210 protein-coding genes and 6 pseudogenes are annotated in these 230,009 nt (G+C 60.4%); 101 read left to right on the top strand and 115 right to left on the bottom strand.

The window, feature by feature from the left end:
* Positions 1-28: 28 nt before the first annotated feature.
* The 6 genes from WDN02_RS01080 (at position 29) to WDN02_RS01055 (ending at position 4,014) form a co-directional block, all read left to right on the top strand.
* Positions 29-604 carry a 5-formyltetrahydrofolate cyclo-ligase gene (locus WDN02_RS01080; protein ID WP_337291745.1) on the top strand — a complete coding sequence of 192 codons (576 nt, stop codon included), beginning with the start codon at positions 29-31 and terminating at the stop codon, positions 602-604.
* A 21-nt stretch (positions 605-625) separates the two neighbouring features.
* Positions 626-997: a DMT family protein gene (locus tag WDN02_RS01075; RefSeq protein ID WP_337291744.1), complete on the top strand. Its 372-nt coding sequence runs from the start codon at positions 626-628 to the stop codon at positions 995-997.
* Between the two features lie 28 nt (positions 998-1,025).
* Positions 1,026-1,850: a TIGR00282 family metallophosphoesterase gene (locus WDN02_RS01070; protein WP_337291743.1), complete on the top strand. Its 825-nt coding sequence runs from the start codon at positions 1,026-1,028 to the stop codon at positions 1,848-1,850.
* Complete coding sequence (locus WDN02_RS01065) at positions 1,847-2,554, top strand: phosphatase PAP2 family protein (protein WP_337291742.1); 708 nt, start codon at positions 1,847-1,849, stop codon at positions 2,552-2,554. The genes WDN02_RS01070 and WDN02_RS01065 overlap by 4 nt, the downstream gene beginning before the upstream one ends.
* Positions 2,551-3,168 carry a cation transporter gene (locus WDN02_RS01060; RefSeq protein ID WP_337291741.1) on the top strand — a complete coding sequence of 206 codons (618 nt, stop codon included), beginning with the start codon at positions 2,551-2,553 and terminating at the stop codon, positions 3,166-3,168. The genes WDN02_RS01065 and WDN02_RS01060 overlap by 4 nt, the downstream gene beginning before the upstream one ends.
* A gap of 99 nt (positions 3,169-3,267) precedes the next feature.
* A complete protein-coding gene (locus WDN02_RS01055) occupies positions 3,268-4,014 on the top strand; it encodes a YebC/PmpR family DNA-binding transcriptional regulator (protein ID WP_337291740.1) in 747 nt (248 codons plus the stop codon).
* Here WDN02_RS01055 and WDN02_RS01050 read toward each other — a convergent pair.
* Together WDN02_RS01050 and WDN02_RS01045 are read right to left on the bottom strand one after the other, a co-directional pair.
* A complete protein-coding gene (locus tag WDN02_RS01050; protein WP_337291739.1) occupies positions 4,004-5,641 on the bottom strand; it encodes an ATP-binding protein in 1,638 nt (545 codons plus the stop codon). The genes WDN02_RS01055 and WDN02_RS01050 overlap by 11 nt on opposite strands.
* Positions 5,642-5,747: 106 nt before the next feature.
* Positions 5,748-6,164, bottom strand: coding sequence for a calcium-binding protein (locus WDN02_RS01045; protein ID WP_337291738.1), 417 nt, complete (start codon positions 6,162-6,164; stop codon positions 5,748-5,750).
* A 471-nt stretch (positions 6,165-6,635) separates the two neighbouring features.
* Between WDN02_RS01045 and WDN02_RS01040 the strand changes: the two genes are divergently transcribed.
* The gene (locus tag WDN02_RS01040; RefSeq protein WP_337291737.1) at positions 6,636-7,901 is read left to right on the top strand and encodes a hypothetical protein; all 1,266 of its coding nucleotides are present in this window, start codon (positions 6,636-6,638) and stop codon (positions 7,899-7,901) included.
* Positions 7,902-7,908: 7 nt separating this feature from the next.
* Here the strand turns inward: WDN02_RS01040 and WDN02_RS01035 are convergent, their stop codons facing one another.
* The gene (locus WDN02_RS01035) at positions 7,909-8,292 is read right to left on the bottom strand and encodes a DUF779 domain-containing protein (RefSeq protein WP_337291736.1); all 384 of its coding nucleotides are present in this window, start codon (positions 8,290-8,292) and stop codon (positions 7,909-7,911) included.
* Between the two features lie 91 nt (positions 8,293-8,383).
* Positions 8,384-9,904, bottom strand: coding sequence for an aldehyde dehydrogenase (adh, locus tag WDN02_RS01030; RefSeq protein WP_337291735.1), 1,521 nt, complete (start codon positions 9,902-9,904; stop codon positions 8,384-8,386).
* A gap of 316 nt (positions 9,905-10,220) precedes the next feature.
* Between adh and WDN02_RS01025 the strand changes: the two genes are divergently transcribed.
* Together WDN02_RS01025 and bfr are read left to right on the top strand one after the other, a co-directional pair.
* On the top strand, positions 10,221-10,514 hold the full coding sequence (locus tag WDN02_RS01025; RefSeq protein ID WP_337291734.1) for a (2Fe-2S)-binding protein: 294 nt from the start codon (positions 10,221-10,223) through the stop codon (positions 10,512-10,514).
* Between the two features lie 150 nt (positions 10,515-10,664).
* Positions 10,665-11,147 (top strand): bacterioferritin, encoded by a 483-nt coding sequence (bfr, locus tag WDN02_RS01020; RefSeq protein ID WP_337291733.1) that lies wholly within the window; start codon positions 10,665-10,667, stop codon positions 11,145-11,147.
* 9 nt (positions 11,148-11,156) lie between these two features.
* On the opposite strand, the gene WDN02_RS01015 is transcribed toward bfr, so the two are convergent.
* Complete coding sequence (locus tag WDN02_RS01015) at positions 11,157-13,811, bottom strand: MMPL family transporter (protein WP_337291732.1); 2,655 nt, start codon at positions 13,809-13,811, stop codon at positions 11,157-11,159.
* Between the two features lie 239 nt (positions 13,812-14,050).
* Here WDN02_RS01015 and ispH point away from each other — a divergent pair, with 239 nt between their 5' ends.
* Positions 14,051-14,983, top strand: coding sequence for a 4-hydroxy-3-methylbut-2-enyl diphosphate reductase (ispH, locus tag WDN02_RS01010; RefSeq protein WP_337291731.1), 933 nt, complete (start codon positions 14,051-14,053; stop codon positions 14,981-14,983).
* A 34-nt stretch (positions 14,984-15,017) separates the two neighbouring features.
* Positions 15,018-16,169: an adenosyl-hopene transferase HpnH gene (gene hpnH / locus WDN02_RS01005; RefSeq protein ID WP_337291730.1), complete on the top strand. Its 1,152-nt coding sequence runs from the start codon at positions 15,018-15,020 to the stop codon at positions 16,167-16,169.
* On the opposite strand, the gene WDN02_RS01000 is transcribed toward hpnH, so the two are convergent.
* The 6 genes from WDN02_RS01000 to hpnA form a co-directional block, all read right to left on the bottom strand.
* Positions 16,056-16,778: a phosphorylase gene (locus WDN02_RS01000; RefSeq protein ID WP_337291729.1), complete on the bottom strand. Its 723-nt coding sequence runs from the start codon at positions 16,776-16,778 to the stop codon at positions 16,056-16,058. The two genes, hpnH and WDN02_RS01000, sit on opposite strands and share 114 nt — an antisense overlap.
* Before the next feature lie 213 nt (positions 16,779-16,991).
* The gene (locus tag WDN02_RS00995) at positions 16,992-17,213 is read right to left on the bottom strand and encodes a hypothetical protein (RefSeq protein ID WP_337291728.1); all 222 of its coding nucleotides are present in this window, start codon (positions 17,211-17,213) and stop codon (positions 16,992-16,994) included.
* Between the two features lie 111 nt (positions 17,214-17,324).
* Positions 17,325-18,572, bottom strand: a complete 1,248-nt coding sequence (gene hpnE, locus WDN02_RS00990) for a hydroxysqualene dehydroxylase HpnE (RefSeq protein WP_337294833.1) — start codon at positions 18,570-18,572, stop codon at positions 17,325-17,327.
* Positions 18,569-19,411: a presqualene diphosphate synthase HpnD gene (gene hpnD, locus WDN02_RS00985; protein ID WP_337291727.1), complete on the bottom strand. Its 843-nt coding sequence runs from the start codon at positions 19,409-19,411 to the stop codon at positions 18,569-18,571. The genes hpnE and hpnD overlap by 4 nt, the downstream gene beginning before the upstream one ends.
* Positions 19,408-20,289: a squalene synthase HpnC gene (gene hpnC, locus WDN02_RS00980; protein WP_337291726.1), complete on the bottom strand. Its 882-nt coding sequence runs from the start codon at positions 20,287-20,289 to the stop codon at positions 19,408-19,410. The genes hpnD and hpnC overlap by 4 nt, the downstream gene beginning before the upstream one ends.
* Positions 20,286-21,326 carry a hopanoid-associated sugar epimerase gene (gene hpnA / locus WDN02_RS00975; RefSeq protein ID WP_337291725.1) on the bottom strand — a complete coding sequence of 347 codons (1,041 nt, stop codon included), beginning with the start codon at positions 21,324-21,326 and terminating at the stop codon, positions 20,286-20,288. Before hpnA ends, hpnC begins: the two co-directional genes overlap by 4 nt.
* Positions 21,327-21,474: 148 nt before the next feature.
* Between hpnA and WDN02_RS00970 the strand changes: the two genes are divergently transcribed.
* Together WDN02_RS00970 and ychF are read left to right on the top strand one after the other, a co-directional pair.
* Positions 21,475-23,307, top strand: a complete 1,833-nt coding sequence (locus WDN02_RS00970) for an ABC transporter transmembrane domain-containing protein (RefSeq protein ID WP_337291724.1) — start codon at positions 21,475-21,477, stop codon at positions 23,305-23,307.
* 65 nt (positions 23,308-23,372) lie between these two features.
* On the top strand, positions 23,373-24,470 hold the full coding sequence (gene ychF, locus WDN02_RS00965) for a redox-regulated ATPase YchF (RefSeq protein ID WP_337291723.1): 1,098 nt from the start codon (positions 23,373-23,375) through the stop codon (positions 24,468-24,470).
* Here ychF and WDN02_RS00960 read toward each other — a convergent pair.
* The 4 genes from WDN02_RS00960 to WDN02_RS00945 all read right to left on the bottom strand — a co-directional run bounded on the left by WDN02_RS00960 (position 24,454) and on the right by WDN02_RS00945 (position 26,755).
* Entirely contained in the window at positions 24,454-25,137 is a 684-nt protein-coding gene (locus WDN02_RS00960) for an MIP/aquaporin family protein (RefSeq protein ID WP_337291722.1), read from the bottom strand. The genes ychF and WDN02_RS00960 overlap by 17 nt on opposite strands.
* Positions 25,138-25,142: 5 nt before the next feature.
* A complete protein-coding gene (locus tag WDN02_RS00955) occupies positions 25,143-25,661 on the bottom strand; it encodes an arsenate reductase ArsC (RefSeq protein WP_337291721.1) in 519 nt (172 codons plus the stop codon).
* A 19-nt stretch (positions 25,662-25,680) separates the two neighbouring features.
* Positions 25,681-26,028 carry a metalloregulator ArsR/SmtB family transcription factor gene (locus WDN02_RS00950; RefSeq protein ID WP_337291720.1) on the bottom strand — a complete coding sequence of 116 codons (348 nt, stop codon included), beginning with the start codon at positions 26,026-26,028 and terminating at the stop codon, positions 25,681-25,683.
* A gap of 85 nt (positions 26,029-26,113) precedes the next feature.
* Complete coding sequence (locus WDN02_RS00945; RefSeq protein WP_337291719.1) at positions 26,114-26,755, bottom strand: HD domain-containing protein; 642 nt, start codon at positions 26,753-26,755, stop codon at positions 26,114-26,116.
* A gap of 108 nt (positions 26,756-26,863) precedes the next feature.
* On the opposite strand from WDN02_RS00945, the gene WDN02_RS00940 reads away from it, so the two are divergent.
* The 6 genes from WDN02_RS00940 (at position 26,864) to WDN02_RS00915 (ending at position 31,868) form a co-directional block, all read left to right on the top strand.
* Positions 26,864-27,838 carry a helix-turn-helix domain-containing protein gene (locus WDN02_RS00940; RefSeq protein WP_337291718.1) on the top strand — a complete coding sequence of 325 codons (975 nt, stop codon included), beginning with the start codon at positions 26,864-26,866 and terminating at the stop codon, positions 27,836-27,838.
* An 81-nt stretch (positions 27,839-27,919) separates the two neighbouring features.
* Entirely contained in the window at positions 27,920-28,651 is a 732-nt protein-coding gene (locus WDN02_RS00935) for a carbonic anhydrase (protein WP_337291717.1), read from the top strand.
* A gap of 9 nt (positions 28,652-28,660) precedes the next feature.
* Positions 28,661-29,134, top strand: coding sequence for an HXXEE domain-containing protein (locus WDN02_RS00930; RefSeq protein WP_337291716.1), 474 nt, complete (start codon positions 28,661-28,663; stop codon positions 29,132-29,134).
* A 55-nt stretch (positions 29,135-29,189) separates the two neighbouring features.
* A complete protein-coding gene (locus WDN02_RS00925) occupies positions 29,190-30,413 on the top strand; it encodes an MFS transporter (protein ID WP_337291715.1) in 1,224 nt (407 codons plus the stop codon).
* 9 nt (positions 30,414-30,422) lie between these two features.
* Complete coding sequence (locus WDN02_RS00920; RefSeq protein ID WP_337291714.1) at positions 30,423-31,085, top strand: hypothetical protein; 663 nt, start codon at positions 30,423-30,425, stop codon at positions 31,083-31,085.
* 3 nt (positions 31,086-31,088) lie between these two features.
* Entirely contained in the window at positions 31,089-31,868 is a 780-nt protein-coding gene (locus WDN02_RS00915) for a CDP-diacylglycerol diphosphatase (protein ID WP_337291713.1), read from the top strand.
* Positions 31,869-32,044: 176 nt separating this feature from the next.
* On the opposite strand, the gene WDN02_RS00910 is transcribed toward WDN02_RS00915, so the two are convergent.
* Positions 32,045-33,478: an NAD-dependent succinate-semialdehyde dehydrogenase gene (locus WDN02_RS00910; protein WP_337291712.1), complete on the bottom strand. Its 1,434-nt coding sequence runs from the start codon at positions 33,476-33,478 to the stop codon at positions 32,045-32,047.
* Between the two features lie 82 nt (positions 33,479-33,560).
* Positions 33,561-34,631: a patatin-like phospholipase family protein gene (locus WDN02_RS00905; protein ID WP_337291711.1), complete on the bottom strand. Its 1,071-nt coding sequence runs from the start codon at positions 34,629-34,631 to the stop codon at positions 33,561-33,563.
* 303 nt (positions 34,632-34,934) lie between these two features.
* Here WDN02_RS00905 and polA point away from each other — a divergent pair, with 303 nt between their 5' ends.
* The gene (polA, locus tag WDN02_RS00900) at positions 34,935-37,985 is read left to right on the top strand and encodes a DNA polymerase I (protein ID WP_337291710.1); all 3,051 of its coding nucleotides are present in this window, start codon (positions 34,935-34,937) and stop codon (positions 37,983-37,985) included.
* Entirely contained in the window at positions 37,982-39,313 is a 1,332-nt protein-coding gene (locus tag WDN02_RS00895; protein ID WP_337291709.1) for a sodium:proton antiporter, read from the top strand. Before polA ends, WDN02_RS00895 begins: the two co-directional genes overlap by 4 nt.
* A 3-nt stretch (positions 39,314-39,316) precedes the next feature.
* Here WDN02_RS00895 and WDN02_RS00890 read toward each other — a convergent pair whose 3' ends face one another.
* The 4 genes from WDN02_RS00890 to WDN02_RS00875 all read right to left on the bottom strand — a co-directional run bounded on the left by WDN02_RS00890 (position 39,317) and on the right by WDN02_RS00875 (position 42,404).
* Positions 39,317-39,976 carry a septation protein A gene (locus tag WDN02_RS00890; protein ID WP_337291708.1) on the bottom strand — a complete coding sequence of 220 codons (660 nt, stop codon included), beginning with the start codon at positions 39,974-39,976 and terminating at the stop codon, positions 39,317-39,319.
* A 10-nt stretch (positions 39,977-39,986) separates the two neighbouring features.
* Positions 39,987-41,123 (bottom strand): signal recognition particle-docking protein FtsY, encoded by a 1,137-nt coding sequence (ftsY, locus tag WDN02_RS00885; RefSeq protein WP_337291707.1) that lies wholly within the window; start codon positions 41,121-41,123, stop codon positions 39,987-39,989.
* 117 nt (positions 41,124-41,240) lie between these two features.
* On the bottom strand, positions 41,241-41,606 hold the full coding sequence (locus WDN02_RS00880) for a hypothetical protein (protein ID WP_337291706.1): 366 nt from the start codon (positions 41,604-41,606) through the stop codon (positions 41,241-41,243).
* Between the two features lie 105 nt (positions 41,607-41,711).
* Positions 41,712-42,404, bottom strand: a complete 693-nt coding sequence (locus WDN02_RS00875) for an MJ0042-type zinc finger domain-containing protein (RefSeq protein ID WP_337291705.1) — start codon at positions 42,402-42,404, stop codon at positions 41,712-41,714.
* Positions 42,405-42,551: 147 nt separating this feature from the next.
* Here WDN02_RS00875 and ftsE point away from each other — a divergent pair, with 147 nt between their 5' ends.
* The 3 genes from ftsE to WDN02_RS00860 are packed head-to-tail and all read left to right on the top strand — an operon-like array spanning position 42,552 to position 45,828.
* A complete protein-coding gene (gene ftsE, locus WDN02_RS00870) occupies positions 42,552-43,214 on the top strand; it encodes a cell division ATP-binding protein FtsE (RefSeq protein ID WP_337291704.1) in 663 nt (220 codons plus the stop codon).
* 6 nt (positions 43,215-43,220) lie between these two features.
* Positions 43,221-44,186, top strand: coding sequence for an ABC transporter permease (locus WDN02_RS00865; protein WP_337291703.1), 966 nt, complete (start codon positions 43,221-43,223; stop codon positions 44,184-44,186).
* Between the two features lie 25 nt (positions 44,187-44,211).
* Positions 44,212-45,828, top strand: a complete 1,617-nt coding sequence (locus WDN02_RS00860) for a peptide chain release factor 3 (RefSeq protein WP_337291702.1) — start codon at positions 44,212-44,214, stop codon at positions 45,826-45,828.
* Here the strand turns inward: WDN02_RS00860 and WDN02_RS00855 are convergent.
* Complete coding sequence (locus WDN02_RS00855) at positions 45,810-47,252, bottom strand: exopolysaccharide biosynthesis polyprenyl glycosylphosphotransferase (RefSeq protein ID WP_337291701.1); 1,443 nt, start codon at positions 47,250-47,252, stop codon at positions 45,810-45,812. The genes WDN02_RS00860 and WDN02_RS00855 overlap by 19 nt on opposite strands.
* Positions 47,253-47,531: 279 nt before the next feature.
* Between WDN02_RS00855 and WDN02_RS00850 the strand changes: the two genes are divergently transcribed.
* The 6 genes from WDN02_RS00850 to WDN02_RS00825 all read left to right on the top strand — a co-directional run bounded on the left by WDN02_RS00850 (position 47,532) and on the right by WDN02_RS00825 (position 51,959).
* Positions 47,532-48,011 carry a hypothetical protein gene (locus WDN02_RS00850; protein WP_337291700.1) on the top strand — a complete coding sequence of 160 codons (480 nt, stop codon included), beginning with the start codon at positions 47,532-47,534 and terminating at the stop codon, positions 48,009-48,011.
* On the top strand, positions 48,008-48,862 hold the full coding sequence (locus WDN02_RS00845; protein ID WP_337291699.1) for a ribonuclease T: 855 nt from the start codon (positions 48,008-48,010) through the stop codon (positions 48,860-48,862). Before WDN02_RS00850 ends, WDN02_RS00845 begins: the two co-directional genes overlap by 4 nt.
* A gap of 10 nt (positions 48,863-48,872) precedes the next feature.
* Positions 48,873-49,733 (top strand): 23S rRNA (adenine(2030)-N(6))-methyltransferase RlmJ, encoded by an 861-nt coding sequence (gene rlmJ / locus WDN02_RS00840; protein WP_337291698.1) that lies wholly within the window; start codon positions 48,873-48,875, stop codon positions 49,731-49,733.
* A gap of 101 nt (positions 49,734-49,834) precedes the next feature.
* Positions 49,835-50,047, top strand: a complete 213-nt coding sequence (locus WDN02_RS00835; RefSeq protein ID WP_337294832.1) for a cold-shock protein — start codon at positions 49,835-49,837, stop codon at positions 50,045-50,047.
* 140 nt (positions 50,048-50,187) lie between these two features.
* Positions 50,188-50,790, top strand: coding sequence for a glutathione S-transferase family protein (locus WDN02_RS00830; protein ID WP_337291697.1), 603 nt, complete (start codon positions 50,188-50,190; stop codon positions 50,788-50,790).
* A gap of 68 nt (positions 50,791-50,858) precedes the next feature.
* On the top strand, positions 50,859-51,959 hold the full coding sequence (locus tag WDN02_RS00825) for an IS5 family transposase (RefSeq protein ID WP_337291696.1): 1,101 nt from the start codon (positions 50,859-50,861) through the stop codon (positions 51,957-51,959).
* 123 nt (positions 51,960-52,082) lie between these two features.
* Here WDN02_RS00825 and WDN02_RS00820 read toward each other — a convergent pair whose 3' ends face one another.
* Positions 52,083-52,751 carry an outer membrane protein gene (locus tag WDN02_RS00820; protein WP_337291695.1) on the bottom strand — a complete coding sequence of 223 codons (669 nt, stop codon included), beginning with the start codon at positions 52,749-52,751 and terminating at the stop codon, positions 52,083-52,085.
* 237 nt (positions 52,752-52,988) lie between these two features.
* On the opposite strand from WDN02_RS00820, the gene WDN02_RS00815 reads away from it, so the two are divergent.
* Complete coding sequence (locus WDN02_RS00815) at positions 52,989-53,747, top strand: SDR family oxidoreductase (protein ID WP_337291694.1); 759 nt, start codon at positions 52,989-52,991, stop codon at positions 53,745-53,747.
* 11 nt (positions 53,748-53,758) lie between these two features.
* Here WDN02_RS00815 and WDN02_RS00810 read toward each other — a convergent pair whose 3' ends face one another.
* The 3 genes from WDN02_RS00810 to WDN02_RS00800 all read right to left on the bottom strand — a co-directional run bounded on the left by WDN02_RS00810 (position 53,759) and on the right by WDN02_RS00800 (position 55,396).
* Complete coding sequence (locus tag WDN02_RS00810) at positions 53,759-54,034, bottom strand: hypothetical protein (protein WP_337291693.1); 276 nt, start codon at positions 54,032-54,034, stop codon at positions 53,759-53,761.
* Between the two features lie 47 nt (positions 54,035-54,081).
* Positions 54,082-54,612 carry an RNA 2',3'-cyclic phosphodiesterase gene (gene thpR, locus WDN02_RS00805; protein ID WP_337291692.1) on the bottom strand — a complete coding sequence of 177 codons (531 nt, stop codon included), beginning with the start codon at positions 54,610-54,612 and terminating at the stop codon, positions 54,082-54,084.
* A gap of 160 nt (positions 54,613-54,772) precedes the next feature.
* Positions 54,773-55,396 (bottom strand): arylesterase, encoded by a 624-nt coding sequence (locus tag WDN02_RS00800; RefSeq protein WP_337291691.1) that lies wholly within the window; start codon positions 55,394-55,396, stop codon positions 54,773-54,775.
* Between the two features lie 28 nt (positions 55,397-55,424).
* Here WDN02_RS00800 and WDN02_RS00795 point away from each other — a divergent pair, with 28 nt between their 5' ends.
* From WDN02_RS00795 to WDN02_RS00780, 4 genes are all read left to right on the top strand, one after another.
* Positions 55,425-56,141 carry an ABC transporter ATP-binding protein gene (locus WDN02_RS00795; RefSeq protein WP_337291690.1) on the top strand — a complete coding sequence of 239 codons (717 nt, stop codon included), beginning with the start codon at positions 55,425-55,427 and terminating at the stop codon, positions 56,139-56,141.
* 102 nt (positions 56,142-56,243) lie between these two features.
* Positions 56,244-57,020 carry a hypothetical protein gene (locus tag WDN02_RS00790; RefSeq protein ID WP_337291689.1) on the top strand — a complete coding sequence of 259 codons (777 nt, stop codon included), beginning with the start codon at positions 56,244-56,246 and terminating at the stop codon, positions 57,018-57,020.
* A gap of 38 nt (positions 57,021-57,058) precedes the next feature.
* Positions 57,059-59,602 (top strand): FtsX-like permease family protein, encoded by a 2,544-nt coding sequence (locus WDN02_RS00785; protein ID WP_337291688.1) that lies wholly within the window; start codon positions 57,059-57,061, stop codon positions 59,600-59,602.
* 131 nt (positions 59,603-59,733) lie between these two features.
* A complete protein-coding gene (locus WDN02_RS00780) occupies positions 59,734-60,516 on the top strand; it encodes a Bax inhibitor-1/YccA family protein (protein ID WP_337291687.1) in 783 nt (260 codons plus the stop codon).
* A 51-nt stretch (positions 60,517-60,567) separates the two neighbouring features.
* Here WDN02_RS00780 and WDN02_RS00775 read toward each other — a convergent pair whose 3' ends face one another.
* Positions 60,568-60,960 (bottom strand): DUF2794 domain-containing protein, encoded by a 393-nt coding sequence (locus tag WDN02_RS00775; RefSeq protein ID WP_337294831.1) that lies wholly within the window; start codon positions 60,958-60,960, stop codon positions 60,568-60,570.
* 526 nt (positions 60,961-61,486) lie between these two features.
* On the opposite strand from WDN02_RS00775, the gene WDN02_RS00770 reads away from it, so the two are divergent.
* The 10 genes and pseudogenes from WDN02_RS00770 to istB all read left to right on the top strand — a co-directional run bounded on the left by WDN02_RS00770 (position 61,487) and on the right by istB (position 79,651).
* Positions 61,487-62,317, top strand: a complete 831-nt coding sequence (locus WDN02_RS00770) for an IS5 family transposase (protein WP_337291686.1) — start codon at positions 61,487-61,489, stop codon at positions 62,315-62,317.
* A 343-nt stretch (positions 62,318-62,660) separates the two neighbouring features.
* Positions 62,661-64,589: a molecular chaperone HtpG gene (gene htpG / locus WDN02_RS00765; RefSeq protein ID WP_337291685.1), complete on the top strand. Its 1,929-nt coding sequence runs from the start codon at positions 62,661-62,663 to the stop codon at positions 64,587-64,589.
* Entirely contained in the window at positions 64,586-65,473 is an 888-nt protein-coding gene (gene prmC, locus WDN02_RS00760) for a peptide chain release factor N(5)-glutamine methyltransferase (RefSeq protein WP_337291684.1), read from the top strand. Before htpG ends, prmC begins: the two co-directional genes overlap by 4 nt.
* Positions 65,474-65,883: 410 nt before the next feature.
* Positions 65,884-66,855: a DUF4167 domain-containing protein gene (locus tag WDN02_RS00755; RefSeq protein WP_337291683.1), complete on the top strand. Its 972-nt coding sequence runs from the start codon at positions 65,884-65,886 to the stop codon at positions 66,853-66,855.
* Positions 66,856-67,085: 230 nt separating this feature from the next.
* Positions 67,086-69,704 (top strand): ATP-dependent chaperone ClpB, encoded by a 2,619-nt coding sequence (gene clpB, locus WDN02_RS00750; protein WP_337291682.1) that lies wholly within the window; start codon positions 67,086-67,088, stop codon positions 69,702-69,704.
* 325 nt (positions 69,705-70,029) lie between these two features.
* The gene (gyrB, locus tag WDN02_RS00745; protein ID WP_337291681.1) at positions 70,030-72,483 is read left to right on the top strand and encodes a DNA topoisomerase (ATP-hydrolyzing) subunit B; all 2,454 of its coding nucleotides are present in this window, start codon (positions 70,030-70,032) and stop codon (positions 72,481-72,483) included.
* 785 nt (positions 72,484-73,268) lie between these two features.
* On the top strand, positions 73,269-74,171 hold the full coding sequence (locus WDN02_RS00740; protein ID WP_337291680.1) for a lipase family protein: 903 nt from the start codon (positions 73,269-73,271) through the stop codon (positions 74,169-74,171).
* A 1-nt stretch (position 74,172) separates the two neighbouring features.
* Positions 74,173-77,316, top strand: a complete 3,144-nt coding sequence (locus tag WDN02_RS00735) for a hypothetical protein (protein WP_337291679.1) — start codon at positions 74,173-74,175, stop codon at positions 77,314-77,316.
* Positions 77,317-77,423: 107 nt separating this feature from the next.
* A pseudogene (gene istA, locus WDN02_RS00730) lies at positions 77,424-79,026 on the top strand (IS21 family transposase).
* A complete protein-coding gene (istB, locus tag WDN02_RS00725) occupies positions 78,923-79,651 on the top strand; it encodes an IS21-like element helper ATPase IstB (RefSeq protein WP_337291678.1) in 729 nt (242 codons plus the stop codon). Before istA ends, istB begins: the two are co-directional and overlap by 104 nt.
* Positions 79,652-79,771: 120 nt before the next feature.
* Here the strand turns inward: istB and WDN02_RS00720 are convergent.
* Positions 79,772-80,595, bottom strand: a pseudogene (locus tag WDN02_RS00720) (helix-turn-helix domain-containing protein); the annotation flags it as partial.
* 68 nt (positions 80,596-80,663) lie between these two features.
* Between WDN02_RS00720 and WDN02_RS00715 the strand changes: the two are divergent.
* Positions 80,664-80,999, top strand: coding sequence for a hypothetical protein (locus WDN02_RS00715; protein WP_337291677.1), 336 nt, complete (start codon positions 80,664-80,666; stop codon positions 80,997-80,999).
* A 135-nt stretch (positions 81,000-81,134) separates the two neighbouring features.
* Positions 81,135-82,139: a three-Cys-motif partner protein TcmP gene (gene tcmP, locus WDN02_RS00710; protein WP_337291676.1), complete on the top strand. Its 1,005-nt coding sequence runs from the start codon at positions 81,135-81,137 to the stop codon at positions 82,137-82,139.
* Between the two features lie 235 nt (positions 82,140-82,374).
* Here the strand turns inward: tcmP and WDN02_RS00705 are convergent, their stop codons facing one another.
* From WDN02_RS00705 to WDN02_RS00690, 4 genes are all read right to left on the bottom strand, one after another.
* Entirely contained in the window at positions 82,375-82,836 is a 462-nt protein-coding gene (locus WDN02_RS00705) for a nucleoside 2-deoxyribosyltransferase (protein WP_337291675.1), read from the bottom strand.
* The gene (locus WDN02_RS00700) at positions 82,829-84,055 is read right to left on the bottom strand and encodes an SIR2 family protein (protein ID WP_337294830.1); all 1,227 of its coding nucleotides are present in this window, start codon (positions 84,053-84,055) and stop codon (positions 82,829-82,831) included. The genes WDN02_RS00705 and WDN02_RS00700 overlap by 8 nt, the downstream gene beginning before the upstream one ends.
* A gap of 125 nt (positions 84,056-84,180) precedes the next feature.
* Positions 84,181-85,532 (bottom strand): IS3 family transposase gene (locus WDN02_RS00695; protein ID WP_337291674.1). Its coding sequence is split into 2 segments (ribosomal slippage): positions 84,181-85,196 and positions 85,196-85,532, totalling 1,353 coding nucleotides; the frame shifts between segments, so codons are not numbered across the junction.
* Positions 85,533-86,669: 1,137 nt separating this feature from the next.
* The gene (locus tag WDN02_RS00690; RefSeq protein ID WP_337291673.1) at positions 86,670-87,683 is read right to left on the bottom strand and encodes a fatty acid desaturase; all 1,014 of its coding nucleotides are present in this window, start codon (positions 87,681-87,683) and stop codon (positions 86,670-86,672) included.
* Between the two features lie 741 nt (positions 87,684-88,424).
* Here WDN02_RS00690 and WDN02_RS00685 point away from each other — a divergent pair.
* Positions 88,425-89,069, top strand: coding sequence for a PQQ-binding-like beta-propeller repeat protein (locus WDN02_RS00685; protein WP_337291672.1), 645 nt, complete (start codon positions 88,425-88,427; stop codon positions 89,067-89,069).
* Between the two features lie 62 nt (positions 89,070-89,131).
* Here the strand turns inward: WDN02_RS00685 and WDN02_RS00680 are convergent.
* Both WDN02_RS00680 and msrA read right to left on the bottom strand, forming a co-directional pair.
* Positions 89,132-89,446: pseudogene (locus tag WDN02_RS00680) on the bottom strand (IS3 family transposase); the annotation flags it as partial.
* The gene (msrA, locus tag WDN02_RS00675) at positions 89,445-89,963 is read right to left on the bottom strand and encodes a peptide-methionine (S)-S-oxide reductase MsrA (protein ID WP_337291671.1); all 519 of its coding nucleotides are present in this window, start codon (positions 89,961-89,963) and stop codon (positions 89,445-89,447) included. The gene msrA and the pseudogene WDN02_RS00680, both read right to left, overlap by 2 nt.
* A gap of 118 nt (positions 89,964-90,081) precedes the next feature.
* Here msrA and mug point away from each other — a divergent pair, with 118 nt between their 5' ends.
* The 3 genes from mug (at position 90,082) to WDN02_RS00660 (ending at position 92,721) form a co-directional block, all read left to right on the top strand.
* On the top strand, positions 90,082-90,606 hold the full coding sequence (gene mug / locus WDN02_RS00670; protein ID WP_337291670.1) for a G/U mismatch-specific DNA glycosylase: 525 nt from the start codon (positions 90,082-90,084) through the stop codon (positions 90,604-90,606).
* A gap of 112 nt (positions 90,607-90,718) precedes the next feature.
* A complete protein-coding gene (locus WDN02_RS00665; RefSeq protein WP_337291669.1) occupies positions 90,719-91,024 on the top strand; it encodes a UBP-type zinc finger domain-containing protein in 306 nt (101 codons plus the stop codon).
* The gene (locus WDN02_RS00660) at positions 91,024-92,721 is read left to right on the top strand and encodes an FAD-dependent oxidoreductase (RefSeq protein ID WP_337291668.1); all 1,698 of its coding nucleotides are present in this window, start codon (positions 91,024-91,026) and stop codon (positions 92,719-92,721) included. Before WDN02_RS00665 ends, WDN02_RS00660 begins: the two co-directional genes overlap by 1 nt.
* Before the next feature lies 1 nt (position 92,722).
* Here the strand turns inward: WDN02_RS00660 and WDN02_RS00655 are convergent, their stop codons facing one another.
* Together WDN02_RS00655 and WDN02_RS00650 are read right to left on the bottom strand one after the other, a co-directional pair.
* The gene (locus tag WDN02_RS00655) at positions 92,723-93,940 is read right to left on the bottom strand and encodes a YbfB/YjiJ family MFS transporter (RefSeq protein ID WP_337291667.1); all 1,218 of its coding nucleotides are present in this window, start codon (positions 93,938-93,940) and stop codon (positions 92,723-92,725) included.
* Positions 93,941-93,998: 58 nt separating this feature from the next.
* Positions 93,999-94,688, bottom strand: a complete 690-nt coding sequence (locus WDN02_RS00650) for a type 1 glutamine amidotransferase domain-containing protein (RefSeq protein ID WP_337291666.1) — start codon at positions 94,686-94,688, stop codon at positions 93,999-94,001.
* 198 nt (positions 94,689-94,886) lie between these two features.
* Here WDN02_RS00650 and WDN02_RS00645 point away from each other — a divergent pair, with 198 nt between their 5' ends.
* Positions 94,887-95,981 (top strand): alkene reductase, encoded by a 1,095-nt coding sequence (locus WDN02_RS00645; RefSeq protein ID WP_337291665.1) that lies wholly within the window; start codon positions 94,887-94,889, stop codon positions 95,979-95,981.
* A gap of 35 nt (positions 95,982-96,016) precedes the next feature.
* Complete coding sequence (locus WDN02_RS00640; protein ID WP_337291664.1) at positions 96,017-96,385, top strand: DUF488 domain-containing protein; 369 nt, start codon at positions 96,017-96,019, stop codon at positions 96,383-96,385.
* Between the two features lie 338 nt (positions 96,386-96,723).
* Here the strand turns inward: WDN02_RS00640 and WDN02_RS00635 are convergent, their stop codons facing one another.
* A complete protein-coding gene (locus WDN02_RS00635; protein WP_337291663.1) occupies positions 96,724-97,968 on the bottom strand; it encodes a GGDEF domain-containing protein in 1,245 nt (414 codons plus the stop codon).
* A 238-nt stretch (positions 97,969-98,206) separates the two neighbouring features.
* Between WDN02_RS00635 and msrB the strand changes: the two genes are divergently transcribed.
* The gene (gene msrB / locus WDN02_RS00630) at positions 98,207-98,608 is read left to right on the top strand and encodes a peptide-methionine (R)-S-oxide reductase MsrB (protein ID WP_337291662.1); all 402 of its coding nucleotides are present in this window, start codon (positions 98,207-98,209) and stop codon (positions 98,606-98,608) included.
* A gap of 55 nt (positions 98,609-98,663) precedes the next feature.
* On the opposite strand, the gene WDN02_RS00625 is transcribed toward msrB, so the two are convergent.
* The 3 genes from WDN02_RS00625 to lepA form a co-directional block, all read right to left on the bottom strand.
* Positions 98,664-98,891 carry a hypothetical protein gene (locus tag WDN02_RS00625; protein WP_337291661.1) on the bottom strand — a complete coding sequence of 76 codons (228 nt, stop codon included), beginning with the start codon at positions 98,889-98,891 and terminating at the stop codon, positions 98,664-98,666.
* A 148-nt stretch (positions 98,892-99,039) separates the two neighbouring features.
* Positions 99,040-99,357: a carboxymuconolactone decarboxylase family protein gene (locus WDN02_RS00620; protein ID WP_337291660.1), complete on the bottom strand. Its 318-nt coding sequence runs from the start codon at positions 99,355-99,357 to the stop codon at positions 99,040-99,042.
* Between the two features lie 7 nt (positions 99,358-99,364).
* Positions 99,365-101,164, bottom strand: coding sequence for a translation elongation factor 4 (gene lepA / locus WDN02_RS00615; protein ID WP_337291659.1), 1,800 nt, complete (start codon positions 101,162-101,164; stop codon positions 99,365-99,367).
* A 222-nt stretch (positions 101,165-101,386) separates the two neighbouring features.
* On the opposite strand from lepA, the gene WDN02_RS00610 reads away from it, so the two are divergent.
* The 3 genes from WDN02_RS00610 to WDN02_RS00600 are packed head-to-tail and all read left to right on the top strand — an operon-like array spanning position 101,387 to position 106,398.
* Positions 101,387-102,091, top strand: a complete 705-nt coding sequence (locus WDN02_RS00610; protein ID WP_337291658.1) for a TetR/AcrR family transcriptional regulator — start codon at positions 101,387-101,389, stop codon at positions 102,089-102,091.
* A complete protein-coding gene (locus WDN02_RS00605) occupies positions 102,088-103,287 on the top strand; it encodes an efflux RND transporter periplasmic adaptor subunit (protein WP_337291657.1) in 1,200 nt (399 codons plus the stop codon). The genes WDN02_RS00610 and WDN02_RS00605 overlap by 4 nt, the downstream gene beginning before the upstream one ends.
* A gap of 15 nt (positions 103,288-103,302) precedes the next feature.
* Positions 103,303-106,398, top strand: coding sequence for a multidrug efflux RND transporter permease subunit (locus WDN02_RS00600; protein ID WP_337291656.1), 3,096 nt, complete (start codon positions 103,303-103,305; stop codon positions 106,396-106,398).
* Positions 106,399-106,407: 9 nt separating this feature from the next.
* On the opposite strand, the gene WDN02_RS00595 is transcribed toward WDN02_RS00600, so the two are convergent.
* Positions 106,408-107,124 (bottom strand): RNA pseudouridine synthase, encoded by a 717-nt coding sequence (locus WDN02_RS00595; RefSeq protein ID WP_337291655.1) that lies wholly within the window; start codon positions 107,122-107,124, stop codon positions 106,408-106,410.
* A 111-nt stretch (positions 107,125-107,235) separates the two neighbouring features.
* On the opposite strand from WDN02_RS00595, the gene WDN02_RS00590 reads away from it, so the two are divergent.
* The 3 genes from WDN02_RS00590 (at position 107,236) to WDN02_RS00580 (ending at position 110,955) form a co-directional block, all read left to right on the top strand.
* A complete protein-coding gene (locus tag WDN02_RS00590; RefSeq protein WP_337291654.1) occupies positions 107,236-107,502 on the top strand; it encodes a hypothetical protein in 267 nt (88 codons plus the stop codon).
* Between the two features lie 97 nt (positions 107,503-107,599).
* On the top strand, positions 107,600-108,583 hold the full coding sequence (locus WDN02_RS00585) for a beta-ketoacyl-ACP synthase III (protein WP_337291653.1): 984 nt from the start codon (positions 107,600-107,602) through the stop codon (positions 108,581-108,583).
* 221 nt (positions 108,584-108,804) lie between these two features.
* Entirely contained in the window at positions 108,805-110,955 is a 2,151-nt protein-coding gene (locus WDN02_RS00580; protein WP_337291652.1) for a cache domain-containing protein, read from the top strand.
* On the opposite strand, the gene WDN02_RS00575 is transcribed toward WDN02_RS00580, so the two are convergent.
* The gene (locus WDN02_RS00575) at positions 110,912-113,293 is read right to left on the bottom strand and encodes a tetratricopeptide repeat protein (protein ID WP_337291651.1); all 2,382 of its coding nucleotides are present in this window, start codon (positions 113,291-113,293) and stop codon (positions 110,912-110,914) included. The genes WDN02_RS00580 and WDN02_RS00575 overlap by 44 nt on opposite strands.
* Before the next feature lie 143 nt (positions 113,294-113,436).
* Here WDN02_RS00575 and hrcA point away from each other — a divergent pair, with 143 nt between their 5' ends.
* Positions 113,437-114,537 carry a heat-inducible transcriptional repressor HrcA gene (gene hrcA, locus WDN02_RS00570; RefSeq protein WP_337291650.1) on the top strand — a complete coding sequence of 367 codons (1,101 nt, stop codon included), beginning with the start codon at positions 113,437-113,439 and terminating at the stop codon, positions 114,535-114,537.
* A 9-nt stretch (positions 114,538-114,546) separates the two neighbouring features.
* Here hrcA and mutS read toward each other — a convergent pair whose 3' ends face one another.
* Both mutS and WDN02_RS00560 read right to left on the bottom strand, forming a co-directional pair.
* A complete protein-coding gene (gene mutS / locus WDN02_RS00565; RefSeq protein ID WP_337291649.1) occupies positions 114,547-117,234 on the bottom strand; it encodes a DNA mismatch repair protein MutS in 2,688 nt (895 codons plus the stop codon).
* An 86-nt stretch (positions 117,235-117,320) separates the two neighbouring features.
* A complete protein-coding gene (locus WDN02_RS00560; RefSeq protein ID WP_337291648.1) occupies positions 117,321-119,255 on the bottom strand; it encodes a potassium transporter Kup in 1,935 nt (644 codons plus the stop codon).
* Between the two features lie 265 nt (positions 119,256-119,520).
* On the opposite strand from WDN02_RS00560, the gene hrpB reads away from it, so the two are divergent.
* The 3 genes from hrpB (at position 119,521) to WDN02_RS00545 (ending at position 125,356) form a co-directional block, all read left to right on the top strand.
* Positions 119,521-121,998 carry an ATP-dependent helicase HrpB gene (gene hrpB, locus WDN02_RS00555; RefSeq protein WP_337291647.1) on the top strand — a complete coding sequence of 826 codons (2,478 nt, stop codon included), beginning with the start codon at positions 119,521-119,523 and terminating at the stop codon, positions 121,996-121,998.
* A 245-nt stretch (positions 121,999-122,243) separates the two neighbouring features.
* Positions 122,244-123,329 (top strand): hypothetical protein, encoded by a 1,086-nt coding sequence (locus tag WDN02_RS00550; RefSeq protein WP_337291646.1) that lies wholly within the window; start codon positions 122,244-122,246, stop codon positions 123,327-123,329.
* Positions 123,269-125,356, top strand: a complete 2,088-nt coding sequence (locus tag WDN02_RS00545) for an autotransporter outer membrane beta-barrel domain-containing protein (protein WP_337291645.1) — start codon at positions 123,269-123,271, stop codon at positions 125,354-125,356. The genes WDN02_RS00550 and WDN02_RS00545 overlap by 61 nt, the downstream gene beginning before the upstream one ends.
* On the opposite strand, the gene WDN02_RS00540 is transcribed toward WDN02_RS00545, so the two are convergent.
* The 3 genes from WDN02_RS00540 to WDN02_RS00530 are packed head-to-tail and all read right to left on the bottom strand — an operon-like array spanning position 125,357 to position 128,175.
* Entirely contained in the window at positions 125,357-126,898 is a 1,542-nt protein-coding gene (locus tag WDN02_RS00540) for a S8 family serine peptidase (protein WP_337291644.1), read from the bottom strand.
* Between the two features lie 42 nt (positions 126,899-126,940).
* Positions 126,941-127,612, bottom strand: coding sequence for a hypothetical protein (locus WDN02_RS00535; protein ID WP_337291643.1), 672 nt, complete (start codon positions 127,610-127,612; stop codon positions 126,941-126,943).
* Positions 127,609-128,175, bottom strand: coding sequence for a sigma-70 family RNA polymerase sigma factor (locus tag WDN02_RS00530; RefSeq protein WP_337291642.1), 567 nt, complete (start codon positions 128,173-128,175; stop codon positions 127,609-127,611). Before WDN02_RS00530 ends, WDN02_RS00535 begins: the two co-directional genes overlap by 4 nt.
* A gap of 277 nt (positions 128,176-128,452) precedes the next feature.
* Here WDN02_RS00530 and WDN02_RS00525 point away from each other — a divergent pair, with 277 nt between their 5' ends.
* The 8 genes from WDN02_RS00525 to WDN02_RS00490 all read left to right on the top strand — a co-directional run bounded on the left by WDN02_RS00525 (position 128,453) and on the right by WDN02_RS00490 (position 135,039).
* Entirely contained in the window at positions 128,453-129,205 is a 753-nt protein-coding gene (locus tag WDN02_RS00525; RefSeq protein ID WP_337291641.1) for a hypothetical protein, read from the top strand.
* A 153-nt stretch (positions 129,206-129,358) separates the two neighbouring features.
* Positions 129,359-130,033, top strand: coding sequence for a 50S ribosomal protein L25/general stress protein Ctc (locus tag WDN02_RS00520; protein ID WP_337291640.1), 675 nt, complete (start codon positions 129,359-129,361; stop codon positions 130,031-130,033).
* A 130-nt stretch (positions 130,034-130,163) separates the two neighbouring features.
* Positions 130,164-130,754, top strand: a complete 591-nt coding sequence (gene pth, locus WDN02_RS00515) for an aminoacyl-tRNA hydrolase (RefSeq protein WP_337291639.1) — start codon at positions 130,164-130,166, stop codon at positions 130,752-130,754.
* Between the two features lie 54 nt (positions 130,755-130,808).
* On the top strand, positions 130,809-133,028 hold the full coding sequence (purL, locus tag WDN02_RS00510; protein ID WP_337291638.1) for a phosphoribosylformylglycinamidine synthase subunit PurL: 2,220 nt from the start codon (positions 130,809-130,811) through the stop codon (positions 133,026-133,028).
* Positions 133,028-133,261, top strand: a complete 234-nt coding sequence (locus WDN02_RS00505; protein ID WP_337291637.1) for a BolA family transcriptional regulator — start codon at positions 133,028-133,030, stop codon at positions 133,259-133,261. The genes purL and WDN02_RS00505 overlap by 1 nt, the downstream gene beginning before the upstream one ends.
* A gap of 54 nt (positions 133,262-133,315) precedes the next feature.
* Positions 133,316-133,663 carry a Grx4 family monothiol glutaredoxin gene (gene grxD, locus WDN02_RS00500; RefSeq protein WP_337291636.1) on the top strand — a complete coding sequence of 116 codons (348 nt, stop codon included), beginning with the start codon at positions 133,316-133,318 and terminating at the stop codon, positions 133,661-133,663.
* A 305-nt stretch (positions 133,664-133,968) separates the two neighbouring features.
* A complete protein-coding gene (ykgO, locus tag WDN02_RS00495) occupies positions 133,969-134,094 on the top strand; it encodes a type B 50S ribosomal protein L36 (protein ID WP_115835752.1) in 126 nt (41 codons plus the stop codon).
* 69 nt (positions 134,095-134,163) lie between these two features.
* Positions 134,164-135,039 (top strand): tetratricopeptide repeat protein, encoded by an 876-nt coding sequence (locus tag WDN02_RS00490; RefSeq protein ID WP_337291635.1) that lies wholly within the window; start codon positions 134,164-134,166, stop codon positions 135,037-135,039.
* Positions 135,040-135,083: 44 nt separating this feature from the next.
* Here WDN02_RS00490 and pyk read toward each other — a convergent pair whose 3' ends face one another.
* Together pyk and WDN02_RS00480 are read right to left on the bottom strand one after the other, a co-directional pair.
* On the bottom strand, positions 135,084-136,502 hold the full coding sequence (gene pyk, locus WDN02_RS00485; protein WP_337291634.1) for a pyruvate kinase: 1,419 nt from the start codon (positions 136,500-136,502) through the stop codon (positions 135,084-135,086).
* A 162-nt stretch (positions 136,503-136,664) separates the two neighbouring features.
* Complete coding sequence (locus WDN02_RS00480; protein ID WP_337291633.1) at positions 136,665-137,114, bottom strand: DUF1036 domain-containing protein; 450 nt, start codon at positions 137,112-137,114, stop codon at positions 136,665-136,667.
* Positions 137,115-137,309: 195 nt separating this feature from the next.
* Between WDN02_RS00480 and WDN02_RS00475 the strand changes: the two genes are divergently transcribed.
* The 5 genes from WDN02_RS00475 to WDN02_RS00455 all read left to right on the top strand — a co-directional run bounded on the left by WDN02_RS00475 (position 137,310) and on the right by WDN02_RS00455 (position 142,127).
* Positions 137,310-138,116 carry an N-formylglutamate amidohydrolase gene (locus WDN02_RS00475; protein WP_337291632.1) on the top strand — a complete coding sequence of 269 codons (807 nt, stop codon included), beginning with the start codon at positions 137,310-137,312 and terminating at the stop codon, positions 138,114-138,116.
* 131 nt (positions 138,117-138,247) lie between these two features.
* Positions 138,248-138,502 carry a DUF2312 domain-containing protein gene (locus WDN02_RS00470; protein WP_337294829.1) on the top strand — a complete coding sequence of 85 codons (255 nt, stop codon included), beginning with the start codon at positions 138,248-138,250 and terminating at the stop codon, positions 138,500-138,502.
* Between the two features lie 152 nt (positions 138,503-138,654).
* Positions 138,655-139,743: an alkene reductase gene (locus WDN02_RS00465; RefSeq protein WP_337291631.1), complete on the top strand. Its 1,089-nt coding sequence runs from the start codon at positions 138,655-138,657 to the stop codon at positions 139,741-139,743.
* Between the two features lie 296 nt (positions 139,744-140,039).
* The gene (locus WDN02_RS00460) at positions 140,040-141,719 is read left to right on the top strand and encodes an APC family permease (RefSeq protein WP_337291630.1); all 1,680 of its coding nucleotides are present in this window, start codon (positions 140,040-140,042) and stop codon (positions 141,717-141,719) included.
* Between the two features lie 36 nt (positions 141,720-141,755).
* The gene (locus tag WDN02_RS00455) at positions 141,756-142,127 is read left to right on the top strand and encodes a hypothetical protein (RefSeq protein WP_337291629.1); all 372 of its coding nucleotides are present in this window, start codon (positions 141,756-141,758) and stop codon (positions 142,125-142,127) included.
* A 6-nt stretch (positions 142,128-142,133) separates the two neighbouring features.
* Here the strand turns inward: WDN02_RS00455 and WDN02_RS00450 are convergent, their stop codons facing one another.
* From WDN02_RS00450 to WDN02_RS00440, 3 genes are read right to left on the bottom strand one after another with little or no spacing between them, the layout of a single operon-like run.
* The gene (locus WDN02_RS00450; RefSeq protein ID WP_337291628.1) at positions 142,134-142,385 is read right to left on the bottom strand and encodes a hypothetical protein; all 252 of its coding nucleotides are present in this window, start codon (positions 142,383-142,385) and stop codon (positions 142,134-142,136) included.
* A gap of 46 nt (positions 142,386-142,431) precedes the next feature.
* Positions 142,432-142,599 carry a DUF3309 family protein gene (locus WDN02_RS00445; protein ID WP_337291627.1) on the bottom strand — a complete coding sequence of 56 codons (168 nt, stop codon included), beginning with the start codon at positions 142,597-142,599 and terminating at the stop codon, positions 142,432-142,434.
* Between the two features lie 56 nt (positions 142,600-142,655).
* Positions 142,656-143,180, bottom strand: coding sequence for a hypothetical protein (locus tag WDN02_RS00440; protein ID WP_337291626.1), 525 nt, complete (start codon positions 143,178-143,180; stop codon positions 142,656-142,658).
* 365 nt (positions 143,181-143,545) lie between these two features.
* On the opposite strand from WDN02_RS00440, the gene WDN02_RS00435 reads away from it, so the two are divergent.
* Positions 143,546-145,141: an outer membrane beta-barrel protein gene (locus tag WDN02_RS00435; RefSeq protein ID WP_337291625.1), complete on the top strand. Its 1,596-nt coding sequence runs from the start codon at positions 143,546-143,548 to the stop codon at positions 145,139-145,141.
* On the opposite strand, the gene WDN02_RS00430 is transcribed toward WDN02_RS00435, so the two are convergent.
* Entirely contained in the window at positions 145,138-146,034 is an 897-nt protein-coding gene (locus tag WDN02_RS00430) for a UTP--glucose-1-phosphate uridylyltransferase (RefSeq protein WP_337291624.1), read from the bottom strand. The genes WDN02_RS00435 and WDN02_RS00430 overlap by 4 nt on opposite strands.
* Before the next feature lie 190 nt (positions 146,035-146,224).
* On the opposite strand from WDN02_RS00430, the gene galE reads away from it, so the two are divergent.
* On the top strand, positions 146,225-147,241 hold the full coding sequence (galE, locus tag WDN02_RS00425; protein WP_337291623.1) for a UDP-glucose 4-epimerase GalE: 1,017 nt from the start codon (positions 146,225-146,227) through the stop codon (positions 147,239-147,241).
* On the opposite strand, the gene WDN02_RS00420 is transcribed toward galE, so the two are convergent.
* Positions 147,232-147,561, bottom strand: coding sequence for a hypothetical protein (locus WDN02_RS00420; RefSeq protein WP_337291622.1), 330 nt, complete (start codon positions 147,559-147,561; stop codon positions 147,232-147,234). The two genes, galE and WDN02_RS00420, sit on opposite strands and share 10 nt — an antisense overlap.
* Positions 147,562-147,668: 107 nt before the next feature.
* Positions 147,669-148,688 carry a ferrochelatase gene (hemH, locus tag WDN02_RS00415; RefSeq protein ID WP_337291621.1) on the bottom strand — a complete coding sequence of 340 codons (1,020 nt, stop codon included), beginning with the start codon at positions 148,686-148,688 and terminating at the stop codon, positions 147,669-147,671.
* 131 nt (positions 148,689-148,819) lie between these two features.
* Here hemH and WDN02_RS00410 point away from each other — a divergent pair, with 131 nt between their 5' ends.
* The 4 genes from WDN02_RS00410 to WDN02_RS00395 are packed head-to-tail and all read left to right on the top strand — an operon-like array spanning position 148,820 to position 151,444.
* Entirely contained in the window at positions 148,820-149,281 is a 462-nt protein-coding gene (locus tag WDN02_RS00410) for a MarR family transcriptional regulator (protein WP_337291620.1), read from the top strand.
* 24 nt (positions 149,282-149,305) lie between these two features.
* The gene (locus WDN02_RS00405) at positions 149,306-149,866 is read left to right on the top strand and encodes an isochorismatase family protein (protein WP_337291619.1); all 561 of its coding nucleotides are present in this window, start codon (positions 149,306-149,308) and stop codon (positions 149,864-149,866) included.
* A 2-nt stretch (positions 149,867-149,868) separates the two neighbouring features.
* Positions 149,869-150,198 carry a hypothetical protein gene (locus WDN02_RS00400; RefSeq protein WP_337291618.1) on the top strand — a complete coding sequence of 110 codons (330 nt, stop codon included), beginning with the start codon at positions 149,869-149,871 and terminating at the stop codon, positions 150,196-150,198.
* A gap of 4 nt (positions 150,199-150,202) precedes the next feature.
* Positions 150,203-151,444 carry an MFS transporter gene (locus tag WDN02_RS00395; RefSeq protein ID WP_337291617.1) on the top strand — a complete coding sequence of 414 codons (1,242 nt, stop codon included), beginning with the start codon at positions 150,203-150,205 and terminating at the stop codon, positions 151,442-151,444.
* A 2-nt stretch (positions 151,445-151,446) separates the two neighbouring features.
* Here the strand turns inward: WDN02_RS00395 and WDN02_RS00390 are convergent, their stop codons facing one another.
* The gene (locus WDN02_RS00390; RefSeq protein WP_337291616.1) at positions 151,447-151,866 is read right to left on the bottom strand and encodes a MerR family DNA-binding transcriptional regulator; all 420 of its coding nucleotides are present in this window, start codon (positions 151,864-151,866) and stop codon (positions 151,447-151,449) included.
* A gap of 254 nt (positions 151,867-152,120) precedes the next feature.
* On the opposite strand from WDN02_RS00390, the gene WDN02_RS00385 reads away from it, so the two are divergent.
* Positions 152,121-155,072: a hypothetical protein gene (locus tag WDN02_RS00385; RefSeq protein WP_337291615.1), complete on the top strand. Its 2,952-nt coding sequence runs from the start codon at positions 152,121-152,123 to the stop codon at positions 155,070-155,072.
* Here WDN02_RS00385 and WDN02_RS00380 read toward each other — a convergent pair whose 3' ends face one another.
* The 12 genes from WDN02_RS00380 to WDN02_RS00325 form a co-directional block, all read right to left on the bottom strand.
* Positions 155,073-155,420: a hypothetical protein gene (locus WDN02_RS00380; protein ID WP_337291614.1), complete on the bottom strand. Its 348-nt coding sequence runs from the start codon at positions 155,418-155,420 to the stop codon at positions 155,073-155,075.
* 67 nt (positions 155,421-155,487) lie between these two features.
* Entirely contained in the window at positions 155,488-155,784 is a 297-nt protein-coding gene (locus tag WDN02_RS00375; protein ID WP_337291613.1) for a hypothetical protein, read from the bottom strand.
* 190 nt (positions 155,785-155,974) lie between these two features.
* A complete protein-coding gene (gene pdeM / locus WDN02_RS00370; RefSeq protein ID WP_337291612.1) occupies positions 155,975-156,691 on the bottom strand; it encodes a ligase-associated DNA damage response endonuclease PdeM in 717 nt (238 codons plus the stop codon).
* Positions 156,692-156,703: 12 nt separating this feature from the next.
* The gene (locus tag WDN02_RS00365) at positions 156,704-159,346 is read right to left on the bottom strand and encodes a ligase-associated DNA damage response DEXH box helicase (RefSeq protein WP_337291611.1); all 2,643 of its coding nucleotides are present in this window, start codon (positions 159,344-159,346) and stop codon (positions 156,704-156,706) included.
* Positions 159,346-160,995 (bottom strand): long-chain fatty acid--CoA ligase, encoded by a 1,650-nt coding sequence (locus WDN02_RS00360; protein WP_337291610.1) that lies wholly within the window; start codon positions 160,993-160,995, stop codon positions 159,346-159,348. Before WDN02_RS00360 ends, WDN02_RS00365 begins: the two co-directional genes overlap by 1 nt.
* Positions 160,996-161,063: 68 nt before the next feature.
* The gene (gene ptsN / locus WDN02_RS00355; protein WP_337291609.1) at positions 161,064-161,528 is read right to left on the bottom strand and encodes a PTS IIA-like nitrogen regulatory protein PtsN; all 465 of its coding nucleotides are present in this window, start codon (positions 161,526-161,528) and stop codon (positions 161,064-161,066) included.
* Positions 161,529-161,643: 115 nt separating this feature from the next.
* Entirely contained in the window at positions 161,644-162,252 is a 609-nt protein-coding gene (gene raiA, locus WDN02_RS00350) for a ribosome-associated translation inhibitor RaiA (protein WP_337291608.1), read from the bottom strand.
* A gap of 225 nt (positions 162,253-162,477) precedes the next feature.
* On the bottom strand, positions 162,478-164,022 hold the full coding sequence (gene rpoN / locus WDN02_RS00345; RefSeq protein WP_337291607.1) for an RNA polymerase factor sigma-54: 1,545 nt from the start codon (positions 164,020-164,022) through the stop codon (positions 162,478-162,480).
* A 122-nt stretch (positions 164,023-164,144) separates the two neighbouring features.
* On the bottom strand, positions 164,145-164,945 hold the full coding sequence (gene truA / locus WDN02_RS00340) for a tRNA pseudouridine(38-40) synthase TruA (protein WP_337291606.1): 801 nt from the start codon (positions 164,943-164,945) through the stop codon (positions 164,145-164,147).
* A gap of 79 nt (positions 164,946-165,024) precedes the next feature.
* Positions 165,025-165,981: a methionyl-tRNA formyltransferase gene (gene fmt, locus WDN02_RS00335; protein ID WP_337291605.1), complete on the bottom strand. Its 957-nt coding sequence runs from the start codon at positions 165,979-165,981 to the stop codon at positions 165,025-165,027.
* 4 nt (positions 165,982-165,985) lie between these two features.
* Positions 165,986-166,558, bottom strand: coding sequence for a peptide deformylase (def, locus tag WDN02_RS00330; RefSeq protein ID WP_337291604.1), 573 nt, complete (start codon positions 166,556-166,558; stop codon positions 165,986-165,988).
* A gap of 145 nt (positions 166,559-166,703) precedes the next feature.
* A complete protein-coding gene (locus tag WDN02_RS00325) occupies positions 166,704-168,053 on the bottom strand; it encodes a globin-coupled sensor protein (RefSeq protein WP_337291603.1) in 1,350 nt (449 codons plus the stop codon).
* 181 nt (positions 168,054-168,234) lie between these two features.
* On the opposite strand from WDN02_RS00325, the gene rmuC reads away from it, so the two are divergent.
* Positions 168,235-169,410 (top strand): DNA recombination protein RmuC, encoded by a 1,176-nt coding sequence (gene rmuC, locus WDN02_RS00320; RefSeq protein WP_337291602.1) that lies wholly within the window; start codon positions 168,235-168,237, stop codon positions 169,408-169,410.
* A 294-nt stretch (positions 169,411-169,704) separates the two neighbouring features.
* On the opposite strand, the gene WDN02_RS00315 is transcribed toward rmuC, so the two are convergent.
* The gene (locus WDN02_RS00315) at positions 169,705-170,658 is read right to left on the bottom strand and encodes an IS630 family transposase (protein ID WP_337291601.1); all 954 of its coding nucleotides are present in this window, start codon (positions 170,656-170,658) and stop codon (positions 169,705-169,707) included.
* A gap of 153 nt (positions 170,659-170,811) precedes the next feature.
* Positions 170,812-172,128 (bottom strand): outer membrane beta-barrel protein, encoded by a 1,317-nt coding sequence (locus WDN02_RS00310; RefSeq protein WP_337291600.1) that lies wholly within the window; start codon positions 172,126-172,128, stop codon positions 170,812-170,814.
* Between the two features lie 410 nt (positions 172,129-172,538).
* Here WDN02_RS00310 and WDN02_RS00305 point away from each other — a divergent pair, with 410 nt between their 5' ends.
* The gene (locus WDN02_RS00305) at positions 172,539-172,997 is read left to right on the top strand and encodes a PTS sugar transporter subunit IIA (RefSeq protein ID WP_337291599.1); all 459 of its coding nucleotides are present in this window, start codon (positions 172,539-172,541) and stop codon (positions 172,995-172,997) included.
* Between the two features lie 15 nt (positions 172,998-173,012).
* Here the strand turns inward: WDN02_RS00305 and typA are convergent, their stop codons facing one another.
* On the bottom strand, positions 173,013-174,830 hold the full coding sequence (gene typA / locus WDN02_RS00300) for a translational GTPase TypA (protein WP_337291598.1): 1,818 nt from the start codon (positions 174,828-174,830) through the stop codon (positions 173,013-173,015).
* A 214-nt stretch (positions 174,831-175,044) separates the two neighbouring features.
* Between typA and WDN02_RS00295 the strand changes: the two genes are divergently transcribed.
* Entirely contained in the window at positions 175,045-175,809 is a 765-nt protein-coding gene (locus WDN02_RS00295; protein WP_337291597.1) for a TSUP family transporter, read from the top strand.
* Between the two features lie 68 nt (positions 175,810-175,877).
* Complete coding sequence (locus WDN02_RS00290) at positions 175,878-176,375, top strand: TOBE domain-containing protein (RefSeq protein WP_337291596.1); 498 nt, start codon at positions 175,878-175,880, stop codon at positions 176,373-176,375.
* Here WDN02_RS00290 and WDN02_RS00285 read toward each other — a convergent pair.
* A complete protein-coding gene (locus tag WDN02_RS00285; RefSeq protein ID WP_337291595.1) occupies positions 176,305-176,703 on the bottom strand; it encodes a ModE family transcriptional regulator in 399 nt (132 codons plus the stop codon). The genes WDN02_RS00290 and WDN02_RS00285 overlap by 71 nt on opposite strands.
* 155 nt (positions 176,704-176,858) lie before the next feature.
* On the opposite strand from WDN02_RS00285, the gene WDN02_RS00280 reads away from it, so the two are divergent.
* Entirely contained in the window at positions 176,859-177,149 is a 291-nt protein-coding gene (locus WDN02_RS00280) for a hypothetical protein (protein ID WP_337291594.1), read from the top strand.
* 59 nt (positions 177,150-177,208) lie between these two features.
* Positions 177,209-177,658, top strand: coding sequence for a cytidine deaminase (locus WDN02_RS00275; RefSeq protein ID WP_337291593.1), 450 nt, complete (start codon positions 177,209-177,211; stop codon positions 177,656-177,658).
* Here WDN02_RS00275 and WDN02_RS00270 read toward each other — a convergent pair.
* Positions 177,645-178,496, bottom strand: a complete 852-nt coding sequence (locus tag WDN02_RS00270; protein ID WP_337291592.1) for an NlpC/P60 family protein — start codon at positions 178,494-178,496, stop codon at positions 177,645-177,647. The genes WDN02_RS00275 and WDN02_RS00270 overlap by 14 nt on opposite strands.
* Complete coding sequence (locus WDN02_RS00265; protein ID WP_337291591.1) at positions 178,493-179,884, bottom strand: leucyl aminopeptidase family protein; 1,392 nt, start codon at positions 179,882-179,884, stop codon at positions 178,493-178,495. The genes WDN02_RS00270 and WDN02_RS00265 overlap by 4 nt, the downstream gene beginning before the upstream one ends.
* A gap of 242 nt (positions 179,885-180,126) precedes the next feature.
* Here WDN02_RS00265 and WDN02_RS00260 point away from each other — a divergent pair, with 242 nt between their 5' ends.
* Positions 180,127-180,987 carry a tetratricopeptide repeat protein gene (locus tag WDN02_RS00260; protein ID WP_337291590.1) on the top strand — a complete coding sequence of 287 codons (861 nt, stop codon included), beginning with the start codon at positions 180,127-180,129 and terminating at the stop codon, positions 180,985-180,987.
* Between the two features lie 69 nt (positions 180,988-181,056).
* Here the strand turns inward: WDN02_RS00260 and WDN02_RS00255 are convergent, their stop codons facing one another.
* From WDN02_RS00255 to WDN02_RS00215, 9 genes are all read right to left on the bottom strand, one after another.
* Positions 181,057-182,028 carry a type II secretion system F family protein gene (locus WDN02_RS00255; protein WP_337291589.1) on the bottom strand — a complete coding sequence of 324 codons (972 nt, stop codon included), beginning with the start codon at positions 182,026-182,028 and terminating at the stop codon, positions 181,057-181,059.
* Positions 182,029-182,055: 27 nt separating this feature from the next.
* Positions 182,056-183,036 (bottom strand): type II secretion system F family protein, encoded by a 981-nt coding sequence (locus tag WDN02_RS00250; protein ID WP_337291588.1) that lies wholly within the window; start codon positions 183,034-183,036, stop codon positions 182,056-182,058.
* A gap of 34 nt (positions 183,037-183,070) precedes the next feature.
* Complete coding sequence (locus tag WDN02_RS00245; protein WP_337291587.1) at positions 183,071-184,522, bottom strand: CpaF family protein; 1,452 nt, start codon at positions 184,520-184,522, stop codon at positions 183,071-183,073.
* Between the two features lie 146 nt (positions 184,523-184,668).
* Positions 184,669-185,913, bottom strand: coding sequence for a CtpF protein (locus tag WDN02_RS00240; RefSeq protein WP_337291586.1), 1,245 nt, complete (start codon positions 185,911-185,913; stop codon positions 184,669-184,671).
* Positions 185,910-186,662, bottom strand: coding sequence for a CpaD family pilus assembly protein (locus tag WDN02_RS00235; RefSeq protein WP_337291585.1), 753 nt, complete (start codon positions 186,660-186,662; stop codon positions 185,910-185,912). Before WDN02_RS00235 ends, WDN02_RS00240 begins: the two co-directional genes overlap by 4 nt.
* A gap of 25 nt (positions 186,663-186,687) precedes the next feature.
* On the bottom strand, positions 186,688-188,127 hold the full coding sequence (locus WDN02_RS00230) for a type II and III secretion system protein family protein (protein WP_337291584.1): 1,440 nt from the start codon (positions 188,125-188,127) through the stop codon (positions 186,688-186,690).
* Positions 188,128-188,171: 44 nt separating this feature from the next.
* Complete coding sequence (gene cpaB, locus WDN02_RS00225; protein WP_337291583.1) at positions 188,172-188,966, bottom strand: Flp pilus assembly protein CpaB; 795 nt, start codon at positions 188,964-188,966, stop codon at positions 188,172-188,174.
* A gap of 135 nt (positions 188,967-189,101) precedes the next feature.
* Positions 189,102-189,605, bottom strand: a complete 504-nt coding sequence (locus WDN02_RS00220; RefSeq protein WP_337291582.1) for a prepilin peptidase — start codon at positions 189,603-189,605, stop codon at positions 189,102-189,104.
* A gap of 224 nt (positions 189,606-189,829) precedes the next feature.
* On the bottom strand, positions 189,830-189,994 hold the full coding sequence (locus WDN02_RS00215) for a Flp family type IVb pilin (RefSeq protein ID WP_337291581.1): 165 nt from the start codon (positions 189,992-189,994) through the stop codon (positions 189,830-189,832).
* A gap of 134 nt (positions 189,995-190,128) precedes the next feature.
* On the opposite strand from WDN02_RS00215, the gene WDN02_RS00210 reads away from it, so the two are divergent.
* Together WDN02_RS00210 and WDN02_RS00205 are read left to right on the top strand one after the other, a co-directional pair.
* Positions 190,129-190,404, top strand: coding sequence for a hypothetical protein (locus WDN02_RS00210; RefSeq protein WP_337291580.1), 276 nt, complete (start codon positions 190,129-190,131; stop codon positions 190,402-190,404).
* Positions 190,405-190,439: 35 nt separating this feature from the next.
* A complete protein-coding gene (locus WDN02_RS00205; protein ID WP_337291579.1) occupies positions 190,440-190,856 on the top strand; it encodes a pilus assembly protein N-terminal domain-containing protein in 417 nt (138 codons plus the stop codon).
* A 15-nt stretch (positions 190,857-190,871) separates the two neighbouring features.
* Here the strand turns inward: WDN02_RS00205 and WDN02_RS00200 are convergent, their stop codons facing one another.
* The 6 genes from WDN02_RS00200 to WDN02_RS00175 form a co-directional block, all read right to left on the bottom strand.
* Entirely contained in the window at positions 190,872-192,371 is a 1,500-nt protein-coding gene (locus WDN02_RS00200; RefSeq protein ID WP_337291578.1) for a phosphomannomutase/phosphoglucomutase, read from the bottom strand.
* 99 nt (positions 192,372-192,470) lie between these two features.
* Positions 192,471-193,043: a TIGR02281 family clan AA aspartic protease gene (locus WDN02_RS00195; protein ID WP_337291577.1), complete on the bottom strand. Its 573-nt coding sequence runs from the start codon at positions 193,041-193,043 to the stop codon at positions 192,471-192,473.
* Positions 193,044-193,136: 93 nt separating this feature from the next.
* Positions 193,137-193,799 carry a CoA transferase subunit B gene (locus WDN02_RS00190; RefSeq protein WP_337291576.1) on the bottom strand — a complete coding sequence of 221 codons (663 nt, stop codon included), beginning with the start codon at positions 193,797-193,799 and terminating at the stop codon, positions 193,137-193,139.
* A 10-nt stretch (positions 193,800-193,809) separates the two neighbouring features.
* Positions 193,810-194,517: a CoA transferase subunit A gene (locus WDN02_RS00185; RefSeq protein ID WP_337291575.1), complete on the bottom strand. Its 708-nt coding sequence runs from the start codon at positions 194,515-194,517 to the stop codon at positions 193,810-193,812.
* A 202-nt stretch (positions 194,518-194,719) separates the two neighbouring features.
* On the bottom strand, positions 194,720-195,496 hold the full coding sequence (tam, locus tag WDN02_RS00180) for a trans-aconitate 2-methyltransferase (RefSeq protein ID WP_337291574.1): 777 nt from the start codon (positions 195,494-195,496) through the stop codon (positions 194,720-194,722).
* A 10-nt stretch (positions 195,497-195,506) separates the two neighbouring features.
* The gene (locus WDN02_RS00175) at positions 195,507-195,710 is read right to left on the bottom strand and encodes a heavy-metal-associated domain-containing protein (RefSeq protein ID WP_337291573.1); all 204 of its coding nucleotides are present in this window, start codon (positions 195,708-195,710) and stop codon (positions 195,507-195,509) included.
* Between the two features lie 54 nt (positions 195,711-195,764).
* Here WDN02_RS00175 and WDN02_RS00170 point away from each other — a divergent pair, with 54 nt between their 5' ends.
* Complete coding sequence (locus WDN02_RS00170; RefSeq protein WP_337291572.1) at positions 195,765-198,083, top strand: heavy metal translocating P-type ATPase; 2,319 nt, start codon at positions 195,765-195,767, stop codon at positions 198,081-198,083.
* Here the strand turns inward: WDN02_RS00170 and WDN02_RS00165 are convergent.
* The 18 genes from WDN02_RS00165 to WDN02_RS00080 form a co-directional block, all read right to left on the bottom strand.
* Positions 198,080-199,837, bottom strand: coding sequence for a PAS domain S-box protein (locus tag WDN02_RS00165; RefSeq protein WP_337291571.1), 1,758 nt, complete (start codon positions 199,835-199,837; stop codon positions 198,080-198,082). The genes WDN02_RS00170 and WDN02_RS00165 overlap by 4 nt on opposite strands.
* Before the next feature lie 170 nt (positions 199,838-200,007).
* Complete coding sequence (gene moeB, locus WDN02_RS00160) at positions 200,008-200,814, bottom strand: molybdopterin-synthase adenylyltransferase MoeB (RefSeq protein WP_337291570.1); 807 nt, start codon at positions 200,812-200,814, stop codon at positions 200,008-200,010.
* Positions 200,815-200,883: 69 nt separating this feature from the next.
* Positions 200,884-201,498, bottom strand: coding sequence for a Holliday junction branch migration protein RuvA (ruvA, locus tag WDN02_RS00155; RefSeq protein ID WP_337291569.1), 615 nt, complete (start codon positions 201,496-201,498; stop codon positions 200,884-200,886).
* The gene (ruvC, locus tag WDN02_RS00150; RefSeq protein WP_337291568.1) at positions 201,495-202,013 is read right to left on the bottom strand and encodes a crossover junction endodeoxyribonuclease RuvC; all 519 of its coding nucleotides are present in this window, start codon (positions 202,011-202,013) and stop codon (positions 201,495-201,497) included. The genes ruvA and ruvC overlap by 4 nt, the downstream gene beginning before the upstream one ends.
* 65 nt (positions 202,014-202,078) lie before the next feature.
* Complete coding sequence (gene dnaA / locus WDN02_RS00145; RefSeq protein ID WP_337291567.1) at positions 202,079-203,596, bottom strand: chromosomal replication initiator protein DnaA; 1,518 nt, start codon at positions 203,594-203,596, stop codon at positions 202,079-202,081.
* A gap of 940 nt (positions 203,597-204,536) precedes the next feature.
* A complete protein-coding gene (locus WDN02_RS00140; protein WP_337291566.1) occupies positions 204,537-206,180 on the bottom strand; it encodes a cisplatin damage response ATP-dependent DNA ligase in 1,644 nt (547 codons plus the stop codon).
* On the bottom strand, positions 206,177-207,199 hold the full coding sequence (locus tag WDN02_RS00135; protein WP_337291565.1) for a ligase-associated DNA damage response exonuclease: 1,023 nt from the start codon (positions 207,197-207,199) through the stop codon (positions 206,177-206,179). Before WDN02_RS00135 ends, WDN02_RS00140 begins: the two co-directional genes overlap by 4 nt.
* Positions 207,200-207,252: 53 nt before the next feature.
* Positions 207,253-207,555, bottom strand: a complete 303-nt coding sequence (locus WDN02_RS00130; protein WP_337291564.1) for a hypothetical protein — start codon at positions 207,553-207,555, stop codon at positions 207,253-207,255.
* 258 nt (positions 207,556-207,813) lie between these two features.
* The gene (locus WDN02_RS00125; protein ID WP_337291563.1) at positions 207,814-208,176 is read right to left on the bottom strand and encodes a hypothetical protein; all 363 of its coding nucleotides are present in this window, start codon (positions 208,174-208,176) and stop codon (positions 207,814-207,816) included.
* Between the two features lie 297 nt (positions 208,177-208,473).
* A complete protein-coding gene (locus WDN02_RS00120; RefSeq protein ID WP_337291562.1) occupies positions 208,474-208,803 on the bottom strand; it encodes a polyhydroxyalkanoic acid system family protein in 330 nt (109 codons plus the stop codon).
* Between the two features lie 85 nt (positions 208,804-208,888).
* Entirely contained in the window at positions 208,889-209,791 is a 903-nt protein-coding gene (locus WDN02_RS00115; RefSeq protein WP_337291561.1) for a CopD family protein, read from the bottom strand.
* A 61-nt stretch (positions 209,792-209,852) separates the two neighbouring features.
* Complete coding sequence (copC, locus tag WDN02_RS00110) at positions 209,853-210,215, bottom strand: copper homeostasis periplasmic binding protein CopC (protein WP_337291560.1); 363 nt, start codon at positions 210,213-210,215, stop codon at positions 209,853-209,855.
* Between the two features lie 11 nt (positions 210,216-210,226).
* Complete coding sequence (locus WDN02_RS00105; protein ID WP_337291559.1) at positions 210,227-211,186, bottom strand: hypothetical protein; 960 nt, start codon at positions 211,184-211,186, stop codon at positions 210,227-210,229.
* 122 nt (positions 211,187-211,308) lie between these two features.
* Positions 211,309-211,728: a DUF2946 family protein gene (locus WDN02_RS00100; protein ID WP_337291558.1), complete on the bottom strand. Its 420-nt coding sequence runs from the start codon at positions 211,726-211,728 to the stop codon at positions 211,309-211,311.
* Between the two features lie 105 nt (positions 211,729-211,833).
* Entirely contained in the window at positions 211,834-212,535 is a 702-nt protein-coding gene (locus WDN02_RS00095; RefSeq protein ID WP_337291557.1) for a glutathione binding-like protein, read from the bottom strand.
* A 2-nt stretch (positions 212,536-212,537) separates the two neighbouring features.
* A complete protein-coding gene (locus tag WDN02_RS00090) occupies positions 212,538-213,413 on the bottom strand; it encodes an SDR family oxidoreductase (protein WP_337291556.1) in 876 nt (291 codons plus the stop codon).
* Entirely contained in the window at positions 213,410-214,546 is a 1,137-nt protein-coding gene (gene queG, locus WDN02_RS00085; protein WP_337294828.1) for a tRNA epoxyqueuosine(34) reductase QueG, read from the bottom strand. The genes WDN02_RS00090 and queG overlap by 4 nt, the downstream gene beginning before the upstream one ends.
* On the bottom strand, positions 214,543-215,235 hold the full coding sequence (locus tag WDN02_RS00080) for a glutathione S-transferase family protein (RefSeq protein ID WP_337291555.1): 693 nt from the start codon (positions 215,233-215,235) through the stop codon (positions 214,543-214,545). The genes queG and WDN02_RS00080 overlap by 4 nt, the downstream gene beginning before the upstream one ends.
* A gap of 109 nt (positions 215,236-215,344) precedes the next feature.
* Between WDN02_RS00080 and WDN02_RS00075 the strand changes: the two genes are divergently transcribed.
* Together WDN02_RS00075 and WDN02_RS00070 are read left to right on the top strand one after the other, a co-directional pair.
* Positions 215,345-216,406 carry a hypothetical protein gene (locus WDN02_RS00075; RefSeq protein ID WP_337291554.1) on the top strand — a complete coding sequence of 354 codons (1,062 nt, stop codon included), beginning with the start codon at positions 215,345-215,347 and terminating at the stop codon, positions 216,404-216,406.
* Positions 216,407-216,536: 130 nt separating this feature from the next.
* Positions 216,537-217,655, top strand: a complete 1,119-nt coding sequence (locus WDN02_RS00070; protein WP_337291553.1) for a patatin-like phospholipase family protein — start codon at positions 216,537-216,539, stop codon at positions 217,653-217,655.
* Between the two features lie 28 nt (positions 217,656-217,683).
* Here WDN02_RS00070 and WDN02_RS00065 read toward each other — a convergent pair whose 3' ends face one another.
* Entirely contained in the window at positions 217,684-218,049 is a 366-nt protein-coding gene (locus WDN02_RS00065) for a PilZ domain-containing protein (protein WP_337291552.1), read from the bottom strand.
* A gap of 160 nt (positions 218,050-218,209) precedes the next feature.
* On the opposite strand from WDN02_RS00065, the pseudogene WDN02_RS00060 reads away from it, so the two are divergent.
* Positions 218,210-219,210, top strand: a pseudogene (locus WDN02_RS00060) (IS3 family transposase); the annotation flags it as partial.
* Positions 219,211-219,233: 23 nt separating this feature from the next.
* Here WDN02_RS00060 and WDN02_RS00055 read toward each other — a convergent pair.
* The 3 genes from WDN02_RS00055 to WDN02_RS00045 form a co-directional block, all read right to left on the bottom strand.
* Positions 219,234-220,826 (bottom strand): IS66 family transposase, encoded by a 1,593-nt coding sequence (locus WDN02_RS00055; RefSeq protein ID WP_337291551.1) that lies wholly within the window; start codon positions 220,824-220,826, stop codon positions 219,234-219,236.
* 73 nt (positions 220,827-220,899) lie between these two features.
* The gene (gene tnpB, locus WDN02_RS00050; RefSeq protein ID WP_337291550.1) at positions 220,900-221,244 is read right to left on the bottom strand and encodes an IS66 family insertion sequence element accessory protein TnpB; all 345 of its coding nucleotides are present in this window, start codon (positions 221,242-221,244) and stop codon (positions 220,900-220,902) included.
* Positions 221,241-221,594 (bottom strand): transposase, encoded by a 354-nt coding sequence (locus WDN02_RS00045; RefSeq protein WP_337291549.1) that lies wholly within the window; start codon positions 221,592-221,594, stop codon positions 221,241-221,243. Before WDN02_RS00045 ends, tnpB (WDN02_RS00050) begins: the two co-directional genes overlap by 4 nt.
* A gap of 312 nt (positions 221,595-221,906) precedes the next feature.
* Between WDN02_RS00045 and WDN02_RS00040 the strand changes: the two are divergent.
* The 4 genes and pseudogenes from WDN02_RS00040 to WDN02_RS00025 all read left to right on the top strand — a co-directional run.
* Positions 221,907-222,068, top strand: a pseudogene (locus tag WDN02_RS00040) (transposase); the annotation flags it as partial.
* 245 nt (positions 222,069-222,313) lie between these two features.
* Positions 222,314-222,661 (top strand): IS66 family insertion sequence element accessory protein TnpB, encoded by a 348-nt coding sequence (gene tnpB, locus WDN02_RS00035; RefSeq protein WP_337291548.1) that lies wholly within the window; start codon positions 222,314-222,316, stop codon positions 222,659-222,661.
* Positions 222,662-222,730: 69 nt separating this feature from the next.
* The gene (locus WDN02_RS00030; protein WP_337291547.1) at positions 222,731-224,338 is read left to right on the top strand and encodes an IS66 family transposase; all 1,608 of its coding nucleotides are present in this window, start codon (positions 222,731-222,733) and stop codon (positions 224,336-224,338) included.
* A 54-nt stretch (positions 224,339-224,392) separates the two neighbouring features.
* Positions 224,393-224,524, top strand: a pseudogene (locus WDN02_RS00025) (integrase core domain-containing protein); the annotation flags it as partial.
* A 189-nt stretch (positions 224,525-224,713) separates the two neighbouring features.
* Here WDN02_RS00025 and WDN02_RS00020 read toward each other — a convergent pair.
* From WDN02_RS00020 to WDN02_RS00005, 4 genes are all read right to left on the bottom strand, one after another.
* On the bottom strand, positions 224,714-225,310 hold the full coding sequence (locus WDN02_RS00020; protein WP_337291546.1) for a DUF4276 family protein: 597 nt from the start codon (positions 225,308-225,310) through the stop codon (positions 224,714-224,716).
* Position 225,311: 1 nt separating this feature from the next.
* Complete coding sequence (locus WDN02_RS00015; protein ID WP_337291545.1) at positions 225,312-226,550, bottom strand: AAA family ATPase; 1,239 nt, start codon at positions 226,548-226,550, stop codon at positions 225,312-225,314.
* A gap of 70 nt (positions 226,551-226,620) precedes the next feature.
* Positions 226,621-227,502, bottom strand: a complete 882-nt coding sequence (locus tag WDN02_RS00010) for a transglutaminase family protein (RefSeq protein WP_337291544.1) — start codon at positions 227,500-227,502, stop codon at positions 226,621-226,623.
* On the bottom strand, positions 227,499-230,009 hold a 2,511-nt coding region (locus WDN02_RS00005), incomplete at its 5' end, for a circularly permuted type 2 ATP-grasp protein (protein ID WP_337291543.1). The genes WDN02_RS00010 and WDN02_RS00005, both read right to left, overlap by 4 nt.

The raw sequence follows: 230,009 nt of genomic DNA, 5'->3' as shown, positions 1-230,009 counted from the left end.
CCCAATCTCGAATGTCCTAAAGTCTGCCTTGACCGACGCGTCCTCCAAAGCTGCGCTGCGCGCCGAGGCTCTCGCGCGGCGGAGCCGGGTGACGGAGGCCGAGGCCAAGGCCTTCGCCGTGCATCTGGGCGAGGCCGGCGGCGCGTTCGCGGCTGACCGCGGCGCCAAGATCGCGTCCGTCTTCTGGGCCATCAACGACGAAGTCGCGACCCTGCCGCTTCTCGAAGGTCTCGCGGCGCTGGGGATCACCATCGCTTTGCCGGTGATGCGCGGCTTCGGCAAGCCGCTTGAGTTTCGTGCATGGGCGCCGGGCGCCGCTTTGAACGAGGCCAAATGGGGCATCATGGAGCCGCCGGAAGCGCCGGAAGTCTTCCCCGATCTCGTCTTCGTCCCGCTGGCCGCATTTGACCGCGCCGGAAACCGGCTCGGCTATGGCGCCGGCTTTTACGATCGGACGTTGGCGCGACTGCGGGCAAAGCAACAGATTGCCGCCGTCGGCGTTGGCTATGCCATGCAAGAGTTCCCGACGATCCCGACCGAAGCGACCGATGAAAAGCTTGATTACGTACTGACGGATCGCGAGTGGATCGTCTGCGGTTCCTAGCCGTCGAACGAAAGGCCCTTCATGCTGAGCATCCCGCCGCGTCTGCTGCCGATCCTGTTGCTGATCTGCTCCAATATCTTCATGACCTTCGCCTGGTATGGACATCTCAAATTCAAGGACAAGCCGCTCTGGCTCGTCATCATCCTGAGCTGGATGATCGCGCTGGCCGAATATTGCTTCGCCGTGCCCGCCAACCGCTACGGCAGTGCGGTTTACGACGGCGCCGAATTGAAGGCGATGCAGGAAGTCATCACGCTCGCAGTTTTTGCGGTCTTCTCGGTGCTCTATCTCGATCAGCGCTTGACGCTCAATCATCTGATCGGCTTCGCCTTCATTGCGCTCGGCGCGTTCTTCGTCTTCAAAGGCCCGTTCGACGGCTGGCGTTTCGGCTAATATGTTTCCGCCAGAGCAGGATTTCTGAATGCGGCTTCTTTTTATAGGCGATGTCGTCGGCCGGGCCGGCCGACTTGCCCTGACCGAAACTCTGCCCGGCCTGCGCCGGGACTGGTCGCTCGATTGCGTCATCGTAAATGGCGAGAACGCGGCGGGCGGGTTCGGGATCACCGAGGCAATCCTCGGCGATTTTCTCGCGGCCGGCGCCGATTGCGTGACGCTCGGCAATCATTCTTTCGATCAGCGCGAGGCGTTGAGCTTCATCGCGCATCAGCCGCGCCTGATCCGCCCGGCGAACTTTCCGCCCGGGACGCCCGGCGCTGGCGCGACGCTCATTGAGACAAAGGCAGGCGCACGCGTCCTCGTGGTCAATCTTATGGGCCGCCTTTTCATGGATGCGCTCGACGATCCATTCGCGGTGGGCGCGCGCGAGATCGCAGCCTGTCCGCTCGGCGAGGCGTGCGATGCGGCGATCGTCGATTTTCACGCCGAGGCCACAAGCGAAAAGCAGGCCTTCGCGCATCTCATGGACGGCCGCGTCTCACTCGTCGTCGGCACTCATACGCATGTGCCGACAGCCGATCATCAAATTCTGCCGCAAGGCACGGCCTACCAGACCGATGCGGGCATGACCGGCGATTACGACTCGGTCATCGGAATGGAAAAGGAAGAGCCTGTGCGCCGGTTCATCACTAAAGTGCCGGGCAACAGGCTGGAGCCCGCGGCCGGCGCGGCGACGCTTTGCGGCCTTGCTGTCGAGACAAATACATACGGCCATGCAATCAAGGTTGCGCCGGTGCGCGTTGGTGGCCGGTTGTCGCAGGCACGTCCGGATTTTTGGGAGACGAAATGAGACGTCAATTTCTTGCAGCCACTTTCGTTTGCGCGATGTTCGCAGGGGCGGCGCGTGCCGAACAGGCGGTCATCGTGCCATCCGTGCATGATTTCGCTGCCATGCTGCCATCGCCGCCGACGCCCGGCAGCGTATTCGAAAAAGACGAGCTCGTGATTCTGATGAACATCCAGAATCATCGCAGCCCGAGCGATATTGCGCGTGCGCAGGCTGATGCCGCGAATCGGAATATCTTTCTCTTCGCGTCCATCTTTGGCGCGAAATTCAATGCCAAGGATTTGCCGGCGACTGCTGCGCTGTCGAATCTCGTCGAAGCGGACGAAAAGGCGGATATCGAGCCGGTCAAAAAACTGGTTCCGCGCTTACGCCCCTTCGCAGTCGACAAAGATTTGCATCCCGTCTGCCCGGTCAAAAAGACCGATGATTCCTATCCGAGCGGCCATACGATGAGCGGCTATCTCGAGGCTCTGACTTTGGCTTCAATCCTGCCGCAGGAAAAAGACGCGATCCTCGCGCGCGCGAGCGATTATGCCGAGAACCGACTCGTCTGCGGCGTACATCATCCAAGCGATCTTGCTGCCGGAAAGCTGCTTGCCTATGCCTTGTTTCCGATCCTCATTGAAGACCCGCATTTTCAAGCCGCGCGCGGTGCGGCGCAAGAAGAATTGCGCAAGGCTCTAAACCTCCAGTCTGCGGCCAAATGAGCGAGACAGGTCCCAGCGCGAGTCTGCGGCTGCAACCGACGTTGCGGCTTGTCATCGCGCTGAACCTTGTTTTCTTCATCGTCGAATTCATCGTCGCAGCGAAAATAGGTGCCGTCTCGCTCTTCGCAGACAGCGTCGATTTTCTCGAAGATACCGCGATGAGTCTGCTGGTGCTCGCCGCCATGCGGCTCTCGCCGCTGACGCGGGCGCGGATAGGCTTCGCGCTTGCCGGCGTGCTGCTGCTGCCGGTGCTCGCTTTCCTTGTAACGCTTGGGCACAAATTTTTTGTGGACGTGCCGCAAGCGCCCGAGCCGGCGCCCTTTGCATTGACCGGGCTCGCCGCGCTTGCCGTCAACGGGAGTTGCGCGCTGCTGCTGGCGCGCGTGCGCAATGCTGCGGGCAGCCTGACACGAGCGGCCTTTTTGTCGGCCCGGAACGACATGGTCGCCAATATCGCCATCGTGGTGGCGGCAGGCGTCACGGCGCTGCGGCCGAGCATCTGGCCGGATATCGTCGTCGGCCTGGGCATCGCCGTGCTCAATGCCGATGCGGCCAAGGAAATCTGGCAGACGGCCCGGCGGGAGCACGGCGCGGCGCTGGCGGACGACGACTAGCGCCTCTTCCTTTATTTTCGGCCGAAGGCGGCTTATAGACCGCCGAAACGGCCGTTCGGCCGTAGCGAAACCCGGATTTAGGCAGGACTTGAGGGCCGCATGGCAGGGCATAGTCAGTTCAAGAATATCATGCACAAGAAGGGCAAGCAGGACGCAATCCGCTCCAAGCTCTTCTCGAAGCTCGCGCGCGAAATCACTGTCGCCGCCAAGCTCGGCCTGCCGGATCCCGCGATGAATGCCCGGCTTCGTGCGGCCGTGATCGAGGCCCGCGCGGAAAACATGCCGAAGGACAATATCGAACGGGCCATCAAAAAGGCCTCCGCCGCTGACGCCGAGAACTATGACGAAGTGCGTTACGAGGGCTATGCGCCGGGTGGCATCGCCGTCATCGTTGAGGCACTGACCGACAACCGCAATCGCACGGCGGGCGAAGTCCGCTCCTATTTCAGCAAGGCGGGGGGCTCTCTGGCGGAAACCGGCGCGGTCTCCTTCATGTTCGATCATGTGGGCGTGGTCGAATTTCCGAAGAAGGTTGCATCCGAAGACGCGATGCTCGAAGCTGCTATCGATGCTGGCGCCGAAGATGTCGTCACGACCGAAGAAAATCATCAGGTCACGACGACGCTTGAGGCGATGCGCGATGTCGCGCAAAACCTCGAAACGAAGTTCGGCGAGCCGAGCAAAGTCGGCTTCATCTGGAAACCGCAGACTATGATCGCGGTCGATGATGAAACCGGCGAGAAAATTCTCCGCCTCATCGATTCTCTTGAAGACAATGATGATGTGCAGAACGTCTACGCGAACTTCGAGATTTCCGACGCGCTGATGGCCAAGCTCAGCGGCTGATTTTGCGCGGCGTCGTCAGCGCCGCGTCGAGCGCGACGAAATCGACGGGCTTTGTCAGAAACGCATCGACCCCGGCGGCGAGCGCAACGCGCTTGGTTTCCGCGAATGCGTCGGCCGATACGGCAATAAGCCGGGTGGGTGTCGCGAGGGCCGCAGCTTCGAGATGGCGAATCTCGCGCGCTAGCGTAAGGCCGTCGAGGCCGGGCATGCGCAGATCGAGGATGATAGCCTCGAATGGTGTCGCGGCGAGCGCATCTTGCACGCAGGCTAACGCGGCCAGTCCATCGCTGACGCGCGAGAGAGTCGCGCCGCATTTTTCCAGGTGCTTCTGCAGGATCAAGGCATTGATGTCATTGTCTTCGGCAAGCAGGATTCGAGAGCCGGACAAATCGGCGGGCGTCGGACTTTCCTGTGGCGGCGCGCTGTGCGGCGCGTCCGTGCCAATCCGCGCCAGAAGCGAGCGCAGGCGCAGCGGCTTGACGAGCCATCCATCGAATACGCGCATCGCCTGCGGCCCGAATCCGCGGCGCTCGGCCGCGGTGAACAGCACGAGTTTCTGCGCGATGCCCGCAGCATCCGCCGCGGTCTGAAGTTGTGCGATCGCCTCGCTGCCAAGCACGCAATCGATGATGAGCGTGTCCGGCGGCATTTCGGCAAGAACAGCCTGATCGATAGCGGCAAGGCCAGATTTCAATGTCGGCGCGCGCAGGGCTTCAGCGCCAAGCTCGACCAGTTTCTCGACGAGATAAGGGGCCTCGAATGGGGACGGTGAGACAACGAGAAGCCGACGCTCAATTCGAGTTGATGCTGGCGGCCCATTTACGGCTGCGAGCGGCAATGTCAGCGCAAAGGTTGCGCCATGCGCCAATGTGGTCTCGAGTTCGAGCTTGCCACCCATGCGCTCGGCAAGACGCCGCGAGATCGATAGCCCGAGGCCGGCGCCGCTGGCTTCGGGTGGCGTGGTCTGCGTGAATTCTTCGAAGATGAGTTCGGCATCCTCCGCGGCGATGCCAGGGCCGGTGTCGGTGACGGCGAATTTAATGGAATCGTGAGCGCAGGTTACGCGCAGGCCAAGGCCGCCGTGTTCGGTGAATTTGACGGCATTGCCGGCGAGATTGAGCAGAACCTGGCGCAAGCGCGCTGCATCGCCGATGACAGTGGCAGGCACGTCGGCGCCCATGAAGCTTGCGATGTCGAGACCTTTAGCATGCGCGCGCGGCGCAAGAATCTCAATCACGCCTTCGACGAGCAGCGCGATATCAAATGGCGCTTCATTGAGCGTGATCTTGCCGGCTTCGAGTTTTGAGAGGTCGAGGATTTCGTTGACGAGTGCCACGAGGCTTTTGCCCGAACTCCGGATGGCCTCGATATAAGCGCGCTGCTCAGGCTCAAGCTCGGTTGCCGCCAGAAGATCGGCGAAGCCCATAATGCCGTTGAGAGGGGTGCGGATTTCGTGGCTCATTGTTGCGAGCAGGCGCGATTTCGCTTCGCTCGCGGCCTCGGCGCGGTCGCGCGCGTCTTCCGCCTCCTTACGCGCAAAGGCCCCATCCGTCGTATCGTGCTCGACGGCAGACGCTGCGGGGCTTGGCGTGGACTCAGACGCGGATGATAAAAAGGCTTCGCGCATACATTATTGTAGTGCGCGAAGCCTTGCGATTGTGTTGCGCCGAAAGAGCGCTTTTGCTGCGAAGTCCTAAGCGGCAAGCGGAACCAATGCCGCTTGAACCGTCAGCTTAACGGATCACGCGATCGAGTTCGATTCCAGCGGTCGAATGCAATTCTTTCGAATCGATTGTGGCGTCGCCATCGGGATTGGCGGCTTTGAACAGGGCCACGGCCAAGGCGATATATTCGTCTTTGCTCAGGGTCTTGTCCTTGTCAGGATCGGCCGCGATGAAGTTCTTCTTGCTGACGTGATGGGCCGCTTCCTTCAGGTCCAGCGTGCCGTCCTTATCCTTGTCGAGCTTATCGAATTCCAACGCAGCGGCGGCTTTCACCTCGTTGAGATCGAGCGTGCCGTCCTTGTCGGTGTCGGCGGCGGTGAGCGCCGTCGCAGCCGAAGCTTGAGTTAAGGCTGGGACCGCCAACGGGGCGACGACAAGGCTGAGGGCGCCGACCAGCATTGCAATGTGACGAACGGGTTGGGACATGTCTTCAACCTCCATGAATTATTGTGCAGTGCAAGAATGACGGGAACATATAGAAAAAGATGGGTATCGAGCAACCTGAAACGAGTACCAACAGTTCCCGAATTCCCGCATTGATCGAGAAAGTGCGGGCAATCTGGAATTTTTCCCGATGGATATCGCGTTGCGAGAAGATCAGCGTCTCAAGCCGCGCGCAATTCCGTTCTGGTCTTACAGGAATTTTTGGATCGTATCCGCGCGTCGGATCGCGGCCTTCCGAACTGATCCTTGCTTCATTTGAGTTTGCTATTTTATCCACAGCACTACTATCGTGTTTGCTTTGTCAAGGTTATAACCCCCGGATAACGGCAAGAACAATTCAAGAACACGAGCGATAGGCCCCGAGGCCGTGCTAGCGTCGCATTGCCGGGACGGGACGTCGGCGCTAATCGACAGTCTTCGTTTTGCCCAAGCTGGCATGTTGTTCAGGATGTCATGATGGTTGCCGCCTCGAGACCTTTTGCGGACCCCGCTGCCGCGGCGGCGCAGCTTCTCTTCGATCTGGCGCTCATCCTGCTGATGATTCTGACGCCGGTCGCGGAGGTTTTCTTCCATGGGCCGCTTTATGTCCTGTTGCCGGTCGGCGCCTGCATCCTGATTGTTGCAGGTCGCGTTGCCCAGGCGCGCGAAGATCGACCGAATTTTCGCAGGCTTCTGCGCTCGCCGATCACGTGGGCGGCCGTATTCCTATTTTTCTGGGCGGGCCTGTCGATCATCTGGACCCCGTTTCCCGATGAGGCCGCGACGCGTTTCTTCAAAGCACTCGGTACCGCGGTAGTGGTTTTCCTGGCGATCATCTCGCTGCCGTCGAAAACACGGGCGACAAATCTCTATTTGCTCCCCATCGGCCTCGTGATCGCTGCCTGTGCGGCGATCATATTCACCTTCTTCGAGCCGCAGATATTCTGGCAGGGCGAACACCCTGACGCGACATTGGCGCAGCGCAGCGTGATGTCGCTGATGGTTTTGCTGTGGCCGGCACTTGGTGCATTGGCGCTGCGGGAAAAATGGCTTCTCGCGATTGCGCTGGCGGCAATCGTCACGACGGCGGCGCTCGCGACTTTCATCCAGGTTGCGCTCGTGGGTTTGGCTTTGGCCGCCGTGGTTTATGCGATTGCGGTCAGCGAAGCGCAAAAAGTCGGGCAAATCCTCGGCTTCGGGCTTGCCGCCTTGATGCTGCTTGCGCCGGTCGCGGCGCTGGCGACATTTGCTATTACGAATCTCGCACATATGGCCCAGGGCGGCCCCGGTTTTGTCTTTGCTGAACTTCTCCTGCGGCAATGGCCGCGGTTCATCACCGGGCATGGCCTCGGTTTCGTGACATCCGCCATCGACACCGGCGTGCTTCCGCCGGATGCTCCGCGCAGCATCCTCTTTGAAATCTGGTACGAACTCGGCTTGCTTGGCGCGCTCGCGTTTGCTGTTCTCGCCGTCTGCGTTTTCAACGCCGCCGCCCGCATGCCTGATTACATCGCGCCCGCCTTGCTCGCCGGCCTCGTTGCCGGGCTCGTGATCGCCGTCTGGGGCGCGGAAACGACGCAGGTCTGGTGGATATCCCTGAATGGCCTCGACGCCATTGCGCTCGCGCTGATGTGCAAGGCGCTACCGCGTGCCACCCGGCCGCCGGTGAGGCTCGCGGAGCCCGGTTCTTATGCGCCAGAGGCCGACGCGGATTTTGAAGATCGCAATTTTGCCGATTAGCGCACGCCTAGTGGCGTGTGTCTTCGCCGCTTTCGACGGGTGACAGCTGCGTCAGCTCTTCGTCCGTAAAGAGGCGGCTACGGGTAAGGAAGCGGACGTTCTCGGGCGATTCCAGCGAGAAGCCTGAGCCGCGGCCGGGCACGACGTCGATCGTCAGATGCGTGTGCTGCCAATATTCGAATTGCGATTCGCTCATGTAGAAGGGCGCATCGCCGATGCTGCCAAGTTTCACATCGCTTTTGCCGACGCGAAAATCGCCGCGCGGATAGCACATCGGCGCCGAGCCGTCGCAGCAGCCGCCCGATTGATGAAACATCAACGGCCCGTGGGCATTCTTGAGTTTGGCGATGAGGGCAAGAGCCTCAGGTGTAGCATCGACACGTTCAGTCAAAGCTGTTCCCCTTTCCGGATGCGTTGAGAGCGGCCAATGGCCGCTCTCAAGAACATTGAGACACCGAGGTCCGGCGTCAAGCCGTAAACGATCAGAAGAAGCCGAGCGCCTTGGGGCTGTAGCTCACCAGCAGATTTTTCGTCTGCTGATAATGGTCGAGCATCATCTTGTGGTTTTCGCGGCCGATGCCGGATTTCTTGTAACCACCGAAGGCCGCATGCGATGGATAGAGGTGGTAGCAGTTCGTCCAGACGCGGCCCGCCTGGATGCCGCGCCCCATGCGATAGGCGCGGTTGATATCGCGCGTCCACAGGCCGGCGCCGAGGCCGAAGATCGTGTCGTTGGCGATTTCGAGCGCTTCGGCTTCGGTCTTGAAGGTCGTGACGGAAAGAACCGGGCCGAATATCTCCTCCTGGAAGACACGCATCTTGTTGTTGCCTTGCAGGATCGTTGGCTTGACGTAATAGCCCTCGCTGAGTTCGCCGCCGAGAACGTTACGCTCGCCGCCGGTCAGCACTTTCGCGCCTTCCTTCTTGCCGATGTCGATGTAGGAGAGGATCTTCTCCAATTGATCGTTCGACGCCTGCGCGCCAATCATTGTCGAAGGATCGAGCGGGTGGCCGGTCTTGATTTTCTCGACGCGCTTGATCGCCTTTTCCATGAACTTATCATAGATCGACTCTTGCACGAGCGCGCGGCTGGGGCAGGTACAGACTTCGCCCTGGTTCAGCGCGAACATGGCGAAACCTTCGAGCGACTTGTCGAAGAAATCGTCATCTTCAGACATGACATCGGCGAAGAAAATGTTCGGCGATTTGCCGCCGAGTTCCAGCGTCACCGGAATGATGTTTTCCGACGCGTATTGCATGATAAGCCGGCCCGTCGTCGTCTCGCCGGTGAAGGCGATCTTGGCGATGCGCTTGTTCTGCGCCAGCGGCTTTCCAGCTTCGACACCGAAACCGTTGACGATGTTGAGCACGCCGGGCGGCAGGATGTCGGCGATGATGTCAGCGAGCACCATGATGCTTGTCGGGGTCTGCTCTGCCGGTTTCATCACAACGCAATTGCCGGCGGCGAGAGCCGGGGCAAGCTTCCAGGCCGCCATGAGCAGCGGGAAGTTCCATGGGATGATCTGTCCAACGACGCCGAGCGGCTCATGGAAATGATAGGCGACCGTGGTGTGGTCGAGTTCAGAGAGGCCACCCTCCTGCGCGAGGATACAGCCGGCGAAATAGCGGAAATGATCGATGACGAGTGGCACGTCGGCAGCAGTCGTCTCGCGGATCGGCTTGCCGTTGTCGATCGTTTCGGCGAGCGCGAGCAGGTTGAGCTTGCCTTCGAGCCGGTCAGCGATCTTGTTCAGGAGGCGGGCGCGCTGCGACGGAGCGGTATTGCCCCAGGCCTCGCGGGCGGCGTGCGCGGCGTCCAGCGCCAGTTCGATGTCTTCAGCCGTCGAGCGTGCCACCTGGCAGAAAGGCTTGCCGGTGATCGGGCTTATGTTGTCGAAGTATTGGCCTTTGACAGGCGGGACCCATTTGCCGCCGATGAAATTGTCATAGCGTTCGCGAAGAGCGACCTGCTGCTTCAGTTCCTGAAGGCTTTGCGCGAGCATATCTGGATCTCCCTATCTAGTGTCTTTTGTTGCCTTCATTATCGCGCCGTATGCCGGGGTGAGGCAATAGGCTTACGGTCTTGGGTGCAGACCCGAGCCAAGCTACGGGGGCTGCATTTCAGTTTCGTTTTTCTGTGAGACGAGTTGTTTGCTCAGGCCAGTTTATACTTGTTTTAAACTAGCCGTCTTCGCTCTTTTTAACGACTATAAAGTTCGTCTCCTTCTCTTGCGCCGAAGCCGGTTCGCCGCCATTACCTTGAGAGGATACACGTTGTCGCTTGGAAGCCCGCCGCGACCCTTGAGCTGAATCAAACCGATGATCATTTGTTCATGCAATGCGATTTCGGATCAAAGCGTAAGGGCTTCTCTCACCGGCGAAAATTCCCCGCGCACGCCCGGCGCGGTCTATCGCTGCCTCGGCTGCCGCCCCTGCTGCGGACGTTGCTTTGCCACGGTTCGTGCAATCATCGATGAAACGTTGAGCCAGTCGGGTGCCGCCTCCACCGAGGCTGGGGCCGCGGCCAGCGCGGCCATGGCGCTTCTCGACACCAACCGGGATGGGCATGCGCAAGGCGCTTGCGGCCAGGATTGCGCAAGCTGCGCCGCCTGAATATCCGACCGGCATTCTCTCGCGGCCATAGCCGATTCCGTTCCTGATCTGCCCTGACCTCCATCTTTATGCCATCGCTCGGGCTATTGCCTGTCCATGCTGGCTGCCCTAGGGTCCCGCCGGTCAATCCTAGAATAGAGAGATTCTAAAATGCAGGGCGACGCGCGCGTCATCGAATATTTGAATCGCGGCCTTCGGAGCGAACTCACCGCGATCAACCAATATTGGCTGCATTACCGCGTGCTCGACAATTGGGGCTACAAGGAGCTCGCCAAGACGTGGCGCAAGGAATCGATCGAGGAGATGGAGCACGCAGATCGTCTCGTGACGCGCATCATCTTTCTTGATGGCTTTCCCAATCTCCAGGTGCTCGATCCGCTGCGGATCGGCCAGACGGTCGAGGAGATCATCGCTGCCGATCTCGCCACCGAAAAGGACGCGCACCGGCTCTATACCGAAGCCGCCGATTATTGCTTCTCCGTTCGCGACTATGTCTCGAAAGAGCTTTTCGACCATCTCCTCAAGGACGAGGAGGAGCATATCGACTTTCTGGAGACCCAGCAGGAATTGATCCGACAGGTCGGCGTCCAGCTTTATTCACAAAAGCATATCGGCGAATTGCACGAGGACTGAGGCATCGCCTCAGTTTGCAACTTCGCCATGTTTCTTGCGCGGCGGCCCCATGAGTGCGGGCTGGAAAAGGATCGCCGCGCAGAGTGTCGTCACCAGCGACATCGCCAACAACTTGCCCATGCTCGACGTACCCGGATGGTGCGAAAGCCACAGGCTCCCGAAAGCCGTGGCCGTCGTCATAGCGCTGAAGAAGACAGCGCGTGTCAGGCTCGATTGCAACAGGTGCGTCGTGCCGGCACGCCAGGCCATCACGAAATAAATTTTAAACGCCACGCCAAGGCCGAGCAATAACGGCAGCGCGATGATATTGGCGAAGTTCAGCGGCATATTAAACAGAACCGTGAGTTCGAGCGTCACGAGCCCGGCGAGCAGCAGCGGCACAAGCGTGAGCAACACGTCGCTCACCCGGCGCAGCACGATAAACAGCAGAATGCTGATCGAGATGAGGGCCCAGATGCCGGCCTCGATAAAGGCGCGGATGACCGTATCGCCTGATTCCTGAATGGCGATCGGCTCGCCCGTCGCGTTGGGCGCGATAGCTTTCACGGCACTAGCAAAGCGCTTCATGACGTCGTTGTCGTCCTGATTGCCGGCCGGCGAGACCGAAATCAAAGCCTGGCCATCGGCGGCGATCCAGTCGCGTTTCAAGCTCTCCGGAATATCGGCGACAGTCGTCTTCTTGGCCTGCAACGAAAGGTGGAGGAGATCGAGCATCGTGTTCAGCGGCGGCAGCAGCAGCGCCCGGGCCGTGGCGCGCTTTTCCGCCGGAGCGAGTGCCAACTGGCGCATGAGATCGGCGAGGTGGCGCGCGGCGTCGGCACCAGTGCCTTTCAAGCCTTTCGCCGCATTATCGAATTGCGCCGCGGCAGCGTTCATCGCGGCAATGTCGTCGGCATCGGTCGGCGGATCGATCCGGCGCGACGGATCGAAGAGTGGCAGCAGATATTTGGCCGCATGCTCGATGATCGGCAGCTTCTGGTCCTGGTCCGTGGGGACGAGGCTATTGAGGGTCAGGATGGCTGAAACCTGTGGCAACTTCTGCAATTTCGTGACGACTGGCTGCGTCGCGGCGAGATTGGGCTCAAGAATGTCGATGGCGTTCGCTTCCGGATCCTGGCTGTGCGTCAGATCGTTCAGCGTCGCAACCGCTTCCGTATTCTTGGCGCGCAAGTTCAACGGATTGAAATCGAAGCGGAGGTGCGCGAGCAGCGGCGTGCCGGCGAGGGCGACGCCGAGTGTTCCGATGACGACGAGATAGCGATGATTGGCGAGGAAATCATCGACCGGCGCGAGGAACTTGAAGCCGACGCTGTCTTGTTCCGCCGGCGGCTTCAGCAGAGTCAACAACGCCGGCAGAATGGTGACAGCGGCGAAAAATGCGATGATCATGCCCGTGCCGGCAATCAGGCCAAGCTCGGAGACGCCGCGATAATCGGTCGGCAGGAATGAATAGAAACCACAGGTCGTCGCCGCGGCGGCGAGCGCCAACGGGCGCCCGGCGCGCACCGCGGCAGCACGTAGCGCGGTGTAGAAATCGGGATGCGTGAAGCGTTCCTGGCGATAGCGGACACTGAACTGGATGCCGAAATCGACGCCGATGCCGACGAAAAGCACAGCGAAGGCGATCGAAATCAGGTTGAGCGCCCCGACCATCAAAAGGCCGACGGCCGCCGTCACGCAAAGGCCGACAGCGACGCTGAACGCCACGGCGAACACGATGCGGACCGAGCGCAAAGCCCACCAGATGATACCGATGACGATGAGTGCGGTGAGCAGGCCATTCAGGCCCGAGCCTTCTTTGATCGTCGAGAATTCCTCGTCCGCGAGTGGCACCGTTCCCGTGAGGCGCACCGTGACGCCGTCTGCTGGCGTCAGGCCGAGGTCTTTTGCACTTTGATGGATGAAATTGGAGGGGATGATACCCGGCTGCAGCGCCGCGTAGTCGAGATGCGGCTGGACCGAGAGGAAGTGGCGTAATTGCCTTTGCTCTGGCGGCTGCCCGCTGAAGAGTGCCTGCCAGGAGAAGAATTGTTGCCGGCCAGCCAGTACATTCTCGAGCGCACCGCTCAGGGCGAATATGGGGCGTGAGAAATCATCGAACGTCCCGGCCTGCACCCGCACGCCGCGGTTGATAAAGGCGAACGCATCCATCACGCCGCGCAGCGACGGATCTGAGCTGAGCGCAGCCAGGAAGGGCTCGGTCTTCAGCAGGCCGCCGACGTTACGCTGAACCAGCGAAACCGGCTGAAACATCAGGCCGACGCGATCGAAGTAGGGGCCCCCGTCCGGCCGGGTCACACTCCGATACAGATCGGGGCGTGTCGTCAGCCGCGCAAAAAGCTTCTGCGCTGCGCCCTCGGCAAGCTCTGGCGTCCTGCCGTCGATGACGACGATGATGTCGTCCTGCCGTTGGGGGAAGGCCTTGTCGAGCTCGGCGAGCCGCTGCCGCCAGGGCAGTTTCGCCGACAGAAAGTCGTTGGTGTTGGTGTTGATGGCGAAATGCGCGCCCGCGTACCAGGCACTGGCGCCCGCGATGAGCAGCGCAGCGACAATTACCGTCCAGGGCGAACGCGAGCATGTATCGACGAGCGCGACAATCGCGCGGCCAATGAGCCCGATTTGGGGGGCTTTCGCCGGCGCGGCGCCGTTCAGTTGACTATCCATGATCTCCAACATCAACGATCGAAATGTGTGGCATCTTTGCAAGGGCAACGTGATTTCGGCCGTCAGGCCCATTTCACGATGGCGTATTCGGGCGATGCTGCCTTAACTGAAACGTTTGGAGTTTAGTTCGGCAAAGGGAGGCCTTGCCGGGACTTTCTTAAAAGCGCGCGGTGCAAAAAAAGCAAGCTCTAGTGTCCGCCGTTATGCCCGCGCGGGCTAATATTGGGGTTAGACTCGGAATGAAGGTGATTTTGGCCCAACCGCGAGGATTTTGTGCTGGCGTGGTTCGGGCCATCGATATCGTCGAGGGGGCGCTCGAAAAGTATGGCGCACCCGTCTACGTTCACCATGAAATCGTCCATAATGGCCATGTGGTCGACGAATTGAAGGCGCGGGGCGCGCAATTCGTTGAAAGTCTGGCCGAGGTGCCGCGGGGATCTGCGACGGTTTTCAGCGCTCACGGCGTGTCCCGCGCGGTCGAGCGGCAGGCCAAGCGCCGCAATCTTGCAGTTTTTGATGCGACCTGTCCGCTCGTGGCCAAGGTTCATACGCACGCCACCTCTTATGTTGAGGAACGCCGCGCCCTGATTCTCATCGGCCATGCCGGTCATCCCGAGGTCGAGGCGACGATCGGGCGCGTGGCAGCGCCGGTCCATCTCGTGCAAAGTTTGGAGGATGTGGCCGCGCTCATGCTTGCCGATAGCACGCCGGTCGCCTATGTGACCCAAACAACGCTCAGCGTTGATGACACGAAATCGATCATCGCGGCGTTGAAAGAGCGGTTTTGGGACATCATCGGACCGGACACGAAGGATATCTGCTACGCGACACAAAATCGTCAGGCGGCGGTGCGGGCTTTAAGCCGGCTGGTTGACGTGGTTCTCGTTGTAGGGGCCAAAAATAGCTCTAATTCCAATCGTTTACGCGAAATCGCCGCGCGCGCTGGGGTGCCGAGCTATTTGATTGCCGACAGGGCGGAACTTGACCTTGGTCTTGTGCGTGGGGCAAACACAATTGGCCTGACCGCTGGCGCTTCGGCACCGGAGGCTCTGGTCGAAGGGGTAATCGAAGCTTTGCGAGGGTTGGGGCCGCTGGACGTCGTGCTTCTGCCCGGCGTTCAGGAGAATGTCGAATTCCGGCTGCCTTTTGAATTCCTTGCGACGTCAGCTTGAACAATTGAGCCACTCATATAGGAGCCGGCATTAGATGGGTATTCCGTTACTGCAGGCGCTGCAAATCGGCGGTTACGTCCTGGGCCAGAAGCTCAAGGGCAACAAAAGATTCCCGCTCGTTCTCATGATGGAACCTTTGTTCCGTTGCAATCTTGCTTGCGCGGGTTGCGGCAAGATCGACTATCCCGATCCGATCCTGAACCAGCGCTTGCCGCTCGATGAAGCCCTGCATTCAATGGAAGAATGCGGCGCGCCTGTCGTCGTGATCGCCGGCGGCGAGCCGCTGCTGCATAAGGAATTGCCGAAGATCGTCGAGGGCGGTCTTGCGCAGGGCAGATACATGACTGTCTGCACCAATGCCTTGTTGCTGGAGAAGCAGATCGACCGGTTCAAGCCGCATCGGCGTTTCAACTGGTCGATCCATCTCGATGGCGACCAGGAGATGCATGACAAATCTGTCTGCCAAAAAGGTGTCTACGATCGTGCCGTCTCGGCCCTGAAGCTCGCCAAGTCGAAGGGCTTCCGTGTGACGATCAACTGCACGTTGTTCAACGATGCCGATCCGGAGCGCGTCGCCAGTTTCTTCGATGACATGAAGGAACTCGGCATCGAAGGCGTCACGGTCTCGCCGGGCTATGCTTACGAGCGTGCGCCCGATCAGCAGCACTTCCTCAACCGCGCGAAGACGAAGCAATTGTTCCGCGATATCTTCAAGCGCGGCAATGGCGGCAAGAAATGGCCGTTCTTCCAGTCGGGCCTGTTCCTCGACTTTCTCGCGGGTAACCGCACGTACGAATGCACACCATGGGGCAACCCGACGCGGACTGTCTTCGGCTGGCAGCGCCCGTGCTATCTGCTGGGCGAAGGTTACACCAAGACCTATGCCGAGCTGATGGAAACAACCAATTGGGATTCGTATGGCGTCGGCAAATATGAGAAGTGCGCCGACTGCATGGTCCATTGCGGCTTCGAAGCGACGTCCGTCAACGAAGCTTTTTCCAAGCCATGGGAAATTCTGAAAGTCGCCATCGGCGGTATCCGCACCGACGGCGCAATGGCGAAGGATGTCCCGTTAGACGGGCAGAGACCCGCCGATTACGTCTTCTCGCGGCATGTCCAGAACAAGCTCGCTGAAATCAAAGAAGCCGAAACCGCCACCAGCAGCCATCTGTCGGCTGCGGAATAAGGTCATGAACGCGGCGTTCGCATCGAGCGCCGTTTTCACCAGATGCGGGAACTGACCCGGTGCCCGCGCCAATGAACGCAGCACCGGCCCGACAGTAACGCGGCCCGTCTTGCCGATGCCCGCAAGCGCCGCTGGCGGCACGTGACGCTCGGCAGGATCTGCAACCACACGAAACGCCGCGAACGGCAGGTTGCGTTCGGCCGCGAAGCGTGCGGCGATATGCGATTCCATATCGGCAGCGGCGGCGCGAGTAGCAATATGCAAGGCGCGTTTGTCGGCAGGTGTCGCCACGGCCTCGTCGATGCCGGCCATGTCAACGATCGGCGCGCCGCCGAGCGCAGTGGCAAGCCGTTGCGACCAGGCGCGGTCGCATTCATATTCGCCATCGTCGGAAACGATCTTGCGCGCGACGAGTGCCGTGCCGGCCGGTAAGCCCGGCGCCAGACCGCCGGCAATTCCGAAACTCAGCACCGCGCCGATATTGGCCTCAAAGACATTGTCGAGCGCAGTTTCGAGAATGGTTCTGTTGCCGCCGCTGGCGATCACGGAAACGGCGGCGCCGGCCGCAATTCGCGCCTCGGCCTTCATCCCGGTGATAGCAAGAACCACGCGGCCGTCTGAATGCCGGTCGGAACCATATTGCGATTCATGCACTTCAGATTGCTGAGACTTGAAACGAGGCAACGCAGGTAGAACAAGCGCGCGAAAACTTTGCCGGTAAAATGCTCTTCCTGCCAAGACCTATCCCCCTCTTGCGCAGCCACCAGATAGCGGATCCCTTATGCTAGTGCGGGATCGTCGACTCTGCCAACTGCCTTCAGATCAAGCAACGCCCATGCCGTTCGCGGCCAGCGCTTGCGCCTTTCCGCAGCCATTGTACTCGAGCCTGCGGCTCGAACCATCTTCACTCAAGCCGCCGTCTTCATCTTGAATTGATTTTGCGCACACGGCGGCATTCCGGAAGGAATGCGTGTCATCCGTATGGAACGCGCCGCAGCCGACGTTCTTGCTTTGCCTATCCCCGATCCAATCGAGGCTAAACAATTTGAGCGTCCGATAATAGTCACAGACATCCAGAAAAGCACAGCCGACCGACCGTGCCTTCGGCCGGGTGGCTGCCCCATTCCCCAGCTAAATCGGGCAATGCCCCCGGATTCATTCGTCAGCCAAAGCGGCATCCGCCGCCGCGAAACCTGAGCGAATGGCGCCTTCGATTGTCGCGGGCAGCCCCGTGTCCGTCCAATCTCCAGCCAGGAGGAGATTGGGCCATGCACTGCGGGTCTTAGGCCGCCGAACCTCTTCTGCTGGTGTGGCGGCGAAGGTGGCGCGTTTCTCTTTTATGATCTGCCATGCGGGTAGAGGCGAATCGATCTTCGTAACCAATTGAATTTCAGACCAGATTTTGGCGGCGACCTCTTCTCGTGGCGTCGCGATCAAACGGTCCGCGCCGCTGATCGTAACCGACAGCCGGCCGGGGAAAGCGAAGAGCCATTCCATCGTGCCGTTGATGATCCCGAGGATCGGCGGCTGGCCGGGCGGGGGCGCGATTTTGTAATGTGCGTTCACGATGGCGCGAAAAGACTGCGGCGTAGGCAAAGCTGGCAAAAGCGAGGCAGCAATCGGTGCCGGGACCGCCAGAACGAGAGCATCGCCAGGCTCAAGGGCAATCGTTTCGTCGCCAAAGGAGAGGGCTTTGACGTTACCCCCGTCCGCAGCGATGGCCGACAGCCGCCGCTCGAAGCGAATATCGACGCCCTTTGCCTCAAGATACCGCAGCGCCGGGGTGATGAAGGCTGTCGAAAGGCCCTGCGCCGCCACCAGTGGGCGGCAGGCGCGGCCGCCCTTGGCGAACGTCTCTCGCATGAGCCGGGCGGCGAGCGAGGCCGCGCCTTCCTCAGGCTGGGTGTTGAGTGCCGCGAGGAAAAACGGCTGCCACAATCGCTCCCAGAGCACACCCTCGCATTTCATCGCTTGCTTGAGTGTGGCCCCTTTCGCCGCGGTTAGCAGCGGCGCGACGCCGAAATAGTCGAGCGGCCCGGTGCCGGGCACACGACGATCTTTCTGAAAAATCCACCACGGAATGGCGCCGTCGCTCGGCTGCAAAAGCCAGCGCTCGCGGGTCTTCAGATCGATGAAAGCGAAGTCCGCATGATCCGGGCCGACAAGCTGATCCTCGCTGCCGACTTTGCGCAAAAATTCCTGGGCCGCGTAATTGCCGGAGAGCAACAGATGGTTGCCGTTGTCGATCTCCATCCCGAGCGTCGTATCGAAATAGGAACGGCAGCGGCCACCCGCCTGCGTCGCGGACTCGTGAATAATGATAGACCGTTTTCCGTCCGCCAGTCGCAACGCTGCGGCGAGGCCGGCCAGCCCGGCGCCGACGATATGAATGCGAGCCATCAGAACAGGCCGTGACGCAGCACAACGAACAGCAGTTGATGCTTTGGCAGCTTGATCTTTTGACGCGGTGGCGTGAAGCCGCGTGCCAATAAAGTGCCGAGAATGATTTGATAGGCCTCATACATGAGCCGCGGTGATTTCACGCTCGCGCGCGGGCAGCGCTTCATGATCGCGGCCGCTTCGGCGAAATGCTCTTTGGCGCGAGTGATCACCGGCGCGCAGGCGGCGGCAAGATGCGGGCTCGCAATGACATCCTGCGGATTGGTGCTCGTAATGCCCGCGGCGACAAGCGCCTCGCGCGGCAGATAGAGCCGGTTGATGCCGGCGTCCTCGTCAATATCGCGCAAGATGTTGGTGAGTTGCAGCGCGCGGCCGAGATGGTACGCGAGAGCTGCGCCTTCTTTTTCAGGCGTCCCGAAGACGCGGACCGAAAGCCGTCCCACCGCGCTCGCCACCCGGTCGCAATAAAGATCGAGTTTCTGCCAGTCCGGCGCCTGGATGTCTTCGCGCACATCCATTTCCATACCGTCGATGACGGCGAAGAAATCGTCTTTTTGAAGATTGAATTTTTTGATCGCAGCGAAGAGGCCAGCGAATTGCGGCGAGGGAAGCTTGCCCGCGCAAAGCGCATTAATATCCTGGCGCCATTGCTCCAGTTGTGTAAACCGCGGCGCTTGCGGGCCGCCATCGTCAGCGATGTCGTCAACAAGGCGACAGAAGGAATAGATTTCGAACATGCCGTCGCGCTGCGCGCGGGGCAGGATGCGCATCGCGGCATAGAACGAACTGCCGCTGGCGCGCGTCTGCGCACTCGGTGCCGCTTCGGCCTCGGCGACGCTCATGCGCGCCTCGTCTGCGCCGCCCCGGCCTGCGGCGCTCCTTTGACCCGGCCGATGAAACCGTCGCCGACGCCGAGCAGCGTCCAGCCAATCATTTCGGGCTTGTTGAGATGAACTTTCTGGCTCAGCGGATCGCGCGTCTGCAGCAGGGTCACGAGTGTCTGCGCCAAGCGGCCGATGACCGCGGTTTCAAGCGCGAGGCGCAGATCTTTCACTTGCTGCGACAACGTGCGCCCGAGCGTGACGAGCTTCGCGGTTTGCGCCGACAATTCATGCAGGCAGGCGAGAAGGTTGGGCGATGCAGCCGGTGCGGCCAGCGCCGTCACATCCGTGCCGTGGCGCGCCATCGCATCTTGCGGAATATAGACGCGATCGAGATTGCGATAATCGGCGCCACAATCCTGTGTGTGATTGATGATCTGCAAGGCCGAGCAGAGCGCGTCGTTCGCTGGCCATGTGGCTTCGCTCTCGCCATGCACGTCGAGAACATAGCGGCCGACCGGGGCCGCAGAATAGGCGCAGTAATGCATCAGCTCGTCGAAATTGGCGTAGCGGGTTTTCGTCGCGTCCATGCGGAAGGCATAGAGCAGGTCGAGCGCATGGCGCGCCGGCAGTTTGCGCGCGGCAAGCACGGCACGCAGCGGCTTGGCGACCTCGATGCTATCGTCCTTGCCAAGCAGCCCCGCCTCGAAACGGTCAAGCCCGGCGATCTTCTGGTCCGGCGTCAGATCCGGGCTGTCGGCGATATCGTCGGCGGCGCGAACGAAATTGTAGAAGGCGAGCACGGCCGGCCGATGCTCGCGCGCGATCAGGACTGAGGCGACAGGGAAATTCTCATCGCGATGCGTTTTCGTTGCCGGCTGTTCGATCACGTCGCTCATCTCAAATATCCGTGTGTGCCGAACCAGGCGAGGGCGTCTTCGAGGCCCTTTTTATAGGGTTGTGGCCGGTAGGCGAGTTCACGTTCCGCTTTCGCGGACGAGAAAAACATCAAATATTTGGCCATGCGCAGCCCGTCGAGTGTCAAAAAAGGTTCCCGGCAGCTGGACCGGGCCTTCGCCTCGACGACGGCGGCGAGCGGATAGAGGAGCCACCGCGGCACCTTTATCTTGGGCGGGCGGCGGCCGGTCAAGGCAGCGATTTCGCAGAGCATCTGGGCGAGCCGCACATTCTCGCCACCGAGAATGTAATGTTCGCCGATCTTGCCCCGTTCGAGCGCGGCGAGGTGTCCCGCCGCAACATCGTCGACATGAACGAGATTGAGCCCCGTGTCGACATAGCCGGGCATACGGCCTTGCGCTGCCTCGACGATGATTCGGCCCGTGGGCGTCGGCCTGACGTCGCGTTGGCCGATTGGCGTCGAGGGATGTACGATGACGGCCGGCAAGCCCTGCCGGGCGATCATATCCTTCACGATGATTTCCGCCGCGACTTTGCTGCGCTTATAGGCGCCGATCGCCTTGTCCAGCGGGAGTGAGCGGGTCTCATCGCCCGGCGTGCCGTCCGGCGGGATCGTGAGGGTCGCGACGCTGCTCGTATAGACGATGCGTTGCACGCCGGCTTTTTGCGCCGCCTGCATCAAAATACGTGTGCCGTCGCAATTGGTGCGCAGGATTTCGTCCGGGTCGGGCGCCCAGAGGCGGTAATCGGCCGCGACATGGAAGAGGAAGTTCACGCCGGACATGGCGCGTGCGACGGCTTCGGGGTCGCGCATGTCGCCCTCGACCAATTCGACGTTCAAATCGGCGAGATTGGTCCGCGCGCTGGCGGCCCGGACCAGGGCACGCACCGCATAGCCGGAGGCGAGAGCCGCGCGCGCGACTGCCGCACCGACGAAGCCTGACGCCCCCGTTACAAGGATTTTGTCGCCCGCCACGCTATCCGTCCTTACCCATCTGGAGGCGTTGCGGCTTAGCATTCCGTACGCGCCGGGAGCAACCTTGCGGCTGTTAGGGATAATCGGGAATCCCGAGGAATCGCGACAAGGTGAGCGTGTTACGCCGCCGCGCCGCCAAGGCGGCACGATTTTCTGGCCATTGGCGGCGATCCAGTCTAAAGGCGTTCCAATGTCATCCGATACCCTCCCGGCCGGGGATGATGCCGCCAGCGCCAAGCCGCGGCCCTCACCGAAAGCCCTTCTGGCGCTTCTGCCCTACGTCAAACGCTACAAGGGCCGTGTCCTTGCCGCTTTTGCGGCCCTGACCGTCGCCGCCGCGGCAACGCTCGTCGTGCCGGTCGCGGTGCGGCGGATGATCGATGCCGGCTTTTCGGTTCAAAGCACCGGAACGATCAACAGCTATTTCGGCGCGATGATCGGCGTCGTCGGCGTGCTCTCCCTGGCCTCGGGTGCCCGCTATTACCTCGTCAATACGCTGGGTGAACGCGTCGTCGCCGATCTGCGCAGCGCTGTCTTCAGACATCTCTCCGGTCTCGACGCGAGTTTCTTCGACAGCGCGCGAATCGGCGAACTGCTGTCGCGTCTCACCGCCGATACGACGCAATTGAAGGCGGCCTTTGGCGCCTCGGCCTCTGTCGCGTTGCGCAATTTTTTCATGTTCATCGGCGCGGTTGCGCTGATGGTCTACAGCAGTCCGCGACTCTCGGCCTATGTGCTCGTTGCGATCCCGGTCATCGTCCTGCCGCTCTATGCCGCCGGGCGCGCCGTCAGAAAACGCTCACGCGCCGCGCAAGATACGCTCGCCGATGCCAGCGCCTATGCGGCGGAAAATCTTGGCGCCGTGCGTGTGATGCAGGCGTTTGGCGCCGAAGCGGCGACCAATGCGCGCTTCACTGCCGCGGTCGAGAACTCATATAATGCCGCACGGCTTTCGACACTGGCGCGCGGCATTGTCACGGCAATCGCCATTTTCCTGGCCTTCGCGAGTGTCGTCGTGGTGCTCTGGCTCGGCGCGCATGACGTGCTCGCCGGACGCATGACCGGCGGCCTGCTCTCCCAATTCGTGCTTTACGCCGTGCTTGGCGCCGGTGCGCTGGGTGAATTGAGCCAGGTCTGGAATGAGATTTCGGCGGCCGCCGGCTCGGCTGGCCGTATCGGCGAAATCCTGGCGATCAAGCCGAAAATCATTGCGCCGGTGCCCACCGCGCTATTGCCCTCGCCCGGGAAGGGCGAGATCGTCTTCGATCATGTCAATTTCGCCTATCCGACCCGGCGGGACGCCCCGGCGCTGCACGATCTTTCGTTCCGGGTCGCGCCGGGCGAGACGGTCGCGATCGTCGGGCCGAGCGGCGCTGGCAAATCGACCATTTTCCAGCTTCTGCTGCGTTTCTACGATCCGCTCTCGGGCGTGATCGATCTCGACGGCGTCGATATCAAGACTGTCGATCCGGCCGAACTGCGCCGTCGCATCAGCCTGGTGCCGCAGGAGCCGGTGATCTTCGCGTCGAGCTTCGCCGACAACATCCGCTATGGCGCGCCGCAAGCCTCCGAAGCCGCGGTCGAAGCTGCCGCGAAAAAAGCCGCGGCGCAGGATTTTATTGGCGCCACGTCGCAAGGCTATGCGACGAATATTGGCGAGCGCGGCGTCACGCTGTCTGGCGGCGAACGTCAGCGCCTTGCCATCGCCCGGGCGATCTTGCGCGAGGCGCCGGTGCTGCTGCTCGATGAAGCAACCTCGGCGCTCGACGCGGCGAGCGAAGGTCTCGTCCAGCACGCGCTCGAAGAGTTGAAACAGGGCCGCACGACCCTCGTGATTGCACATCGGCTTGCGACGGTGCTGTCCGCCGATCGTATTCTCGTGCTGGAGGCGGGGCGCATCGTCGAGGAAGGCACGCATCAATCGCTCGTCGCCAAGGACGGCCTATACGCCAAGCTCGCCAAGATGCAGTTCGAGACCGGCGCGCTGGCGCTCAACGGCAGCCGCAGCGCCGCGGCGGAGTGAGACGTCTCGCAATAACGGGCGAAGCTTGCTAAAGCTCGCGCCATTCCTTCCGAGAAGAGACTTTCATGGGCTTTAAATGCGGCATCGTCGGTCTGCCGAATGTCGGCAAATCGACGCTTTTCAACGCGCAGACGCAGACGGCGGCGGCGCAGGCGGCCAATTATCCTTTCTGCACCATCGAGCCGAATGTCGGTGATGTTGCCGTGCCTGATCCGCGGCTCGAAGTTCTGGCGAAGATCGCCGGCTCAAAAGAGATCATCCCGACACGGCTGACTTTCGTTGATATTGCCGGTCTCGTGCGCGGCGCCTCGAAGGGCGAAGGTCTCGGCAATCAATTCCTCGCCAATATCCGCGAATGCGACGCCATTGCGCATGTCGTGCGCTGTTTCGAGGACGATGACATCACGCATGTTGAAGGCAAGATTTCGCCGCTCGACGATATCGAGACAATCGAAACTGAGCTGATGCTGGCCGATCTCGACAGCCTCGAAAAGCGCGCGCCCGCTTTGGAGAAGAAAGCCAAGGGCGGCGACAAAGAGGCCAAGGAGACCTTCGATATCGTCAGCCGCTGCCTTGTCCTGCTGCGCGAGGGCAAACCGGCGCGTCTCGCCGCGATCAAGCCGGAGGAGCAGAAAGCTTTCAACATGCTCGGCCTCCTGAGCGCCAAGCCGGTTCTCTATGTCTGCAATGTCGAGGAAGCGTCGGCCGACAAGGGCAATGCCTATTCCGAGCAGGTGAAAGTCCGCGCGGCGCAAGAAGGCGCGGGCGCTGTTACCGTCTCTGCGGCGATCGAAAGCGAGATCGCATTATTGCCGATGGCGGAGCAGAAGGATTATCTCGAAGCTGTCGGGCTGGAAGAGCCGGGGCTCAATCGCGTCATCCGCGCCGGCTATGCGCTCCTGCATCTCATCACCTATTTCACGGTCGGCCCCAAAGAAACCCGCGCCTGGACGATCGAAGTCGGCACCAAAGCACCGCAGGCCGCGGCCGTGATTCATACGGATTTCGAGAAGGGCTTCATCCGCGCTGAAACGATTGCCTATGCGGATTACGTCGCCGCAAACGGCGAGGCCGGCGCGCGCGAGGCGGGCAAGTTCCGCCTCGAAGGCAAAGATTATGTCGTCGCCGACGGCGACGTGCTGCATTTCAGGTTTGCGAATTAGCCGGCTTCGCGAGCACTGTTTCCCAGAGCCAAGGCGCCAGTGCGATTGCGGCGAGTGTGCCGGCGCATTGTGCGAGCACGAATCCGGGGACATTGGACGGCGCGATCCCCGCAAACGTGTCTGAATAAGCGCGGGCGAGCGTAACTGCGGGATTGGCGAAGGATGTCGAGGCGGTGAACCAAAAGGCCGCGACGATATAGGCGCCGATCGCGTAAGGCGTCGCGTCCGGGTTTCGCGCCGCGCATCCGAAGATCGTCATCAAAAGACCGAAGGTGGCAATCGCTTCGCTCAGACATTGGCCGGGGCCGGACCGTGCATGCATCGACACTTGCATGAGCGGCAGGGCGAACATGGCATGCGCCGCGAGGACGCCAGCAAAGGCGCCGGCAAGCTGTGCGACGACATAGCTTGCCGCTGTTGCGACGGTCAGTTCGCCGCGCATGAAAAGGGCGAGGCTGACGAGCGGGTTGAAGTGCGCGCCGGAGATTGGGCCAAAGATCAATATCAGGACGGCCAGCATAGTACCTGTTGCAAGGCTATTGCAGAGCAAGGCGAGTGCGCCGTCGCCGTGAGCTAAACGCTCGGCCATGATGCCCGAGCCGATGATCGCTGTAAGCAGAAAGGCTGTCCCCAGCCATTCGGCAGCCAGGCGCTGCGAAAGCCGCATCAGTTTTACCCGGCGGCTTCTTTAGTGTCGGTCGTCTGGCCGATCTCTTTTAACTTCGCTTGCAGACTGGACTCGTCGAGCGCACGAAAAGGCAGCAAGGCGAAAAGTTCGACGCGCCGGTGCAACATCCGATAGGCTTCGTTAAAGGCTTGGGCGATCTCGGCGGGCGTTCCTTTTGCCTCCGCCGGGTCGGGCACGCCCCAATGCGCGGTGACCGGATGTCCGAGCCAGACCGGGCAGGCTTCGCCCGCAGCATTATCGCAGACCGTGAAGATGAAATCGAAAATGGGACCGCCGGGCAAAGCGAACTCATCCCATGATTTTGGGCACAATGACGAAACGTCGTGGCCGAGGTTTTTCAGGAGCGTCAAGGTGTTCGGATTGATGTCGCCCTTGGGATGAGAACCCGCGCTGAAGGCGCGAAATTTTCCAGCGCCAATGTCGTTGAGAATTGCTTCGGCGATGATCGAGCGCGCCGAATTTCCGGTGCAGAGAAACAGGACGTTGAATATCCGGTCTGACATCGTGAAGCTCGATCTCTGGTTACGCGGGGGATTTGTGACGTTTGCCGGATGCGGGCTTGCAGACTTGCGCCGGCGTGCAAGGCACGCCCCCGCAGCAATTCTCGGTGAGATAAGCGAGTAACGCGTTTATCGTCGTGAAATGCGCCGTGTAGATCATCGCGCGGCCTTCGCGCCGAACGCTGACCAGGCCCGCCATGCGCAACCGATCGAAATGAAAGGTGAGCGTATTGGGCGGAACGCCAAGCGCCGCCGCAATCTGCCCGGCTTGCATCCCCTCCGGCCCCGCCTGCACCAGCAAGCGGAACGCATCGAGACGACTTTCCTGCGCAAGGGCGGCAAGCGTCGCAACGGCATCATTTAATTCCATACTTCGACGAATATCGAAATATATAATTTACGTCAAGCAGTGACGTGCTGCATTTCAGGTTTGCGAATTAAAGCGCCCCTGCGGCTCACCCTTTCCAGGGCGAATTGCGGATCACGCTGCAGAAATTGCCGCGATGAAAATGCGGATCTTTGTCCGCCAGCACATCGGCTTTCACATTGCCGAATGTCGTCTCCGGCTTGTGCTTGATGCCTTCGTAGAAGGCCTGGATGATGTCTTCCTTGAAATGCGGGGTGCGCCGATGCGCGTGGACGACGGCTTCGCGCTCGACGTCGCTGTATTCGGGATAGGTCAGGCCGAGCACATCCATTTCGACACCGGCCGTCACGAGCGCGACGATGGGGTGCATATATTGCGGGATGCCGGGCGTCGTATGCAGCGCGATGGCCGTCCAGACTGTATCGATGTCGCTTTGCGCGAGCCCATGGCGCTTTAGAAAATCCCGCGCAGCGTTGGCGCCGTCGACTTCGAAACGGTCGTGGTCGCTGCTATGCTGCGCCGTCAGCCCCATATCGTGGAACATGGCGCCTGTATAAAGCAACTCGGGGTCGAAGCTGAGACCGCGATGTGTGCCGGCGAGCGCGCCGAAATAATAGACCCGGCTTGAGTGATTAAACAAAAGCGGCGAGGCGGTATCCCGCACCAGTTCAGTGACTTCGCGTGCCAATTTGCTGTCGGGTATGCGCACGCCTGAGATATCGAGCGTCATAGCGTCTCTCCTTTAACTTGCCTTGCCAGCAAAATAAAAGGCGCCTACCGTGGCTGCAATTGACGTATCACGTCGATTTCTGCCAAAACCCGACTGAAACTGACATCCATGGCAGCCATCAGAACCGTCGCGATTCTTGCCCCGCCGGGGGTCCAATTACTGGACGTTTCCGGGCCGCTCGACGTTTTCGCTGAGGCCAATGTCCAGACGGGCAAGATTATCTATCGGCCGCTCGTCGTCGGCATTGAGGCAGCTCCAATCCGCAGTTCCTCCGGCGTTCGATTGATGCCGGATGCTGTCATGGGTGCGCGGCACGACGAAAAGATTCACACTTTGCTTGTCGCGGGTTGCCCGGATATCGCCGATAGGCCAGCCGATCCGGCGATGATCGCCTGGCTGCGTGATGTGACGGCCGGCGCGCGTCGCTACGGTTCCGTGTGCAGCGGGGCTTTTCTGCTTGCCGCCGCCGGTCTGCTCGATGGGCGCCGCGTCACGACACATTGGGCTGTGGCGGGCCGATTGGCGGCGCGTTATCCGTCGGTCATCGTGGATGAGGATGCGATCTATTTGCGTGACGGACGTTTGCGCACCGCCGCCGGTGTGACGGCGGGGCTCGATCTGGCCTTGGCTCTGGTGGAGGAAGATCTGGGCCGCGACATTGCAATGAAAGTCGCGAGCCAGCTCGTCATGTTTTTCAAGCGACCTGGCGGCCAGCGTCAATTCAGCCGCAAAGGCGAAGCTGCTCCCGCGGGCCGTTCGGCCTTACAGGAGCTTCAGCGTTGGGTTATCGCCAATCTCGCCAAGGATCATAATGTCGCTGCTCTCGCGAAGCGGGCGGATCTCAGTCCGCGCCATTTCGCGCGTTTGTTCCACAGCGAGGTTGGTGTCACGCCGGCGGCGTGGGTTGAAAGCATACGCGTTGATGCAGCGCGGCAAATGCTTGAATCCGGTCGCGTGGCGCCGAAGCAGGTCGCAGCAAAATGCGGCTTCGCGGATGCCGATACGTTGCGTCGCGCCTTTTCGCGGCACGTCGGCGTGACGCCCGCCGAATACCGGAAACGCTATGTGTGGCTGGAGAACTGAGCACTGATGATGATCTGATCTGACCTTGACGGCACTTGGATTGCCAATGCTAAAGTTGCAGTGGCGGCCGGAGATTGAACCATGTGCGCAACTTGCGGCTTTCTCACACACCAACATTTGAGTTTCGCGCGCCGCGATGTGCTCGCGCTTGGCGCCGCCTTCAGCGCCGCTTTCGCGGTGCCGGCACTTGCCGCCGAAGACACGCCGCCGCCGAAACCGCAAAATGTTCTTACGCCGGACGAAGCTCTCGCGCGGCTTGAGGCCGGCAACAAACGTTATGTCGGTGGCGTCGCAAAGCGGCACGATTTCGTCGCCGAACGCGAAGCACTTGTCGGCGGCCAAAATCCATTCGCGGGAATTCTCTCTTGCGCCGACTCGCGCATCGCGCCGGAATATGCCTTCGACACGTCACGCGGTGATCTCTTCGTCGTTCGCGTTGCCGGCAATTTCGTCAATGTCGATAATCTGGCGAGTTTCGAATATGCCGTCGCGGTGTTGAACACGCCGCTGATCTTGGTTCTTGGCCATGAGGCTTGCGGCGCCGTGAAGGCGGCGATCGCCGCGGTCAAAGACAAAGCGACGTTTCCCGGCCATATTCAAGATCTGACCACCAGTCTCTCGCCAGCCGTGCGTCTGGTTCTCGACAGGACCGGCGATCTTCTCGAGAACGCGACGGAAGAAAATGTTCGCCGCAACGTGGCCGCGTTGAAATCGGCCAGCCCGGTTCTTGATGCCGCAGTCGCGGACAAGAAGCTCGCTATCGTCGGCGGTATCTACAGGCTGGCGAGCGGCGAGGTCGAGATCATCGCCTGAGGAAAAGGCATGACTCTCACATCCTGGCTATGGCTCGCAACGGGCTGCTATGCCGCGCACATTTTGGAGGAATATCAGCTCAATTGGCGCGATTGGGCGCGTCATGTCATCGGCCTGCCAGTCGAGTGGGGTGATTTCTATGTCACCAACGCGGTTGTTGTCGTTCTTGGCATCGTTGCCCCAAATCTCGCCGTTGCGTCGCCGGCACTGGCTTTGGCCTTTCCGGCGCTCATGCTGATCAATGCGACGTTATTCCATGTCCTGCCGGTCATCCTGACGAAGGGACGATTTTCGCCGGGCCTCTTCACCGCGATCATCTTGTTCTATCCCATCGGGATCGCCTGCTTCGCCCGCGCCGCTGCGCAAGGGTTACTCGATGTTGGTACGGTGATCGTCAGCTTCGGCCTTGGCGCACTCCTCATGACCTATCCGATCGTCATGATCAGAATTCGCGGCCTCCCTTACTTTCGTCAGGATCGCTGACCGGCGGGTCTTGATCCGGGACTTGCCGCTTGTCCTTCACTCGCTATAAGGCGCCATGTCTTCGATTGCATCCGATACGGCCGGTGGCCTGCTGCGCCATCGGCCCTTTCTGTTTTATTTTTTGGGTCGGGGTTTCACGGAATCCGCCTCGCAGATCGCCGCCGTCGCTGTCGGTTGGCAGGTCTACACACTGACCGGCAGCGCGCTCGCTCTCGGCCTTATCGGACTCGCGCAATTCGTACCTGTGCTTTTGTTGACGCTCTTGGCCGGCCATGCTGCCGACCGCTACGACCGCCGGCGCGTGCTCCAGCTTTGCCAATTCTGTGCTGGCCTTATCGCGATCTTTCTTGCTGTCGGCAGCTTTGGCGGGTGGCTTACAGTGCCGGAGATTTTCGCCGCCGTCGTGCTCATCGGCATCTTTGACGCCTTCGAAAGCCCGGTGAAAGGCGCGCTCCTGCCGGCGGTTGTCCCCGAGGGCACGCTGCAGAAGGGCGCTGCGCTGTCGAGCGGCGCGATGCAGATGGCCTCGATCGGGGCGCCCGCGCTGGGCGGCTTCATCTATGCGCTGGCGCCCGGCGCGCCCTACGCTGTTGCAGCGGTGCTTTGGCTTCTGGCGACGCTCGCAAACGGCGCGATCAAGCTTGAGCGGCCTATTCTGACGAAGGCATCTGCGCCGCTCGAAGGCCTTTTCGACGGCGTCAAATTCGTGCGTGACAATCCGGCGATCCTTGGGACGATTTCGCTCGATCTTTTCACCGTTCTGTTCGGTGGCGCCACCGCGCTTTTGCCGGTCTATGCGAAGGACATTCTGCACACGGGGCCGTGGGGCCTCGGCGTGTTGCGCGCGGCGCCCGCCATCGGCGCGCTGCTCATGGCCACCTATCTTGCGCATCATCCGTTGAAGCGCCGGGCCGGGCTGCGCATGTTTCAGGCGGTCATCGGTTTTGGCCTCGCGACGATCGTCTTTGCGCTGTCACACCTGCTCTGGCTCTCGCTGATCGCGCTCGCGGTGGCAGGCGCAGCCGATATGGTGAGCGTGGTGATCCGCGTGTCGCTGGTCCAGCTTGCGACACCGGATGCGATGCGTGGCCGCGTCGGCGCGGTTAACTACCTTTTCATCGGCACTTCGAATCAATTGGGCGAGTTCGAGAGCGGCACCTTGGCGGCGCTCCTCGGGGCGATGCCGGCGGTTCTGCTGGGCGGAATCGCCTCGATCGGCATTGCCTTGCTTTGGATGCGGCTATTCCCCACCTTGCGTGATGTCCAGACATTGGAATAATTGCGGGTCATGAAGGCGAAGGCTTCGATTTTTGCTGCTCTGGGTCTCGTCGCCCTGGGCAAACCGGCGCAAGCGTCGGAGGCGTGGCCTGACACGTTCCGTGGTCGGCTCGAAGCTTGGGCGCTCATGGAAACGCTGAACGCGACCTTGCTCGCTTCGAACAGCGCGACCAAAACGCTCGAATCCTGGTGCGGCACGCATCACATGGCCACCGACGCGGTTCTCCATGCGCGACTGCGCCGCGACGTCCAGAAGCCCATCACGGCCGAGCAGCGCAAGCGTCTCAACATCGGGGCAAACGAGCCTGTGGTCTATCGCCGTGTCGATCTCGTTTGCGGCGATCACGTCCTGTCGCAGGCCGATAATTGGTATGTGCCGAGCCGTTTACAGCCGGCGATGGAAAAGGCGCTGGAAACCAGCGACATTCCCTTCGGTCGCGCCATAATGCCCCTGCATCCGCGCCGTCAGACCATTGGCGTCGATCTTTTGTGGCGCCCGTTGCCGGACGGCTGGGAGGTCAATCCGCCAGCCGATCATTCGAGCGCCAGCCTGGCGATTCCGCCGGTTTTGTTCGAGCATCACGCGATTGTGTTCGCTGCCGACGGCCAGCCGGTTTCTGAGGTCGAGGAGCATTATACCAGCGCTGTTCTCGATTTCCGCCATAGCGAGTAACCGATGCGGTGCGCCGCGCTCGTCGCGGGAGCCATCCTGCTCATCGTGATAGGTGGCGGCATGTGCTGGTGGCTGCACCGGATCAACCATCGCGATGATCTCTGGCATCATGTCAATGACGAATGCGTGCCGTCCCAGCAAGCGTACGGCGATCCCGCGCCCTGCGCGTTCGTCGCGCTCGGTCAGGGAATCGCGCGTGGCTTCGTCATCTACAAGGACCAGGTCGGCAAGACGCAATTTCTGCTGATCCCGACGCGCAAGATTTCCGGCATCGATGATCCGAGTCTCCTGCTGCCGGGCGCGCCGAATTACTGGGCGTCGGCCTGGCAGGCGCGCGCCTATGTCGAGAAAGCCGCGTGGCGCGCAATTCCCTGGGATGACATCGGGCTCGCCATCAATTCAGCGGTCACGCGCAGTCAGGATCAATTGCACATTCATATCGATTGCATTCAGCCCGATGTGCATGCGGCGCTCGTCAAATATATCGGCAACGTCGGCGCGATCTGGGCGAGATTTCCCGTGCCACTGCACGGTGTGCCCTATCTTGCACGTCGCATCGTGGCGACGGATCTTGCGGCCGAAGACCCGTTCAAGCTGCTTGCGACCGGCGTACCAGGCGCAGCGCAGGACATGCGCGACCAGACATTGGCGCTGATTGGTGCCGATTTTGGTGGCGGCGAAAAGGGATTTGTTCTGCTCGCCGGGCGTGCGGACATCGCCAAGCTGCGGTTCGCACACGCCGCCAATCTGCTCGATCATTCGTGCAAGCTGTTAGGCTATTGAGCGTCATCGGGAGGATCTGTTCGGTTCAGAGCACGTCATGCCGGCCTTGTGCCGGGCATCCATGCCGAGACGTTGCTATAACGATTGCAGTGACGCGGCAGAGTCACCCGCGTGGATTGCCGGGACAAGGCCCGGCCATGACGCCGAGGCCTTTGCGCGCCTCGTAATGACGGGGCTTAGCCCGCTGCCTGCGTCACAAGCTTGGTGACGAGATAGGCGTCCATCGCCTCGGGGCCGCCCTCGCTGCCGTAGCCGCTGTCCTTGACGCCGCCGATGGGCAATTCGGGCGAACTCAGATGCGAATCGTTGATCGCCACCATGCCGGCCTCGATCTGGCGCGCCAGCGCGTCGGCCGTCGCTGCCGATGAGGTGAAGGCATAGGAGGCCAGGCCGTAGGCGAGCCGGTTCGCTTCCGTGACTGCTTCGTCGAAGCTCTCGAACGAATTGACGAGTGCGATCGGGCCGAACGGCTCCTCGTTCATCGCCCGCGCATTGGTTGGGACATGCGCGAGGATTGTCGGCGCGAAGAAATAGCCCTTGTGGCCCTGGCGCGTCCCACCAATGATGAGCTTGGCGCCCTTCTTGACCGCATCGGCAACGAAGCTTTCAAGCGCCGCAATGCGGCGCGGATTGGCGAGCGGGCCGACATCGGTCGCAGAATCGAGACCGTCGCCGATTTTCAGCGCCTTGGTCGCCGCCACGAAACGCGTCAGAAAATTTTGGTAGACGTCGCGTTGAACAAGGAAGCGTGTCGGCGCCGTGCAGGCCTGCCCGGCATTGCGGAACTTGCGCGCCACGAGAACGCGCAACGCGACATCGATGTCGGCATCGTTGAAGACAATCGCGGGCGCGTGGCCGCCAAGTTCCATCGTCGCGCGTTTCATATGCGCGCCGGCGAGAGCCGCCAATTCCTTGCCGACGGCCGTGGAGCCGGTGAAGGAAATCTTGCGGATCAAAGGATGCGGAATGAGATGCGCGGAAATTTCCGCCGGTACGCCGAAGACGAGGTTGACGACGCCAGCCGGCACACCGGCATCGGCGAGGGCGCGGATGAATTCAGCCGGAGAACCCGGCGCTTCTTCCGGCGCTTTGACGATGATCGAACAGCCCGCCGCGAGCGCCGCGGCGAGCTTGCGCGCGATCTGGTTGATCGGAAAATTCCACGGCGTGAACGCGGCGACCGGGCCGACAGGCTCTTTCAGAACCAGATTGGTGATGTTTGGCGCACGCGCCGGGACGACGCGGCCATAGGCGCGCCGCGCCTCTTCGGCAAACCAATCGAGCGTGTCGGCGGCGACGCTAATTTCGACCTTGGCTTCCTTGACTGGCTTGCCTTGTTCGCGCGTCATGATGAGCGCGATCTTTTCGCTCCGCTCGCGCAAGAGTGCCGCCGCGCGACGCAGGATTTTGCCGCGCTCGAAGGCCGACATGGCACGCCACACGGCAAAGCCTTTTTGGGCTGCCGCCAGCGCTGCGTCGAGATCGGCGATCTCGGCACGCGCGACCGTGCCGATCACGTCTTCCGTTGCCGGATTGATCACGTCGAGCGTTCGACCGCTCGCACCCGGGCGCCATGCGCCGTCGATAAAGAGAGAAACGTCCACAGCCATCTTTCGCCACGGCGGTAAAGGCCGCCGGTTTCATGCGTTCTTCATATAGTGCGGGCGATGGCGTTTCGCTTGGTCTAAATCGTCACGGCGCGTAGGAGGCCTCGAGGGGCGCGGCGGCGTGCGGCACGACGTTATTGGATTTTTTTCCGGCGAGCCATGCGGCCGCGGCAGCCCGGCCATGATCGCGCAACGTCGTCAGGAAATTCCAGTCGAGATTGGTCGCGTTTGCGTCGGCAAGGCCGTCGAAGGCTTCCTCCGCCGAGATCTGATGGATCGCAAGACGGCGCAATTTGCGGCTTTCGCTCGACAGCAGGCCGGAAAGCTTCTGACTGCGGTCGATTTGCCGCTCCAGCGTTTCCAACTCGGTCTGCAGCGAGGCGTTGAACGTGATCTGATCAAGCCGGCGCAGGATTTCGCGCGAGCTCGTCGGCGTTTCGGCGCTGAGCATGGGCGTAATGCGCACGACCAGCAGATCTGTCGCCTGGCTCGCAGAAACGAGATCGACAAGCGGCGGATTGGCGGAATAACCGCCGTCCCAATACGCGATATCGTCGATTGTCACCGCATGGTGGAAGAGCGGTAGACAGGACGAGGCGAGCACGACATCCGCGTTGATCTCGGCATTGGCGAAAATGCGCGCGCGCCCGTCCGAGACGCGCGTCGCCGCAATCAGCAGGCGGATTGGCGACGAAACTTTCAGTCGCTCAAAATCGATCTCCTCGTTGAGGAGCGTGCGCAGCGGATTCACGTCGAGCGGATTGTATTGATAGGGCGAGAGCAGCCGCGCCCAGGCCGAGAAGGTGCCCGCGGCGCCACCGGGCGCGAAATGCGCCGTCGATCCGAAGGGGCCGAAGGCGGCATTGCGACTCAGCCGCTCCCAGAAATGTGTGAGCTTCTCGCGCGCGCCATCGCGGCCACCCGCCGCGAGGCCATCGGCCAGCAGCACGGCGTTCACCGCACCGGCCGACGTGCCGCTGACGGTATCGAAATCCACATCACCCGATTCGAGCAGGCGATCGAGCACGCCCCAGGTGAAGGCACCGAACGAGCCGCCGCCCTGCAAAGCCAGCGACAAGTGTGATGGCGGCCAAACGGCGCTGCCGCGGCCGAGCGCCGTGCCCAGCGTCTGTTCGACGCTCTCCAATAAGTTCATTCCGCACTCCAAAATTTCCCGCCGGCGTCAGGCGTCACCAGCGATGTTGGGCTCTGATATAGTGCATTGCAATATGGATTGCGAATGGCGCACAGGAGACGGATTTATGTGGAAATCCCATAGTGTTATGAAACGCACAGTGTGACGAATGGGTCCAAATCCGTCACATGTCAGTGCAATGCAACATAAGCCTTTGAAATCGACGCGGTTTAGTTAAATTTGGCGCGGCGCGCAGCGTGGCATCGCTTCGAATTGCCGCTTATGTTAGCCACACGCGGACCCTTTTTGAGCCCTTCTCACATCATGTCGCTGCACAATCGCCCGGTGAAAACCGGAGACCATGTCTTCCTCGTCGACGGCTCGTCGTTCATTTTCCGCGCCTATTTCCAATCGATTCGGCAGGATGCGAAATACAATTATCGGTCGGACAATCTGCCGACCGGCGCCGTGCGTTTGTTCTGCAACAAGCTTTTCCAGTTCGTCCGCGAGGGCGCGGCGGGGATCATGCCGACGCACCTCGGTATTATTTTCGACAAATCGGAAAATTCGTTCCGCCGCGAAATCTACCCGCCCTACAAGGGCAATCGCTCCGAGCCGCCGGAAGATTTGATTCCGCAATTTCCGCTGATGCGGGCGGCTGTCCGCGCCTTCGGCCTTCTGCCGATCGAACAGGACCGTTACGAAGCCGACGATCTCATCGCGACCTATGCATGCCAGGCGCGCGCGCGCGGCGCCGATGTACTAATTATATCGGCGGACAAGGATTTGATGCAGCTCATCCGCGACGGCGTCGCCATGTACGATCCGGCGTCGGGCGAAGCGGGGGCCAAAGGTGCGCGCGAGGAGCGGCGTATCGGCCTCGCCGAAGTGCAGGATTATTTCGGCGTGCCGCCGGAAAAGGTGATCGATGTGCAGGCGCTGGCCGGCGACTCGACCGACAACGTACCGGGCGCGCGCGGCATCGGCGTCAAGACCGCGGCGCAACTCATCAATGAATATGGCGATCTCGATACATTGCTGGCGCGCGCCGGCGAGATCAAACAGCCCAAGCGCCGCGAAATTCTTACTGCGCCCGAGAGCGTCGAACTGATCAAGGTTTCGAAGCAGCTCGTCACACTCGTCCGCGATGTCGCACTCGACGTGCCGCTCGACGATCTCGGTCTGGAGCAACCTGAGGGCAGGACACTCGTCGGCTTCCTCAAGGCGATGGAATTCACGTCGATCACCAAACGCGCCGCCGAAACGTATGGCGTTGTGGCGGAAGCCATCGACGCTGACAGTGCTTTTGTTGGCGCCGCTGGCTGGCGTGGCCGCAATGGCGACATCATCGAAACCGTTGAGGCGATCGAAGAAGCCGAAGAGAAGATCGAGGAAGCCAAACCCGCACCGTCAGGACCGCGCAGGAATGCGCGCTATGGCGAAGCACCGCAGCGCCAGATCGCGCCATCCGGACCGGCGGAGCTTGCCGCCGCACGCGCGGCGCTAGCGCTCGCCTCATCCTTTGACCGCAGTACCTACAAGACGATCTCAGACTTCGCTGCGCTCGATACGATCATTGCCGCAGCTTTCGACGCCGGATTCGTCGCCATCGACACCGAGACCTCGTCGCTCGATCCGATGCAGGCCGAGCTTATCGGTGTCTCGCTCTGCGTTGTGGAAGGGCAGGGCGTCTACGTGCCGCTGCGCCATCGCGGCGAGGGCGCGGGCGATCTGTTTGGCGGCGACGCGCTGCTGCGGGGTCAGTTGCCCGACGGCGATGTGCTTGCGCGGCTGAAGCCGCTGCTCGAATCCGAAAGCGTCTTGAAGATCGCGCATAATTCCAAATTCGATACGCTTGTGTTCAGGCAGCACGGCATTGCGATGCGGCCCATCGACGATACATTGCTGCTCTCGTACGTACTCGACGCCGGCCTGACCGATCACGGCATGGATGTGCTGAGCGAGAAATTCTTCCACCATAAGCCGCTGGCGTTCGGCGAGGTCGCGGGCTCAGGCCGTACATTCATCGGTTTCGCGCGTGTGCCCATCGATAAAGCGACCGAATATGCGGCGGAAGACGCCGACGTCACTCTGCGGCTGTGGAATGTGCTGAAGCCGCGCCTGCCGGCCGAGCGCATGACTAGTGTCTATGAGGCGCTGGAGCGGCCGATGGTCGAGGTGCTTGCGCGAATGGAAGCGCGCGGCATTTCCATCGACCGGACGATTCTCTCGCGTCTGTCCGGCGAATTTGCGCAGGACATGGCGCGGCTAGAGGCCGAGATATTCGAACTCGCGGGCGAGAGCTTCAACCTTGGCTCGCCGAAACAATTGGGCGACATTCTCTTCGGTAAGATGGGCCTCTCCGGCGCGCGAAAGACGGCGACGGGTGCCTGGTCGACGGCGGCGGGCGTGCTCGAAGATTTGGCCGAGGAAGGCAATCACTTCGCTGGCCGTATTCTCGACTGGCGGCAACTCTCAAAGCTGAAATCAACTTACACCGACGCGCTGCCAGGCTACGTCAATCCGCGTACGCATCGCGTTCATACCTCCTATGCGCTCGCCGCGACGACGACAGGTCGACTTTCGTCGTCCGAGCCGAATTTGCAGAACATTCCGATCCGCACCGAGGCAGGGCGAAAAATCCGTCGTGCGTTCATCGCGACGCCTGGGCACAAACTCATCTCGGCGGATTATTCGCAGATCGAATTGCGGCTTCTCGCGCATATCGCCGACATTCCGCAATTGCGTCAGGCGTTCGCGGACGGCCTCGACATTCACGCGATGACGGCCTCGGAAATGTTCAGCGTGCCCATCGAAGGCATGCCATCGGAGGTGCGCCGCCGCGCCAAGGCGATCAATTTCGGCATCATCTACGGCATTTCCGCGTTCGGTCTCGCCAACCAGCTCGGCATTCCGCGCGACGAGGCCGGCGCTTACATCAGGCAATATTTTGAGCGCTTTCCCGGCATCCGCGCTTACATTGACGCGACGAAGGCAACCGCCCGTGCGCAAGGCTATGTGACGACGCTCTTCGGCCGCAAATGCCATTATCCGCGCATCAATGCGTCGAACCCGTCGGAGCGCGCCTTCAACGAGCGCGCGTCGATCAATGCGCCGATTCAGGGGTCAGCCGCCGACATCATCCGCCGCGCCATGGTGCGGATGGAGGGTGCGCTGGATAGGGCAGGGCTCTCGGCGCAAATGCTTCTGCAGGTGCATGATGAACTCGTCTTCGAAGTGCCGGATGCCGAGGTCGAGGCAACGATCGCGCTGGTGCGCAAAGTGATGGTGGACGCGCCGCATCCGGCGGTGCAACTCTCGGTGCCTCTGCAAGTCGAGGCCAAGGCGGCGCAGAACTGGGACGAGGCGCATTGAGTGACGCCATAGCGCCGCCGCCCTTGTGGCTCGCGCTGCCGTTCGCGGGGCTTTTGCTCTCCATCGCGCTCGGGCCGATCCTGGCGCGGCGTATATGGCATGTGCATTACGGCAAGGCTGCCGCCGTCTGGGCCGCGCTGGCGCTTGTTTCGCTGTTCGCAACGCAAGGTTTGACGCCGACTCTCGCATCGCTCGCCCACACGTTGCTCGCGGACTATCTGCCCTTTATCCTCATGCTGTTCGCGCTTTACACGACCGCAGGCGGCATTGTCGTTTCCGACCTTGCGCCGGCGACACCGCGCGTCAATACGCTGCTTTTGGCGACAGGGACATTGGCGGCGAGCCTTGTCGGCACGACCGGTGCGGCAATGATTTTCATCCGGCCAGTGCTGCAGGCAAATGCCCAGCGCCGACATAAAGTTCACGTCATCATCTTCTTCATTTTTCTCGTCGCAAACGTTGGTGGTGCGCTGAGCCCGCTTGGCGATCCACCGCTGTTCTTCGGCTTTTTGCGAGGCGTCGATTTCTTCTGGCCGGCGCGCCATTTGTGGCCGCAGTTTGCGCTCGTCGCAGGTCTGCTGCTGGCTTTGTTCTTTGTTCTCGACACTTATTTTCACGCGAAAGAGCCGAAGATCACGCCGGAACGGACTTTGCTCGAAATTCGCGGACTGCCAAATGTCGCGCTTATCGCCGCTGCGGTTCTCACGATCATCGGCAGCGCAATCTGGCGTCCGGGTATCGACTTTGAAATTCTGGGTACGCACATTGCCCTGCAGGATCTTTTGCGCGGCATTGCCTTGCTTGCCATCGGTCTCGTTTCGATTACGCTGACACCGCAGGCCGATCACGAGGCCAATCATTTTTCCTGGGAGCCGTTAGAAGAGGTCGCCAAACTCTTCGCGGCAATCTTCATCTGCATCATTCCGGTGATGGCGATGCTGACGGCGAAGACGCACGGGCCGTTTGCGCCGGTGATCGCATTCCTGTCTCGCCCTGACGGCGCGCCGCACGATGCGGCCTATTTCTGGACGACCGGGTTGTTGTCATCGATACTCGATAATGCGCCGACTTATCTCGTCTTCTTCGGGCTCGCCGGCGGCGACGCAACGGTGCTTTCAGGCGAGCTGGCTCGCACGCTCGCGGCGATCTCGCTCGGCGCGGTCTTCATGGGCGCGCTGACCTATATCGGCAATGCGCCGAATTTCATGGTCTATGCGCTGGCGCGCCGCGCCCGCGTGCCGATGCCGAGCTTCTTCGGCTATCTGCTCTGGTCGAGCGTGAGTTTGGTGCCGGTGTTTGTTTTAGTGACGCTGATATTTTTCGTGTGATGGTCAATCCGCGGCGTTCGCGTCCTTCAACTCATGCTTCATCATCAGCGGCACCTGCGCGATGGTAAACAGGAAGATGACGATCACGACGCCGGGGAATTTGAATGCGACCCAGACATTGTTGGATTGCGTGCGCCAGATGATCTCGTTGAGGATCGCAAGCCCCAGAAAGAACACGCCCCAGCGCAAGGTGAGAATGCGCCAGCCTTCCTCGGTCAATGGCATGGCATTGTCGAGGACGATTTCGAGGATCGGCTTCTTCAGATAAAGGCCGCCGAGCAGCGCCAGACCGAAGATCGCATAGAGGAACGTCGGCTTCATCTTGATGAAGCGCGGGTCTTGAAAATAGAGCGTCAACGCGCCGAAGATCACGACGAGGATCGCGGTGACGAGCGGCATCACCGGCAGGCGGCGCAATTGCATGTAAGACACGACGAGCGCGATGAGCACGGCCGGGATCAGCACCACGGTCGCGGTGAAGAGGCCGGCATTTTCACCCACAAGCAGATGCGCGGGCAGGACAAGATGTGCGAAGGGCGCAAAGAGCTTCGGCCGTGAGTTGGCGAAGAAAAAGAGCAGCAGCGGGCCCAGTTCGAGCGTCATCTTGAGCCACGGCGGTGGCCCCGGTTTTTTGGTGAGTGGCTTTTCGGCAGTTTCGCTCATGTGTTGATGCTCATTCGTCGAGCCCGGCGATGGCGCGGGCAAAATCGCGGGCCGTGAAGGATTCGAGATCGTCGGCACTTTCGCCGACGCCGATGAAATGGATCGGCAGTTTGAACTTTTCGGCGATCGCGACAAGAATGCCGCCACGCGCGGTGCCGTCGAGCTTGGTCATCACGAGGCCGGTGACACCGGCGACGCGGCTGAAAATCTCGACCTGGTTCAGCGCGTTCTGGCCCACCGTGGCATCCAGCACGAGCAGCACGGCATGTGGTGCCTCGGGGTCGAACTTCTTCATCACGCGGATGATCTTTTCGAGCTCGGCCATCAATTCGGTGCGGTTCTGCAAGCGCCCGGCGGTGTCCATGATGAGCAGATCGGCATTCTGTTCTCGCGCAGCCTTCAAGGCGTCGAAGCCGAGGCCCGCTGCGTCGCCGCCGCTCTCTCGCGCGATGACATCGCAATTGAGACGCGCTCCCCAGATGCGCAATTGCTCGATCGCCGCGGCGCGAAATGTGTCGCCGGCCGCCAACACCACCTTCAACCCGTCGTCGCGGGAAAATTTGGCCGCGAGCTTACCAATCGTCGTCGTCTTGCCCGAGCCGTTGACGCCGATGACCAGGATGACGAAGGGTCGTTTGCTTTTGTCGATTTCGAGCGGCTGGGCGAGCGGGTCGAGCACGGTCTCGATTTCCGTCGCGAGAATGTTCTTCACTTCGTCGGGGCTGACGTTTTTGTCGTAGCGGCCTTTGGCGACCGCCTCGGTGATCCGCAGCGACGCCGCGGCGCCGAGATCGGCGCGGATCAGCACATCCTCAAGCTCTTGCAGAGTGTCCGCGTCGAGCTTCCGCTTCGAGAAAATATCATTGATGCCGCCGCCAATGGCCTGCGACGAGCGCGATAGACCTTCGCGCAGCCGCTTCCACCAGGAGAGCTTTGGTGGCGGCTCCAAAACGGGCGGCGCAGGTTCGGCTTCGGGCGCGGTTTCAAGCGCCATAGATATGGGTGCCGTCGGCGCCTCGATCTCGCCGTCGCGAGGCACCGTCTCCGCCTCGGCCTGAGCCTGTGCAGCCGGTTCCTTGCGGCCGCGCAGCCGGTCGAGAAGGGAGCGCTTCGGCTGTGCCGCTCCCGGTTTATCCGCGTCCGCCAATATGCACCTAGGTTTGTTGTTCGGGCCGCTTTCTATATGGCTGCGGGCGCAGCCGATACAAAGCGGGAATTTGCCGGAAAAGGCGCCGCCGCTTGGCAACGCCAATCGCTCGAAGGGTCATTTCGGCGGCGCTACCTCATACCAGGTATTGTTGGAAATATACCAAGTACGGCCGGATTGCTGATCGATCCTGTAAAGCCAATAGCTTCCCTTTTTGTCTTCGCTGGTCACGCCATACACGTGATAATTCCCGAGCGGCACAGGCTTAGGGTCCGCCACTGTCAGGAAATTCGCTCCGCCGCCGAACAGATAGTTGACCTGACCGCTTGCGACATTGGTGCGAAAGACCGTCGGAGCCTCATTGAGGCCTGGCCGTATCAACGTCAATTCATAGGCTGAATCGGCAAACGCCACTCCGGCGGCGCCCAAGCTCACCGCGAGAAAAAGCGCGGTGGTGCTGATCAATTTTGGCAAATTTTTCATCGCTCAACCTCCTCATTTGGGCAGGCGAGCCCAGTCGAGAACGGTCAAGCTTTAGCGCGTATGGGCTGTTTTTGCCATTGAGCTGCGCGGCGGAGGCGCCCCACATCAGCGATCGGCGATGATCTCATCCGGCGTGGCAAAATGGGCGACGACGTCGCGGCCGTCCGACGGCGGCTCGGCAAGCCGGGCGCGGAAGGGCAGACTGTCACCGCCCTGGAGCACATGGCGCGCGGGCGCAACCTGCCACGTGTAAAGCTCATGCCCGGCAGCATCGAGAACGGCCAGCCGGATGGGCGGCACAGCGGCTTCTTCCTGGCGTTGATTGAAGATGATTCCTTCGACGCCGAGAAAAACCTCGCCATTCATGCGCGTGAGCACGGTGTGGAGGTCGCGGATCGCCAAGCTTTGCTGGCTAATCGGGATTCCGATATCGGCATAAAGTCGGCCGGCTTCGGGCCATGCGCGAGCGATTGCGTCGCGTGATGCGATGAGGCCCATAGCTAGGGCGAGCGCGGCGGTGCCGGCCAGGAATTTGCCAGCAAACCCGCCTCCGCGCGGCCGGAGCGCCCGCGGCAACGGGGCCGCAATGGTGCGGACATAGTCTGGCTGCTTCGGTGGCGGCTCTTCTTCTGGCGAAAAATGCGGTGCGGCCTTAATGAAGCCCGCTGCCTCCGGCAGGCAGGGTGCGGCCAGCCAGACGGTCTCACAGCGTGGGCAGGCTACGCGCCGCCCGTTCGGGCCCAGCGCCGCCTTGGTGATGTGGTAGGACGCAGCGCAGCCGGGACAGTCGATCAGCACGTTCGGCTCAAACCGGTTGAAGAACGGCGGAACGAGTCATTTCCCGCCTGATGATCCAATCGTCGGCTGGTATGGTTAACCCGCAGTTAAAGCCAGTGATGGTTAAAACTGGTGATTCGGCGCGGCCATCGCCCGCGGGAGTTTGTCTTGGTCCGTTTTGAGAACGTCGGCCTGCGTTATGGGATGGGCAATGAAATCTTGAAGGACATCAGCTTCGAGATCGAGCCGCATTCGTTTCAATTCCTGACCGGGCCCTCTGGCGCCGGCAAGACGACATTGATGCGCCTCATCCTGCTGTCGCTGAAGCCGACGCGTGGATTGATCTCGCTCTTCAACCGGGATTCCGCCCAGCTCAGCAAGGATCAGATCACCGATCTGCGTCGCCGCGTTGGTGTCGTGTTTCAGGATTTCCGGCTGCTCGACCATCTGACGACCTATGAGAATGTCGCGCTGCCTTTGCGCGTGCAGGGCCGCGACGAATCCGCGTATCGCGCCGAAGTCGTGGAACTGCTGCGCTGGGTCGGCCTCGGCGATCACATGCATGTTCTGCCGCCGGTGCTCTCGGGCGGTGAAAAGCAGCGCGCGGCGATTGCGCGCGCGCTCATCGTCCGGCCGGAACTGTTGCTTGCCGACGAGCCGACGGGCAATGTCGATCCGACTTTGGCGCGGCGGCTTTTGCGGCTGTTTGCCGAGTTGCACAAGTCCGGCACGGCCGTCGTCATCGCCACGCATGATCTGGCTTTGATGGATCAGTTCGAGACCGCGCGCCGCCTCGTGCTCGGCGACGGCCGGCTGCATATCTATGAGTAAGCGCGCATGATCTATGTGCAATCCGAAGAGGGACACAGACTCGGGCGTTTTGCGGATGACGCTGCTGCGGGCATGCGCAAGGACGTACCGCTGGTGCCGGCGACCTCGATTGCCGGGCGGGCGCTGGTCACTGTCGTCGCCATCATGACCTTTCTCGCCGGACTGACGGCGGGTGCGGCGATGCTGATCGCGCATTCCGCCGACGATTGGCGCGGGCAGGTGGCGCGCGAAATGACGATTCAGGTCCGTCCCGTTGACGGGCGCGATCTCGATGCCGATACGACCGCGGCGGTTGCCGCCGCGCGTACTGCGGCGGGCATTGCCGATGTCTACGCCTATAGCAAGGCGCAATCGGAGGCTTTGCTCGCGCCCTGGCTCGGTACGGGCCTCGATCTCTCCGAATTGCCGGTGCCGCGGCTCATCGTGGTGAAGCTCGACCCGAAGGCCACGCTCGATGTCGAGGCCCTGCGCAAGGCGGTGATGGACAAAGTGCCGAATGCGACGATCGACGATCACCGGCTGTGGCTCCAGCGCCTCTCGGTGATGGCGGGGACCGTGGTCGTCATCGCCTTCGTCATTTTCGCGCTGGTGATGCTGGCGATGGTTCTGGCCGTAGGATTCGCGACGCGCGGTGCGATGGCGGGCAATCGCGAAATCATCGAAGTTCTGCATCTCGTCGGCGCCGCCGACGGCTATATCTCGCGGCAGTTTCAGCGGCATTTCTTTCGTCTGGGCTTACGCGGCGGTCTGATCGGCGGCGGCGCGGCGCTCTTGGTTTTCCTGCTGTCGAGCTCCATATCGGCGTTGATGCGTGCGACCGCGGGCGGCGACCAGATCGAAGCCATGTTCGGCAGCTTTTCGCTCTCGCTGAAGGGTTATGCCTTGATCGCGCTCATTGCGGGCGCGGTCGCGGTCATCACCGGGTTCGTCTCGCGCATCATCGTTTTCCGGCATCTGCGCCGCTTGACATAACCAGCATCCTGCGGCTCCTCACGCCATGACCCAATCGACTGTCCCTGATCCCGTCTCGCGCCGGCGCACCTTTGCGATCATCTCGCACCCCGACGCCGGCAAGACCACGCTCACCGAAAAGCTGCTGCTCTTCGGCGGCGCCATTGCGTTGGCCGGTGAAGTGCGCGCCAAGGCCAACCGCCGCCAGACGCGGTCCGACTGGATGGGCATCGAGCGTGAACGCGGCATCTCCGTCGTCACGTCAGTGATGACGTTTGAATATGGCGGCCGCGTCTTCAACCTGCTCGACACGCCGGGCCACGAGGACTTTTCCGAAGACACATATCGCACGCTGACTGCCGTCGATTCGGCGATCATGGTGATCGACGCCGCCAAGGGCATCGAGGCCCGCACGCGCAAGCTCTTCGAAGTCTGCCGGCTGCGCGACATTCCGATCGTCACCTTCATCAACAAGCTCGACCGCGAAAGCCGCGATCCGTTCGATCTTCTCGATGAGATCGAAAAGACCCTGGCGCTCGATGCTGCGCCGATCACCTGGCCGCTGGGCTCGGGCCGCGATTTCGCCGGCGTCTACGATCTTCGCAAGAATGTCGTGCGCCGGTTGGATGCGGCGGATCAGCCGCTGAGCGTCACGGGACATGACGATCCCGCGTTGATGGCGATTCTTCCGCCGCTTGAGGCCGAGGCGATCCGCGATCAGCTCGAACTTGCGCGCGGCGCGCTCAAGCCATTCGATAAACAGGCTTTCCTCGAAGGCCATTTGACGCCGGTTCTCTTCGGCAGCGCATTGCGCACGTTCGGCGTCGCCGATCTCATCGATGCGCTCGCCGAATTCGCACCGCCGCCGCGCGGGCTTGAGGCGGCGAGCCGCCATGTCGATCCGCGCGAGCCGAAAATGAGCGGCTTCGTCTTCAAGATTCAGGCGAATATGGACCCGAACCATCGCGACCGGATCGCTTTCATGCGGGTCTGCTCCGGCAAGCTCGTGCGGGGAATGAAAGCGAAGCTCGTGCGCACCGGCAAGAACATGGCGCTCAACGCGCCGCAATTCTTCTTTGCGCAGGATCGTCAGCTTGCCGACGAAGCCTACCCCGGTGACGTGGTCGGCATTCCAAACCACGGCACATTGCGCATCGGCGATACGCTGACGGAAGGCGAGGACCTCGTGTTCCGTGGTGTGCCGAGCTTCGCGCCGGAAATCCTGCGCCGGGTCAAAATCTCCGACGCCATGCGCGCCAAGAAATTGCGCGAAGCCTTGCAGCAGATGGCGGAGGAGGGCGTCGTGCAACTCTTCCTGCCAAACGACGGCTCGAATGCGATGGTCGGCGTCGTCGGCGCTTTGCAGCTCGACGTTCTCGTCGAACGGCTCGCGGCTGAATACGGGCTTCAGGTGTCGCTTGAGACGTCTCGCTTTGAGCTTGCGCGCTGGGTAACTTCTGAGGACCCAGCGGAACTCGAGAAATTCGCCCGGGCCTATCCATCATCGATGGCGGTCGATCTCGACGGCGCGCCAGTCTATCTCGCCGCCTCCGCGTGGGACTTGCGCTACGAGCAGGAGAAATGGCCGCAGGTTACATTCGCCGATATCAAGGATTATCAGAAGTCCGAAACCGGCAAGGGCCGTCAGAAGGCGTTGGTGTAACCGCGCTTGCTCGTCAGCGTCAGCCAGAGAATTTCGATGTCGAGCCACATCGACCAATTGTCGATGTAGAAGAGATCGTGCTCGACACGGGCGCGCATCCGGTCGTCGCTCATGCCGCCGCGATAGCCGTTGATTTGTGCCCAGCCGGTGATGCCAGGCTTCATGTTGTGCCGGCGCGCATAGAGAGCGATGCGTCGCTCGAACATCTGATCGATGACAAGCGCGTGCGGGCGGGGGCCGACGAGCGACATATCGCCGAGCAGCACGTTAAAGAGCTGCGGCAGTTCGTCGATATTGTGCCGGCGGATGAAGTCGCCGACACGCGTCACGCGAGCATCGCCTTTCTTGACAAGCGTAAGATCGGCGCTGTCCTCAAGCGTGCTCATCGAGCGGAATTTGTAGATACGAAAGGGCTGCTGATTGAAGCCGTAACGCCGCTGCCGGAATATTACGGGACCGCGGCTATCGAGTTTGATCGCAAGCGCGATCATGCAAAACAAGGGCGAGAGCAAGAACAGACCAAGTGCGGAAAGGACGACGTCGAATGTGCGCTTGGCAATGCGTTCCGGCAAATTCAGCGGGTCGCGGACGATATTGAGGCTCGACACCGGCCCGATCTTGGTGACGCGTGCATCGGTAAAACGATCGAGCACGCGCTCGGGGCCGAGGTGGATCGAAGTCGGCACGTGCAGAAAAGCCTGCACGGCGGCATCGATCGACGCCTTGTCGTCCCAGGGGATGAGGATGAAAACATCGTCGGGCTTCAGCATCCGGGCCGAGGCCCGGGCCAGGGTGAGGTCTTCTTCAAGACTGTCCGAACCCCGCAGAACGGCGGCCGCCACGATATGAACGCCATAGATCCAGGGCTCGAAACGCTTCGTGAAGGCTTCGATCTCCTTCTCATGTCCGAGCAGGAAAATGCGGTGCGCGGCAACCCCGCCTTGGCGTGCGCGTGCGCGGGTGTGGATCGTGATGAGGAGTCGGACGGCGTTGACCGCGATGAAGCCGCCGGCAAACAAGATAAAGAGGGCGAGCGTATTCGCGTTTGAAAGCGGACGCCGCGAAACCAAAAGCATCAGCGTGCACAGGATGGCGACGGCCCAAGGGATGATCGCGCGCTGCAGCAGACGGTCGAACGTCAAATATTTCATCACGCCGTAATCGCCCCGGATCGCGGCGACGGAGACGAAAAAGGTCGCTGTCAGAAGGCCGAGGCGGGCGTAGGTACCGGGCGGCAAGCTGAACGATGCGCCGTTGAGTGCGAGATGTGCGAGATAGGCGCAGATTGCGATGGCTGCGAAATCAGCCGCGGCGGCGAACAACGCAAAGCCGCCCCGCAGCAAATGCGTGCTGCGGCGGCGTGGCAACGCTTGCGCCCAACTCGCATAGGCGCGCGGCCCTGGCTCTGTCTTGCCGCGAAACATTCAGGCGGTTCCGAAGTGTGGCACGGGTGCGTCTCAAAACGACACGCGGGTGACCCAAGGCGCGACGCATTGGCGCCGATGGGGGGCGAGTCAAGCCGAATGCCGCAACTCGCATACCGGGGCACGCGTAAAGCGTGCAGAAATGCACATCGCGTGCTTTTAATGTAACGTTTAAGCTTATCGTTGTTTTTTGGTAACACCGCGAAAGTGACGGGCCCGCCCGCTTGACGCCCCGGACGCGGCAAAGCATCGTCCGCCGGCTCAGTTCCGGAGGTCGAAATGGCTGCAATCCAAGTTTCCGTCCGCGCGCGCCGCGCGCTGTTCGGCGTCGCGGCCACGCTTGTTGCGGCGTCGTCCTGTGTGGCGCCTTTTACGGCTTCCGCGCGGCCGATCATTCCGGCCGAGCGGCGCTATGATGCCTATGCGGGCGTCTTGCCGACTTGCGCAGACCCCGGCGTTGTCGAGCGCATCCGCTCGCTGTTTCATGATCGTGAGACTGAATTTTGGAAATCCGGCCTCGAAATCCAGAACCTCGGCAATGTTCGCGAAACCGGCTTCCGGCCCGATGGACTCGACCATATTCCGCGGCGCTATTGTGAGGCGCAGGTCTATTTGAACAATCAGTCCGTGCGTCCCGTTTCCTATTCGATCGTCGAGGACGCGGGCTTTATTGGTTTTAGCTACGACGTCGAATGGTGCGTCGGCGGATTTGATCGCGACGACGCATATGGCGGTAATTGCCGCGACGCGCAGCCGTGATCTTCGATAGCATGCGCGTTGGCCAGTTTCTCGCGGCGATCTTCGTCGCTGGCACCTGCGCATTGTTATCCTCCGCGTGCGTCGCGCAGGACTCCGGCTGCATTCTCGACAATTGCGCCGACAAGAAACCGTTGCCGCCGCCTCAGATATCTCCACAAGCTCCCGCGCCCGAGGCGCCGTCCCCGCAAGCTCCCGCGCCTGAAACGCCCGCAACGAATGCGGACAGCAGTGGCAGCAGCGGCGGCTGGAGCCCCAATGCGCCGCAGCCGAGCGGTGCGAGCACGCCCGGCGATTTCGATTTCTATGTCCTGTCGTTTTCCTGGTCGCCGGGTTTTTGCGCGCTGGGCGGCGCTGAAAAGTCGCCCGACCAATGTCACGACGGCGTCAATCTCGGCTTTGTCGTTCACGGCTTATGGCCGCAATACAATCAGGGTTTCCCCTCCGATTGCGGTGGCGTCACGCCATCCTGGCTCGTGCTGCAATCGATACAGGGTCTTTATCCCGACGTCGGGCTTGCCCGCTACGAATGGCGCAAGCACGGCACCTGTTCCGGCAAAAGTCCGACGGCTTATTTCGCTGATGTGCGCCGCGCGCACGATCTGATCGTCATCCCGCCCGTGTTTCAGAATGAGCAGAGCGAGCAGGAAATTGCGCCGCTCGATATTCAACGCGCGTTCTTCACCGCCAATCCACGCCTGCGGCCAGGGATGATGTCGATCGAATGCGTCAACGGCGAATTGTCGGAGGTTCGCTTCTGCCTGTCGAAGGACGTGCGCAACTTCGTGCCGTGTCCGGAGGTCGTGCGTCAGTCCTGTCGGGCGCAGGATATCTCTGTCGCGCCGATGCGGTAGGCGACCACGGATGAACTACCGCCACGCCTTTCACGCCGGCAATTTCGCCGACGTCTTTAAGCACGTCATCCTGACGCGCATTCTGGTTTATCTCGCGCTGAAAGAGACGCCGTTTCGCGTCGTCGACACGCACGCGGGCGAAGGCTTTTACGATCTTTCCGATGAGCGCGCGGCGAAGACGGCGGAATGGCGCGGCGGAATCGGCCGGCTGCTCGAGGCGACACCACCGTCCGACATCGCGGCGCTTCTTGCGCCCTATCTTGCGATTGCTACACCCTTGCTCGCCGATGTGCCGCCGCATTATGTCGGATCGCCCGCGCTCGCTCTGAAACTTTTACGGCCGCAGGACCGGATGATTTTTTGCGACGCACATCCCGAGGTGATTGCGTCTTTGAGGACACAGCGTGCGTTCAGCCGCGACCCCCGGGTTAAGATCGTCGAGATCGATGGCTATCAGGCGCTCAATGCTTTCATTCCACCGCGCGAGCGCCGCGGCGTCGTTGTGATCGATCCGCCATTCGAAGCAAAAACGGAATTCGATGATCTCAAAGCCGCGCTCACGCTTGGGGTGCCGAAGTGGCCAACAGGAACATATCTCGTCTGGTTTCCGGTCAAAGATCTTGGCGCCGTCGCCCGATTCAGGTCAGGCCTCGAAGCGGCGTTGGCGAGTCTTGGCGTTCGGAGTGCCCTGTATCTGAAGCTCGCGGTTGACGTGCCACGGTCGGATGGACCGCTCGTGTCCAGCGGTCTGATAATTCTCAATCCCCCCTTCACACTTGCCGTAGAAGCGCAGCAGATTTTGCCGTATCTTGCCAAAACCATGGCCAACATGGATCGGGGCGACGCCGAAGTCGCATGGCTCAAGCACTGACCGAAAGGCTGGCTTGCGGACTGTGCGGGAATAGGCTTTTGCGGCGCTGCGAAGAAATAATCGTCGGTCAAAGCATCGACGTGGAAGTCAGGGAGAGAAATATGCCGCAGCAGGGAACTGTGAAATTCTTCAATGCGAACAAGGGCTTTGGCTTCATCACCCCGGACGGCGGCGGCCCTGATATTTTCCTTCATATCACCGCAGTGGAACGCGCCGGCCTGTCGAATCTCAACGAAGGGCAGCGGGTAAGTTTTGAGACCGAGCCGGACAAGAAGGGCAAAGGCCCCAAAGCCGTCGACCTGCACGTCGTCTAGCGCGCCAGCCCTTTGCACCGCCGCTTGCGAGAGCGGCGGGACATCGCGGTCTAACCTTTATTAGACGTTAACCCCGGGGTATGTGCCATGCCGGCATGTATCCCGTTGCGCGTTTTAGGGGCATTAAAGGAAGTGGACCGATGATGATTTTGCGTTCGGCGCCGGCTTCGCCGTTCGGACGGAAGGCGAAGATTGCCGCCGATCTGCTAGGCCTGCACGATGCGATCGAGGTTGTTTTCGCCGATACCAACGATCCGAACGATTCGCTGCCGACGCAAAATCCGCTCGGCAAGATTCCCGTGCTGATCCTCGACGACGGCAGCAAGCTCTACGATAGCCGCGTCATCGTCGAATATCTCGATGCGCTCGCCGGCGGCGGCCGGCTCATTCCATCCGCGTCGGCGGCACGCTGGCGCGTCCTGAGCGCTGCGGCGCTCGCTGATGGTATGAACGACGCGGCACTGCTGATCATCTACGAAAAGCGGTTCCGGCCGGCCGAGCTTTGGTCGCAAGCTTGGATGGAGCGTCAGGCGCAAAAGATTACCCGCGCGCTGGCGGTCTTTGCTGCCGCGCCGCCCGCCGGCATTCGTGACATTTCTCACATCGGTCTTGCCTGCGCGCTCGGTTATCTCGATCTGCGCTTCGCGGGTGCCTGGCGCGGCGAATACCCGGCGCTTGTCGCGTGGCTCGATGCTTTCGCGGCGGACGTGCCAGCCTTCGAGGCGACACGTCTCAAAGACTAGCAGGCTGCTGAAAAACCCTCTTCCTTTGCGGGGCTGATCGTGATTCCATTTCGTTGGGAGACAGCAGCATGCGCGGCAGTGACGAAGGTTCGGGACAGCTTTTCAGTTATGTTGATCTGGAGGCGCGGGTGCGCCGTGATCATCCGTTGCGAGTGATCCGCGCGATCGCCAACGAGGCGCTCGGAGCCCTGGCGGCGGATTTCGCGGCGCTCTATTCGAAGGTCGGCCGTCCGTCGATCCCGCCGGAACGGCTGCTGCGGGCGATGCTGTTGCAGGCTTTCTATTCAGTTCGCTCGGAACGCCAGTTGATGGAGCGGCTCGATACTGACTTGCTGTTTCGTTGGTTTGTCGGGCTCACCATCGACGATCCGGTGTGGGATGCGACGGTGTTTTCCAAGAACCGCGATCGTCTGCTCGATGGGGCGATCGCCGCGAAGTTCCTCGCCGCCGTGCTGGCCCAGCCGCGCGTCAAAAGGCTGATCTCGTCGGATCATTTCTCCGTCGATGGCACGCTGATCGAGGCTTGGGCCTCGATGAAAAGCTTCAAGCCGAAGGACGATTCAGGGGATCAGCCGCCGTCAGGTCCTGGCCGCAACGCCGAGGCGGATTTCAAGGGTGAGAAGCGCTCGAACGAGACACATGCCTCGACCACTGACCCCGAGGCCCGACTTTATCGCAAGGGGCCGGGCATGGAAGCAAAACTCGCTTTCCTCGGCCACGCCTTGATGGAGAACCGTTGCGGCCTCATCGTCGATGCCTGTCTCACGCCCGCCAACGGCCATGGCGAACGCATCGCGGCGCTGGCCATGATCGAGCCGCGCGCCGATCGGCCAAAAGCCATCACGCTCGGCGCCGACAAGGGTTATGACGCGGCCGATTTCGTCAATGAACTGCGAACCATGAATGTGCGTCCGCACATCGCGCAAAATATCAGCGGCCGGCGTTCAACCATCGACCGGCGAACAACGCGCCATCAGGCCTATTCGGCGAGCCAGCGCATTCGTAAACGGATCGAGGAGGCCTTTGGTTGGATGAAGACCATCGCCGGGCAGCGCAAGACGAAGTTTCGCGGCGTCGATCGCGTGGGCTGGGCCTTCGCCTTCGCCTTCGCCGCCGCAGCCTACAACCTCGTCAGACTACCGAAATTGATTGAGGAGATGACACCATGATGCCACCTAAGGCGTCGCTCATCACAGCCACATCCGCCGACCGTCATCATCGACAAAGCCATTCTCGGAAAGTCAGCAGCAACTCTCTCCGCGCCTGAAGCACCGCAATTTTTCAGCAGCCTGCTAGAAGTGATAGTTCACACCGGCGCGCAGCGTTGAAAGGCTGAGGCCGGGACGCGCGAAATCGGGCGTTCCGCTGAACAGCGTGCCAGTGCCGTAATCGCTGTAGAGGTATTCGGCCTTGACGGAGACATTCCGCGTTATGGCGTATTCCACACCAGCGCCGATCGTCCAGCCGTTCAAATAGGTCGATTCATTGGCATAGATATTCGGTGAGATACCAAAATCGGTGAGCGAGCTCTTGAGGTTTGCGCCGGTATAACCGCCAGTGATGTAGACCATCGTGTGGTTGAAGGCATAGCCGAAGCGGGCGCGGATCGAGCCTTCGGCGTTGATGTTGCCGTTCGCGGTGGCGCCGGGGAAGGGATTGTTCGTGCCGCTGACGCCGCCAAAATTGATGTCGCCTTCGATACCGGCGACGAGCGGGCCGGATTGGTAGTTGTAACCCGCCTGAATGCCGAAGAGACCACCGGATGCATCGCCGAAATAGGGGCCGCCATCATGCGTGAATCGGCCGAAGCCGAAGGCCGCACTGGCACCGACATAGGCGCCCGTCCAGGTGAAGATCGGTGCCGGCTCATAATAAGGCGCCGGCGAATAGGGAGGCAGATCGGCAGCCAGCGCCGGAAAGCCAGCCACCAAAAATGCGCTCGCCAGAAGCAGCCGTCTCATCTCTCACCTCTTCACACAATAACTCTTGGCGAAGAGGATTAGGATGGGCTGGTTACCTAAAACTTAAATAAAGACTTCGTAAAAAACAAAAATATTTGAATAATAACTCATTAACCATGCCTATAAATGTCCATGAATACTTATGATTAACGGGAATTAAGACGTTTGCGTCGGAACCTCTCGTCTCGCGCGCCGAAATTGCCTAAACAGGCGCGGGCATCAAATCGAGGACGTATCATGGCGCGCAAGGCTGCTCTCGTAACGGGCGCTGCCCGCAGAATTGGACTTGCGATTGCCGAACGTCTTGCGGGTGCGGGCTATGATCTCGCCATCCATGCCAGCGACGCGACGCGGCCGGAGGCCGACGAAGCGGCCGCGCGTTTGCAGGCGCAGGGGCATAAGGCCGTCGTCATCGCTGCTGAATTGAGCGATCCGGCACAGCCGGCACGCATCATCGAAACGGCCAAGGCCGCGCTCGGTCCGCTTAGCGTTCTCATCAACAATGCCTCGATCTTCGAGCATGATTCCGCCGACGCGATCGACGTCGCTCTGTTCGACAAGCTCATGGCGGTGAATCTGCGCGCGCCCTTGCTGCTGGCGCAGCATTTCGCCGATCAGGTGCCGGACGGCGCAGCGGCGGTGATCGTCAATCTCGTCGATCAGCGGGTTTGGCGGCCCACGCCGCAGTTTTTCTCCTATAGCGTCACCAAGGCCGGGCTTTGGTGGGCGACGCAGACGATGGCGCAGGCCTTTGCGCCACGCCATATCCGCGTCAACGCGATCGGGCCGGGGCCGGTGTTGCCGAATATTCCGCAAGGCGATGCCAGTTTCGAGAAAGAGGTCGCTGGCGTGTTGCTCAAACGCGCCGTAGCGCCGGCGGAAATCGCCGATGCCGTGCTCTACCTTGTCGAAGCGCAAAGCGTGACCGGCCAGATGATTGCGGTCGATTCGGGCCAGCATCTCGCCTGGCAGACGCCGGATATTCCGGAAGCATAGGGACGCTGAAGCTAATCTGCGCTGGGCAGGCGGCGGATGGTGAATTCGATCTTTCCGTCGTCAAGTTCGCGCCAGAACTCGATTTCGGTCATGTAGGCGGCTTTCGGAAAGGCGCTGAACCATTCGCGGGCTTTGTCGCGCGCTTCGACACGAGGCAGCGTGAAGGTCTCGCGCCGCCAAGCGCCGGGTGACTCGCGCTTAGGCCGCTTGCCGAGCCGGCGGGCGATTTCGGAAGGTGTCTTGCCTAAAGGTGACTTGCCCAAAACTGTCTTGCGTCCCGCACTCATGTCGCGGCTCCCGCAGATTAGATAAGACGCTTTCTGGCGTTCGCCAGTTACCCGAGAGGATACTCAGCCTCGACAAGATAAGGGCCGCCGCCGGTCGACGCCCGTGCGGAGAATAGAACAAACCGTGTCGCCTCGAAGCGGCGGGAAAAGAAGCCGCGCGTCGCAAGGTACGCGGCGACCGCGGTCGAGGACGCATCGCGCAGCCGCGCGAGTGTGACATGCGGGGTGAACTTGCGCGGCTCGGGCGGGATGCCGAGGCGCCGCATTAAACGCTCTTGTTCGGCCTGGAGTTCGACAAGCGGCGCGGCCGGCTTTGCCTTGGCAACAATGGCGCGGGGTTTGCCGCCGCCAAAGGAATCGAGGCTTTCGAGAGTCACCGTGAAAGAAGGCCGGCGGATTTGCTCGAGCGTGCCGCAGACGTCGCGCGCGGTCGCATAATCGATGTCGCCGATGAAGCGCAATGTCAGATGATAAAATTCGGTATCGATCCAACGGGCGCCGGATATACCTCCGCGCAGCATCCCGAGATCGCTGGCAAGGTCAGAAGGAATCTCGAGGCCCGTGAACAAACGGGGCATGGGATCCTCCTCTCGTGACGACCCAAGCGCGCAAGGCGCGAGATGGTCTGATCATCTTGCGAGACGGCCTGCGCAACGTCTTGAGGACGAAGCCCGAATCGATCTCGCCCATTTATTGTGGACCGGAATCCCTTTTTGAGAAAGATCGAGCCTGCGAAATTTATTGCGCCGCAATCGCGCGCACAAAATTCTCGGTGAGTGGCAGCATTTGCGCAACAATCTTCCGGACGCCGTCGTGGTTCGGATGAAGCCCGTCATTCAGTTGCAGGCTTTTATTGCCCGTAACGCCCTGCAAGAAGAACGGATAGAGCGGCACTTTGTATTTTGCCGCGAGCGACGGATAGATGGCATCGAACGTGCGCCCATATTCGGCGCCAAGGCTGGGCGAGGCCAACATGCCGGCCATCAGCACTTTGATGTGCCGGGCGGCGAGCCTGGCGAGGATCGTATCGAGCGTCGCGCGCGTGCGGGCAGGGTCAAGACCGCGCAACATGTCATTGGCGCCGAGTTCGAGGATGACACCATCGGCGCCGGCCTGCAGCGCCCAATCAAGCCGCGCGAGGCCATCCTCGGCCGTATCGCCGGAAACCCCGGCATTCGCGATGCGGACATCATAGCCCGCGCCGCGCAGCGCTTTTTCGAGCACCACGGGGAAAGCCGCATCGGCTGGCAACAAATACCCGGCCGTGAGACTGTCGCCAAAGGCGACGAGCTTGATCGTCTTGGCGGCGGCCGGCGCGAGGCCAAGCCCGAAAACCGCCGGAATCGAAAGTGCAAGTCCCATCAGGAACGGCACGCGCAATCTGGATGTGATGATGAAAGATGATAATGCGGCGATCATATTCGATAATGTCGATTTGAGCCTCGGCCGCGGCGCGGCGCGTGTCCATATCCTGAAAAGCATCTCCTTGACCATCGCGCGCGGCGAAGCCGTGGGCCTTATAGGGCCGTCCGGTTCAGGCAAATCCACGCTGCTGATGGCGATGGCCGGGCTTGAGCGCCCGGATTCCGGCAGCGTGATTGTCGATGGGGTGACTCTGGATGGACTTAGCGAGGATGCGCTGGCACGGTTTCGTGGCGCGCGGATCGGCATTGTGTTCCAGTCTTTTCATCTGATCCCGACAATGACCGCGCTGGAGAATGTCGCCGTGCCGCTCGAACTCGCCGGAGAGGCGCGAGCCCAGGTGCGCGCCCGTGATGAACTCGCGGCGGTGGGGCTCGCCGCGCGCTTTGATCATTATCCGGCCGAACTCTCTGGCGGCGAACAGCAGCGCGTCGCGCTAGCGCGTGCCCTGGCGCCCAACCCGTCGATCCTCATTGCCGATGAGCCGACCGGCAATCTCGACGAAGAGAACGGGACGCTCGTCGTAGACCTTTTGTTCGCCCTGCAACGCGCGCGTGGCGCGACGCTCGTTCTTGTCACGCATGACCAAAGTCTGGCCAAACGCTGCGATCGCGTCGTGCGTTTAAGGTCGGGCCGCGTAATGGCGGCCGGGCCGGAATTCGAAAAGGCCACATCCCAAACGTAGTAAACGATCGGTAAATGCATCTTTACCTAAAAACTAACCGAAAAATTACGCCTTGGGGTGCATAAGCGCGCATTGTTATGTTCTCGCCGGCGCTAAAAAGCAATGGATTCGTTCGCCAAGTCTGCGCACAAATTCAGTATCTGGAGTCTTGTGAGCCCCGGCGCGACGCCGCAAGCGCGCGCTCCGGAACGAGTTCACGCGCCTGTGCCGATCTCGACGTCTGGTGAGACGACTCCGGCGGCGCGGGTATTGGCCGATCACCGGCGGCGGCCCGTTGGCAGACTCGTTCGGCCGAGCCTGCGTCCCTTCGCCGGAAAATGTACGCTCCCGAACGGCGCGAAGCTTTCCTGCGAAACGAAGCGCGTCGAGCCGGAGCGGATCGAAGTCGCTTATAACGAGGGGAATGAGGCCGACGCGAGCCTGACGCCGAATACGAAAGTCGGCCTCGATCTCGATTTCTTCGGTTTCGTCCGCGGCACAGTCAGCACAGCCTCCGCGACCGGTTTCGCGATGGCGCCGGATCTCATTTATCACGAAATGCTCGTTGCCAAGCTGGCTGAGCTTTATACGCCCGCTGGTTCGCTGGACGAGGAACGGAGCAATCTTGATCGCCTGATGGCGCGCATTACCTTGCGCAATCCGGCCTGCATCTATCAGCTGATCGATGCTGATACTGGCTTGTACCACGCAAAGATTGCGTTGCTTTCGCATAAGGTCGCGACGCTGCGCACGGCGCAAATTCAGCGCTCCGGGACTCGTCTGATCCTTGGCCGCGCGATCGCCTATGCGGGAACCGTGGTACGCAGCTTCGAAAGTGGCTTCACCGTCGAGTTCGACGAATTGCTCGACGAATTGCACGAGCATCTGACCTTCGGCTGACCCCCACTTCGCCACAAAGAGATGGCACGGCAGATGGCATGTCCGTCTCTGCCGCATACCCTTGGTCGCTCGCCCTTCGCCTGGCGTTGCGGGATTTACGCGGCGCGCGCTCTGGCTTTCTCATTCTGCTGGCGTACCTCGCGCTTGGGCTGATGACCATCGTCGGCGTGGGGTCGATCACGCGCTCGTTGGCGCAAGGCTTGGTCGAAAAGGGCCGTATCATTCTCGGCGGCGATATGTCCTTCGATCTCGTCCAGCGCGAGGCGACGGGCGACGAACTTCGCGTCTTGGCTTCGCACGGGCACGTCGCGTCCGTCGCGCTGGTAAGGGCGATGGCCCGGCGTGCCGATGGCGACAGTGCGCTCGTCGAGATCAAGGCTGTCGATCAGGCCTATCCGACCGGTGGCACTTTGGGCCTGCGCCCGGCGCAAAATCTTGCCGACGCCTTCGAGTTGCGCGATGGAGCCTATGGCGTCGCCGCCGACGCGACCTTGCTGGCGCGTCTTGACCTCAAATTAGGCGACCGAATTTCAATCGGCGCCGCGACTTTCACTGTGCGCGCCATTTTGACAAACGAGCCGGATAAGCTCGCCGCGGGCATCGTATTCGGTCCACGCGTGCTGATGTCACAGGCTGCATTGCGGGCTACGCAGCTTTTGCAGCCCGGCGCATTGGTCCGTTGGCTTTACCGGCTGTCGTTGCGGCCCGGCGAAGTGCCAAACGATGTGAAGGCCGAAGTCAACAAGGCGCTTCCAACCGCCGGCTTTGAGATACGGACGTGGAAAAATGTCGCGCCGGAATTTTCGCGCGACCTCGACCATTTTAGCCAATTCCTGATCCTCGTCGGCCTTAGCGCGCTGCTGATCGGCGGCATCGGTATTGCCAATGCGGTCGCGAGTTTCGTTGACCACAAAACGCCGACCATCGCGACGCTGAAAGCATTGGGCGCCTCGGGCGTCTTCGTCTTCTCTATGATGCTGGCCGAGGTGATGGCGATGGCCAGCCTTGGAATGGTGCTCGGCATTGCGGCCGGTGCGGCATTGCCGTTTGTGTTGGCGGCGGCCTTCGGGACTTTGCTGCCATTTCCGTTTGCGCCGGCGGTCTTTCCGCTGGAAATCGGAGCGGGTTTTCTCTACGGCGTGTTGACGGTTTTGACATTCGCAATGCTGCCACTTGGCCGGGTACATGATCTTCCGGTTTCAGCCTTGTTTCGCGACGAGATCGCGCCACAAAGACCACGGCTCAAGCGATTTTATCTTCTTGCTTTCGCCCTCGCGGCGGGCGGCCTCGCGTTGTCGGTCGTGATTTTCTCACCCGACCGCAAACTGGCGCTGATCTTCATTATCGCGTCACTCGGTGCTTTCGCCTTGCTGCGCGGCGCGGCGGCTCTTGTCATGTTTGGCGCGAGGCATATCCGCGCGCGGGATGTCGAATTGCGGCTGGCGCTGGCCAATCTGCATCGCCCCGGCGCGCTGACGCCGATCATCGTTCTCTCGCTCGGGTTAGGGCTCACATTGGTCGTGGCGCTCGCCCTCATCAATGGCAATCTGCAAACGCTCTTCAGCCACGGCCGGACAGGTGCGACGCCTGACTTCTTCTTTCTCGGCGTCGAGAAGGCGCAAACGCCCGACTTCCGAGGCTTCGTCGAAGCTCATGCGCCGCAGGGAAGACTTGAACTCGTGCCGATGTTGCGCGGCCGTATCGTCCGGCTCAACGGCGTGGCCGCCGAAAACGCGAAAGTCAGCAGCGAGAGCGCCTGGGCACTTCTGGGCGATCGCGGCATCACGTTTTCGGCTGCGCTGCCCGAGGGGTCGAAACTCGTCGCGGGTTCCTGGTGGCCGAAAGATTACGCCGGGCCGGCAGAGGTTTCGATGGCGTCGGATATTGCCGCAGGCCTCGGCCTCAAGATCGGCGACGAGATCAGCGTCAATGTCCTTGGGCGGGAGATCGCGGCGCGGATTACGAATTTGCGAAAAGTCGATTGGACAAACCTCGGCATCAATTTTGTCCTGGTCTTCACGCCCAGCGCATTCGCCGGCGCGCCCTATTCAAATCTCGCGACGCTGACCTTCGCCGCGCCGCCATCGGACGCACAGATTATGCGCCTCGTGCGCGACGTTGCGAAGGCCTATCCGGATATCGTCAGCCTGCGCGTCAAAGACGCGCTCGACGCCGTCCGGCAAGTGGCCGACGAATTGGCCGCGGCCGTGCGCGGCGCGGCGGCGATCGCGTTACTGGCCGCGACGCTGGTTCTCGCCGGCGCTTTGGCGGCGGGGCAGCACGCGCGGCTCTACGACGTCGTGGTGTTGAAAGTCCTCGGCGCGACGCGGTGGCGGCTTCTCGTCGCACTGATCTGCGAATTTGGAATCATCGGCGCGGCGACGGCGCTTTTCGGCCTCATCGCCGGCAGCGCCGCCGCGTTTGCCATTGTTCATTTCGTCATGAAGCTGGATTTCGCCTGGCTTTGGCCGCGTGCCTTCGAGGCTGCCGCTATCGCGCTTATTGCAGCGATTGCTTTCGGGGTTCTTGGCACATGGCGCATTTTGGGGCGTAAACCCGCCCAATTCTTACGAAATTTATAGGTTTCGGCATGGTCGAAAGCGCGCCGCTGGCCTTGTACGGGTTCGCGCGCTGGGCCATATTATCGGCGATGTTCCCGCTGGGCCTTGCCCGCGGCCGGAGGTGATCCAACCTCCTAACTTACGAGGAAACAATGTCCGACTTCGACCGCAACACTGCCCGCTGGGGACAGACTGTCCCACAGGCCGGCCGTGCCCAGATCGACCAGGGCCTTCGCTCCTATATGCTCGGTGTTTACAACAACATGGTGATTGGCCTCGCCATCACGGGCCTCATCGCCTATGGCGCCAACATGCTCGCGGTGACGAACGATCCGTCGCAGGCGGTCGCGCGCTTCGGCCATATCTATCTCACGTCGATTGGCCAGGCGCTCTATTTCAGCCCGCTGAAATGGCTCGTCATCTTCGCGCCGCTCGCGCTGGTATTCTTCTTCTCGTTCCAGCTGAACCGCATGGCGGCCTCGGCCGCGCGCGCGCTGTTCTTCGTGTTCTCGGCAGCGATGGGCCTGTCGCTTTCGACCCTCGTGCTGGTCTACACAGGTAACTCGATTGCCCGCGCGTTCTTCATCACCGCAGCTTCGTTCGGCGCGTTGAGCCTCTACGGCTACACGACGCCGCGCTCGCTCTCGGCGATGGGCTCGTTCATGATGATGGGTCTGTTTGGCCTTATCATCGCAAGCGTGGTCAACATCTTCCTGCACAGCACGGGCCTTCAGTTCGCGCTGAGCATTCTGACAGTGATCATTTTCGCCGGCCTCACGGCGTATGACACGCAGTCGATCAAGGAAATGTATTACACCGCTGACGATTCCGAGACGATGGCGAAGAAGTCGGTCAATGGCGCGCTGCGTCTCTATCTCGACTTCATCAATATCTTCACCGCGTTGCTTCAGCTCACCGGGTCGCGCAACAACTAAGCGTCCGGCGGACAGGACCTAATAGAAAGCCCCGCTCCGGCGGGGCTTTTTTCATCCTGAAACGAGGTTCAACTTCTTCTCAAGCACATTGATGACGGGCTTTAATTCGTGCCCGCGCTTGAGGATCAGGCCGGTCGCAGTGACGACGCTATAGGCACCCTGCTTGCGCGCCGTTTTTGGGTTTTTCTCGATTCGATAGAGCGGAAATTCGGCGGCCCGCCGATAGATCGAGAAAACCGCTTTCTGGATAGTGAAATCCAGCGCGTAATCGCGCCATTCCCCGGCCGCGACCATACGGCCGTAAAGATCGAAAATTTCGCGCAGTTCCTGCCGGTTGAAAGTGACCTGCGCGGGCGGTGGGGCAGGGCGGGGACTAGCGGCGGTGTCGTTGCGTCTGAGAGGCACGACTTGAGCCGCAAAGTAATTTTCGTCCGTTGGCTCCATGCTCATGCAAATCCTCCGCGCCCCATGATTGCGGAAAGCGTCGAGGGCGGCAAGTTCTAGGAGAGTAACGACGTAAGCGCCGCTTAAGCTCAGTGCTCAACTTTTCTTGCGGCGGTAAGTCGTTCATTCGCCGCGTGTAATGCAAGTCATTGAACACGTTGCATATTGTTGATCAACCTTAGGGGCGCGGAGAGACCTGTTCAATCACAGTTTCGCCCTTTTGCAGCCCAGCCACCGCCGCCATGCGGGCCGAGACTTCCTTGTGTCGCCCAGGGCCCGGTGTTGTTCCGGCGGACTCGTCAGCCCCCCCAGCCCCCCGTTGGGATTGCGTAAGGGCCCTTGCTCGTTCGAGATGCGGCGACATATTGAGCCGGCCTGGAGCAGCGCTTCAGCCGGCTCTTTTTTATCCGCGATGTGGACTTGCCTGAAGGCTCGGCCGGATGCTCTAGGAGACCTGTGCGCGGGTCGCTGGACGAGGGTTGGCATTTATGATTCCATTGGTCTGAACAATGGATTGAGGAATGCGATGGCACGTCGGCGCATTGGTCAGGAGAGATTTGGTTTTGCCACTGATCGCGACCAACGCTCCTCGCTGGATGATCTTGTCGAACTGATCGACTGGACGCCGATCGATTGTGCCCTGCGTGTGATTTCCTGTGCTGCCAAGGGAGAGCCGGCCTGGCCGCCACTGTCGTTGTTCAAGGCGATGCTGCTTTCAATCTGGTACGACTTGTCAGACGTCAAGCTTGCCGAGGCGCTGGATGACAGAGGCTCGTTCCGACGCTTCTGCGGATTTTCGGTTTCGGAGCCGACACCCGAGCGCACGGCTTTTGTGCGTTTCCGAAAGGCCCTTGTTGGCCATGGCTTGGACAGGATCCTGTTCGAGGAAATCACTCGTCAGCTCAAGGCAAAGGCGGTCCGTGTGAAGACCGGCACGCTTGTCGATGCGACGATCATTGCCTCGACCAGCGAGGGTGACGGCGAAGCGCATTGGGTCAAACACAAGGGCAGACCGGCGGTTCATGGTTTCAAGGCCCATGTCGGCGCCGATGCCGATACTGCCCTTGTCGAGGAACTTGCCGTCACGCCTGCCAATGTCAACGATGGCAGGGCTGGCCCCGATGCTCTGCCGGCCAATCCCGGCGAGGTGTTTGCCGACAGTGCTTATCGAGGAAGCCATTTCGCGGCGGCCGTGCGTGCGAAGGGCGGGACGCCTCGTATCGTCGCCACCGGCATGTGGGGCCGTGACGAAGCCGAAACATCGGCACGCCTTCATGCCTGGAACCGGCCCATTCACCGCATCCGCGGGCGGATCGAGAAGATCTTCGGGACCTGGAAACGCAGCTACGGTCTTTGACGCATGCGATGGCGAGGACTTGCCAAAGCTGCTGTGCAAATCCATTTCACCGCCATCGCCTACAATATGAAACGCACGCTCACGATCGCCGCCAAGGCTTGAATCAAAGGCTTGAATCAAAGGCTTGATCACAAGAAACCATCCTCAATCGAGGCTCAACGGCTGTAGCGGGACAACAGTCCGGCGGTCGAAAAGCGGAACAACGATAACCACGCCAAAAGTCAGCTAATTCAATAATAAAGGCTGCCCGCGCACAGGTCTCCTAGGTTCACCTTGAATTCGACTTGCCGAGCGGCGATATGTGCGGCCAAACCCGCTCAAGCTGAATTTTGGAGGTTGCACAATGGCGGCGGCGGAAAGCCAATCCCATGCATTTCAGGCCGATGTCTCGCGTCTGCTCGATCTCATGGTCCACTCGGTCTATTCCGAGCGCGACATTTTCCTGCGCGAACTCGTCTCGAACGGCGCCGATGCCTGCGAGAAGCTGCGCTACGAGGCGCTCGCGAATCCGGCGCTGACCGGTGATGATGGCAATTTCCTTATTACCGTCACCCTCGACAAGGACGCGAAGATTCTGACCGTTGCCGACAACGGGATCGGGATGTCGGAAGAGGATCTGACCCAATCGCTGGGGACGATTGCCCGCTCCGGCACGCGTGCCTTTCTCGACCGGCTGAAATCCGAGACGCCGGAAGATCAGGCCAAGGACACGGTCGTGGCGGGGCGCGACCTCATCGGCCAGTTCGGCATTGGCTTTTATTCCGCCTTCATGGTTGCCGGCCGCATCGATGTCGAAACGCGCAAGGCGGGTGCGGGCGACGCCTTTCTTTGGAGTTCCGACGGTAAGGGCGCTTTCACGATCGCGCCGCTGCCGCTCGACGAAGCTCCGGCACGCGGGACGCGCGTAATCCTACACCTGAAGGAAGAGGCCGCCGAATATCTCGATCCGCATAAGGTCGAGCATATCCTGCGCGAACATTCGAGCGCGATCACGGTGCCGATCGCGCTTGTCGAAGCGCCAGGCCAGGAGCCGCGCCGGCTCACCGAAGGTTCTGCGCTTTGGACGAAGCCGAAAAGCGCGGTGACCGAGCTGGAATATACCGAATTCTATCGCGACCTTTCCGGCCAGTTCGACGAACCCGCGTTGACGCTGCATTGGCGCGCCGAGGGCCGTCACGAATATACGGTGCTTGCCTTCGTGCCCGGCTCGCGCCCCTTCGATCTCTTCGATAGTTCGCGCAAGGGCCACGGCAAACTCTATGTCCGCCACGTGCTCATCGCAGCCGACGCGGATCTGTTGCCGAGCTGGCTGCGCTTCGTGCGGATTGTCGTCGATTCCGCCGATCTGCCGCTCAATATGTCGCGCGAGTTGATCCAGCAGAGCCCCGTCTTCGCCGCGATCAAGAAGGCTGTCGCCAATCGCGTGATGCAGGAACTAACGAAGCTCGAAGAGAGCGACCCCGACGCTTACGCAAAGGTCTGGACGAATTTCGGCGCCGTGCTGAAAGAGGGCCTTTACGAAGACTCCGAGCGGCGCGACGCACTCTTCAAGCTTGCGCGCTTCGCCTCGACCAATGATCTCGACGGCAAACGCACGTTGGCTGCCTATGTCGGCGCGCTGCGTCCGAACCAGACCGCCATCTATTATCTCAACGGCGTCGATCTGAAGGCGCTGGCGGCGAGCCCGCAGCTCGAAGGTTTCCGCGCCCGCGGGATCGAGGTTCTGCTGCTCAGCGATCCGGTCGATGCCTTCTGGGTGTCGTCGGCGGTGGGTTTTGATGGCAAGCCGTTCAAATCGGTCTCGCAAGGCGCCGCCGATATCAAGGCCGTCCCCCTGCTGGATGGCAACGAGGAAAAGGTGGCCGAGCCGCCGTCAGCGGCGCTCGCCTCGCTCTTCGCGCTGATGAAGCAAGAACTGGAAGGGGTGGCGGCCGACGTGCGCGCCTCGGATCGATTGTCCGAAAGTCCGGCCTGCCTGATTGCGCCGGAACACGGTTTCGATCGGCGGCTTGAACGCATCCTCGCCGAGCACGGTCAGTTGAAGGATGTCGCCAAGCCGATCCTTGAAATCAACCCAACGCATCCGCTGATTGCGGCGCTCGCGGCGCAAGTCGGTCATGCCGACCCGGCGGCGCTTGCCGATATCGTCTGGCTCGTTTTTGACGAGGCCCGTCTGCTTGACGGTGAGAAACCGGCAAATGCCGCGGATTTTGCCGCCAGACTTACGCGCGTGTTGACCAAGGCCGTCACGGCGCCCGCAGCGAAGGAATGATCGCGTCGGGCATCGGCTTCGACCCTGATCTTTCGCGCACTGACGCACAGCGCCTGCTGACGCAGATATTCGCCGCGGCGAAGATCGAAACGCCGGCGCTCGATGCCCGACTGCTTCTCTGCGCGTCGCTCGGGATCGGCCATCTCGATCTGCTGCGCGAGCCGGATCGGCAGATCGGCGCCACAGCGGGTGAGATCGAAGCTGCGGCGCTGCGCCGGCTAGCCGGTGAGCCGGTCGCGCGGATTATTGGACGGCGCGAGTTTTACGGGCTCGATTTCGCACTCACGCTGGCAGTGCTCGATCCGCGGCCGGACACGGAGATTCTCGTCGATGCGGCATTGGTTGCATTGGAAGCGCGACGCGCCGAGCCGCTGCGCCTGCTCGATCTTGGAGTGGGTTCCGGGGCCATTCTCGCGGCCCTGCTGTCGCAATTGCCAGCGGCATTCGGCGTCGGCGTCGATCGTTCGGAGCCGGCGTGCCGCGTGGCGCGCAACAATCTCGCAGCGCTTGGATTTGCCGGGCGCAGCGCTGTCGTTTGCGCCGACTGGACGAATTCGTTACGCGGCGCCTTTGACGCCATTGTTTCGAACCCGCCCTATATAGCGACAGGGGAGATCGCTGGCCTCGCGGCGGAGGTGCGCGCGCATGATCCGCGTGGTGCGCTTGACGGCGGTGCTGACGGTCTCGCGGCCTACCGTATTTTGGCAGCGGCCGTGCCGCAACTTCTCAGGCCGGGCGGGATTGTCGCTTTCGAGGTTGGGGCGACTCAGGCTGAATCGGTGGCGGACCTGCTTGGTGCTACCGGTATGCTGGAGCCACGAGATTTTTTGCGCGACCTCGGCGGGCATGTCCGAGTTGTGACTGCGGTTCGTCTCGTACGCTGACTGATCGAAATACGTTGCATATCGGCAACATACGCAAGAGGCCCGGAAAATTTTTGCAAAAGTGCTTGGCGCAGCGGGGGAAAACGATTACGTTCCGGCGCAAAGATCGCTTTTCGCGAATGTTAATTGAGGCAGCGTCGAGATCCCCACACCGGACATCCGGATGGAATGATTTCCGCCACTCAAGAGCCTTTAGTGCTCGCGCGATTGAGGCGATTGTCCCCAACGTCTGAGATCCCGAGAGCTGCGGGATCGGCCTCATGCGGTGCTAAACCGGAGGCTTAGCGTTAGCAGCTGGAGAACGGAAGCCAGCCTATCCTTTGTGCCTTAGGGCCAGTGGTGTCGTGCCGACTCGGGGTGTTCCCGGGCGTCGGAGTGGATGGGTTATAAGAAACATCCAAGGATGATCGATGAGACCAAATCAGAATAACAAGCGCATGCGCGGCCGGAACAATAACAACAACAATAGCAGCAATCGTAAGGGCCCAAATCCATTATCGCGTTCCTATGAGTCGAATGGTCCCGACGTTAAGATCAGGGGCACCGCGCACCACATCGGCGAAAAATATCTGCAGCTCGCCCGCGACGCACAATCGTCCGGCGACCCCGTGATGGCCGAAAGCTATCTGCAGCACGCCGAACATTATTTCCGCATCATCGCCACCGCCCAACAGGCGCAGCAGGCGCAATTCGCGGGCTATAATCGTCCGGGAACCGAGACGGACAACGAGGAGCTCGAGGACGAGGACGACTTCAGCGGGCTTCCGGATCGTTTCGCGTCGCCAGTGGCTCCCAGTGTCACGCCGCCTCCGCAGCAGCCGCAACCCTATGTGGCGCAGCCGACGGTGCCGAACGGCCAGGGCCAGCCGAACTACAACGCCCAGCCGACTTATCAAGAGCGGCCGCAATATGAGCCGCGTGGCGAACGTGGCCCGCGCAATTTCCAGGATCGGAATCAAGACCGGAATCAGGATCGCAATAATCAGGACCGCAATCAGGAACGTCCTGCTTATGGCGAGCGCAACGGACAGAATGGTCCCCGCGACAACCGCGAGGGCGGCAATGGGCGTCCCCGGCAGCCATACCGCGGTGACGGCGCGCCGCGCTATGACAACGCCCCGCGCTCTGAGCGGCATGAGCCGCGCAATGTGAGCGAAGAAGCGACTGCCGCAGCGCTCCCGGCCTTCATCACGGCGCCGGTGCCTGTCCGTGTCCAGCCTGAGCCGGAACTTCCGGTCAGTGACGAATCGGTAGGCACCGAGGTTCTCGCGCGGCCGGAGGCCGAGGCTGAGGAGAACAATTTCGCTCTGCGTCCGCGTCGCCGTCGTCGCGCCAAGTCGGAATTCGACGTGGCGGAGACCAAGGCGTCGCTCGAGGAATAATTGGGGAAGCCGCACTGTTTTGCTGCATCGATTTGCGCAAAGTCAGTGCGGTACCTCTACCAATCGTGGATTCACTTTCCTAAGTTCCCCTCAAGGTCCGTTGTCGGCCGTGCCGAGGCGGAATCGTCATGCTTGTCTTGACGCATTTTCTTCACGCGAACCGGTATCCACTTCGCTCGAAAATGCCCTAGAACGCATGAACAGCCTTGCCATTGGGAGGTCTGGAGAGAATGAATTTCGAAAAATACACCGAACGCGCGCGCGGGTTTGTCCAAAGCGCGCAATCGCTGGCGACTCGCGAAGGCAACCAGCAATTCATGCCTGAGCATCTACTCAAGGTGCTGCTCGACGATCCCGAAGGGCTCGCGAGCGGGTTGATCAATAAAGCCGGCGGCAACGCGAAAGAAGCGCTTACCCAAACAGAGCTTGCGCTGGCGAAACTGCCGAAAGTGCAGGGCTCCGGCGCCGGCCAGCTCTACATCGCCCCCGCCACGGCGCGGCTTTTCGACAATGCCGAGCAGATCGCGCAGAAGGCGGGTGATTCCTACGTCACGGTCGAGCGGCTTTTGCTGGCACTCGCCCTCGAAAAGGGCACCGAGGCCGCAAAAATCCTGCAACGCGCCGGTGTCACGCCACAGGTGCTGAACGCGGCGATCGAGGATTTGCGCAAGGGCCGCACGGCCGATAATGCGACGGCTGAAAACGCTTACGACGCACTGAAGAAATACGCCCGCGACCTCACCGAGGCGGCGCGCGCGGGCAAGCTCGATCCGGTTATCGGCCGCGACGAAGAAATCCGCCGCACGATTCAGGTTTTGTCGCGGCGCACGAAAAATAATCCCGTGCTCATCGGAGAGCCGGGCGTCGGCAAGACGGCGATCGTCGAAGGTTTGGCGCTGCGCATCGTCAATGGCGATGTGCCGGAAAGCCTGCGCGACAAAAGTCTGCTGGCGCTCGATCTTGGCGCTCTCATCGCCGGCGCCAAATATCGCGGCGAGTTCGAGGAACGGCTCAAAGCCATCCTCAACGAAGTGACATCGGCGCAGGGCGGCATCATCCTGTTCATCGACGAGATGCACACGCTCGTCGGCGCGGGCAAGGCAGATGGCGCCATGGACGCCTCGAACCTTTTGAAGCCGGCCCTGGCGCGCGGTGAATTGCACTGCATCGGCGCCACCACGCTCGACGAATATCGCAAGCATGTCGAGAAAGATGCGGCGTTGGCGCGGCGCTTCCAGCCCGTCTTCGTCAATGAGCCGAACGTCGAGGATACGATCTCGATCCTGCGCGGCCTGAAAGAGAAATACGAGTTGCACCACGGCGTGCGGATCACCGATTCCGCCATCGTCGCCGCGGCCACACTGTCCAATCGCTATATCGCCGACCGTTTCCTGCCGGATAAGGCGATCGATCTTGTCGACGAGGCCGCCTCGCGGCTTCGGATGCAGGTCGATTCCAAGCCCGAGGAACTGGACGAGATCGACCGCCGCGTCGTGCAATTGAAGATCGAGCAGGAAGCGCTGAAGAAGGAGACCGACACGGCCTCCAAAGACCGGCTTCAACGGCTCGAGCACGAGCTGGCCGAGGCGGAGGAGAAGTCCGCCGCTTTGACCACACGTTGGCGCGCCGAGAAGGACAAACTTGGTTCGGCGCAGAAGATCAAGGAGCAGCTTGAGGCGGCGCGTACCGAGCTTCTGCAGGCGCAGCGGCGCGGCGAATATCAGCGTGCCGGTGAGCTGACCTATGGCGTCATCCCCGATCTTGAAAAGAAACTCGCCGACGTCGAATCGAAGAGCAGCGAAGTGCTGGTCGATGAGGCGGTGACGCCCGATATGATCGCGGGCGTCGTCTCGCGCTGGACCGGCGTTCCTGTCGATAAAATGCTCGAAGGCGAGCGCGGCAAACTCTTGCGCATGGAGGACGAACTCGCCCGGCGCGTCGTCGGCCAGGCGGAGGCGGTCGCCGCCGTCGCTACCGCTGTGCGTCGGGCCCGCGCGGGCTTGCAGGACCCGAACCGGCCGATCGGCTCGTTCATGTTCCTTGGGCCGACCGGCGTCGGCAAGACTGAGCTCACCAAGGCGCTTGCGGAATTCCTGTTCGACGACGAGACGGCGCTGATCCGCATCGACATGTCGGAATATATGGAAAAGCACTCGGTCGCGCGGCTCATCGGCGCGCCCCCCGGCTACGTCGGCTACGAGGAGGGTGGGGCGCTTACGGAAGCAGTCCGGCGGCGGCCCTATCAGGTCGTGCTCTTCGACGAGATCGAGAAGGCGCATCCGGATGTCTTCAACGTCCTGCTGCAAGTGCTCGACGATGGCCGTCTGACCGACGGGCAGGGCCGCACGGTCGATTTCCGCAATGTGCTGATCATCATGACCTCGAACCTCGGCGCCGAGCTTCTGGTCATGCAGCCGGAGGGACAGGATACGGCGGCGATCCGCGACGACGTGATGCAGATCGTGCGGGCGCATTTCCGGCCGGAATTCCTCAACCGGATCGACGAGATCATCATGTTCCATCGCCTGCGGCGGCAGGACATGGCGGCGATCGTCGACATCCAGATGGGCCGGCTTTCGAGTCTGCTCGATGATCGCAAGATCACCTTGGAAATGGCCGAGACGGCGCGGGAATGGCTCGCTGACAAGGGTTACGACCCGGCTTATGGGGCGCGCCCGCTGAAGCGCGTGATCCAGAAGGCGTTGCAGGATCCGCTCGCCGAGAAAATCCTCGCGGGCAAGATCCTCGACGGCGAGGTGGTGAAGGTCGGCGGTGGCCCCGAGGGTCTCATCTTCGGCGAGGTCGAGCCGCCGAAGTCCGGCGGCAAAGGCAGCACTAAAGTCGCCTAGACCGGGCTCGCCCGCGCTTGGCGCGGCACTGATGACGAAGCAATCCCGCCCCCGTGTCGGATTGCTTCGTCGGCCCCGCGATGAGGGCTGATTTCCGGGCAATTTTTCAGCTTTATTTCGGGTCTGAGAACAGCCGCCGCGCTAGAGCGTCGCGGGGCCCTGAAACAGGGCCAAAGACGGGAAAACTGCATTTCGGGACATGCATTTGGCGGCGTTTCGCCCTATATAATTGGGGTGGTATTGAACCACGATTCTCCCGCCCAATTCGCAAGCCAGAAAGCGCCAGAAAAGCATGTCCCAATCCGCGCCCGCCAACCCGAATCCTATGCCCGAAAATGCGCAGGATTTGCCCGGCCCGGACCGTGATGCTTACGGCGCCGATTCGATCAAGGTTCTCCGCGGGCTTGATGCCGTGCGCAAGCGGCCGGGCATGTATATCGGCGACACCGACGACGGGTCGGGGCTGCATCATATGGTCTACGAGGTCGTCGATAATGCGATCGACGAGGCGCTGGCCGGCCATGCGACGCGGGTCACCGTAACGCTCAACGCCGACGGTTCGGTTACCGTCACCGATGACGGGCGCGGCATCCCGACCGACATTCACTCCGAGGAAGGCGTCTCCGCGGCCGAGGTCATCATGACCCAGCTTCACGCGGGCGGTAAATTCGACCAGAACTCCTACAAGGTGTCCGGCGGCCTGCATGGCGTCGGCGTCTCAGTCGTCAACGCGCTCTCAGTGTTTCTCAAGCTGCGCATCTGGCGCAACGGTCAGGAGCATGTCGTCGAGTTTGCCGATGGCGAAACGGTCTCACCGCTCAAGGTTGTTGGGCCGGCGCCCGTCGTCGACGGCAAGGCTAAGCGCGGGACCGAAGTGACCTTCCTGCCTTCGACCGCGACCTTTACGATGACCGACTTCGATTTCGCCACGATCGAGCATCGGCTGCGCGAATTGGCCTTCCTCAATTCCGGCGTACGGATCGAACTCACCGATCTGCGCACCGCGGAGACCAAGCACGAAGAGCTTTATTACGAAGGTGGCCTTGAGGCCTTCGTGCGCTATCTCGACCGCGCGAAATCGCCGCTGATCGGCAAGCCAATTCTGATCAAGGGCGACCGCGACCGGATGACGGTTGAAGTCGCCTTGTGGTGGAACGATTCCTACCACGAGAACGTGCTTGCCTTCACCAATAACATCCCGCAGCGCGATGGCGGTACGCATCTCGCGGGCCTGCGCGCGGCGTTGACGCGCCAGGTGACGGGCTATGCCGAACGCTCCGGGCTCACCAAGCGCGAGAAGGTCGATCTCACCGGCGACGATTGCCGTGAGGGTTTGACGTGCGTGCTTTCGGTCAAAGTGCCGGATCCGAAATTCTCGTCACAGACGAAGGACAAGCTCGTTTCGTCGGAAGTGCGACCGGCGGTCGAAGGCATCGTCAACGAAATGCTCAGCTCCTGGTTCGAAGAGCATCCGCAAGATGCCAAGATCGTGGTTGGCAAGGTGATCGAGGCGGGGCTGGCGCGCGAAGCGGCGCGCAAGGCGCGCGAACTCACCCGCCGCAAAGGCGCTCTCGATGTCGCCAATCTGCCCGGCAAACTCGCCGATTGTCAGGAACGCGATCCGGCGAAGTCGGAGCTCTTTCTGGTCGAGGGCGATTCCGCCGGCGGCTCGGCGAAACAGGGTCGCGATCGCGAGTTTCAGGCGGTTCTCCCACTGCGCGGTAAAATCCTCAATGTCGAACGCGCGCGCTTCGACAAGATGCTGTCATCGCAGGAAATCGGCACGCTGATCACCGCGCTTGGCACCGGCATCGGCCGCGAGGATTTCAATCCCGACAAGCTGCGCTACCACAAGATCATCATCATGACGGACGCGGATGTCGATGGCTCGCATATCCGCACCCTGTTGCTGACTTTCTTCTTCCGCCAGATGCGGGAATTGATCGAACGTGGCCATATCTTCATCGCCCAGCCGCCGCTCTACAAGGTCAAGCGCAGCGGTTCCGAACAATATCTGAAGGACGAGCGCGCGCGCGAGGATTACCTCATCGACAACGGGCTCGACGGCGCGGTGCTGCGGCTCGACAATGGCGAGGAACGCGCGGGGCAGGATTTGCGTGCTGTCGTTGACGAGGCGCGCGTCGTGCGGCAGGTGCTCACGGGCCTGCATTCGCGCTACGACCGCAGCATCGTCGAGCAGGCGGCCATTGCGGGGGCGTTGCAGGCCATCGCCTCTGACGATGATCCTGCGGCGTTGGATCATGCGCGTGAGATTGCCGAACGGCTTGATCGTTTTGCTGACGAGCTGGAGCGTGGTTGGCAAGGCGGCGTGGAAAACGGTACCTATGTCCTATCGCGCGAATTGCGCGGCGTGCGCCATGCTTCGATGCTTGACGGCGCGCTGCTGGCCTCGGGCGAGGCGCGGCGGCTGAACGAACATGCGCAGGGCTTGCGCGATATTTACAGCCGGCCGGCGAAACTGATCCGCCGCGGCGAGGAAAAGCAGGTGGGCGGCCCGTCGCAACTGGTCGATCTGATCATGGCGGCGGGGCAGAAGGGCATTTCGCACATCCAGCGTTACAAAGGCCTGGGCGAAATGAACGCCGAGCAATTGTGGGAGACGACCCTCGACCGCAATGCGCGCTCTTTGCTGCAAGTGAAGATCAAGGAAGGTGACGAGGCCGACGATATTTTCGTCAAGCTGATGGGAGATGTCGTCGAACCACGCCGCGAGTTCATCCAGGAAAATGCACTGAACGTCGCTAATCTCGACGTCTAGGATTGTCGCGTAACTCATCTGGAGAGAGGCAAATAACCACTCCAGAGAGGCAAATAAGCACTTCGGCAGAGGCAATTAGCCCCATTTTTGGATTAGAGCAGAGGCAATTAGCCACCTTTCGAGATGGGCAAGCAACCAGATCGTGAGAATCGGAAATCAAAGGCGAGGATCTTCCGCAAAGAAATGAGAATCTTGTGGGAAGCGGGTGGCCTCTTCGACCCCTTTGGCTGGCCGAGTCGCTAACGCGCCGGATCGCGTCATAGGCGGAGATTGCCGGCGGGGCCTGTTCGAGGCCGAGCGAGTGCCGTAAGGCAGGTGATAAACGCAGAAGTCAGCCGGACTCTTCGGGAGCTAGCCGGACTCAGACGGGAAATTCGAGACGAGCTCGAACTTGTCGGGGCCGCCCCTATCCTGGCAGTCGGCTGCCGGCGCCATCCTTTTGTCGTCCTCATAACAACCGAATTGTGTGGCATAGGCAACGGCCTGCGTAGAACGGCTAGCTAGCTCGCTTTTGTTTGCCTTTTACCTCCGGCGGCGCCGTTGATCACAAATAGAGACGCGCCATGCGCCCCGCTGCGAAAGCTGCGAGGACCACGGGCCCACACGAGAAAACGCCAATTATATCGATCCCGAAAGGGACGTCCTTTCCAGGCGTCTCGTTCGGCATCGTCGAAATTGTTTTGCGTGCGATAGCCCATCTTTCGTTCTCGCCAGCTTGTCTTCAAAGCGTAAGCGGTGCTTTATTTTGTTGTCAACGTCACAACGAATGTTGGCGGGAGGGTGCGATGGTTTACCAGTTCGATCCGAAAGCGGCTGTCGAATATGGCAATTTGGTCAACTTCGCATACACGATGTACGGTCGTGCGACTTCCGCCACAGACTGGACGCCTTCGTATGACGGCTTGCCGGATCAATATGATTTTGCAGCATGGGTGCGGATGAACGATTTCACCCCTCAAGGTAAGGCCGTCCCGCAATTTTACGGCATCATCGTCCAACGGAAGGCCGACCCAAACACCTTCATACTCGCGATTCGTGGAACCGAGAATGTGACTGAATGGTGGGATGATTTTACAGCGATAGTTCCCAAAGCAATGGGTGGGTTTGCCGGCAAGGTTGGCGATGGGTTTGGGACGATCTTCGGATCCATGGAAGTGCTGGATTCCACCGGCAGTCCCACGACCGAATTCGGGCAAGGTTTTGTCCAGCAAGTCGCGGCAGCCGTCACTAGGAAATTGTTAGGCGACCGAGTGACCAAGGGCCGTCAGGAGCGGCTCTCAGCTCAGGGTCGCATAGCCATAGAAGTGACCGGCCATAGCCTGGGTTCTGCGTTAGCGACGCTATACGTGGCGAAGAATGCAAGCGATCAACAGCTACGCATTTCTCGGGTCTACACTTTTGCATCGCCATTTGTCGGCGATGCAGAATTTGCTGCGTCTTACAACGCGCTTGGCATCGAAACGTGGCGTATCGCAAACTTCTGGGATCGCGTGCCGCATTTGCCGGACCGCCTCGAATTCAAGCACGTAAATCAGGCCTATCCGATTAACTCTTGGTTCGAAGTTCATGCAGACCTGATTTGCTGGCATTCGATGCAAACTTATTTGCACGTAATCGATTCCACAATTCCCATCGATCCCAGCTGCGCGCCTTTGCAACCCGACCCGCACTATATCGCGGGTCATTAAAATGCCCCGCGCGGACGCTGAAACTGAGAAGCTGCGTGAATTCATCCTCAGGCTTGAACCATCTGGGCCCAATGGCTTCGAGGGATTGCTCGCAGCCGTCCTTAGCGATGTTCTCAAGGCGCATTTTACCTTGGCAAAGTCCGGCTCCCAAGCCGGACGCGACGGTGATTCCGCACTCAGCGATCAAGCAATCAAGTTCGAAGCTAAGCTCTACAAAGGCAAGGTTGAAAAAGACCAGTTCCTGAGCAAACTCGCCGAGATTTCGGCGAACGAGCAAGGTCAAACGGACCTTTGGGTTCTTTGCTCAACCGGGCCAGTGGCGGCGCAGGATGTTCAGCTCGCGAGAAATGTCGGCCGCAACATGGGCATCGGCGTTTTAGTTTTCGATTGGTCGTCCATCGGGTTGCCGAGCCTCCCCACTCTTTTGGCCTTGGCGCCGAATATAACGGCTGAATTTCTAAATCAGAAGTTAGGCGAGGATGACTCTACCATTCGGGCGGCAATCGCTGCTATCGAAGCCCACCCGCAATTTGCCGATAGATCAGAAGAACTGAAGATCATTCTCCACGAGCCCAGTCTAGCTCCGGCCTATGCAAGAAATGCGAATGAAGGGTGGCTTCGGGCCGCCTTCGAGAGCGCTAATCGTGCCCGGCAGGTATTTGGACAGGCTCTTGCTCCAGATGACAGCACGATCGCGCGAGCAGTGGACCGGACCGAGATCCGAGAGGAGTGCGCCAAAAAACTCTCCGCGGCGCCCGACAGCGCGATCGTTGCCCTTCTGGGAGTTGATGGATCGGGCAAGTCGTGGCTTTTTGCGCAGGCTTGGCTCGCGCAACCCGAGAAGGTTTTGACGCTTGTTCTGGTGCCGGGCGATTTCACCACTGCGTTAACAAAGGACGCTCTTGAAGATCTTCTGGTCTTAAAATGCATCGCACAGACAGGCGAGTCGGGCACAGAAACCGTCAAGGCGCGCTGGCGTAGATATTTCAAGCGATGGCAACACCTAGGCACCCCGAGTCGCCCGACATTACTCGTTTATGTCGATGGGCTAAACGAACGTAGCAATCTTCCTTGGGACCGAATCCTAGACACGCTCAATGGCTTGCTGGGCGACATAAAAGGCAAGCTCGCGATGAGCTGCCGTACGGCTTTTTATCGCGAACGTCTGGATCGGCGGCTGATTAGTATTGTCGAACCGATTGAAGTTCCTGAGTGGTCGCAAGCCGAATTGACCGGTCTCTTGTCTGCACTGGGCATCGATTACAATAAACTTACCCAGACCGTTGCTGACTCTCTCAGGAACCCGCGCATATTTGCGGTCGCGTCGCGATTGCTCAGTACCCGTCAAATCGAACAAATAAGCGAGCTTAGTGTCAGCCGACTTTTGTTTGAGCATTTACGTTCGGCAAATCCTGGTGTCGACGTTCCTTCACCGGCACGCTTCGTACGTGGCGTGCGAGAACATGCGGATCTTATTCTTAAGCGCCTACAGAAGCAGTGCATCGACGATCTCACAGTCTTCGACCCAATGAGATTCGACAATGAGCTAGGTTCCGATTGGAATCAGCAATTCGACGCCGCTTCAGCCGGCCGTTTCTTTGAACCGCTTGGCAGCGACCCAACGCTTTACCGACTTAAAGACGACGGCCTGCCACTCGCGTTAGGCTTGGCCTTGCGGGGTGCGGCGCAAAAGGCTGAGCGAAACGAGCGCGATCTGGACGAAGAGCTTTCGCGAATTCTCGACCCTATCGCGGCGCTAGACAAGACATCAGACGTCTTACATGCCGCCATCGTGGCTGCCGTTCTTGACTCAGAATCGTCGGATGACGTGGCAGCCGCGCTCATTCGGGCATTTGTCGGCCTACAAAACGTCAATTCAGGCTGCTATCCGGAGTTTTATGCGCTTGCGCGAAATCGCCCCGCGCCGTTTTTGATGGCGCTTGAGTTAACCTCTCTAAGACAGGCGCTGGCCCCAAATTTCTCATGGCTAACGAAGGCTGCCTCAGAACTCCGAGAGGCACCTTCTTGCCGGCCTGTGGTAGATAGCTTTCTACATCGTTGGCTGAACTTTTTCTCTGATTCACCAACGCGGCGCGTCACGCGCTTCGGTCTCACATCCGAACAATACACGTTTGAGATTGAGAAGAAGGAGGCGCTGATCCAAAAGAGCCTTGCTGGGCTCTCTGAGGCCGAGCGTAGCATCCTGGAAGAGCTCAGGCGAGAGGAACGCGGTGATTATGCCGATTTAAGTACTATTGCTTTCCATCTACTCGCGGGAAAGCCACTTGCGCCTTTTGCTCGTTCTCTTCGAAACTGGGAGTTTGCGGATCAACTAAACGGCAGCTTCATCTACACAGAGCTTCCGAACCTTCTAGCTTTCAACCGTGTCGATTGGACCGAGACGCGCGCGGCTCTCTTGAAAGAGATGGATGATCTTAAGGGGATCGAAGTCTCTGACGTTGGCCAATGGACCCGCGCCGCGCTCATGCGGGCGACTGGTGGATTGGAAGATGCGAAAGAAGCGGACGAGCTCATTGAAAAACTGACCCGAGATCGACCCAAATTTCCCGGATGGCGGCTCATCGAAAATTACTGCGCTTCGGACCCCTGCGATCCTTGTTCAGAACGACCATCCAACATTGACGGAACCATCCAGAAATACCGTACTCTCGATTTCAGCAGAGTTTCCAGCGCCGCTGGCCCGGGACCTGAACAAACCTTTTTTCAAATGGCTATGGTCGGGCTGGCCCGCTTTGAGCCGGAAGCAGTTGCCGGCGCGCTCCACAGGTTCTCCGCTGATGTCTTGACTCGAGACGGAACGAGTTTCCGGTACGGCGTTTTTTCTCTTGAAGATCATACTGCCGCGCTGGACGACTCCAACGCTATACAATTTGCCTCGAAAGCCGCAACACTCACCGCAGAGGCTCTTTCAACGGGGGACGAGCACAAGCAAATATGGATAAGCACTCAGCATGCCCTCCTGATTGCGTTTCCGCACATGTCGGGCGACGAGCAGCTAGGGACCCTGGTATCCTATCCCGACGACGACAATATCAGCATTGAACTCGCCGCGGCGATGCGTCCTTGCGATAAAGACCGCTTCAGGCTCGAGCTACAGAACGCAATCAACAACGACAATATGTGATCCGGCGTGGAATATTGACCCCCGTAGATAGGGGGATCGGCGTGGAATATTGACCCCCTGAGAAGTGTTTGCAGTGTGCCCGCTTTGGATTGAGCGGGCGGTGGGGGATGCTGGTTGTGGAGACGATTGGCCGGATACGGCGGGAGCATCTAGTCAAGGGTAAGTCGATCAAGGAGATCGCGCGCGAGTTGAAGATCTCTCGCAACACCGTCCGCAAGGTGCTGCGGTCGGAAGAGACATCGTTTTCTTATGAGCGGGAGGTTCAGCCGCGTCCGAAGCTGGGGCGCTGGAAAGCCGCGCTCGATTTGATGCTTACGGGGAATGTCGGCAAACCGGCCCGCGAGCGGTTGACGTTGATCCGGCTTTTCGAAGAGCTGCAAGCCAAAGGCTATGATGGTGGCTATGATGCCGTCAGGCGCTATGCCCGCAGTTGGAGCCGGGAGCAAATAAGCGTCACGGCTGAGGCCTATGTGCCTTTGTCATTTGCGCCGGGCGAGGCCTACCAGTTCGACTGGAGCCACGATGTCGTGGTGATCAATGGCGTGACGACGACCGTGAAGGTCGCGCACGTCCGTCTCTGCCATAGCCGCATGATGTTCGTCCGAGCCTATCCGCGTGAGACGCAGGAGATGGTGTTCGACGCGCATGAGCGGGCCTTTGCCTTCTTCAAGGGTGCCTGCACGCGTGGCATCTACGACAATATGAAGACGGCGGTAGAGACAATCTTCCTCGGCAAGGACCGCCAATATAATCGCCGCTTCCTGCAGATGTGTGCACATCATCTGGTCGAGCCCGTTGCTTGCACGCCGGCGTCCGGCTGGGAGAAGGGTCAGGTCGAGAACCAGGTTGGTCTCGTGCGTGAGCGCTTCTTCACGCCACGGCTGAAGTTCAAGACCTATGACGAGTTGAACGCTTGGCTGACCGACAAGATCATTGCCTATGCCAAGATGCATCCGCACCCGGAACGTCCCGAGCGTACGATCTGGGAGATGTTCGAAGAGGAGCGGCCGCAGCTTGTTGCTTATCGCGGCCGGTTCGACGGATTCCACGCGCTCCCGGCGTCGGTGTCGAAGACCTGCCTGGTCCGCTTCGACAACAATAAATACTCGGTCAATGCCGCGGCCATCGGGCGGCCCGTCGAGATCTTCGCCTACGCCGACCGGGTCGTGATCCGTCAGGAGGGCCGCGTCGTTGCAGAACACGCGCGCTGCTATGGGCGCGGCGAGACGATCTACGATCCCTGGCATTATGTCCCGATCCTCGCCCGCAAGCCCGGCGCCTTGCGCAATGGCGCCCCGTTCAAGGACTGGGTGCTGCCAGCTGCCCTGGAGCGTGTCCGGCGCAAGCTCACCGGGTCCAATGATGGCGATCGGCAGATGGTCAAAGTTCTCGCGGCTGTGCTGACAGACGGCTTGCCGGCGGTCGAAGCCGCCTGCGCGGAGGCCCTGGCCGAGGGTGTTTATAGCGCTGACGTCATCCTCAATATCCTCGCGCGGCGCCGCGATCCCGGTCCCTCGCCCATCATCCTTACCCCGGAGGCGCTTAGGTTGCGGCATGCGCCTGCCGCCGATTGTGCCAGATACGATCAGCTCAGGATCACATGATCATGGAACGTACCGAAGTTCTCGACATGATGAGCAACCTCAAGCTCTTTGGCATGAGGAATGCCTACGACGAGACCCTTGCAACAGCTGTCAAACGTCAGCATGAGCCGCAGCACTTCGTCGGCGATCTTCTCAAGGCCGAGATCAACGAGAAGCACGCCCGATCCATCAAATACCAGCTGACGGTCGCCAAGCTGCCGCTCGCCAAGGATATCGATGACTTCCTGTTCGCCGACACACCCATCAACGAGAGCCTGGTGCGCGATCTCGCCGGCGGTAACTTCATCGTCGAACAGCGTAACGTCGTTCTCGTCGGCGGTACCGGAACCGGTAAGACACATCTCGCCATTGCCATTGCACGCGCCTGCATCCGCGGCGGGTCACGCGGCCGGTTCTTCAACGTCGTCGATCTCGTCAACCGCCTCGAGGCCGAGGGACGCGCCGGCCGCCAGGGGCGCCTTGCCGATTATCTGACGCGCCTCGACTTCATTATCCTCGATGAACTTGGCTATCTGCCCTTCGCCCAGGCCGGCGGCCAGCTTCTCTTCCATCTGATCAGCAGGCTCTATGAGCGTACCTCGATCCTGGTGACGACCAATCTCGCCTTCGGCGAATGGCCGAGTGTCTTCGGCGATCCGAAGATGACCACCGCGCTGCTCGATCGTCTCACCCATCACTGCGACATCGTCGAGACCGGCAACGAAAGCTGGCGCTTCAAGAACCGCGCCTGATCAGGTAGCCAAGCGCGTTGTAACTCCAGTCGGGCTACGCCCTCATTCCGTCACAACGCGCAAATGAACGGGGTGACTTTTGCGCGCCGATCGGGGGTCAAAGTTCAACGCCGATTGACACCCGATGACCTTCAAATAGGTGAAGTCGGTCTGCCAGAGCTGGTTGGGCGCCGTCGTCTTGTCCTTGAACTCGTCGGCGGCCTTGATGATGATGAAGGCTGGGCTGGTGATCAGGTCATTCGCCTTGAGCAGACGATAGACCGAAGCTTCCGAGACAAAATAGTCTTCTGTGTCGGTGAAGGTCACCGCGAGTTCCCGTGGCGACAGCTCGGGCTTGTCCAAGGCAAGATCGACGATCCGTTCCCGCACGGGCTCGGGAATGCGGTTCCACACCCGGCAAGGCCTTGGACTACGATCCTCGAGCGCTTCGACGCCGCCGGTCAGGAACCGATCATACCAGCGGTGGAAAGTGGCGCGTGGGATGCCGAGTTGTTCCAGCGTGCGCTGTGCCGGCAGGTGTGATCGCTCGACCAATCGGATGATCTCGAGCTTCTCCGAGGTGGGGTATCTCATTCGTCGTCGCCCCCATCCGCGATCATGCTCTTTTTAAGCAATCGCAATTCCAGAGCCTGTTCGGCAACGACCTCCTTCAGATCGCGGGCTTCCTTGCGAAGCACCTTGACCTCGTCGGTGGTGGCGGCACGCGCCGTGTCACCCGCCAGCCGCTTCTTGCCGGCTTCGAGGAATTCCTTCGACCAGTTGTAATAAAGGCTCTCGGCGATCCCTTCGCGCCGGCACGGCGCCGCGATCGATTCTTCACCACGCAATCCGTCCAGCACGATGCGGATCTTCTCCTCCGCGCCATACTGCTTGCGGGTGATCCGGCGGATGTCCTTGATGACCTTCTCCGCCGACGGCTTCGTCGCTTCCATTTTCCGTCTCATCGTCATTCCCTTGAAAGGTTACGATGAACCAGAAATCCTCCCCTCTCAAATAGCCCAGTTCTGTCTCATTGGTGCTGACGCCGGACAATATTCAAATCATGAATGTAGCATATGCTAAGCGGACACCAGAAGATTATGCAAGGTTCGCCCAGGCTATCGCGGAAACGCTGAAGGCAAAGTCACTTGACCATGAATGGAAAGCCTACTTCGTCCTGAAGCCCGTAGAGTTTAAACTCGACAATTTTGCCGCTATGACTGGCTCGTTGTGGATTTGGTTTCATGCATTTGCAGATACAAGGCAAGCTGCGCTGGTATCGCGCGAGAAGCTCATCCGCGAACTTGGCGAGTCTTTGACCAGTGAAGGCCACGTTGCCAAACTGGAAGCGGCGATACCCGATACTTAATTGCCGCGTAGGGAGCAATATCCAAATCGAACTTCAAGTTTGGGGGGTAACAATGGCCGCGCCTAAGAAGACCATATGGCCGCTTGAGCCTCATACTCGGGCAAAGCATGAAATTCTGAAGCGTTACCTGCAGGCTTGGATGGTAATTCTGAGCCAAGGCGCTTTCCCGAGATTCTGTATATTGATGGGTTTGCGGGACCCGGTCAGTATGAGGGCGGGGAGGCCGGTTCTCCCATCATCGCGCTTGATACGGCGCTCGGATTTCAGCCACCGCTCACCACCAAAGTCCATTTTCTTTTTGTCGAAGAACGTAATGACCGCGCCGATCACCTGCGCAAGCAGGTCGCGCTGCGAACATTGCCTTCCAATTTCAGTGTGGTTGTCGAGGGCGGTGTTACCTTCGAGACGGCGTTCACAAATCGCTACTCTGGTTACGTGCGGCAGGGACGCCTGCTTCCCACCTTTGCCTTCATTGATCCGTTCGGGTGGACGGGCGCGCCCTTCAGTCTCGTAAAACAAATCCTTTCCAATCGCAGCTGCGAGGTGTTCGTAAACTTCATGTATGAGGAGATCAACCGATTCATCGGCCATCCAGATCAGGGTACAAATTTCAACAGCTTCTTTGGGACGGAAGAATGGAAACACTGTGCTAGCGCGACCGAGCCCCGCGTAAGAAACAGGTGCCTCCATGATCTTTATCTACGGCAATTGCACACCGGCGCGGCATACGTCCGCTCCTTCGAGATGTCCAACGCGCGCGACGTGACGGACTATTACTTATTCTATGCAAGCAACGAACTGCTCGGCCTTAAGAAGATGAAGGAGGCCATGTGGAAGGCGGATGAAAGCGGCGAATTCCGGTTTTCCGACGCCACCGATCCGAATCAGTTGGTCCTGTTTGAGAACGCTCCCGTCCTGCTCACCCTCCAGGCTCGGATCGTCGCTGAGTTTTCGGGAAAGCAGGTAACGGTCGCCAATGTCGAAAAATTCGTGCTTATCGAAACCGCGTTCCGCGAAAGTCACTACAAAGGCATATTGAAGGCGCTCGAAAAGGAAGGCCGTCTTTCCGCGTCAAATCCGGCTTCCGGCCGCCGGGTCGGGACATTCGGTGATCCTGCTATGATAGTCCAGTTCGCCTAACCCGCCTTTCGCCCTTGCGCACGGAAGTTATCAATTACATCAACAAGCCATGGACCGAACCATGAATACTGGTTGAGACGAACCTTCTAACAAAGTCAGCTGTTGATTGGGCAGGCCAGAAGAAACGAGGTGTTGCAGTTACGCAAGCATCGCGGGGTTCTGTCGGCCAGATCGAATCATATCAATTCTACCTGAGCAATTTTGGAGGGGACGCTAGATCAAAACGCATCTTGAGCTATCTCACCACGCGGCGCTCAAGGCTCCCCCCGACGTAATCCGCACACCAGGCTTCCAGCTCTTCGGGGTTACGCAATATTTCAGATAGTGGGGCGGTGATCATCGGATTTAATCCCCACTGTAGAAGCGTCCGCACGTCAGTTCTGTATCCTACGCAAACCTTGTTGCAAGCGAACGCAAGACCAAGCTCAAACGCGGCGCCTTCATCAATCGTTCGCCCGTCGAGATTTATGATTAACGCGTCGGCTCTTCGAACCGCGTCAACGTCGCGATTGAAGACATAGGAGTAAGCGCTCTCAATGGTCATGCCACACTTGATCAAATCCGGAATCAAATGGCCGTCGCGTTGGGGCAGGAACACGTTGCAATATCTTTCAATAGTTGCACACATCGCCTCATTTGCGGTCTTTTCTGCGTCGCAAAAAAGAGGGCCAGCAATGTAGATAAGTACATCACTCATCTGGGTCCTCCGTTATGAAGTGCGTCAGGCGCCCGTTGAAATCGAATGGGCGATATTCGCCAAAGTAGATGATCCGAACAACGTCTTGCACACACTCTGCAATGGAGCAGCAATCACCTCGCGCAGTGCTTCCCGTTGCGATTGCAGAGGCGTAGATATTCAACATTATATCTTGCTGCCGCTCCAAAGTTGCGCGCGCCTTCTCCGATGTCGGGTCGTTCTCAGAGGGAGGTCTTCCTCGTTGAATCTGCCGCCTTACCAGCATCTTGGGGTCGGCCTGGATGACTATTACCTGGCCAGGGCAAAGATTCCTGAACTCGTCTCTCACAAATCGGTTGAGAACTTTTCTGTATCGACTTCGAGCAGTTGTTTCGGGCGTCTCATTGTCCTCGCCTGGGAATGCAATAAAATCTAGAGGTGCTCGATCGACTGCAACAAGCCCCACGTCGGTCTCATTTATTTCTTCGTTCTTTTTCCAGATTGCGCCATCGAGACCTTCATCGATCTCGGTTCTCTCTCCAGGAGTGGTGTTGACCGATAATTTATTCATTGCCGAAGGCATGCGATTAGGCCACTCTTCGACCGTCGCGATGCTGCGAAGATGACTGAGAATTGTCGATTTCCCCGAGGAAACAGCACCACAAATATAATAAACAAATCGGGGCTCTAGACCGCGCGCCGTTATTTCATCTTTGAGGTCCCTCGCCTCCATCTTGATCAATCGAAGTAGCGCTCCAATTTCCTCCGAATTCAAGAAAAACGTGTATAGATTATAAGTCGTAAAGTTTGCCTCGCGAATTGCTTCGCGTTGCTCTTCGCTCAAGGACGCTTCTCCGTCTTTCGCAAAATGCACGAAATAACTAACGTGCCCCGGCCTCCTGGCCGCATGCGATCTAAGAGCATTCTTTAGCGTTCCGTCTGCCAACGAATGTCCTATCAACAGCCAAGTCTTGCTTGATAAATGGCCTAGGAGAAAATTGGCTTCCACATTGTTCGTGTTTGCAAGATGGTCGGCGAAATTCGCCTCTGTCAGAACAATGCTATCGCTGCCCTTGAGTCCCTCGCTCGGAATGTAGCCATTAGGATGATATATATTTAGCATTGTTGGATGAAGAAATGGATCCGGCTTCCAGAACGAGTTGGATCGACGGTTTTGAGGTTTATCGCTATCGGTCGTTGTCAGCGCGACTTCCAGCGCGTTGTCGAAATTGTGAGTTATAACGAGATCCAGCTTTATAGCGATATTTGCGAGATCTTTGAGGTAGGCGTGTGTCCGTCGTCAGATAATTTGAGACTGATCAGGCGTTTCGAGAAGAGAGGCGCTGGCTCATCAGGGGTTAGAGTTTAAGCGGCCTGCAGTCGGTGCTGCAAGCGGCGGTTTGCGATGGTAGCAAGCTTGATGCGTTTGCGTTCTGCGATGATCGTCTCTGCTCTGCCGAAGTAGACGTCGGCCGGTGTGACGTTTTCGATGCTCTCATGATAACGGACGTGATTGTAGTGCTCGACGAAGGCGCCGATCTGCCGCTCGAGATCGCCGGGTAGATAATAATTGTCGAGTAGAATGCGGTTCTTCAAGGTTTGGTGCCAGCGCTCGATCTTGCCCTGGGTTTGAGGATGATATGGTGCGCCGCGCACATGTTGCATGCCCTTGCCTTCGAGCCACCTGGCCAGGTCGTCTGCCACGTAACTCGCCCCATTGTCGCTGAGAAGCCTCGGCCGGTGTACAACGGTGATGTGATCAAGGCCCGATGCCGCCAGTGCCTGGTCGAGCGTGGCCGTGACGTCGGAAGCGCACATTGTGGGACCAAGCCTCCAGGCCACGATGTAGCGCGAGAAGTCATCCAGCACCGTGGAGAGGTAGTACCAGCCCCAGCCAGTGATCTTAAGGTAGGTGAAGTCGGTCTGCCAGAGCTGGTTGATAGTGGTGGTCTTGTCCTTGAACTCGTTCGCCGCCTTGATCACCACGTAGGCCGGGCTGGTGATGAGGTCGTGTGCCTTCAACAACCGATAGACCGAGGCCTCGGAGACAAAGTACTTTCTCTCGTCGGTGAATCGCACGGCCAGCTCTCGCGGCGATAGCTCAGGGACCTCCAGCGCCAGATCGATGATCTGGCTGCGGACGTCGTCCGGGATACGGTTCCAGACGCGATCCGGTCGTGAGCGATGATCGGCCAACGCCTCAGGCCCTCCCGCACGATAGCGATCGTACCATCGGTAGAAGGTAGCGCGGGGAATGCCGAGCTTTTCCAGCGTGCGCTTGGCAGGCAGATGCGACTGCTCAACCAACTCGATGATCTCGGCCTTCTCGGATGCAGGATATCTCATGCCTCGTCCTCCCCATCCCCGTTCATGCTTTTTTTGAGCAGGCGGTTCTCCAGGGTCAGATCGGCCACGACCTCCTTCAATGCGGTGGCTTCGCGACGGAGATCCTTCACCTCGCCGGACGTCGCGGCACGAGCTGTGTCGCCCGCCAGCCGGCGCTTACCGGCTTCGAGGAACTCTTTCGACCAGCCGTAATACATCGAGGCCGCAATGCCTTCCCGCCGGCACAGCTCGGAGATGTTCTCTTCGCCACGCAGTCCCTCCAGCACGATGCGGATCTTCTCTTCCGCAGAGTATTGCCGACGCGTCTGGCGCCGGATGTCCTTCAGTACTTGTTCTGCCGGCGCTTTGCCCGGTCCGGATTTCTGCTTCATCTTCGCTCCTTACGGCTACGATGAACCAGAAATCCTCCCTTCGTGAAGACCCTCAATTTGTCTCAGGGGTGCTGACGGCGAACAGTGGTCTGAAATTGGATTTTCCCGTTGGAAGCCATCGCTATAAGTCGCAAATCCTCCTCACTCTTTATGCTCGCGAGCGTTGTAAAATATCCATACGCAACATTGGTCAGCCGTCGCGTGCCTGCTAGGTTCCAAGTTGAAGACCAGAGTTCGCCCCCGCCATTTATGTTAAGGGCGTTTGGCGGCGTCGTGTGGTGGTAGACTCTAAGCAAAAAGTCACCTGAAGATTGCCGGCGACATTGACCTTTTGCGAAACTGGCGATCCTGCGCGGACCATCAAATATACATCTATAAAGTTGGGCTCCATCCTCATAAGAGAGTAGCCGATCCTCCGATCCGACGCGGACGAAAAGCCGTTCGAGTTGAGTTGCGCGCGGCCCGCCGACGTCCAGACTGAAATTCGCCCAATGTTTACCTGGTTCGACATCGAAGGCGATGAAGGGCGGCGAGAAAAAATTCGGCAGAAAGAAGCGGAGGCCGTCGATGGCAATCAATACATCGGGAATGAGATAACTCCGGCCTTCGCTATGCGCGAGCCGGAGCTTGATAAAGCCTTCGTACTCGCGGCGATTTGGGCCGCCAGGTTGAATATCGGGCGACCATCTCGATGGCAGCCCCGCGAGATTGTTCCATGCGTTTCTGGGCCGCCTACTCACGAACGTTTCCCCGCTGTCTCCAGTCTCACTGAACCCAAGGCGTATAACCGACCTCACCGAGTTACTAAGGGGCAGGTCTGACCCAGGTCTCTTAAAGAAAACCGCGAGGTAGCGCACCACAAAAACATTCTGAATACCCGAAAGCTCAATGTCTGCCTCGTGCCTCGTCGATCCGAAAGCGGATCGGCTGCTTTCGGCTCGTTCACGTCATCTCGGTTGAGGCACGCTTCCTCCGCCGGCCGTCGCGACGGTCGTGAGCGCCGAGTCACTACCACCGCCAAGTGGCGGGTCACAGCCACATCCAATGAGATGAGGCCGCGCCAATGCTGAGACCGTGTCAACGTCGGAGCGCGAATGCATAGTATGGGGGTAGAGAGAATGACTGTATCACCGCGAATTAGAGACTAGCTACACGCTTCGCCTCTTCAAATGAAATGAGTCGCCGCCGTTTCTCGTCCCATAAGGTCTTTCGCACGCATCGCAAACTTTCAATGAGTGTAATTCGTCCAATCCCGGTAAGTTGCGGATAATCTCTCAGCGCATCCATCAATCGATAGCAAGGTATTCGGCTGCATAGGTGATGAACGTGGTGAACTCCGATGTTGGCTGTGAACCAGCGTAGAACACCCGGCAGGTCGTAGTAGGAACTGCCATGCAGCGCGGCTTCATGGAAACTCCAGGCGTCGTCTGGGGCCCAGAAAGTGGCTTCGAACTGATGCTGCACATAAAAGAGCCAGACGCCTATCGACGCTGCCAGAATCATGATCGGTACGTGAATAAGCAGAAAGGGCCCGACTCCGATCAATCGGATCATCACCACAATCAGGCTCCCGATGGCGATGTTTGTGCCCATTGTACTTGCCCAGGGCATCCAGCCGCTACGCATCATTCCGATCGGAAGACGATATTGCAAGAAGAATAGATATGTAGGACCCGCGCCAAACATCACGGCCGGGTGCCGGTAGAGACGATAGAAAAGCTGACGCCAGAACGGTAGCGCGCGAAACTCGCGTACAGTCAGCGTGCTAATATCACCGATGCCGCGGCGATCGAGATTTCCTGAACCCGCGTGATGGAGCGCATGGGTCCCGCGCCAAAAATCGTATGGAGTCAGCGTCACGACACCAATGATTCGGCCGACCCAATCGTTCGTCAAACGCCCGACGAAGAAGGATCCATGGCCGCAATCATGCTGGATCATGAAGAGGCGGACGAGGAAACCGGCTGCCGGTATCGCTAGCAAGAGGCCTATCCAATATCCGTTGTCGAGAGCTAGCCATATCAGAGCCCAAATGACGACAAATGGTATCGCCGTGATCGTTAGCTCGAACATACCGCGTGCGTTACTTGACTCGCGATGGCACGCAAGAATTTGCGCAAATGCGCGCGGCTCGGGGAGATTATGGACCATTAGCAGCCATTTCTTGGTTGCGTCTAGTAACGGCGTCCCATACTGCGCGATTCCTGCCGCACTGTAGCCGCCAAAAGCACGTCTTTCTTCTTCTTTAATCTAAGAGTCAAACCGCTCGACAGTCGCATTTCGGCGGTGAGCCGCGCTCTGCATCACGTGAGACGTCGCCGTGACTGCGTTTCACTGGACACATCAAATGCACTCATGTCGGTCTCGAGCAGCGATTTCCCTATGCGGACGGCTCTTAGCGAGTCACTCATAGCAGATTGCGGTTGCTCTGCGACTTGTCGCGCTCGGTCGGCCTCGCGCAAGCCAAACCCCAACAGCAACGACGCAGTCATAATCCACCCGTCTCGCAATCACTGACATTATATGCATGGCGATGGCGGGAGACCTTGCAATCTATGCTCTATTATTGTGCGCCCAGTCCCACTGAGTCATACCAGATTGTCGTTTGCCGATGTTCGCGGCCGTGCTTATCGCTTGCTAGTTTTTCCCATTTAGGTCCCTAGGATAAACTCCTGACCACTTTAGGTAAGCGACCTCTAGTACGCTCCCATTATTCCTGACAGCTTTGGAAAATGGCACGGAAAGAGTCCGCGCGCCAAGAACGCGCGGCGAATACGGCGTCGATGCAGACTGCGCCGCTTATCCGACGATAGATCTCCGCGTGCCATGACGCCAGCGTTCCGATCGGCGGGGAATCCCCGCAGAGCACAATCTTACCGAAGAGGAAATGTCATGACATATAGAGGGAAGCTTTTGCTATTGGCAGGAGCTGTGGTGGGGCTTGTCGCTATGGCTGGCCCCAGCTTCGCCAATGAGGATATTGTTCAGCGCGAAAAAAACCCCAATCTGTGGCCGGTGACGGGCGGCAATTACGCGCTGCAACGGCACAGCACGCTCAGCGACATCAATAAAGACAACGTCGACCGGCTCCAGATGGCCTGGTCGCAATCGAGCGGCGCGCTGCGCGGTCACGAGGGCCAACCGCTGGTCGTGGAGGTCGACGGCAAGCCGATGATGTATATGGTCAGCGCATGGCCAAACATCGTCCAGGCGCTCGATCTTTCGGATCCCGACAATCCGAAGGAAATCTGGAACTATCTGAAGAAGACCGATCGAGATGAATCGGCTGTCCCACATGCCTGCTGCGATACCGTGAACCGCGGTCTTTCCTATGCCGAGGGAAAGGTTGTATTCGGTACGCTCGACGGTTTCGTCATCGCGCTCGATGCCAAGACCGGCAAGCAAATCTGGGTCGTCAAGCACTCTTACCCGGAACACGGTGAGACGCAGACCAACGCGCCGATGATCGCGGAAAATCTGGTGATCGCCGGCTTCGGCGGTGATGAATTCGCCGCGCGCGGCCGTCTCGACTGTTGATTTGCACTGAAAGCTGACCCGGCGCGGAGGGATAGGGGATGCGGATAAAAAGTTGGACTGATTTATGTGTAAAATCCCAGACTTTCTCGATATTCGATGGGGCTGAGAGAGCCAAGGGATATTTTGATCCGCTTCTCGTTGTACCATCGGATGTAGGCATCAACGTCTTTGACGAACTGATCGATTGTGATGGCATTCCAATCGCGGGGGTAAAATAGTTCCGTTTTCAGCCGACCGAAGAATCCCTCACACGCTGCGTTATCCTGCGAGCAGCCTTTACGAGACATTGAGCGAACCAGGTTTGCATCACTGACTCGCGTCAGCCACCCCGGCCAATGATAATGCGCTCCCCGATCAGAGTGGATGATTCGGCGCTCACTTCGCCGCCGCTGATGCACGGTGCGGAAGTTTCCAGTTCGGCCTCGGGAAATGGCAGGTATAGCCGCTGGGCAACCGGACCAAATAGTCCTGGTGTTCAGGTTCGGCCTCCCAGAAATCGCCGACAGGTTCGACTTTCGTCACCACCTTGCCAGGCCAGAGGCCGGAGGCATTGACATCGGCGATCGTCTCTTCGGCGACGTGCTTCTGCGTTTCATTCGTATAGAAGATCGCGGAACGATAGCTCGCGCCGACATCGTTCCCTTGCCGGTTCAATGTCGTCGGATCATGGATCTGGAAAAAGAACTCCAGAATGTCGCGAAACGTCGTCCGGGTGGGATCGAATACAATTTCGATCGCTTCGGCGTGCGTGCCATGATTGCGATACGTCGCGTTCTTCACATCTCCGCCGGTATAGCCGACGCGGGTCGATAGAACGCCCGGCCGGCGCCGGATGAGGTCCTGCATGCCCCAGAAACAGCCGCCTGCAAGAACGGCGCGTTCGGTCTCGGCCATGTTAATCTCCTCCATTTTCAGCATCTTCACCTGCGTGTACGCGGAGAATGCCAACTTCGTTACGTGTATATAAATACTCCGGCGCGTTTCGAGTTCAATGACAGGCCATGAGGTGCGGATGAGCGATGGTTTGCCCGATGTCCTCGCGCCCGGGTTGGTGGTCGTCTTCTGCGGGATCAACCCTGGCGCGCAGGCTGCGGCCACCGGCCACAACTTTGTCGGCCGCAGCAACCGGTTCTGGCGGGCGGTCTATCTGGCCGGTTTTACCCCGACCGAACTTTCTGCCGAAGAAGACCAGACTTTTGTCAAATATGGGTGTGGCCTGACTGTTGCGGTCGCACGGCCGACCCGAAAAGCTGAGGAGATTACGCGCGAGGAGATGTTCGCTGGCGCCGCTGCACTTAGAGCGAAGATCGAGCATTACGCGCCCCGAACTATCGCCTTTCTTGGCAAGGCGGCCTTCGCCGCGATCATGACGCAACGTGATGTGACCTGGGGCCCGCAACCGGCGCGGTTCGGCGGCGCGGCAGTTTGGGTCGTACCAAACCCAAGCGGGCTTAACCGCGGGTTCAGTCTGGATCAGCTGGTCGAAGCATATAGTGCCTTGCGCCGCGCGGTGGCGAAGGACCTGCCCTCGACTTGAAGTGTCCAAGGATTGTGAGAATGAGACGCTCGTCCCATAAGAGTGGAGTCTTCCCCGAAGACCCGATATCCTCGGCCGTGTCGTCTGAGACGCAACCGCGGCCGAGGATTCTATGTCCGAACATTGCCACCATTTGCATTCGATCCGCGACGTTACGCCCAGCGCGCGGGGCTGCGAGGAATGTCTCAAGATGGGAGATCGGTGGGTTCATCTGCGCATTTGCCGCACCTGCGGCCACGTCGGATGTTGCGACGATTCTCCCAACAAGCACGCCACCGCGCATTTCCATGCGACAAGCCATCCGATCATCGAAGGCTATGATCCGCCGGAGGGATGGGGCTGGTGTTATGTCGAGGAGATCTTCGTGGACCTTCCCGATCAAACGCCGCAGCTCGGCCCGATCCCGCGTTACATTTGATGAGCCCCTCGCGTCCTTCCAAATCCGTTTCGGGCTACGACGGCGCGATGCCGACGGACCCGTATGATCGGCCGGCGCAGACCTTCCCGAAATTGCCGCCAGAGATGGTGGAGAGAATCAAGAAATACGGGCAGCCGGACAGCTTCGACGGCGGCGCGTATCTCTATCACGTCGGTGATCGCGACGTTGATTTCTTTCTCATCCTCGAAGGTGCCGTCGACATTCTGGAGAGCGATGGCCACGGCGGTCACGTTCTCGTCGTCACACATGAAGCGAGCGAATTCACGGGCGAACTGGATCATCTCAGCGGCCGGGCTGTGTTCGTCTGCGCCCGCGCGGCGCGGCCGACGAAGGTCGTGCGGATTTCGTCCGCATCGTTTCGAAAATTGGCGAGTTCTGAACCCGATATTGGCGAGATCATCCTACGCGCTTTCATTTTGCGCCGCGTCGGACTTATCCAGCATGCCGAGGGCGGTACGATCCTCGTGGGCAGTCAGCGTTTAAGCGACACGCTGCGCATTCAAAGCTTCCTCACCCGCAATGCCTGTCCGCATCGGTTTCTTGATACGGATGTGGACCCCGATGCTGCTATTGCATTGAAATACTTTCACCTTGAGGGCAACGCTCAGCCGGTTGTGATCATCAATGCGCGTGAGGTGTTACAGAAGCCGACAAACAGCGAACTCGCGGACGCGCTCGGCGTCACCGAACATCTCGATCCAGACCGCATTTACGATGTCGTCGTGGTCGGCGCCGGGCCGGCTGGTTTGGCCGCAGCCGTCTATGCGGCGTCCGAAGGTCTCGACACGGTTGTCATCGAATCGATGGCGCCGGGAGGGCAGGCCGGCAGCAGTTCGCGAATCGAGAATTATCTCGGCTTTCCAACCGGGATTTCAGGGCAGGCGCTGTCCGGACGCGCGCAGGTGCAGGCCCAGAAGTTTGGCGCCCGGCTTGCCGTCGCACGCGCCGCGATAGGTCTCGATTGCGGTTTTCCGTTTCGCGTTCACATGGAAGGTGGAACCGCGGTGACGACTCGCGCTGTCGTCGTGGCCTCCGGCGCGCGTTACCGGCGGCTCGATGTCGAAGACTTGGCGCGGTTCGAGGGCCAGGGCGTGCATTATGCGGCCACCCCGATCGAGGGCGATCTTTGCGCCGGCGCGGAGATCATTGTCGTCGGCGGCGGAAATTCGGCCGGTCAGGCCGCCGTCTATCTCTCACGCAAAGCAAGACACGTTCATATTCTTGTTCGCGGTGATGGGCTCGCGGCAACGATGTCTGATTATCTCGTCAGGCGTATCGAGGAATCTGCGCAGATCACGCTTCACACGCGATGCGACATCACCGCTCTGATCGGCGACAAATACCTCGAAGCCGTGCGATGGCGCGACAAAGAGGGTGCCGAAACGCAAGTTTCAACGTCGAATCTTTTCCTCATGATTGGTGCCGTGCCGAATACCGATTGGCTCAACGGCTGCGTTGATCTTGATCCGAAAGGGTTTGTAGAAACCGGCCGTATAAAAGAGGGTGAGTCGCTGACGACGCCTTACGCCACGAGCGTCCCGGGCATCTTTGCCGTCGGCGATGTGCGTGCCAATTCGGTCAAGCGGGTCGCGTCCGGCGTTGGAGAAGGTTCCGTCGTCGTGCATGCGATCCATCGCTGGCTCGCCAAACAGGCTGCCACGGATCCAAGCAATTGAACTAGACTACTCTGCGGCGGGCGAGCACGGCTGCAACAAGATCGATCGCTAGCGCAGCCAACAGGGCCATTGTGCCGATCACAAAAAGCAATCGGTAATTGCCGCCGCTTTCCGCAAAGATGAATGAAAGCCCATAGGCAGCCGTCGCCTGCAACATCGCGAAACTGATGGTCGCCGCGCTCCAGGCGCCCTTTTGTTCAGCGGGATGATGCGCGAGCAATTCATGCACCCGCCCCAGCACCAACGGCACGATGCCGGGCGTGAAGGCGCCGACGACCACACTCGATATGATCAATGACACCGGCCCGAGGCCGAGCGCCGGCAACACGACGGCCGCAGCTTGCAGCAAGTAAGCAAGACGTAAGGCGGGGCCGAAGCCGGCGCGGTCCGCAAGATGCCCGGTCAGCAAAGGTCCGGCCGTCGCGCCCAATCCGAACAGCACCCAATATTCCGCGCCGGTTTGCAGGCCCTGGCCGAGGCCACGCGCGACATAATCGACAAGGAAGATCATATGCGGCACAAGCCCCGCCGCATTCAGCGCATATTCCACGTAAAGCGCCCTGAGCGTGCCGCGATGATGCGGCTGCTGGCGCGGCTCGATATGGGCGGTCTTCGGAGCCTCGGCCGGCCAGCCGCCCCACGCGACGATCGTCAACGCAAGCGAGAGCAAGCCGAGCCCGAGCCACGTTTCAGTCAGACTTTGGTGAAGCAAAAATGGAACGAGCGTGCCGGACGCGATCACACCGATGCCGACGCCCATGAAAATAATTCCGCCGGCGAGGCCCCGCCGCCGGGCAGGGACATGCGCAAGGACCGTTGGGGCCGCGAGCACCATCAACACGCCACCGGAAAGACCCGCGACAAACCGCCAGGCGAAGAACCAAAGGAACGAGAGCGGGAACGCGCAGGCGAAGAACGCGGCAGTTGCCAAGACCATCATCAGCCGTAGCGCCATCGCAACGCGCATCCGCGCGGCAAGTTGTCGGCCGAGCAGCGCGCCGCCGAGATAGCCGGCGAGGTTGGCGGCCCCGAGATAGGCCGCGGCCGATGGCGCAAACCAATGCGCATTGATGATCGCTGGCAGCAGCGGCGCGTAGGCGAAGCGCGCGAGGCCAATGCCCACAAGGCTCGTGCAGAAGGCCGAGAGAGTCGCCCGCCAGACGCTGACTTCGGAAGTCCTCGGTCCGAGCGGCGTTGGATGCGTGACGATTTTATCCATGGTGCCCTTCGCGCCGATTCAGGAGACGCGTGCGCGCCTCCTGAACGGTCGATGGGCCTTACTTGGCCGTTGCGGCGAGCTTCTCAAGCAGTACTTTTGCCGCAGGGCCTGACGAGGCAGGGTTTTGACCTGTGGTCAGCAGACCATCGCTGACAACATGCACGCCCCAATCCTGCGTCTTGGAGAAAATACCGCCTTTCGCCTTTAACTCGTCTTCGACGAGGAAAGGCACAACCTTTGTGAGACCAACGGCTTCTTCCTCGGTATCGGTGAAGCCGGTAACCTGCTTGCCTTCAACGAGAGGTCGGCCCTCTGGTGTCTTCACATGACGCAACGCGCCCGGCGCATGGCAGACAAGCGCAACAGGCTTGCCGGCCGCAAGGAACGATTCAATCAGCTTGATGGAATTCGGATCCTCAGCGAGGTCCCACATCGGGCCGTGGCCGCCGGGATAGAACACGGTGTTGAAATCGTCGGATTTGACGCTGTCGAGGCGCAGCGTCGCGGCGAGCTGTGCCTTGGCATCGGCATCTGCCTCAAAGCGCCGCGTGAGGTCCGTTTGAAAATTCGGTTCGTTGCTCTTGGGGTCGAGCGGTGGCTGGCCGCCTTTCGGCGAGACAAGGGTGATGTCCGCGCCGGCGTCCTTGAAGACGTAGTAAGGCGCGGCAAGCTCCTCAAGCCAGAAGCCGGTTTTTCGTCCAGTGTTGCCGAGCTTGTCGTGGGAGGTCAGGACCATCAGAATTTTCATGGAAATCTCCTCGGTCGATCAATGAGCGGAGGCGTCAATAAAGCCTATGTCAATGAAGCTTGTAAGGCGATGCGCTTCACTGATCGCTGCCATATATGGACGATGCGCCCGCGTTGACCTTAAACAATGTGGAAAGGGGAGATTGGGTCTCCATTAAAATTCAACTCGCCTCACCAATACATCTGGAAGGATTGATCGATGGCTGACTTGTTTTCGCCGGGCAAAATCGGCGCTATTCCCGTGTCCAACCGCGTCGCGATGGCGCCGCTCACCCGCGCCCGCGCTGATATGGAAGGCGTTCATACGCCGCTTGCGATCGAATATTATCGTCAACGCGCGTCCGCCGGCCTCATCATCAGCGAAGCGACGAACATCTCGCGGCAGGGCCGGGGCTACGCGTTCACGCCGGGGATTTATACGGATGCGCATGTGCGCGCATGGCGGCCTGTGACCGAGGCCGTCCACGAAGCCGGCGGCCACATAGTTTTACAACTCTGGCATGTCGGACGTATTTCCCACGACAGCTTGCAGGAAGGCGGCCAGCCGCCGGTTGCGCCCTCGGCAATCCAAGCCGGTGGATTGACTTATATCGAAACGGGCTTCGAGCGGCCATCCATGCCGCGGGCGCTCCGCACCGACGAAATTCCCGGTATCATCGACGATTATCGCAACGCCGCGCGCAAATCGAAGGACGCCGGATTTGACGGTGTCGAAGTTCACTCGGCCAATTGCTACCTGCTTGAAGAATTCATCCGCGACAGCACCAATAAACGCGACGACGCCTATGGCCGATCGGTCGAAAACCGCACGCGACTGACGTTCGAAGTCGCACGCGCCGTCGCAGAAATCTGGGGACCCGAACGCGTCGGCGTGCGCCTATCGCCACTGACGAAATCCGCAGGCGATACGCCGCTCGATAGCGATCCGCAGACGACCTACGGATTTCTGGCCGAGAGACTTGGCACGCTTAACCTTGCCTATCTGCATTGCATTGAAGGCCAGACGCGCGGCGACAATGCGAAGGCCGAATTCGATTTCCAGGCTTTGCATCGGGCTTTTGGCGGCGCCTATATCGCCAACAACGGTTATGATCGCGAACTGGCCATGACGACGATCGCGAACGGACTGGCAGACATGGTGGCGTTCGGGCGGCCCTTCATCGGAAATCCCGATCTGGTCGAGCGTCTGCAACGCGATGAACCGCTCGCGACCGCCCCGCAGGAGACTTTTTACGGCGGTGGCGCGAAAGGCTATATAGATTTCCCGACATTCGCGGCAGCGCCAACATCGTAAGGTGGCGCGGTCCGTGACCTTGTGGAGGGCTTGCAGTGGCTGAAAAATCCTCTCGGGTCCAAATCAAGAGAGTCTATGAGCCTGCGTCCGCCGCCGACGGCGCCCGCGTGCTTGTCGATCGTATTTGGCCGCGTGGATTGAGTAAGGCACATGCCGACGTCAAATTGTGGCTGAAGGACATCGCGCCGAGCACCGACCTACGCAAATGGTTTGGCCATGATCCGGAGCGTTGGCCGGAATTTCGGACGCGTTACTGGGCCGAGCTCGCGAAAAGCGACGAGGCCGTGACTCAATTGCTCGACGTCATCAAGCACGGCCACACGACGCTTGTTTACGCGGCGCACGACGAATTGCATAACAACGCTCTCGCGCTTGTCGAATATCTCGCCGCGCATCGCCATTGAGTGCAGCGCGCTGTGGGCCCTAACACCTCGGACGCAACTGGTTGCTCGATAACGACCCGATCAACGGCGTTCCGTTGGGTGTGACCGGGGCCCTCGGCGGGTTTGTGCTGCCCGCATCATGCTGCCAACCACCGCAAGGTATGAGGACTTCATCGCGTTTAGGCCGATCCCGAGAGTAATAAATCGCAGCGGCTATGAACACGACAACGAAGACCAATGCGATGGTTTTCGTCCTCCTGGTCAGGCGCTGACCACTCTCGATCATGGAGCTCATCTAAAGTCTCGGCGAGAAACACGCGGTAATAGGAGGGTATCCGGAAAATCGGCGAGCGGGCGGTTTATGCTTTCAATGATGTGGATGTGCCAGTATCCGGGCCGATGCCGGCCGGGCTCCCGGGCCAAACCTGATTGCGGCCATTGCGCTTGGCGGCATAAAGGCATTCATCGGCATTAGCGACGATCCCGTTGGCGGTGAGATCGAACGCAGGCTGGCCCGATGCGACGCCGAAGCTCGCCGTCACATAGGCTGCAGACTCGAGCGCCGGATGGGGAATGCCGGCGCTTTCGATAGCTCGGCGCATCCGTTCGGCGACAACAAGCGCTTTCGCCATTGTTGTCTGGGGAAGGACGACGATGAACTCTTCGCCGCCGAAGCGGAACGCGTGATCGGCCTGCCCGCGCAATTCCGCCTGGATGATGCCGGCCACGCGTTTGAGGCAGAGATCACCAGCCTGATGTCCCGCAGAATCGTTGAAGAGTTTGAAATGGTCAATATCGAGCAGGACAATCGAGAGCTCGACCGCGAAGTCGAATTGCTCGCAGGCGGCGAGAGTTTCTTCAAGCGCGCGACGGTTGCCGAGACCGGTCAACGAGTCGCGACGGGTCATTTTGTCGAGTTCTGAATTTTGCGCCAGGCCGCGCTGCGACAGCAGGTAATGCAGGCGCAGATCGCGCTCCATCGTATAGGCGGCGATGAGCGCGAAAATCACCGCTGCGCTGAACACCATGTTGATCGCGACCTGCTGTCCCATCGCATAATGATAAAAATACGCGACCGCGAGGACATGCACCACGATGATGGCGAGGCACGTCGGCGCCAGGAACGAAAATCGCGTTCTTTGCACGACGGAGAGAAAAAGAACGACGAGGATCATCGATTCATGCAGGGTCGCTTGCGGCGCGCCGCCGCTCTCCGCCATGAGAAAGATGATCGTCGCGACGGCGATGGCGCCGCCGCCGATACAGATAAGGCTTTCGCGGATGAAGGCGCGAGGATGCGTGTGCAGTATCGCCGTGATGACGAGGGCTACGGGCGTGAAAAATGCCGCCCGGACCCAGAAGGCGGTCCAGAAAAGCTTTGGCGTCGCCCAATAATCCGCAATCGCGAAAAGGTCATAAACGACGATGCCGATATAGGCGCGGACGATAAGGTCGCGAGATCTTTCCTCGCCCGTGTCGCGCTCAAAGACCGCTTCCAATTTGCCGGGGAAGCGCAACAGCCAGTTTCTGGACCGTATCGCGGCGTCAATGGAGGCGAGGTCAGCGCTTGTTGAGGATGAAATGTGTGCGCCGTTATCGGCCATGCAGACGCCTGCGTCCTACCCGCCTGAGAGGGGCGAAATTATTAGCCAGCGAGGCTTAACAATCGCTCTCGGTGGCTCCGACTTTCTTGCTTATGGCCGATTTTCCTGGGTCCAAGACGTCACAATCGCGTTGGCGCGTGGCCGAAGCGCTGCCGTCTCTGTCTTGTAACAAATCCGCGGAATTGGCGTAATAATGCTGGAAAGCGCGGAGCCCAAGCCGCGCGAGGGAGTGAATATCATGGACGTCAAAGACTATCCCGTCACGCATTCCGAGGCTGAATGGCGCAAGCTGCTGACGCCGGAGCAATATCAGGTCATGCGCGGCCACGGGACGGAGCGGCCCGGCTCCTGCGCGCTCAACTTCGAAAAGCGGGCTGGAAGCTTCACCTGCGCTGGATGCGACCAGCCACTGTTCGTCTCGAAGACGAAGTTTGAGAGCGGCACGGGCTGGCCGAGCTTCAACGATCCGGTGCCCGGCTCGGTCGAGACCAGCGTGGACAACAGCTACGGCATGGAGCGCGTCGAAGCGCATTGCAGCCGCTGCGGCAGCCATCTCGGGCATGTCTTCCCCGACGGGCCGCCGCCGACGCACCTGCGCTATTGCATCAATGGCGTGGCGATGAATTTCCACCCGGAATAGGCTGTCACGGCATCCCCGGCTCGATCCGGGGATCGCCCGGCCTCCACGCCGCTTTCTAGGGGATGTAAACCGCCTCGATTACCTTCAGCTTTTCGCCCATCGGGTCGAGTTCGAGGCGCACAACTTCGGCCATCAGCTTGTCGCGGAATTTATAGGCGCGGCGCCAGCCGTCCTCGCTGGAGGGCGGCCAAACCGTGAAGCTTGCCTTGTCGACCATCAGCGCCTCGCAGCGGAGGTTCCGGCTTTTGGCAGGGCCTTTGATGTTGCGGGCGATGATGTACATGGCGCCTCGATCCGCAGCGCATCCAATTCAAAGCGTTTTCGAGCGAAGCGCGAACCGCTTCGCGTGGAGAAAACGCGTCGAACAACAGGCAGTTTATCGCCGTGGCTGCGTTTGTCACGAAGCGATTTTCGTCGATGGCGGTGTCCGCTTAGATTGGTCCCAGCACTTTATGCGCAATATGCGACGCCGTGATCGCAGCCGGAAATCCCACATAAAACGCGAGATGGGTGATCAGCGCGCTGAGTTCTGTTTTTGTGACGCCGTTGTCGAGGGCGCGGCGCAAATGGGCCGGTAGCTCATCGGTGCTGCCAAGGGCAATGAGCGAGGCGACAGTCACAGGGCTTCGGTCGCGTTTGGAAAGTTCGGGATCTTCCCAAACCTTATCGTAGAGGGGACTTTCGACGAGTGCCGTGAGTTTCGGTGTGAAAGGGCGTGCGGCTTCACGCGGGCTTTTCATCTCGTCCATAGCGTCCTCACGAATCCATTTTCAGCGCGGCGATAAACGCTTCCTGCGGGATTTCCACTTTCCCGAACTGGCGCATCTTCTTCTTGCCGGCCTTCTGCTTTTCGAGAAGCTTGCGCTTGCGGGTGGCGTCGCCGCCGTAGCATTTCGCCGTCACGTCCTTGCGCAAGGCGCGCACCGTCTCGCGCGCAATGATCTTGCCGCCGATCGCCGCCTGGATCGGAATCTGGAACATATGCGGCGGGATCAGCTCTTTCAGCTTTTCCACCATGACGCGGCCGCGCATTTCCGCCCGGTCGCGATGGACCAGCATGGAGAGCGCATCGACCGGTTCGGCATTGACCAGGATCGACATTTTGACGAGATCGCCCTCGCGGTAATCGGTGATGTTGTAGTCGAAGCTGGCGTAGCCTTTCGAGATCGATTTGAGGCGATCGTAGAAATCGAAGACGACTTCGTTCAGCGGCAGATCATAGACCGCCATCGCCCGTGCCCCGACATAGTTGAGATCGACCTGGACGCCGCGCCGCTCCTGACAGAGCTTCAGGACCGCGCCGAGATAATCGTCCGGCGTCAGGATCGTCGCGCGGATCCACGGCTCCTCGATGCGCTCGATCCTAGACGGGTCGGGCATATCGGCGGGATTGTGCAGCGAGATCGTCTCGCCCGAGCGCATCACGAGCTGATAGACGACAGACGGGGCGGTCGCGATCAGGTCGAGGTTGAACTCGCGCTCCAGCCGTTCCTGAATGATTTCGAGATGCAGCAGGCCGAGGAAGCCGCAGCGGAAGCCGAAGCCGAGCGCCGCCGAGCTCTCCATTTCATAGGAAAAGCTCGCGTCGTTGAGGCGCAGCCTGCCCATCGCCGAGCGCAAATCCTCAAAATCCGCCGCGTCCACCGGAAACAGGCCGCAGAAGACGACGGGCTGCGCCGGTTTAAAGCCGGGCAGGGCCTCGGCAACAGAATGTCGTTCGTCGGTAATCGTATCGCCGACGCGCGTGTCGGCGACCTGCTTGATCTGCGCGGTGATGAAGCCGATCTCGCCGGGGCCGAGTTCCTCGACATCCTGCATCTTCGGCCGGAAGACGCCGATGCGGTCGATCACATAATGGGCGTCGGTGCCCATCATCTTGATCTTCTGGTGCTTCTTCATCACGCCGTCGAAAACGCGCACCAGCACGACCACGCCAAGATAAGCGTCGTACCAGGAATCGACGAGCAGTGCTTTCAACGGCGCCTTGGCATCGCCCTTCGGCGGCGGCAGGCGCTTCACGATGGCCTCCAGCACGTCCTCGATACCGAGGCCGGTCTTGGCCGAGATGAGCACGGCGTCGGAGGCATCGAGGCCGATGACATCCTCGATCTGCTGCTTGATGCGCTCGGGCTCCGCCGCCGGCAGATCGATCTTGTTCAGAACCGGGACGATCTCGTGCCCGGCGTCGAGCGCGTGATAGACGTTGGCGAGCGTCTGTGCCTCGACGCCCTGGCTCGCATCGACGACGAGCAGCGAGCCTTCGCAGGCCGCCAGCGAGCGCGAGACTTCGTAGGCGAAATCGACGTGGCCGGGCGTGTCCATCAGATTGAGAATGTAGGTCTCGCCATCCTTGGCATTGTATTGGAGGCGCACCGTCTGTGCCTTGATGGTGATGCCGCGCTCGCGCTCGATATCCATCGAGTCCAGGACTTGTTCCACCATATCCCGTGCGGCCACCGTGCCGGTCGTCTGGATCAGCCGGTCCGCCAGGGTCGATTTGCCGTGATCGATATGCGCGACGATGGAGAAATTGCGGATATTTTCGAGCTTGGTCATGCGTCGCGGGATAGCAGGCGCCCCACGCGAAAGAAAGGCGTGCGTTGCACGATCGCGGGGATTGTCCCGGCAACATTTTGGGGCCATCCCGCCGGGCCGCCCGCGCTTTTATTGCCCGGAGCGTCGGGCACCGGGAAAATTCGGTTCGCGCCGCGGCCGCGGAGGGGAGAAAAATCTACGGCTCAGCTTGACAGATCGGTAAGTGAGTGGTCACTTACGACCATGCAACCGACCCGGCTTTCGCGCGACGATCGTCGCCAGCAGATCCTCGAGTGCGCACTGCCGCTCTTCGCCCGTCACGGCTTTGGCGGGACGACCACCCGGCGGATTGCCGATGCCGCGGGGATTTCGGAAGCGCTGCTTTTCAAGCACTTCCCGACTAAATCGGCGATCTATGCAGCTATTCTGGCGGACATCTGTACCGCCGATCCAGGTCTTGCCCGGCTGCGGGCCGAGCCGCCCTCGACGCGCACGCTGGCGCTGATCGTGCGTGGCATGACGCATTATTTCATCTCCGCTGCGGATGGTTCGGATGCCGAAGGCAATCAGAAGCTGCGGCTGACCTTCTCGAGCTATCTCGAGGATGGTGAATTCGCCAAAATATTGTTCGACAAGGTCGAACAGGTCATCGCGCCGATTTTCATCAATTCGCTCGATCATGCCATCGCAGTCGGCGACGCCACGCGCGGCGGCGCCAATTCGCGCAATCTCTTCTGGTTTGCGCATCACACGCTCTGCACGCTGGCGGCGACGCAAATGCCGCTGCTGCCCTCGCTCGACTATCCGCCGCCTGTCGAGCTGGAACGCGAAGTCTGCATCTACATCCTGCGCGGGATCGGCCTCACCGATGCCGCGATTGAGATGCATGCCGCTCTCGATATCCCCTTTGGAAGTTTCGAAGCCTCCGTATTGGAATTTGCCAGATGACGCTCTCTGCCGAAACCGAAGTCTCCGCCAGAACGGCCTATCGCAAGCCCAAGACCGACAAGCCGGTGCGCACCAAGCTCTGGTTCTCGATCATGGTGGTGCTGATGGCGCTGCTCGTCGGGGTGTTCTGGGGCTTCAACCAGTTTCGCAATCATATGATTGCGCAATTCTTCGCGAATATGAAAATGCCACCGGCGACGGTCAGTGTCGCGGATGTCAAAAGCGAGGTTCTGCCCAATCTCCTGACCGGCATCGGCGATGTCGTCGCGGTGCATCAGGTCAATGTGACGAGCGAAGTTTCCGGCCGCGTCGTGAAAATCATGTTCGAGCCCGGCACGCATGTGAAAAAAGGCCAGCCGCTCGTCCAATTGTTTGACGAGCCGGAACAGGGTGATCTCGCCAGCTTCCAGGCGCAGGCCGTGGGCGCAAAACTCTCGCTCGACCGCGCCAAGGCACTCGCGTTGCGCCAGTTCGGCCCGCAAGCGACAGTCGACGATCAGCAAGCAACCTACGATCAGGCCATGGCGGGCATCTCCAAGACCAAGGCGATCATCTCGCAGAAGCTGATCCTTGCACCGTTCGACGGCGAGCTCGGCTTGCGTCACATCGAAGTTGGTCAGTTCCTCAATGCTGGCACGCAGATCGTCACCCTCACCGATCTGTCGGTAATCTGGGTGAATTTCACCGTGACGGAAAAGAACAGCGCTCAACTTAAACTCGGACAGACCGTCAATATCAGCGTTGATTCTTATCCAGGCCGCGTCTTTACCGGCAAGATCACCACGGTCGAGCCGCAAGTCAGCACGGACACACGCAACATCGAGGTCCAGGCGACGTTCGAGAATCCCGACCATGCGCTGAAGCCGGGCATGTTCGCCACCGCGACGATCGTGTTGCCTTCGGAGGCGCCTGTCATGACGGTGCCGGAAACGGCTGCGGACTATTCGCTCTATGGCGATTCCGTCTTCCTCATCAAGAAATCGCAAGGTGCCGACGGCAAGCCGGCACTGACGGCCGAGCGCACCTTTGTGAAAACGGGTGAGCGCATCGACGGCCGCGTGGTGATCGCGAGCAAAGACATCAAGCCTGGCGATCAAGTCGTCGCCGTTGGCCAGATCAAGCTGCAGTCGGGCGTGCCGGTCGCGATTTCAAGTGATCCGCCGCCGAAGATTCCGGCCGAATCCAGCCCCTATTGAGCGGCGGAGTCCGAGATGGCTTTTACTGATATTTTCATCAAGCGGCCGATTCTGTCGCTTGTCGTCAGCCTGCTCATCCTGCTGATCGGCATCAACGCCGGCCTGCATTTGCCAGTGCGCCAATATCCGAAATTGTCGAACACGGTGATCACCGTGACGACGAGCTATCCCGGCGCTTCGCCTGACCTGATGCAGGGCTTCATCACGACGCCAATCGAGCAGGCGGTCGCCTCGGCCGAAGGCATCGACTACATGACGTCGCAGTCGGTGCAGGGGACAAGCACGATCTCCGTCTACATGAAGCTCAACGCCGATCCCAATCAGGCGCTGACCGACGTGATGGCGAAGGTCAATCAGGTCAAATATCAGATCCCGAAAGCCGCCAACGACCCGATCATCATCAAATCGACCGGCCAGACCACGGCCGTCATGTATATCGGCTTCTCGAGCACCGAACTTTCCGGCTCGGCGATCTCGGATTACCTCACCCGCGTCATCCAGCCGTTGATGTCGACGGTCGACGGCGTTGCCTCGGCTGACATTCTCGGCGGCCAGACCTTTGCGATGCGCTTGTGGCTCGATCCGATCCGCATGGCTGGCCGCGGCGTCTCCGCGGCGGAGGTTGTCGCCGCAATCCAGGCCAATAATTATCAGGCGGCTTCCGGCCAGACGAAGGGCTATTACACCGTCTCGAACGTCACAACCAATTCGGACCTGACCGATATCGATCAGTTCAAGCGGATGATCGTAAAGTCTAAGGACGGCGGCCTCGTCCGCATCGAGGATATCGCTAAGGTCGATCTCGGCGCGCAGAGCGAGGATTCGAGCGTCGCGTTCAACGGCGAACACGCGATCTTCATTGGCGTGCAGGCAACGCCGGAAGGCAATCCGCTGACGATCGTGAAGGGCGTGCGCGCACTGTTCCCGACCATCGAACGCAATCTGCCGCCCTCGCTGCAGATGAAGGTCGCCTACGATTCGACCAAGTTCATTCAGTCTTCGATCGACGAGGTGGAGCACACGCTGATCGAGGCGGTGCTGATCGTCGTCGTGGTTATCTTCCTGTTCCTCGGCTCGTTCCGCTCCGTGCTGATCCCGGTCGTCACCATTCCGCTGTCGCTGGTCGGCGCCTGCGCGATGATGATGATCATGGGGTTCAGCCTCAATTTGCTGACGCTGCTGGCGATGGTGCTGGCGATCGGCCTCGTCGTTGACGATGCCATCGTCGTCGTCGAAAATATTTACCGCCACGTCGAAGAGGGCAAGACGCCAGTGCAGGCGGCGCTGATCGGCGCGCGTGAAATCGTCGGGCCCGTCATCGCCATGACCATCACGCTTGCCGCGGTTTACGCGCCAATCGGATTCCTCGGTGGGTTGACCGGCATCCTGTTCCGTGAATTCGCCTTCACGCTCGCCGGCTCGGTCGTGGTTTCGGGTATCATTGCGCTGACGTTGTCGCCGATGATGTGTTCGGTGCTGCTCAAGCAAGGCGAGCCGAGCCGCTTCGCGCAGATCGTCGACAAGGTTTTCAGCGCGGTGACGGGCTGGTATGGACGCCGCCTCGACCGTTCGCTCAACTATCGCGCGGCGACCGGCCTTTTCGCGGCGACGATTCTCGGCCTCGTCGTCTTCCTCTACATGCATTCGAGTTCCGAACTCGCGCCGGAAGAAGATCAGGGCATCGTCTTTGCTCTGACCAAGACGCCGCAATACGGCAATATCGATTACGCCGATTATTACGGCGCGGAGCTCGACAAGGCTTTCGCGACGTTCCCCGAGACGGATCTGCGCTTCGTTCTCAATGGCACACCGTCGCCGAACCAGGGCATTTCCGGCATGTTGTTGAAGCCTTGGGACGAGCGCAAACGCTCGGCCATGGCGATCAAGCCGCTGGTGCAAGCGAAACTGTCGGAAATTCCGGGCGTCAATGCCTTTGCCTTCAATCTGCCGGCGCTGCCTGGCGGCCCCGGCGGCTTGCCGATCCAGATGGTCATTAATTCAACAAGCGGCTTCTCCAACATTTATACCGAGATGGAGAAGATCAAAGCGGACGCGCGTAAAAGCGGGCTCTTCATCGTCACGGACAGCGATCTTCAGTTCAATCAGCCCGTCGTCCGCATCAAGATCGACCGCAGCAAGGCGAGCGACCTCGGGCTGACGATGCAGCAGATCGGCGACACGCTCGCGCTGATGATGGGCGGTAATTACGTCAACTGGTTCAACCTCCAGGGCCGTTCCTACGAGGTGATCCCGGAGGTGCCACGCAGCTTCCGCCTGACGCCCAAGCTTCTATCGACGTACTATGTGCCGTCACTGACGGGGGCGCAGATTCCGCTTTCGACCGTCGTATCGATTTCGACCGGCACCGATCCGAATGCTCTGACACATTATAACCAGCTCAATTCCGCGACCTTCCAGGCCGTGGCGATGCCGGGTGTCACGATGGGCACCGTCGTTAACTTCCTTGAGGGCGAGGCGAAAAATCTGCCGGCGGGCTTCAACCACGATTATCTCGCGGATTCGCGTCAATTCGTGCAGGAAGGCAATCAGCTTGCGGTCACCTTCTTCTTCGCGCTCATCATCATCTTCCTGGTGCTCGCGGCGCAATTCGAAAGCTTGCGCGATCCGCTCGTCATCATGATCAGCGTGCCGATGGCCATCAGTGGTGCGCTCGTACCGCTTTTCTTCGGCGTGGCGACGATCAACATCTATACGCAGGTTGGCCTCGTGACGCTCATCGGCCTCATCAGCAAGCACGGCATTCTGATGGTCGAGTTTGCACGCGAACTGCAGATTCATGAGAATCTTGATCGCGTCGAGGCGATCAAGAAAGCCGCTCGCGTCCGTCTGCGGCCGATCCTTATGACCACCGCGGCGATGGTAACCGGCCTCATTCCGCTCGTCGTCGCCTCTGGTGCTGGCGCCGCGAGCCGCTTCTCGATCGGTCTCGTCGTCGTCAGCGGCATGTCGATCGGCACGATGTTTACGCTCTTCGTTCTGCCCGCGGTCTATACGGTGCTGGCAAAGGATCATCGCGCGGAAGCAAACTCGACGCGCCGGAAAGAGATCGCCGCGGTCGATTTTGGTCCCCGTCCGGCGCCCGCAGAATAACGCGGGCGTCTACGCGACGTCTGGCGATTGCGCGCTGCCGGTTAAAGTGCCGTCGAGCAGCGCCGAAACTTCGGCCTGCATGTGTGGCGGCACGGGCGCCTCCGCCCTGATCGGCGGTTTATTCTTGTAAAGTGGGATTTCGATTGCCCGCGCGAGCAGATGCAGGCGCGAGTCCCGCTCGCCATGACCATAAATCGGATCGCCGAGGATGGGGAAACCGTTTGCCGCGCAATGGACCCGCAATTGGTGCGTGCGGCCAGTCAGCGGTGTGAGCGCGAGCAGCGTCTTCTCAAGTCCACGCGCGAGAACCCGCCATCGCGTCTGCGCCGTCTGGCCAAGCGGATCGACTTTCATCCACCAGCCGCGCGTCGCATCGAGCCGTCCGAGCGGCTGATCGATCATGCCGTCGTCATCGTGCGGGCCGCCTTCCACCACCGCCCAATAGGTTTTGCCGATCTTCCCCTGCTTGAACAGAAGTCCAAGCTTTTCGAGCGCCTTGTGATGCCGGCCAAGCACGAGGCAACCAGCGGTATCCCGATCGAGCCGGTGCGCCAGCGCCGGGTCGCGCGGCAGGCCGAAGCGTAAAGTCGAAAAACCGGCCTCAAGCGAGATGCCGCCCTTGGGGCCGCGATGCACCGCGATGCCGGCGGGCTTGTTCAGCACGAGCATCAAGGCGTCGCGGTAAAGCAGGCGTGTTTGCAGGTCGTCCAGGCACGCGCCGGTCATGTCCAAGCCTCGAGGGGAACATATAGCAGGTTGCAGCGTTTAATAGACATCATCACGCAGTCGTACGCTGACGATTTTTGAATCCAAGAGGTTTGGACAAGAGGTTTAGACATGCCGCGTGAATTTCGTTCACAAGCTGAATTGCGGGAAATTTGTCTCGACGCATTGCGCGGGCGTGAAGGCTTTGAAAACGTCGACGATATTCTCATTCAACCACGCGATGCCTCCGCCGGCGGCACGAATTGGACGCTGGCGGGATTTCGGCCGCGCGTCGACAATGCGGCGCTCCGCGGCGCCCGCGATGTGATCAGCGAACTCTGCCGTTCCTATCAACTCCGCGTCAGCGATGCCGAGGGCGAGAGTTCTCACGGTAAATAGGCCCGAGTCATTGGGTCTTCCAAGATTGCGGTATCCTGCTTTTCAGCCTATGCGTTGAACTGAGCCGCGCGTGCGGTGTTGAAGGACAAGATATCCAGTGACGCATACCCATATTTTGGGGACGGGATCTTACGCACCGTCGCGCATCCTCACCAATCACGATCTTGAAAAGATCATTAATACTTCGGATGCGTGGATCACCGAACGTACGGGGATCAAGGAGCGTCGCATCGCGGCCGACGGCGAGGTGACGTCGGATATGGCGGTCGCGGCAGCGCGCAAGGCCCTGGAAATGGCAGAAACCGATCCAGCCGATCTCGACATGATCATTGTCGGGACGATCTCGCCCGATATGCCGATGCCATCCTGTGCCGTCTTCGTTCAGGCGAAACTTGGTGCGACGCGGGCTTTTGCGTTCGATCTTTCTGCCGCGTGTGCAGGCTCGCTCTATGGCATGGCGATTGCCGATCAATTCATCCGCACGGGCAGCGCGCGCCGCGTCCTCGTCATAGGCGCGGAGCTTTTGAGCCGCCTCGTCGATTGGGAGGACCGGAGCAGCTGCGTTCTCTTTGGTGACGCGGCTGGCGCGATGGTGCTTGGTCCGTCGCCGGACCCGGGGCGCGGTCTGATTTCGACGCATCTCCATTCCGATGGCACCGCGGCTGGCATGCTCTCGATTCCGGGGGGCGGCAGCAAACATCCACAATCCGAGGACGTGCTGGCAAAAAAACTCAATAAGATTTCGATGAATGGCCGGGAAGTCTACAAATACGCGACCCGCGCGTTGCCCGAAGTCATTCTTGAGGCGCTCGCCGCCAATGGCCTCAAGCCGGGTGCAATCGATCATGTCGTCACGCATCAGGCGAATATCCGCATCGTTGAATCGGTCGTCGACCGGCTCGGCATTCCGCGCGAAAAATGCTGGCTGAATATCGATCGCTACGGCAATACGTCGAGCGCGTCGTTGCCTATCTCGCTTGATGAAGCGAATCGCGCCGGGCGTTTGCGGCCTGGCGATCTCGTGGCGATGATGGCGATTGGCGCCGGGATGGCATGGGGCAGCGCGCTCGTCCGCTGGTAGTAGACATAACTTACTGAAAAATATTGTCATTTTTGATCACCTTTTTACCATCGTGGTATGGGTTCCTTTCTCGTCTGGTCCTGTTAACCTGAGCCGTCGATTGTGCCGATGCTGGCCTCGGGGGGTCCGTAGGCTGAGCACAATGCATGACGGGAAATGCCTTGCCGTTAGATGGCGCCCGTGCGGATGGTTCGCGCCCTCCGCTGCTAAAACCAAAACCTATGATCGTCGGGTTTGGCATTCTGCTGATCCTGCTGGCGACGTTCGGTGCTATTTTGTCGGTGCGTGAATTTCGCATCCGCGACGTTGCGGAGGCGCGGCGCGAATTGATGGCGCTCGATCTTTTGTTCTCGCAAGAAACGCAGCGCACGATGCAGAGCGTCGATCTCGTTCTGTCGAGCCTTCAGGACGATCTGACGCTGGGCGGTATCACCAAGCCGCAAGACATCATCCGCAAGCGCGCCAGCGTCGAGATGTTTCTTCTGCTGAAATCGCGCATCGTCGGCATTCCGCAAATCCGCGAGGCCAGCCTCATAGGTCCGGACGGCAAGCTGATCTGCACAACAAAAACCTATCCAGCGCCGAACCTAGACTTTTCGGATCGCGATTATTTTCTTGTTCTGCGCGATACACCGATCAGCGGGTCTTATCTCAGCCAGCCGGAATATAATGCGAGCACAAAGACCTGGTCGATCTATCTCGCGCGTCGCGTCGATGATGCCTCGGGACACTTCATCGGTGTCGTCGCCACGGCCATCGATCTGACCTATCTCGAAAATCTCTACAAGACGCTGCAGATCGGCGATTATGGTGCGGTGAGCCTATGGCGCAGCGACGGTACGCTGCTGGCGCGCTACCCTGCGTCGGGCTCGATCGGGCAGATCTACAAGATCAAATCCTTTGAAGGAATTTTGCAGCCGGGAACGCCGGTCACTTTTGAAGCGACAGACACGATCGACAGGCCGGAGCGGATCGTCGCGACGATGGCGGTCGACGAATTTCCGCTTGTCGTCAATATTTCGCGGCTGAAGAGCCATGTTCTGGCGGATTGGCGCCAGGCGCGGCTTCTCATCGCTGTCGGAACTTTCCTGTTCGGCATTGCTCTTTGCTGCGTACTCTGGCTGCTCGTTCGCCATTTCAACACTTACGATGCGTTGACGGCCGCTGACCGCGAGCGCAGCAAGGCAATTGCGGAGCGCGAACGGGCCGAGGCGCAATTGCGCCAGGCGCAGAAACTCGAATCGATCGGCCAGTTAACGGGCGGCATCGCGCACGACTTCAACAATCTCCTGACCGCGGTGCTCGGCAATCTTGAAATGCTGAAGCGCCACACGGAGAAAGGCGATGCACGGCTCAATCGTTGGGCGAATAATGCGTTCGATGCAGCCAAGCGGGGCGCCGTTCTCACCCAGCGACTGCTCGTGTTTTCGCGGCGGCAGCCGCTTGAGCCGCGCGGCGCGAAGATCGAGAGCGTCCTCGGCTCGATGTCGGACCTGCTGCGACGGACGCTGGGGGAAAACATCGAGATCGTCACAACGACGGAGCCCGGTCTCTGGCCGGCCTTTGCCGATCTCAACCAGCTCGACAATGCGATTCTCAATATCGCGATCAATGCACGTGACGCAATGGATGGGCGCGGCCGCCTGAGCATTAACGCCAGCAATTGCCAATTCGCGGAAGGGCAAACCGACGAGCCCGAAATCGCGCATGGCGAGTATGTGTTGCTGGCGATTGCCGATACCGGCAAGGGAATTGAAAAAGAGGTTCTGGATCGCGTCTTCGAACCGTTCTTTTCGACGAAGCCAACGGGACAGGGGACGGGTTTGGGCCTCAGCCAGGTCTACGGCTTCATCAAACAAATCGGCGGCCATGTCCGCATCGAAAGCGTGCTGATGCAGGGCACGATTGTTCGGCTTTATCTGCCGCGTGCGCAGAATGAGGAGCCGACAATCGAAGCGCCGGCCACAGAGGCGTCACCGCAAGCGCGGGCGGGCACTGTGCTTGTCGTCGAGGACGATGCAGAGGTGCGCGTCTATTCAGCCGAAATTCTTCGTGACCTCGGCTTCGACGTGCGGGAGGCGAAGAACGCCGCGGAAGCCATGGCGATCCTGCGCAGCAGCATCGAGCTCGCGCTCTTGTTCAGCGACGTCGGTCTGCCGGGCGTCACTGGTGCTGAACTCGCCGAAGAAGCCATAAAACTGCGGCCCAATCTGAAAGTCTTGCTGACCACCGGCTATGTTCAGGACTCGACGATCGAACGTTGCCGCTTCGTCTACGGCATTCAGGTTTTGCCGAAACCGTTCACGCGTGCCGAACTTTCGGAAAAGATCACAACCACTTTGACTCCCGCGCGGCGCTACGCCCACTCGTAAGCAGTCTAGCCCTGGGTAGCGGCGATACGCGCGCGCGCGTCGCTTTGGCGATCTGGGCAAAGACGGGTCCCCAATTGCCGCGCTCCGTCTGGCGGAACAGCCGCATCGTCGGATACCAGGGCGATTGCGTGCCAGCAGCAAGCCAGCGCCAATCCGGCGCGTGGCGAAGTGCGAGAAACACTGGACGCCCGAGGGCGCCGGCGAGATGTGCGATCGACGTATCCGACGTGACGATCAGATCGCAATTTGCCATCACCGCAGCGGTATCGAGGAAGGCATCGGGCCCGGCATCGAAATCTGCGCCGAGCGTTTCGACGGGAAAGTCCGTGGCGAAATCCGGCGTGGAATCCTTCATCAAGCTGATCAAGCGAGCGCCCGGGATCGCGGCCAATTCGGCGAAACAGGCGAGCGGCATATTGCGTTTCAGATTGATCTTGAGATTGCCCTGCCGACAGATGCCAATGCGAAAGCCGTGATGTCCGAGGCGCTCTGCCCAAGTGGCAACCCGCGCTGGTTCGGCGTGGAAATAAGGCACGCTGGCCGGTACCGTCGCGAGCGATGTGCCGAAGGCGAGCGGCAGGCTCATCAGGGCGCTTTGGTAATCAAAGCCATCTTGCACCGGCGCATTATCGACGAAGCGCGGCGGCGTCGGCATGGTCGAAAGCAGCCGGAACATGGACTTGCGGCCGAAAAGCGTGACCTCCGCACCTTGCGCCGTTAACAGCGGCAGGTAGCGGCAAAATTGAATGAGATCACCAAATCCTTGTTCGTCCCAAACGAGAATACGCCGCCCTTGGAGCGGCTCACCGCGCCAGTGTGGCAATGGCGAGATGAGTGTTTTTGGCGGGGCGTTGCTGCGCTCCCAGCGACTTTCGAAAGCCGCAAAACCTTGCACAAGATCGCCTGCGCTGAGCAGCGCCCCGGCGCGATTGTTGCGCGCGTCGGGATAATTGGGTTTCAGCCGCAATGCTGCATCGAAGGCCTGCATCGCTTCGTTGAGGCGGCCAAGTTCTTTCAGCGCGACACCACGACTCGACAAGACCTCCGGATAGGCCGGACGCAATGCCAACGCCTTGTCATAGCTTGCGAGCGCATCATCGAGGCGGTCCTGCTCCTGCAGGACGTTGCCGCGATTGAGCCAGGCCTCGGCATAATCCGGGCGAGCCGCGACGGCGCGATCAAGAAAGACGAGCGCGGTCTCAAGGTCGCCGAGACGCTGGTGTGCAGCGCCGGAAATACACAACGCTTGTGGATGGGCCGGATCCTGCGTCAAAATCTCGGCTGCGGCGCTGCGCGCCATCTCCGTGCGGCCAAGGGCGAACAGGACATTGGCGCGGTTGACCTGCGCCTGGCGAAAGTCTGGCCGTAACGCGAGCGCGCGCTCGTAAGACGTAACGGCTTCGTTCAATCGCCCCATGTCGCTGAGTGCATTGCCACGATTGCAAAATGCTTCGGGATAGTTCGGCTTTTGCGCAAGAGCCGCATCGAAATCGCTGATCGCTTCGGCCAGGCGGCCGATCTTTTGCCGCGCGATGCCGCGATTGTAATAAGCCTGCGGATAATGCGGCCGCAAATGGATTGCGCTGTCGTAGCAGCTCGCGGCTTCCACGTGCCGCCCGAGTTTTTGCAGCACATTGCCGCGATTGACTTCGTTTTCCGGCAGATTGGCGTCGCATCGCGCGGCAGCCTCGTGATCGACCAATGCCGCCTCGTAACGCTGCATCTTCTGCAGGACACAGCCACGATTGAAATAGTTGACGGCCTCGCCGGGCCGCAGCGCAATCAAGGCGTCAAAGTCTTCAAGCGCCTCATCCAGACGTCCTGCCTGTTCAAGCAAGGCGCCGCGATTGCGCAGCGTCTCGCAATAATCTGGCTTTATTCGCAGCGCGCGATCATAGGCGTCGAGTGCCGCATCTATCTTGCCGAGGTTTTGCAGCAGGACGCCGCACATATGCGCGGCTTCGGCATCGGCGGGATTGTCGCGAACGATGGCCTGGAAGCAGGCAATCGCCTCGGGCGCGCGGCCAAGTCTTTGCAGGGCCACCCCGCGGCCCTTGCGGGCTTCCAGATGAGCGGGGTTAAGGCGCAGTGCTTGCTCGAACCAGCCGAGGGCCGAGGCGGCATCGCCAATGTTGAAATAGAACAGACCGAACACATGGCTTGCGGCGTCGCTGGTCAGGGCAAGATGCTGCACCTCATCGAGGTGTGCGCAGGCTTTGGCGGTTTCGCCGGCACCGAGACATGTCAGCGCCTCATTTACAGCGCTCTGAAGCTGCGCCGGGGCGTGATCAGCGACCGCATGCAGGTCCGTCTTGGCTTCGGCCAGTGCGCCACCCATAGAAATGCCTTTGCTCTTGAAGCAGTGGCAGTGAATCTGAACAATCTTTCCCGGGGCTGACGCCGCCTGCACGGCTTGCGTCCGGGCCTTCGGCCGGCCATCTTCAGGGTTGAGGAAGATGCGGGGGCGGGCCATAAAGGCAGATGACGGAACGGTTTGACCCTTCGCGCAACGCGCTTGCCTCCGATAACAGCGCTTTTGGGCTGCTGAACGAGCGCTCGCGCGAGATTTTCCGCCATATCGTCGATTCCTACCTGACCTACGGCGGCCCGGTCGGGTCGCGTCAGCTTTCGCGCCTTTTGCCGATGTCGCTGTCGCCGGCCTCTGTTCGCAATGTCATGCAGGACCTTGAGGAACTCGGGCTGATCTACGCGCCCCATATCAGCGCGGGCCGGTTGCCGACCGAGCGCGGTTTGCGTTTCTTCGTCGATGCGATGCTCGAAATCGGCGATCTTGGGCAGGACGAACGTGCGCAGATCGAAGCGCAGGTGCGTGCCTCATCCAAGGAACATGCGCTCGATGCCGTTCTGAGCGATGCGATGAGCATGTTATCGGGCCTGACGGGTAGCGCCGGCGTGGTCGTCACGACCAAAGAGAATGCACGGCTCAAACATATCGAATTCGTCCGCCTTGATCCCGAGCGCGCCCTGGCCGTGCTTGTCGCGGCTGACGGCTCGATTGAGAACCGCGTCGTCCAGACGCCGCGTGATCTGCCAGCGTCGGCGCTGATCGAGGCCGGCAATTATCTGAACATGCGCATCGCCGGGCGCACCATCATTGAAACCAAGGCCGAGATCGAAGTGGGCCTCGCGGCGGCAGAGGCTGAACTCGGCGAACTGACAGCGCGGCTGGTGGCCGCCGGTTATGCAAGCTGGATCGAGACGAGCACGCAGGGGCAACAGCTCATTGTTCGCGGGCAGGCCAATCTGCTCGACAATCTGACCGCGCTTGAAGATCTGGAACGCATCCGGCTGCTTTTTGCCGATCTCGAAACTCAGAAAGACGTCATCGATCTCTTGAGCCGCGCCGAGGGCGGCGAGGGTGTGCGGATTTTCATCGGCTCGGAGAACAAGTTGTTCTCGCTCTCCGGCTCATCGATGATCGCGGCGCCCTTCCGCGACGATCAGCAGCGCGTCGTTGGCGTGCTCGGTGTCATCGGCCCCACACGGCTCAACTATGCGCGCATCGTGCCGATGGTCGATTATACATCGAAGATCATCGGCCGTCTGGTGCATGGATCTTAGGCGCGACTTTCATTCCGCCTTCTTCAGCAATGCTTTCAATTTGTAGAGTGCTGCCTGGGCGTCGCGCGGCGAAAGCTCATCGGGTTCGATTGCATCGAGCGCCTCTTCGACTTCGCTCGGCACGGGCACCGGAGGTGGGGGCGGCGCCGCGGCGAAGAGCGGCAGGTCGGCAATCGGCTTGACTGTCTTGCGGCGGTCGCCGGCCTCGAATTCAGCGAGAAGCGTTTGCGCACGCTTCACGACGGCGGATGGCAGACCCGCGAGCTTCGCCACTTGAATGCCATAGGAACGATCCGCCGCGCCCGCGATGATCTCATGCAGGAAGACGACATCGCCCTTCCAATCGGCAACGCGCATGGTCAGATTGACGACACGCGAAAGCTGTTTGGCAAGATGCGTCAATTCGTGAAAATGCGTCGCGAACAGCGCGCGTGATTTGTTCTTGCCGTGCAATTGCTCCATCACCGCCCAGGCAATCGCAAGGCCGTCGAAAGTTGCTGTGCCGCGCCCGATCTCATCGAGAATGACGAGCGAGCGTTCCGTCGCTTGATTGAGGATCGCCGCTGTTTCGACCATTTCGACCATGAAGGTCGAGCGGCCGCGGGCAAGATCGTCGGCCGCGCCGACGCGTGAAAAGAGGCGGTCGACAATGCCGATCTTGCAATGCTTTGCCGGAACGAACGAGCCCATCTGCGCCAGCGCGGCGATTAGTGCGTTCTGCCGCAGATAGGTCGATTTGCCGGCCATGTTCGGGCCGGTGATCACGGCAATGACGCCCGGCGCGCTTCCGGAACCGGAAAGATTGCAATCATTGGCGACGAAAGGCTTGCCCTCGCGTGCAAGCGCGGCTTCGACAACGGGGTGGCGTCCGGCTTCGATGACGAAATTGAGTGAAGTATCGATCTCCGGCCGGGTCCAGCCGCGCAATTCGGCGAGATCGGCCAGCGCCGCCGCGACGTCCAGCGTTGCGAGCGCCTCGGCCACGGCTTTGAGCACGGGTTCGGCGTCCAGAATTTGCGCACTGAGCTTGTCGAAAATTCCCAATTCGCGTGCCAGAGCCCGATCGGCCGCGGATGACATTTTGGCTTCGAGTTCGGCAAGCTCCGTTGTCGAAAAGCGCATTGCGTCGGTCATCGTCTGCCGATGCACGAAGGTCGTGTTGAACGGTGGCTTGAGAAGCTTCTCGCCCTGTGCTTGCGGGACTTCGATAAAGAAGCCGAGAAAATTATTGTGCTTGAGTTTCAGTTGTTTGGTTTCCGCCAGCGCCGCATAGCGCGCCTGCAATTCGGCGATGATCCGCCGGCTCTCGTCACGCAACCCGCGCAATTCGTCGAGCTCGGCATCGTAGCCGCGCTGGATGAAATTGCCGTCACGCGCCTTCAGCGGCAATTCGTCGGCAAGTGTCTCAGCAAGATGCGCCGCGATCGCTGGATCGGCGCGCGACGCATTTTCAGCAATCTCGCGCAGATCATCCGGCAAGCCTTCGATCGCCTGCAGACGCGCTGAAATAGTTTGGGCAGCTTGCAGGGCATCGCGGATGGCTGCAAGGTCTCGCGGCCCGCTGCGTTGCAGGGCGAGCCGCGACAGCGGCCGCGGCAGATCGGGCGCAGATTTCAGGCAGACGCGCAGATCGTCACGCAGGCCGCGATCATCGCGGAGGAACGCAACGGCATCGAGCCTGCGCTGGATCGCATCGACATCCGTGAGCGGGCCCGCCAGCCGCTCGGCGAGAAGCCGGCCGCCGCCCGGCGTCACGGTCCGGTCGATGGCCTCAAGCAACGCGCCATCGCGGTGGCCGGAGAGCGTCCGCGTCAATTCGAGATTGGCGCGGGTGGCGGCATCGATCTCCATATGCGCATCGAAGCGCATCCGGCTCGGCAGGCTCAGAGCGGGGCGGGCGCCGCGCTGCGTGCGTTCGATGTAGAAAATCGCCAGCGCGGCCGCGAGCCGCTCTGTCGGCGAAAAATTGCCGAGACCGTCGAGCGTCGCGAGGCCGAAATAATCCTCCAGCCGCCGGGCTGCGGTGGCGGGATCGTCATGCGCGCCACCGACCGGCGAAAGTGGAATGCGCATGTCGGTGACGAGACGCGAGAAATCGGCATCGCCACAAAGCACCTCCGGCGCGACGATCTCCGAAGCATCGAGGCGTGCGATCTCGGCGCTGAGGGCTGGGGCGGCAACTTCCGTCACCGCGAACGCGCCCGTCGAAATATCGACGCTGGCGATGCCGAACGTTGCGTTGGCGTCGCGCAATCCGACGATGGCGAGCAGGCAATTGGCCCGCGCCGGATCGAGCAGGCTTTCCTCAGTGATCGTGCCGGGCGTGACAAGACGGGTGACAGCACGGCGAACGACGGCCTGGTTGCCGCGCTTTCTGGCTTCGGCGGGATCTTCCGTCTGCTCGCAGACTGCCACCCGATGGCCCAGCGCGATCAGGCGGGCAAGATATTCGTCGGAGCGGTGGATCGGCACGCCGCACATCGGAATATCGCGGCCGAGATGCTTGCCTCGATGCGTCAGCACGATGCCGAGCGCGCGCGAAGCGACCTCCGCATCCTCGAAGAACATCTCGTAGAAATCGCCCATCCGGTAGAACAGCAGGCAGTCCGGATTGGCGGCCTTGATCTCGATAAACTGCACCATCATCGGCGTGATCTTGCCGGCGGGTGCGGGATCGATGATGATGCGCTTCTGCATGGGCGGAGCTTAGCAAAGCCCTGGCGCCGATGCACGGGCGCGGAAGAGATATGCAGAGTTTAACGCAGCGTCAGATCGTGACTTGATCAGATCGTGACTTGCGCACCGAGTTCGACGACGCGGTCCGACGGAATCGAGAAGAATTCGGTCGCGTCGATCGCCTGCCGGGAGAGGGCGATGAAAAGATTGTCCTGCCAGCCCGGCATGCCGGAATTGGGTGAGGCCTTGATGGTGCGCCGCCCCAAGAAGAACGACGTCGTCATGATATCGAATTTGTGGCCGGACTTGCGCAGTAGCGCCAGAGCGGCCGGAATACGCGGACTTTCCATATAGCCGAAATGCACGGTGACGGTGGTGAAGTCCGGCGACAATTTATGGATTTCGTAGCGGTTGGCGGCTGGCACGCGCGGCGTGTCTTCCGTGCGTACCGACATGAGCCAGACGTGCTCGTGCAGCACCTTATTATGCTTGATGTTGTGCAGAAGCGCCGAAGGCGCGGATGTCAACTGATTGGTCAGGAAGATCGCGGTTCCGGGCACGCGCGTCGGTTTCGATTTTTCCAGCATCGGGATCAATTCCTTCAGCGGGATCGAATCGCGTTGCATCTTCTCCGCGAGCAGCGCATTGCCGCGCACGAAAGTCCACATCGCGAGCATCGAACAGCCGGCGATGCTCAACGGCACCCATCCGCCGTCGACAACCTTCACGAGATTGGCGGCGAAGAAGGTGAAATCGACCAGGAGGAAGATCGACACGAAGGCGATTGCGCCCCAGAGCGGCCACTTCCACATCCGCCAGACGACGACGAAGGCAAGCGCCGTCGTCACAACCATCGTACCCGAAACGGCAATGCCATAGGCTGAGGCTAAAGAGTCGGATTTCTTGAACAGGACGACTAGGAGAAGCACGCCAATCAGCAGGATGCGGTTGACCTTCGGGATGAAGATCTGGCCTTCCTGCGTCGCGGACTTGTGCTGGACATCCATGCGCGGCAGCAGGCCGAGCTGAATTGCCTGCCGCGTCAGCGAGAAGGCGCCGGTGATGACCGCCTGGCTGGCGATGACGGTTGCAATCGTCGCCATGATCACCAGCGGCAGAAGCGCCCAATGCGGCGCCAACAGATAAAATGGATTTTCGACTGCCGCATGATTGGCGAGCACCAGTGCGCCCTGGCCAAGGTAGTTCAAGGTGAGCGCGGGCAGAACGAAGAACAGCCACGCGAGCTGAATTGGTTTGCGGCCGAAATGGCCCATGTCGGCATAAAGCGCTTCCGCGCCAGTGACCGCAAGAAAGACTGACCCGAGAACGATAAAGCCGACGAGGCCGTGGCCGAACAAAAAGGCGATGCCGACTAGAGGATCGAAAGCGATCAGAATCCGCGGCGCGTCGGGGATGTGTATGGCGCCGAGGAATCCGATGACGATAAAAAAGATCACCATCATCGGGCCGAAGAAGGTGGCGACGCGCGCCGTACCGTGCCGCTGGACGGCAAAGATGGAAATCAGCACGACAATCGTCAGCGGTAGAACATAGTCGCTGAAAACAGGCGTCGCGACGTTCAGACCTTCAAGCGCGGACAGAACCGAAATCGCCGGCGTGATGATCGCATCACCCGAAAAGAGCGCCGCGCCCGCGACACCCAGAAAGAAAATTGGCGCGGCGCGGCGGCCGAAAGCCGTTTGCGCCAGCGCCATCAACGAGAGCGTGCCGCCTTCGCCCTTGTTGTCGGCCCGCATGAGGAACAGCACATATTTGGCCGTGACGGTGAAAAACAGCGCCCAGAGCAGCAGAGAGACGGTGCCGGTCACGCTCTGCTCAGTGATCCGATGGGCGGCATTGCCGTGTTTAACGGATTCACGCAGCGCATAGAGCGGGCTCGTGCCGATGTCGCCATAGACCACACCGATGGAACCGACGGCTAGGCCGAAGATCCCGCTCTTATGATCAGACTGTCCGCTGTTGGGAACGATTGGCCCGCAGTCGGCCGAGCTGGCGGCCTTGTCTTGCGCGGTCGCTACCATTCAAAAAAGCCCTCAATCCGGACGCTGGCATGACGTTACCCGGATAGGGGCAAGTCGGATGCCAAACGGCGGAGCGACCGGTTGGTTGAGCGCGGTCGGCGGCGGCATATAGCGTTTTCCCCCGGCCGCGAGAAGCGGAATCGTCCTCAATCGCCCAAACAAGCATCATCAACTGCTTTCGCGTTGTAAATGGTCCACGTTTGGCTTCCAGCCTTTGGAACCGTTGGAGCTTGCCCGTTGGCGCATCGCCTGCCAATTCAGGGGGATGCAAAGTTCCGAAGCCAAGCTTCCGGTTTTCGAGGTTCTGCCGCAGATTGAGGCGGCGCTTCGCAATCACGCGTCCGCCGTGCTCGTGGCGCCGCCGGGCGCCGGCAAGACGACCATCGTCCCGCTCGCCCTGCGGGAAAGCGGTTGGGCCGCCGATAAAAAGATTATCGTGCTTGAGCCGCGGCGGCTCGCCGCGCGGGCGGCCGCCGAACGTATGGCGGCCTTGCTCGGCGAAAACGTCGGCGAAACAATTGGCCTGCGCATGCGGCTGGTCTCGCGCGCTTCCGCCGCAACGCGGATTGAGGTCGTCACCGAAGGCGTGTTTGCTCGCATGATCCTCGATGATCCAGCTCTCGCCGGCGTCGGCGCGGTGATCTTCGATGAATATCACGAGCGCTCGCTCGACGCGGATTTCGGTCTAGCGCTGGCGCTCGATACGCAGACGCATCTGCGGCCGGATCTGCGGCTTCTCGTCATGTCGGCAACGCTCGACGGCGCGCGCGTCGGCCGCTTGCTCGGCGCTGACGTGCCATTGATCGAAGCGCAGGGTCGCGCCTTTCCGGTCGAGACGATTTATCTCGGTCGCGATCCGCAAGAACGGATCGAACCCGCGCTCCTGCGCGCCATCCGCAAGGCGCTCGCCGAGGAATCCGGCTCGATCCTTGTCTTTCTGCCGGGGCAGGGCGAAATCACCCGGTTGGCCAATCTGCTTGACGAGGCGATCCGCGACCCATCGATTGAGATCGCGCCGCTTTATGCTGCGCTCGACCGAGCGGGGCAGGATCGCGCCATCACGCCGACACCCCCCGGCCGCCGCAAGATCGTGCTCGCAACCTCGATTGCCGAAACTTCTCTCACGATCGAAGGCGTGCGCGTCGTAATCGACTCCGGCCTCGCCCGCGTACCGCGCTACGAGCCGGACCGCGGCCTGACGAGATTAGAGACCGTGCGCGTCTCCCGCGCCGCGGCCGATCAGCGGCGCGGTCGTGCCGGACGCACGGCGCCGGGCATCTGCTACCGGCTTTGGCAGGAGGCCGCGAACGGCGCGCTTGAGGCGTTTGCGGCGCCCGAGATTCTCAATTCCGACCTGAGCGGCTTCCTGCTCGATTGCACCGCCTGGGGCGCGCGCGACCCGGCGCGGGATCTGCGCTTTCTCGATCCGCCGCCGGAGCCCGCGATCAAAGAGGCGCGGACTTTGCTGGCGTCTCTTGATGCGATTGACGGAACTGGCGCCTTGACGGATGCGGGCCGCGCCATGCGCGCGATTGCGCTGCCGCCGCGCCTCGCTCGCATGCTGGTCGAAGCCAAGGCGAGCGGCGAGGCGGAGCTTGCAGCAGAAGTGTCGGTGCTTTTGACCGAACGCAATCTCGGTGGCGCCGCGGCCGACCTCGTGGCCCGGATCGAGCGCTTTCGCCGCGAACGTGGCGGCCGCGCGGACGATGCGCGCAAGCTCGTCAGGAGCCTAATGAAGCAAGCCAACGCGGACGGGGGCCGCACGGAGGCGACAGACGCGGGGCGCCATCTCGCCGCGGCCTTTCCGGATCGCATTGCCAAGGCGCGCGGCAAGCCGGGCGAATTTTTGATGGCGAATGGCCGTGCTGCGGCGCTCGAACCGCACGATACATTGGCCCGCGAGGCCTATCTCGCGGTTGGCGAAATCTCCGGCCGCGCGGCGGCCGCGCGCATCCTTCTCGCCGCGCCGCTCACACTCGCCGAAATCGAAACGCTCGCGGGAGCGGACATCGTGACACGCGATGACTTGCAATATGATGCTGTGCGCGAAAAGATCGTCGCGCGTCGCCAGCGTCGTCTCGGCGCTTTGATTCTCGCCGAACAGACATTGAGCGCGGCCGAGCATCCGGACGCCGCACGCAGCCTCGCCGAAGGTATCGCGCAATCGCATTTTACACGCCTGCCGTGGAGCAAAGCGCTCGGCCAATGGCGTGATCGGGTGAACTTTCTGCGCACGAATGAAAATGATGCGGCTTGGCCTGACCTGTCCGACGCGGCGTTGCAGGCAAGTGCTGCAGATTGGCTTGGGCCATATCTGGCTGGCAAGGCGGCTCTTGGCGACATCGAAACCGCCGATCTCGAAGCGGCTCTGCACGCGCTTTTGCCTTACGATATGCAAAAGCGGCTTGAGGCTGAGGCACCAACGCATTTCGAGACGCCGGCCGGTTCACGCATCGCCGTCGATTACGCTGCCGAAAATGGCCCGCTTGTTTCGGCGCGCGTGCAGGAATTCTACGGCCTCGACCAACATCCGTCGCTCGCCAAGGGCAAGGTGCCGCTGACGCTCGAATTGCTGTCGCCGGCGCATCGGCCGGTGCAGATCACCCGCGATCTGCCGGGCTTCTGGCGCGGCTCTTGGACTTCAGTGAAAACGGATATGAAAGGCCGCTACCTGCGCCATCTTTGGCCCGACGATCCGGCCAAAGCAACACCAACGACTCGCGCAAAACCGCGCGGGACATAGGAATTCGGAAACAAAATTTCTCGCGCATTAAATTGTTTGCGAAAATGCTCGTGTGTGCCGTTGCATCATACGCACTAAGCGTGGGATTCGCCGCGACAACAATGTCGCACTATCGAAAAATGAACGCGCCAAAGCTCAGCGCTTCGATGATTGCTTCGCATTTGCGCGATCGCGTTAGCGATTCGTGATACGGTTTAGACCAGCTTGATCGTGACGCTTTCGCTTGCAGCCCAAGGGCCAAGTGCATGATCGCTTCGTATCGCCATCCGAAGTACTGGCTTGATCCGCGGCAAGACACGGCGTTCCGCCGATATCTCGGGCTGTACCCGTATGTGGCTATCGTGGGATTTGTCGGTGTCGCTATATCACCTGCGGCCGCGCAGACTTGCGCAATCGCGAATAATCAGTCGAGCCAGCCAAGCACCGTTAGCCTGAACGCCGGGTCTTGCACGATCCCGAGCGGTCAGGTGCTGCAAGCGCCGGGCTTCTTTCCGCCGCCGGGGCCCCAGTCGATCGTCGCGACAGGCGGCGGTGTGATCAGCGGCAGCAATCTGACAGTCTTCACGACGCCGAGCGGCGGTACGGCCAAGCCCGTCGTCCAAGCGAGTGGCCCCGGCAGCGCGATTTATCTCGATGTCAACAGTGCGGGAACAATCACCGGATCGGGATCGACCTTCACCACATCGAGCGGCGGCGGCTCGGTTTTCCTGGAGGCCGATACTTCGGGCCTGATCGAGGCCAGCAACATCAACCTCAACTTTCCTTCCGGTGGCCAAGACACCGGAGCGTTGGCGCAAACGAACGGCAGCATCGTCCTGCTCGGCGGAAGCATGACACTCGGCAGCGGCAGTGGCCAGGTCCTCGGCTTGTCCGCGACCAGCGGTGGCTCAATCACAGCAAATGGCACGACGATCAACGTTGGCCAATCCGGCAATCCCGTCGGCGGCATCGATATCGGCGCGCAAGCAAACGGCGGCTCGATCACACTGACCAACTCAACCGTCAACATGTTCGACCAGGGCAGCCAGAATTTCGGTCTTCAGGCCATCGGTGCGAGCAGCACGATCACGACGACGAACACGAATGTTGTCGTGGAAGACCCGAACAATCCGCCGCAGGTCGATCTCGATACGGGGGTGCGAGCCGCGGGGGGCGCCCTCGTCAACATGACCGGCGGCAGTGTCTCGGTCTCCGGTCGTGGCAATGGCGAGTTGGGCTGCAGGCCACGGGGGGCGGCAGTGTTATCAACGCATCTGGAGTCGCGATCAGCGTGCCGACTGGCGCTTCCGGCGCGGGCGTCCAAGCCGATACCATTGGCACGGTCAATTTGACCAACGCCAGCACGATCAGCACTGGCGGATTGAACACACCGGGCGGGCTGCTGCGGACCGGCGGCACGATCAATATGACCGGCGGCAGCGTAACAACGACGGGTGCTAATTCCGACGGTTTTGCTTTCACCGGCGGCGGCGCGGCTGACACGCTGAACCTGACAAATGTGACGGTCGCCGCCACTCAAGGCAATTCTTTCGACGTCAATGGCTCAACTGCCAATATCGCGCTCGCCGGCGTCACGGCGACGGTCAACAACGGCACCGTGCTGCTGACGCAGGGCGGTGGCACCACGGCACTGAATGCGAGCGGTTCGACGCTCGCCGGTGTGATGACGACCACCGGCGGCAGCACGGCCAATGTCACGCTTCAAAACGCGACGACTTGGACGATGACTGGCAATTCCAACGTCACCAATCTGACGAACGCGAATAGCGAGATCGACTATACTGCGCCGACCGGCGATCCGACGCTCCTATCGAGTTACAAGACGCTGACCGCGAACAATTATGTCGGCGACAACGGAACTATCGATCTCAACACCTATCTTGGCGCCGACGGCGCGCCGTCTGATCTGGTCGTCATCAATGGCGGTGCTGCGACAGGCACGACGATTCTGGGCATTACCAACACGACCGGTCCGGGCGCTGAAACGCAGGCTAACGGCATTCAAGTCGTCTCCGCCCTCAATGGCGCGACCACCGCGGCCGGGTCGTTCTCACTGGGCGGGCAGGAAGTGCGCGGTGGCGCTTTTGACTATTATCTTTTCCAGGGCGGTATCAACGGCAGCGTTCCGCAGGATTGGTTCCTGCGTTCGAGTTTCGTCGTGCCACAGGTTCCGCTAACGCCTGTTCCGCCCGGCACGCCGCCGCCCGAGCCGCCACCGCCGCCGACCTCTCCGCCGGAGACTGACCTTCCGCCGGACCCGCCGCCCGTGGGTTCCTTGCCGCCCGGCACTTATCCCATCATCGGTCCGGAGATTGCGACCTATGGCGCGGTGCAGCCCATCGCGCGGGAGTTGGGCCTGACCATTCTTGGTACGCTAGACGATCGCATCGGCGATACATTGCTGGATGAGAGCCAACCCTGTGCAGACTCAGGCGACGTGGCGGATAAGCCGATATTAGAGCGGCGCCGCCCGATCGATTGCGCCGCTGGCGACCGGCATCCCTCCACATGGGTGCGGGTGTTTGGCCAGAGCATCGACAACAGCTACCGGGCTTTTGCCGCGCCGAGTACCACTGGCCAATTTCTCGGCTTTCAGGCCGGCCTCGATCTCTGGCGCGGTTCCTTCGCACCTGGGCATCGCGACGCCGCTGGCCTTTATTTCAGTTATGCGAATGCTTACGCGGATGTCTCCGGTATCGTCACTAATGCCGCGGCGACGGGTTATATTTTTGAACATACCGGCACGCTCAATCTCAATGCCTGGTCGGCCGGCGGCTACTGGACGCATTACGGTCCAACAGGCTGGTATCTCGATGCCATCGTGCAGGGAACCCGCTACGATGGTTCTGCCGGGACGCAATTCGCTTCACTCGAGACCAGCGGCTATGGGCTGATCGGCTCTCTCGAGGGCGGCTATCCGATCGCATTGCCGGTCTTCGGGCCGGGATTTGTTATCGAGCCGCAGGGCCAGATCATCGGCCAACGTGTCGCTTTCGATTCGGCGAACGATGAATTCGGCGAAGTGGCTCTCGGCACGACAGATGGCGTCACAGGCCGCCTTGGCCTGCGTGGCCGCTGGACCTTCGAGACCTCACAAGGCGAGGAATGGCAGCCCTATCTGCGAGCGAATTTCTGGCGTGATTGGGGCGGGCAGGCGACCACTGTCTTTTCGGGCGTCGATCAAGTGCCGCTGGCTGAAGCCGCGGACCGTCTCCAATTCGGCGGGGGCTTGACGATGCGACTCAACGCGGCCGTCAGCCTCTACGCCAATGCCGATTACCAGCTGGCGGTGGGCGACACTGGGAACGGCCGCCGTGAAGGGGTCAGAGGCGCTGCCGGCGTGCGCTATAGCTGGTGATCACTTTTTGGCTTGCACGGCAGCGGGTTTAGGCGACGTCGCGTCGGGTTGCATCAGCGCGCGATAGGCATCGGCCAGACCGGCACCAAACTCGGCGCTTTGATCGGCTGTGCCGAGCGTTCGCGCCGTCGCCATCAAGATCGTGCGAACGTCGGCCGGCGTGAGCGAGGGCTTGCGCTCCAGCAGCAAGGCCGCAATGCCGCTGATATGCGCGGCAGCCACCGATGTACCTGTTGTAATCTGATAGGCATCGTCCGGTGCATCGACGAGGATTTCGACGCCGGGCGCGGCCAGTGCGATGTAAGCGCCGTGATTGGCCATGTCATAGACGTGGTCGCCGCTGTCGGTCGCTGTGACGGCGATGACGTTGGGGTCGGCAGCGGGATAGAGCGGGGCGGATTTTGCGCCCGAATTTCCGCCGGCTGCGATCAGCACCATGTTTTTCAGGTACGCTGCCGCCAGCATCCGGTGCAATGTCGGGTCTTCCGGCCCGGCGAAACTCATGTTGACGATCCGTGCGCCATTGTCCGCCGCCCATTGCAGGCTCTCGTAGATTGAGAACGAATTGCCGCGTGCGAGGCCTGGCGTATCATCGAAGGCGCGTGCCGCCAAAAGCTCCGCGTCCGGCGCGATGCCCAAAAGCTTTCCGTGCGCGGCGATTGCACCGGCCATCGCGGTGCCATGCGTATGCGGGCGTGCGCTGCCGCCGAGCGCGTCGAAATTTTTGACGACAGCGCCTTTGAGATCGGGTTGTTTCGCGTCGATGTCGGAATCGATCAATGCGAGGCGGATATGCCTGCCGGTTGCCAGGCGATGCGCGGCGGCAACTTCCAGTTTGCCGAGTACATATTGCGCCGGATCGCCCTGGATAATCGGCGTGACCGACTGCTCCTGAAGCGTGAAGATATAATTCGGCTGCACGCTGGCGACGATATTTTCGCGTTTCAGCGAGGCGACGACATTTTCGACGGGACGATCATTCTCGATACGCCAACGCGTCAATTGACTGCCGATGAGCGAGAAATTTTTCGTTTTAACGGGAGTGAGGTCGAAACGACGTGCGAGACGATCGATGGTCTGGGGCGATGCGCCGGATGAAAACTCGGTGATGACTTCGTGCGGCATGACTTGTTGTGGTCTCGTCGCCGCGACGAACTGAGGACCTGCCCCGCCGCGATGTGCGTGTCGGTGCCTCGGCGGCGGCGGCGGCACATTCTGCGCGACGCGACGATGCACCGGGCGGCTGGCCGAATGGGTGGGGCTGGGCGGTGCGGAAGAACCGGGGTAGCCGGAATAAGGGTAGCCCGGGTAGTAGCCGCCACCGCGCCAGCCGGTGCGCGGTGGAAGAGGGTGACGCCCACGCCAGCCATAAGGGCCGCTGGCATAGCGGCCTCCCATCATGGGCCGCCCTCCGCCGAAACGGCCGAAGCCCATGCCATATTGCGCCTCAGCCGGCCGAAGGTCAGCAAACAGGCCCGCCAGAAATCCAATCGAAAACACCGCCAGAGTGAAGCGCCGCAAAGTTCCAGAAATCTTCTTCATGGCAACCTCACTTGCTGGCTCATTTGCCGCCGCGCGGCGACATCACTCCGACGGCACGATAAAGCCGACGGCTTTGTCGTGTTGCAGTCTGTCCGCGAGACTTTGGAGATCGGCCGGCGATATTTTCGCCGGCGTCGCGCGGACAAGATAGAGACCGCCCCCAGACGGACCGTTGGCGATCCTCAATTTGTTGACTTGCAGGAATTTGGTGATCGCATCGGCATTGGCCTGCGGCGCGAAGCGGATCAGGACATAGGAGCCCGCGCCGAGCGCCCTGCTTGCCTCTGATGCGGTTTCATAACCGCCTGACGTTTTGTCTTTGAGTACATAATTGCCGATGACACCGGCCTGTAAGGTCAGAACGAGCGCCGCCGCAGCGGCACCGAAGGCCAATGTGCGTGGCGACAGGCTCGCAAAAAATTCGACGACACGGTCGAGAATATTGGCCGCGGCTGCCGTCGGCTTACGGCCTGGTTCGGCGTCGATTTTGGCGAACAGGGCGTTCAGCGTGCGTGACGACGGTGTGCCCAAAGCCTCGTTGAGTTGAATCGTTTGCGTGACTTCCTCGCGGACGAGCGCATAGCGGCGTGCGAGTTCAGGGTCGACGGCGAGCGCCGCATCGACGCGCTGCGTTTCGCTGCGACTCAGCGTGCCCGCGGCCCGCCAGGGCAGGAGATCCTCGATCGCCTTGCGCTCGTCGTCTGCAATATTCATGGCCAACCTCGATCGATCCCACGTTCGTTGAGGAGTTCCGACAATTTCTTACGCGCGTAGAACATCCGTGTTTTCACAGTTGCCGCAGGAATGCCGACAATTTCGGCGACCTCCTCCACCGACTTCTCGTGGTAGTAGACGAGGTCGATGATCTCGCGATGCTCCGCCGAAAGTTTGCTGAGACATGCACGCATGGCAGCACCCTTGTCCTTCTTTGCCAGTGTGATCTCTGGATCGTCGCTTCCATCCTCGATCGCACTCGCGGTTTCCTCGTCGAGCGCGCTGTCCGGCTTGCGGCGCAAGGCCGACAGCGCCTTGAAACGCGCGATGCTCAAGAGCCAGGTCGAGACGCTTGAGCGGCCCTCGAATTTTCCTGCCTGCCGCCAGACATCGAGAAATACGTCGCTGATCAAATCCTCTGCATTGGCTTCGTTGCGTACGATGCGCAGGACGAAGCGATAGACCTGCGTCTGATAACGCGCGAACAGCAATTGCATCGCGAGACGGTCGCCTTTGGCGATTCGCCCGACGAGCTCTTCGTCCGTCGTCGTTTGCATCGGCATGGCCATCGACTCGCAATGTTAGTCGCCGCCGGGCGTGTGCAGGTTCAATCGCAATCGAATAAAAATTCACCGCCGCGTGCGCGTCGTGCGCCGCCTGCGGCCAGATCAACTCCGAACCGCCTTTAAGTAGCATGGTTTGCTGAGGTTTAGCGCTGGCCGCCGGTGTGCCAGCGCAGGTTGGCGTTCTTAATCCAATCTGATTCCGCCTGACGTTTGAACCTTTCTCCGCGGCGCTTCGACCAACGGGCATTGCAACTCGCAAACGCGGAGAAAACCAATGTCACGCAAAATCATCATCACTCTCGCAGCCACCATCGTTGTCGCGGCGAGCAGCCTGGTTTCAGAATCTGCCGACGCCCGCGGCTTCGGCGGCGGTCATTTCGGTGGCGGCTTCGGCCGCGGCGGTTTCACCCGCATCAGCGCCGGCGGATTTGGCGGAGGCCATTTCGGCGGCGGTCACTTCGGTCACGGTGGCGGCCGGATCGTCCCGATCCTCAACAACCCCGGCCGTGGCGGCCATGGCGGCGGGCAGGGTGGTCGCGGTCCGGGCTATCCTTTCCCGCCGCGCCATCCTTATCCGCCGATCGTTTGGCACGGCCACCACCACCCGCATGGGCATTGGGTGTTTCGTGGCGGGCAATGGGTGATCGAAGATGTGGCCGTCGCAAGCGTCGGTGTTGCCTCGGTCGGCGCAGTCGCCGCTGATCCGGCGCCCGGTCCCTGCACCTGCCTGTTCAAGACCTATACGCCGGACGGCAAAGTGGTCTTCTCGGACATGTGCACCAAGGAATCGGCCAGTGCGGCGGTCGGAACAACTGGCTCCCAGGCGGTGTTGGCGCCGACCCAATCTTCGGGCGCCCAGATGACCCCGGCTCAGGTCACGCTGATGTCGACGTCGGTGGACTACGACGGGCGCACCTATGCCGATTATCTGGCGGCGAACCCGGACGTGGCTCAGGCCCAGGCTGCGGCTGAGGCCCAGGCAACGCAGGAGAGCCAGCCGGCCCCGGCGACGCCAAAAGGCAATTGAGTCTCGATCAGGCCGAACCTGCTACAAACAAAGGCCGTCCGCGCTCGCCGCGGGCGGTCTTGCTCTTGAGGCCCCCTCCCTCTATAAGCCCGCACGGCCTGTTTCCGACACCCCTGGAGGCGAGGGCCGCGATTTCTATCAAAGGATAGTGCTATGGCCGAGACCAAAACTCTCGCGGCCACGGCGCGCAGCGTTGGCGGCAAGGGGGCCGCTCGCAGCGTTCGTCGTGAAGGCCGCATTCCCGCTGTCATCTATGGCGGCGGCGATCCCGCCCAGTCGATTTCGCTCGAATGGCGCGAAGTCAACAAGCTCATCTATGCCGGGCACTTTCTCACGACGATCTACGACATCGACGTCGGGGGCGCCAAAGAGCGCGTGATTCCGCGCGACTATCAGCTTGACCGCGTCACCGACCGGCCGCTGCATGTCGATTTCCTGCGTTTGAAAGCCGGTTCGACGTTACGCGTCGCGATCCCGGTGCATTTCATCAATCAGGAAACCTCGCCCGGCATCAAGAAGGGCGGCACGCTCAACATCGTGCGCCATTCGATCGAGCTGAAGGTCCCGGCGGATGCCATTCCCGAGGCGATCACCGTCGATGTCGGCCAGCTCGACATTGTCGAATCGGTGCATATTTCGGCGATCACGCTGCCGCCCGGCTGCAAACCGGTCGATACGCAGCATGACTTCACCATCGCGACCATCGCTCCGCCTGTCGCCGTCGCCGAGACCCCGGCTGCCGCCGCGGCTGCGCCCGCAGCAGGGGCTGCGCCCGCCGCTGCTGGTGGCGACGCCAAGGCCGCGCCCGCGGCCAAGCCGAAGAAGTAATGAAAATAGCCGGGCGGCATCAGCCGTCCGGCACCGACTTCAAAAAATTGCTTCAAAAAATTGGAGCGGGATTTTTGCGAAAAACCGCTCACATTTTTTCGAATCCCGCTCCGCCTGCCGGCCTCTCCGCATGAAGCTTTTCGTCGGCCTCGGTAATCCCGGCCGCGCCTATGCCGGGCAGCGCCACAATATCGGTTTTATGGCAGCCGACGCCATCAGCCGGCGGCATCCGTTCGCGCCGTTCCGCGCCCGTTTTCAGGGCCAGACGAGCGAGGGCACGATCGGGGACGAGCGGATCATCCTGCTGAAGCCCGAGACCTTCATGAACGATTCCGGCCGCGCGGTCGGTGAGGCGTCGCGTTTTTACAAGATCGATCTCGCCGACATCGTCGTCTTCCATGACGAACTCGATCTGCAACCCGCGCAACTTCGGGTCAAAATCGGCGGCGGCAATGCCGGACACAACGGCCTGCGCTCGATCAGTGATCACGTCGGCAACAATTATCGCCGCGTGCGGATCGGCATCGGCCATCCGGGCGACAAAGCCCGTGTGCATGGTTATGTGTTGGGAAATTTCGCCAAGGCCGAGCAGCCTTGGGTCGATGCCATGTGCGGGGCGATTGCCGCCAATGCCGGCTATCTCGCTGACGGGGCCGACAACAATTTCCAGAACAAGATTTTTCTGGCGATGCAGGACTCGGGCGTGCTGCCGGAGGAATAGCTGCACGGGTCAAAGTAAGTTTACGCCAGTCTCATTCCTCACTAAGAAGCGCGCATGAATGAACCCGCGATCACGCCCGAACTCGTTGCCTCGCACGGCCTGAAGCCGGATGAATATGAGCGCCTCGTCGCGCTCATCGGCCGGACGCCGAGCTTCACCGAACTCGGCATCTTCTCGGCCATGTGGAACGAGCATTGTTCCTATAAATCGTCGCGGCTGCATCTGCGCAAATTGCCGACGGAAGCGCCGTGGGTCATCCAGGGACCGGGCGAAAATGCCGGCGTCATCGATATCGGTGACGGGCTCGCCTGCGTCTTCAAGATGGAGAGCCACAATCATCCATCTTATATTGAGCCGTTCCAGGGCGCCGCGACCGGCGTCGGCGGTATTCTGCGCGACGTCTTCACGATGGGCGCGCGCCCCGTTGCCTGTCTCGATCTTCTGCGCTTCGGTTCGCCGGAGCATCCGCTGACGCGTCATCTCGTCGGCGGCGTCGTGGCCGGCATTGGCAGCTATGGCAATAGTTTCGGCGTGCCGACCGTTGGCGGCTCGACGCGCTTCCATAAAGCTTACGACGGCAACATTCTCGTCAATGCGATGGCGGTCGGGATCGCCGAAAAGGACGCCATCTTCTATGCCAAGGCGACGGGCGTCGGAAATCCGATCGTCTATCTCGGCTCCAAGACCGGGCGCGACGGCATCCATGGCGCAACCATGGCGTCGGCGGCCTTCGACGAGAATTCGCAGGAAAGCCGTCCGGCCGTGCAGATCGGCGATCCGTTCGCTGAAAAGTTGCTGCTCGAAGCCTGTCTCGAGTTGATGAAGTCGGGCGCGGTCATCGCCATTCAGGACATGGGCGCCGCCGGTCTCACATCATCCGCCGTCGAAATGGGCGCCAAGGGCGATCTCGGCATCCTTCTCGATCTCGACGCGGTGCCATGCCGTGAGCCCGGCATGACGGCCTATGAAATGCTGCTGTCGGAAAGCCAGGAGCGGATGCTGATGGTGCTGGCACCCGGCCGCGAGGCCGAGGCCGAGGCCATCTTCCGCAAATGGGGTCTCGATTTCGCGATCATCGGCCATACGACCGACGATCTGCGCTTTGTCGTCAAACATCATGGCGAAGTGAAAGCCAATCTGCCGATCAAGGAGCTTGGCGACGAAGCGCCGCGTTACGATCGTCCGCATGTCCCAACGCCGAAACAGCCGATCATCCGGCCGCAAGATGTCACGGCCCCCAATTCCAACGCCGACGCGCTTCTGCGGCTCATCGGCAGCGCCAATCTCGCCTCGAAGCGCTGGGTCTATGAGCAATACGACCATCTAATCCTCGGCAACACGGTGCAGGCGCCGGGCGGCGATGCCGCGGTGATCCGTCTTGGCGACGGCCCTAAAGGCTTGGCGCTGACGACCGACGTGAACGAGAATTATTGCGGTGCTGATCCCTTCGAGGGCGCGAAGCAGGCGGTTGCCGAAGCCTGGCGCAATCTCTGTGTCGTCGGCGCACTGCCGCTCGCCTGCACGGACAATCTCAATTTCGGCAATCCCGAAAAGCCCGAGGCGATGGGGCAATTCGTCGGCGCGGTCGAAGGTTTGGCGAAAGCCTGCAGGGCGCTCGATTTCCCGATCGTCTCCGGTAATGTCTCGCTCTACAACGAGAGCCCCGAGGGGTCGATTTTACCGACTCCAGCCATCGGCGGTGTCGGCGTCCTCGACGACGTCACGAAGACCGTCTCGCTAAGTTTCAAAAATGCCGGTGACACGATCCTGCTGATCGGCGAGACGCAGGGCTGGCTTGGTCAATCGGCCTATCTACGTGAAATTTGCGGCCGCGAGGAGGGCGCACCGCCGCCCGTCGATCTTGCCGCCGAAAAGAAGGCCGGCGATTTCGTCCGCGGCCTCGTCCGGGCGGGCGGCCTGACTGCTGCGCACGATCTCTCCGAAGGCGGCCTTGGCATCGCGCTGGCGGAAATGGCGCTGGCCGGCGGCGTAGGCGCTTCAATCGACCTCACGACCGAGATTCCTCTGCACGCCTTCCTCTTTGGCGAGGATCAGGCGCGCTACGTTCTGACCTGCAAGCCGCAGGCTGCCGCCGATATCGTTGCGAGCGCCAAGGCTCTTGGTATTCCGTGCCAGGCGATCGGCACAACGGGCGGCGACGCGTTGACCATTCCGGGGGGCGCCGCCATATTGCTTAACGACCTGCGGCGCCAGCACGATTCATGGCTGCCGGATTATATGCAGGGTCAGCTTATTCTTGAGGAGCATGCCTGATGCCGATGGCCGCGGCCGAGATCGAAAAATTGATCGTCGCGTCGATTCCCGACGCCAAGGTCGAAATCCAGGACTTGGCTGGGGACGGCGATCATTATGCGGCGAGCGTGGTCTCGCAAGAATTCGCCGGCAAATCCAAGCTGCAACAGCACCAGCTCGTCTACAAAGCCCTCGGCGGCCACATGGGCGGCACACTGCACGCCTTGCAACTGCAGACCTCCGCCCCGAAATAGCGGATATACGCCTTATCGCGCCTCAGAGCGTAAACGATCAAAGAAGGACCGAGCATGTCCAATATCAACGAGCAGCTTCAGTCGATTGTCGACAATAACGATGTCGTTCTGTTCATGAAGGGTGTGCCGGACGCCCCGCAATGCGGCTTCTCCAATCAGGCCGTGCAGATTTTCCGCTATATCGACGTCAATTTCAAAGCCGTGAATTGCCTTGAGACCGACGAATTGCGTCAGGGAATCAAAAGCTTCTCGAACTGGCCGACGATTCCGCAGGTTTATCTCAAGGGCGAATTTGTCGGTGGCGCCGACATCCTGCGCGAGATGTTCCAGAACGGTGACTTGTTCACGGCGCTCGGCGAAAAGGGCATCGCGTTCAAAGCCCCTGCCGCTGCCCAAGCCTAAGCGCCAAAGCTTCATCCTGCGGGCTTGATTGAGCCCGCAAAATCGGGCATAGCACCGCCACGACACGCGGCCTAAGAGCGGGATGCGAAAAAGTGTGAGCGGTTTTTCGCAAGAATCCCGCTCTAACTTATCAAATTCCCTCCCATTCTCGATTCAGGATCGAAATCGATCCTGAATCGAGAATGGGATTTGGGCCGCGTTTTAGCTTGAGCCGGCCCGGCGCGACGCCATCAGGTCTGAACAGGCGTTCCCGAAATCCCGATTTTGCCGGCCCTGCCGCCGGCTCGATTTGCTAGGCTGAGGTCATGAAAGTCCGCAATTCTTTGAAGTCCCTGCGCAAGCGTCATCGCGCCAACCAATTGGTGCGCCGCAAGGGCCGCGTCTACATCATCAACAAGGTGCAGAAGCGCTACAAAGCTCGGCAAGGCTGATATTCTCAAGCCGGAGCTCCTCGCGCGCACGTTCTTTGACATTCTCCGGCTCTCCTCTAGTTTGAGCCGATGCGTCTGCGCCCTTCGCCCTGGCTGGTTTTGCTCGCCGCCGCTGCCTTTCCGTTGCTGACGATCGGCCATGTCTTCGCCGGCGATGACGACGATAATGCGCAATGGCCTGATGGCTCTTCAAGCGAAGTCTTGAAATTGCCCGGCATGCCGCCGATGCGGCTGCCGCCGGGCATCCATATTTTCGGGTCTGACGGCCGCGAGTTGCATGTCGGTCCCGAGCAGGGCCTTGGACAGCCACCTGCCTACGACGACGGCTCGCTCGCCCCGCATCATCAATTGCCTCAGCAAAAGCCGCCGGAAAATGCGGCGACCCGCGCCGCCAAAGCCAAGGCCGCGCGTGCCGAGGCTTTGAAACAGGCAATGGCGCCGCAGCCGACGCACGAAGCGCTGCGTACGCAGGCCCTCGATTCGCTATTTAAAAAGCTGGCGACGGCCCACGATCCCGACGAGGCGGGGGGAATCGCGATGGCGATTCAACATGTCTGGATGCAATCCGATTCGGACACCGCGAGCCTGTTGATGGAGCGCTCGCTTGAGGCACAGCAGGGCGGCAATCTGCCATTGGCGCTCGTCTTGCTCGATAAAGTCGTCGCGCTCCAACCAGATTGGGTTGAGGCCTGGAACAAGCGCGCCGCAACGCGGCTTCTCGGCGGCGATCTCAATGGCGCAATCGGTGATTTCCAGCAGGTTTTAAAGCTTGAGCCGCGGCAGTTCTCGGCGCTCGTCGCACTTGGCTTCATTTATGAGAAGCAGGGCTTCGACAAGCGCGCGCTCGATTCTTTCCGCAAGGCGCTGGCGCTCGATCCGCAGCAGCCCGAGATCGAATCGATCGTCGAGAAGCTCAAGACCGACATCGAAGGGCGGGATATTTAGTCGTCATTGCGGGCGAAGCGAATGTCGCTCCGCTCGCGACCACTCTATTTCTCGATATAGGCGATCCGCACCATATTGGTCGCGCCGGGTGAGCCGAAGGGCACGCCAGCGACGATGATGATCCGCTCGCCGGGGGAAGCAAAACCCTCGGCTGCAGCAATCACGCAGGCGCGCGCCGCCATGTCGTCCACATCCTGCGCGTCGTCGGTGACGACCGCGTGGACGCCCCAGATCAGCGCAAGCCGGCGGGCGGTATCGCGGTTCGGCGTTAGCGCCAGCACCGGCGGCTCTGGCCGCTCGCGGGAAATACGGAACGCTGTCGAGCCTGACGACGTCCAGGCGACGATCGCCTTCAGATCGAGCGTTTCAGCCACGTCACGTGCGGCCGTTGCAATGGCGTCGGCAACGGTCGCCTCTGGCGCCGGGCGCTGCGCGTTGAGGATCTGGCGATAGAAAGAATCGTGCTCCACCTCTTCGGCGATCTTGTTCATTGTCGCGACGGCTTCGATCGGATAGCGGCCCGAGGCGCTTTCCGCCGAAAGCATGATGGCATCCGCGCCCTCAAACAGGGCTGCGGCAACGTCGGACACTTCCGCGCGGGTCGGCACCGGTAGGGCGATCATCGATTCGAGCATCTGCGTCGCGACGATGACCGGCTTGCCGAGGCGGCGCGCAATGCGTGTGATGCGCTTTTGCAGGCCGGGAACCTTCTCAAGCGGCATTTCGACGCCAAGATCGCCACGCGCGACCATGAAGGCATCGGAGACTTCCATGATTTCTTCGAGCCGGGTGATCGCCTGCGGCTTCTCGATCTTGGCGAGGACCAGGGCGCGGTTGCCGACGATCTTCTTGACCTCGACCACATCTTCAGCGCGCTGGACGAAGGAGACGGCGACCCAATCGACACCGGCTTCAAGGCCCGCGAGCAGGTCGGCATGATCCTTCGGCGTCATCGAGGCGAGCGGGATTTCCGTATCGGGAAGGCTCACGCCCTTCCGGTTGGAGACGCGCCCGGCGACATCGACCACGGCCACAGCCCGCTTCGGCGAAGCTTCGGTGATGTGTAAACGCACCTTGCCGTCGTCGACCAGCATGTTGTGGCCGGGCCGCAGCGCTTCCAGAATTTCGGGATGCGGAAGATGCACGCGGCTCGCGTCGCCCGGTGTCGGATCCGAATCGAAGACAAAGATATCGCCGCGTTTCAGTTCGACAGCGCCATCCTTGAACAGGCCGACGCGCAGCTTCGGTCCCTGCAAATCGAGCAGGATCGCGATCGGGCGGCCGAATTCCTGCTCAAGCGAGCGGATGGCCAGCACGCGTTCGCGCATGTCGTCATGGCTCGCATGACTCATGTTGATGCGAAACACGTCGGCACCGGCGCGGAATAAATCGCCAATGGCGGAGCGTTGGGCTGTTGCCGGACCCAGGGTCGCGACGATCTTGCAGCGGCGCAGCCGTCGCATTTGAGTCTCCTTCAACAATTTCAAGCGACGTTCGACAGGCGATCTTTGCGGCTTTAATACGAATTCCCCGCATAAATCATCCCTTAGATGAAATTTTGTGCGCTTTGGTGAAGCCAATGGGAAATAAACTGCTGTCAGTCAGCAAGGCGCGGCCGTAGCGGATCAGGGGCCCCGGTGTCCGGGATTCGTCGGATCGGTCAATTGCACAGTCCAGTTGCGGGCGTCCCGTCCGGTATCAACCTCGAAGAAGCCGGTCCGATCGAAACCGCGAACGAAGCAATCCTGCCGCCCGGTGATGCGAAACTCGTGGTCGGCCGTACACATGAAGGCCTTACCCTTCCACTCCGCGCCACGCTCGTCCATCGCATAGACATAGTAATATTCCGAGGCGAGCGAGCCGCGGACGAGGTTGTCGCAGGCGCCAGCCTTCAAATTCCACCAGCCCTCGCTCACCCAATGGCTGCCGTCGGTGTAGGCGATCGCGACGCTCACGCGATTCTCGCTCATGTTGCAGAGGCGGAAGTCGGCGCGTACGGGCGTGGCCCCGAGCGCGGCCGACCCGAAGAGCAGAAGCGTCAGGCCGCGCCTGAATATTTTGCGTGATGGACTCATGCGGAGGGTTCTAGACCAAGGCGAAAACTTTGACGCAACAATGGCCATCTCGGGAGGCGCGCCAGTCGAGCCAGAATAGCGGACCTGCGCGCCCGGCAGGCAAGCGAAATCTGGCTGCGGTACCGCTTCATCCAAAGATCGATCCAATGATGTGTGGAGATTGACTCCATGCGATTCGCCCTTTGAAAATAGCTCATGGCGAAAGAATTGAGCAGCGACGGTTTCGAGCCGGTCGAACGGATCGAAGGACGCGCCGATGCAGGTGTCTTGCTGCTCTGCGATCATGCGAGCAACGCACTGCCGCAAAGCTACGGCACGCTTGGCATGGCTTCAGCCGACCTGGCGGCCCACATCGGCTACGACATCGGCGCTGCCGATCTTACCCGAAGGCTCGCCGCGCGGCTCGGCGCGCCGGCCCTTTTGACGCGCTTTTCGCGCCTGCTGATCGACCCCAATCGCGGCGCGAAAGACCCGACGCTGGTCATGCGGCTTTCGGATCGCCGCCTGATACCGGGCAATGCCCGCATCGACGCCGCGGAAATCGGGCGCCGCCGCGCACTTTACTGGCAGCCCTATCGCGCCGCCATCGACGACATGATTGCCAAGCTCTCGGCGCGGGGCCCCGTTCCGGCGGTGATTTCGGTGCACACGTTCACCCCCGTCTGGCACGGCACGCCGCGGCCCTGGCAGATTGGCATTCTCTGGGACAACGATCCACGTTTGCCGCATCCGCTGATGGCGGCGCTCGAGGCGCGCGGTATTGTCGTGGGCGACAACGAGCCTTACGACGGCGCGCTGCCGGGCGATACGCTGCACGAGCATGTCACCGCCCGCGGCCTTGCAGGGCTCCTCATCGAAGTCCGGCAGGATCTCGTCGCGACCCCCGAGACAGCGCACGATTGGGCCGATCTTCTGGCCGATGTGCTGTCGCCGATCCTGACACGGCCGGAGATGCACGAGATCGCCCTTGGCTCAAGCCGCGCGGTCTGCGGCCGCCGATAGACCAGAATAGCGGGGATTTCGCCGCTGCAAGCTTGATTTTGGGGCGCGGGAGCCGCAAGCGGGACCCACGAAAACGTGGAGGCTCCATGGCCCGCACAGCTAACAAACAAAGACATCAGGATAAGTCCGACATGACGGCAGATATCGCCGAGACTGGCGTTGCGGGCGAGGAATTGAAGCAATTCATCGAGCGGATCGAACGGCTGGAAGAAGAAAAAAAGGCGCTGAGCGACGATATTCGCGAGGTTTATGCCGAGTTGAAGGGCCGCGGCTTCGACAGCAAGGTGGTTCGCCAGATCGTCAGAATCCGCAAGCAGGACCACGCCGAACGCAAGGAGATGGAGGCAATTCTCGATCTCTACATGCAGGCGCTCAATATGGCGTGAAGCCTCACGAGATCGTGTGAAGCTGGCGGGGGCATGTGGCCGCTTACAAATTCCTGCAGACGTTCCTATCTCGAGCCAGCCGCAGCTAAGGCGCGGCATTCATGGGCGATCCGCCGTCTCGGCCGGATTGCCCTTCGCCAAGAGGTTTTGGAATGACTCAGGACGCCAGCATCCTTTTTTCGCCTTTTCGCCTGGGCGACATCGATTTGAAAAACCGGACCGTCATGGCGCCGCTGACGCGCAACCGCGCGACCCACGGCACTGATGCGCCAAACGAACTCAACGTCGAATATTATCGCCAGCGCGCCTCGGCGGGGCTCATCGTCACCGAGGCCACGCAGATTTCGCAGCAGGGGCAGGGTTATATCTGGACGCCGGGCATCTACACGCCGGCGCAAGTGGAAGGCTGGAAGAAAGTCACCGATGCGGTTCATGCCGCTGGCGGTAAAATATTCATCCAGCTTTGGCATGTCGGCCGCATCTCGCATGTATCGTTGCAGCCGCATGGCGCCGCTCCGGTTGCACCGTCCGCAATCCGTGCCGACGGAAAGACTTTCATTGCAAGCGGTTTTGACGACCTCTCCGAGCCGCAAGCCCTGACAGTCGAAGAGATCAAGTCGATTGTCGGCGATTACGTAGCGGCTGCGGAGAACGCCAAGAAAGCCGGTTTCGACGGCATCGAAATTCACGCCGCCAATGGCTATCTGATCGAGCAATTCCTCAAGGACAAGACCAATCACCGCACGGATGAATATGGCGGCTCGGTCGAAAATCGCCTGCGCTTCGCGCTTGAGGTGACGGATGCGATCCTGACTGTGTGGCCGCGCGAACGCGTCGGCATCCGGCTCTCACCGGTCAGTGCGTTCAACGACATTTCCGACTCCGATCCAGCCAAAGTCTATTTCCCGCTGATCGAAAAGCTCAGCGCGCGCGGTCTTGCTTACATTCACCTCGTCGAAGGGACGGCCGGCGTTACGCGTGACGATCCGCCGTTTGATTATGTGGGCCTGCGCAAGACGTTTTCCGGCGCTTACATCGCCAACAACGGCTACACGCGCGACACGGCGGTCGAAGCGCTCGACGCGAACCGGGCCGACCTCATCGCTTTCGGTGTGCCGTTCATCGCGAATCCAGATCTCGTCGAACGGCTGCGCCGCAATGTGCCGTTGAACACGCCCGACAAGGCGACGTTCTACGGCGGGGACGCGCACGGCTACACGGATTACCCAGCATTAACGTAAATGCGAAGCATGGATGACCCATCTGTCTAGCGTGTGTCTTTTGTCATGTCGTGTCGTTCACGTTCCAGCTAATTGTTTACTGCCCCGTGGCGAATAGCGTTGTACGTGCAATGCTAAGAAGTGTTAGCGGTCTTCCCGATTGGACTCCCGGGGGAGGACCGCTAACCGCGCGTGCTTACCGGCGGCGGCCTCGCCTAGCGCGCATTGATTGTCGTCAATCCCTAATACGGTCTATACAGCAAGGGCATTCGATCGTTAAAGATCGCGGTGAATCCTTTGCAACATATCAAGACTGAATGACCAGCACGCCGATTTCTCCATCGCCAAAAGAGCGAGCTTCGCTCTCGACGTCCCGCATCGTTTTCCTCGTCATCGCGGCTGCGGCCCCGCTTGCATCGATGATCGGCAATCTTCCGATCGCGCTGGGTCTCGGCAATGGCGCCGGAACGCCGGGCGCGTTTGCGATCGCGGGCATCATTCTTCTCTGTTTCGCAGTCGGCTATGCAGCGATGAGCCGCCGGATTGTCGCCACGGGCGCCTTCTACACCTACATCACCGAAGGGCTCGGCACGACGCTGGGCGTAAGTTCCGCCTATATCGCGCTCGTTGCCTATCTAGCCTTCACCTTCGGTCTGGCAGCCTTTTTTGGATATTTCACCAGTCTGGTTCTCGGCCAGGCCGGGCTGCGTCTGCCGTGGCTGGTCTACGCAATTGTCGGCATCTTCATCGTCGGAGTCCTGGGCTACAGATCGATTGATTTGTCGTCCGCTATCCTCGGCGCGCTGATGATCGGCGAAGTGATCATTTTGGCGATCTTCGATATCGCGGTGATCCACGCCAAAGGTTTCTCTCTCGCGTTGCCGGCAAATGCCTGGAGTCCGCATGCCGTGTTCACACCGGGTCTGGGCGTTAGCCTGATGGTTGCGTTCACATGCTTTGTCGGCTTCGAATCCGCCGCGCTTTACGGCGAGGAAGCGCGCGATCCAAAACGCTCGATTCCAGTCGCGACCTATACCGCCGTCATATCCATCGCGATCTTTTATCTCTTTACCGCATGGGTCGCGGTCGGCGCCATCGAGCCCGACGCCATCGCCGTCCGTGCGAACAAAGAGACCGGCGAATTGATGTTCAACATCTTTACGCGTTATGGCGGTGAAGTCCTCACGGACATCATGGGCGTATTGGTCTGCTTTTCAATTCTCGCCTCTTATTTGGCGATCCATAACGCGGCGGCGCGTTATATCTTTGCGCTCGGCCGGGAATGGCTGCTGCTGCCCTGGTTTGGCGAAGCGCACCCCAAATCCGGCGCACCGCATCGCGCCAGCATGACCGTCAGCGTGATGACGTTGATCGCCGTCATACCATTCGCATTGACGGGGCTTGATCCGTTCAAGGCCGGCGTTCCGGTTCTGATCGGCATCGGCTCATTTGGCATCATCTTCCTGCAAGCCTTTGCGGCGATTGCCATCCTGGTTTATCTGCGCCGCCATGGGGGCGAGCCGTCATGGGTGATGCTTGCGACGTGGTTCGGAGCTATCGGTCTTATCTGCGCGACGATTTTTGTTGGGATCTATTTCAAGTTCCTGGCGACGAGCGATGCGACGCTGGTCGGCCTGCTGCCGCTCCTCTTTCCTCTCGTTGTCATCCCCTTCGCCATTTTCAGCGTGCTGCTCAAATTTGTACGTCCCAAAGCGCCATCTGCACAGGATGGCGCGCTGATAGACGAAGCCATGTCTTCGCCGAAAATTTTCACCGATGCCGGCCCGGAATTTTTAATTCGCGATAGTGCCGCCGGCGCGGCGGCGTGGGTCATCAAATACAAAAACGTGGCTGGTAGCGAGATCATGAGCGGCAGCAAGCCGAGCTTCGAGATTGCGCTGGCCGAAGCGCGCAATCTTCGCGACCAACGCGGCGCTAAAATATTGGAGCTTATCGGCCTGCCTGCGCATGAGGGGGATGGCGGCGGAAACGTTTAGGGCCGCTGAATATTGTACTTGCCTTGGGAGGGCATAATGGCCGTGCATCAACGTCTCGTCGTTCTCGTCGTTCTGCTTGGCTCGGCCATCATGCCCGCGTCCTGCCTCGGCCAGACAGCCTCTTATGCGCCACTCAATTGCAGCAAGGCTTCGATCCCGGCCGAAAAGGCAATCTGCGGAAACTATGACCTTGGGCAAGACGAGGCGCGCCTTGCGACACTCTATGGACTTCTGACGTCGCTCGTCGCGATGGGGCATCGCGGCGACATCATTGACGCACAACAGAAATGGATAGTTGTTCGCAATGCGTGCGGAAGTGACGTCAAATGTCTGACTGGAGCTTATCAAGCGCGGACAGCAAATCTTTCGCGGCAGTTCGATGCTTTGGCGAAACGAGGCCCGTTCTAGCCGGTTTCAGTAACGGCAATGCCGATAGCCGTGTCGCCAATAGCAGCGATGGTGATGATACCCGAGGCCCAGTGCACCGTTGACCGTCCCGACACCGGCGCCGACAGCGCCTCCAACGACGGCTCCGACGGGTCCCGCGGCTTGATTGCCCCTGTGTGCGCCTTCCTCAGCGCCTCCCACAAAGCCCTGAGCTTGCGCGGCAACAGGCAAAGACAGGAGACCGATCAATCCGACGAATGCGATAACGCGGGGTTTCATTTTTTTCTCCGGCAATGCGGGTGGTGACAAGCGGATGGACCGTCACTCAATAATAATGTGAGTGGTGGCCGAACAGTGCGAACACGATCAGCAGGATGATGATGATCCCGAAGCAGCCCAGGCCATTGTTGCCATAATAGCCGCGGTTATAGCCGTAGTAGCCGCCCCCTCCGCCGAACAGAAGGATGAGGACGATGATGAGAAGCAAGCTCATGGGCGGCCACCTGTGCGAGTGTGATCATCAACGCAATAGCAAGGGTTGAGTTCCGTTCACTGGCGGCCACCGAAATTGGCCTGGCGACATTGGCCATCAAGATTACGAAAATCATTGCTTCGGATGCCGGCCTCGATAAGCAAAATGCCGCCGGTGTCGAGCTTTAACCCGTAGAGCACGATGCGGGTTGCGCCATCCGGCGATGTGATTGTCGGCGTTCCGTCGTCGTCATGGGCATAAGGCCAGGTTGGGCTCTGATCGGCAGCGAACCTCTGCGTGCCGTCGCGCGTGCCTTCGTAGCGTTCATCGAAACGGGGCGGTGCGCCCTTTGGGAAAGCGTCGGCGAAATCGAAAGCTACGACGATGCTCTGGTGCGTAAAGTCGTTGAACGCACAATAGAGCGAGGGGAAGAAAAGCGACGGGGGCAGCTTTTTTGCTGGCACCTCTTGTAGCGCCGCGGCTGCCTCCGGCGCCGATGAGAAGAATTGCCGTACAGAATGCACCGCGAGGATTATGAGAACTGCCGCCGCGGCACCGACGAGCGGGACGATCAGGCGCTTGCTGTATGAGGGCGCTTCCATGGAGAGCCAACTCGATTTGTTATTTGCTTTCCTGTTTGCTCGAAACGATAGCACGCCCCCTCGGCATATTGCCGCGCCTTCCGCTGCGCATCGCGAAAGTGCAGGTCGGCCGCGCGTCCCGTTTCGAGACGTTTTTGCAGTGCCGCTAAGGCGGCGTTAACCATGTTCCCCTAACCATCGTTGGTCGCAGCCACCGGAGCGGATGCGGAAATTGTTCGCGGTTTTTCGCGCTGATCCCGCCCCAACCCGTCAAATTCCGGCTGCGACAGCGAGGGTGTGTGCCGGTTTCAGCCAGACTCTGCCTTAATGCAGCCGCGGCCGCGCTTTTTGTCGTCGCCACGCATGGCTGCGCTTGGGCGCAGAGGATGACGCCCGAGCCACCGGCGTCCTCCAGCGACGACGCGCAGGCACCCGTCATGCAAGCCGCACCGCTGCCGCAGCCGGAATTGCGCGGCTCGGAAGGGCCGGGCCTCAACGACATTTCGGGCGAGGGCGGGGCGGGGGACTCCGATGATCTCAATCCGATTGCCGCGCCTCCGGCGACTTATGGCTTGCCCGCACCGATCACGGCATCGGGCCGTGTCACCAACTACGGTCGCCCACGCCCGAAAAAATCGGTGCTCTATCAATTGCCTAGGATCAGGCGGGTCGGGCAGAGGCCGCTACCGCTGTTGAGAGCCTATGCGACGGCGCCAGCCCCTTCGCTGCGGCGGCTCAGCATCGCCGATCTCCCCACCGATCTGACCGACCCGGGACCGACGGTTGCCGTCATCCCCATTCTGCCGCAGCCGCTGCGGCCGAAGGCCGATCTCACGCCGTTCGACGCGGTTGGCGTCGGCGTCGGATCGCTACGTCTCTATCCCTATGTCGAAACCGCGACCGGATATGATTCCAATCCAAATCTTCTCAACACCGATGTCAAAGGCTCCCCCTATATTTACGGCGAAACGGGCCTCAAGGTGCAATCGGATTGGTCGCAAAGCAGCGTCGCGGCCGATTTGCACGGCGGCTATTACGATTACCTCACCGACCCTACCGCCAATCAACCCAATGCTTCGGGCACGATCACGGGCCGCATTGACGTCACGCGGCAATCGCAGATCAATCTTCAAACCACGTTCAGTCTGACGGAGGGGACGCCGGGATCACCGCTTCTCTCGGTGCCGAATGCTGTCTTCGTCACCAGCCGCCCGCTTTATGCGAGCATCGGGCAAACGCTCGGGTTTACGCAGCAATTCAATCGGCTTTCGGTCAGCATCAACAGCGCCTTTGCGCATTATTTCTTTGGCAACGCGACACAGTCCGACGGTACGGTTCTTCAACTCGCCCTGAATAATTACAACGCCTACAGTCTTGCCGGGCGTATCTCTTATGAATTGACGCCGGCGCTCATTCCTTACGTGCAAGTGACAGGCACGCGGAACCAATATGACTCGGCAGAGGATGTGGACGGCTTCGACCGAAGTTCAAATGGCGTTCTCGCCCAGGTCGGTACAACCTACGAAGTGACGCGGCTTCTCACTGGCGACATCTCGGTCGGTTACGACCAACGTTTCTATGCCGACCCGCGCTTGCCGGTGGCCCGTGCACCGACGGTCAATGCCAGTCTCATTTACGATGCGACGCCACTGACGACATTGACCTTCACGGCAGCGACAGACGTTGGCGAAACGACGCTTGCCAATTCATCTGCGGTCGTTGCGCATACATTGAGTCTGAAGATCTCACATGATCTTTTGCGTAATCTCACGCTGGCGGCGACTGGCACATATCAGATCAATAATTATATCGGCCAGCCGGAGATCGATCAGTTTTATTCCGGCCTGTTCGAGGCCGATTATCATATGACCCGGTCCATCATGATCACCGGGTCATATAAATATCAGCGCTATACCAGCACAGCCGGCTTCACCAATTACATCGACCACGTTTTTCTCGCCGGCCTGAAATTCCAGCTTTAATCCTGCGGCGCGTTCAACAGTGATTTGACCAGCGCGCGAAATTCCGGCGCGATATCGGGGCTGGCGAGCGCGAAGGCAACATTGGCGCCGAGGAATCCGAGGCTCGATCCGCAATCGTAGGTCTGGCCGTCGAAGTTGACGCCGCGAAATTTCTGATCGTGCGCGAGGGTCTTCATGCCGTCGGTCAGTTGGATTTCGCCGCCTGAACCTTTCTCGCCGCGCTCAAGGATCGAGAAGATTTCGGGCGAGAGAATATAACGCCCCGAAATGATGAAATTAGACTGCGCGGTGCCCTGCGGCGGCTTTTCCACCATGCCGGTGATCTCGAACGTGCTGTCGGATTTGTCGCCGACCGAGACGACGCCGTATTTATGGGTTTCCTCGGGTTTGACTTCTTCAACCGCGATGACATTGCCGCCGTGCGTCTCGAAGGCTTCGACGCATTGCGCCAGGCAGCGCTTGCCGCCGGTCTTTCTCGGCATGGTCAGCATGTCCGGCAAGACAACAGCAAAGGGTTCATCGCCGACAATGTCGCGCGCGCACCAGACCGCATGGCCAAGGCCCAGCGGCGCTTGCTGACGCGTGAAACTCATCGCGCCGGGCTTCGGTAAATCGGCTTTCAAAGCCTGCCATTCTTTGGTCTTGCCGCGCTTGAGCAAAATATCTTCAAGTTCGTAAGCCATATCGAAATAGTCTTCGATGACGGCCTTGTTCCGTCCCGTCACAAAAATGCAATGTTCGATACCGGCTTCATAGGCTTCTTCGACCACATGCTGCAAAATCGGCCGGTCGACGACGGTGAGCATTTCCTTGGGAACGGACTTCGTGGCCGGCAGAAATCTTGTGCCGAGGCCGGCGACCGGGAAGACAGCTTTGCGTACGCGTTTGCTCATTGGAAGTCCGTCTGTTGAAAGTCCGATTTGTTGGAAAGTCCGTTTAAAGGCAGGGACGCTAAGAAAAAATTCAATCTGAGGTTTTTACTTAGAATGCAGAACAACTGAGCGTCAACTTGCCTATAGTGCGAGCAACTATCTGGCAATTTTGGCGAATTGGCGAAAGCTTAACAGCGGGAGAAAACGCGGCATGGCGATCTTGGTCACCGGAGGGGCGGGGTATATTGGCGGCCACATGGTTTTGGCGCTGCTCGATGCCGGCGAGCAGGTTGTTGTTCTCGATGATCTTTCAACGGGATTTGCCTGGGCCGTGCCTTCGGCGGCGACACTCGTGGTCGGGGACATCAGCGACGAAGCAAAGCTTCGCGCCATTGCCGCCGCACATCATATCGATGCGATTGCGCATTTTGCGGCGAAAATCGTCGTGCCGGAATCAGTCTCCGACCCACTCGGCTATTATCTCAACAACACGGTCAAGGCCCGAGCTCTCCTGGAATTCGCTGTACGGAACGGCATCGGAAAATTTATTTTTTCCTCCACCGCTGCCGTTTACGGCGAGCCCGCCATTAATCCCATTTTCGAGGAGGCGTCGCCGGCGCCGATCAATCCGTATGGCCGATCTAAACTCATGGTCGAGTGGATTCTCGAAGATGCTGCTCGCGCGCATGGGCTTTCCTATGTGGCGCTGCGCTATTTCAACGTTGCGGGCGCCGATCCGAAAGGCCGTCTTGGCCAGTCCACCCCTAACGCGACACACCTGATAAAGGTTGCAGTGCAAGCTGCGCTTGGAATGCGTCCAGGCCTTGATATTTTCGGCACCGATTATGCGACCGCTGATGGCACCTGCGTGCGCGATTATATCCACGTCACCGATCTTATCGCGGCGCATCTGCTCGCACTTAAACATTTGCGCGCCAGCGGCGAGAGTCTCGTTCTCAATTGTGGCTACGGCCACGGTCATTCGGTGCGCGAAGTTGTTGATGTCGTAAAAAATGTTTCCGGCGTCGACTTTGAGACGCGGCTGTCGCCGCGCCGCCCTGGCGATCCGGCCGCGCTTGTCGCGGGCGCGGATCGCATTCGGGCGAAGCTTGGCTGGACACCGCAATATGACGATCTTCGCGAGATCGTGAACCAAGCTTATGCATGGGAGCGCAAACTGCGCGACGGGACGATCCCGAAAGCGCGATCGGCGTCGGCTTACTTCTGATCAGTCGCAGGCGTGGCCGTCGCAGGGGCCTCGCTCGTTGTTGGCGGAGGCGATTCGACGGGAGCTCCGGTGATCGCGGCGTTTTTCTTCGCCGCGTCTGCCTTTTGCCGCGCCAATTCGTCGTTATACGCTTTGCGGCGGGCTATGCCGGCGAGACAGCCGGCGATCGCGCCCTTCATGGCATGATGACCTGCATAATGACCGGCGACCGCGCCCGCCACGCCGTACTTCAGGCAACCGCCGGGCTTGGCTTCGACTTGCGGCGCGCCAATCAAAGTCGCGGCACACAAAAGGCCGAGGGCGAATTTTGCAGTCCTCATAAAAATCTCCTCCCAATCAAGAACCGCGGCCATGCGTGGCCGGGCAGGCGAAATATGGTGACGGCCAGGCTAAGCGCAAACGCGCTCGCGTGTGCCGGCGCACGCGGTCAAATCCAGCCTTTCAACTCGCGGGTAACAAGCTCATAAATCACCCGCATGCCTTCTTCGCTGTCGTTAAGACAAGGCACTGTAGCGTAATTCTCGCCGCCGGCTTTGAGGAAAAAATGCTGGTTTTCCATGTCGAGTTCTTCGAGCGTCTCGACGCAATCGGCGACAAACCCGGGTGCCATCACGACAAGATTCTTGCAGCCGTTGCGGGCAAGTTCGCGCACGCGATCAGACGTGTAGGGTTTTAGCCATTCGGCGCGGCCGAAGCGCGATTGAAAGCTCATATGCGTCGCTTTGACGTCGTTGGCGAGCGCGGCCGCCAAAGCCTGATACGTGGCGGCGCATTGCACCGGATAGGGATCGCCCTTGTCGGCATAGCTTTGCGGCAGACCGTGAAAGGACAAGAGCAACGCATCGGGCGTGAAATTCAGCGAAGCAGCAAAGTCGCGATAGGATTGCGCGAGCGCCGCAATGTAGACGCGGTCCGTCGGGTAGGCCGGGATTGTCCGCAAGGCGGGTTGCAGGCGCATCTTTTCGAGTTCGGAAAAAACCGCGTCGCAAACGGTCGCCGTCGTCGTCGCGGAATATTGCGGATAGAGCGGAAAGACGAGCACGCGATCGCAGCCGGCCGCGGTCAATTTCGCCAGTTTGTCCGGAATGCTTGGGGTGCCGTAGCGCATCGCCCATTCGACGATAGGTCGCGCGGCGCCAAGGCCACCGCCAGCCACCCAGGCCGTGAGTTTTTTCCCCTGACCTTCCGTCGCGGCCCGCAAAGGGCTGCCCGGGCCCAGCTTATCCCAAACGGCCGCATAGGCCTTGCCGCTGCGGCCCGGCCGTATCGTCAGCACGATGAGGTTGAGGATGGGCCACCATTGCCAGCGGGGCGCCTCGATGACGCGAGGATCTGAGAGGAATTCCTTCAGATAGCGCCGTACCGACCAGAAATCGGTGGCGTCCGGCGTGCCGAGATTGACCAGCAGAATACCGATTTTCGAGCCGGGCACGGAAGCGTCTGTCACGAACAGCCTATGCGGTGAATACAGGCCCCTTCCATAGGAGGATTTCCGCGCCGGCGCCAGAATGACATCTAGGAAGGAAAACTTTACAGTTAACCTTTGCAGATATCCTTCTCATATGTTAGATTTTCGGTATGAGCAAAAAGGCGCAAGAGGATCAAGGAGAGGACCAGCACGCCCGCGCCGCCATTTTGGCGCGCGAGCTGCGCATCGTGTTCAGCAATTTGAAACGGCGGCTGCGTGAGCAGGCGACGGCCGGCGATCTCACCTTGTCGCAACTTGCGGTGCTGAGCCGCCTCGACCGCGAAGGCCCGGCGACGGTCTCGAATCTCGCGCGCGAGCAAGGCGTGCGGCCGCAATCGATGGGGGCGACGGTGGCCGCTCTTGAAGCCGCCGGTCTGGTGCGCGGCACGCCCGATCCCGCCGATGGACGCCAGACTCTCCTGTCGCTGACCGAAGCCTGCCGCGAATTGATCGATGCAAGCCGGATCGCGCGCGAGGATCGGCTGCTCGCCGTTATCGAAGCGAAATTGACGCCCGCGGAACAGGACGAACTCGCGCGCGGACTGAAGCTGCTGCAACGCCTCGTCGATTAAAATCCCATCTCTGGAAGGAATGATATGCCGGTCACAACGCTGGATCCGAAAACCGCGCTCATCATCATCGATTTGCAAAAGGGCATTGTCGCGCTGCCGGCTGTCCATCCGATTGGCGAGGTCATTGCCAATGCGGCCACGCTTGCCGCAGCGTTCCGAAAGCTTGGCCTGCCGGTCGTGCTGGTCAATGTCGCCGGTGGCGCGCCAGGCCGCAATGAGCAGGCGCACAGCGCTCGCGAATTTCCGTCGGGGTGGACCGATCTCATTCCCGAGCTGAATGTTCAGCCGGCCGATCACAAAGTCACGAAGCACACCTGGGGCGCCTTCGCCCATACTGATCTCGACGCGCTTTTGAAGGAGGCCGGTGTGACGCAAGTCGTCCTTGCAGGCGTTGCAACAAGCATTGGCGTCGAGTCGACGGCGCGCGAAGCCTATGCACTCGGTTTCAATGTGACGATCGCAACCGACGCCGTGACCGATCTCAACCTCGCCGCCCACGAAAACAGCCTCACGCGCATCTTTCCGCGCCTTGGCGAGACGGGCACGACACGGGAGATCATCGGCCTCCTAGAAAAGGGCGCTTGAGCATGCAATGGCCTCACGAAATATCCTACTTTTTCGGCGGCGCTTTTCTCGCGAATGCTGTTCCGCATTTCGTCAGCGGCATAATGGGAAGGCCGTTCCAAAGTCCATTCGCCAAACCGCCGGGCGAAGGTCTTTCATCCTCGACCGTGAACGTGCTCTGGGGATTTGCCAACTTCGCCTTCGCCTACCTTCTCCTCGCCCGCGTGGGAAACTTCGATCTCTATTCCGCGGATCACGTCATCGCCCTTGGTGCGGGCGTCCTGTTTATCAGTGTGATGTGCGCGCGCCTGTTCGGGCGGTTCCACGGCGGCAATTCGCCCACGGGCGCCTGACGGCATGGCCGGGGGCACATTCCGTTCGCTGAAGGTTTTCAACTTTCGTGTCTGGGCCGCCGGCTCGCTTGTCTCGAATATCGGGTCGTGGATGCAGCGCACGGCCCAGGATTGGCTGGTGCTGACGGCACTGACGCATAACAATGCATCTGCCGTCGGCATCGTCGTGGCGCTCCAGTTCGCACCGCAGGTTTTGCTGCTGCCCGTGACCGGTTATGCGGCCGACCACTTTGACAAACGCAAGCTCATTTTCGCGACGCAGACGGCAATGGGACTTCTCGCGTTGGCGCTTGGCATTTTGGTTGTCACAGGTCTCGTCCGGTTGTGGCAGGTCGATATTTTTGCGTTTCTGCTTGGCTGCGCGGCCGCCTTCGATATGCCGGCACGCCAGGCCTTTGTTTCCGAACTTGTCGGGGAGGCCGACCTCGGCAACGCGCTTGCGTTGAATTCAACGTCGTTCAACGCCGCGCGGATGATCGGGCCGGCCGCCGCGGGTCTTCTTATCGCGGCCGTTGGCACCGGCGCGGTCTTCCTGATCAATGCTGCGTCGTTTCTTGCGGTGCTTGCTTCCCTCGTGTGCCTGCGCGGCGACGCACTCCATTCACGTGATCGAAGTGAGCGGCGACGCGGCGGTCTGATCGAAGGGTTTCGCTATGTCTGGCAACGAGGAGATCTCAAGACCATTCTGCTGATGCTCCTGGTGGTCGGCATGTTCGGGCTTAATTTTCCGATTTTTATCTCAACGATGGCGGTCTCGGTTTTTCATGCGGGCGCAGGCCGGTTCGGATTTCTGACCTCGATGATGGCGCTAGGCTCCATCGCTGGCGCGCTATTCACGGCGCGGCGCGGCAATCCGAATATGCAAATTCTGCTCGTCGGTGCGCTGCTTTTCGGTTTGGCTTGCGGGCTCGCCGCGCTGACGCCGACGTATATTTTCTTTGGCCTCGTGCTTGTCATTGTGGGCTTCGCCGTGCAGACCTTCACGACCTCGACCAATAGCCTCGTTCAGCTTTCGATCCCGCCGCAGATGCGCGGGCGTGTCCTGGCCATTCTGCTTGCCATTGCGTTGGGTGGAACGCCGTTAGGAGCGCCAATCATCGGGTGGGTCGCGGATCGTCTTGGTCCGCGCGTGGCGCTTGGCCTCGGTGCCGCTTCAGGTTTTGTCGCGGCGATGATCGCGTGCGCCTATCTCGTCAGATATTCTTCGCGTCCCGACATCCGGCCCGATAAGGCCAGAGAAGCCTGAAATCAGCTCGGCGTTTGGGTCAGCTGAATTTCGGCTAGACGCAACTCGGCAATTGCGGCATCGAGGGTCTCGCGCTGGCGCTCGAGATGGCGGATTTGCGCCCGGATCTGATCCGGCGCCAATTTAAGCCGGGCTCCCTCGCCGGAGAGGTCCTGATCGGAGAGCAGCGTGGCGATTTCGCTCAATGTGAAGCCGAGATGGCGGCCCCTTAGAATCAGCTGCAGATGCAGGCGGTCGCGGGTGGGATAGAGGCGTGTCACGCCATTGCGCAGCGGATGTAGAAGGCCGCGATCCTCATAAAAGCGCAGCGTCCGCAGGCTCACATTGAACTCACGCGCCATCTCGCCGATGGTCATATGGGGCTCGCCTTCGGTGTCCGATGGCGTAGCTCCATTGGCGGTTTGGCCTTGCTTCATTTCCATCGCTCACTCCCTTCCGTCGAGCGCAGGCTAAGGTGGACTGAATCATGGCGGCGCACAACTTCAAATTGCACTTGTTAATAAATACAATCTAAAAGCGCCGAACTGTCTCAAAATCTATCAACATTAACCCGTTGTTTACCGCAGTTACCGAAATTCGTGGAGAGAACGCGACGCAGCGAAAAGTTTGATTCGACGCCATTTGACTTGAAAAAGTTGGGGCAAAGGACAGGCTAAGCGGTCCCTCCGGAGCGAACATGATCAAAGCTTTTCCGTGGAAAAGCGGGGATTCTTCCAAGTCGGCGCAGGGACAGCATCCCGCGCCGGGCAGTCCGCCGGTTTTGCCGGATGAGACCGCAGGCCGCGTCTATGGCGCGGAGCTGAACCGCGTCGAAGCAAAGCTTAACAGCCTGCTCGCGGCTGTGACAGCCGCCGCTGAAGCCCAGCCTGTGAACTGGACCGTTCCGGCTCCGGCCCCCCGGCGACCTTCGCTGGGCACGACGATCTCCGAAATTTCGCGGCGCCAGCGAGAGTTGGATGCCCTGCGGGCTGCCCCGTCGCGCGACCCGGTTATGGGACAGCCGGATCCGCAACCCTACGAAGCGCGCGTGCGCGCAACGTCGCTGGTCACGCTTCAGAACGATATCGCCGGACTTTCGGCCAAACTTGACGCCATGCAGCGCGAGCAGACTGCGCGCTACGCCGCGCCGCCCGTCTGCAACCTCGACAAGTTGCGCAGTGAGATCGGCGCGATGTCGGAAGCTTTGCGCGATGTCGCGTCGCGCGGCTCAGTGGCGACCGTTGAAGCGGCCATACGCGGCCTGTCGCAAAAGATCGAAGAATCGCGCAATGGCGGAACTAGGGACGCGATCTTGCGGCCTATGGAAGAGCTCGTCGCCGAATTGCGCCAATCGCTCGCGGAGATTGATCCGCGGATGACGATCAAGGGCCTCGAAAGCGAGGTCAGCAAGCTCGGTTTAAAGATAGACGACCTTGGTCGCGCCGGCGTCGATCCCGCTGCGTTCGGTCATATTCAGGCACAGACGCGTGAAATTCGCGATCTTCTCTCTGCGGCCATCGCGCGGCCGCTGCCGGTCGAGCGAATCGAGCGTCAGGTTGCCGAACTCGCTCAAAGCCTCAGTGGGCAGCGAGCCACACCGCCGCGTGAAAATTTCGCCAGTGTGCGCGGCGCGGAGCCGGCGCAGTTTTCCGTTATTGAAGCGCGGCTCGAGCAGATCGCGGCGAAGGTCGAGGAATCGCTGAATGCAGCGCGCGATGAGAGCCGCTATCACGATCTTTCCAGTCGCATCGACACTGTTCATGAAGGCCTGTCCGCGCGCATTGCCGACGTGCAGCGCACGGCGCCCGATACGAGCGCACTCGAAGAGCTGGTGCGCTCGCTGTCCGACAAGATCGAGCGCGCCGTGGCGCCGCAGGCGGACCATCATGCGATCGAAGCGCTGGAAGAGCAGATCACTCAGCTCGCGCAGCGGATGGAAGCTTCAAATCCGGCGCTTTCGCTGAATGCGCTGGAGCGCACGATCGGCGCACTTTTCGGGGAATTTGAGCGCACGCGGACTGTCAGCCTCGAAGCAGCAGAACAGAGCGCGCGCAACGCCGTTCGCGAGGCGCTGACCGGTTCCGAGCATACCGCCGAACGGGAAAAGATCGCGGGCGAACTGGGCGAACTGCGCGACAGGCAGGAGCAGGCCGACAAGCGCACCTTATCGACCTTGAACGCCGTCCACGAAACGCTCGAGAAGGTCGTCGAACGTCTCTCGACATTCGAGACCGAATTGACCGAGCGCCGCGGTGGGCCCAACGATTTACCGCCGCCGCCATATAATCCGACGCCCGCTAGCCCAACGCCGCCTTTTGTCGAGCGCCGCGACGACATGCGGCCGCCGGAGCCACCGTTCGGCGCGACGGAAGATTTTTTGATTGAGCCGGGCAGTGGCTATCGCGGCCGCAACGTCAATTCCAACGGCCTGCCACCTGCGCTGCCGGACGCGCCCGATACATCCACATCGCGTTCGGATTTCATCGCCGCCGCACGCCGGGCGGCGCAAGCGGCTCAGCGCGAGACTGTGTCAGCTTCGATGCTGTCGCAAGTACGTCCGGGGGCGGTCCCCATCGGCGAAAGCAAAACGGGGCTTCTGCAAGGCACGCGAACGATTTTCGCCCAATATCGGCGCCCGGTCGTTCTCTCTCTCGCGGCAATCTTTGTCGCCATTGGCGCTTACGCGGTTTTGAAAAGCCTCGGCCATCCGCCAACGAAAATCTCGGACCTCGAGCCGCCGGCGGCGGTCGTCAGCGTCAACCCGCCGCCGCCATCGTCTAGCCCGTCGCAGACGCCGGCCATGACGATGGACGCGCCGGCCAAAGTCGATGACAGCGCCCTATCACCCAATTCCATGGTCACGCCGCCACCCTCGCCACCGTCCATGACCGGCGTCGATCCGATGGCGACCGGATCGATCGATCATTCGCGCGCATTTCAACCCTCAAGGCCGCGCGATATTTCTCTTGCGGACCTGCGTAGCGAAGCGCGCGACGGGAGCGCGCCGGCGCAATTTGCGCTTGCGGTGAGTTACACGGACGGCCGCGTGTTGCCGCGCGACCTGCAAACAGCGGCGCAATGGTATGACAAGGCCGCGTCGCAGGGCTTTGCCCCGGCGCAATACCGGCTCGCGTCGTTCTATGAAAAGGGCCTCGGCGTCGCGCGCGATACGAATAAGGCGCAGGCGCTTTATCAAAAGGCGGCCCTGCAAGGTAACATTCGCGCTATGCACAATCTCGCGGTGCTTGCCGCGGACGGCGGTGACAGCGGTCGTCCGGATTATGCGATGGCGGCGCATTGGTTCAAACAAGCTGCCGATTATGGCGTCCGCGACAGCCAATATAATTATGCCGTGCTGCTGGCGCGCGGCATGGGCGTATCGCAGGATTTCGTTGCCTCCTACGTCTGGTTCGACCTCGCGGCGAAACAGGGCGATACGGATTCGGCCAATAAGCGTGATGATGTCGGCGCGCGGCTCTCGGCGGCCCAACTCGCCAGCGCAAAGGCGATGGCCGACGCTTTCCATCCACGCAGGCCGTCAGCCTCAGCCAATGACGTGGCTCTGCCGGTGATCAACACAAGCCCGCGGCCGTCGTCTTCGGAAGCGCCGTTGAGCTTCGGCCAGCGGCCGAAAGTGTCGATGCTGTAATTAGCGGAACCGGCAGGTCGCGATCGGCGCCGTTTGATCGGGCAGAAAAACCCGCAGCGTCCATCCGGCGCCGCGCGGGTCGGCGCAAATATCGTGCGCGGTTTCGACGGTCACTTTGCGAATGACGTCGTCGCTAACGCCGCCATTTGGCACGGCGGCCACGGCGTCGATCGTGCGCCGGTCGCCGTCTAGCGTATAATGGCGAATAAGGCCAGAGGCTTTGTTGGCGTCACCGATGTTGCCCATCATTTGCGTACTGGCCGCCGCCTGCGCCTGCGAAACGGCGCAGAGCCCGAAAACGGCAACCGCAACCAATCTATCCGGTCTGAACACCGCGTGTTTCGCCATGATTCCCCTCTCGCGCCGAGCGAATCTCTCATAGCGAGGATCGCGAGAACAGGCAATTCAGACCGCGTCAGGGTTGCGAACTGGCGCGTTGGGCAAAACACGAGCGCACAATCGGCGCGCAGACGGCGTCCTGGCCACCGCCAAGCGGATCATCCGTATCGCCACTGTAATGGACGGCGATGACGCGATCTTTTTCGAAGCGGAAGGTCGCGTGGCAATAGCCGCTGAACGAGGCGCCGACGAAATCGATGATCGGGATCGTCAAGCTCAAGCTGTGGGAGGAATTGGCATTGTACATGAAGAGCGTCGTCTTGCCGTCCGTGACCTTCTGATCCGGCAGGCCGAGGCAGGACTCGAGGTCCACTTGGGACATTCCGAGCAGGCTGGTGCGCGCCTGCTTGGCTATTTCAACGTCACCGCGCGAGCAGCCCGCGACCGTCAATAGGCACAAAAATAGAATTCCGCATCGCCTCATGACGCCCCCGTCAAAAATCCGCTCTGGGCAACGTTGCAGCGCGGCAAAAGGTGCGGTCGCTCGCGCGAATTTTATCGAGCTAGTCGGGCAGGCAATTCCGGTGCGAGATTCTATAGACGCGCTCACGGCCCATCACATGGGCGAAACGCTCGCGGCCTGAGAAGAGCGGTGCGAAGGCTTGATCGTGCAGGTTGAGACCGCCTGCATAGGCGCCGAAAGCAGGCAGAATGCAGCGCCGCCCGTCACTCAAAAAGCAGCGCCGCCGCAGCGAGCCCGCGCGACCCGCGACCCGGGCGACTGGGTGCAGATGGCCGGCGATTTCGAACGCCTCTGCGTTGGGCGTCGGTTCATGGCGGAAGACGATGTTGGTGATCGCAAGTTCGTCATGGCGTGCGCCGCCGAGGTCTTCCGGTAGATACGGATCGTGATTGCCGGCGATCCAGACCCAATGCCGGCCGGTCTGCAATTGCCGCAAGGCCGCGCGGAATTGCGCCGGCAGACGCGCGCCGCCTTCGACATCATGGAAGGAATCACCCAGGGCGATGACCGCAAGCGGCATGTAGCGGGCGATGAGCGCAGAAAGCGCCGCCAGCGTCATGGCCGTATCGTAAGGCGGCAGAAAGACCCGCCGGCGGGCGTAGGCAGAGCCCTTTTCGAGGTGCAGGTCGGCCACCACGAGCAGCCGCTCCTCGGGCCAGTAAAGCGCGCCCATCGTATCAGCGACGAAGCTTGCAGCGCCGAGGTCGAGGGCAGGGGGTGAGCCAGCGTGGCTCGCCTGTGGAATTGCAATATTCATTTGCCGTTCGTCTTAGCCTTCCGCCGCCTCTTTGGTCAGCGCTGCCGACGCTTCCGCAAGGATCGCCTCGCGCGCCTCGCCATAAACCGGCACGCGGCCGATTTCGAGAAGAATCGGCACCGCCAGCGGCGACACGCGCTTCAGCTCTTTATGCATGATTCGGCCCCGGACACGCGCCAACATTTTGGCGAGGCGCGGCAGGTCGAGCAGACCCAGCGCGGCATCCTGCCGTGTCGCGCGCAGCAGGATATGGTCTGGTTCGTGGCGGCGCAAAACGTCGTAGATCAGATCGGTCGAGATCGTCACCTGTCGGCCGGTCTTTTCCTTGCCGGGGAGATTGCGTTCGATCATACCGGAGATGATCGCACAATTGCGGAAGCTGCGTTTCATCAATGAGGATTCCAGCAGCCACGCTTCAAGGTCGTCGCCGAGCATGTCCTCGGAAAAGAGCGCCGCGAGGCTGGCGCGCTTTGTCTTGATCGCCGCGGCAACATCGGCAGCGCCCCAGACGCCGATGGCGTAATCGTTGGCGACGAAGCCGAGCGGCTTCAGGCCCATGCGTTCCATTCGCCGCGTCAGCAACATGCCGAGCGTCTGGTGTGCGAGGCGCCCTTCGAACGGGTAAGCGACGAGATGGAAGTGACTGCCGCGCGGAAAGGTTTCGACGAGCAGACGATCCGCCGGCGGCAGCGCCGAGCGTTGCGCCTGCAAACCGAGCCATTCGGCAACGGGCTCCGGCAATTCGTGCCATTGTTTCGGATCGCCGGCCATCTCGCGCACGCGCTTGGCGAGATGCGTGGAGAGTGGAAATTTGCCCCCATCGTAGGACGGGATTTTCGGCGCTTCGGCGTGGGCGCGTGAGACCAGCGCTTCGTTCTCGACAATGCCCTGCAGCGCTAGGATTTCGCCGCCGAAGAGAAACGTGTCCTGCGGCGCCAGCGTCTCGAGAAAATATTCCTCGATCTGGCCGAGGATACGTCCGCCGCGCCGCAGCGGGCCGGTATAGGCATCACCCTTGTCCGGCTTGCCGCGCACGAGCCGGACTTTGAGCATATCGGCCTCGACGATCGTGCCGACATTCATCCGATAAGTCTGCGCGACGCGGCCATTGGCGATGCGCCACATGCCATCCTTTTGCTGCTTGATTTTGGCGAAGCGGTCGTAGGAAGCGAGCGCATAGCCGCCGTGCGCGACGAAGGCGAGCGCGGCGTCGAATTCCTCGCGCGTCAGCGCGCGATAGGGCTCGGCCGAAACGACTTCTTTGAAAAGATCGCCCGCGAGAAACGGCTCAGCGCAAGCCATGCCGAGAATGTGCTGACAGAGGACATCGAGCGCACCGCTGCGCGCGAGCGCCGTATCCTGCTCGCCGGCATAGGCCGCATCGACCGCGGCGCGGCATTCGAGCACTTCAAAACGGTTCGAGGGTACAAGGATCGCGCGCGAGGGCTCATCAAGCCGGTGATTGGCGCGGCCGATCCGCTGCATCAGCCGGCTCGCGCCTTTCGGCGCGCCGAGATTGATGACAAGATCGACGTCGCCCCAATCGATGCCGAGGTCCAGCGTCGAGGTGCAGACGACGGCTTTCAGGCGGCCTTCGGACATCGCAGCCTCGACGCGACGGCGCTGCCCGACATCGAGCGAGCCGTGATGCAGGGCGATCGGTAGTTTGTCTTCGTTGATCCGCCAGAGCTCGGCGAAAGCGAATTCGGCAAGCGCACGTGTGTTGACGAAGACGAGGCTCATATGCGCGGTTTTAATGAGGCGATAAACCTCGGCGATCGCGTGGCGTGTCGTATGGCCGGACCAGGGCAGGTGTTCGGTCGTATCGAGGATCGAAATATCCGGTCTGGCGCCGGGCGGCGTTGTGACGAGGTGGGCTAGAGCCGGATGCGAAAAAGTGGGTACCGGTTTTTCGCGTGAATCCGGCTCTAAATTTTTAGAATCGATCACGTTCATGGTTTTAGATCGATCCGATCCAAAACCATCGTGATCTAATGCATCGTGCGATTGCGACACCAGCCAGCGGCGCAATTCGTCGGGATCGCGCACGGTCGCGGACAATCCGGTGGCGCGCATTTGCGGCGCGATGTCGCGCAGGCGGGCGAGATCAAGGCTCAGAAGATCGCCGCGTTTCGACGCTGTCAGCGAATGCAATTCATCAATGATGACGCGCTTAAGGTCAGCGAAAAGAAAGCGTGCGTCGGCGCTGGCCAGCAGAAGTGCGAGTTGCTCCGGCGTCGTCAGGAGGATGTCGGGCGGATCGCGGCGTTGACGCTGGCGCCTCGACATCGATGTATCGCCGGTACGCGTCTCCGCCCGGATGTTGAGGCCCATCTCGGCGATGGGAATTTCGAGATTGCGCGCAACGTCAGTCGCGAGAGCTTTCAGCGGCGACAGGTAGAGCGTGTGCAGGCCCCGGCGGTTTCGCGGCCTATCGAGATCGATGAGCGTCGGCAGAAAACCCGCGAGCGTTTTGCCGGCGCCAGTCGGCGCGATCAACAGCACGTCCTCGCCGGCTTCGGCATGTTTCAAAAGCGCGAGCTGATGTTGGCGCGGCGTCCAGCCGCGGCGCGTGAAAAATTCCGCGAAGCGCGGTGGCAACAAGCTTTCTTCTGAGGAGGTCTTGGTCTGCGATTTGAGGCGCCGAGTCGCCATTACTCCGAAACCGCGTGCAAACGTTCTTCCTCCAAAACCAGATCCTTGCGGCTGATCTTGCCGATATTGGTTTTGGGGAGTGCCGCGCGAATTTCAATCACGCGCGGCATTTCGAGCCGGGATAAATGGGTTTTGAGAAATTCCAGAAGCATATCTGGCGTTGTGGCAGCGCCAGGCAGGAGCGTGACGAAAGCTTTTGGCACGTGTCCACGCACCGCGTCGGCAATTCCTATCGCCACCGCCTCATCGACCGCGGGATGTTGCACAAGCGCTTCCTCGATCGCGCGTGGGTAAATTTTGAATCCGTTGCAAATGATGATGTCCTTGATCCGGTCGACGAGGAAAAGGTCGCCGTCTTGATCGAGATAGCCGACATCGCCGGTTCGCAAGGCGCCTTCGACAAAGGCGGCCTTCGTCTCTTGGAGGTTGCGCCAATAGCCGGCCATGATCTGCGGCCCGCGCAGGCAGATTTCGCCACGTTCGCCGGCGCGGAGGATTTTCATAGGATCGTCGAGTGAGCGAATTTCGACGATCGTTTCTTTCAGCGGTGGTCCGACCGATTCATTCTTATACGGTGCATCGAGCGGATTGGCGGCGACGACAGGCGAAGCTTCCGTCAAGCCATAGCCCTCGATGAGTTTGCAGCCGGTCAGGGTCTCGAAACGCTGCCGCGTTTCAAGCGGCAATGGCGCGCCGCCGGATATGCAAAAGCGGATCGACGATAGATCGAACGTGCCATGCTCCGCCATGTTGCTCAATGTCGCGAAAAGACTGGGCACGCCGGGGAAGAGCGTCGGCTTCTTGCTGACGATCAGTTTCAACAATTGCGGCAGATCCAGACTGGGTAGCAATATCATCTCGAAACCGAGCGCGACGCAGAGGTTCATGCTCGTCGTCATCCCGAAGACGTGGAAGAGCGGCAGCAAGACGATCGCGCTCTCCTGACCCGGCCGGAGGACCGGCACGCGATCGATAATCTGCGCGACATTCGCGGTGAGGTTCGCATGGCTGAGCATCGCGCCCTTCGGGACGCCGGTGGTGCCGCCGGTGTATTGCAGAACTGCGAGATCAATCACCGGATTGATGGTCACTGGCGTCATCGGCGTGCGGTCAGCGAACAATTTCTCGAAACGAACGTGTTTCGCGTTGCGCGGAATCCTGGCGAGCTCCCGGGCCTTGAAGAGACGAAAGAGCAGTCCCTTGCCTGTGGGCAGCGCCGCGCACAGCGAGCAGATGACGACTTTTTCCAGCGAGGTCGTCTCCAAAGCCTCAGCGATCTTGGGATAGATTTTCGCCACGTCGAGCGTGACCATGATGGTCGTGCCGGAGTCCTCGATCTGGCGCGCAATCTCGCGCGCGACCTGGAGCGGATTGAAATTGACGACGATTCCGCCAGCTTTCAGCACCGCGAAATACGCGATGACGAAATAGGGCGTATTGGGCAGACAGAGGCCGACTCGCGTGCCGTGCACGACGCCGAGACGCTGGAAACCGCGCGCGGCGCGGTCGACTTGATGCGCCAGGTCGGTGTAGGTCAGCTTACGACCGAAAAAATCCAACGCATTATGATCTGGAAACGCGCTAGCGGCCTGCTCCAGCAGGGCCGGGACCGATGAAACAGCAATGGGCTTTCCGGCATCGCTCAACATGGCGGCAATCTAGCGCATGTTGAGGTCGCGTCCATCCGGCTGTGATGCCAGTCCCGGAAAATCCGGATTCAGGCGGCGTTGGACGTGGGTTCCTGAGTCAGCACGGCATAGAGCGCAGCGGGATCGCGCGCGGCGCGCAGCTTCGCTGCGATCCTGACGTCGCGCAGGACGCGGGCGACGCGCGCGAGCGCCTTCAGATGATCTGCGCCGGCAAATTCCGGCGCCACAAGCATCAACACGAGATCGACAGGTTCGCCATCAATCGCCTCAAAGTCGATCGGCTTTTCGAGCCGCGCGAAAATCCCGAAGATGCGCTGGCATTTCTTGAGTTTCGCATGGGGCAGGGCGACGCCGTTGCCGGTGCCAGTCGAGCCGAGGCGTTCACGTTGCAGGAGCGCATTGAAGATTTCGCGCGGTGGCAGACCAGAGATGCGGGCCGCCTTTTCGCTTAACTCCTGCAGAACGAGTTTTTTGGTCCCAGCGCGTAACGAAGGAATGATGGCGTCGTGCGCAATCAGATCAGTAAGCCGCATGGGAATATTGACTTCCAACTTTCGGACAATCGAAGAGAGAGCCATATTTGCACCGCTAGAATATCGGTCCGAAAGCGCCCATCGGCTGCATTGGCTCGATATTCGAAGGTTAGAGTTAGCTGTCTTTTGCAGACTTGCTGAGATCAGATTTGCCGAGACTAGACTTGCCGAGATCGATCCAGCCGATGTTGCCGTCGGCGCGGCGATAAACGAGGTTAGCGTGGCGGTCGGTTGCATGGCGAAAGAAGACGACCGGCGAATCGCTGGCATCAAGCTTTTCCACGGCGGCCGACACGGACATGTCTGCGATGTCGGTGAAGGATTCAGCAATGACGGCCGGGTTGGCGCCGTCCAGATCATCTGCTTCGGCCGTTGCACCAACCGGCTCCGATTGTGGCGCCGTGAAAGCCGACTCGCCTGCACCGTTCGCGACGCGAACCTTGCTGCGATCCTTTTGCCGGCGCAGACGGTTCTCGATGCGATCTGCAGCCTTGTTGAAACTCGTATAGGCGTCCGACGCTTCGCCTTCGGCCTGTAACGTGATCCCGGTGTCGAGATGTAAAGTACAATCGGTGCGAAAGCCCGAGCCTTCACGTTCGATTGTCACATGACCGCCCGTCGGTTCCGCCGCATATTTCACGACGACAAGGTCGAGTCGCGCATCGACATAAGTGCGAAGTGAAGCCCCGATATCGATATTTTTTCCAGAGACGCGCAATGTCATTGGTTTACCTCCAATCCACTGTCGCCCCAACACAATCCGCCGTTTACGGCAGTTGCTTCAGGGTTAGGAGCCTCGCGCGGTGAAGTCAATGGGCGCCGCCGGCGCATGGCGCAAAGGGGGAAAACTCCGCCTGAACGCAACGGCAACGCTTTACGCCAAGTGCGCTATTTGCGAAGCGTTTCAAGCTTTTGTGGAAATGTTCAAAGTTCACGTGACGCTCGAAGTTTAATGCAGGCTGCGCATACGCCGACGCTCGACCGATGACGGAATCCGCAAACTTTCACGATATTTCGCCACTGTGCGGCGCGCAATTTCGACATTCGATTTTTTCAATCGTTCTACGATCGCATCATCCGAGAGAATATCGTTTTCGGATTCGTGCTCGATCATCTGTTTGATGCGAAACCGCACCGCTTCCGCCGAGTGAGCGTCGCCGCCGCTGTGCGATGCGATAGAGGCAGTGAAGAAATATTTCAGTTCAAAGAGGCCGCGCGGCGTCGAAACATATTTGTTCGACGTGACGCGCGAAACGGTCGATTCATGCATGCCGATGGCGTCGGCGATCGCCTTCAGATTGAGCGGTCGCAGGTGTTCGACGCCATGCGCGAAGAAAGCGTCCTGCTGACGGACGATTTCGCTCGCGACTTTCAGAATCGTGCGGGCGCGCTGTTCGAGGCTCTTCGTCAACCAATTGGCGGTCTGCAGACAATTGGACAGAAAAGAGCGATCGACATCATTGGCTTTGGCGCGCGCGACGCGCGTTGCATAAACCTGATTGACGAGTAGGCGCGGCAAAACCTCGGAATTCAATTCGACATGCCAGGAGCCGTCGGGCAGGGCGCGGATGATGACGTCCGCGACGACCGGTTGCACGACCCCGCCGCCGAAGACACGGCCAGGTTTCGGGTCGAGGCGCTTGATCTCGGCGATCATGTCGGTCACGTCTTCCGCGCTGACGCCGCAAAGCTTGCGCAGACCCGCGTAGTCGCGCTTGGCGACCAGGTCGAGACGGCTGACGAGCATCTGCATCGCCGGATCGAAACGGTCTTTCTCACGTAATTGGATCGACAGGCATTCGGCGAGGTTGCGGGCGCCGACGCCGGCCGGTTCCAATGTCTGAATGACTCGTAGAACTTTATCGACACGCTCAAGCGGCGCGCCGAGTCGCAACGCGACCTCGGCCAGAGGGTCCATCAGATAGCCGGAATCGTCGATGGAATCGATAATCGCCTGGCCGATCACCCGTTCGACCGGATCTTTGGTGGCGAGCACCAATTGCGCGGAAAGATGCTCCCGCAAGCTGGTTTGGGCCGCGACATAGGCCTCGAGATTGGTCGCGTCAGAACTGTCGGACGCGGGGCCAGGGGCGCCGGACCAGGAGTTGGACGACAGCAGCAGCCCCTCGCCGGACGGGGCATGTTCGGCGGGCGTCGGGGGGCGGTCGTCATCGAATGTGTTGGACAGTTCGGTGCCGAGACTGGCTTCCAGCGTGCCGCGGTCGGTGGCGAAGGCCTCGGAGTTCCAGTCGACCTCACCGGCCTCGTTGAAATCATCGTCTCTGGCGGCCTCGGCGTGGTTGGTGTCAGCGGGAGAATCCACATCCGGCGCCTCTTCCGCGCGCTCCAGCAAAGGATTGCGCTCAAGCTCGTCCTGAACGAAGGCAGCGAGTTCGATGTTGGAAAATTGCAGAAGCTTGATCGCCTGGAGAAGCTGTGGCGTCATCACCAAGGATTGACCCTGGCGGAGGAGGAGCTTGGTCGTGAGCGCCATTACTCTTTACAACCCCCAAACACGGGTGACGGCTTTTTCGGCCCATTTTTTGCTTGTCTACTTTTATAGCACCTTTTGAGGCTTGTCTTCTCTCTAAGCTTGGCCGCAGCAGATATTTTTTATTAATTTTCGATCGATTTTTCCGATTGCGTGTCCAGCAGCGGCGCGGAATTTTCGCTCTGCGCAGGATAATCCACCGAAAGAAAATACAATCCGGCTGCCGGCGCGACCATTCCGCAGTGGCTGCGGTCGCGCGCTTCCAGCGCCGCTTTAAGATCGCCCCACGACCATTTGCCAGCGCCGACATGTTCCAGCGAGCCGACCATCGAACGCACCTGATGATGCAGGAACGCTCGTGCGCTGGCGTAAATCTCGATGAGGTCGTCGCGCTTGACGACATCGAGCCGGTCCAGCGTCCGCACGGGGCTTTTGGCCTGACATTGGGTGTCGCGGAACGTCGAGAAATCGTGCCGGCCGACGAGGACTTGCGCGGCGGCATGCATGGCATCCGCATCAAGCTTGCGCTTGACGAGCCAGGCCCGCCCGGCTTCGAGGGCGAGCGGCGGTCGGCGATTGATGATTCTGTAGACGTAATGCCGGCGGATCGCGGAAAACCGCGCGTCGAATGTATCGGGCACGTCTTCGACCGAAACGATCGCGATGCGGCCTGGCTTGAGATGCGCATTGAGCGCATCGCGTAGAATGGCAGGGCGCCAGTCGCGGGCCAGATCGGCATGCGCGACCTGACCGAGCGCATGAACGCCGGCGTCAGTGCGTCCGGCGCCGCGGATCGGGATTTGCGTTCCAGTGATCGCCGTCAGGGCTGCCTCGATCGCCGCTTGTACCGAAGGGCCATTTGCCTGCCGCTGCCAACCCACCAGACCTCTGCCGTCATATTCGATCGTGAGCTTGTAGCGGGGCATCAGAGCGTCGGACCGAAAAGTGCGTAGCGGTTTTCGGATAGGTCTGATGCGATTGAAGGGGCAAAAAGTGCGGGGCGATTCAATGTGAATGTCCACTGCTGGCTGAAGCGCCAAGCCGCATGCCGCGCGTCAGTCGCGCGCCGCGCAGGAAATCAGCCGCCTGCATCGGTGCTTTGCCAGCGCGTTGCACCTCCGAAAGCCGCAGCGCGTCGTGCCCGCAAGCGACGGTCAGCTCATCATCGAGGATCGTGCCGGCCGGACCTTGGGCCTCGATGACCCGGCCGCTTAGAACTTTGATCCGCTCGGCACCCTTACCGAAATCGGCAAGAAAAGCGGCGCCGGGAAACGGCGACAGCCCGCGAACCAGATTATGCACGTCGTTAGCGTCACGTGACCAATCGATCAGCGCCTCGGCCTTGCTGATTTTCTCCGCATAGATAACGCCAGTCTCCGCCTGCGGCGTAAAGATCAGAGCGCCACGGCCGAGGAGATCGAGCGCGCGAGTCATGAGGCAGGCGCCCAGCCGCGACAGCTCGTCGTGCAATTCGCCGGCCGTCATTTCCGGCCCGATCGGCACGCGTTCGGTTAGCGCGACTGGCCCCGTATCGAGCGTCTCATCCATGCGCATGACCGCGACGCCGGTTTCCCGGTCGCCGGCCATGATCGCCCGCTGGATCGGCGCCGCGCCGCGCCAGCGTGGCAGAAGCGAGGCGTGCAAATTGAGGCATCCCTTCGCCGGCGCATCGAGGATGGCTTTCGGCAGGATGAGCCCGTAGGCAACGACGACCGCCACATCGGCTTTGTGGCTGGCGAAGAGCGACGCGGCTTCCGCCGTCCGCAGGCTAGCGGGCGTGAAGACAGGAAGGCCCAGTTTCGTTGCCGCGACAGCAATCGGCGAGGGGAGGGTTTCGAGGCCACGCCGTCCGGCGGGCTTGGGCGCCCGCGTGTAGACCGCCGCAATATCGTGCCCATGCGCGGCAATCTCGGTCAGCACCGGGGCGGCGAAATCCGGCGTGCCCATGAAGATGACGCGCACGCGCTCAACCTTCCGATTGCCGCTTGGCCTCGGCTTCCGGCTCGCCCGATGCATCCTCGGCTTCGCGCTTGGCCGCCTTGATGAATTTCTTCGAGATCATCTCCCGCTTCAGCCGCGAGATGTGATCGATGAAGAGCACCCCGTTCAGATGGTCGATCTCGTGCTGCAGGCACGTCGCAAGAATGCCGTCCGCCTCGATTTCCTGCCGCTTGTTATCACGGTCGAGGTAGCCGACCCGGATCCGCGCCGGGCGCTCGACTTCCTCGTAAATCTCCGGGATCGACAGACAGCCCTCATTATACGTGGAGAACTCGTCGGACGTCCAAAGCACTTCTGGATTTGCGAAAGCCATGGGGTGGGCGCTCGCCTCTTCCTCCTGCCGTTTGGCGACGTCGAGAACGAGGACGCGCTTCATCTCGCCAATCTGGGTCGCGGCGAGGCCGATGCCTGGCGCCGCGTACATCGTCTCCAGCATGTCGTCCATGAGCACGCGGATTTCGTCATCGACAGCGGCGACGGGCTGGGCTTTCTGACGAAGCCTTTTATCTGGCAGAATGAGTATCGGTCTTAGGGCCATGGCGGAGAAAATTGAGCGGATTGAACGAACTTGGCCTCAAGACATAGGCGTCACGCCGCGCCGGGTCAATTTCAGGCCGTTCAAAGCGTTTTCGAGCGAAGTGGGGGTGGGTTCGCGTGAAGAAAACTCGTCAAGGTAAGAAACTCTAGGCGGCCTGCACCATCGTCAAAAAGTCACGCACCTGTTTGGCCAGAAGGTCCGACTGGTGCGTGAGGCGCGTGGCAAGATCCAGCACTTGCTTGGCTGCGGCGTTGGCATTGCCCGCGGCGTCGGTCACGCCGATGATATTCGCGGTTGTCTCGTGGGTGCCGAGTGAGGCCTGTTCGGCGCGCCGCGCGATCTCGCGTGTCGCGGCTTCCTGCTCCGCCACCGCGGTCTCGGCGGCGATCGCGATGGAACTCACCTGCTGTGTCGTCTTCGCGATGCTGGCGATGAACGAGGCGACATGTTGGGTCGCGGCCTGGATGCCCGCGACTTGCGCGTCGATTTCCGAGGTCGCCCGCGAGGTCGCGAGCGCAAGATTTTTGACTTCCTGCGCGACAATGGCAAAGCCACGTCCCGCTTCGCCCGCGCGCGCGGCTTCAATCGTCGCGTTGAGCGCCAGCATGTTGGTCTGCGCCGCGATATTGCTGATCAGCACGACGCTGCCGCCGATGCGCTCGGCGGCTTCGGAAAGACTATTCACCGCATCCTGCGTCTCATCAGCCTTGTCGGCTGCGTTCCGCGCAACCTGATTGGATTCATGGACCCGGGCGCTGACTTCACCGATCGCATGCGAAAGATGGTTGGTCGCATAAGCGACGGCCTGGACATGCGCTTCCGACTCGCGGGAGGCGATGGCCACGGCCATCGATTGCTTCGTCGTTTCCTCGGCGGACAAGGTCAGTACGTCCGAAGTGCTGCGCAAATCTCCGGCGGCGGCTGTGACACCGGCAACAATATCACCGACCGCATGTTCGAAGGATTTGGCGAGATGGCTGAGCGTGCGGGTTCGCTCGTCCTGGCCGGCTTCGAGATAACCGTCCATCGTGATGAGCAGATCGAGCATGGTGATGCGCAAATAGGCGAGTTGGAGCTTCGCCCGGCGTTGACGCAAGGAGAAGTCCCAGGGCTTGCGGGGCAAACGCAAAGCAATGGCTTCGAGAACGCGCGCCAGAATGAAGCTGCGGCCCCCCATTGAGAGCTGAAGATTGATTCCGAAATCGTTGCGCAGGCGATAAATGTTTGCGACCGAATCCGCGTAATCGTCTGCGAATCGCGCCTGCATCATAATTTCCCAATGACGCAGATATTTTTCGCGTGCGAATGCGACGCTGGCGGGATCGTTAATATACGACGATATCCCCAGAATTGCCGGCGCGGTTCGATAGAACAGGTCGAGCGCCGCGGTGAATTCCCTCGACAGAAAATCGCGATTGCGCCGGAGGATCGCGGCGCATTCCGCGTCGATCCCGTAAAATCGCCGGAGGTCGGCGAGCGAAGCTTTCAAAGACATCTGCACTTCCATCTGGAGCGCGCTAATCCTAGGAGGATTTTATTAAGCGAGCCGTAACGCAGTGCGAAAACCCTGCCGAAACCGCATCTTGCGATGTGGATGCCGCAATCAAGCACCGCTTGTCCTCGAAAATCTGTTCCGCCTTCGTTCACACGCATTCCGTGATCTGGTAGGAAGGCATATGAGTCAGATTCTCTTTGTTGCATTTGGAACGCCGGTTTCCGTCGCGATATTGGCGATGAGCCTCTCCGGATTGGCGTTTGTTCTGCTTGTCTTGACGCTGAGTCTTGGCGCAAGCGGACGCCGCCGCGACGCGGCCGAGGCGGTGGCGCGACAGGCGGATTTGCAGGAAAAGCTCGCCGACCTTGCGCGCGCTCACGCGGAAGTGACGGGGCGCGTGCGCAGCATGGGCGAGATTCTCGGTTCGCGGCAGGCGGACCTTGCGCGCTTTGTTGCCGAGCAACTCGAATCGGTCGGCTCGCGCGTCGGCCGCAGTCTTGAAGATCAATCGCGCAATTCGAGCGAGAGCCTCGGCAAGCTCAACGAGCGCCTGGCGGTGATCGACGCGGCACAGGCGCGACTCACTGGCCTCACCGAAGAAGTGATCGGCCTGAAGGATATTCTTGCAAACAAGCAGGCGCGCGGTGCGTTCGGCCAGGGACGGATGGAGGCGATCGTCCGCGATGCGTTACCGGGAAACGCCTATGAATTTCAGTACACGTTGTCGAACCGTTGCCGCCCGGACTGTGTGATTCGTTTGCCGGGCGATGATCGCGTGATGGTGGTCGACGCCAAATTTCCGCTCGAAGCTTTTGTCGCTTTGAAAGACGCGCAGGATGGCGAGGCGCGAAAGATTGCGGCCGCGCGGGTTCGAGCCGATGTCGGCCGGCATATCGCCGATATCAAGGAACGTTATTTCGTCGCCGGCGAAACACAGGACATCGCCATTCTCTTCGTGCCTTCGGAATCGCTCTACGCAGACCTCGCCGAACATTTCGAGGACGTCGTGCAGAAGGCGCATACCAACCGCATCGTGATCGTCTCACCGTCGCTGCTTGTGATGGCCGTGCAGGTGATGCAGGCGCTGGTTCGCGATGCGCGCGTGCGCGAACAGGCGCATATCATCCAGGTCGAAGTACGGCGGCTGGTCGAGGATGTCGTGCGGCTGCGCCAAAGGGTCGGCAAGCTCAGCGCGCATTTTGGCCAGGCGCAAGAGGATATCGCTGGCATCGTCATTTCTGCCGATAAGATCGCCAAGAGCGGCGAGCGCATTGATATGCTCGACTTTGAGCAAAGCCCGTCAGCAAAGCCGCAAGCGGAGTTCGCGCTGGGCGGTCTCGGCAAAGCGGCGGAGTGAAAGCCGGCATCGGGCCCCCGAGTTTCGTAAGCAGGGCGGTGAAGGATAGCGGCGCAAGATTCCAGCCCCTCACGTATGTGGGGCGCTCGAACCGAGGGTGCTACTCCCTCTTCAATTGATTAGCCGCGGCTAACACTTTCGGAAATTCGGCGCAGAGCCGCGCGGGGCTGGTCCCGTGCTGCCGGGCGGCGAGACGTCAGGATGTTGCCCGCTTGTAACTACGCGGATGGGAAGCCGATAGATCGGTTGACCTCAGCCTGGCCAATCTTACAAGCGCGCTAGAGCTTCGTGCATTCAAGTTGGTCCATATCCGGCAGCATTGAAGTAGTTTCTGCATTCCTCGGGCTGGAAGAGGTCGCAGATTTGGCCGATAGCCCGCCAAAGACCGTCGATGGTCCTGATGGCGCGAGCGCGTAGGTGGGCTTTGAGTTTGGCGAAGGCCATCTCGATCGGATTGAGATCGGGGCTGTAGGGCGGCAGGAAGAGGATCCAGGCACCGCGGGCACGGATGGCTCTCTCGGCGGCTGCGCTTTTGTGGGCCGACAGATTATCCAAGATGACGACATCGCCCTTTTCGAGGGTCGGCGCGAGTTCTTTCTCGACATAGGTCTCGAAGATGCGTCGGTTCATCGGGGCGTCGATGACGAAGGGCGCGGTGAGGCCATAACAGCGCAGGCCGGCGACGAAGGTCTGGGTTTTCCAATGGCCGAACGGCGCCTTGGATCGCAGCCGGCGTCCTTTGAGGCAACGGCCGCGTGGGCGCGTCATCTTCGTGGTGGTGCCGGTCTCGTCGATGAAGACGAGACGCTGCGGCTCAAGCCGCATCCGAGGTTGGCGCGTGTTCATCCATTCGTCGCGCGCCTGTTTGACGTCAGGACGATCTTGCTCGCTGGCCAGCAGGGTTTTTTTGACGCTGTAGCCGTTGCGAATGAACCAGCGCGAGATCGAAGATGGATCGACCCGCGTCCCCGTCGCCGCGGCGAGTTCGCCCGTCAGTTCCGGCATCGAGATATCGTCCTTCTCGGCGACCCGGGCCAGCAGAAAGGCGCGATGCGGTTCGAGCTTGGCATGGCGCCGCCCTCCGCTGGGCTTGGGCTGCAAGCTGCCGCTCCTGGCGTAGGCCGTCATCAGCTTCACCACAAAGGAGACAGAGACTTCGAAGTGAGCCGCCGCCGCATGCCGTGACTGACCCACTTCGACAAACCGAACAACGCGTTCACGCAAATCGAGCGAATAGGCCTTCGGCATCGCAAATCACCTCCGAACGGAAGTGAATCACGAGCCTCCCTCAAAGGGAATCCCTCGATTCAATCTGAATGCCCGACGCTCTAGGTTGCGGCAAAAACGCAAAAAAAACGCCGGCCCTGAGGCCGGCGTTTAGGATTGTTTCTTTGAGAGAGATCAGAACTTCACGATGACGTCGCCACCGATCGTGACTTGGTCCGATTTCGTTCCGAGTACGCCAGGAGCCGCAATAGGGGCGTCGAACGGTGTAGTACTATTGAGCGACGCGTCGTAGCGAACTTCCGGCCGGAAAATCACCGACTTGATGAAGGGGATCGACGACGGCAGCGTCGGAGTGATGTTAAGGCCGGCGGTCAATTCGAGATAGGTGGTCGGGGCCTGAGAAATACAATCGCTACAGATACCGCGCTGAGCATTCACGAAGGAGAAATTTCCCGGAAAGCCTGTGGCATAACCACCGGCGTTGTCACGCCATACTTCGGCGCGGCCGTTGATTTTCAGCCAGTCCCAAGCGGTCTGATAGGAGATGTAACCGACGGCGCCATAGGTTTCGTCGTTGGGGAAAAGGTCATTCTTGGTATAATTACCTTCACCCGTGATGGTGATCTTGTCGGTGGCGTTCCATGTCACGACGAGGTCGTTTTCAAAGACCAGCGCATTGTTGGCGGCGTCATTGAAGGACGGCGTACCGGGGATGCCAGCGCCGTTTTCTGGACCGATGTGCGTCGTCGCCAAAACCGTGACCGAGCCACCGAACAGCTTGTTCAGGCCGATACCGCCTTCGAAGGCCGGTGCGTCATTGTTGTCGCCGTGATAGGCGACCAGCGTCGTCGATTGACCGCTCGACACTGCCGTATAGATATCAAGTGTCGGGTTGATGTGCGTAATCGCCAACACGCCGAAGTCTTCGAAGGGCTCCGGGTAGTTGAAGATATACGAGTGCGAATAGAACAAATTGCCGGCCGGATCGATGACTTCGGCGCCTTCCAGCGTCGGCCACTCACCGAGTTTGAAGTCGATACCGCCCGGGGTAAGCCAGGGCGTATGGACAGCCACATTGGCCTGCAGGAAGCTGAACTGGTACTTGGAATTGATCCAATACGCGTCCTGCCCGAGGTAATGGGTGAACCGCGCGTCGGTACCAAACTCGCCCTGGATCGTGAAGCCGACGTCATAGCCAGCCGAGCCAATCGCCCGCGAAACCGTGAACAGTCCGGCGTTCAGCATCGGCTCATTGGCCGTTTGGTCGAACAGGCGACCCCAGTTCTCACCGCTGCCGGGGCTATCCGGGTTGCCCATGATGCCGGCATCGATTTCGCCGCCGTAGGTGATGGTCGACCACCAGGTCGGTGGCGGCGCGGGCGGAGCCTTGTCCGTCGGCAGATCGGCGGCCGCAGCGACCCCGCTTGTTACGCCGAGGATCGTGCCCGCACAGAGCGCCGATATGAGTGAAGATCTGCGCGAAAAAGACATTTCTGTTGCCCCCAAAAGTACCCATTTTCTAACGTCTCAAAACTACACAGGGGCGAGCGCCGATCAATCGAAGTTCGCTGTTTCTTCTTGCTTTTCAGGGGGGCGGTGCTTTCGTGCAACGGATAGGCGCTTATCGCGCCAAGTTGCCTGAGCAAACGGCAGATTTTGCGCGGATAATAGTCGTCAGCGCCTCGTTTTTCTTAAAGGGATACTAAGTTTTCCAGAGAATAGGCGCGATCGATTCGAATAGAGGCGGCGATTGCAGCGTTGCGCCGCAGCGACTCGCGCCGCGAGTGGCCTATTCTCTCCCTGCATTAAGGTCTATAAGGCCCGCCAGTGACCGCGCCGCAATAATTGCAATATAGGCGCTCGTCTTCGGGGCGCCGAGTAAGTCTCGGCTGGCAGTTTCAATGGAAATTCGCGAATTTTTGGATCGTGCGGATATCGTTCCGCAGCTTTTCTCTACCGACAAAACGCAAGCGCTGCGCGAACTTTCGCGTCGGGCCAGCGTCGCCCTCGGGATTCCACAAGAGACGATCTTGGGTGCCATCACGGCGCGCGAGAAGCTTGGCTCGACCGGCCTCGGGCAGGGATTCGCCCTTCCGCACGCGCGAATCGACGGGCTAAGCCGCTTTTACGGTCTTTTCGCCCGGCTCGGCCGACCAATTCCCTTCGAGGCCGCCGACGAAAAGCCGGTCGATCTCATCTTCTTCCTGCTGATTCCGGCGAATTCGGTGGTCAATTACGTCACCGTCCTCGCCTCAATCGCGAGGCGGATCCGGGATCAGGACATCGCCAAGCGGCTGCGTCTCGCCAACGATCCCGCCGTCCTGCACGCGCTTCTGACAAGCGGCCCCGAAGACGTCTGAACTGACCGAGCTGGATTACGCGCTTTCCTTCGTCCGCACGGCGCGCTTGCGCTCAGTCGGGTCGAGTATCGCCTTGCGCAGGCGGATCGACTTCGGCGTCACCTCGACGAGCTCCTCGTCCTCAATGTAGGCAAGCGCACGTTCCAGTGGCATCTTGATCGGCGGCGTCAGACGCACCGCTTCATCCTTGCCGGCAGCACGGATGTTGGTGAGCTGCTTACCCTTGAGGACGTTGATCTCCAGGTCGTTGTCGCGCGTATGCTCGCCGACGATCATGCCACGATAGACCTTCTGACCCGGCTCGATCATCATCGGGCCGCGGTCTTCGAGCTTCCACATCGCATAGGCGACGGACTCGCCCTGGTCATTGGAGACGAGGACGCCATTGCGGCGGCCGGCGATTTCGCCCTTGTAGGGCGCGTATTCATGGAACAGCCGGTTGAGGATCGCGGTGCCGCGCGTATCGGTCATCAGTTCGCTCTGATAGCCAATAAGACCGCGCGTTGGGGCGTGGAAGACGAGCCGCAGCCGGTCGCCGCCAGACGGTTTCATCTCGATCATCTCGGCCTTGCGTTCAGCCATTTTCTGCACGACGACGCCGGAATGCTCCTCGTCGACGTCGATGACCACTTCCTCGATCGGCTCGAGAAGTTGGCCCGATTCGTCCTTCTGCAGCACGACTTTCGGCCGCGAGACGCCAAGTTCGAATCCCTCGCGGCGCATCGTCTCGATCAGAATTGCGAGCTGCAATTCGCCGCGGCCTGACACGATGAAGGATTCACCGCTCGGCGAATCCTCGACGCGCAGCGCGACATTGCCCTCCGCCTCTTTCGCCAGACGAGCGCGGATGACGCGGCTTGTGACCTTGTCGCCTTCGGTGCCGGCCAGCGGCGAATCGTTGACGAGGAAGGTCATCGAAAGGGTCGGCGGGTCGATCGGCTGCGCCTGCAGCGGCTCTGTCACGTCGGGCGCACCGAGCGTGTCGGCGACGTTGAATTTTTCAAGGCCTGCGATGGCGACAATATCGCCAGCTTCCGCCTCGTCGATTGGCGTCCGCTCAATCCCGCGGAAGGCGAGAATTTTCGACACGCGGCCCGTCTCGACGACATTGCCCTTGCGGTCGAGAACCTTCACCGACTGATTCGGCTTGACGCTGCCCGCGAACACCCGGCCGGTCACGAGTCGTCCGAGATAGGGATTAGCCTCCAGCAGCGTGCCCAACATGCGGAAACTGCCTTCTTCGACGGTCGGCGGCGGCACATGCCGCAGCACCATGTCGAAGAGCGGGGCCATGTCTTCTTTCGGGCCTTCCGGGCTTTCCGCCATCCAGCCCATCTTGCCGGAGCCGTAAAGGATCGGGAAATCAAGCTGTTCGTCGGTCGCGTCCAGCGCGGCGAAGAGGTCGAAAACCTCGTTGATGACTTCGGTGACGCGCGCGTCGGGGCGGTCGACCTTGTTGATCGCCACGATGGGCCGCAAGCCGATCTTCAGCGCCTTGCCGACGACGAATTTGGTCTGCGGCATCGGCCCTTCCGAGGCGTCGACAAGCACGATAGCACCATCAACCATCGACAGGATGCGTTCGACCTCACCGCCGAAATCGGCGTGGCCGGGGGTGTCGACGATATTGATTCGGGCGTCCTTCCAAGCGACTGAGGTCGCCTTCGCCATAATGGTGATGCCACGCTCTTTTTCGAGATCGTTGGAATCCATCACGCGCTCGGCGACGCGCTGATTTTCGCGGAAGGCGCCGGATTGGCGAAGCAATTGATCGACGAGAGTCGTTTTGCCGTGGTCGACGTGGGCGATAATGGCGATATTGCGCAAGTTCATTGAAATCTCAAATCCAGCGTTCAACGCGCGCGCCGCGCTGCGGCAGGATCGCGCATGGGTATGACACACGTATTTCTACGGAAAGTCGCGGGCGGAAAGGCCAACCCGGCCCCCAACATATGGTGGGCCCTTTCGCAATTGCAGCATCACATATACGAATCGGATTGATTTGGAAACTGGTGGCAAAACCGTCTCAGGGGTTGGCGTCGTCTTGGTGAATATTGAAACGCTGGCTGCGCTGGGGGCGGGGGCGGGTATTGCTGGTTTTGTCGATACGCTCGCCGGGGGCGGCGGCTTGATCACCGTCCCGTTGCTGCTGCTGACCGGGCTACCGCCGTTACAGGCTCTTGCCACCAACAAGCTCCAGGGCACGTTCGGGACCCTGTCAGCGACAGCCGTCTTGTTGCGGAAGGGCCAGATTTCTGTCGGCGAGATCCAAGCGGGTTTCGTTGCCGCCTTCGTCGGCGGGGCCCTCGGGGCGCTGGCGGTCAAGATCGCCAACGCAGCGGCGCTCGATATTCTCATTCCTCTCGTCCTCGCCACGATCGCGCTCTATTTCCTCTTTGCCCCGCGGGCAGCAGAGGTCGGCGGCGAGGCGCGGCTCAGTCGGGCGGCTTATCTTCGTTCAATTGTGCCGGCGATCGGCATCTATGACGGCTTTCTGGGGCCGGGCACCGGCTCTTTCTTTGCGCTCGCGGGTGTCGCCCTGCGAGGCGAGCCACTGCTCAAGGCCACGGTCGCTGCGAAAGTGTTCAATTTCGGCAGCAATCTCGGCGCTTTGGTTCTCTTTCTCCTCGCCGGAAAGGTGGTTTGGGCCTTTGGGGCGGTGATGATCTGCGGCCAGATTTTGGGCGCGACGGTCGGCTCGCACGTGATGATCCGCGGCGGCGCACGTCTGATCCGGCCGCTGATCGTTTGCGTCTGCTTCGCGATGCTCCTCCGCTATGCCTGGCAGAAAGGTTATCTGCCTGTCCTCTAGCCCCATAGGCGCTCCGTGATTGACGTCCGCTTTGTCGCGCGCGAAAAGTGGGCAGGGATTGCGGAGCGATGCAGAATCTTCCAGCCGATTATGAGAAGACGCCGAGCGGGCCGCCGCTGCTCGAAACGACCGTGTTCGCCCGTATCCTGAGTCACGACCCGGAGCTGGCGCTGACGAGCCTGCTCTTCGATGACGGCGAGTTGCGCCTTCCGATGGTCGATCTGCCGGTCGGCAGCAGCGTCGTGGTGAAGATCGATGCGCGCGATGTTTCGATCGCGCTATCTCGGCCGATGGATGTTTCGATCACCAACCGTCTGCCTGGTGCGATTGACGAGATCGAATTTCTGACACCGCCCTATGTCCGCGCCACGTTCAGCCTCGGCAAAACGCGGCTGCATTCGCTGATCACCCGCGAATCGGTCGGCAGGCTGGCTTTGGTGCCGGGGCTCAAGGCCTGGGCGATGATCAAGGCCGTGGCCATTTCCGGCCGTGGCGTCAGGCCAGATCGCGCCCCGCGACCACGCTCCTGGCCTTCGGATCGAAATTCCAGTCGAGAGACGCCGTAACTTCCGCGAGCGACTTCTCAGCCGAAGCCCCGGCGTGGCGCTCGATTGACTGGTATAGCGCGACGAGCCGCTCGCCAAAGGCGGTGATTTCGGCGCCGCTGCCGCGCCGGCCGGGATAGGTCGCGATGACCGTACTCTCAAACGTCCGGTTCAGCGCGTCGACGACCAGCCAGCATTTGCGATAGGAGAGGCCAAGCGCGCGGCTGGCACCGATAATCGAGCGTTGCGCACGGATCGCGTCGATCAGCAGGATTTCTTCGCGGCCGAAAACTCCGCCATTGGGAAAATTGATTTCCACACTGACCCGCGCGGCAGCTTCCCCGTCCATATCCTGTTCCAATCCTTCGCAGGGCCCCAGTGTAACGAACTCGAGCGTGCCTGTCGCTTGCCGTATCGAGCCTATATCGCCGCGGCTGGTGCGAAAGCGCACGGAACTGCACAGGATAGATGGGGTTAGGAGGGCGTGCATGAAAGGTTGAGACCATGTCGATCGAAGCCCTCTATCCCAGCCGCCGCCATCCGCAGCACGACAATCCGCTGCTTCGGCGCGAACGCCGGCAACAGCGCGTCATCGCCGCTTTGGCACTGGGGTTTTGCATGATTTCGATGGCAGCTCTGCGGATTTCGCCAAACGAGGCGGTCGCAGAGGCGCGTAAGCCCGTTGTCCAGAAAACTGTAGTTGTCGAGACGCCGGTCCATCACCACATCCGGGTCATCCCACTATACAACATCCCGCCCGAGCAACGTGGCGGCGTGTTTGCGGATGAGAATTAGTTTCCGGTTCCGGCCGACCCCAGTATGATGTCCGCCGTGGCCCCACCCCGGCAAAGCTCATGAACGTGATTTCCGAAAATAAAATCTCGCAAGCGGCGCTCGACAAGCTCTTCGCCGCCGCCCTTACGGCGCGCGAGAACGCGTATGCGCCTTATTCGCATTTCGCTGTCGGCGCGGCGGTCGCCACGCCAGACGGACAGATCTTTGCCGGCGGTAATGTCGAAAACGCTGCCTATCCGGCCGGATGCTGCGCCGAGACGGGGGCGATTACCGCGATGGTCGCCGCGGGTGGCCGGCAGATCTCCGATGTTCTCGTCGTGGCGGATTGCGATCGTGGAATTCTGCCTTGCGGGTCGTGTCGTCAACGCATTGCGGAATTTGCGACCGAAGATGCCGTCGTGCATAGCGCCGGACCAGACGGCGTGCATAAGAGCGTCAGATTTGCCGCGCTTTTGCCGGAGGCTTTCGATCGCCAGACGTTGGAGAGCGAACCTGCTAGAGCCGTTTGATCGATGTAATTTCGCCCGCGCCTTTTTGCAGGATACGCGCGCGGGCCTCAGCCAATGTTTCCGATGCGACAAGCATGTGATGGCCGTTTGCGTGCAGCAGCGTGCGCGGATCGCGCATGATGCCGACGTGGCCTTTCCAAAAGATGAGATCGCCGCGTTGCAGATGTTCGAGCTTTTCGTCGATGGACAGCGCGTGGCCGAGCGCGGTTTCCTGTAGATCGGTGTCGCGTGGCGCGGCATGGCCCGCTGCCGCGAGCGCGATTTGCACGAGACCGGAACAATCAATACCGAGGCTCGTTTTACCGCCCCAGAGATAAGGGCTGCCGAGATAATCTTCCGCCACGGCGACGAAATCAGCGGCCATGTCGCTGAGCGGCGCGAGATGTGTGGCGAAGACAAAGCCACCGTTCGCAAGCCGAGTGAAATCATTCGTTGTCTCGCCGACGCGCAAGGCCGCGCCGCGTGGCAACGCGCCCTGGAGGGGCAATTTCATATTTGCCGCGGGATACACAAAAGTACGATTGACGATGACGCCATGCGTCGGCGCGGATTCTTCCTCGGCCAGAGCATCGCGCGACATGTAGCCAACGTAATTGTCACTCGCGAGTTGCACCCAGGCCCAGCCTTCGTGCTCATCATAAAGCGTCACCGCTTCGCCAAAGAGCACTTGGGTATCGATCGGCGCCTCGACGGTCGGCGCACGACGCAGATCGGCAATCTCTGCACGAAGACGCATTTTCCTGCCTTCGACAAAGTGCGCGGCTTCGAACTTGCCGCGTAAATGCGCGGCAGCGAGATCGGGCCGCGCCGGCGTCAGTCGCGCATCGAAGCTGCTCACGACGCGCGCGCTCCGTAGCGGCTCTCGAGTAGATCGAAGAGCAGCCGCGCGACCTGGATTTCACCACCTTCGGGCCGACCCGGTTTCGCGCTCGGCGTCCAGGCGTAGATATCGAAATGCGTCCACGATTTCGTCTTTTCCACGAAACGTTTCAGGAAAAGCGCGGCGGTGATCGAGCCGGCAAAGCCGCTGGTCCCGCTGTTGCTGACATCGGCCGTCTTGCTGTCGATCAATTTGTCATACGGCGCCCAGAGCGGCAGCCGCCAGACGGGGTCGTTCGCCGCGTGACCGAATTTCGCGATTTCGACCGCGAGAGTTTCATCCTCGGTATAGAAGGGCGGCAGATCCGGGCCGAGCGCGGCGCGGGCGGCGCCGGTGAGCGTCGCGAAGTCGAACAAGAGTTCGGGCGCATCTTCATCAGCAAGCGTCAGCGCGTCGGCCAGGATCAGCCGACCTTCGGCGTCGGTGTTGCCGATCTCGACGCTCAGGCCTTTCCGGCTTGGATAAATATCACTTGGCCGCATGGCGCTTGCGGAAATTGCGTTCTCGACGATCGGCAGCAGCACGCGCAGCCGGATCGGCAGGCCACGGTCCATGATGAAATGCGCCAGCGCCAATGCCGTCGCCGCGCCACCCATATCCTTCTTCATCAGGATCATGCCGCTCGACGGTTTGATGTCGAGGCCGCCGGTGTCGAAACAGACGCCTTTGCCGACAAGCGTCACTTTCGGCGCGTCTTCCGGTCCCCATGAAAAATCGACAAGTCGTGGCGGCTTCTCCGCCGCGCGGCCGACGGCATGGATCAGCGGAAAATTTTCCTTCAGCAGATCGTCGCCCAGTGTGATCGCAGCTTCAGCACCGAATTGCGCGGCGAGTGTTACCGCCGCCACTTCGAGTGCGTCGGGGCCAAGATCATTTGCCGGCGTATTGATGAGATCGCGCCCAAGCGTCACGCCGGCGGCAAGGGTCTTGATCCGTGCGACATCGATATCGCCCGGCGGCACGAGGCGCGGCTGATTCTGTTTCTTCTTTTTGTAGCGATCGAATCGATAGGCGGCGAGAGCCCAGGCGAGGACGGCAAGCGACGTATCATGCGGCGCATTAGCAAAACGATAGACGCCCGCCGGCAGCGCGGCGACGAGTTTACCGGGCAGGAACGGATCGCGATGATGCGCCGATTGAGCTTCAAGTCCGAAGAGCACGCTCGCAATCCGGCCGTCGGCGTCCGGAAGAATAAGACACGCGCCCGGGGTCGGCTCGAATTTCGAACTTTTGGCAAAGTGCGCGGCGGGCGCCGGCAATTCCGCAGCAATGTCGGTCCAGGTCTCCCGCGTGACGAAATAAATCGGCGCCGTATCGGCGGGCGGGGAGCTGTCGAAAAAGGGCATCAGGTTCTCCGTGCGAGCGCCAGAACTTACGCGAAGCCATGTCCTCACGCAGCCCGTTAAAGCGCTGGTTAGGCTTCTTAACGCTTTATTAGGGTTAACTTTTTATTTCTAACAGGCGGTAGGAATAGAAAGGTCTGGCGATGCGCAGGTCTAGCGCCAACAAGTCTCGCGCCACAAGGCAATCTGCCACTTTCGCGAGGGCGTCGTGGGCCGGTAAAGGGGTTACGCCGGCCGCTCTAGTCTTGGCCGCGCTTTGCCTGGCGGCCTGTCAAACTCCTGGCGTCGGCGATATCACGGGCTCAATCGGGCAAGACAGCGTACCGCCGACCTCTGGCGCGCAATTGCAGCGTTATACCGAGGACCTCGGCCAACGTTACGATCAGGAACCCTACGACAAAGCGACCGCGATGGCCTATGCACGTGCGCTGCGGGCAAGCGGCCGTTACGACCAGGCTGTCGCCGTCGCACAAAGGCTCGCTGCAAAATATCCAAAAGATATGCAAGTGCTGGGCGCCTATGGCAAGGCGCTGGTCGAGGACGGGCGTTTGCAGGAGGCCGCGAGCGTCCTGCCCGAGGCGCACACGCCAGATCGGCCCAATTGGTCTATCCTTTCGGCGCAAGGCACCGTCGCGGATCAACTCGGCGATCACGATCAGGCGCAAGATTATTATCGCGCGGCGCTCAAGATTGTGCCGAACCAGCCGGCGGTGTTGTCCAACCTCGGGCTTTCTTACGCTTTATCTAAGCAATTGCCGGAGGCGGAGCAGACATTGCAACTTGCCGTGGCACAGCCCGGCGCCGACACGCGCGTCCGGCAAAATCTTGCACTCGTCCTGGCGCTCGAAGGCAAATTCAACGCAGCGCAAGGCGTTGCGCAAGAAGATCTGGCGCCCGTCGACGCAGCCGAGAATGTCGCGTCGATCCGGCAAATGATTGCTCAGTCGGATACCTGGAATCAGATCCAAAGCTATGACAAGCCAAAAGTGGCTTCGGCATCGCATCGGATCCGTCATTACGCCCGGCTCGATAAAGCAAAGACGCAACAAAATGCGCAGCAGAACCCGCAGGATCTGCGCCCGACACAGGTCGGCGCGGCCGACTAGGCCGCGATCATTGTCTCGATAATTCGATATCTCGGTCGCCGCGCACCGCTCCCGAAGGCCCGGGATACGTCAGCGCATCGACGACTGGACCTGGATGATCGCCGGGGTGATGATCACGGCAAACAACACCGGCAAGAAGAACAGGATCATTGGCACGGTGAGCTTTGGCGGCAATGCGGCGGCTTTCTTTTCCGCTGCGCTCATGCGTTTTTGGCGGCTTTCGTCGGCGACGACGCGGAGCGCCTGACCGAGAGGCGTGCCGTAGCGTTCCGCTTGCGTCAACACGGTCGAAATCTGCTTCAATGAGTCGAGGCCAGTCCGGGCGCCGAGATTTTCAAAAGCCTGCCGCCGATCCGACAGATAAGAAAGTTCAGCCGTCGTCAGAGTCAGTTCCTCGGCGAGCGGAACGGATTGGGCGCCGATTTCCTGCGAGACCTTGCGGAACGCCGGTTCGATCGACATGCCGGATTCAACGCAGATGAGCATGAGATCGAGCGCGTTCGGCACGGCCCTGCCCATCGACTGTTGTCGTTTGGCGATGGTATTGCTGATATAGATTTCCGGCGCTTTCAGGCCAACGTACAGGGCGCCGATTGCAACGCCAATTTTCATAATATTCGACCAGCCGAAATTGCTGAGGAAGAAGAGGTAGAGAAGCGTCAGCAAGAACAGAGTGATTGGCGTGATAAGGCGGAAGAAGAGGAAGGCAACCTCAGCCTGCGGCCCCCGGAAGCCGGCCATGATCATCTGCTTTTTCGCCTTATCCGTCCCAAGCCATGAGGACAGATTGAAGCGATCGACGATGTTTTTCATATAGGCTTTGGGCTGCCGGCGCAGACTGATTTTCGATTCGTTCAGCCGGTCGCGTTCACGGGCACGGATACGCTCGCGTTCGGAGGCGATGATCTTCATGCGTCGGCTGAACCGGTCCGTCTCAAAGAGCGGAATGGTGACCGTTAGAATAGTGGCGAATGTCGCGATTGCGACAAGGGCCGCCAAGATCGTTTGCCGGTCGAGCAATGTTTGAATCAGATCGTCCATGGCCGTCCGCCTGTGAGAAACCCAGCGTCAGTAGTCGAAGCTGATCATCTTGTTCATGATGAATACGCCGATCGACATCCAGATCGCGCTCCCCGCGAGAACGAGCTGACCGCTCGGCTTTTCCCAAAGAAGCGAAATGTAGGCAGGGCTCGTGATATAGACCAAACCGGCGACGATGAACGGGAGGGACGCAATGATCATGGCTGAGGCTTTTGCCTCGGACGAGAAAGCCTTGATTTTGCCTTCCATCATCTTGCGATCGCGCAGCACGCCGGAAAGGTTCGATAAAGCTTCGGAAAGATTTCCGCCTGCCTTCTGCTGAATGTTGATGACGATCGCGAAAAAGCTCGTCTCAGAAATCGGTACTTGCGTCGCCAGCCGCTCGCAGGCCTCGGAGATCGAAAGTCCCATGGATGCCGCCTCGACAACCTGGCGGAATTCGCTGCGGACCGGCTCGTCGACTTCAGTCGCGATGATGCGCAGGCAATCGCCAAGCGGCAGGCCGGCCTTGACGCCGCGGACAATGATATCGATCGATTCCGGGAAGAGATTGACGAATTTTTTCAAACGCCGTTTGGTTCGAAATCCCAGGAACCAATGAGGTAATCCGAAGGCGCCGGCAACAGCCGCGGCGCCGGCAAGATAGATCTGTTGGCTCAAGGCATAAAACAGCGCACCGAACACCAGCCCCGAAACCGCAGAGTAGACAAAGAACATCTGCCGCGAAATATGCAGACCCGCGCGCGAGATCTTGACGTCGAGGCTCACGCGCTTGCGTGCATTTCTGCGCTCGATTTCCTTTAAGCTGTCCGCAACCTGCTTGCGCCGCGTTGAAGATTCGACGTTCTTGTCACTCACCTTTCGCGTGGCAGTGGCGGACGTGTAGGCAGCTTGCCGTTTCTCCGCTTTGCGTTCGCCACTCAGTAAGGGATAGGCGAAGACATAGCCGAAGCCGCCGACCGCGATCGCCGCGAGGAAGGCCGAGAGGAGGGCTTGCATTGGCGTCATTTTGAGCCTCGCGACGCGACTGACGGCATTACCCTCATGGTTCCCTCACTTCGCTGGCGTCGAGCGCGGCGGCAAGGCGAACTTCCTCGCCAAAATAACGCGCGCGCTCCCAGAACCGGGGCCGGCCGATGCCTGTCGAGCGATGCTTGCCATTGATACGGCCAGAGGCGTCTTCGCCGTCGATGTCGTAGAGGATCAGGTCCTGCATGGTCACGACATCGCCTTCGAGGCCCATGATCTCGGTCACATGCGTAATGCGGCGCGAGCCGTCGCGCAGACGCGCGGTCTGAATGATCACGTCGATGGACGAGACAAGCATCTCTCGGACGGTACGCTGCGGCAGGGCGAAACCGCCCATCGTAATCATGGATTCGATACGGCTCAGGGCTTCGCGCGGGGAGTTCGCGTGGACGGTGCCCATCGAGCCGTCATGGCCCGTGTTCATCGCCTGCAACAGGTCGAATGCCTCAGGTCCGCGCACTTCGCCGACGATGATACGCTCGGGGCGCATACGTAGGCAGTTTCTGACCAGGTCGCGCATCGTCACCGCGCCGGTGCCTTCGAGACTCGGCGGCCGCGTCTCAAGCCGGACGACGTGTGCCTGCTGCAATTGCAATTCGGCCGCGTCTTCGCAGGTAATGACGCGTTCGCCATCGTCGATATAATTGGTCAGGCAATTAAGCAGCGTTGTTTTGCCCGAGCCGGTACCGCCGGAGATGAGAACATTGCAGCGGACGCGGCCGATGATTTTCAGGATCTCGCCGCCCTCGGGCGATATGCAGCCGTAGCGGATCAGCTGATCGAGCGTGAGTTTGTCTTTGCGAAATTTACGGATCGTCAGGACCGGTCCGTCGATGGCGAGCGGCGGCGCGATGACGTTGACGCGGGAGCCGTCGGCGAGGCGCGCGTCGCAGATCGGTGAGGCCTCGTCAACGCGGCGGCCGACCTGACTCACAATCCGCTGGCATATGTTCATGAGCTGGGCGTTGTCGCGAAAACGCACGCTTGTTAGCTGGATCTTGCCGCTGACTTCGATAAAAGTCCGCGTCGCGCCGTTGACCATGATGTCGGCGATGTCGTCGCGGGCGAGCAACGGCTCAAGCGGGCCGTAGCCCAGAACGTCGTTGCAGATGTCGGTGAGCAAGTCCTCTTGCTCGGAAATTGACATTACGATGTTTTTGATCGCGATGATCTCGTTGACAATGTCGCGGATTTCTTCGCGTGCGCTGTCAGCATCGAGACGCGCCAATTGCGAGAGATCGATGCCCTCGATCAGGGCGCCGAAAATCATGCTTTTCGTAACGTAATATTCGTCGGAACGCGGCGCTTCCTGGACCGTAGGCGGCGGGGCAGTCGGCGGGTCTATGGTGACGGGTGGTGCCTTGCGCACCGTGTCGGTCACGCCGCGAAAGTTGCTGATCGCGGCCGCGGGCGTTGCGGCACGCACGGGTGCGTTTTCGCTAGCGAACGACCGCTTGCCAAACATGCCTTGCTCCTCTTTCGTGGACGCCACGCGGCGCGCACGCATTCTGTCGGCGTCGGCTTAAAAGATCGCCTAAGCCCTAAAAAAATTCCTACAAAATACCCTTCGGATTTAACGCGATGCGAAAAATCCGGCCGGAGGGCCGAGTATTATGAGGCCCGCTTCAAGCCCAACTTCAACTTGAGCGGCTCAAGAAGGTCCTTCTTGGCCTTGCGCATATCCGGCCGGCCGGTGACCGCGCGGGCCAAATCCAGGATTGTCTCGTTAGCTTTGCTCGTGGGCTCCACTTCCGCGATCATCTGACCATTGTTGGCCGCGGTCCCGAAAAGCTTTGGTTCGAAATTGATGAGGCCGGTCGGCTCAAGATCGACCGCCTTGGCAAAATCCGCCGCCGCGATTTCCGGGCGCTTGGGCACGCCGACAAAATTCAGGACGAGTTTGGGTTTGGCATCGTGCGGCCGGGCAGCCCGGATCGTATCGAGGAGACTTTTGGTGTTGCGCAAATTGGCGAGGTCTGGCGCGGCGACGAGCACCACTTCGTCGGCACCCACGATCATCCGCCGTATCCAGGCCGTCCAGCCGTGCGGAATGTCGAGGATGACGCAGGGCGTCGAAGCCCGGAGGATGTCAACGATCGAATCGAAAGCGGTCTCGGGAAAATCGTACATGCGGTCGAGTGTGGCAGGCGCAGCCAGGAGGCCAAGCTTATCGCCACAGCGGGACAGCAGCCGATCGATGAGGTTGGAATCCACGCGGTCTGGCGCAAAGACCGCCTCCGCGATACCTTGCGGGGGGTCTTGATTGAAGTCCAGCCCGGCGGTGCCGAAGCCAAGATCGAGATCGACAAGGGCGGTCTGGATTTCGAAATCGCGTGGGATCGACCAGGCGACGTTGTGCGCGAGTGTCGAGGCGCCGACGCCGCCTTTGGCGCCGACAAAGGCCACGACTTTGCCGACAGGATCGGCGCCGTGGCTCGTATACAGCTTTGAAATTGCCCGGATGAAATCGAGCACCGTGAACGGTGCGACGAGATATTCACTGACACCGCGCGCCATCAGATCGCGATAAAGCACGATATCGTTCATCCGCCCGGTCACGACCACTTTGGTGCCGGCGTCACAGAATTCGGCGAGTGCCGACAGATATTGGACCAGCTCTTCGCGTTTGGCCGTCGCCTCGAGGAAGATCACGTTCGGGGTGGGGGCCGAGCGATAGGCCTCGATTGCAGCGGCGGGGCCGCCCATGTGCAGCTTGACGTGCGCTTTCTCCATGCGCCGGTCGTCGATCGCCGCCTGGATGACTTGCGCCATCTCGGTCGTCTCGCAAAACGCCTGCATCGAAATGCGCGGAACGGGCGCGATTTGCTCAAGCGAAGGGTCGTGTCCCTCGGTCATTGGTCGATCCCAACGTTGCTGATGGCAGTATTTTTGACTTTCCAATCCGTGGACGGATCAACGCCCTTGCGGATGCTGTCGATGGCGTGCGCCCGCATTTCGGTGTCAGCTGGATCTTCGGCGCGTGGACCAACGAGATCGCGCGGATCGGCGACCTGTTCGGCCATCATATTCTGGTAGGAGCAGCCGTAGTTCCAATACGGCTTGTTCTCCCAGCCTTGCACGCCACCGCCGGACGCGAGGTCGTTTGGCCATTGGCCACATGGATCGGCGACTTTCGCCTTGAGCCCATAGAAGCTGAGGCGCAAAGGCGAGGCGAGACCGCCATTGACGACCGGATAAGTTGTGACTTGAAGAGGGGCGTAGGCGCCCCCGGCGGCGAGGGCTCGGCGGATTGATTGGATCGTCGACGGGCTTACCCCGCCGTTTGCCCCTGTCGGAACGAAAATCTGGATGGGGCCCTGGCCGTTGTAATGATAACGGCGACCATATTCAGCGACTTGTGCGTATGTGCGACGATCAAGTCCACGCAGCTCGGGCGGCGGGAAGATGTCGAGCTTTTGGGCGGCCTCGGCAAGCACGATCGGATGACGGTTGCGATAGTCGTCCATGGCGATGGACGAAGTCCGCATGCGGTCTACGTTGTTCGCGCATCCGCCGAGCAATGTTGCCACGCTGAGCGGAAGCAATGAGAGGACGAAGACTGAGCCTGTCCAGCGGCTCCCAACTTTTTTCGACAAGGTCGGCATGGTTCGGTCCATTTCCCCAGACAGTTCAGTTCACGATGAAGCCGACTCGGCCTTTGAAATTCTTGATCGCCTCGGGATTGTTTGGTGAGGCATAGAGGCGATTGACGCGGCCGAGCAGCCAGGCCTGCGGATCGCTTGAATCTGCGAAACCATCGTCCGGGCGCGATAAGGATGCAGCGCTCGTCGCTTGCACCAGATAAGGCGTGACGATGATCATCAGCTCGGTCTCTTGCTTTTGATAATCGCGCGAGCGGAAGAGCGTGCCGAGTATCGGCAAGTTCATCAGGCCGGGAAAGCCGTTGATGACCTGCGCCGACTCTGTTTGGAGCAAGCCAGCCGAGACGATCGAGCCGCCGGACGGCAATTCGACGCTGGTCGAATTCTTGCGGGTCAGCAGGCCGGGTGTCGGCACACCCTGGATAAAGACGGTCTTGGTATTATCGATGTCCGTCACCTCGGTCGAGAGATGCAAAAGTATGCGGCCCTCGCTGAGAACAATCGGCGCGAACACCAGACTGATGCCGTAACTCTGATAGATCGCACCGCCAGAGCAGACAGCCGACGTCGACGTTGTGCCCGGGCAGGTCGTCGGCGGACCGGGGATTGGAAATTGACCGCCGACCACGAAAGTCGCGGTCTCACCCGAAACGGCCGAAACGGTTGGCTCCGCCAGGACATGCGTCACGCCATAACGCTCGAACGCCTGTAAGGTCGCTGACACGGTGTTCGACGGATTGTGGAGCGTGATGCCGCTCGACTGTCCGGTCGCCGAGGTGGCGATATTGCCGTTGATGCCGAACGGATTGAATTGTGTGAAAGGCCCCCAGGTGCTCGATGTAAGGCCGAGTTGTTTGGCGATGCTGCGGCTGACTTCGGCGACGGTGACTTTCAGCATCACCTGATCGCGGCCGCGTATGGTGAGGGAATTCACGACAAGCCCGGCGGCCGATGTTCCGCCCGTAGAGTTAACGTCCTTGACGAAACCTTGCGCGATGTCTTCGGCGCGCTGCGCTTCTTCGGGCGAATCCACCTCGCCGGTGAGAACGATCGTATCGTTAATGGTTTGGGTGACGATATTCGAGGTGGGCATCGCCACTCTAAGAATCCGCTGCAATTCACCAATGTCGCGACCGATACTGATTTGCAGCGCGGCGATCTGGTGGCCGGATTTATCCATCGCGAAAACAGTCGTCTGGCCGTTATCGAGGCCGATGACATAGAGTTTGCGGGCCGAGCGCACGATTGCGTTCGCAACCTTCGGATCACCAACGAAGATTTCGGAGGCGTCTTCCGGAAGATCGACAATCACAGATTTGCCGACACCCATCGAGATGCTGCGCGTGAGGGCGGTGCTGTTGCCGTCTTCAACCTGCAGCCGCGATTGCGCGGAAATATCCTGCGCCGGGGCGAGCAGAATCAGCGATGCGGACAATCCGCATACAAGTGTCGAGACGCGGCGTTTCATGCAGAAATTCCTTAAGAGCTCGGTGCTTTTTGTCCGCATTCAACTCAACGGCCGGGAACCGGGATACCGAATCGAACAATGGTAAGATTTACGTCCTTGTCGGGCGCGTCCCGATCAGCGCTGGCATTTGAATCGACCATGCTCCGCAAACTCAGAGAAAGTTGCCCGGTTTTCTGGGCAAGAATGATTTGCTCGACCTCCTTGGGCGTAAGTTCCAAGGTTGCATTCGGGCCACTGATGACCGGCTCTCTGCCGGGCTTTTGAATAGCCTCGCCGATAGCGAGGATGCGTATATTGTGGAGGATCGTCTCGCTCACCATGCCGTTGCCGCCGGCGGCGCGAGCGACGTCGTCATCCCTGAAAGTATGGATCACATCCACATGGTCGCCGGGCTGGATAAAGTTGCCCGCCGTGCTGCTGCCCCCCGTGTCGATCGTAATCGCCACAGCGCGCATACCGGCGGGCAAAAGCGTCGCCAAGACGCCTTCCTTACCGAGCTGAACGAGGTGGTTGCGATAGACGGGTTCGCCCTCGCTGATATGGACGCTTGCGAGCCAACCGTTAAATTCGTCCGCGCCTTTTGGATCCCGAGTTTCGAGAATCGCACCTGCAGGCGCAGCATTCGGTGGCCAGGACTGCCAGCGTAAATCCCCGCGATCGACCATGTTGCCAAAAGGGATGTCGCGATTGGCAACCAACACCTGATCCATGGGGGGCGGTGGCGCCTGGATGGCGATTCTGACGGGCGCGGGTTGTTTGCCGCTGCCGAGAATCATGATGAACGCCCCCACGCCGGCGAGTGCGGCGGAGCCGAGGATGATGATGCGGGCGGTCTTCATGATGGAACCCGTTCGACGCGGTTGCTTAAACTCGTCTTGGATTCGACCACGCAAACGTCAAATTATGGTTAACCAAATCTCTCCGATTGGAGCGAGTTGCCCCGGCCTAAGACAGTTTGGCTCTCAGCAGACTGGCTAATGGGTGATGGCTGCGGCCCAGATGCTCGTCTCGGGATAGAGCATGAGCCCGGCAATCGCCAACGCGACGCCATAGGGGACACCGCCTCCCTTCTCGTGCAACCGGGCAAGCCAGGCTTGCTTGACGAGGGGTCGCGGCAATGGATGCCGCCGCAGAATTAAGATCGCCAAGGTCAGGAAGCCGCCGAAGGCTGCGGCATAAAGGCTGTAGTCAAACAGGTGGTCGAAGCCGAACCACAGCGCCGTGGCCGCGGCCAGTTTGGCGTCACCGCCGCCGATGCAGCCGCGCGTGAACATAATGAAGGTCGCGGTGAGCATCAGTGCGCCAGCGGCGACATGGAGGCCAATTTCTCTGACCGGCATACCCAGCGACAAAGCCAGACCAAAAAAAAGCACGATGAGAGCGATCGAGACGAAATTGGAAATCGTCATCGTCAGCAGATCGGAGAAAGCCGCGTAGGCCATGAGCAAGGGGAAAAAAATGAGCGTCGCGAAGATCATGATCCAAGCTCTGCCTAGAACGGGAGATGTGCGGTGTCGCGCAGCATAGAGATGGCGTGTTCACCAAGTCTTAACGGCTCACGTCAGCACGGTTTGGGAGCCGCGAAACATTCTCACTCCGCCAGCAGCGAGGCAATTGTCCCAAAACGAAACTGTGGTCCAAAACATCTACGGCCCGCGCTATATGAGTAGCGCGGGCCGTAGATAAAGCGCGAAAGTTGAACTTAGCTCAGGTTGTTGGCGACGGCGTTGAACTTCGTGGCGATGTTGCTGCCCAAGGCCGTCAGAGCACCGATGATCACGACAGCGATCAAGCCAGCGATCAGGCCGTATTCGATAGCCGTCGCACCGGACTCATCCTTCATAAAGCGGGCGAAAATCTTGTTCATGATAGTTTCCTCGTTCGCGAATTCAAAAAATCATTCCGGCTCGGTGGCGGAACAGAAATGACAATAAGGAGCTTTTGCTCAAAACCGCTTAAGCAAGCCCGCGAATTCGCGACGCCCGAATTATTGAGTTCTTAATGAACGAGGCAGCGCGGGGGCAGAGGCTGCTTTTACGCGATATTACGGGGCGCAGACGGCTCTCTTCAGGAGCGGTTTTTATATTTTTGCTCGACCTCGTCGCCGCGCGTAAAACGTGCCGAGTCAATCCCTTGCTCATCGCAGGCGCTTTTGAACGTTTAGGTGGTTTAGTAAAAATTCACCATTTTCGCGTCAAAATGAAAAAGGCAGAGCTGACGTCGGCGAAAGGCAATCCATGGGCGCGCCAAAGTGCAAATTATCGTGCTTCGGCGTGAAGGTCGCGGCTATTTCGCTTTTTTTTGGGGCAGCTATGCCCGCCTTCGCCGGAGCAGATTCGGCCGCCCCCGCTATCGATACCCTGACGGTCACGATTGATGAGGCCAAAGTCGTACAATTACCCGCTGGGGCGCGGACCCTTATCATCGGCAACCCGATGATTGCCGATGTAACCCTGCTCAAGACCGGCGACATCATGGTCGTCACGGGCAAGGGGTTCGGCGAAACCAACATGATCGCTTTGGATGCGGCCGGGCATCCGACCAACGAGCTCAACATTCTTGTCGTCGGCAACAGCAAGGCGCTGGTGGTTCAGCGCGGCATGGATCGCCAATCCTATACCTGCGAGCCGCGTTGCCAGCCGACCGCGGTGCTTGGCGACGACAGCAAATTCTTCGGCGATGTGACCTCGCAGATTCAGTCGCATAGCTCCAGCGCGCTCGGCAAGTAAGCGCGCCGTGAGAGGTCAGATCGTCTGGTTATAGGCGCCAACGTCCGGATGCCGCCGTAAAACCGCGTCTACCGCTTTGAACATTTCATGCATCCGGGCTTTCGATACCGGGCTCTCGACGACGACGACAAGCTCGGGCTTGTTGGATGACGCGCGCACGAGTCCCCAGGTTCCGTCTTCGGTTACGACGCGCACGCCGTTCACGGTGACCAGATCACGGATTTTCTGGCCGGCGACCGTTTCGCCTTTTGTCTGCATCTCTTTGAATGTCGCGACGACCTCATCGACGATGCCGTATTTGCTTTCGTCGTCGCAATGCGGCGACATTGTGGGCGATCCCCATGTCTTGGGCAGATCCGCATATAGCTCGGCGATCGACTTATCGGGATTGCGATCAAGCATTTCGAGGATGTGAATGGCCGTCAGCAGTCCGTCGTCGTAGCCCCGGCCGACCGGTTCGTTAAAGAAAAAGTGACCCGACTTCTCAAAGCCGGCGAGCGCCCTGAGGTCGGTCACGCGGCGCTTGATATAGGAATGGCCGGTCTTCCAATAATCCGCCTTCACACCATTCGCCTGAAGCACCGGGTCAGTCATGAAAAGCCCGGTCGATTTCACATCGACGACGAACGTTGCGTTTGGATAGAGCTTGGACAAATCCCGCGCCAGCATGACGCCGATCTTGTCGGCAAAAATCTCCTCGCCGTTATTGTCCACGACACCGCACCGATCGCCATCGCCATCAAATCCGAGACCAAGATCGGCGCCGACCTCGCGGACCTTATCGGCCATCGCGTGCAGCATCTTCATGTCTTCCGGGTTGGGATTGTAGCGCGGGAAGTTGAAGTCGAGATTGGTGTCGAGAGGGACGACTTCGCAGCCGAGCTTCTGCAGAACCTCTGGCGCGAAAGCGCCCGCTGTACCATTGCCGCAGGCGGCGACGACTTTCAGCTTGCGCTTGAGCTTCGGCCGATTGGTCAAATCGGCGATGTAGCGCGCTGGAAAATCGGTCACATAACGATAATTGCCGCCGTCGGCATAACGATAGGCGCCGCTGAGCACGATCTCCTTCAGCCTATTCATCTCATCGGGGCCAAAGGTGACCGGCCGCTGCGCCCCCATTTTGACACCCGTCCAGCCATTGTCGTTGTGGGAGGCGGTGACCATCGCGACCGCCGGAACATCCAGCGCGAATTGCGCGAAATAGGCCATCGGCGAGAGCGCAAGGCCGATGTCATGAACTGTAACACCGGCCGCCTGGAGGCCAGTCACGAGCGCAAGCTTGATTGACGACGAATAGCTGCGGAAATCGTGGCCAGTGACGATCTCCGGCTTTACGCCAAATTCGTGCAGCAGCGTGCCAAGGCCAAGGCCAAGCGCCTGGATGCCCATGAGGTTGATTTCTTTTTCAAATAGCCAGCGCGCGTCATATTCACGAAAGCCCGTCGGCTTCACCATGGGCGTCGTCTCGTAGGCGAGGCTGTTTGGGCGCAATTCGGGCAAGGGCTTGGGAAACATCGAGAATCCTTGTTTTCGCGGCGCCGAGCGTTGGCTCTGCACGCCCGGAAAGGCAAGAAGCAGGTGAGCCGGGCGAAATTGAGGATTTAACTAGCGCGCTTAGCGCTGGAGGACCAGCCTGCCGTCCGAAATATGGACGCCGCCGAGGCGGCTCAACACGTTCATGCCGAGGAGGCTGTGTTGAAGAGCACCAAGCTGAAGGACAAAGGCATCAACGTCATAAACGCTGAAATCGCCGATATACAAGGCGTTGATGTGCACCTTCGCAGCGATGCCCGTGCCGTTCGCTGTCGATGTCCGATAATGAAAATCGTCGGGTGTGGGATGGAGACCGATTGCGTCGGCGTCCTGGGCACTCAGAGCCAGATAGGTTGCGCCCGTGTCGATCATGACGTGGATCGTTCGCCCGTAAATTTCGATGTCAGTTTCATAATTGCCCATGCGATCCGGAGCGATTTCAATCGTGTCCAGGCTGGAGTCGCTTGAATTCGTCTGAACCGTCGCAGGAGGCAGCGGTGCAGGCACCGGAGCGACGGCCGCCTCCTGCACGGCGACGGCCGCCGCTGGGCGCGGAAATGATAGTGGGATTCGCAGTTTGCCGTTGATCACCGCGCCGGCGAACAGGGCGACCACAACGACGGCAACCAGCATTGATAAAGCAAAACGCAGCATGGGCGCGCCCGGAATATGGCGACGACCATGCCGTCGAAAGCTTTCGGCGCCATTAAGCGAAAGCCCGAGGTTTTATAGGTGCAGCCAAGGGGCCTACGCCGCGCGCGAGCCAAGTTCCGGGCTGATCTTCAGCGCCGCCTCGGTCTTCTGCTGGATTTCATCGACGCTCACGCCCGGCGCCAGCTCGATCAGCGTCAGGCCCGTGCCGCCCACCTTGTCGACGCTGAGCACGCCGAGGTCGGTGATGATCAGATCAACGACGCCCGAGCCGGTCAAAGGCAAAGTACAATGATGCAGCAGTTTTGGTTCGCCTTTGGCCGTATGTTCCATCACGACGACGACCCGTTTGACGCCGGCGACGAGGTCCATCGCGCCGCCCATGCCTTTCACCATTTTGCCGGGGATCATCCAATTGGCGAGGTCGCCGTTTTCTGCAACTTCCATTGCGCCAAGGATGGCGAGGTCGATATGGCCGCCGCGGATCATCGCGAAACTGTCGGCTGACGAAAAATAGCTCGTGGTCGGCAATTGGGTGATCGTCTGCTTGCCGGCATTGATGAGATCGGGGTCTTCCTCGCCTTCGTAGGGGAAGGGACCCATGCCGAGCATGCCGTTCTCGCTCTGCAATTGGACGTGCATGCCCGCGGGAATAAAATTGGCGACAAGCGTCGGAATACCGATGCCGAGATTGACGTAATAACCGTCGCGCAATTCTTTCGCGGCGCGCTCGGCCATCTGATCGCGTGTCCAAGCCATGATTATTTCCTCAGGCTGCGGCGCGCGGACGCGTCGTGAGTTTTTCGATCGGCTTCGCCGGGTTCGGCGCATAGACGATGCGCTGGACGAAAATGCCCGGCGTATGGATATCGTCGGGATCGATCTCGCCCGGCTCGACCAGATGCTCGACTTCCACGACGGTGAGCTTGCCGGCGGTGGCCATCATGGGATTGAAATTGCGCGCCGTCTTGCGGAAGACGAGATTGCCTTCCTTGTCGGCCTTGTAGGCGTGAACGAGCGAAATGTCGGCGACGAGGCCGCGTTCCATCACATAGGTCTCGCCATCGAAGTCCTTGTGCTCTTTGCCTTCGGCGATGATCGTGCCGACCCCCGTCTTGGTGAAAAAGGCAGGAATGCCCGCGCCGCCGGCGCGGATACGCTCAGCCAGCGTGCCTTGCGGATTGAATTCAAGCTCGAGCTGACCCGACAGAAACTGCTCGGCGAAAAGCTTGTTCTCGCCGACGTAGGACGACACCATTTTCCTGATCTGCTTCGTCTCCAGCAGAATTCCGAGGCCGACGCCATCGACGCCAGCGTTGTTGGAGATCACCGTCAGGTCTTTGGCGCCAAGTTCGTGGATCGCCTGGATTAGGCTCGTCGGGATGCCGCAGAGGCCGAAGCCGCCGGCCATCAGAATCATGCCGTCCTTGAGAACATCGGCGAGCGCGCTGCGCGCATCCGGGAAAAGCTTGTCCATCCTCCGCAGAGCCTCTTATGTCGTCGGGGCGGAGGCATTCGTAAGCCGCCCCATGCCGCAATGCAAGACGGCCGCTGTTAGACGAAAGGCCAATCAGGCAGAGCGGGATGCGAAAAGTGGATGCCGGTTTTCGCGTAAATCCCGCTCTAAGCTTTTAGAATCGATCATGTTTACGATCCCGGATCTGATCGGTCCCGGATCGTCATGATCTAACGGCGACGAAAAAGAAGCGGGGGAAGTGCAACATGACGCGGCCGTCGGCGATGAGGGGCGGATAAACAGCCGCGATCGCGGCCGTATAGGCGTCGAGAAAGTCTCGTTTTTCGGCCGCGTCGAGCAAGGCGAGGTAAGGCCGCAACCCGGACCCCGTCATCCATTCGACGATCGCGGCCGGATTTTCGAGGACGTGATGATAGGTCGTGTGCCAAAGCTCGAAACTACGGCAGAGCGGCCGCAGACGGTCATAATAAACTTCGGGAGCGGGCAGCAGCTTGCGCGTCTCGCGGACGCCGGCAAGCTTCGCCGACCAGCGACCTTCCGCGGCGGTTTCGCGCATCAACGTCTTGGCCGGCTCGGCGAGATTATCGGGCATCTGGACGGCGAGGACGCCACCCGGCGGGGCGGCCTCGATCAGCGCCTCGAAAATATCGAGATGATTGGGAATCCACTGAAAGACAGCGTTGGCAAAGAGCAGATCGGCGGGGCTCTCAGGCTGCCATTGGCGCAAATCTGCGGTCCGAAAATCGATGTCTGGAAGCACGGCTCGGGCGCGCCCGAGCATCTCTTCCGAACCATCAATTCCGACGATCTCGGCATCCGGAAACTGTTGGACCAGAAGTTCGGTGGAATTGCCCGGCCCGCAGCCGAGATCATAGATGAGGCTCGCCTGATCAATCGGCACGCGGGCGAGGAGGTCGTGCGCCGCACGGCCTCGCTCGTCGCCATAACGCAGATAGAGCAGGGGATCCCAGGCCGACACAAGGGTGTCCTTACGCGCTGACCAATGTGCTGTTGTAGCCCACGGCCGCCAACGCCTCGGCGACGAGCGCAGGAAGTTCACGCGTATCGACGGCGACTTCGCGCTTATTGAGATCGCAGGAAACCCTGGCGCTCGGATCGAGCGATTTCACCGCGCTTTCGATCGTTCGCACACAGCCATCGCAGCTCATTTTTGGAACCATATAAAGTTGCATAACTCCCTCTCCCAAAGCCTTGTGCGTGGTCACCCCGCAATCATATACGTAAACATGACCATTGCTCCGTCAGATACAAGTCCTCCGCAGGTTGACGTAAATCTGAAGATCGAGGGAATGTCGTGTGCGTCCTGCGTCGGCCGCGTCGAAAAGGCGCTGGCGCGCGTGCCTGGCGTGGTCTCCGCCAACGTGAATCTGGCCCGCGAGAGCGCTCGTGTCGGAATTAACGCCGGCGCAGTGACCACGGACGATTTGACCAAAGCGGTCGAGAAAGCCGGCTATTCGGCACGGCTGGAAGAGCCCCTCATTCCTGGACGATCACACGCACATCACGACGCCGATCATGACATGGACGGTATGTCCGGCGTGGATCACATGCATCACGGTGGTGTGAGCCGCAATCAACTTTTATTAGCGATCGTACTCACTGTCCCCGTGCTGCTGATGGCGATGGTGCCTGATATGGTCCCGGCGGTGGATGATTACGTCCGCGCGAATCTTGGCATCTTCCCTTGGCGGGTCACCGAGGCTTTACTAACGACGGTCGTGCTTTTCGGTCCCGGCCGCGTATTTTTTACAACGGGCGTCCCGGCGCTTTTGCGCGGCGGTCCGGAGATGAACTCGCTCGTCGCGCTCGGCACCTTCGCCGCCTGGGCCTATTCGATGTTCGCAACCTTTGTGCCGCAGGTGTTTCCTGAGGGCACTGCGAATGTCTATTTCGAGGCTGCGGCTGTCATCTCGACGCTGGTACTTCTCGGCCGTTATCTCGAAGCGCGTGCACGCGGCGAGGCGGGAACTGCGGTCGAACATCTGCTGCGGCTCGCACCGGACAGTGCGACTGTGTTGCGCGACGGCGCGCCGGTGCAGGTGAAGCTCGATACCATCGTTCCCGGCGATGTCCTGCTGATCCGTCCAGGCGACCGTGTCCCGCTGGACGGTGAAGTTATCGAAGGCTCGTCGCTCGTCGATGAATCCATGCTGACCGGCGAGTCTCGGCCGGTCAACAAGGCGGTCAGTGCGCAGGTTTTTGGCGGCACGGTCAATGGCAATGGCAGCCTGACGGTGCGTGTCACCAAGGTCGGCGCCGATACGGTTCTCGCGCGGATCGTCCACATGGTCGGCGAGGCGCAGGGCGCGAAACTGCCGGTTCAAGCCCTGGCCGACAAAGTCACGGGCTGGTTCGTGCCGGCAGTTATCGGCGTGGCGCTGCTGACGTTCGTCGCATGGCTCATCTTCGGGCCGCATCCGGCGATCGGCTATGCGCTCGTCAACATGGTCTCCGTGCTCATCGTTGCGTGTCCTTGCGCCATGGGCCTTGCGACGCCTGTATCCGTCATGGTCGCGACAGGGCGCAGCGCCCAGCTCGGCATTCTCTTCCGCGATGCCACGGCCTTGCAGACGCTGCGCGACGTGAAGCTCGTCGCCTTCGACAAGACCGGCACGCTGACAGAGGGTTATCCGGCGTTGACGGATATCGACGTTGCGCTGGGCTTCGACGCGAACCATGTCGTCGCGGTCGCGGCGGCGGTCGAATCTCTCTCGGAACATCCGGTCGGCAAGGCGCTGGTTGCGGCAGCAGAGGCGCGCAAGCTCAGTCTTCCCAAGGCGATTGATTTTCAGGCCACACCCGGGTTTGGCGTCATTGCCATTGTCGATGGGCAGAAGGTGAGCATTGGTTCCGCCCGGTTCATGACGAAGCTCGGCTTCGGCATTTCGGCTTTCGATGCGCCGACGGCGAAATTGAGCGAAGCCGGCAAATCGCCGCTCTTTGTCGCCATCGGTCAAAGCGTAACGGCCGTCATGGCAATTGCGGATCCCATCAAAGCCTCGGCCGCCGCCGCAATCGCCAATCTCAAGAAGAACGGTGTGGCCCTCGCCATGGTCAGCGGCGACCGCCAGGCGACGGCGGAGGCCGTTGCTCGCACCCTCGGCATCGACAGGGTCGAAGCGGAGGTTTTGCCGGATGGCAAGGCGGCGGCGGTCAAGACTTTGCAAGCGCAGGCTGGCAAGATCGCGTTCGTCGGTGACGGCATAAATGACGCGCCGGCGTTGGCGGCGGCCGATGTCGGGATCGCGGTCGGCACGGGAACCGACATTGCTATTGAGACGGCGGATGTCGTGATGATGCGCGATGATCTTGGCTTGGTGGCGAGTGCGATCGATCTCAGTCGCGCGACACTGCGGAACATCGGGCAGAATCTATTCTGGGCCTTGGCCTATAACGTCATTCTCATTCCGGTCGCGGCCGGTGTTCTTTATGGCTTCGGTCATATTCTGCTTTCGCCGATGCTCGCGGCGGGAGCGATGGCATTCTCGTCGCTCTTCGTCGTGGGCAACGCGTTGCGGTTGCGCCGCTTCCAACCGCGGGTTTAGCCCGTCGCCGGTTCGGGTGTTTTCTCGCGCACCACGGACGTCGCGGGGACGTCAAGCTCCCAGATGACGCCGCTTGGCGCGAACGTTGCCTTGGATTGCCCGCCCAAGGCCTGCCCGGCGACACGTTCCATCACCGTCCGGCCAAACCCGCGATGCTCTGGCGCCTCGACGCGTGGGCCGTCCTTCTCGCGCCAAGTTAGATGCACGCGAGAGGCGCCGTCTATTCCGTCAATTGACCAGGACACGGTGACGGTTCCAGTCTCGCCGGAGAGCGCGCCAAACTTCGCCGCATTTGTCGAAAGTTCGTGCAGTGCGATGCCAATGTTCTGCGCCGCTTCCGGCTTCAGAATGACGTCGTCGCCCTTGATCAAAATGCGCGAGTCCATAAGATCGCCGAAGTGCTGAAGCTGAGAACGAATGAGCTGTGTCAGTGAGGCGCCGGCCCAATCGTCATTGGATAGAAGGTCATGTGAACCTGCGAGGCTCGACAGGCGTTCGCTGAACCGGCCGACAAAATCTTTTGGATCGGTCTGCAGCGAGAGTGATTGGCGAGCCATCGCTTGAATGACGGCAAGCAGATTTTTCGAGCGATGCGTCAACTCCCGCATCAGGAAGCGCACATGTTCCTCGCGCCGTTTCTGCGCCGTGATATCGCGAATGATGAGTGAGGCACCAAAGAGATTGCCTTCGACACTGCGCACTGGCGCGCCGCGAATCCAGACGTCTACGGAGTTGCCTTGGCGGTCGAGACGGCGCGTCTGATATTCGACGGCCTCGCCATTCATGAGCCGCTCCATCATGCCACGTCGCTCGTCTGTAAGTTCAGGCGGCACAGTAAACATACCGCTCTTGCCAATAACGTCCCTCGCGGGATAGCCGAACAATTGTTCGGCGCCATAATTCCAGGTGCGGATCACGTCGTCGAAATCCATACTCACGATGGCATCGATAGACGAGGCGACAATCGCCGCAAGCTGCGCGTTGCGCAATTCGCTGCGCTTGCGGCCGGTAATATCCGAGCACAGGCAGAGAATGCGCTGAATTTGGCCGTCGCCGCGGAAAAAACTGCCGCGTGCGCTGATCCAGCGTGTCGCGCCATCTTCAGCACGGGTCACGCGGAATTCGCGTTCGAATTGACCGCCTTCGCGAATGAGCCGGCGATATTCCTTCGTCAGGGCGACGCGGTCGTCCGGATGCACGAAATTCAGGATCATGCCGAAGCGAAGCCGTTTCGCGGAGGTATCCGGCGGCAAGGAAAATATCTGCGCGAACTTCTCCGACCAAAGTGCGCGGCGGGTCACGAGATCGCAATCGAGGATGGCGAGGCCGCCGGTATCCTGGACAAGTTGCAGCCTGGCTTCGGCATCGCGGAGCGCGAGGCGCGCGCGGTTTAGCCGCAAAAGCGAGCGAACCAGCGTGATGAGTTCCGACGGTTCGAAGGGGTCGAGGAGAAATCCGTCGATCTCGGCGTCGATCGCGGCGGAGGTTTTCACCGTGGTCGCGTGCGCCATGCGTAGCACCGCCGTCGATGGGCTTTTCTCTTTCACGTTTTGGTAGAAAGCGACCTCGTCTCCGTCGGCAGCTTCATCGTTCGCGACGACGAGATCGAAGATTTCCGCGGCGAGGCATTTGAGCGCCTCGCGTCCGGTTTCGACAGCGGTGAGACGCAGACCGGCGTTGGCCAAAAGCTGGACCTTCAATTCCCGAGATCGCGGATCGCCGTCGACAACCAGCACTTTTCGATTGATGTCCATCTGGGTGGCGACCTATGTCCGCGTTACATCGAGATTGCCGGCCCGCTCGCGACGCACTCTTGCTAAGCTATGCTTGAGCGGCAACTTGGTTCCACGCCTTTGCACATATTCGGCGCATATTGCTTGGCGGACTCATAATCCGACCGCGGCTAAGATGAAAGCGAGAGCATTCAAAAGCCGAGATCGGTGCCGATAGGCTTTGGCTTAGCAGTGATGCCATTGAGCGGATTGTCCCTGTCCCAACCATAAGCGATGCTTTCGAAGCGCATATGCGCCATGTCGACGAGCATCAAACGGCCGACGAGGCCTTCGCCGAAGCCGACGATTTCGCGAATGATTTCATGTGCCATCAGACTTCCGAGCGTACCAGCGAGCGCGCCGATCACGCCCGCTTCCTCGCAGGTCGGCACGCTGCCGGGCGGTGGTGGTTCCGGAAAGAGGCAGCGATAAGTCGGATTCGGCGCGCCAGATTGTGACATCTCGAAAGGCCGCAACGTCGTCAACGAACCGTCGAATGTTCCGATCGCGGCAGTCACAAGCGGGCGGCTTTCGTAAAAGCAGGCATCGGAGAGTGCGTAACGGGTGGCGAAATTGTCCGAGCCATCCGCGACGACATCCCAGCCAGCGACGATCTCGCGTGCATTATCGGCGTCGAGGCGCAGTGCAAGCGGCGTGACTTTGACGTGCGGATTAAGCTGCTGGACGACGACCGCGGCGCAATCGGCCTTGCGCTTGCCGATATCGTCGGTCGTGTAGATCACCTGTCTTTGCAAGTTGGAGAGCGAAACGACATCATCATCAAGGATGCCGATTTCGCCGACACCCGCCGCTGCGAGATATTGGATGACCGGGCTGCCAAGCCCGCCCGCACCAATGACGAGCACGCGCGCAGCCTTCAATTTCTGCTGTCCGGGACCGCCGACATCGCGCAACACAAGATGGCGCGCATAACGCTCGACTTCACTCGCTGAAAACATAGGCTCTATCTAATACGTGAGGGCGTAAAAATCGATTCCGCCTGCGTTAGTCGAGATTTTCAGGCTTCTTTAGCGCGAAAGCTCGCGCAGACCGCGGCGGATCAGCGCCGCCGTTTCAGCCTCATCGCCAAGCTCCGCCTGCGCGGCTGCGATGGCATTGATCGCTTGCTGGCGGCTGTAATCGAGATTGATCAGCGCGGCGATCGCGTCGGCCACAGCCGGCGCCTCGGCAGCTAAAGATGAGGCTGCCGGCGCGCCCGGAAGTGGCGTCAGCGCCTGGGAGGCCGGGATCTTGTCTTTGAGTTCCACGACGAGCCGGGCCGCGAGCCGCGGGCCAACGCCGGGCGTCCGCGCCAGCGTCGCCTTGTCCTGCCGTGCGATGGCGCCCCCAAGCTCGTCGGCGCTCAAGATCCCGAGAAGCGCCAGGGCGACTTTTGCGCCCACGCCCTGCACACTCTGCAGCAGCCGAAACCAATCGCGCTCCACGTCGCCGGAAAAGCCATAGAGGCGGATGGAATCCTCACGCACCTGCGTTTCGATGGCGAGCGCAAAGGCGCTCCCGATTTCCGGCAGGCTTCGCAGCGTTCGCACCGAGCAATTCACAATATAACCGACGCCATGCACGTCGAGGATCAAAAAATCTTCGCCGACTGAATCGATCGTGCCACGCAGCTTGCCAATCATGCCCGGCGCACCGCGAGGGGCTTGTAATGATGGGCATGCGTGATGGCGATGGCCAGTGCGTCGGCCGCGTCGGCACCGAGCCCGCGTACGCCGGGCCCGGCGAATTTCGGCAGCAGCATTTTGACCATGAGGGCGATCTGCGCCTTCTCGGCGTGGCCCGTCCCCGTGACGGTCTTCTTGACCAGATTGGCGGCATATTCCGCGACCGGCAGCCCGGCGAGGGCCGGGACGACCAAGGCGATGCCGCGCGCCTGGCCGAGCTTCAGCGCCGATTGCGGGTCGCGATTGACGAAGGTTTCTTCGACGGCAACTTCGTGCGGGGCGTGCGTGTCGATGACGCGCGCGAGCTCCTCATGCAATCTTCGAAGGCGGTCGCAGAGATCGTCGCTGGCGATGGAGTGGATCGTGCCACTCGCCACATAGGTCAGACGCGAGCCGGCGACATCAATGATGCCCCAGCCCATGTTACGCAGGCCGGGGTCGATGCCGAGAATGCGAATCGCCGGTGCACCCATGCTCCGGCTTTACCTCTTTCCCGGCGGTTTGCCCACGCCCGGGGCGAACGCGCCCATCTGCAGGGTCAATTTTCGGTCAACATCCGCTTCAGCAGTTCGATCTCTTCCGAAAGCCGCCCGTCGGTCCCGACCAAACCCTCGATCTTGCGGACGGCATGCAAAACCGTGGTGTGGTCGCGCCCGCCGAAGCGTCGGCCAATCTCGGGCAGGGAGCGCGGTGTCAGCGTTTTGGCGAGGAACATGGCAATCTGGCGCGGCCGGACGACATTCGCGGTGCGCCGGGCAGACAGAATGTCGGCCTTGCTGACGTTGTAATGGCTGGCGACGAGCTTCTGGATGTCCTCGATTTTGACCCGTTTCGGCTCGCGCGCGCGGATAAGGTCCTGGATCGCCCGTTCCGCCGCTTCGAGGCTGAGCTGCGCCCGGTTCAAGGAGGCGTGCGCAACCAGCCGATTGACGGCGCCGTCGAGGTCGCGGCCGTTCGTCTGAATGACGCTCGCAACATAGGCCAGCACGGCGGGAGAAAGCTCAAACTGTGGATGCAGCAACTTCGCCGCAGCGACCCGCGCCTCGAGCATTTTGAGCCGTAATTGCTCATCCAGCGCGCCCATTTCGACGCAGAGGCCGCCGGCAAGGCGTGAGCGCACACGCTCCTCAAGCGCCTCAAGCTCACCCGGCGGCCGATCCGCCGCGATGATGATCTGGCGCCCTGCATCGATGAGTGCGTTGAGTATGTGGCAGAATTCCTGCTGGATCGATTTGCCGCGCAGGAACTGCACATCGTCGATGATGAGAACATCGATCGCGCGCAGTTTCTCCTTGAAGGAAATCGCCGTCGAGGCCTCAAGCGCGCTGGCGAAACTGTGCATGAATTTCTCAGCGGTGAGATAGATCACGCGACGGCGCTGCGCGGCTGCGGCATGAGCCGTCGCCTGCAATAAATGCGTTTTGCCGAGACCAACCGACGCGTGGATATAGAGCGGATTGAACCGTACGGCATCGCCCGGCGCCGCCGAGGCGACATCCTGCGCGGATGCATAAGCGAGCTGGTTCGAGCGTCCGACGATAAAGGTCGAGAAATTCAACCGCCGATCAAGCGGCGAGCCGCCAAGCGTTTCCGTTTCGCTCTGCGTGCGCGCCGACGTCTTCATATCTTTCGAATGTGGCGCGGCGGCACGTGGCTCGCCGTACCCGCGCGGGTGTGCAGCGTCGAAAGGTGCCGCCGATTCGTGAAACTCTTCCTGATCGAGACGCGCTTGCGCGTGGGTGGCGATGGGCGCACGGGTCGAAGAGCGGACATTGACGACGATATGTTTGACCGCCGGATATTCGCCGCCGACGGCGGCGAGAATCCGCACGGAATAATGCGTCTGGATCCACATTTTCAGAAATTTCGTCGGCACCGAGAGATAGGCAACATCGCCACCGATCTGCGTCAATTCGAGACGCAGGAACCAAGAGCTGTAGGTCGCTTCGCCGAGCTCGGCCTTGAGCCGGCGGCAGATCGCCGCCCAGGATTCTTTCGTGTTCGCTGTTGGAGCAGAGGCGTTTTCGTTGGATTCGGTGAGACGTGGGTTCAACATTGGCCTTCATCTCGAAAATAAAATATCGCCGGCGCAAAGCACCGTTGCAGAAGTCTTCTGCGCGAAAGGTGAAATGGGATTGACGTTTTGCAGAATTTGCCGCGGCGAAGGCCGCGCAATTATTGCTCTCGCCGCTGTCTCTTAACGCAACAAGGGCGCTCGATAGCGAGAGAAGTCACTGTCGTCGTGATACCGGTAAGTCGGAAATCTGCGGAAAGAAATTTGCCGAGCAACGACAGCCCCTATCATAGCCAAAAATCCCCCATCTTCGAAATTGACATTTCGAAGTTCAAGATGCCCGCACGCGACGCGATGAATTGTGTTTAGGTGCGACCCAAAGCCCCTTACCGCAGACACGCAATGCCCTTCGCAAACATTCTTCACGGCTTTTTCCGACGCGATTCCCATGCGCAAAACTACGCACGTAAACGACAATCACTCAGGAAAAAACGCGGTCGAGATTTGCTCGAAACACTGGCGCAGTCGGTGTGCCCGGCCACAAGGGAACTCTAACATAGAACTAACGCCCCGCAAGAAAATCGTGTCACGAAAATTTCATGGCGGGACAATGGAGCGTCTTCGCGCGCTGTTATTGTGTCCCGCTGCAGAACCCTAACCCAATGATTCATCGGAAATCTGTGCGCGTGATCTGCACGGCCAGCTCGCGGCTTTGATGCAACTGCGGCCAATGCCAAAAGGACGTGCCGACGCCCCAAAATGAAGCCCCATTTTGAACCTCGATCGACGCTTTGCCTTTAAAACATTGAATCGCATAGAACTTGATTGAGCGATCGATATGGGGCGAGACGAACGGGCATGGTGACTGCGTGCCGCATATGTGCTGGCGAATCCGATTTTGCCGTTGCCGAATAGAGACTCTGTCCTTTGTAATTCGCACAAAGGTCATGTGACAGCTCGCGTGGGCATCCCGCCCACCCGTTTATGCGACGATCAGGTCCTCAAGCGTCTCCAATTGGTCAGCTTCGCGTGCCGGTTTGTCCCACCGGATGCGGTTGATGCGAGGGAAGCGCATCGCGACGCCCGATTTATGCCGGGTGGAGCGATTCAAACCCTCGAAGGCAATTTCGAGGACCAGGCCTTCGTCCTTTCCGTGCACGACCTCACGTACGGGGCCAAAGCGATTGGACGTATGATTGCGGACATAGCGGTCGAGCAGTCGTAATTCCTCGTCCGTAAAGCCGAAATAAGCTTTGCCGACGGGCACGAGTTCGTCGCTGTCATCGCCGGGACGCCAGACGCCAAAGGTGAAGTCCGAATAGAACGACGAGCGTTTGCCGTGACCGCGCTGCGCATACATCAGCACGGCGTCAACGACAAAAGGATCGCGCTTCCATTTATACCAGAGGCCTTTCGGCCGGCCGGGCACGTAGATTGAGTCCCGCCGCTTCAACATGATGCCCTCGATTGCGGCAGCATCTGCACCGGCACCAGCCGTCGCGGGATCGCGGCGCGCAGCTGCGAGAAAGTCCCATGACTCGAAAGCGACTTGCGGCGAAAGGTCGAGCCCATCGACGCTGGCAGCGGCAACGAAAGCCTCGAGCTTTTGCCGCCGTTCGGTGAAGGGAAGGCCCCGGACATCGTCGCCATCGAAAGTGAGCAGGTCGTAGGCGCGGATATGCGCAGGAAAATCTGCAAGCAGCGCCGCCGTGACCTGCTTTCGATTGAGCCGTTGCTGGAGGACGCCGAAAGATTGCACACGCCCCGCGCGCACGATCAGCAATTCGCCGTCAATCGAGAAGCTTTTGCAGGCGATGCGCCCGAGCATGTCTATAAGGTCCGGGAAGGCGGATGAAATTTCTTCGCCGGTGCGCGAATAGAGACGAATAATTTTCCCCTGTGTGCCCTCTCCGACTGCGGCCTGAACGCGAATGCCGTCCCATTTCCATTCGGCGCTGAAATCGGCCGGCGTCAGAATGGTCAAATCCTTGTCGCTGATGGCATGGGCAAGCATGGCCGGACAGAAGCGCGCGGGATCGCTCGGGTTTGGTCTTTCTTCGCGCCCTTCGAGCCAGGCAAAGAGGTCGAGATAGGGCGGCGTGAGCCCATGCCAGAGATCCTCGATGTCATTGGCCTTATGACCGCCGAGTTCAGCCACAGCCTGTTTGGCCAACCGCGCTGAGACGCCAATGCGCAGTGCGCCAGTAATAAGTTTGAGAAGCGCCCAACGGCCGGTCTCATCGAGCGCGTTGAGCAATTGCGTGAGCACGCGCGGCAAATCGAGCTTGCTTGCCGTATCGAGGGTTTCGATGACGTGCGTCAGGCTGGGAGAGATGTTGTCAGCCTGTCCGGCATCTGCGGGCCAGAGCAGCGCGACGGTTTCCGACAGATCGCCGACGAAATCGTAGGAGAGATCGAAAAGCACGGGATCGACCCGCTCGTAGATCAGCGTGCGGATCAGAGCCGGTTTGGCGTGGCGGAAATTCAAAGCGCCGGTCAGTGCCGCAAGCGCGAAACCGCGATCGGGATCGTCGGCCTGACGAAAATAATCCGTCATCAGGCGCAATTTGCCGAGGCGTGAGGGCTCGTAGCCGAGACGATCGAGGAGGGCGGCGAAGCGGTTCACGCGCCGCTCTCGGCCGATGTGTCGGCGTCTTCATCGCCATAAGCGAGAATGTGCAGTGGTTCGGCCTGCAAACCACGCTGACGGAAGCAATGCACCAGAGCGTCCTCCTCGCCATGCGTGACGAGGAGTGTCCGGCATCCCGTCTCGCTGATGGTTGCACAGAGCCCATCCCAATCGGCATGATCGGAGATCACAAGCGGCAATTCGATGCCGCGCTGGCGTGCATGGGCGCGAATGCGCATCCAGCCGGAGGCGAAGGCCGTCAACGGTTCGGCGAATTTCCGGCTCCAGAGATCGTTGACGGCGCTCGGCGGACACAGAACAATTTCGCCGGGCAATGCGCCGGCGCCGGCGGCCTTGCGCACATCGCCGAGGTTGATGCCGACGGCTTGATAATACGCGGTGATCTTTTCCAGCGCGCCATGGATGTAGATCGGGCGGTCGTAGCCGGCCTCGCGCAAGAGCGCGATCATGCGTTGTGCCTTGCCGAGCGCGTAGGCGCCGACAAGATGCGTGCGTTCCGGAAAAAGCCTTTGTGACGCGAGCAGTTTGTCGATCTCGACGTGGGTTTGCGCGTGCCGGAACACCGGCAAGCCAAATGTCGCTTCGCTGATGAACGTATCGCAGGCGAGCGGAACGAATGTTTCGCAGGTCGGGTCGCGCTCGCGTTTGTAATCACCCGAGACGACGGTCCGGGCGCTGCCACGCGCAAGCAGAATTTGTGCGGAGCCCAGCACATGACCCGCCGGATGAAAGCTCACGTCAACGCCGCCGAGATTCAGCGTTTCGCCATAGCTTACGGCTTGCGTCGTACCCGCGAAATTTTCGCCATAGCGGATTGCCATGATCGCAAGCGTCTCAGCGGTCGCCAGCACTTGTGCATGACCGGGACGCGCGTGGTCGGCATGAGCATGGGTAATAAGTGCGCGCGGCACCGGACGCAGCGGATCGATAAAAAAATCACCCGCCGCGCAATAAAGTCCGGCGGGTTCCAACTTTAGAAGATCGTCGGTTTGCATGCCTCAAAGATAAGCACGCAGTTCCCGCCGCGAAAGCTCGCGCAATCTTTAACTTATTCGCAGGTCATTCCGCGCGGAACATAAAGCCCGCCATAGGGGCCCTGCGCCACGGTGACGACTTTGGTCGCGCTGACGCATTCGTCGTCGCTATTGCGAGTCAGAGCCACAGCCGGGCCCTGCGCCAAAGGAGCATAGGCGGTCTTCTCAACCGGAAGGCTGTGATACCCGAGATCGGCCCGCATCGGCGAACCAAAAATTGGCGAGCCAAAAACCAGCGCTGCTGCCAAGCCTGACAAACCCACGCCCACCGCCAATGACCGAATTACGCTACCATCGAGGATCTGCCGGGACGACATCGCTTGCCCCTCCACTCAACCTCTAACGCCGCAAGCCGACAATAGGGCGGGAGGCTCGAAGGTCGGTGCGCTAGCGCACATAGGGTCGCGGGGTTGCTTCGCTCGCAGGCGACAAGCGCAAAGCGTTAAGCCCGGGCTTCATGGGACCAAACAAAACGGCAAGCCACCCGTGGGATGGTTTGCCGTGCATCTCGTTAACCGTCGAAACGGCCTGAATTTCTCAGGAAAGCTGAGGCTTATTCTCAGGAAAGCTGAGGCTTAATAGGGATAGTAAGGATATCCGTAGTAGCCGCCGCAGCGATAATAATAGCCGCAGGGGTAACCATAGCCACCGCCGTAATAATACGGGGCCGCAAGGGCACCAGCCGCGAGACCAAGACCGAGCCCGGCTCCGCCCCAACCCCAGCCACGTCCGTAGCCATAACCGCCGCGCCAGCCGCCACCGTGCCAGCCGCCGCCGTGCCAGCCGCCACCATGGAAGCCGCCACCGTGGAAACCGCCACCGTGGAAACCACCGCCACCGTGGAACGCTGCGGCGGGGGTCGATGAGGCCACAAGGCCGAAGCTGAGAGTCGTGGCGACCAGACTACTGGCTGCCAACTTCTTCATGAAAGGCGACATTGCTCTCTCCTCTGATTCAATGGCCGGCGTACTCATGCCGGACCTGAACACATAAGTTTCAGATGATCCCAGCAGTTCCCCATCCGTCGGTTACCGCTGCAATGGAGGACCCGTTACAGCCTGCGCCCTTCAGCGGACCCTTAGCGAACATTGCTAACTCAGAATACTTGAACTCCGAATGAACAATTTGTCAGTGCGTGGGCACACGCTCTTCGTGCCATCCAGAAATATTCATTTGCAACAATGGCTTAAATGCATAATCACAAGGAGTTCATTGCCGCGCTTGATAAGTTAGGCTCAGGATTTCTTCGGCGAAAAGCCGAGCGACAAGGTGTCTTTCGTCGTCGCCGCGAGCTTGTTCTGCAACGGCGCCGCGAGCCTTGCGAGGAGCCAGGGCAGAATGATCTCGATATGGACGCTGTCGGCCAGCACGTCGACGCGCGCCTTCACCTCTTGGGCGAGCGCCACGACGCGGATATTGGCGGTGTCGCCCACCCAGGCAATTTCCGAATAGGCAAATTTATTGACGTACTCGTTCCGGAGCTGCTCGATTTCGGTGGCGACACGACGCCGGGCTTCCTCGACGCCGAGGTTGTGCGGCACGGCAATCTCGATCGATTTCGACATTTTGGTCCTTCCGCGTGTGCGAGCCGTGTTTGTCTGTGGAGTCTGAGCCAGCCCATAGATCGAAAGCAAGACCTCCATTATGCCGCTAATCCGGCGGCGGCGTGACACCGAGGAGCGCCGCCGCGCCGATCACGAGCACGCCCAATATGAGTTCGGCGCCGATGCTGCGACCGAGGTTAGCCGGAGCAGACTCCGGCGTGGCCGCGCCAAGCCGCGGCATTGCGATGAAACGATTGTAAGAGGCCAGGCCCAGCATGAGCGCGACGAGCAGAAGCTTGATCGCGAGGATATCGCCATAACCTGTGGCGTAGAGGCGTCCAAATTGGCCATGCACCCGAAACAGGGCGTTGGCGACGCCGCTCAGAAGGATGAGCGTAACGGCGCCGGTCGCAAGGGTCGAATAACGCGACAGGATTGCGGCATTGTCATCGGCGCGGCGCGCCCGGCGGCCAGAAAAAAGCGCAAACAGTAGCACCGGCAAGCCGCCGACCCAGGCTGCGGCGGCCAGGACATGGACCGCATAGATGCCGATCATCAATGCGCCAAACAGGCTGGCGCCACCGTTGGCGGCATGGCCGAGCCATGCCTGGTTGATGAGTAAGCCGGTGCTTACGACGAGCCATGTGCCGAACCGGATATTGCGGGGTAATACGAGAACTACCATTGCCACAAAGAGCAGAACCAGCCGGACAATCACGATCGGGCCGAACTGCGTCTCGAAGAAGAACGCCTGCAGCGTCTCGCCCGTGGCGGCCTCTGCAAAGCTGCCAGCCATGTTGGCGATGAGGGCCGCAATCCAGACAAGGCCGGAGATGCCCGCGGCCGCCGCTATGATCGGCAGCAATCTGTGGAGCGAATTGCCGATCCGCGCCGCGTCGGTTTTGTCCGCGCCGCGCACCACAAGAAACGACAGTGGACAGCCGAAGAGGACGAATAGCCCGGCGAAATGGACCCAGCGCGCGGCGACGAGAATTTGCAGAATTGTCACGAGGGCATCCGCTTTGCAAAGGGCCGCGCGCCGGCATTAACAGTTCGGCGCGCGGCTTCGGTCATGGCGCGATAGTGAATTTGTACGAGCCCTGCGTATGATGCGTATCTACGGAGACCACGTGCCAGGTGACGACGTAAGTGCCGGGTTTGAGAGCGTGGGCGAGCCTGACATGCAACGTATTCGCCGGGCCGGGAACAGCTTTGCCGGCTGCTATTGCTGCGCCGCCTTCGGTCGCCACATGCACGCCGGAGAAGGCCGGCACAATGTCCTCGGTGAAGGTCAGCTCCAGTTCGACGGGTGACCCGGCGACCGTCGTGCCGACGCCCGGCACGGCATGATCGAGAAACGCGTGCGCGAACGCTTGGCCGTCAAGCAGCATCAAGGCAACGCCGACAGCGATGAGAGAAAATATCCGCTTCATGATCATGTCCTTCAATAATGCGCGAGGGGAGACAAGGGCGCGCTGAACAGCGGCTTGCCGAGACTGGTCGGCGCCACGTCGTCAAGAAAGATGTCGAGAACGGCCAAAGCGCCGACATGCGAACCGCTGGCGCGGTTGATCGGAATTTGCGCCATGACGCCGATCTCGAAATATTGGCCGATGTAATAGAGCGAGGGGCCGACGACACCCGTGGTATCGCGGGTGGAAAAGTCGTCGGGGTCGGCGGGGCCGAGATTGGCTACGGGCGTGCTGAAAATGCCCTCGAAGGCGGGGATCAGCCGATTGAAGACATCCGGCAATTGATGCACGAACGAATTTTCGTAGAGCAGACTGTATTGCAGCGACGCGCCGTAAGTCAGTACCGTCGGATTATAGCTACCGTCGGAATTGATAGTGACGGTTGGGATCGAATAGTCCACTTCGCCTGTGACGGCGAAGGGCCGCACCCAATCGGCAGACACGTCGCCGAACCCCCTACCGATGAAGAATTTCGGCGTGATCGTCGAGAACGGATCGGACGGGAGCGATGCGCTTTGCGAACTTCCGGTATTGCCGATCTCCGCGCTTACCGCAGCCGACATGATGAACTCATGCGCGGGATCCTGAAAGAACGCGAATTTCGCTTCGGTTTCGATGTTCGACCAGCCTTCAGCCTTGGGATTGCGCTGCCACGTATAGCCGTCGGAACCGATGGACAGGCCGAAATCAGGCGTGATCGTTTTGGCATATTCCCATCCGAGCGAATAGGAAACCGGACCGAGCGAGCCATCCGGATTGGCCGATTGCAGATAGGAAAATGTTGGCAAGGCGAGTTCGTCGTTAACGCCCGGATCATCGATCGTTAGCGTCGCAGGAAATACGCGATTGCCCACGATCGTGTGGGCGTAAAGCGGGCTTGTGGCGAGCAGGAGAGCCGTGGCCGCCAATGCACGGTGAAAGTATCGAATCATCGAGAATCCTCGCATGAGGAGAAAGAGTCAGCACGCCGTCATCGCGCCTGCGCACAGATTGTCGTGCGCGACGAGTCGGACAGGCATGGAATGTGAAATGGGTGCGGAGACGCCGCGTCGTATCAGGCGAAGCTTGGGGGGCCGCGTGGCTGTGCTGCGATCGCATAGCGAAGACGCGGCTGCGTGACGTGCCGCAGCGCGTCCGGAAGTTTGACGATCGCGGACTGACCGGCGACGACAAATGCCAGCGGCAGAAGCAACGCCGCGTGGCAATGCAATGCGCAGAATGCGCAGGAATGCTGCTGTTGTTCAGGCGCATTGCCGGGTTTCGGTGCGGGCGATTGTTCGGACGCCGCATGGCAGATCGGAAAGCCGGTAGGGTCCGGGGCGGCCGAGAATCCCGCCAGGCAGAGCGCGCCAGCAGCGAGTTGCAGATAAAGCCCGAGGATCGCAAGGCATGCGATGAGTTGATTGCGCGCCAGCGGCTTCTGGCGAAGGCCGCCAGCCGGCACGATCAATCCATTCGCTGCAAGACCAGACACGCGATCATCCCCTTGCGGGGAACATTACGCCAATCGTTCAGCTTGCAAAAGGGTGCTACGAATTTTTTGGGCAATTCGCCATGTCCTGTGGCGCGTGCATCACGGCTAAGCAGTTTTGGCCGCTGTCTGGCCGAAGAGATGTTTGCGCGCTTCCTCGTCCGGGGCGGATGGCGGCGTCGCGTTGATCTCTTTCGCCTTGGCATAGGCGGCGATTGTGCCCGGACGCGCTTTGATCGCCTCGAACCAACGCTTCAGATGCGGAAAATCGTCGAGGTTCTGGCCTTGCGCCGCATGCGGCACGATCCAAGGGTAAGAGGCCATGTCGGCTATCGAATAATCGTCCGCGACATACTCATGATCCGCAAGTCGCTTGTTTAGTACGCCATAGAGCCGGTTGGTCTCGTTCGTATAACGATCGATCGCATAGGGAATCTTTTCCGGCGCGTAATTGCGGAAATGATGCGTCTGGCCCGCCATCGGGCCGAGGCCACCCATCTGCCAGAATAACCATTCAATAGTCGCGACCCGCTTGCGAACGTCGGACGAAATAAATTTTTCAGTCTTCGCCGCAAGATAAAATAGGATCGCGCCGGATTCGAAAACGGAGATCGGCTCGCCGCCGTCTTTTGGCGCACGGTCAATTATGGAAGGGATGCGATTGTTCGGCGCGATCGCCAGAAATTCCGGCTTGAACTGCTCGCCGCGGCCAATGTTGATCGCGTGGATCGTATAAGGAACCTTCGCTTCCTCAAGAAACATCGTGATCTTGTGGCCATTCGGCGTCGTCCAGTAATAAAGATCGATCATTCCTATCTCCGTCCTTCGCCGGCATCCCACAGCGCGTTCAATCCATCGCGATAATTCGGATAGGCCAGCGTAACGCCGAGCCCGTCCTTCATCTTGCCGTTTGCTGCGCGCTTGTTCTCCTCATAGAAGCTGCGTGCCATCGCGCTCAAGGGGGCGGTCTCGAAATCCTCCTCAGGCGGTGGCTCGATGCCCATCAATTTCGCGGCATAAGTGATGACATCCTGCGGCGGCGCCGGCTCATCGTCCGCCACGTTCCAGACATCGCTGTCGCCTTCATAGGCGAGCGCGGCGGCGATGGCGGTGCCGATGTCGGCGACATGAATGCGATTAAATATTTGATCCGGCTTGATCACGCGCTGCGCCGTGCCATTCTTCAATTGCACGAGCGCGTTGCGACCGGGGCCGTAGATGCCGGCGAGCCGTAAAATCTGGATCGTTTTTCGCGCGTCGCGGCTCAGCGCCTGCCAGGCCTTTTCCGCCCGCAGGCGCGAGGTCGAGCGTGGCTGTTTCGGCACCGGCACCCGCGTCTCATCGACCCATTCACCGTGCCGGTCGCCATAGACGCCGATGGTTGAGAGATAGATGATTTTAACCTGCTGCGGGAGTTGCGACAGCACGCGGCCGAATTTGGCAAGCGTCGGCTCAACCGATGTGTCTGGCGGAATCGAGACGAGCAGCACGTCGGCATGCGCGAGAGCATCGGCAATCTCCGGGTCGGCGCGCTCGGCATCGAACATGAAGCCTTTAATGCGCGGATCGCCCAAGCGCTCGATCGCATAATAGCTACGCGCCGTGCCGGCGATCGTTTCAAAATGGTCGCCGTAAGTCTTGATGAAATGCTGTGCGCTGTAGCCGAGGCCGAAGCAGAAAAGGTTCATTGTATCATCTCGATTGGTGCATCGGCCCGCGCCCATTCCGCGAGAACATCGGGATCGCTTTCCGCTTGCTGTTGCGCGCGCAAGTCTGCGAGCCGCCACGGTGCCACGCGGCCGAGCGCCCAGACCGCCATCGCGCGGACGAGCGGCGACACATCGTCGATCAGCGCCTCGATCTGCGGCTGCAAGGCATCATCGCTCGAATTGCCCGCGGCGATGAGAACATTGCGCAGAAAGCGCGCACGGCCGATGCGCTTCACCGGGCTGCCCGAAAAGAGGGCGCGAAAACCAGCATCATCCAATCGCAATAAATCTCCAATTTTCGGCGCGACGAGATCGGCGCGCGCCTGCAATTTTGCCTCGCGCGAGACCTGCGCGAATTTGTTCCACGGACAGGCGGCGAGGCAATCGTCGCAGCCATAGATGCGATTGCCGATGGCTTCGCGAAATTCGAGCGGAATATGACCCTTGTTCTCGATCGTCAGATACGAAATGCAGCGTCGGGCATCGAGACGATAAGGCTGCGGGAACGCATTGGTCGGGCAAGCGTCGAGGCAGGCGCGGCAGGCCCCGCAATGATCCGTCTCGGCTTCGTCCGGCGACAAGTCCAAATTCGTGAACAGCGCGCCGAGAAAGAGCCAGGAGCCGGCTTCGCGCGACACGAGGTTGGTATGCTTGCCTTGCCAGCCAAGCCCCGCCGCTTGTGCCATCGGCTTTTCCATCACCGGCGCCGTATCGACGAAGACTTTGAGTTCGCTGTCGGGCGCCTGCGACGCGAGCCAGGAGCCAAGCAATTTCAGCCGTCCTTTGATGAGATCGTGATAATCGCGATGGCGTGCATAGACGGAAATGTTGCCGCGATCCCTTTGTCCCAGCGTCGCAAGAGCATCGTCTTCGGGGCCGTAGTTCAGCCCGAGCATGACGACGCTCCTGACCTCGGGCCACAGCGCGCGCGGCGCGGCGCGGCGGGTGCGCGTCTCTTCCATGTAGTCCATGTCGCCTGCGTAGCCTGCGCTGAGCCACGCAGCGAGCCGTTCCGCCGTTTGCGGCGCGGCGTCGGGCCGTGCAATCCGGCAAAGATCGAAGCCAAGCTCGCGCGCTTTCGCGACGAGGTCGGTCTTGAGATCGCGCTTCAGAAGTCGAGGTCCGCGTAGACCTGCGGCGGATTGATGCCCGGCACGCGATCGGCGAGCAGCGCGCGGAAGCTCTTGCGCGATTTCACCCGCGCGTACCAGTGCTTCGCCGCTTCGTTCTCGTCCCATGGCACATCGCCCAAAAAATCCGCGACGGAAATATGCGCCGCGGCGGCCAGGTCGGCATAGGTAAGTCTGTCGCCAGCCAACCAATTCCGTTGCGCCGTCAGATAGCCGATATAGCGCAGATGATAGCGGATATTGGCGCGCGCGGCGCGGACGAGGTCCATATCCGGCGCGCCGCCACCCGCCTCAGCCGACATGAAGCGCTTATAGACCTTTTCAGTCACCAGCCAATTCGACACTTCGCCGTGAAATTTCTGCGTGAACCAGTGGACCAGCCGGCGCACCTCGATCCGCGCCTCGGAATCGAGCGGCAACAGCCGATGCTCTTCCAGCGTCTCGCCCAGATTTTCGTCGAGATATTCGGCAATGATCGCGGCACCCGGCACGACCACATCATGATCAGTCACGAGCACGGGCGTCTCGCCGGCCGGATCGAGCGACAGGAAATCGCGCCGCCGCTCGAAAACCCGTTCCTCGATCAGGTCAGGATCGACACCATATTCGGCGAGCGCAAGACGGACAAAACGCGATTGGGGATCAAGAGGATGATGATAAAGCTGAGCCATAAGCCGCATTAGGATTGGAGTGGCCGCACGGTATAGGTTGGGGGCGGGCGGTTGGATAGGTGTGACGTGGATAGGTGTGGGGTGCGGCGCCATTACGGGATTGAGGCCAATGGATACGACGCCGGGAGACATCTCTCCCCAAAACGAGCTTTCTCCCAAGAATGTGGCCCCGGCGAGTCCAGGCCGTCTCGATCTTCTCGCGGCCGGGCTGATGCTGGCGGGGCTGATCGCCATCCTGTGGCTTGGCCTTTTGTCGGCTTTTCTCAGCGGTTTCCTGGTCTATTTCCTGATCCAGTTTGGCGTCGGGGGGCTCGGCAAATTCGGCATTCTGCCGCGCGTCGGGCGTATCGTGCTGGCGCTGGTGATTGCCGTTTTGGTTATTGGCGGGTTAACGGCCGCCATCATCGGCCTCGTCTCGTATCTATCGAGCGGGCAGGACAATCTCGGCACGCTGATGCAGCGCATGGTCGAGGTGGTCGATAGCGTCAAAGTCCATCTGCCGCCCTGGCTTCAGGATCATCTGCCGACGACAATCGGCGATTGGCAGAAGGCGTTCTCCGGCGCGATGCGCGGCAACGCGGCGCATCTCACGGTGCTCGGCCGCGGTGCGGGGGCGCTCATCGTCCATATCCTTTTTGGCATGATCATTGGCGCCTTCGTCGCGATCAGCCCGCCCGCGCCGCCTGCCGGCCCGCTGGCGGCGGGACTTGTCGAGAGGATCACGCAACTCGGCCATGCGTTTCGCGGCGTCGTGTTCTCGCAGATCAAGATTTCGGCGGTGAACACGGTCTTGACCGCCATCTTTCTTGGTGTCGTCCTGCCGCTCGCCGGACGGCCGCTGCCCTTCGCGAAGACGATGATCGCCGTGACCTTTGTCGTCGGCCTCCTGCCGATCATCGGCAATCTCATCTCGAACACGATCATCGTGCTCGTCGCGCTCGGCGTCTCGGTCTTCGATGCGGCGATGGCGCTCGCCTTCCTCGTCGGCATTCACAAACTTGAATACGTCCTCAACGCGCAGATCATCGGCACGGAAATCCGCGCCCATGCGTGGGAGATTCTGTTGGCCATGCTGGCGCTGGAAGCGGCGTTCGGGCTCAAGGGCCTCATCGCCGCGCCGATCTTCTACGCCTATCTCAAGGAAGATTTGAAAGACCGCGGGTGGGTGTGAGTTACAGGCCAGGGCGCCCGTTGATCACAACGACGCGAGCGCCGTAACGCGGCATGGCCTCGGGCCGAACTAGACAGAGCGCACCGGGACTTGACCGGACTATCTGCACAATTCGGCTGGAGCCTTTTCGATGACCCACGAGAGCGCGCCACGCGCGACATCTTCGATCGATCGCGATGAATTTGGCCAAGTGGTGCTTGTGCTTCAGGGCGGCGGCGCCCTGGGGGCTTATCAAGCCGGCACCTATCAAGCTCTGCACGAGGCCGGCCTCGAGCCGGATTGGGTGATCGGAACCTCGATCGGTGCCATCAACGCCAGCTTGATCGCAGGCAATCCGCCCGCACAACGCCTTTCGCGCCTGACGGAGTTCTGGACACGTATCTCAAATCGACCGGCGGCACGGTTTTTAGGCGCCATGCCGCTCTTCGGGCCGCTCGCGGCAAATGCCATGACAATCGCGGCTGGCGTGCCGGGCTTTTTCGAGCCCAATCCCTGGGCCTTCTTAAGCCCTGAGACAACGCTCGGCGCGGAACACGCGGGGTTTTATTCGACGCAGCCGATGGAAGCGACGCTTGGCGAATTGACGGATGAAACTCTGCTCAATGCCGGGCATCCGCGCCTGACCGTTGGCGCGGCGAACGTCCAGACCGCGCACATGCATTATTTCGACAGCCGCGACATGCCGCTGACTGTGAAACATATCGCGGCATCGGGCGCGCTTCCGCCGGCCTTCCCGGCAGTGCGGATCGACGATGCGTTTTATTGGGACGGCGGCGTTCTTTCCAACACGCCGATCGAGGCGATTTTCGACGACAGTCCGCGCCAGAGCGCTCTCGTTTTTGCCGTGCATATGTGGGCGCCGAACGGGCCGCCGCCTGACTCTATCGCCAAGGTTTTAGCGCGGCAGAAAGATATCCAATATTCAAGCCGCATGGCCAATGAGGTCGCGCGGCAGAAGCAACTTCATAAATTACGTCACGTCATTACGCGGCTCGCCGAAGCAGCACAGACGCCTGAGCTGCGGGCGCTGAAGGAATACGGGTGTGTCACTCGGATGCATGTGATGCGGTTGATCGCGCCGCCGATGGCCGGTGAGGATCATTCCAAGGATATCGATTTCAGCCCCAAGGGCATTCATGCCCGCTGGGATGCGGGCTACGCCGATATGAAGGGCGTGTTGGCGGCCGCGCCATGGACAGCGCCCTATGATCCCCTTGAAGGGTTGGTGCTGCACGAAATCAGGATGTGAGCGGCGGCCGTATCAAACGGTCCGCTGCTCAGGCCGCTGACAGACGCCTGGCGCTGCGTGCCATTTGCGCGACTTGCAGGCGAAGGGCGAAGACGTCCGGTTGGGCGGTGCTCGCATCGCCCGGCAGGTCGGCCTCGCCGCGAATGAATTTGACGCCAAGCGCGGTGCCGCGCCGCCAGCGCACGTCTGCCGCCCAGACTTCGGCAATCGAAGGGATCAGCAGCAGGATTTTATCGCCCGTGGCGATCCTGCCGTCGGTGACGAGTCTGGCGCCGTCCGGCGTGACATCTCGGATGGTGCAGGGGATGGCGGGGCGGCCATCAACGAATGCGCGGGCCTCGACGCTGTAGGTCATACGCAGCAGCTTACGCCGTAAGCCGGTCAAAGAAGACATGATACATCCCCCGGAGATCGCCCGGAGAATGCGTCAGCGACGCTTAATAAAGAATACCCGCGACTCTTCGGTTTTCGGGGGGAAATGCATTGCCGCAGCGGGAGATTGATCTGGCCCCCGTTTGAACCGGACACTCAAGCCTAACTGGGGACTTGGGGATATCCTCAAGCATGGGCTTATGTCTGATATTGAAATCATCACCGACGGTGGGCGTCGCCGGCATTGGTCAGCGGCGGATAAACTCCGGATTGTCGAGGAGACGCTCGACGACCGCGCCAGCATCTCGGTTGTCGCTCGGCGGCATGGTGTGGCGCCGAACCTGTTGTATCGTTGGCGCCGGCTGATGCTTGAGGGCGGGAGCGTGGCGGTGGCTGATGACGGCGAAGTGACCGGCAACAAGACAGTCCGGCAGATGGAAGAGCGGATCCGCGAACTGGAACGCCAGCTCGGCAAGAAGACGCTTGAAGTCGAAATCCTGAAGGAAGCGCTGGATAAATCGCGCTCAAAAAAACAGATCTTGCTGTCGGGCTCGTCGCAGAAGGACGGTTTGCGATGAAGGCGGTCGCTGACACGCTCGGTGTTGCTCGCTCGAACCTCTACGACCGGCTGAAGGGCGAGACCCGTCCGCGCCGTCGCTATCATAAGCCCGGTGACGTCGAGCTGCTGCCGCGGATCGAGCGACTGGTCACCGCCCGCCCGACTTATGGCTACAGGCGGGTCACTGCGGTCCTGAACCGCGAATTGCGCGCCGAAGGCCTATCGCCCGCGAACCATAAACGGGTCTACCGCATCATGCAGATGCATCAGATGCTGCTAGCGCGCCGTTACACAGAGCGCCCCGACCTCGTCCATGACGGCAAGGTCATCGTGATGCGATCGAACCTGCGTTGGTGCTCTGACGGCTTCGAGTTCACCTGTTGGGATGGCGCTATCGTCCGCGGCGCCTTCATCATCGACGCGCACGACCGCGAGATCATCGCCTGGCGGGCGGTGGTGAACGCCGGAATCAGCGGGTCCGACGTGCGCGACATGATGCTGGAGGCGGTCGAACGACGCTTCAGCAGCTATCGGGCTTCCGCGGCGGTCGAAATCCTGAGCGACAACGGCTCGCCCTATATTGCTCGGGAAACCAGGATCTTCGCCGCTCAGCTCGGCCTAAAACGTAAGCGGTTAGCCGCGGCCGTTCAGGCTGTATAGCGCCAGGGCATGAGAGCATCGATCTCGGCGTTGGGCCAGCTGTTGGCGAGACGCTCGAGCGTCTGCGCGAGCCAGGCGAGCGGATCGACATCGTTCATTTTTGCCGTCTGCAACAATGTCGCTATGGTTGCCCAGGTTCGTCCGCCGCCGTCGCTGCCGGCAAAGAGCGAGTTCTTTCGCGTGATTGTTTGCGGCCGGATGGCACGTTCCACAATGTTGGAGTCAATCTCGACGCGGCCATCGGTGAGGAAGCGTTCGAGCGTCGCCCGCCGTGAGATGGCGTAGCGGATTGCCTCCGCCAATTTGGACTTGCCGGAGATACGTGGAAGCGCGTCTTGCCAAAGCTTGAACAGATCGGCGACGATCGCGACCGAGGTTTCCTGGCGGGCTGCGACGCGTGCATTTGGATCTTTGCCGCGCACCTTCTCCTCGATCTCCCACAGCTGGGTCATGCGTTCGATTGTCGTGGTCGCGAGTTTGGAACTGCCGGCGATGTGCAGTTCGTAAAATTTTCTTCGAACGTGGGACCAACATCCCGCGAGCGTGATGGCATCATTGCCGCGGTCGGGCCGCGCAAGACGATTATAGGCCGTATACCCATCCACCTGCAGGATGCCCCGATAATTGTCGAGATGGCGGGCGACACATTCGCCCGACCGGCTATCCTCGAAGCGGTAGGCAACCATCGGCGGACCGCTGCCGCCGAAGGTCCGGTCATCTCGCACGTAAGCCCAGAGATAGGCTGTCTTGGTGCTGCCGGAGCCTGGTTCCAAGGTTGGCAGCGTGGTTTCGTCGGCGAAGATCCTCTCGGCCTTCTTGATCAGCGTGAGGACATGTTCGGAGAGGATATCGAGTTCAAATCCGAGCCTGCCCATCCATTGCGCCATCAGGGCTCGGTCGAGGTCCACCTTGTCGCGGGCGTAAATCGCTTCCTGGCGGTAGAGCGGCAGGCCGTCGGCATATTTTGAGACCGCGATCTGCGCCAGAAGCGCTTCGGTCGGGATGCCGCCCTCGATGATATGGGCTGGTGCCGGGGCCTGAACGACGCCATCTTCGGTCTTGAAGGCGTATTTCGGCCGGCGCGTGACGAGGACACGGAACTTCGCCGCGACCACATCGAGCCGCTCCGCGACATCCTCGCCGATCAGGATCTTCTGCTTGCCGGCGTGCTCCGGTAGCTCAGCCGGTTCGATGATGATCTCGACCCGCTCGAGATGCGGCGCAAAGCCCTTGCGAGGCCGTGCGGCGCGTCTGGCCTTGTCAGGGTCCTGCCGTTTATCGAGCTCGGCCTGGATGGCGCCGAGCCCCGTTTGAACCTCGTCGAAGACGAACGCACTCTGTTCATCGTCAAACGCATTGGCGCCAAGCTTCTCAGAGCGGCGCCCAAACCTGGCCCGCTCCAGCGTCTTGAGGATCGAGGTCAGGCGCGCGATCCGCTCCTCGGCACTCGCATTCAGAGCTTTGAGATCGGCAACTTCACTCTCAAGAACCTCAGCGCGTGCCGCTTTCTCGGCCATGGCCAGCACCATGGCTTTGAGCGCATCAACATTGTCGGGGAGATCGAAAACCGGCGCCGGCATGACGCGGATCAGAGCATATTTTCACTCTGATGGCGCGCATTTTCGGCCGCGTGATTCACTCTGCCGCAGCGATTTACCCAACAAACTCAGGCGGCTTCACTGTCACCGCGTGAACGCGTTTCCAATCCATGCCGTCGACAAGCGCCATCAGCTGCGCCTGATTGAGGTGAACCCGATGATGCCCGATCTTCGGCCAGCAGAACTGCGCTGTCTCCAGGCGCTTCGCATAAAGAACAACCCCGGACCCGTCCCAAAAGACGATCTTGATTCTGTCGGCCCGCTTGGCACGAAAAACATAAAGAGCGCCGTCGAACGGATCACTGCCGGCGTCCCGCACCAGCGACAACAAACCGTCCATGCCTTTTCGAAAATCGATCGGATGACTGGCCAGAAAAACTTTGACGCCGGACGGGATCATGCCGAGCGAACCGCGCGCACCACGCGCCGCAAATGTGCCTCATCAGCCATGGCGTCCGCACGGATGACAATATCGCCGACAACGATTTCGATAAATGCCGACGCGGACGTCGCGGGTTCAGGCGAGGCATCCAGCTGCGGCGCCGTCAGGCTGACCGATCCCTTACGCAGCGCCTTCCGACGCCAATCGAAGAGCTGCGAAGGGCCAATACCGATGCGACGCGCGATCTCCGACACGTTCGCGCCAGGCACCAGAGAGTCGGCTATCGCTTGATCTTTGAGCTCATCTGACCATCGCCGGCGCAGACGAACCGGAGCGCCCTCAAGACGTTCCGCAACCGCCTCGATCATATGGAAGCTTCTATCACTAGAACTAGGCGCAGACATAGAAGCTCACATCAATGCTTGTGATCCAGCATCAATAACTGCTCCCAAAATCCCATGCCAGATGGGATCACCTTGCCGCTTACCCTAAAACCCTGCTTCACGCCGGTGAAGAGCCCTCAGAGCAACGGCATCTCGGAGGCCTTCGTCAACACGCTGAAACGCGACTATGTTCGCGTCACACCAGTCCCGAAGTACGCGTCCGAGAGGCGCCGCCTTGCGGGTTGATTGAGTTTCGGCTCAGCATGTGGCCTTAAGTCTATACTTAAGGTCGGTTTGATGAGAGCTGAGGTCCTGACCGGGGTTGAGCGCCGGCGCCGATGGTCGGACGACGAGAAGGCGCGGCTCGTTGCCGAGACACTGGTGCCTGGCGCGAAGGTCTCAGCCGTTGCGCGTCGATATGGGGTTTCTGCGAGCCTTCTGTTCTTCTGGCGCCGCCGGGCACGCCTGGATGTTGAAGCGCCACTTCACTTGGTCCCGGTGAGGATCGCGTCATCGGATGGGAGTGAGGTTGCCCCGGCCATCGTCGCGTCGCCTGGGCCTGAAAGACGGAGGTATCCGGACGAAGCGATTTTGAGGCGTTCGCCTGTCATCGAGTTGGATTTTGAAAGCGGTGCGCGGCTGCGGATTTTTGATGTTGCCGATGCGGGATTAGTGAAGACGGTCATCGAGACCATGACACGCTGATGCTCACAATCCCGGGGAATGTGCGCGTCTGGCTTGCGACAGGGCATACGGACATGCGGCGCGGCTTCCGGAGCCTTGCGTTGCTTGTGCAGGAGAGCCTCAAGCGTGATCCGCATGCTGGCGATCTTTACGTTTTTCGCGGCCGGCGCGGCGATCTCATTAAGGTAATCTGGTTTGATGACCAAGGGGCATGCGTGTTTTCGAAGCGATTGGAACATGGCCGTTTCCTATGGCCCTCGATGGCGGACGGTGTCGTTACGATAAGTGTTGCCCAGCTTTCTTATCTTCTTTCCGGGATCGACTGGCGTATGCCGCGGGAGACGTGGCGTCCGAAAGCGGCGGGATAATCTGTGACGGATTGACTCGGGCGCAGGATCCGAGGCGATTTTTGCCTGCGAATATGGTTGGATCGGGTCGTGACAGACGCTTCCGATCCGCTTCCTTCCGACCTTGCAAGTGCCCATGCGCTGATCTTGGCGCAGCGGGAGCTTTTGGCCAATGAGCAAGCGTTGAGGATCGTCGCCGAGAGCGCGGCAAAGGTCGGCGCCTTGGAGATCGAACGCCTGAAATTGATGCTGGCGAAAGCCCGTCGGGCGCAGTTCGGCCAATCCTCGGAACGCGGCAGGCTTCTGATCGAGCAGCTTGAGCTTGCAATCGAAGATCTCGAGGAGACGCAGGCCGCCGAAGCGACAAGGGTGGAAATTGCGGCGCCGGAAGCCGCCAGGGAAAAGCGCGCCCGTGGCCCGCGGGGACCGCGTAAGCTGCCTGACGATCTACCGGTCGAACGGATCGTCGAGCCGGCCCCTTGCTCCTGCGGCAAATGTGGCGGACGGCGCCTGCGCAAGCTCGGTGAAGTCGTCTCCAAGACGCTGGAATGCGAACCGCGGCGCTGGAAAATCGTCGAGCGCGTGCGGGAGAAGTTCTCGTGCCGCGACTGCGAAGGTATTACCGAGGCGCCAGCACCCTCGCATCCGATCCCACGTGGTTTTGCCGGTCCGAGCCTGCTTGCCATGGTGCTCGTCTCCAAGTTCCTGCTGCATCAGCCGCTGAACCGTCAAAGTGATGCCTGTGCCCGCGAGGGCATCGAGATCGATACCTCGACGCTCGCCGATTGGGTCGGCGCCTGCGTCGTCGCGCTCGATCCCCTTGTTCAGGCGATCCGAGTTCATGTTCTTCGGGCAGACCGCATTCATGCCGATGACACCAGGGTTCAGGTTCTTGCGAAATTGAAGACGATCACCGGGCGATTGTGGACCTACGTTCGTGACGATCAGCCTTTTGGCGGCACTGACCCGCCAGCGGCCTTTTTTGAATACTCACGCAATCGCGCCGGAGAACATCCGCAACGGCATCTGGTCGACTATGTCGGCATCATGCAGGCGGATGCCTATCAAGGCTATAACGAGCTTTACAAGCTGGCGCGTCGGCCTGCGCCGATTGTCGAGGCGGCGTGCTGGGCGCATTGGCGGAGACACTTCTTCGATCTGGCGAAGGATGGAAAGGCGCCGATCGCGATCGAGGCCGTGCACCGCATGGATGAACTTTTTGAAATCGAGCGTATGATCAACGGCAAATCGCCTCGAGAGCGTCTCGCCGTCCGTCGTGAGCTGTCGAAGCCGCTGGTCGATAGCCTTGAGACTTGGTTGTCTGAGCAGCGTGCGCGGCTCTCTGCCAAGAATGACACAACGAAGGTCATCAATTATGGCCTCAGCCGCTGGACGGCCTTCACACACTTCCTGGAGGATGGCCGCGTTTGCCTCAGCAATAATGCCGCCGAACGCGCGGTGCGTGGAATCGCCGTCGGCCGCCGCAACTGGACATTCGCGGGCTCCGACGAAGGCGGCCGCCGTGCCGCATCGGTTTATACATTGATAGAAACCTGTAAGCTGAACGACGTCGATCCGCAGGCTTGGCTCACCGACGTCCTGGCGCGCCTCCCCGACCATCCGGCAAAGGAGATCAGCCAACTATTGCCATGGGCATGGAAAGCTGCGCGCCAATCCGCGCAGGCTGTGGCCGCCTAAACAACTACCCTTCGTCGAACCCAGATCCGCCTGCGGTGCAAACCGGATGCGTACGTCCCGAATGCGGAGACCGCCCTAAAGGCGATGTCCGCCTGGTTCGAGGATTACAACGACCATCATCCACATTCAGGTCTGAAAATGCGCTCGCCGCGCGAGTTCAGATCTGCTCAAATCGCAACCGCTTGAGTGTCCGGCCAAACGGGGGCCAGATCAGAGATAACGCGCAGCGTTAAGGCTTGGTGAATGCACCTCGGCGTGCGACTCACTCTTTGCGTCATTGCGAGCGGAGCGAAGCAATCCACCGACGATGCTGGAAGTCTCAAGGAAGTTTTAAGGCAGGAAGCCGTCGTGATTCCCCGAGTGGGATATTGCCACCTAAATATGCTGCTCAATGAATTGAGCGAAAGGTTTAAAGGAGTTGCATCTTAAAAGGGAATCATAACTGCACTCAGCAGCGATTTTTTCATTGTGAATCGCATTTATATATCGACGAGTATGTTCTGAGTTTGTGTAAATGAGTCTGGCTAAGAGCTTCTTTGGATCGGCTACGGCTTCCGGGTTAGCGATAGGTGCCAGAATCTTTTTTAATTTCATCGCACGAAAAATTGCTTCGTTATCTGCTAAAAGCCACGCCTCGATCTCTCTTACAGGTATGACTACGATCCGAGATTTGGATAGAATGTCACCCAACGCAGAAACAAGAGATCCGTGTAATGTCGCCGGATTCTCTTTATCTAGATCTCGAACCAGTATTAAATACCTGCATCCCTGATCATATAGATTTTTGCTCCACGCGTCGGCCTTCCCAAGCATCTTGCCGCAACCTCCGGCGGCAAAAGGCCTAATAGTATAGGGAGACTTCGCGATTTTGCCGATTAGTTGGTTAAGCACGCCCACGTCGCTATGATCTTCGGCAATAATTCCGATGCGCTTGACCCTACGCGAAGTCGTCGGCTTGCTTGGCTTCTTCATTTTAGAAGCCGCTATGCCGCCAATATTCGCCGAGCGTCCCGGCGCTGGATAGATACGCCTTTAATGCTTTGTATCCGTCGCGAGATAAGACTTTCGAAATTGGATTTACGACCGTACCTTTTTCCAAGCTCCGCTCGACTATCATAACTTGTTCAGGCTCCAGATTATCAATGACCGCTTCTGAATGAGTCGAAACAATGATTTGTTTCCTTTTGCTGTACTCCTTAATGATCTCAATCACGCTCTTCAAAAGCCCATGGTGCACGCAGACTTCTGGTTCTTCCATTAGCAATAGTTCGCTTTTATCCGTCACAATATAAAAGATCATTGCAAGAGTTCGCAGAGTGCCTTCCGAAAGCTGATTAAACGATAGTTGTGCTTCCCCGACGTGGACGGTGGGAATGACAAGTATCCTGTCTTTCTTTTGCGTAACTACCTTTCCTCCGGCCCGCACCTCATAGGTGGGATTTGAAAATTTGTGTTCGCTCCATTTTAGTTTGTCAATCAATCCCACGCCGCGGGCATCCACCAAGGATAGGAAGGTGTCATATGTTTTCTGATTAACTTGCTGCAGTCTGTATAGCTCATAAATAAAATTCGTATGAGGAAGCCTTCTCCTTATTAAACTCTCCGATATGAGGTCTCCGTCCTCGTCCACGTCGAAAGAGGTTGGGCTGAGCGAGGGGTTTGTGAATTGAGAAGCGCTGTAATATCTGATGCCACGCCGGAGTTTCTCAACGGCGTTGTAGGCTTGTAGTATCTCGTCTGGAAATGGCTTCTTCCTTCTCTCAGATACATAGCGCATTATGTATCTGTTTGTGGAAGGGTCGATTCTAACTAGTTGATGAGCGCTTGGAAAATGAAGATCATCATCTTTTATCCACACCTTTGATTCGGAGAAATTCGAAAAATTCCATTTTTGATCGAGAGTTATAACTTCATCGCGGCCCGTCTCATTCTGCCTGTAGGTTACAGAAGCCGTGTATCGAACGAGCTTTTTTCCAACGCTAAAATTAGCTTTGACCGAGCAGCTGCTTGCGTATAGCTCTTCGTCGTTTTGGAAGCGATAAGGTCGTATCGGCAGACTCAATAGCCTGATGCCTTGCATCAAATTTGTTTTGCCCGCGCCGTTCGGGCCTATTACCGCTGTTACATTCGCAGTGGGTTGAAATTTAGCGTCCTTGCAAGAGCGGTACGCAAGCAATTTAAACTCCACTAAACGGGCGCTTTTAGCTCGCATTGGATGTCCCCGGCCAACTGACGTTCTCGTGCACACATTTGTCTTTTAGTTTCGTCGCTCTTTCACTACTTCATCCCCGTCGCGGCACCACATCCACCTGCACATCGACATCCTGCTCGCTCGCGCCGGTGACGATGCCGGCGACCGGCGAAATGTCGGCATAGTCGCGCCCTTCGGCGAGCATGACGTGGTCGTTGTTGACGAGCGTGCTGTTGGTCGGATCGAGGCCGATCCAGCCGATGCGTTCGCCGCACCAGAGCGAGACCCACGCGTGCATCGCGTCGGAGCCTTCGAGCTTCGGCGTGCCGTCTAGCGGAATGGTGCGGATATAGCCGGAAATATAGGCGGCGGGCAGGCCGAGGCCGCGCAGGCCGGCGATCATGATATGCGCGAAATCCTGACAGACGCCGGACTTCTGTTCGAACGCTTGCGAGATCGGTGTTGAGATCACTGTCGAGGTTGGATCGTATTTGAAATCCTTGCGGATGCGGCGCATCAGCTCGACAGCGGCGTCGAGCACCGGGCGTCCATCGCTGAAGCTTTCGCGCGCATAATCGATCACCGGCGAAAAGCGCGGCACGTAACGGCTCGGATGCAGATATTGCGCTGGCGAGCGATTGCCGAGCGATTGGCTGCCGAAAGCGTCTTCGCGGACGAATTCCCACGCGCCTGTCGACGCGGGGTCGGGCGGCAGGCCACGTTCGACCTCGACGACGGAACTGGCCACCACGGTCAATTCGCGATGCGCCGTCTCGATCATCAGGGAGGTGACGCGATTGCCGAAGAAGCAGAATCGCTCGCTCATTTCCTTCGGCGCGGGGTCGATCAGCAGCCGCGTTTCAAGCACGCGCTGGCCCGGCCCATCCTGCGGCAGCAGGCGGAGCGCGCAATAATTGAACGTCACCGTCGAACCGTATTCGTAGGTGGTGACATGCTTGATGTCGTAGATCACGCCAGACCGCTCGCGGTGTCGGCCCGCGCCACATGCGGGCCTTGCAGGAAATAGCGTGCCGCGATCGCTTCTGCGAGGGAGAACAGGGTATTTTCGAACATCAGGATGCGATTGACGTCGAGCTTGTCGGCGACGGCGGTCGAAATATCCGCCGTAAGCTGGACAATCAGCCGGCGCGGCGCCTCGAGCATTCCGTCGTCGGCCAGGACCGGCAGTTCGGCGATATTGCCGTTCAGTTTCTGGACCTGAAAGGCGACGGAGCGCGGATTGAACGGATCGAGCACGGCCATGTCGCGCACCGGGCCGAGCGCGACGCCCATCATGTAGCGCGAGCGGTAGGTGATCGGCGAGTCGATCAGGTCGAGCAGAATGTCGAGTTCTTCCACCGGCGCTTCGGAATGCGCGAAATGGCGGGCAAAGCGGCAGGTATTGATGGCGCGCTCGATCCGTCGGCCCATTTGCAGAAAATGCCAGCCGGCGCCGCGGCTCATGTTCTCCTGAGCCAGGCCGGCAATGGCGGCGATCGTCTCAAGCGCGGCGTTGGCGCGCTCAAACGCCTCGGCCTCGGTGAGCGAGGCGTCTTCGTCGCGATCGAGGCCAAGGCGCAATTGCTCGATGAGCCGCCAGGTGTCGGGGGAAAGCCGTTCGCGAATGAAGGACGCGGCGCGATGCGCGTCGCGCACCAGCGCCAGCGCCGACCCGAATTCCTTGCTGGAATGCAGGCCCGTCGCAGCAAGCTGCATCACCTCGGCCGAGGCCTTGGTCGGCACCGTGCCCCACGCAACGAACAGGCGCACGATGCGCTCGATCGCCGAGCGCGCATTGCCGGCGGTGTCGGTATCGATCAGGCGTCCGGCGAGACAACGGATGAGCCTCAGTGTCGCTTCGGCACGTTCGAGATAGCGGCCGAGCCAGAACAGATTGTCGGCGGCGCGGCTCGGTAGATGGCCCATGACGCGGCGGATGCGGATCGTCTCGTCCGTCGGCAACAGCGTAACGTGTTCCACCGGCCCGTCGGACAGAACCCAGACGTCGGCCGAGCGCACACCTTCGCCCATGGAGACCGCGCGGGCGTCGGGGCGTCCAGAAATGCGGCAGAAGCCGCCGGGCATGATCGACCAGCCGTTGCGCGTACGCGCCGCATAGACGCGCAGGACGAACGGACGCGGTTCGAGTTTGCCGCCTTCCCACACAGGCGTTGTCGAGAGATTGACGACTTCCTGACCGACGTAATCGACGCCGCGCCGCTCGATGTCGGCGAGCAATTGGCGTTTCTCGTCTGGTGTCAGCGAGGCGCCGACAATCGCCTGGTTCGCCGGATGGCCCAGAATCGGATTGCCGAAGGCACCGGCGATCGCCATGCGTTCGGGACGCGCGAGAACGCGCTCGCGTTCACGCGGTTGGCCGCACCACCAGGTTGCGACATTCGGCATCAGCAGGTCTTCGCCAAGAATGCGTCGGCAGAGACGCGGCAGGAAGCTCATCATCACCGGCGCTTCGAGAACGCCGGCGCCGAGCGCATTAGCCATCACCACGCCGCCCTCGCGCAGCGTATCGACGAGCCCCGGCACGCCAAGCCGCGAGCGCGCGTTGAGTTCAAGCGGATCGGCGTAATCGGAATCGATACGCCGCCAGATGACGTCGGCGCGTTTCAGGCCGGCGATGGTGCGGACGTTGATCTCACTGTCGCGCATGGTGAGATCGCCGCCCTCGACCAGCAGAAAGCCGAGATAACGGGCGAGATAGGCTTGCTCAAAATAGGTTTCGTTGTAAGGGCCGGGCGTCAGCAGGCAGATGCGCGGGTCGGCATGGCTTGCTGCGCCGATGAGGCCATCGCGGAACGCCTGGAAGAACGGCGCCAGCCGCTTGACGTTCATGTCGCGGTAAAGCGCCGGGAACGCGCGGGATTGCACCAGCCTGTTGGCCAGCGCATAACCGGCACCCGAGGGCGCCTGCGTGCGATCCCCGATGACCCACCAGTTTCCGTCCGGCCCGCGGCCGATGTCGGCGGCATAGAGATAGAGAAAATTTCCAGCCGTCGGCTGCAGGCCCTGGAGTTGCGGCAGGTAGTCACTGCTGCCAGTGACTGCCGCGGCCGGCAGGTCGCCGTTCTCGACAAGCTCGGCGGGGCCGTAAATGTCTCTGGCAACCGCCTCCAGCAAACGCGCGCGCTGCGTTACGCCTGCGGCAATGGCGTGCCATTCGTCCGCCTCGATCAGCAGTGGCAGATGGCTCAACGGCCACGCGCGCTCGCTCGTGTCGGCATACGCACGATACGAGACGCCAGTGTCGCGGATGTTGCGGTCGGCGGTCGCGAAGCGGCGGTCGATCTCGTCGGCGCCAAGTTCGCTCAACGCGTGAAAGAATTTCAGCCAATGTGAACGCGGCTGACCGTCTGGCCCGATGAATTCGTCCGGCACATTGGCGAGCGGCCGATAGCCGCCGACAAGCGCCCGGAAGCGTTCCTCGGCAGTTTCTTCGTTAGAGGAAGCGGCGCTCATCGTCAT

Source organism: Methylovirgula sp., from assembly GCF_037200945.1.
Classification (GTDB): domain Bacteria; phylum Pseudomonadota; class Alphaproteobacteria; order Rhizobiales; family Beijerinckiaceae; genus Methylovirgula.
Note: the sequence above shows the minus strand (reverse complement) of the source record. Positions and strands in the feature narration are given on the sequence as shown.

Coding starts and splice junctions, on each gene's coding strand:
- ruvA (WP_337291569.1), bottom strand. CDS start 201,498: ATGATTGGCAAGCTGCGTGGCACGATCGATTCAGTCGGCGAAGATTTT.
- tnpB (WP_337291550.1), bottom strand. CDS start 221,244: ATGATCCCGTCCGGCGTCAAAGTTTTTCTGGCCAGTCATCCGATCGAT.
- purL (WP_337291638.1), top strand. CDS start 130,809: ATGAATGAACCCGCGATCACGCCCGAACTCGTTGCCTCGCACGGCCTG.
- WDN02_RS00595 (WP_337291655.1), bottom strand. CDS start 107,124: ATGACCGGCGCGTGCCTGGACGACCTGCAAACACGCCTGCTTTACCGC.
- grxD (WP_337291636.1), top strand. CDS start 133,316: ATGTCCAATATCAACGAGCAGCTTCAGTCGATTGTCGACAATAACGAT.
- WDN02_RS00810 (WP_337291693.1), bottom strand. CDS start 54,034: ATGAGTGCGGGACGCAAGACAGTTTTGGGCAAGTCACCTTTAGGCAAG.
- WDN02_RS00865 (WP_337291703.1), top strand. CDS start 43,221: ATGATCTATGTGCAATCCGAAGAGGGACACAGACTCGGGCGTTTTGCG.
- WDN02_RS00210 (WP_337291580.1), top strand. CDS start 190,129: ATGAACGAGGCAGCGCGGGGGCAGAGGCTGCTTTTACGCGATATTACG.
- WDN02_RS00890 (WP_337291708.1), bottom strand. CDS start 39,976: ATGAGCGAAACTGCCGAAAAGCCACTCACCAAAAAACCGGGGCCACCG.
- WDN02_RS00325 (WP_337291603.1), bottom strand. CDS start 168,053: ATGTCTTTGAAAGCTTCGCTCGCCGACCTCCGGCGATTTTACGGGATC.
- WDN02_RS00605 (WP_337291657.1), top strand. CDS start 102,088: ATGACGCTCTCTGCCGAAACCGAAGTCTCCGCCAGAACGGCCTATCGC.
- WDN02_RS00790 (WP_337291689.1), top strand. CDS start 56,244: ATGGATTCGTTCGCCAAGTCTGCGCACAAATTCAGTATCTGGAGTCTT.
- WDN02_RS00910 (WP_337291712.1), bottom strand. CDS start 33,478: ATGGCTGTGGACGTTTCTCTCTTTATCGACGGCGCATGGCGCCCGGGT.
- truA (WP_337291606.1), bottom strand. CDS start 164,945: ATGCCCCGCTACAAGCTCACGATCGAATATGACGGCAGAGGTCTGGTG.
- WDN02_RS00395 (WP_337291617.1), top strand. CDS start 150,203: ATGGCCGGGGGCACATTCCGTTCGCTGAAGGTTTTCAACTTTCGTGTC.
- WDN02_RS00530 (WP_337291642.1), bottom strand. CDS start 128,175: ATGCCGATGCAAACGACGACGGACGAAGAGCTCGTCGGGCGAATCGCC.
- WDN02_RS00480 (WP_337291633.1), bottom strand. CDS start 137,114: ATGAGTCCATCACGCAAAATATTCAGGCGCGGCCTGACGCTTCTGCTC.
- hrpB (WP_337291647.1), top strand. CDS start 119,521: ATGCAAAGTTCCGAAGCCAAGCTTCCGGTTTTCGAGGTTCTGCCGCAG.
- msrB (WP_337291662.1), top strand. CDS start 98,207: ATGGACGTCAAAGACTATCCCGTCACGCATTCCGAGGCTGAATGGCGC.
- WDN02_RS01060 (WP_337291741.1), top strand. CDS start 2,551: ATGAGCGAGACAGGTCCCAGCGCGAGTCTGCGGCTGCAACCGACGTTG.
- WDN02_RS00905 (WP_337291711.1), bottom strand. CDS start 34,631: ATGAACTTATTGGAGAGCGTCGAACAGACGCTGGGCACGGCGCTCGGC.
- WDN02_RS00090 (WP_337291556.1), bottom strand. CDS start 213,413: ATGAACCTTTTCTGCTTCGGCCTCGGCTACAGCGCACAGCATTTCATC.
- WDN02_RS00575 (WP_337291651.1), bottom strand. CDS start 113,293: ATGGGTGGCGCACTGGCCGAAGCCAAGACGGACCTGCATGCGGTCGCT.
- istB (WP_337291678.1), top strand. CDS start 78,923: ATGGAACGTACCGAAGTTCTCGACATGATGAGCAACCTCAAGCTCTTT.
- WDN02_RS00105 (WP_337291559.1), bottom strand. CDS start 211,186: ATGATTCGATACTTTCACCGTGCATTGGCGGCCACGGCTCTCCTGCTC.
- WDN02_RS00055 (WP_337291551.1), bottom strand. CDS start 220,826: ATGCCGGCGCCGGTTTTCGATCTCCCCGACAATGTTGATGCGCTCAAA.
- WDN02_RS00945 (WP_337291719.1), bottom strand. CDS start 26,755: ATGACGCTCGATATCTCAGGCGTGCGCATACCCGACAGCAAATTGGCA.
- WDN02_RS00915 (WP_337291713.1), top strand. CDS start 31,089: ATGCGGTGCGCCGCGCTCGTCGCGGGAGCCATCCTGCTCATCGTGATA.
- lepA (WP_337291659.1), bottom strand. CDS start 101,164: ATGACCAAGCTCGAAAATATCCGCAATTTCTCCATCGTCGCGCATATC.
- WDN02_RS00235 (WP_337291585.1), bottom strand. CDS start 186,662: ATGCCGACCTTGTCGAAAAAAGTTGGGAGCCGCTGGACAGGCTCAGTC.
- WDN02_RS00095 (WP_337291557.1), bottom strand. CDS start 212,535: ATGATCGATCTTTATTACTGGACGACGCCGAATGGCCACAAGATCACG.
- WDN02_RS00065 (WP_337291552.1), bottom strand. CDS start 218,049: ATGTCTTCTTTGACCGGCTTACGGCGTAAGCTGCTGCGTATGACCTAC.
- WDN02_RS00130 (WP_337291564.1), bottom strand. CDS start 207,555: ATGTCGTCCCGGCAGATCCTCGATGGTAGCGTAATTCGGTCATTGGCG.
- WDN02_RS00470 (WP_337294829.1), top strand. CDS start 138,248: ATGACGGCAGATATCGCCGAGACTGGCGTTGCGGGCGAGGAATTGAAG.
- msrA (WP_337291671.1), bottom strand. CDS start 89,963: ATGGCCGAGACCGAACGCGCCGTTCTTGCAGGCGGCTGTTTCTGGGGC.
- clpB (WP_337291682.1), top strand. CDS start 67,086: ATGAATTTCGAAAAATACACCGAACGCGCGCGCGGGTTTGTCCAAAGC.
- WDN02_RS00655 (WP_337291667.1), bottom strand. CDS start 93,940: ATGGATAAAATCGTCACGCATCCAACGCCGCTCGGACCGAGGACTTCC.
- WDN02_RS00045 (WP_337291549.1), bottom strand. CDS start 221,594: ATGATCGAGGCGGTTGCGGAACGTCTTGAGGGCGCTCCGGTTCGTCTG.
- WDN02_RS01070 (WP_337291743.1), top strand. CDS start 1,026: ATGCGGCTTCTTTTTATAGGCGATGTCGTCGGCCGGGCCGGCCGACTT.
- WDN02_RS01015 (WP_337291732.1), bottom strand. CDS start 13,811: ATGGATAGTCAACTGAACGGCGCCGCGCCGGCGAAAGCCCCCCAAATC.
- rpoN (WP_337291607.1), bottom strand. CDS start 164,022: ATGGCGCTCACGACCAAGCTCCTCCTCCGCCAGGGTCAATCCTTGGTG.
- hpnD (WP_337291727.1), bottom strand. CDS start 19,411: ATGAGCGTCGCCGAGGCCGAAGCGGCACCGAGTGCGCAGACGCGCGCC.
- WDN02_RS00460 (WP_337291630.1), top strand. CDS start 140,040: ATGACCAGCACGCCGATTTCTCCATCGCCAAAAGAGCGAGCTTCGCTC.
- WDN02_RS00080 (WP_337291555.1), bottom strand. CDS start 215,235: ATGGCTCAGCTTTATCATCATCCTCTTGATCCCCAATCGCGTTTTGTC.
- ispH (WP_337291731.1), top strand. CDS start 14,051: ATGAAGGTGATTTTGGCCCAACCGCGAGGATTTTGTGCTGGCGTGGTT.
- WDN02_RS00240 (WP_337291586.1), bottom strand. CDS start 185,913: ATGACCGAGGGACACGACCCTTCGCTTGAGCAAATCGCGCCCGTTCCG.
- mutS (WP_337291649.1), bottom strand. CDS start 117,234: ATGCAGAAGCGCATCATCATCGATCCCGCACCCGCCGGCAAGATCACG.
- WDN02_RS00290 (WP_337291596.1), top strand. CDS start 175,878: ATGCAGAATCTTCCAGCCGATTATGAGAAGACGCCGAGCGGGCCGCCG.
- WDN02_RS00665 (WP_337291669.1), top strand. CDS start 90,719: ATGTCCGAACATTGCCACCATTTGCATTCGATCCGCGACGTTACGCCC.
- WDN02_RS00070 (WP_337291553.1), top strand. CDS start 216,537: ATGACCCACGAGAGCGCGCCACGCGCGACATCTTCGATCGATCGCGAT.
- dnaA (WP_337291567.1), bottom strand. CDS start 203,596: ATGTTGAACCCACGTCTCACCGAATCCAACGAAAACGCCTCTGCTCCA.
- WDN02_RS00255 (WP_337291589.1), bottom strand. CDS start 182,028: ATGGACGATCTGATTCAAACATTGCTCGACCGGCAAACGATCTTGGCG.
- WDN02_RS00195 (WP_337291577.1), bottom strand. CDS start 193,043: ATGCTGCGTTTTGCTTTATCAATGCTGGTTGCCGTCGTTGTGGTCGCC.
- raiA (WP_337291608.1), bottom strand. CDS start 162,252: ATGACATTGCGCGTCTCTGGAAAAAATATCGATATCGGGGCTTCACTT.
- thpR (WP_337291692.1), bottom strand. CDS start 54,612: ATGCCCCGTTTGTTCACGGGCCTCGAGATTCCTTCTGACCTTGCCAGC.
- WDN02_RS00230 (WP_337291584.1), bottom strand. CDS start 188,127: ATGAAACGCCGCGTCTCGACACTTGTATGCGGATTGTCCGCATCGCTG.
- WDN02_RS00365 (WP_337291611.1), bottom strand. CDS start 159,346: ATGGCGACTCGGCGCCTCAAATCGCAGACCAAGACCTCCTCAGAAGAA.
- WDN02_RS00215 (WP_337291581.1), bottom strand. CDS start 189,994: ATGAACAAGATTTTCGCCCGCTTTATGAAGGATGAGTCCGGTGCGACG.
- WDN02_RS01025 (WP_337291734.1), top strand. CDS start 10,221: ATGATCATTTGTTCATGCAATGCGATTTCGGATCAAAGCGTAAGGGCT.
- WDN02_RS00625 (WP_337291661.1), bottom strand. CDS start 98,891: ATGTACATCATCGCCCGCAACATCAAAGGCCCTGCCAAAAGCCGGAAC.
- tnpB (WP_337291548.1), top strand. CDS start 222,314: ATGCTCACAATCCCGGGGAATGTGCGCGTCTGGCTTGCGACAGGGCAT.
- pdeM (WP_337291612.1), bottom strand. CDS start 156,691: ATGAATATTGCAATTCCACAGGCGAGCCACGCTGGCTCACCCCCTGCC.
- WDN02_RS00450 (WP_337291628.1), bottom strand. CDS start 142,385: ATGAAACCCCGCGTTATCGCATTCGTCGGATTGATCGGTCTCCTGTCT.
- WDN02_RS00540 (WP_337291644.1), bottom strand. CDS start 126,898: ATGAAGAAGATTTCTGGAACTTTGCGGCGCTTCACTCTGGCGGTGTTT.
- ykgO (WP_115835752.1), top strand. CDS start 133,969: ATGAAAGTCCGCAATTCTTTGAAGTCCCTGCGCAAGCGTCATCGCGCC.
- WDN02_RS00835 (WP_337294832.1), top strand. CDS start 49,835: ATGCCGCAGCAGGGAACTGTGAAATTCTTCAATGCGAACAAGGGCTTT.
- WDN02_RS00490 (WP_337291635.1), top strand. CDS start 134,164: ATGCGTCTGCGCCCTTCGCCCTGGCTGGTTTTGCTCGCCGCCGCTGCC.
- rmuC (WP_337291602.1), top strand. CDS start 168,235: ATGAGTCAGATTCTCTTTGTTGCATTTGGAACGCCGGTTTCCGTCGCG.
- mug (WP_337291670.1), top strand. CDS start 90,082: ATGAGCGATGGTTTGCCCGATGTCCTCGCGCCCGGGTTGGTGGTCGTC.
- WDN02_RS01055 (WP_337291740.1), top strand. CDS start 3,268: ATGGCAGGGCATAGTCAGTTCAAGAATATCATGCACAAGAAGGGCAAG.
- WDN02_RS00020 (WP_337291546.1), bottom strand. CDS start 225,310: ATGAAGAAGCCAAGCAAGCCGACGACTTCGCGTAGGGTCAAGCGCATC.
- WDN02_RS01045 (WP_337291738.1), bottom strand. CDS start 6,164: ATGTCCCAACCCGTTCGTCACATTGCAATGCTGGTCGGCGCCCTCAGC.
- WDN02_RS00220 (WP_337291582.1), bottom strand. CDS start 189,605: ATGATCTTCGCGACGCTCATTTTTTTCCCCTTGCTCATGGCCTACGCG.
- typA (WP_337291598.1), bottom strand. CDS start 174,830: ATGAACTTGCGCAATATCGCCATTATCGCCCACGTCGACCACGGCAAA.
- WDN02_RS00245 (WP_337291587.1), bottom strand. CDS start 184,522: ATGTTTGGCAAGCGGTCGTTCGCTAGCGAAAACGCACCCGTGCGTGCC.
- WDN02_RS00380 (WP_337291614.1), bottom strand. CDS start 155,420: ATGGCGAAACACGCGGTGTTCAGACCGGATAGATTGGTTGCGGTTGCC.
- WDN02_RS00800 (WP_337291691.1), bottom strand. CDS start 55,396: ATGGGACTTGCACTTTCGATTCCGGCGGTTTTCGGGCTTGGCCTCGCG.
- WDN02_RS00250 (WP_337291588.1), bottom strand. CDS start 183,036: ATGACGCCAATGCAAGCCCTCCTCTCGGCCTTCCTCGCGGCGATCGCG.
- WDN02_RS00175 (WP_337291573.1), bottom strand. CDS start 195,710: ATGCAACTTTATATGGTTCCAAAAATGAGCTGCGATGGCTGTGTGCGA.
- WDN02_RS00940 (WP_337291718.1), top strand. CDS start 26,864: ATGGCAGCCATCAGAACCGTCGCGATTCTTGCCCCGCCGGGGGTCCAA.
- WDN02_RS00280 (WP_337291594.1), top strand. CDS start 176,859: ATGTCGATCGAAGCCCTCTATCCCAGCCGCCGCCATCCGCAGCACGAC.
- WDN02_RS00645 (WP_337291665.1), top strand. CDS start 94,887: ATGGCTGACTTGTTTTCGCCGGGCAAAATCGGCGCTATTCCCGTGTCC.
- WDN02_RS00125 (WP_337291563.1), bottom strand. CDS start 208,176: ATGTCGCCTTTCATGAAGAAGTTGGCAGCCAGTAGTCTGGTCGCCACG.
- WDN02_RS00275 (WP_337291593.1), top strand. CDS start 177,209: ATGAACGTGATTTCCGAAAATAAAATCTCGCAAGCGGCGCTCGACAAG.
- WDN02_RS00970 (WP_337291724.1), top strand. CDS start 21,475: ATGTCATCCGATACCCTCCCGGCCGGGGATGATGCCGCCAGCGCCAAG.
- WDN02_RS00310 (WP_337291600.1), bottom strand. CDS start 172,128: ATGTCTTTTTCGCGCAGATCTTCACTCATATCGGCGCTCTGTGCGGGC.
- WDN02_RS00855 (WP_337291701.1), bottom strand. CDS start 47,252: ATGTTTCGCGGCAAGACAGAGCCAGGGCCGCGCGCCTATGCGAGTTGG.
- pyk (WP_337291634.1), bottom strand. CDS start 136,502: ATGCGACGGCTGCGCCGCTGCAAGATCGTCGCGACCCTGGGTCCGGCA.
- def (WP_337291604.1), bottom strand. CDS start 166,558: ATGGCCCTAAGACCGATACTCATTCTGCCAGATAAAAGGCTTCGTCAG.
- hpnC (WP_337291726.1), bottom strand. CDS start 20,289: ATGAGCGACGTGATCGAACAGCCGGCAACGAAAACGCATCGCGATGAG.
- WDN02_RS00420 (WP_337291622.1), bottom strand. CDS start 147,561: ATGAGGACTGCAAAATTCGCCCTCGGCCTTTTGTGTGCCGCGACTTTG.
- WDN02_RS00830 (WP_337291697.1), top strand. CDS start 50,188: ATGATGATTTTGCGTTCGGCGCCGGCTTCGCCGTTCGGACGGAAGGCG.
- WDN02_RS00305 (WP_337291599.1), top strand. CDS start 172,539: ATGGAAATTCGCGAATTTTTGGATCGTGCGGATATCGTTCCGCAGCTT.
- WDN02_RS00520 (WP_337291640.1), top strand. CDS start 129,359: ATGGCCGAGACCAAAACTCTCGCGGCCACGGCGCGCAGCGTTGGCGGC.
- WDN02_RS00455 (WP_337291629.1), top strand. CDS start 141,756: ATGGCCGTGCATCAACGTCTCGTCGTTCTCGTCGTTCTGCTTGGCTCG.
- WDN02_RS00360 (WP_337291610.1), bottom strand. CDS start 160,995: ATGTTGAGCGATGCCGGAAAGCCCATTGCTGTTTCATCGGTCCCGGCC.
- hpnA (WP_337291725.1), bottom strand. CDS start 21,326: ATGCTAAGCCGCAACGCCTCCAGATGGGTAAGGACGGATAGCGTGGCG.
- WDN02_RS00475 (WP_337291632.1), top strand. CDS start 137,310: ATGGCGAAAGAATTGAGCAGCGACGGTTTCGAGCCGGTCGAACGGATC.
- WDN02_RS00440 (WP_337291626.1), bottom strand. CDS start 143,180: ATGGAAGCGCCCTCATACAGCAAGCGCCTGATCGTCCCGCTCGTCGGT.
- WDN02_RS00405 (WP_337291619.1), top strand. CDS start 149,306: ATGCCGGTCACAACGCTGGATCCGAAAACCGCGCTCATCATCATCGAT.
- adh (WP_337291735.1), bottom strand. CDS start 9,904: ATGCTCGCGCAAAGCCTTCAGGAACTGAAGCAGCAGGTCGCTCTTCGC.
- WDN02_RS00770 (WP_337291686.1), top strand. CDS start 61,487: ATGGCACGTCGGCGCATTGGTCAGGAGAGATTTGGTTTTGCCACTGAT.
- WDN02_RS00315 (WP_337291601.1), bottom strand. CDS start 170,658: ATGCCGAAGGCCTATTCGCTCGATTTGCGTGAACGCGTTGTTCGGTTT.
- WDN02_RS00390 (WP_337291616.1), bottom strand. CDS start 151,866: ATGGAAATGAAGCAAGGCCAAACCGCCAATGGAGCTACGCCATCGGAC.
- hpnH (WP_337291730.1), top strand. CDS start 15,018: ATGGGTATTCCGTTACTGCAGGCGCTGCAAATCGGCGGTTACGTCCTG.
- WDN02_RS00735 (WP_337291679.1), top strand. CDS start 74,173: ATGCCCCGCGCGGACGCTGAAACTGAGAAGCTGCGTGAATTCATCCTC.
- WDN02_RS01040 (WP_337291737.1), top strand. CDS start 6,636: ATGATGGTTGCCGCCTCGAGACCTTTTGCGGACCCCGCTGCCGCGGCG.
- WDN02_RS00815 (WP_337291694.1), top strand. CDS start 52,989: ATGGCGCGCAAGGCTGCTCTCGTAACGGGCGCTGCCCGCAGAATTGGA.
- WDN02_RS00740 (WP_337291680.1), top strand. CDS start 73,269: ATGGTTTACCAGTTCGATCCGAAAGCGGCTGTCGAATATGGCAATTTG.
- WDN02_RS00170 (WP_337291572.1), top strand. CDS start 195,765: ATGACCATTGCTCCGTCAGATACAAGTCCTCCGCAGGTTGACGTAAAT.
- WDN02_RS00785 (WP_337291688.1), top strand. CDS start 57,059: ATGTCCGTCTCTGCCGCATACCCTTGGTCGCTCGCCCTTCGCCTGGCG.
- WDN02_RS00435 (WP_337291625.1), top strand. CDS start 143,546: ATGACGCCCGAGCCACCGGCGTCCTCCAGCGACGACGCGCAGGCACCC.
- cpaB (WP_337291583.1), bottom strand. CDS start 188,966: ATGAAGACCGCCCGCATCATCATCCTCGGCTCCGCCGCACTCGCCGGC.
- WDN02_RS00960 (WP_337291722.1), bottom strand. CDS start 25,137: ATGCGGCTTTCGCAGCGCCTGGCTGCCGAATGGCTGGGGACAGCCTTT.
- WDN02_RS00190 (WP_337291576.1), bottom strand. CDS start 193,799: ATGGCTTGGACACGCGATCAGATGGCCGAGCGCGCCGCGAAAGAATTG.
- WDN02_RS00165 (WP_337291571.1), bottom strand. CDS start 199,837: ATGGACATCAATCGAAAAGTGCTGGTTGTCGACGGCGATCCGCGATCT.
- pth (WP_337291639.1), top strand. CDS start 130,164: ATGAAGCTTTTCGTCGGCCTCGGTAATCCCGGCCGCGCCTATGCCGGG.
- ptsN (WP_337291609.1), bottom strand. CDS start 161,528: ATGCGGCTTACTGATCTGATTGCGCACGACGCCATCATTCCTTCGTTA.
- hrcA (WP_337291650.1), top strand. CDS start 113,437: ATGACGGAACGGTTTGACCCTTCGCGCAACGCGCTTGCCTCCGATAAC.
- rlmJ (WP_337291698.1), top strand. CDS start 48,873: ATGAACTACCGCCACGCCTTTCACGCCGGCAATTTCGCCGACGTCTTT.
- WDN02_RS00410 (WP_337291620.1), top strand. CDS start 148,820: ATGAGCAAAAAGGCGCAAGAGGATCAAGGAGAGGACCAGCACGCCCGC.
- WDN02_RS00925 (WP_337291715.1), top strand. CDS start 29,190: ATGTCTTCGATTGCATCCGATACGGCCGGTGGCCTGCTGCGCCATCGG.
- WDN02_RS00820 (WP_337291695.1), bottom strand. CDS start 52,751: ATGAGACGGCTGCTTCTGGCGAGCGCATTTTTGGTGGCTGGCTTTCCG.
- bfr (WP_337291733.1), top strand. CDS start 10,665: ATGCAGGGCGACGCGCGCGTCATCGAATATTTGAATCGCGGCCTTCGG.
- WDN02_RS00650 (WP_337291666.1), bottom strand. CDS start 94,688: ATGAAAATTCTGATGGTCCTGACCTCCCACGACAAGCTCGGCAACACT.
- WDN02_RS00620 (WP_337291660.1), bottom strand. CDS start 99,357: ATGGACGAGATGAAAAGCCCGCGTGAAGCCGCACGCCCTTTCACACCG.
- WDN02_RS00635 (WP_337291663.1), bottom strand. CDS start 97,968: ATGGCCGATAACGGCGCACACATTTCATCCTCAACAAGCGCTGACCTC.
- galE (WP_337291623.1), top strand. CDS start 146,225: ATGGCGATCTTGGTCACCGGAGGGGCGGGGTATATTGGCGGCCACATG.
- WDN02_RS00445 (WP_337291627.1), bottom strand. CDS start 142,599: ATGAGCTTGCTTCTCATCATCGTCCTCATCCTTCTGTTCGGCGGAGGG.
- WDN02_RS00200 (WP_337291578.1), bottom strand. CDS start 192,371: ATGTTTCCCAAGCCCTTGCCCGAATTGCGCCCAAACAGCCTCGCCTAC.
- WDN02_RS01050 (WP_337291739.1), bottom strand. CDS start 5,641: ATGCGCGAAGCCTTTTTATCATCCGCGTCTGAGTCCACGCCAAGCCCC.
- WDN02_RS00600 (WP_337291656.1), top strand. CDS start 103,303: ATGGCTTTTACTGATATTTTCATCAAGCGGCCGATTCTGTCGCTTGTC.
- copC (WP_337291560.1), bottom strand. CDS start 210,215: ATGAAGCGGATATTTTCTCTCATCGCTGTCGGCGTTGCCTTGATGCTG.
- gyrB (WP_337291681.1), top strand. CDS start 70,030: ATGCCCGAAAATGCGCAGGATTTGCCCGGCCCGGACCGTGATGCTTAC.
- WDN02_RS00795 (WP_337291690.1), top strand. CDS start 55,425: ATGATGAAAGATGATAATGCGGCGATCATATTCGATAATGTCGATTTG.
- WDN02_RS00015 (WP_337291545.1), bottom strand. CDS start 226,550: ATGCGAGCTAAAAGCGCCCGTTTAGTGGAGTTTAAATTGCTTGCGTAC.
- htpG (WP_337291685.1), top strand. CDS start 62,661: ATGGCGGCGGCGGAAAGCCAATCCCATGCATTTCAGGCCGATGTCTCG.
- WDN02_RS00430 (WP_337291624.1), bottom strand. CDS start 146,034: ATGAGCAAACGCGTACGCAAAGCTGTCTTCCCGGTCGCCGGCCTCGGC.
- WDN02_RS00400 (WP_337291618.1), top strand. CDS start 149,869: ATGCAATGGCCTCACGAAATATCCTACTTTTTCGGCGGCGCTTTTCTC.
- WDN02_RS00265 (WP_337291591.1), bottom strand. CDS start 179,884: ATGCCCTTTTTCGACAGCTCCCCGCCCGCCGATACGGCGCCGATTTAT.
- WDN02_RS00685 (WP_337291672.1), top strand. CDS start 88,425: ATGACATATAGAGGGAAGCTTTTGCTATTGGCAGGAGCTGTGGTGGGG.
- WDN02_RS01065 (WP_337291742.1), top strand. CDS start 1,847: ATGAGACGTCAATTTCTTGCAGCCACTTTCGTTTGCGCGATGTTCGCA.
- WDN02_RS00950 (WP_337291720.1), bottom strand. CDS start 26,028: ATGGAATTAAATGATGCCGTTGCGACGCTTGCCGCCCTTGCGCAGGAA.
- WDN02_RS00935 (WP_337291717.1), top strand. CDS start 27,920: ATGTGCGCAACTTGCGGCTTTCTCACACACCAACATTTGAGTTTCGCG.
- WDN02_RS00930 (WP_337291716.1), top strand. CDS start 28,661: ATGACTCTCACATCCTGGCTATGGCTCGCAACGGGCTGCTATGCCGCG.
- WDN02_RS00920 (WP_337291714.1), top strand. CDS start 30,423: ATGAAGGCGAAGGCTTCGATTTTTGCTGCTCTGGGTCTCGTCGCCCTG.
- WDN02_RS00610 (WP_337291658.1), top strand. CDS start 101,387: ATGCAACCGACCCGGCTTTCGCGCGACGATCGTCGCCAGCAGATCCTC.
- WDN02_RS00135 (WP_337291565.1), bottom strand. CDS start 207,199: ATGCAAACCGACGATCTTCTAAAGTTGGAACCCGCCGGACTTTATTGC.
- WDN02_RS00285 (WP_337291595.1), bottom strand. CDS start 176,703: ATGGACGGGGAAGCTGCCGCGCGGGTCAGTGTGGAAATCAATTTTCCC.
- WDN02_RS00505 (WP_337291637.1), top strand. CDS start 133,028: ATGCCGATGGCCGCGGCCGAGATCGAAAAATTGATCGTCGCGTCGATT.
- polA (WP_337291710.1), top strand. CDS start 34,935: ATGTCGCTGCACAATCGCCCGGTGAAAACCGGAGACCATGTCTTCCTC.
- WDN02_RS00850 (WP_337291700.1), top strand. CDS start 47,532: ATGGCTGCAATCCAAGTTTCCGTCCGCGCGCGCCGCGCGCTGTTCGGC.
- WDN02_RS00465 (WP_337291631.1), top strand. CDS start 138,655: ATGACTCAGGACGCCAGCATCCTTTTTTCGCCTTTTCGCCTGGGCGAC.
- WDN02_RS00120 (WP_337291562.1), bottom strand. CDS start 208,803: ATGTCGAAATCGATCGAGATTGCCGTGCCGCACAACCTCGGCGTCGAG.
- WDN02_RS00580 (WP_337291652.1), top strand. CDS start 108,805: ATGATCGTCGGGTTTGGCATTCTGCTGATCCTGCTGGCGACGTTCGGT.
- ychF (WP_337291723.1), top strand. CDS start 23,373: ATGGGCTTTAAATGCGGCATCGTCGGTCTGCCGAATGTCGGCAAATCG.
- WDN02_RS00525 (WP_337291641.1), top strand. CDS start 128,453: ATGTCACGCAAAATCATCATCACTCTCGCAGCCACCATCGTTGTCGCG.
- WDN02_RS00185 (WP_337291575.1), bottom strand. CDS start 194,517: ATGGACAAGCTTTTCCCGGATGCGCGCAGCGCGCTCGCCGATGTTCTC.
- WDN02_RS00075 (WP_337291554.1), top strand. CDS start 215,345: ATGGATACGACGCCGGGAGACATCTCTCCCCAAAACGAGCTTTCTCCC.
- WDN02_RS00560 (WP_337291648.1), bottom strand. CDS start 119,255: ATGGTAGCGACCGCGCAAGACAAGGCCGCCAGCTCGGCCGACTGCGGG.
- WDN02_RS00690 (WP_337291673.1), bottom strand. CDS start 87,683: ATGGTCCATAATCTCCCCGAGCCGCGCGCATTTGCGCAAATTCTTGCG.
- WDN02_RS00880 (WP_337291706.1), bottom strand. CDS start 41,606: ATGAAAAATTTGCCAAAATTGATCAGCACCACCGCGCTTTTTCTCGCG.
- WDN02_RS00780 (WP_337291687.1), top strand. CDS start 59,734: ATGTCCGACTTCGACCGCAACACTGCCCGCTGGGGACAGACTGTCCCA.
- ruvC (WP_337291568.1), bottom strand. CDS start 202,013: ATGGGTGCACCGGCGATTCGCATTCTCGGCATCGACCCCGGCCTGCGT.
- WDN02_RS00205 (WP_337291579.1), top strand. CDS start 190,440: ATGCCCGCCTTCGCCGGAGCAGATTCGGCCGCCCCCGCTATCGATACC.
- prmC (WP_337291684.1), top strand. CDS start 64,586: ATGATCGCGTCGGGCATCGGCTTCGACCCTGATCTTTCGCGCACTGAC.
- moeB (WP_337291570.1), bottom strand. CDS start 200,814: ATGTTTTCAGCGAGTGAAGTCGAGCGTTATGCGCGCCATCTTGTGTTG.
- WDN02_RS00825 (WP_337291696.1), top strand. CDS start 50,859: ATGCGCGGCAGTGACGAAGGTTCGGGACAGCTTTTCAGTTATGTTGAT.
- WDN02_RS01075 (WP_337291744.1), top strand. CDS start 626: ATGCTGAGCATCCCGCCGCGTCTGCTGCCGATCCTGTTGCTGATCTGC.
- WDN02_RS00955 (WP_337291721.1), bottom strand. CDS start 25,661: ATGTCAGACCGGATATTCAACGTCCTGTTTCTCTGCACCGGAAATTCG.
- WDN02_RS00550 (WP_337291646.1), top strand. CDS start 122,244: ATGATCGCTTCGTATCGCCATCCGAAGTACTGGCTTGATCCGCGGCAA.
- WDN02_RS00590 (WP_337291654.1), top strand. CDS start 107,236: ATGCCGCGTGAATTTCGTTCACAAGCTGAATTGCGGGAAATTTGTCTC.
- WDN02_RS00660 (WP_337291668.1), top strand. CDS start 91,024: ATGAGCCCCTCGCGTCCTTCCAAATCCGTTTCGGGCTACGACGGCGCG.
- WDN02_RS00385 (WP_337291615.1), top strand. CDS start 152,121: ATGATCAAAGCTTTTCCGTGGAAAAGCGGGGATTCTTCCAAGTCGGCG.
- WDN02_RS00775 (WP_337294831.1), bottom strand. CDS start 60,960: ATGGAGCCAACGGACGAAAATTACTTTGCGGCTCAAGTCGTGCCTCTC.
- WDN02_RS00755 (WP_337291683.1), top strand. CDS start 65,884: ATGAGACCAAATCAGAATAACAAGCGCATGCGCGGCCGGAACAATAAC.
- WDN02_RS00705 (WP_337291675.1), bottom strand. CDS start 82,836: ATGAGTGATGTACTTATCTACATTGCTGGCCCTCTTTTTTGCGACGCA.
- WDN02_RS00535 (WP_337291643.1), bottom strand. CDS start 127,612: ATGAATATTGCAGACGACGAGCGCAAGGCGATCGAGGATCTCCTGCCC.
- WDN02_RS00860 (WP_337291702.1), top strand. CDS start 44,212: ATGACCCAATCGACTGTCCCTGATCCCGTCTCGCGCCGGCGCACCTTT.